The sequence below is a fragment of the Gordonia sp. G4 genome (assembly GCF_057770005.1).
The window spans coordinates 2,755,160-2,985,845 of sequence record NZ_CM173442.1 but is presented as its reverse complement, the minus strand read 5'-3'; the positions used below and the strand labels follow the sequence as shown (position 1 = coordinate 2,985,845).

At 67.5% G+C, this 230,686-nt stretch carries 200 protein-coding genes, 4 tRNA genes, 5 pseudogenes and 1 riboswitch (2 of these 210 cut by a window edge); of the genes and pseudogenes, 119 read left to right on the top strand and 90 right to left on the bottom strand.

Annotation, left to right across the window (positions count from 1 at the left end; genetic code table 11):
• Positions 1–1,029, top strand: partial view of a LuxR C-terminal-related transcriptional regulator gene (locus tag AC3B5T_RS13330; RefSeq protein ID WP_010843591.1) — the final stretch only. It extends 1,464 nt beyond the left edge of the window; 1,029 of the gene's 2,493 nt are visible here — the last part of the coding sequence; its start codon lies beyond the left edge, outside the window; it ends in the stop codon at positions 1,027–1,029.
• 173 nt (positions 1,030–1,202) lie between these two features.
• Positions 1,203–2,534, top strand: a complete 1,332-nt coding sequence (locus AC3B5T_RS13325) for an acyltransferase (protein ID WP_010843590.1) — start codon at positions 1,203–1,205, stop codon at positions 2,532–2,534.
• Between the two features lie 7 nt (positions 2,535–2,541).
• On the opposite strand, the gene AC3B5T_RS13320 is transcribed toward AC3B5T_RS13325, so the two are convergent.
• A complete protein-coding gene (locus AC3B5T_RS13320; RefSeq protein WP_010843589.1) occupies positions 2,542–3,765 on the bottom strand; it encodes an oxygenase MpaB family protein in 1,224 nt (407 codons plus the stop codon).
• Positions 3,766–3,893: 128 nt separating this feature from the next.
• Between AC3B5T_RS13320 and AC3B5T_RS13315 the strand changes: the two genes are divergently transcribed.
• Both AC3B5T_RS13315 and AC3B5T_RS13310 read left to right on the top strand, forming a co-directional pair.
• Complete coding sequence (locus AC3B5T_RS13315) at positions 3,894–4,580, top strand: TetR family transcriptional regulator (RefSeq protein ID WP_193748611.1); 687 nt, start codon at positions 3,894–3,896, stop codon at positions 4,578–4,580.
• Between the two features lie 51 nt (positions 4,581–4,631).
• Positions 4,632–6,245, top strand: coding sequence for an MFS transporter (locus tag AC3B5T_RS13310; protein WP_035717816.1), 1,614 nt, complete (start codon positions 4,632–4,634; stop codon positions 6,243–6,245).
• A gap of 10 nt (positions 6,246–6,255) precedes the next feature.
• On the opposite strand, the gene AC3B5T_RS13305 is transcribed toward AC3B5T_RS13310, so the two are convergent.
• Entirely contained in the window at positions 6,256–6,702 is a 447-nt protein-coding gene (locus AC3B5T_RS13305) for an SRPBCC family protein (protein ID WP_035717809.1), read from the bottom strand.
• 135 nt (positions 6,703–6,837) lie between these two features.
• On the opposite strand from AC3B5T_RS13305, the gene AC3B5T_RS13300 reads away from it, so the two are divergent.
• Both AC3B5T_RS13300 and AC3B5T_RS13295 read left to right on the top strand, forming a co-directional pair.
• Positions 6,838–8,799: a gamma-glutamyltransferase family protein gene (locus tag AC3B5T_RS13300; RefSeq protein ID WP_055475818.1), complete on the top strand. Its 1,962-nt coding sequence runs from the start codon at positions 6,838–6,840 to the stop codon at positions 8,797–8,799.
• A 199-nt stretch (positions 8,800–8,998) separates the two neighbouring features.
• On the top strand, positions 8,999–11,170 hold the full coding sequence (locus tag AC3B5T_RS13295) for a glutamine synthetase III family protein (protein ID WP_055475817.1): 2,172 nt from the start codon (positions 8,999–9,001) through the stop codon (positions 11,168–11,170).
• Positions 11,171–11,283: 113 nt separating this feature from the next.
• Here AC3B5T_RS13295 and AC3B5T_RS13290 read toward each other — a convergent pair whose 3' ends face one another.
• Together AC3B5T_RS13290 and AC3B5T_RS13285 are read right to left on the bottom strand one after the other, a co-directional pair.
• Entirely contained in the window at positions 11,284–12,180 is an 897-nt protein-coding gene (locus AC3B5T_RS13290) for an SDR family NAD(P)-dependent oxidoreductase (RefSeq protein WP_055475842.1), read from the bottom strand.
• Positions 12,181–12,229: 49 nt separating this feature from the next.
• Positions 12,230–13,825, bottom strand: coding sequence for a PucR family transcriptional regulator (locus AC3B5T_RS13285; protein ID WP_055475816.1), 1,596 nt, complete (start codon positions 13,823–13,825; stop codon positions 12,230–12,232).
• 74 nt (positions 13,826–13,899) lie between these two features.
• Here AC3B5T_RS13285 and pruA point away from each other — a divergent pair, with 74 nt between their 5' ends.
• Positions 13,900–15,546, top strand: coding sequence for an L-glutamate gamma-semialdehyde dehydrogenase (gene pruA, locus AC3B5T_RS13280; protein WP_055475815.1), 1,647 nt, complete (start codon positions 13,900–13,902; stop codon positions 15,544–15,546).
• Positions 15,546–16,496 (top strand): proline dehydrogenase family protein, encoded by a 951-nt coding sequence (locus tag AC3B5T_RS13275; protein WP_055475814.1) that lies wholly within the window; start codon positions 15,546–15,548, stop codon positions 16,494–16,496. Before pruA ends, AC3B5T_RS13275 begins: the two co-directional genes overlap by 1 nt.
• Before the next feature lie 436 nt (positions 16,497–16,932).
• On the opposite strand, the gene AC3B5T_RS13270 is transcribed toward AC3B5T_RS13275, so the two are convergent.
• Both AC3B5T_RS13270 and AC3B5T_RS13265 read right to left on the bottom strand, forming a co-directional pair.
• Complete coding sequence (locus AC3B5T_RS13270) at positions 16,933–18,513, bottom strand: FAD-dependent oxidoreductase (protein WP_488357464.1); 1,581 nt, start codon at positions 18,511–18,513, stop codon at positions 16,933–16,935.
• Entirely contained in the window at positions 18,510–19,295 is a 786-nt protein-coding gene (locus AC3B5T_RS13265; protein WP_488357462.1) for an FAD:protein FMN transferase, read from the bottom strand. The genes AC3B5T_RS13270 and AC3B5T_RS13265 overlap by 4 nt, the downstream gene beginning before the upstream one ends.
• On the opposite strand from AC3B5T_RS13265, the gene AC3B5T_RS13260 reads away from it, so the two are divergent.
• Positions 19,225–19,374, top strand: coding sequence for a hypothetical protein (locus AC3B5T_RS13260; RefSeq protein ID WP_488358799.1), 150 nt, complete (start codon positions 19,225–19,227; stop codon positions 19,372–19,374). The two genes, AC3B5T_RS13265 and AC3B5T_RS13260, sit on opposite strands and share 71 nt — an antisense overlap.
• Before the next feature lie 19 nt (positions 19,375–19,393).
• Here the strand turns inward: AC3B5T_RS13260 and AC3B5T_RS13255 are convergent.
• The 3 genes and pseudogenes from AC3B5T_RS13255 to AC3B5T_RS13245 all read right to left on the bottom strand — a co-directional run bounded on the left by AC3B5T_RS13255 (position 19,394) and on the right by AC3B5T_RS13245 (position 22,303).
• Positions 19,394–19,941, bottom strand: a pseudogene (locus tag AC3B5T_RS13255) (FMN-binding protein).
• Positions 19,942–20,009: 68 nt separating this feature from the next.
• Positions 20,010–21,746 carry a substrate-binding domain-containing protein gene (locus AC3B5T_RS13250; RefSeq protein ID WP_488357460.1) on the bottom strand — a complete coding sequence of 579 codons (1,737 nt, stop codon included), beginning with the start codon at positions 21,744–21,746 and terminating at the stop codon, positions 20,010–20,012.
• A 119-nt stretch (positions 21,747–21,865) separates the two neighbouring features.
• Complete coding sequence (locus AC3B5T_RS13245) at positions 21,866–22,303, bottom strand: type II toxin-antitoxin system Rv0910 family toxin (protein ID WP_010843575.1); 438 nt, start codon at positions 22,301–22,303, stop codon at positions 21,866–21,868.
• Here AC3B5T_RS13245 and AC3B5T_RS13240 point away from each other — a divergent pair.
• Positions 22,281–22,901 (top strand): DNA-3-methyladenine glycosylase, encoded by a 621-nt coding sequence (locus tag AC3B5T_RS13240; protein ID WP_488357459.1) that lies wholly within the window; start codon positions 22,281–22,283, stop codon positions 22,899–22,901. The genes AC3B5T_RS13245 and AC3B5T_RS13240 overlap by 23 nt on opposite strands.
• A gap of 3 nt (positions 22,902–22,904) precedes the next feature.
• Here the strand turns inward: AC3B5T_RS13240 and AC3B5T_RS13235 are convergent, their stop codons facing one another.
• The 3 genes from AC3B5T_RS13235 to AC3B5T_RS13225 are packed head-to-tail and all read right to left on the bottom strand — an operon-like array spanning position 22,905 to position 26,910.
• The gene (locus AC3B5T_RS13235; protein WP_055475810.1) at positions 22,905–23,177 is read right to left on the bottom strand and encodes an antitoxin; all 273 of its coding nucleotides are present in this window, start codon (positions 23,175–23,177) and stop codon (positions 22,905–22,907) included.
• A 53-nt stretch (positions 23,178–23,230) separates the two neighbouring features.
• Entirely contained in the window at positions 23,231–25,729 is a 2,499-nt protein-coding gene (locus AC3B5T_RS13230) for an HAD-IC family P-type ATPase (protein WP_055475840.1), read from the bottom strand.
• Positions 25,726–26,910: an MBL fold metallo-hydrolase gene (locus AC3B5T_RS13225; protein WP_055475809.1), complete on the bottom strand. Its 1,185-nt coding sequence runs from the start codon at positions 26,908–26,910 to the stop codon at positions 25,726–25,728. Before AC3B5T_RS13225 ends, AC3B5T_RS13230 begins: the two co-directional genes overlap by 4 nt.
• Before the next feature lie 194 nt (positions 26,911–27,104).
• On the opposite strand from AC3B5T_RS13225, the gene AC3B5T_RS13220 reads away from it, so the two are divergent.
• The 3 genes from AC3B5T_RS13220 to AC3B5T_RS13210 are packed head-to-tail and all read left to right on the top strand — an operon-like array spanning position 27,105 to position 30,317.
• Positions 27,105–27,728: a TetR/AcrR family transcriptional regulator gene (locus AC3B5T_RS13220; RefSeq protein ID WP_055475808.1), complete on the top strand. Its 624-nt coding sequence runs from the start codon at positions 27,105–27,107 to the stop codon at positions 27,726–27,728.
• Positions 27,712–28,998, top strand: a complete 1,287-nt coding sequence (locus tag AC3B5T_RS13215; protein WP_055475807.1) for an alanine racemase — start codon at positions 27,712–27,714, stop codon at positions 28,996–28,998. The genes AC3B5T_RS13220 and AC3B5T_RS13215 overlap by 17 nt, the downstream gene beginning before the upstream one ends.
• Positions 28,995–30,317: a D-arabinono-1,4-lactone oxidase gene (locus tag AC3B5T_RS13210; protein ID WP_442902699.1), complete on the top strand. Its 1,323-nt coding sequence runs from the start codon at positions 28,995–28,997 to the stop codon at positions 30,315–30,317. The genes AC3B5T_RS13215 and AC3B5T_RS13210 overlap by 4 nt, the downstream gene beginning before the upstream one ends.
• Before the next feature lie 10 nt (positions 30,318–30,327).
• Here the strand turns inward: AC3B5T_RS13210 and AC3B5T_RS13205 are convergent, their stop codons facing one another.
• From AC3B5T_RS13205 to AC3B5T_RS13180, 6 genes are read right to left on the bottom strand one after another with little or no spacing between them, the layout of a single operon-like run.
• The gene (locus AC3B5T_RS13205; RefSeq protein ID WP_055475805.1) at positions 30,328–30,795 is read right to left on the bottom strand and encodes a nucleoside deaminase; all 468 of its coding nucleotides are present in this window, start codon (positions 30,793–30,795) and stop codon (positions 30,328–30,330) included.
• Positions 30,792–31,772 (bottom strand): ornithine cyclodeaminase family protein, encoded by a 981-nt coding sequence (locus AC3B5T_RS13200; RefSeq protein ID WP_055475804.1) that lies wholly within the window; start codon positions 31,770–31,772, stop codon positions 30,792–30,794. The genes AC3B5T_RS13205 and AC3B5T_RS13200 overlap by 4 nt, the downstream gene beginning before the upstream one ends.
• 37 nt (positions 31,773–31,809) lie before the next feature.
• Complete coding sequence (locus AC3B5T_RS13195) at positions 31,810–32,736, bottom strand: ABC transporter permease (protein ID WP_055475803.1); 927 nt, start codon at positions 32,734–32,736, stop codon at positions 31,810–31,812.
• Positions 32,733–33,884 (bottom strand): ABC transporter permease, encoded by a 1,152-nt coding sequence (locus tag AC3B5T_RS13190; protein ID WP_084817250.1) that lies wholly within the window; start codon positions 33,882–33,884, stop codon positions 32,733–32,735. Before AC3B5T_RS13190 ends, AC3B5T_RS13195 begins: the two co-directional genes overlap by 4 nt.
• Positions 33,884–35,425, bottom strand: coding sequence for an ABC transporter ATP-binding protein (locus tag AC3B5T_RS13185; RefSeq protein WP_014925791.1), 1,542 nt, complete (start codon positions 35,423–35,425; stop codon positions 33,884–33,886). The genes AC3B5T_RS13190 and AC3B5T_RS13185 overlap by 1 nt, the downstream gene beginning before the upstream one ends.
• A gap of 11 nt (positions 35,426–35,436) precedes the next feature.
• The gene (locus AC3B5T_RS13180) at positions 35,437–36,420 is read right to left on the bottom strand and encodes a BMP family ABC transporter substrate-binding protein (RefSeq protein WP_055475802.1); all 984 of its coding nucleotides are present in this window, start codon (positions 36,418–36,420) and stop codon (positions 35,437–35,439) included.
• 163 nt (positions 36,421–36,583) lie between these two features.
• Between AC3B5T_RS13180 and AC3B5T_RS13175 the strand changes: the two genes are divergently transcribed.
• On the top strand, positions 36,584–37,324 hold the full coding sequence (locus AC3B5T_RS13175; RefSeq protein WP_231632695.1) for a GntR family transcriptional regulator: 741 nt from the start codon (positions 36,584–36,586) through the stop codon (positions 37,322–37,324).
• 10 nt (positions 37,325–37,334) lie between these two features.
• On the opposite strand, the gene AC3B5T_RS13170 is transcribed toward AC3B5T_RS13175, so the two are convergent.
• Positions 37,335–38,714 (bottom strand): L-serine ammonia-lyase, encoded by a 1,380-nt coding sequence (locus tag AC3B5T_RS13170; protein WP_055475800.1) that lies wholly within the window; start codon positions 38,712–38,714, stop codon positions 37,335–37,337.
• 395 nt (positions 38,715–39,109) lie between these two features.
• On the opposite strand from AC3B5T_RS13170, the gene AC3B5T_RS13165 reads away from it, so the two are divergent.
• The 11 genes from AC3B5T_RS13165 (at position 39,110) to AC3B5T_RS13115 (ending at position 53,721) form a co-directional block, all read left to right on the top strand.
• Positions 39,110–40,429 carry an aromatic ring-hydroxylating oxygenase subunit alpha gene (locus AC3B5T_RS13165; RefSeq protein ID WP_010843559.1) on the top strand — a complete coding sequence of 440 codons (1,320 nt, stop codon included), beginning with the start codon at positions 39,110–39,112 and terminating at the stop codon, positions 40,427–40,429.
• 8 nt (positions 40,430–40,437) lie between these two features.
• Entirely contained in the window at positions 40,438–41,517 is a 1,080-nt protein-coding gene (locus tag AC3B5T_RS13160) for an FAD-binding oxidoreductase (protein ID WP_055475799.1), read from the top strand.
• Between the two features lie 13 nt (positions 41,518–41,530).
• Positions 41,531–42,778: a sarcosine oxidase subunit beta family protein gene (locus tag AC3B5T_RS13155; protein WP_014925786.1), complete on the top strand. Its 1,248-nt coding sequence runs from the start codon at positions 41,531–41,533 to the stop codon at positions 42,776–42,778.
• Between the two features lie 46 nt (positions 42,779–42,824).
• A complete protein-coding gene (locus AC3B5T_RS13150) occupies positions 42,825–43,139 on the top strand; it encodes a sarcosine oxidase subunit delta (RefSeq protein WP_014925785.1) in 315 nt (104 codons plus the stop codon).
• Positions 43,136–45,973: an FAD-dependent oxidoreductase gene (locus AC3B5T_RS13145; RefSeq protein WP_488357457.1), complete on the top strand. Its 2,838-nt coding sequence runs from the start codon at positions 43,136–43,138 to the stop codon at positions 45,971–45,973. Before AC3B5T_RS13150 ends, AC3B5T_RS13145 begins: the two co-directional genes overlap by 4 nt.
• Positions 45,966–46,562 carry a sarcosine oxidase subunit gamma gene (locus tag AC3B5T_RS13140; RefSeq protein ID WP_488357455.1) on the top strand — a complete coding sequence of 199 codons (597 nt, stop codon included), beginning with the start codon at positions 45,966–45,968 and terminating at the stop codon, positions 46,560–46,562. Before AC3B5T_RS13145 ends, AC3B5T_RS13140 begins: the two co-directional genes overlap by 8 nt.
• A gap of 11 nt (positions 46,563–46,573) precedes the next feature.
• A complete protein-coding gene (gene purU, locus AC3B5T_RS13135) occupies positions 46,574–47,422 on the top strand; it encodes a formyltetrahydrofolate deformylase (RefSeq protein ID WP_010843553.1) in 849 nt (282 codons plus the stop codon).
• 34 nt (positions 47,423–47,456) lie between these two features.
• A complete protein-coding gene (locus AC3B5T_RS13130) occupies positions 47,457–49,913 on the top strand; it encodes a GcvT family protein (RefSeq protein ID WP_488357454.1) in 2,457 nt (818 codons plus the stop codon).
• 13 nt (positions 49,914–49,926) lie between these two features.
• On the top strand, positions 49,927–51,669 hold the full coding sequence (locus AC3B5T_RS13125) for a BCCT family transporter (RefSeq protein ID WP_488357453.1): 1,743 nt from the start codon (positions 49,927–49,929) through the stop codon (positions 51,667–51,669).
• A gap of 77 nt (positions 51,670–51,746) precedes the next feature.
• On the top strand, positions 51,747–52,562 hold the full coding sequence (locus tag AC3B5T_RS13120) for an IclR family transcriptional regulator (RefSeq protein ID WP_051129829.1): 816 nt from the start codon (positions 51,747–51,749) through the stop codon (positions 52,560–52,562).
• Between the two features lie 64 nt (positions 52,563–52,626).
• Positions 52,627–53,721: an XdhC family protein gene (locus AC3B5T_RS13115; RefSeq protein ID WP_488357452.1), complete on the top strand. Its 1,095-nt coding sequence runs from the start codon at positions 52,627–52,629 to the stop codon at positions 53,719–53,721.
• Between the two features lie 10 nt (positions 53,722–53,731).
• On the opposite strand, the gene AC3B5T_RS13110 is transcribed toward AC3B5T_RS13115, so the two are convergent.
• Entirely contained in the window at positions 53,732–54,463 is a 732-nt protein-coding gene (locus AC3B5T_RS13110; protein WP_488357450.1) for an enoyl-CoA hydratase, read from the bottom strand.
• Positions 54,464–54,516: 53 nt separating this feature from the next.
• Here AC3B5T_RS13110 and AC3B5T_RS13105 point away from each other — a divergent pair, with 53 nt between their 5' ends.
• Genes AC3B5T_RS13105 through AC3B5T_RS13085 form a run of 5 tightly spaced genes read left to right on the top strand, consistent with a single transcriptional unit; the run spans position 54,517 to position 58,861 of the window.
• The gene (locus AC3B5T_RS13105; protein ID WP_488357449.1) at positions 54,517–55,710 is read left to right on the top strand and encodes an NAD(P)-binding domain-containing protein; all 1,194 of its coding nucleotides are present in this window, start codon (positions 54,517–54,519) and stop codon (positions 55,708–55,710) included.
• 46 nt (positions 55,711–55,756) lie between these two features.
• Complete coding sequence (locus tag AC3B5T_RS13100; protein ID WP_055475791.1) at positions 55,757–56,086, top strand: helix-turn-helix transcriptional regulator; 330 nt, start codon at positions 55,757–55,759, stop codon at positions 56,084–56,086.
• Positions 56,086–56,730, top strand: a complete 645-nt coding sequence (locus tag AC3B5T_RS13095) for a hypothetical protein (RefSeq protein ID WP_055475790.1) — start codon at positions 56,086–56,088, stop codon at positions 56,728–56,730. Before AC3B5T_RS13100 ends, AC3B5T_RS13095 begins: the two co-directional genes overlap by 1 nt.
• Positions 56,727–57,623, top strand: a complete 897-nt coding sequence (locus AC3B5T_RS13090) for an ABC transporter ATP-binding protein (RefSeq protein ID WP_488357447.1) — start codon at positions 56,727–56,729, stop codon at positions 57,621–57,623. The genes AC3B5T_RS13095 and AC3B5T_RS13090 overlap by 4 nt, the downstream gene beginning before the upstream one ends.
• Entirely contained in the window at positions 57,620–58,861 is a 1,242-nt protein-coding gene (locus AC3B5T_RS13085) for an ABC transporter permease (RefSeq protein ID WP_055475788.1), read from the top strand. Before AC3B5T_RS13090 ends, AC3B5T_RS13085 begins: the two co-directional genes overlap by 4 nt.
• 172 nt (positions 58,862–59,033) lie before the next feature.
• On the opposite strand, the gene AC3B5T_RS13080 is transcribed toward AC3B5T_RS13085, so the two are convergent.
• The 5 genes from AC3B5T_RS13080 to AC3B5T_RS13060 form a co-directional block, all read right to left on the bottom strand.
• Positions 59,034–60,251 (bottom strand): IS110 family RNA-guided transposase, encoded by a 1,218-nt coding sequence (locus AC3B5T_RS13080; RefSeq protein WP_035718379.1) that lies wholly within the window; start codon positions 60,249–60,251, stop codon positions 59,034–59,036.
• Positions 60,252–61,007: 756 nt separating this feature from the next.
• The gene (locus tag AC3B5T_RS13075; protein ID WP_488357445.1) at positions 61,008–62,342 is read right to left on the bottom strand and encodes a cryptochrome/photolyase family protein; all 1,335 of its coding nucleotides are present in this window, start codon (positions 62,340–62,342) and stop codon (positions 61,008–61,010) included.
• Positions 62,343–62,356: 14 nt separating this feature from the next.
• A complete protein-coding gene (locus AC3B5T_RS13070; protein ID WP_010844775.1) occupies positions 62,357–62,725 on the bottom strand; it encodes an FKBP-type peptidyl-prolyl cis-trans isomerase in 369 nt (122 codons plus the stop codon).
• A gap of 56 nt (positions 62,726–62,781) precedes the next feature.
• Entirely contained in the window at positions 62,782–64,104 is a 1,323-nt protein-coding gene (locus tag AC3B5T_RS13065; RefSeq protein WP_010844776.1) for a citrate synthase, read from the bottom strand.
• A 60-nt stretch (positions 64,105–64,164) separates the two neighbouring features.
• Positions 64,165–65,115, bottom strand: a complete 951-nt coding sequence (locus AC3B5T_RS13060; RefSeq protein WP_488357444.1) for a carbohydrate kinase family protein — start codon at positions 65,113–65,115, stop codon at positions 64,165–64,167.
• Positions 65,116–65,240: 125 nt separating this feature from the next.
• On the opposite strand from AC3B5T_RS13060, the gene AC3B5T_RS13055 reads away from it, so the two are divergent.
• The 6 genes from AC3B5T_RS13055 to AC3B5T_RS13030 all read left to right on the top strand — a co-directional run bounded on the left by AC3B5T_RS13055 (position 65,241) and on the right by AC3B5T_RS13030 (position 68,959).
• Positions 65,241–65,906, top strand: a complete 666-nt coding sequence (locus AC3B5T_RS13055; protein ID WP_488357443.1) for a 5-oxoprolinase subunit B family protein — start codon at positions 65,241–65,243, stop codon at positions 65,904–65,906.
• On the top strand, positions 65,903–66,775 hold the full coding sequence (locus AC3B5T_RS13050; protein ID WP_488357441.1) for a 5-oxoprolinase subunit C family protein: 873 nt from the start codon (positions 65,903–65,905) through the stop codon (positions 66,773–66,775). The genes AC3B5T_RS13055 and AC3B5T_RS13050 overlap by 4 nt, the downstream gene beginning before the upstream one ends.
• 99 nt (positions 66,776–66,874) lie before the next feature.
• A complete protein-coding gene (locus AC3B5T_RS13045; protein ID WP_035718303.1) occupies positions 66,875–67,270 on the top strand; it encodes a phage holin family protein in 396 nt (131 codons plus the stop codon).
• The gene (locus tag AC3B5T_RS13040; RefSeq protein ID WP_488357440.1) at positions 67,271–67,528 is read left to right on the top strand and encodes a DUF3618 domain-containing protein; all 258 of its coding nucleotides are present in this window, start codon (positions 67,271–67,273) and stop codon (positions 67,526–67,528) included.
• 64 nt (positions 67,529–67,592) lie between these two features.
• Positions 67,593–67,862 (top strand): DUF4235 domain-containing protein, encoded by a 270-nt coding sequence (locus AC3B5T_RS13035; protein WP_010844782.1) that lies wholly within the window; start codon positions 67,593–67,595, stop codon positions 67,860–67,862.
• Positions 67,863–67,906: 44 nt separating this feature from the next.
• The gene (locus AC3B5T_RS13030; protein WP_488357439.1) at positions 67,907–68,959 is read left to right on the top strand and encodes an oxygenase MpaB family protein; all 1,053 of its coding nucleotides are present in this window, start codon (positions 67,907–67,909) and stop codon (positions 68,957–68,959) included.
• A gap of 16 nt (positions 68,960–68,975) precedes the next feature.
• Here the strand turns inward: AC3B5T_RS13030 and AC3B5T_RS13025 are convergent, their stop codons facing one another.
• Positions 68,976–70,049, bottom strand: coding sequence for an isopenicillin N synthase family dioxygenase (locus tag AC3B5T_RS13025; protein WP_014925766.1), 1,074 nt, complete (start codon positions 70,047–70,049; stop codon positions 68,976–68,978).
• A gap of 44 nt (positions 70,050–70,093) precedes the next feature.
• On the bottom strand, positions 70,094–71,362 hold the full coding sequence (locus AC3B5T_RS13020; protein WP_055475780.1) for an MFS transporter: 1,269 nt from the start codon (positions 71,360–71,362) through the stop codon (positions 70,094–70,096).
• A gap of 186 nt (positions 71,363–71,548) precedes the next feature.
• On the opposite strand from AC3B5T_RS13020, the gene AC3B5T_RS13015 reads away from it, so the two are divergent.
• On the top strand, positions 71,549–73,249 hold the full coding sequence (locus AC3B5T_RS13015; protein ID WP_010844786.1) for a purine-cytosine permease family protein: 1,701 nt from the start codon (positions 71,549–71,551) through the stop codon (positions 73,247–73,249).
• Between the two features lie 58 nt (positions 73,250–73,307).
• On the opposite strand, the gene pdxH is transcribed toward AC3B5T_RS13015, so the two are convergent.
• Positions 73,308–74,003 carry a pyridoxamine 5'-phosphate oxidase gene (gene pdxH, locus AC3B5T_RS13010; protein ID WP_425307045.1) on the bottom strand — a complete coding sequence of 232 codons (696 nt, stop codon included), beginning with the start codon at positions 74,001–74,003 and terminating at the stop codon, positions 73,308–73,310.
• Between the two features lie 210 nt (positions 74,004–74,213).
• On the opposite strand from pdxH, the gene AC3B5T_RS13005 reads away from it, so the two are divergent.
• From AC3B5T_RS13005 to AC3B5T_RS12970, 8 genes are all read left to right on the top strand, one after another.
• Positions 74,214–75,341, top strand: coding sequence for a citrate synthase 2 (locus AC3B5T_RS13005; RefSeq protein WP_010844788.1), 1,128 nt, complete (start codon positions 74,214–74,216; stop codon positions 75,339–75,341).
• Positions 75,342–75,495: 154 nt separating this feature from the next.
• Positions 75,496–75,786 (top strand): invasin, encoded by a 291-nt coding sequence (locus tag AC3B5T_RS13000; protein ID WP_488357438.1) that lies wholly within the window; start codon positions 75,496–75,498, stop codon positions 75,784–75,786.
• A complete protein-coding gene (locus tag AC3B5T_RS12995; protein WP_488357437.1) occupies positions 75,783–78,167 on the top strand; it encodes a TPR repeat domain-containing protein in 2,385 nt (794 codons plus the stop codon). The genes AC3B5T_RS13000 and AC3B5T_RS12995 overlap by 4 nt, the downstream gene beginning before the upstream one ends.
• Positions 78,168–79,277: 1,110 nt before the next feature.
• Positions 79,278–80,768 carry an IS1634 family transposase gene (locus AC3B5T_RS12990; protein ID WP_035718374.1) on the top strand — a complete coding sequence of 497 codons (1,491 nt, stop codon included), beginning with the start codon at positions 79,278–79,280 and terminating at the stop codon, positions 80,766–80,768.
• Between the two features lie 726 nt (positions 80,769–81,494).
• Positions 81,495–82,076 (top strand): DUF6054 family protein, encoded by a 582-nt coding sequence (locus AC3B5T_RS12985; RefSeq protein WP_488357435.1) that lies wholly within the window; start codon positions 81,495–81,497, stop codon positions 82,074–82,076.
• Entirely contained in the window at positions 82,073–83,218 is a 1,146-nt protein-coding gene (gene serC, locus AC3B5T_RS12980; protein WP_055475778.1) for a phosphoserine transaminase, read from the top strand. The genes AC3B5T_RS12985 and serC overlap by 4 nt, the downstream gene beginning before the upstream one ends.
• 232 nt (positions 83,219–83,450) lie before the next feature.
• Entirely contained in the window at positions 83,451–84,425 is a 975-nt protein-coding gene (sepH, locus tag AC3B5T_RS12975; RefSeq protein WP_488357433.1) for a septation protein SepH, read from the top strand.
• A complete protein-coding gene (locus AC3B5T_RS12970) occupies positions 84,426–85,193 on the top strand; it encodes a DUF6928 family protein (RefSeq protein WP_010844791.1) in 768 nt (255 codons plus the stop codon).
• A gap of 29 nt (positions 85,194–85,222) precedes the next feature.
• On the opposite strand, the gene AC3B5T_RS12965 is transcribed toward AC3B5T_RS12970, so the two are convergent.
• Both AC3B5T_RS12965 and AC3B5T_RS12960 read right to left on the bottom strand, forming a co-directional pair.
• Positions 85,223–85,525 (bottom strand): DUF2537 domain-containing protein, encoded by a 303-nt coding sequence (locus tag AC3B5T_RS12965; protein WP_055475777.1) that lies wholly within the window; start codon positions 85,523–85,525, stop codon positions 85,223–85,225.
• The gene (locus AC3B5T_RS12960; protein ID WP_055475776.1) at positions 85,522–86,376 is read right to left on the bottom strand and encodes a TrmH family RNA methyltransferase; all 855 of its coding nucleotides are present in this window, start codon (positions 86,374–86,376) and stop codon (positions 85,522–85,524) included. Before AC3B5T_RS12960 ends, AC3B5T_RS12965 begins: the two co-directional genes overlap by 4 nt.
• An 80-nt stretch (positions 86,377–86,456) precedes the next feature.
• On the opposite strand from AC3B5T_RS12960, the gene AC3B5T_RS12955 reads away from it, so the two are divergent.
• A complete protein-coding gene (locus AC3B5T_RS12955) occupies positions 86,457–87,680 on the top strand; it encodes a GNAT family N-acetyltransferase (protein WP_156354228.1) in 1,224 nt (407 codons plus the stop codon).
• Positions 87,681–87,799: 119 nt separating this feature from the next.
• Here AC3B5T_RS12955 and AC3B5T_RS12950 read toward each other — a convergent pair whose 3' ends face one another.
• Positions 87,800–88,264 (bottom strand): MarR family transcriptional regulator, encoded by a 465-nt coding sequence (locus tag AC3B5T_RS12950; RefSeq protein WP_044506095.1) that lies wholly within the window; start codon positions 88,262–88,264, stop codon positions 87,800–87,802.
• Between the two features lie 107 nt (positions 88,265–88,371).
• Positions 88,372–89,940, bottom strand: coding sequence for an NCS2 family permease (locus AC3B5T_RS12945; RefSeq protein ID WP_055475775.1), 1,569 nt, complete (start codon positions 89,938–89,940; stop codon positions 88,372–88,374).
• Positions 89,941–89,964: 24 nt separating this feature from the next.
• On the opposite strand from AC3B5T_RS12945, the gene AC3B5T_RS12940 reads away from it, so the two are divergent.
• Both AC3B5T_RS12940 and AC3B5T_RS12935 read left to right on the top strand, forming a co-directional pair.
• The gene (locus AC3B5T_RS12940; RefSeq protein ID WP_010844309.1) at positions 89,965–90,213 is read left to right on the top strand and encodes a DUF2530 domain-containing protein; all 249 of its coding nucleotides are present in this window, start codon (positions 89,965–89,967) and stop codon (positions 90,211–90,213) included.
• 135 nt (positions 90,214–90,348) lie between these two features.
• Positions 90,349–90,555: pseudogene (locus tag AC3B5T_RS12935) on the top strand (TetR/AcrR family transcriptional regulator C-terminal ligand-binding domain-containing protein); the annotation flags it as partial.
• A 13-nt stretch (positions 90,556–90,568) separates the two neighbouring features.
• Here AC3B5T_RS12935 and AC3B5T_RS12930 read toward each other — a convergent pair.
• The 4 genes from AC3B5T_RS12930 to AC3B5T_RS12915 all read right to left on the bottom strand — a co-directional run bounded on the left by AC3B5T_RS12930 (position 90,569) and on the right by AC3B5T_RS12915 (position 97,068).
• Entirely contained in the window at positions 90,569–92,053 is a 1,485-nt protein-coding gene (locus AC3B5T_RS12930) for an APC family permease (RefSeq protein WP_055475774.1), read from the bottom strand.
• A gap of 22 nt (positions 92,054–92,075) precedes the next feature.
• The gene (locus tag AC3B5T_RS12925; protein WP_055475773.1) at positions 92,076–93,146 is read right to left on the bottom strand and encodes a phosphotransferase family protein; all 1,071 of its coding nucleotides are present in this window, start codon (positions 93,144–93,146) and stop codon (positions 92,076–92,078) included.
• A gap of 13 nt (positions 93,147–93,159) precedes the next feature.
• A complete protein-coding gene (locus tag AC3B5T_RS12920; RefSeq protein ID WP_044506093.1) occupies positions 93,160–94,410 on the bottom strand; it encodes an acyl-CoA dehydrogenase family protein in 1,251 nt (416 codons plus the stop codon).
• A gap of 84 nt (positions 94,411–94,494) precedes the next feature.
• Positions 94,495–97,068, bottom strand: a complete 2,574-nt coding sequence (locus tag AC3B5T_RS12915; RefSeq protein WP_055475772.1) for an outer membrane protein assembly factor BamB family protein — start codon at positions 97,066–97,068, stop codon at positions 94,495–94,497.
• Positions 97,069–97,245: 177 nt separating this feature from the next.
• On the opposite strand from AC3B5T_RS12915, the pseudogene AC3B5T_RS12910 reads away from it, so the two are divergent.
• A pseudogene (locus tag AC3B5T_RS12910) lies at positions 97,246–97,956 on the top strand (DUF222 domain-containing protein); the annotation flags it as partial.
• A 156-nt stretch (positions 97,957–98,112) separates the two neighbouring features.
• On the opposite strand, the gene AC3B5T_RS12905 reads toward AC3B5T_RS12910, so the two are convergent.
• Positions 98,113–98,694, bottom strand: coding sequence for a phosphatase PAP2 family protein (locus AC3B5T_RS12905; protein WP_055477135.1), 582 nt, complete (start codon positions 98,692–98,694; stop codon positions 98,113–98,115).
• Positions 98,695–98,804: 110 nt separating this feature from the next.
• On the opposite strand from AC3B5T_RS12905, the gene AC3B5T_RS12900 reads away from it, so the two are divergent.
• The gene (locus AC3B5T_RS12900; RefSeq protein WP_055477149.1) at positions 98,805–99,527 is read left to right on the top strand and encodes a hemerythrin domain-containing protein; all 723 of its coding nucleotides are present in this window, start codon (positions 98,805–98,807) and stop codon (positions 99,525–99,527) included.
• A 19-nt stretch (positions 99,528–99,546) separates the two neighbouring features.
• Here the strand turns inward: AC3B5T_RS12900 and AC3B5T_RS12895 are convergent, their stop codons facing one another.
• Positions 99,547–100,686, bottom strand: a complete 1,140-nt coding sequence (locus AC3B5T_RS12895) for an acyl-CoA dehydrogenase family protein (protein ID WP_010844322.1) — start codon at positions 100,684–100,686, stop codon at positions 99,547–99,549.
• Positions 100,687–100,803: 117 nt separating this feature from the next.
• Here AC3B5T_RS12895 and AC3B5T_RS12890 point away from each other — a divergent pair, with 117 nt between their 5' ends.
• On the top strand, positions 100,804–101,397 hold the full coding sequence (locus AC3B5T_RS12890; protein ID WP_010844323.1) for a TetR/AcrR family transcriptional regulator: 594 nt from the start codon (positions 100,804–100,806) through the stop codon (positions 101,395–101,397).
• On the opposite strand, the gene AC3B5T_RS12885 is transcribed toward AC3B5T_RS12890, so the two are convergent.
• Both AC3B5T_RS12885 and AC3B5T_RS12880 read right to left on the bottom strand, forming a co-directional pair.
• Positions 101,357–104,140: a sacsin N-terminal ATP-binding-like domain-containing protein gene (locus tag AC3B5T_RS12885; protein WP_010844324.1), complete on the bottom strand. Its 2,784-nt coding sequence runs from the start codon at positions 104,138–104,140 to the stop codon at positions 101,357–101,359. The genes AC3B5T_RS12890 and AC3B5T_RS12885 overlap by 41 nt on opposite strands.
• 17 nt (positions 104,141–104,157) lie before the next feature.
• The gene (locus AC3B5T_RS12880) at positions 104,158–104,964 is read right to left on the bottom strand and encodes a DUF3027 domain-containing protein (protein WP_010844325.1); all 807 of its coding nucleotides are present in this window, start codon (positions 104,962–104,964) and stop codon (positions 104,158–104,160) included.
• Between the two features lie 87 nt (positions 104,965–105,051).
• Between AC3B5T_RS12880 and AC3B5T_RS12875 the strand changes: the two are divergent.
• Together AC3B5T_RS12875 and AC3B5T_RS12870 are read left to right on the top strand one after the other, a co-directional pair.
• Positions 105,052–107,072, top strand: a pseudogene (locus tag AC3B5T_RS12875) (MFS transporter).
• On the top strand, positions 107,069–107,581 hold the full coding sequence (locus AC3B5T_RS12870; protein WP_010844327.1) for a DUF2771 family protein: 513 nt from the start codon (positions 107,069–107,071) through the stop codon (positions 107,579–107,581). The pseudogene AC3B5T_RS12875 and the gene AC3B5T_RS12870 overlap by 4 nt, the downstream one beginning before the upstream one ends.
• 18 nt (positions 107,582–107,599) lie before the next feature.
• On the opposite strand, the gene AC3B5T_RS12865 is transcribed toward AC3B5T_RS12870, so the two are convergent.
• Entirely contained in the window at positions 107,600–108,013 is a 414-nt protein-coding gene (locus tag AC3B5T_RS12865; RefSeq protein WP_004020198.1) for a cold-shock protein, read from the bottom strand.
• A gap of 228 nt (positions 108,014–108,241) precedes the next feature.
• Between AC3B5T_RS12865 and AC3B5T_RS12860 the strand changes: the two genes are divergently transcribed.
• The 5 genes from AC3B5T_RS12860 to AC3B5T_RS12840 all read left to right on the top strand — a co-directional run bounded on the left by AC3B5T_RS12860 (position 108,242) and on the right by AC3B5T_RS12840 (position 111,432).
• Positions 108,242–108,451: a hypothetical protein gene (locus AC3B5T_RS12860; protein WP_010844328.1), complete on the top strand. Its 210-nt coding sequence runs from the start codon at positions 108,242–108,244 to the stop codon at positions 108,449–108,451.
• Positions 108,452–108,456: 5 nt separating this feature from the next.
• A complete protein-coding gene (locus tag AC3B5T_RS12855) occupies positions 108,457–109,002 on the top strand; it encodes a flavin reductase family protein (RefSeq protein ID WP_010844329.1) in 546 nt (181 codons plus the stop codon).
• A 13-nt stretch (positions 109,003–109,015) separates the two neighbouring features.
• Entirely contained in the window at positions 109,016–110,104 is a 1,089-nt protein-coding gene (gene moaA, locus AC3B5T_RS12850; protein WP_010844330.1) for a GTP 3',8-cyclase MoaA, read from the top strand.
• A gap of 11 nt (positions 110,105–110,115) precedes the next feature.
• Entirely contained in the window at positions 110,116–110,364 is a 249-nt protein-coding gene (locus AC3B5T_RS12845) for a MoaD/ThiS family protein (RefSeq protein ID WP_014925741.1), read from the top strand.
• 257 nt (positions 110,365–110,621) lie between these two features.
• Positions 110,622–110,805, top strand: a riboswitch (cyclic di-AMP (ydaO/yuaA leader).
• 6 nt (positions 110,806–110,811) lie between these two features.
• Positions 110,812–111,432 carry a transglycosylase family protein gene (locus tag AC3B5T_RS12840; RefSeq protein ID WP_010844332.1) on the top strand — a complete coding sequence of 207 codons (621 nt, stop codon included), beginning with the start codon at positions 110,812–110,814 and terminating at the stop codon, positions 111,430–111,432.
• Positions 111,433–111,575: 143 nt separating this feature from the next.
• Here the strand turns inward: AC3B5T_RS12840 and AC3B5T_RS12835 are convergent, their stop codons facing one another.
• From AC3B5T_RS12835 to AC3B5T_RS12820, 4 genes are read right to left on the bottom strand one after another with little or no spacing between them, the layout of a single operon-like run.
• Positions 111,576–112,022 (bottom strand): molybdenum cofactor biosynthesis protein MoaE, encoded by a 447-nt coding sequence (locus AC3B5T_RS12835; RefSeq protein WP_055477140.1) that lies wholly within the window; start codon positions 112,020–112,022, stop codon positions 111,576–111,578.
• A complete protein-coding gene (locus AC3B5T_RS12830) occupies positions 112,019–112,510 on the bottom strand; it encodes a MogA/MoaB family molybdenum cofactor biosynthesis protein (protein ID WP_055477141.1) in 492 nt (163 codons plus the stop codon). Before AC3B5T_RS12830 ends, AC3B5T_RS12835 begins: the two co-directional genes overlap by 4 nt.
• A complete protein-coding gene (moaC, locus tag AC3B5T_RS12825) occupies positions 112,503–113,015 on the bottom strand; it encodes a cyclic pyranopterin monophosphate synthase MoaC (protein ID WP_014925738.1) in 513 nt (170 codons plus the stop codon). The genes AC3B5T_RS12830 and moaC overlap by 8 nt, the downstream gene beginning before the upstream one ends.
• 5 nt (positions 113,016–113,020) lie before the next feature.
• Positions 113,021–113,293 carry a hypothetical protein gene (locus AC3B5T_RS12820; RefSeq protein WP_055477142.1) on the bottom strand — a complete coding sequence of 91 codons (273 nt, stop codon included), beginning with the start codon at positions 113,291–113,293 and terminating at the stop codon, positions 113,021–113,023.
• Positions 113,294–113,394: 101 nt separating this feature from the next.
• Here AC3B5T_RS12820 and AC3B5T_RS12815 point away from each other — a divergent pair.
• Positions 113,395–115,547 (top strand): annotated as a pseudogene (locus AC3B5T_RS12815) (RCC1 domain-containing protein).
• 127 nt (positions 115,548–115,674) lie between these two features.
• Positions 115,675–118,047: a protein kinase domain-containing protein gene (locus AC3B5T_RS12810; RefSeq protein ID WP_488357431.1), complete on the top strand. Its 2,373-nt coding sequence runs from the start codon at positions 115,675–115,677 to the stop codon at positions 118,045–118,047.
• Between the two features lie 14 nt (positions 118,048–118,061).
• Here the strand turns inward: AC3B5T_RS12810 and AC3B5T_RS12805 are convergent, their stop codons facing one another.
• Positions 118,062–118,823: an IclR family transcriptional regulator gene (locus tag AC3B5T_RS12805; protein WP_035718116.1), complete on the bottom strand. Its 762-nt coding sequence runs from the start codon at positions 118,821–118,823 to the stop codon at positions 118,062–118,064.
• A gap of 154 nt (positions 118,824–118,977) precedes the next feature.
• Between AC3B5T_RS12805 and AC3B5T_RS12800 the strand changes: the two genes are divergently transcribed.
• The 7 genes from AC3B5T_RS12800 to AC3B5T_RS12770 all read left to right on the top strand — a co-directional run bounded on the left by AC3B5T_RS12800 (position 118,978) and on the right by AC3B5T_RS12770 (position 126,312).
• A complete protein-coding gene (locus AC3B5T_RS12800; protein ID WP_055477145.1) occupies positions 118,978–120,252 on the top strand; it encodes a DUF6986 family protein in 1,275 nt (424 codons plus the stop codon).
• The gene (locus AC3B5T_RS12795) at positions 120,249–121,064 is read left to right on the top strand and encodes a bifunctional allantoicase/(S)-ureidoglycine aminohydrolase (protein ID WP_010844341.1); all 816 of its coding nucleotides are present in this window, start codon (positions 120,249–120,251) and stop codon (positions 121,062–121,064) included. The genes AC3B5T_RS12800 and AC3B5T_RS12795 overlap by 4 nt, the downstream gene beginning before the upstream one ends.
• 36 nt (positions 121,065–121,100) lie before the next feature.
• Complete coding sequence (locus AC3B5T_RS12790; protein ID WP_044507658.1) at positions 121,101–121,763, top strand: response regulator transcription factor; 663 nt, start codon at positions 121,101–121,103, stop codon at positions 121,761–121,763.
• A gap of 3 nt (positions 121,764–121,766) precedes the next feature.
• The gene (locus AC3B5T_RS12785; RefSeq protein ID WP_055477146.1) at positions 121,767–123,212 is read left to right on the top strand and encodes a sensor histidine kinase; all 1,446 of its coding nucleotides are present in this window, start codon (positions 121,767–121,769) and stop codon (positions 123,210–123,212) included.
• 115 nt (positions 123,213–123,327) lie between these two features.
• Positions 123,328–124,719: an MFS transporter gene (locus AC3B5T_RS12780; RefSeq protein ID WP_055477147.1), complete on the top strand. Its 1,392-nt coding sequence runs from the start codon at positions 123,328–123,330 to the stop codon at positions 124,717–124,719.
• Positions 124,720–124,728: 9 nt separating this feature from the next.
• Positions 124,729–125,667: a TAXI family TRAP transporter solute-binding subunit gene (locus AC3B5T_RS12775; protein WP_055477148.1), complete on the top strand. Its 939-nt coding sequence runs from the start codon at positions 124,729–124,731 to the stop codon at positions 125,665–125,667.
• A gap of 33 nt (positions 125,668–125,700) precedes the next feature.
• Positions 125,701–126,312: an LGFP repeat-containing protein gene (locus AC3B5T_RS12770; RefSeq protein WP_014925727.1), complete on the top strand. Its 612-nt coding sequence runs from the start codon at positions 125,701–125,703 to the stop codon at positions 126,310–126,312.
• Between the two features lie 20 nt (positions 126,313–126,332).
• Here the strand turns inward: AC3B5T_RS12770 and AC3B5T_RS12765 are convergent, their stop codons facing one another.
• Together AC3B5T_RS12765 and AC3B5T_RS12760 are read right to left on the bottom strand one after the other, a co-directional pair.
• Positions 126,333–127,727: an HNH endonuclease gene (locus tag AC3B5T_RS12765; protein ID WP_488357430.1), complete on the bottom strand. Its 1,395-nt coding sequence runs from the start codon at positions 127,725–127,727 to the stop codon at positions 126,333–126,335.
• A gap of 141 nt (positions 127,728–127,868) precedes the next feature.
• Positions 127,869–128,267: a winged helix-turn-helix transcriptional regulator gene (locus AC3B5T_RS12760; RefSeq protein ID WP_055476246.1), complete on the bottom strand. Its 399-nt coding sequence runs from the start codon at positions 128,265–128,267 to the stop codon at positions 127,869–127,871.
• Positions 128,268–128,364: 97 nt separating this feature from the next.
• Between AC3B5T_RS12760 and AC3B5T_RS12755 the strand changes: the two genes are divergently transcribed.
• Together AC3B5T_RS12755 and AC3B5T_RS12750 are read left to right on the top strand one after the other, a co-directional pair.
• Positions 128,365–128,763: a hypothetical protein gene (locus tag AC3B5T_RS12755; RefSeq protein ID WP_055476204.1), complete on the top strand. Its 399-nt coding sequence runs from the start codon at positions 128,365–128,367 to the stop codon at positions 128,761–128,763.
• Between the two features lie 158 nt (positions 128,764–128,921).
• A complete protein-coding gene (locus AC3B5T_RS12750) occupies positions 128,922–129,329 on the top strand; it encodes an STAS domain-containing protein (RefSeq protein WP_055476205.1) in 408 nt (135 codons plus the stop codon).
• A gap of 13 nt (positions 129,330–129,342) precedes the next feature.
• Here the strand turns inward: AC3B5T_RS12750 and AC3B5T_RS12745 are convergent, their stop codons facing one another.
• Positions 129,343–130,107, bottom strand: a complete 765-nt coding sequence (locus AC3B5T_RS12745; protein WP_055476206.1) for an alpha/beta fold hydrolase — start codon at positions 130,105–130,107, stop codon at positions 129,343–129,345.
• Positions 130,108–130,204: 97 nt separating this feature from the next.
• Here AC3B5T_RS12745 and AC3B5T_RS12740 point away from each other — a divergent pair, with 97 nt between their 5' ends.
• On the top strand, positions 130,205–130,819 hold the full coding sequence (locus tag AC3B5T_RS12740; RefSeq protein WP_488357429.1) for a TIGR03086 family metal-binding protein: 615 nt from the start codon (positions 130,205–130,207) through the stop codon (positions 130,817–130,819).
• Here AC3B5T_RS12740 and AC3B5T_RS12735 read toward each other — a convergent pair.
• Both AC3B5T_RS12735 and AC3B5T_RS12730 read right to left on the bottom strand, forming a co-directional pair.
• Positions 130,816–131,538, bottom strand: a complete 723-nt coding sequence (locus AC3B5T_RS12735) for an aspartate/glutamate racemase family protein (RefSeq protein ID WP_488357428.1) — start codon at positions 131,536–131,538, stop codon at positions 130,816–130,818. The two genes, AC3B5T_RS12740 and AC3B5T_RS12735, sit on opposite strands and share 4 nt — an antisense overlap.
• A 21-nt stretch (positions 131,539–131,559) precedes the next feature.
• Positions 131,560–133,071 (bottom strand): NCS1 family nucleobase:cation symporter-1, encoded by a 1,512-nt coding sequence (locus AC3B5T_RS12730; protein WP_488357427.1) that lies wholly within the window; start codon positions 133,069–133,071, stop codon positions 131,560–131,562.
• A gap of 247 nt (positions 133,072–133,318) precedes the next feature.
• Between AC3B5T_RS12730 and allB the strand changes: the two genes are divergently transcribed.
• From allB to AC3B5T_RS12710, 4 genes are all read left to right on the top strand, one after another.
• Entirely contained in the window at positions 133,319–134,692 is a 1,374-nt protein-coding gene (gene allB, locus AC3B5T_RS12725) for an allantoinase AllB (RefSeq protein ID WP_010844165.1), read from the top strand.
• Between the two features lie 72 nt (positions 134,693–134,764).
• Positions 134,765–137,113 carry a helicase-associated domain-containing protein gene (locus AC3B5T_RS12720; protein WP_488357426.1) on the top strand — a complete coding sequence of 783 codons (2,349 nt, stop codon included), beginning with the start codon at positions 134,765–134,767 and terminating at the stop codon, positions 137,111–137,113.
• A gap of 55 nt (positions 137,114–137,168) precedes the next feature.
• On the top strand, positions 137,169–138,101 hold the full coding sequence (locus tag AC3B5T_RS12715; protein ID WP_010844163.1) for an oxygenase MpaB family protein: 933 nt from the start codon (positions 137,169–137,171) through the stop codon (positions 138,099–138,101).
• A 55-nt stretch (positions 138,102–138,156) separates the two neighbouring features.
• On the top strand, positions 138,157–139,827 hold the full coding sequence (locus AC3B5T_RS12710; RefSeq protein ID WP_014925716.1) for a DNA repair helicase XPB: 1,671 nt from the start codon (positions 138,157–138,159) through the stop codon (positions 139,825–139,827).
• Positions 139,828–139,839: 12 nt separating this feature from the next.
• On the opposite strand, the gene AC3B5T_RS12705 is transcribed toward AC3B5T_RS12710, so the two are convergent.
• The gene (locus AC3B5T_RS12705) at positions 139,840–141,507 is read right to left on the bottom strand and encodes a serine/threonine-protein kinase (RefSeq protein ID WP_488357425.1); all 1,668 of its coding nucleotides are present in this window, start codon (positions 141,505–141,507) and stop codon (positions 139,840–139,842) included.
• A gap of 131 nt (positions 141,508–141,638) precedes the next feature.
• Here AC3B5T_RS12705 and AC3B5T_RS12700 point away from each other — a divergent pair, with 131 nt between their 5' ends.
• A complete protein-coding gene (locus AC3B5T_RS12700; RefSeq protein WP_488357423.1) occupies positions 141,639–142,805 on the top strand; it encodes a pyridoxal phosphate-dependent aminotransferase in 1,167 nt (388 codons plus the stop codon).
• A 23-nt stretch (positions 142,806–142,828) separates the two neighbouring features.
• On the opposite strand, the gene AC3B5T_RS12695 is transcribed toward AC3B5T_RS12700, so the two are convergent.
• Positions 142,829–143,812, bottom strand: coding sequence for an LLM class F420-dependent oxidoreductase (locus tag AC3B5T_RS12695; protein ID WP_488357420.1), 984 nt, complete (start codon positions 143,810–143,812; stop codon positions 142,829–142,831).
• Between the two features lie 86 nt (positions 143,813–143,898).
• Here AC3B5T_RS12695 and AC3B5T_RS12690 point away from each other — a divergent pair, with 86 nt between their 5' ends.
• From AC3B5T_RS12690 to AC3B5T_RS12665, 6 genes are all read left to right on the top strand, one after another.
• Entirely contained in the window at positions 143,899–144,480 is a 582-nt protein-coding gene (locus tag AC3B5T_RS12690) for a TetR/AcrR family transcriptional regulator (protein ID WP_014925706.1), read from the top strand.
• On the top strand, positions 144,473–146,029 hold the full coding sequence (locus AC3B5T_RS12685; RefSeq protein ID WP_488357418.1) for a flavin-containing monooxygenase: 1,557 nt from the start codon (positions 144,473–144,475) through the stop codon (positions 146,027–146,029). The genes AC3B5T_RS12690 and AC3B5T_RS12685 overlap by 8 nt, the downstream gene beginning before the upstream one ends.
• Positions 146,026–147,744 (top strand): GMC family oxidoreductase N-terminal domain-containing protein, encoded by a 1,719-nt coding sequence (locus tag AC3B5T_RS12680; protein ID WP_488357415.1) that lies wholly within the window; start codon positions 146,026–146,028, stop codon positions 147,742–147,744. The genes AC3B5T_RS12685 and AC3B5T_RS12680 overlap by 4 nt, the downstream gene beginning before the upstream one ends.
• Positions 147,745–148,061: 317 nt before the next feature.
• Positions 148,062–148,346 (top strand): GIY-YIG nuclease family protein, encoded by a 285-nt coding sequence (locus AC3B5T_RS12675; protein ID WP_488357413.1) that lies wholly within the window; start codon positions 148,062–148,064, stop codon positions 148,344–148,346.
• Between the two features lie 43 nt (positions 148,347–148,389).
• Entirely contained in the window at positions 148,390–149,019 is a 630-nt protein-coding gene (locus AC3B5T_RS12670; protein ID WP_010844154.1) for an alpha-ketoglutarate-dependent dioxygenase AlkB, read from the top strand.
• 176 nt (positions 149,020–149,195) lie between these two features.
• Positions 149,196–149,714 carry a hypothetical protein gene (locus AC3B5T_RS12665; protein ID WP_488357411.1) on the top strand — a complete coding sequence of 173 codons (519 nt, stop codon included), beginning with the start codon at positions 149,196–149,198 and terminating at the stop codon, positions 149,712–149,714.
• 5 nt (positions 149,715–149,719) lie between these two features.
• Here AC3B5T_RS12665 and AC3B5T_RS12660 read toward each other — a convergent pair whose 3' ends face one another.
• The 7 genes from AC3B5T_RS12660 to AC3B5T_RS12630 all read right to left on the bottom strand — a co-directional run bounded on the left by AC3B5T_RS12660 (position 149,720) and on the right by AC3B5T_RS12630 (position 156,224).
• On the bottom strand, positions 149,720–150,043 hold the full coding sequence (locus AC3B5T_RS12660) for a hypothetical protein (protein WP_010844152.1): 324 nt from the start codon (positions 150,041–150,043) through the stop codon (positions 149,720–149,722).
• On the bottom strand, positions 150,040–150,375 hold the full coding sequence (locus AC3B5T_RS12655) for a hypothetical protein (RefSeq protein WP_035718051.1): 336 nt from the start codon (positions 150,373–150,375) through the stop codon (positions 150,040–150,042). The genes AC3B5T_RS12660 and AC3B5T_RS12655 overlap by 4 nt, the downstream gene beginning before the upstream one ends.
• Before the next feature lie 669 nt (positions 150,376–151,044).
• Positions 151,045–151,935 (bottom strand): oxidoreductase, encoded by an 891-nt coding sequence (locus tag AC3B5T_RS12650; RefSeq protein WP_488357409.1) that lies wholly within the window; start codon positions 151,933–151,935, stop codon positions 151,045–151,047.
• 121 nt (positions 151,936–152,056) lie between these two features.
• Entirely contained in the window at positions 152,057–153,772 is a 1,716-nt protein-coding gene (locus tag AC3B5T_RS12645; RefSeq protein ID WP_488357406.1) for an adenylate/guanylate cyclase domain-containing protein, read from the bottom strand.
• 158 nt (positions 153,773–153,930) lie between these two features.
• A complete protein-coding gene (locus AC3B5T_RS12640) occupies positions 153,931–154,482 on the bottom strand; it encodes a YceI family protein (protein WP_010844148.1) in 552 nt (183 codons plus the stop codon).
• A 99-nt stretch (positions 154,483–154,581) separates the two neighbouring features.
• Positions 154,582–155,184 (bottom strand): NUDIX hydrolase, encoded by a 603-nt coding sequence (locus tag AC3B5T_RS12635; RefSeq protein ID WP_488357403.1) that lies wholly within the window; start codon positions 155,182–155,184, stop codon positions 154,582–154,584.
• Positions 155,181–156,224 (bottom strand): hypothetical protein, encoded by a 1,044-nt coding sequence (locus AC3B5T_RS12630; protein ID WP_488358769.1) that lies wholly within the window; start codon positions 156,222–156,224, stop codon positions 155,181–155,183. Before AC3B5T_RS12630 ends, AC3B5T_RS12635 begins: the two co-directional genes overlap by 4 nt.
• Before the next feature lie 239 nt (positions 156,225–156,463).
• On the opposite strand from AC3B5T_RS12630, the gene AC3B5T_RS12625 reads away from it, so the two are divergent.
• Positions 156,464–157,945, top strand: a complete 1,482-nt coding sequence (locus tag AC3B5T_RS12625) for a PE-PPE domain-containing protein (RefSeq protein ID WP_488357400.1) — start codon at positions 156,464–156,466, stop codon at positions 157,943–157,945.
• A 158-nt stretch (positions 157,946–158,103) separates the two neighbouring features.
• Positions 158,104–159,720 carry an HNH endonuclease signature motif containing protein gene (locus AC3B5T_RS12620; protein WP_488357399.1) on the top strand — a complete coding sequence of 539 codons (1,617 nt, stop codon included), beginning with the start codon at positions 158,104–158,106 and terminating at the stop codon, positions 159,718–159,720.
• A 70-nt stretch (positions 159,721–159,790) separates the two neighbouring features.
• On the opposite strand, the gene AC3B5T_RS12615 is transcribed toward AC3B5T_RS12620, so the two are convergent.
• The 3 genes from AC3B5T_RS12615 to AC3B5T_RS12605 form a co-directional block, all read right to left on the bottom strand.
• Positions 159,791–159,864 (bottom strand) — tRNA-Phe (locus AC3B5T_RS12615).
• A gap of 32 nt (positions 159,865–159,896) precedes the next feature.
• Positions 159,897–159,973: transfer RNA gene (locus tag AC3B5T_RS12610), tRNA-Asp, on the bottom strand.
• A gap of 47 nt (positions 159,974–160,020) precedes the next feature.
• Positions 160,021–160,093: transfer RNA gene (locus tag AC3B5T_RS12605), tRNA-Glu, on the bottom strand.
• 182 nt (positions 160,094–160,275) lie between these two features.
• On the opposite strand from AC3B5T_RS12605, the gene AC3B5T_RS12600 reads away from it, so the two are divergent.
• From AC3B5T_RS12600 to AC3B5T_RS12585, 4 genes are all read left to right on the top strand, one after another.
• Positions 160,276–160,348 (top strand) — tRNA-Lys (locus AC3B5T_RS12600).
• Positions 160,349–160,577: 229 nt separating this feature from the next.
• Entirely contained in the window at positions 160,578–161,006 is a 429-nt protein-coding gene (locus tag AC3B5T_RS12595; protein ID WP_488357397.1) for a MarR family winged helix-turn-helix transcriptional regulator, read from the top strand.
• A complete protein-coding gene (locus AC3B5T_RS12590; protein ID WP_488357395.1) occupies positions 160,999–162,408 on the top strand; it encodes an MFS transporter in 1,410 nt (469 codons plus the stop codon). Before AC3B5T_RS12595 ends, AC3B5T_RS12590 begins: the two co-directional genes overlap by 8 nt.
• A 177-nt stretch (positions 162,409–162,585) precedes the next feature.
• Positions 162,586–162,936, top strand: coding sequence for a hypothetical protein (locus AC3B5T_RS12585; RefSeq protein WP_488357393.1), 351 nt, complete (start codon positions 162,586–162,588; stop codon positions 162,934–162,936).
• Positions 162,937–163,064: 128 nt separating this feature from the next.
• Here AC3B5T_RS12585 and AC3B5T_RS12580 read toward each other — a convergent pair whose 3' ends face one another.
• The 3 genes from AC3B5T_RS12580 to istA all read right to left on the bottom strand — a co-directional run bounded on the left by AC3B5T_RS12580 (position 163,065) and on the right by istA (position 167,037).
• Positions 163,065–164,663, bottom strand: a complete 1,599-nt coding sequence (locus AC3B5T_RS12580) for an IS1182 family transposase (RefSeq protein ID WP_488357392.1) — start codon at positions 164,661–164,663, stop codon at positions 163,065–163,067.
• 77 nt (positions 164,664–164,740) lie between these two features.
• Positions 164,741–165,529, bottom strand: a complete 789-nt coding sequence (gene istB / locus AC3B5T_RS12575; RefSeq protein WP_457138401.1) for an IS21-like element helper ATPase IstB — start codon at positions 165,527–165,529, stop codon at positions 164,741–164,743.
• Positions 165,526–167,037 carry an IS21 family transposase gene (gene istA / locus AC3B5T_RS12570; protein WP_488357390.1) on the bottom strand — a complete coding sequence of 504 codons (1,512 nt, stop codon included), beginning with the start codon at positions 167,035–167,037 and terminating at the stop codon, positions 165,526–165,528. Before istA ends, istB begins: the two co-directional genes overlap by 4 nt.
• Positions 167,038–168,017: 980 nt before the next feature.
• Here istA and AC3B5T_RS12565 point away from each other — a divergent pair.
• From AC3B5T_RS12565 to AC3B5T_RS12555, 3 genes are all read left to right on the top strand, one after another.
• Positions 168,018–169,538: a sugar transferase gene (locus AC3B5T_RS12565; RefSeq protein WP_488357388.1), complete on the top strand. Its 1,521-nt coding sequence runs from the start codon at positions 168,018–168,020 to the stop codon at positions 169,536–169,538.
• A gap of 62 nt (positions 169,539–169,600) precedes the next feature.
• A complete protein-coding gene (gene gmd / locus AC3B5T_RS12560) occupies positions 169,601–170,632 on the top strand; it encodes a GDP-mannose 4,6-dehydratase (RefSeq protein ID WP_488357386.1) in 1,032 nt (343 codons plus the stop codon).
• Entirely contained in the window at positions 170,629–171,648 is a 1,020-nt protein-coding gene (locus AC3B5T_RS12555) for a GDP-L-fucose synthase family protein (RefSeq protein WP_488357384.1), read from the top strand. The genes gmd and AC3B5T_RS12555 overlap by 4 nt, the downstream gene beginning before the upstream one ends.
• Here the strand turns inward: AC3B5T_RS12555 and AC3B5T_RS12550 are convergent.
• Positions 171,616–172,107, bottom strand: a complete 492-nt coding sequence (locus tag AC3B5T_RS12550) for an LbetaH domain-containing protein (protein WP_488357382.1) — start codon at positions 172,105–172,107, stop codon at positions 171,616–171,618. The two genes, AC3B5T_RS12555 and AC3B5T_RS12550, sit on opposite strands and share 33 nt — an antisense overlap.
• A 29-nt stretch (positions 172,108–172,136) precedes the next feature.
• Here AC3B5T_RS12550 and AC3B5T_RS12545 point away from each other — a divergent pair, with 29 nt between their 5' ends.
• The 12 genes from AC3B5T_RS12545 (at position 172,137) to AC3B5T_RS12490 (ending at position 184,408) form a co-directional block, all read left to right on the top strand.
• The gene (locus AC3B5T_RS12545) at positions 172,137–173,429 is read left to right on the top strand and encodes a glycosyltransferase family 4 protein (RefSeq protein ID WP_488357380.1); all 1,293 of its coding nucleotides are present in this window, start codon (positions 172,137–172,139) and stop codon (positions 173,427–173,429) included.
• Complete coding sequence (locus AC3B5T_RS12540; RefSeq protein ID WP_488357378.1) at positions 173,387–174,004, top strand: LbetaH domain-containing protein; 618 nt, start codon at positions 173,387–173,389, stop codon at positions 174,002–174,004. Before AC3B5T_RS12545 ends, AC3B5T_RS12540 begins: the two co-directional genes overlap by 43 nt.
• The gene (locus AC3B5T_RS12535; RefSeq protein WP_488357376.1) at positions 174,001–175,140 is read left to right on the top strand and encodes a glycosyltransferase; all 1,140 of its coding nucleotides are present in this window, start codon (positions 174,001–174,003) and stop codon (positions 175,138–175,140) included. The genes AC3B5T_RS12540 and AC3B5T_RS12535 overlap by 4 nt, the downstream gene beginning before the upstream one ends.
• Positions 175,127–175,975 carry a glycosyltransferase gene (locus AC3B5T_RS12530; RefSeq protein WP_488357374.1) on the top strand — a complete coding sequence of 283 codons (849 nt, stop codon included), beginning with the start codon at positions 175,127–175,129 and terminating at the stop codon, positions 175,973–175,975. Before AC3B5T_RS12535 ends, AC3B5T_RS12530 begins: the two co-directional genes overlap by 14 nt.
• Positions 175,959–177,974, top strand: coding sequence for a GDSL-type esterase/lipase family protein (locus AC3B5T_RS12525; RefSeq protein WP_488357372.1), 2,016 nt, complete (start codon positions 175,959–175,961; stop codon positions 177,972–177,974). Before AC3B5T_RS12530 ends, AC3B5T_RS12525 begins: the two co-directional genes overlap by 17 nt.
• Positions 177,971–178,627 carry a YveK family protein gene (locus AC3B5T_RS12520; protein WP_488357370.1) on the top strand — a complete coding sequence of 219 codons (657 nt, stop codon included), beginning with the start codon at positions 177,971–177,973 and terminating at the stop codon, positions 178,625–178,627. The genes AC3B5T_RS12525 and AC3B5T_RS12520 overlap by 4 nt, the downstream gene beginning before the upstream one ends.
• Positions 178,624–179,313 carry an acyltransferase gene (locus AC3B5T_RS12515; RefSeq protein WP_488357369.1) on the top strand — a complete coding sequence of 230 codons (690 nt, stop codon included), beginning with the start codon at positions 178,624–178,626 and terminating at the stop codon, positions 179,311–179,313. The genes AC3B5T_RS12520 and AC3B5T_RS12515 overlap by 4 nt, the downstream gene beginning before the upstream one ends.
• Entirely contained in the window at positions 179,313–180,035 is a 723-nt protein-coding gene (locus tag AC3B5T_RS12510) for a hypothetical protein (protein ID WP_488357367.1), read from the top strand. Before AC3B5T_RS12515 ends, AC3B5T_RS12510 begins: the two co-directional genes overlap by 1 nt.
• A complete protein-coding gene (locus AC3B5T_RS12505) occupies positions 180,032–181,336 on the top strand; it encodes an O-antigen ligase family protein (protein ID WP_488357365.1) in 1,305 nt (434 codons plus the stop codon). The genes AC3B5T_RS12510 and AC3B5T_RS12505 overlap by 4 nt, the downstream gene beginning before the upstream one ends.
• Complete coding sequence (locus tag AC3B5T_RS12500) at positions 181,333–182,319, top strand: YveK family protein (RefSeq protein WP_488357363.1); 987 nt, start codon at positions 181,333–181,335, stop codon at positions 182,317–182,319. Before AC3B5T_RS12505 ends, AC3B5T_RS12500 begins: the two co-directional genes overlap by 4 nt.
• A 63-nt stretch (positions 182,320–182,382) precedes the next feature.
• Positions 182,383–183,429 carry a cellulase family glycosylhydrolase gene (locus tag AC3B5T_RS12495; RefSeq protein WP_488357361.1) on the top strand — a complete coding sequence of 349 codons (1,047 nt, stop codon included), beginning with the start codon at positions 182,383–182,385 and terminating at the stop codon, positions 183,427–183,429.
• Between the two features lie 259 nt (positions 183,430–183,688).
• Positions 183,689–184,408, top strand: coding sequence for an SGNH/GDSL hydrolase family protein (locus AC3B5T_RS12490; protein WP_488357360.1), 720 nt, complete (start codon positions 183,689–183,691; stop codon positions 184,406–184,408).
• Between the two features lie 201 nt (positions 184,409–184,609).
• On the opposite strand, the gene AC3B5T_RS12485 is transcribed toward AC3B5T_RS12490, so the two are convergent.
• From AC3B5T_RS12485 to AC3B5T_RS12450, 8 genes are all read right to left on the bottom strand, one after another.
• A complete protein-coding gene (locus AC3B5T_RS12485) occupies positions 184,610–185,344 on the bottom strand; it encodes an SGNH/GDSL hydrolase family protein (RefSeq protein WP_488357358.1) in 735 nt (244 codons plus the stop codon).
• 653 nt (positions 185,345–185,997) lie between these two features.
• Positions 185,998–187,458 (bottom strand): tyrosine-protein kinase domain-containing protein, encoded by a 1,461-nt coding sequence (locus AC3B5T_RS12480; protein WP_488357357.1) that lies wholly within the window; start codon positions 187,456–187,458, stop codon positions 185,998–186,000.
• Between the two features lie 112 nt (positions 187,459–187,570).
• Positions 187,571–188,809, bottom strand: coding sequence for an MATE family efflux transporter (locus AC3B5T_RS12475; RefSeq protein WP_488357355.1), 1,239 nt, complete (start codon positions 188,807–188,809; stop codon positions 187,571–187,573).
• A gap of 2 nt (positions 188,810–188,811) precedes the next feature.
• Positions 188,812–190,035, bottom strand: coding sequence for an oligosaccharide repeat unit polymerase (locus AC3B5T_RS12470; RefSeq protein WP_488357354.1), 1,224 nt, complete (start codon positions 190,033–190,035; stop codon positions 188,812–188,814).
• 131 nt (positions 190,036–190,166) lie between these two features.
• Positions 190,167–191,234: a polysaccharide pyruvyl transferase family protein gene (locus AC3B5T_RS12465; protein ID WP_488357353.1), complete on the bottom strand. Its 1,068-nt coding sequence runs from the start codon at positions 191,232–191,234 to the stop codon at positions 190,167–190,169.
• Positions 191,231–192,253 carry a glycosyltransferase family 4 protein gene (locus AC3B5T_RS12460; RefSeq protein ID WP_488357352.1) on the bottom strand — a complete coding sequence of 341 codons (1,023 nt, stop codon included), beginning with the start codon at positions 192,251–192,253 and terminating at the stop codon, positions 191,231–191,233. The genes AC3B5T_RS12465 and AC3B5T_RS12460 overlap by 4 nt, the downstream gene beginning before the upstream one ends.
• The gene (locus AC3B5T_RS12455) at positions 192,250–193,365 is read right to left on the bottom strand and encodes a glycosyltransferase family 4 protein (protein ID WP_488357350.1); all 1,116 of its coding nucleotides are present in this window, start codon (positions 193,363–193,365) and stop codon (positions 192,250–192,252) included. The genes AC3B5T_RS12460 and AC3B5T_RS12455 overlap by 4 nt, the downstream gene beginning before the upstream one ends.
• 50 nt (positions 193,366–193,415) lie before the next feature.
• The gene (locus AC3B5T_RS12450) at positions 193,416–194,831 is read right to left on the bottom strand and encodes a sugar transferase (protein WP_488357348.1); all 1,416 of its coding nucleotides are present in this window, start codon (positions 194,829–194,831) and stop codon (positions 193,416–193,418) included.
• A gap of 859 nt (positions 194,832–195,690) precedes the next feature.
• On the opposite strand from AC3B5T_RS12450, the gene AC3B5T_RS12445 reads away from it, so the two are divergent.
• Positions 195,691–196,011, top strand: a complete 321-nt coding sequence (locus AC3B5T_RS12445; protein ID WP_488357347.1) for a hypothetical protein — start codon at positions 195,691–195,693, stop codon at positions 196,009–196,011.
• A 132-nt stretch (positions 196,012–196,143) separates the two neighbouring features.
• Here the strand turns inward: AC3B5T_RS12445 and AC3B5T_RS12440 are convergent, their stop codons facing one another.
• The 5 genes from AC3B5T_RS12440 to AC3B5T_RS12420 all read right to left on the bottom strand — a co-directional run bounded on the left by AC3B5T_RS12440 (position 196,144) and on the right by AC3B5T_RS12420 (position 204,397).
• The gene (locus AC3B5T_RS12440) at positions 196,144–198,036 is read right to left on the bottom strand and encodes a hypothetical protein (RefSeq protein WP_488357345.1); all 1,893 of its coding nucleotides are present in this window, start codon (positions 198,034–198,036) and stop codon (positions 196,144–196,146) included.
• The gene (locus AC3B5T_RS12435; RefSeq protein WP_488357344.1) at positions 198,033–199,991 is read right to left on the bottom strand and encodes a hypothetical protein; all 1,959 of its coding nucleotides are present in this window, start codon (positions 199,989–199,991) and stop codon (positions 198,033–198,035) included. Before AC3B5T_RS12435 ends, AC3B5T_RS12440 begins: the two co-directional genes overlap by 4 nt.
• On the bottom strand, positions 199,984–201,429 hold the full coding sequence (locus tag AC3B5T_RS12430) for a glycosyltransferase family 2 protein (RefSeq protein ID WP_488357343.1): 1,446 nt from the start codon (positions 201,427–201,429) through the stop codon (positions 199,984–199,986). Before AC3B5T_RS12430 ends, AC3B5T_RS12435 begins: the two co-directional genes overlap by 8 nt.
• Positions 201,426–202,835: a hypothetical protein gene (locus AC3B5T_RS12425; protein ID WP_488357342.1), complete on the bottom strand. Its 1,410-nt coding sequence runs from the start codon at positions 202,833–202,835 to the stop codon at positions 201,426–201,428. Before AC3B5T_RS12425 ends, AC3B5T_RS12430 begins: the two co-directional genes overlap by 4 nt.
• Positions 202,836–203,494: 659 nt before the next feature.
• Positions 203,495–204,397, bottom strand: a complete 903-nt coding sequence (locus AC3B5T_RS12420) for an alpha/beta fold hydrolase (RefSeq protein ID WP_488357341.1) — start codon at positions 204,395–204,397, stop codon at positions 203,495–203,497.
• A gap of 30 nt (positions 204,398–204,427) precedes the next feature.
• On the opposite strand from AC3B5T_RS12420, the gene AC3B5T_RS12415 reads away from it, so the two are divergent.
• Positions 204,428–205,351, top strand: a complete 924-nt coding sequence (locus AC3B5T_RS12415; protein ID WP_010844536.1) for an alpha/beta fold hydrolase — start codon at positions 204,428–204,430, stop codon at positions 205,349–205,351.
• Positions 205,352–205,509: 158 nt separating this feature from the next.
• On the opposite strand, the gene AC3B5T_RS12410 is transcribed toward AC3B5T_RS12415, so the two are convergent.
• The 4 genes from AC3B5T_RS12410 to AC3B5T_RS12395 form a co-directional block, all read right to left on the bottom strand.
• On the bottom strand, positions 205,510–206,418 hold the full coding sequence (locus AC3B5T_RS12410; RefSeq protein WP_055477045.1) for a copper resistance D family protein: 909 nt from the start codon (positions 206,416–206,418) through the stop codon (positions 205,510–205,512).
• A 19-nt stretch (positions 206,419–206,437) separates the two neighbouring features.
• The gene (locus AC3B5T_RS12405; protein ID WP_488357340.1) at positions 206,438–206,989 is read right to left on the bottom strand and encodes a copper resistance CopC family protein; all 552 of its coding nucleotides are present in this window, start codon (positions 206,987–206,989) and stop codon (positions 206,438–206,440) included.
• Positions 206,982–207,725: a YcnI family protein gene (locus AC3B5T_RS12400; protein WP_010844539.1), complete on the bottom strand. Its 744-nt coding sequence runs from the start codon at positions 207,723–207,725 to the stop codon at positions 206,982–206,984. The genes AC3B5T_RS12405 and AC3B5T_RS12400 overlap by 8 nt, the downstream gene beginning before the upstream one ends.
• An 87-nt stretch (positions 207,726–207,812) precedes the next feature.
• Positions 207,813–208,328, bottom strand: a complete 516-nt coding sequence (locus tag AC3B5T_RS12395; RefSeq protein ID WP_010844540.1) for a hypothetical protein — start codon at positions 208,326–208,328, stop codon at positions 207,813–207,815.
• 72 nt (positions 208,329–208,400) lie between these two features.
• On the opposite strand from AC3B5T_RS12395, the gene AC3B5T_RS12390 reads away from it, so the two are divergent.
• Both AC3B5T_RS12390 and AC3B5T_RS12385 read left to right on the top strand, forming a co-directional pair.
• On the top strand, positions 208,401–209,240 hold the full coding sequence (locus AC3B5T_RS12390) for a GNAT family N-acetyltransferase (protein WP_488357339.1): 840 nt from the start codon (positions 208,401–208,403) through the stop codon (positions 209,238–209,240).
• A gap of 44 nt (positions 209,241–209,284) precedes the next feature.
• Positions 209,285–210,502 carry an alkaline phosphatase family protein gene (locus AC3B5T_RS12385; RefSeq protein ID WP_488358768.1) on the top strand — a complete coding sequence of 406 codons (1,218 nt, stop codon included), beginning with the start codon at positions 209,285–209,287 and terminating at the stop codon, positions 210,500–210,502.
• Positions 210,503–210,543: 41 nt separating this feature from the next.
• Here AC3B5T_RS12385 and AC3B5T_RS12380 read toward each other — a convergent pair whose 3' ends face one another.
• Entirely contained in the window at positions 210,544–211,677 is a 1,134-nt protein-coding gene (locus AC3B5T_RS12380; protein WP_488357338.1) for a DNA polymerase IV, read from the bottom strand.
• Between the two features lie 54 nt (positions 211,678–211,731).
• Complete coding sequence (locus AC3B5T_RS12375; RefSeq protein WP_488357337.1) at positions 211,732–212,448, bottom strand: hypothetical protein; 717 nt, start codon at positions 212,446–212,448, stop codon at positions 211,732–211,734.
• A 286-nt stretch (positions 212,449–212,734) separates the two neighbouring features.
• Between AC3B5T_RS12375 and AC3B5T_RS12370 the strand changes: the two genes are divergently transcribed.
• On the top strand, positions 212,735–213,379 hold the full coding sequence (locus AC3B5T_RS12370) for an Rv1733c family protein (RefSeq protein ID WP_055477039.1): 645 nt from the start codon (positions 212,735–212,737) through the stop codon (positions 213,377–213,379).
• A 32-nt stretch (positions 213,380–213,411) separates the two neighbouring features.
• Here AC3B5T_RS12370 and AC3B5T_RS12365 read toward each other — a convergent pair whose 3' ends face one another.
• The 3 genes from AC3B5T_RS12365 to AC3B5T_RS12355 are packed head-to-tail and all read right to left on the bottom strand — an operon-like array spanning position 213,412 to position 218,488.
• Entirely contained in the window at positions 213,412–215,214 is a 1,803-nt protein-coding gene (locus AC3B5T_RS12365) for an Hsp70 family protein (protein WP_488357335.1), read from the bottom strand.
• Between the two features lie 45 nt (positions 215,215–215,259).
• Positions 215,260–217,077 carry a dynamin family protein gene (locus AC3B5T_RS12360; protein WP_488357334.1) on the bottom strand — a complete coding sequence of 606 codons (1,818 nt, stop codon included), beginning with the start codon at positions 217,075–217,077 and terminating at the stop codon, positions 215,260–215,262.
• Between the two features lie 28 nt (positions 217,078–217,105).
• The gene (locus AC3B5T_RS12355) at positions 217,106–218,488 is read right to left on the bottom strand and encodes a GTPase (RefSeq protein WP_488357333.1); all 1,383 of its coding nucleotides are present in this window, start codon (positions 218,486–218,488) and stop codon (positions 217,106–217,108) included.
• Positions 218,489–218,647: 159 nt separating this feature from the next.
• Between AC3B5T_RS12355 and AC3B5T_RS12350 the strand changes: the two genes are divergently transcribed.
• The 7 genes from AC3B5T_RS12350 to glsA all read left to right on the top strand — a co-directional run bounded on the left by AC3B5T_RS12350 (position 218,648) and on the right by glsA (position 224,265).
• Positions 218,648–218,995, top strand: a complete 348-nt coding sequence (locus AC3B5T_RS12350; RefSeq protein ID WP_388032310.1) for a hypothetical protein — start codon at positions 218,648–218,650, stop codon at positions 218,993–218,995.
• Positions 218,996–219,058: 63 nt separating this feature from the next.
• The gene (locus AC3B5T_RS12345; protein ID WP_211538513.1) at positions 219,059–219,598 is read left to right on the top strand and encodes an RNA polymerase sigma factor; all 540 of its coding nucleotides are present in this window, start codon (positions 219,059–219,061) and stop codon (positions 219,596–219,598) included.
• 138 nt (positions 219,599–219,736) lie between these two features.
• On the top strand, positions 219,737–220,063 hold the full coding sequence (locus tag AC3B5T_RS12340; RefSeq protein ID WP_058251199.1) for a hypothetical protein: 327 nt from the start codon (positions 219,737–219,739) through the stop codon (positions 220,061–220,063).
• A gap of 58 nt (positions 220,064–220,121) precedes the next feature.
• The gene (locus AC3B5T_RS12335) at positions 220,122–221,003 is read left to right on the top strand and encodes an AlbA family DNA-binding domain-containing protein (RefSeq protein ID WP_280360648.1); all 882 of its coding nucleotides are present in this window, start codon (positions 220,122–220,124) and stop codon (positions 221,001–221,003) included.
• A 381-nt stretch (positions 221,004–221,384) separates the two neighbouring features.
• Positions 221,385–222,200, top strand: coding sequence for an endonuclease domain-containing protein (locus tag AC3B5T_RS12330; RefSeq protein ID WP_249145131.1), 816 nt, complete (start codon positions 221,385–221,387; stop codon positions 222,198–222,200).
• A gap of 405 nt (positions 222,201–222,605) precedes the next feature.
• On the top strand, positions 222,606–222,977 hold the full coding sequence (locus AC3B5T_RS12325; RefSeq protein WP_058253291.1) for a glyoxalase superfamily protein: 372 nt from the start codon (positions 222,606–222,608) through the stop codon (positions 222,975–222,977).
• 22 nt (positions 222,978–222,999) lie between these two features.
• Positions 223,000–224,265 (top strand): glutaminase A, encoded by a 1,266-nt coding sequence (gene glsA / locus AC3B5T_RS12320; RefSeq protein WP_226512635.1) that lies wholly within the window; start codon positions 223,000–223,002, stop codon positions 224,263–224,265.
• Here glsA and AC3B5T_RS12315 read toward each other — a convergent pair.
• Complete coding sequence (locus AC3B5T_RS12315) at positions 224,262–225,284, bottom strand: AraC family transcriptional regulator (protein ID WP_280360644.1); 1,023 nt, start codon at positions 225,282–225,284, stop codon at positions 224,262–224,264. The genes glsA and AC3B5T_RS12315 overlap by 4 nt on opposite strands.
• A 116-nt stretch (positions 225,285–225,400) precedes the next feature.
• Between AC3B5T_RS12315 and AC3B5T_RS12310 the strand changes: the two genes are divergently transcribed.
• The 5 genes from AC3B5T_RS12310 to AC3B5T_RS12290 form a co-directional block, all read left to right on the top strand.
• A complete protein-coding gene (locus AC3B5T_RS12310; protein WP_280360642.1) occupies positions 225,401–226,855 on the top strand; it encodes an aldehyde dehydrogenase in 1,455 nt (484 codons plus the stop codon).
• Positions 226,856–226,911: 56 nt separating this feature from the next.
• The gene (locus AC3B5T_RS12305) at positions 226,912–227,709 is read left to right on the top strand and encodes a maleylpyruvate isomerase N-terminal domain-containing protein (protein WP_280360640.1); all 798 of its coding nucleotides are present in this window, start codon (positions 226,912–226,914) and stop codon (positions 227,707–227,709) included.
• Positions 227,710–227,753: 44 nt separating this feature from the next.
• Positions 227,754–228,590, top strand: coding sequence for an SDR family oxidoreductase (locus AC3B5T_RS12300; protein WP_247451589.1), 837 nt, complete (start codon positions 227,754–227,756; stop codon positions 228,588–228,590).
• Between the two features lie 34 nt (positions 228,591–228,624).
• Positions 228,625–230,139 carry an acyl-CoA synthetase gene (locus AC3B5T_RS12295; RefSeq protein WP_280360637.1) on the top strand — a complete coding sequence of 505 codons (1,515 nt, stop codon included), beginning with the start codon at positions 228,625–228,627 and terminating at the stop codon, positions 230,137–230,139.
• A 311-nt stretch (positions 230,140–230,450) separates the two neighbouring features.
• A protein-coding gene (locus AC3B5T_RS12290) for an alpha/beta fold hydrolase (RefSeq protein ID WP_277242508.1) crosses the window boundary here: on the top strand, positions 230,451–230,686 show its 5' end (the start). 745 nt of this gene lie beyond the right edge of the window; 236 of the gene's 981 nt are visible here — the first part of the coding sequence; the start codon lies at positions 230,451–230,453; its stop codon lies beyond the right edge, outside the window.

The window sequence follows — 230,686 nt, the reverse complement described above, 5'->3', positions numbered from 1 at the left end:
GACGCCGCGCGGCAGGAGCTACGAACGATCCCGGGACCGCACCAACCGCTCGGACGAGTTGTCGAAGCCCTGATCGACACGTACACAGGCCGGCCCGACGCCGAGACACCCTGGCGTGTGTTGCAGGACAACGACGACCCGATCGTTCGCGGCGCCGCGTGGGCGACGTGGTTCCTCGCTTCTGACCTGGCAGCGGACCCGAACATCGGCGCCCTCCTCCCGGACTCCGACCGAGCAGAGGACGAAGGGTTGTCGGTCGCGCAACTCCACGCGATGCGGGCCCGCGCACTGCTCTCGAAGGACGATCCGGGGGCCGCGAAGCGCGAACTCGGACTCGCCGCGTCGACGACGCCGCTGGGCGACCTGCGGATGCGTGCATGGCTGGCGACCATCCGTTCCGAGATCCATTTTCGCGCGGCCGATTTCGACGCGGCCGCGACGTCGGGCACCCGCGCGGCCGAGCTTCTCGCCCGAAGCGGACACCGCAGCGACGAACGTATCGCCAAGCACTGGCTGGCGATGACCCTCGCCGCTTCGGGTGACCTCGACGGCGCCGGCGTCATGCTGGCCGACGCCGAGCGCTTGCCCTCGGCCGCGGTGATCGGCGACCATCACGGCGACGCGGCCCGCGCACTCATCGAGTGGGATCGTGGACGGGCCGAGGCTGCCGCCGCGTGCATCGCGACCGGATACGACCGGATCGCGCGACACTCCGTGGCGGACGATCTGTCGCTGTCGGTGGTCGCCGCGCTGGTGTCTGGGGACGACAACCCTTTCCGCACGGCCACCCCCGCCGCGGTCCGCGAGCGGATCGTGCGAGAGCTACGCGAAGCGAGAAGTCCGGAACCGTCGGCCGCCGGCCTGACCGGTCGCGAACTCGAGATCTTGCGTCTGTACGCCCGACGCCGCACGGCAGCGGAGATAGCCGCCGAACTCGGCCTTGCCCCCACGACGGTGCGCAACCACGTGGCGCGCGGATTCCGGAAGCTCGGCATCGGCAGTCGGCGGGACATCCCCGATGGCTTGTGACGTCGGTGGCAGAACCACAGGCGAGCATCGGGGGGTCGGATCGAGAACCGGACATTGCTGCCTGTGATCGTCGCCACTCGAGACACCCCGGCGCTGGGGTTGATGCCCGTTCCTGTCCGTACACTGCTTACCGCATACGTTCCACCGTTTCACCCGGGGAGGTCTTTTCGTTGGTGCACGCGGCATCAGGATCGGCGCGCACCGCCGACGACGACGAGACCACAGCCACCGCTGCCGAGACGCCGGGCCCCGCCGCCGCACCCCGTCCCGCCGAGCCGGGCCCTCCCCCGGCTGCGACCAAGCCGCGTGGACGAGCGCACACCGCCGATTTCGTCCGAGTCGTGCTGTTCACCTTCGTGGTCGTCGCGCACAGCGTCAACGCCATCAACGGCGGGGCCGACGAGATCCGCGGAGCGAATCTGGTGGGCACCCTGTGCCACCTGACGCGATACGGCTTCGTGGCGGTGACGCTGTATGTCCTCGTGCTGAGCATGCAGGGCCGGGAGATGTCGCCGTGGCAGTTCTGGCGGCGCCGCTTCGGGCTGGTCGTCGGCCCCTACCTCGCCTGGACGCTGATCTACACGGTCACCGACCACCTCATCCTCGCGGACAACCCGTTCCCACCCGCCCGTGAGATGCTGCCCCGGCTCGCGCACGACCTCATCGTGGGCGAGGGCAAGTATCAGCTGTACTTCCTGCTGATCTCGATGCAGATCTACCTGTTCTTCCCGCTGATCTCCTGGATCTTCGAGCGCGGCCGCAACCGCCCGTGGTTGTTGCTGGCCTGCGGGACCGCGATCCAGCTCCTGGTGTTCGTCGTCTACCAGTACCTCCCGAGACCTTCCGGCCACGCGTGGGACGTCGCCTACCAGCACATGTGGAAGACGCTCCCGATGTATGCGCTCTTCGTCGCGGTGGGCGTATTGGCCGCGCAGCACCGCGAGGCCGTCGACCGCTGGCTCCGCGAGCACATGGCCACCGTCGTTCTGGTCGCGGCGGGCTGCGCGGCGTTCAGCGTCGCGGGCTACTTGCTGGCCACGTCGCCGGGCAATGTGCCGTGGAAGGCCAACACGGCCTGGAACCCGGTGTCGCTGCCCTGGTACATCGGCGGCTTCGCCCTGTTGTGGCTGATCGGCCTGGTCTGGGACGACCGACGCGCCGCCGGCCGACCGGCCGGCGGACGGCTGGTGTCGCAGGCCACCTTGCGCGCCTTCGGTGTCTTCGCGGTTCACCCGCTGATCCTCGACATCCTGGGCCGCGTCGGATTCCTCAGCGGACTCTTCGACTGGTTCCCGCACTCGGCGGTCCTGCGCTCGATCATCTTGATCGCCCTGGTGCTCGCGGCATCGCTGGCGCTCGTCGACCTCCTCCTGCGCCTGCCGTTCAGCAAATGGCTGACCGCCCGGCCCCGCATCCCCCTGTTGCCGAAGCGGAACAAGAAGGAGCAGGACCGGGCGGTGGAAGTCGCTGAGTCGGCGGGGGCTGAGAAGGTGTCCGCCGACTAGGTGTGGGCTACTTGTACTTCGGGTTGTTGATCACCGGGATCTCGATGTTGATCGGCATCCGCAGTTCGGACATGTAGAAGAGGACGAACTGGCGGAGGAACTCGTCGAACAGCCAGTACGCCTCGCGCGGCATGCCGACGTTGAGCAGGCCCTCGCGGATCTGCACGTACGGACCCCACGCCGTCTCGAGCAGCGGGCTCCACACGGGCTCGCGCGGGATCTGGTACCAGTTCGCCACCTGATCGCCGAGCACGAACCTCGTGAGGGCTCCCAGGACGCCGCGCGAGATCAGCGAGAGATCGAGGTTCATGCCGAGATCGAGCAGCATGTCCGCGAGCTTGCGACCCTCGGGGGTCGGCGCCAGGATCGGATCGAGCACCTGTTGCGCCTGCGAGTCGGCGGCGGCCCATGACGCCGGGATGTACTCGTCCGAGACGCCCAACAGACGAGCGGTGATCTGCCACGAGTGCAGGAATCCGGCGGATTCGTCGGCGGCGATGGGGACGTTCCACTTGTCGAAGTTGCGCATGACCGTCGTCGGCAGGCTGTGCCAGGTGACCATGATGTCGGCCTGGCTGATCGGCTTCTTCTCCGTCGCCCCGTGCACCCAGTGGGGCGACTGCGGCAGGAGGTGCCGCACTCCCGCGTGGGCCAGACGTGTCTTGACGCACGTCACGACCATCTCGCCGCCGGGTTGGTAGGCGTTGAGCGATCCGATGTCGTAACCGAGCTTCGCGGTCTTGGTGATGCGGTCCTTGAGGTCCCACCCACCTTTCGAGTAGTAGACCGCACGGGCCTCACGTGGGATGACGGTGCTCATCATGCCGCTGGCGAAGCCGTACAGGACACCGAGGTATGTTCCGCGCTTCTGGTTGAAACGAACAACGTCGGCCAGCTTGGCCTGATCCGTCCACGACGGCAGCTGCCGCGCGTGCTCCATGAAGTCGCGCAGTTCCGAGGGCAGGCCGGCCGGCAGTGGCTGCGAGTTGCGATGCCACGTGCGCAGCAGTCGGTTGACGTTGTGCACCTGCCCACTGTCGATGACCTTGGCGACCACCGGATCCGCCTCGTCGTCCCACACCTGGCGAGGATCCGCACCACGACCGCGACCGGGCACCGAATTCGCCGGTGACCACGTCCACGGCGTCGTCTGCGAGAGCGCCGCCACCGCTCCGGCAGCACCGACGGCACCTCCGGCGCGTATCAGATTTCGTCTGTTCAGATCTTCCATGACCCCGTCCCATCACTTCCATGTATCAATGTGACAAACAACGTATCCTTGTATCATTGTTACCACCAGGTGGTCCAGGACACACCTGTTTCGCCGATTTTGCGATCATGGAAGCTCATGCCGTCATCATGAGTAGAAGGGGTGACCAGGTGACCACGCAGCCGTCCGGCGCTTCGCTGTCGAGCTCACTTCTCCAGCGCGCATTCCTCGAGTCCTCGACACCGTCGGAGGAGGCGGCCGATCCCACCGCCGAGCGCCTCCTCGACGCGGCCTTCGAACTGTTCTGCCGGCTGGGCGTCCAACGCACTCCGATGGAGAAGGTCGCGAAAAGCGCAGGCGTCACCAGAGTCACCCTGTACCGCAAGTTCGCCACCAAGGACGCGCTCGTCGACCAGGTGGTGCTGCGCGAGTTCCGCCGCTACTTCGACCGCTTCCGCGCGGAGATCCCCCGTGCCGACACCGTCGCCGACCGTGTGGTCCTCGGATTCGTCGGCTCGTTACGTGCCATCTCCGGCAACCCGCTGATCGGTGAGATCAACGACGCCGAACCGAGCATGCTCATCGAATCGATGATCGGCGGGGACGGCAAGCTGCTCGCGACCGTCCAGCACTTCGTCGCCGCACAGCTGCGTCGAGAGCAGTTGGCGGGCAACATCTCCGACCTGCTCGACGTCGACCTCGTGGCCGAGATGATGGTCCGCGTGTCGGCGTCGTTCCTGACCGTGCCCAGCCGCGTCGTCGACATCACCGACGATGCCCAGCTCGCCACGGTGGCGCGTCAGTTCCTCGTGCCGATGCTCAATCCCGCGCAGTGACGGGCCGAAGCTGCAAAGATCAGAGCGCTCACCACATCTGAGGAGACTGCCGTGCGCTCATGGTCTGTGATCATCATCCTGGCTGTCTCACAGTTCGTCATGGTGCTCGACAGCACCGTGATGAACGTGTCGATCTCGGTGGTGGCCGACGACCTCGGGACCTCGATCACCGGCATGCAGGCCGCGATCACCTTCTACGCGCTGACGATGGCCGCCTTCATGCTGACCGGCGGCAAGCTCGGCGACCTGATGGGCCGGGCACGAGCTTTCAAGATCGGTGCCGTCATCTACGGCATCGGCTCGCTGACCACGGCGCTGAGCCCCAACCTGCCCGTTCTGCTGATCGGCTGGTCACTGGTCGAGGGGCTGGGTGCGGTTCTCGTCATCCCCGCGATCGCCTCACTGGCCGCCATCAACTACACCGGCAAGGCGCGTGTCACCGCATTCTCGATCCTGGGCGCGGTCACCGGGCTGGCCGCCGCGGTCGGCCCGCTGCTCGGCGGGGTGATGACCACCTACCTGTCGTGGCGCTACGTGTTCGTCGCCGAGACCGTCGTGATGGTGGCGGTCCTGTTCGCGGCCAAACTGATTCGTGATGTACCCCGTGACCCGAGCGTGCGCATCGACCCGCTGAGCGTCCTGGCATCCGCCGGTGGCCTGGCGCTCGTCGTCTACGGCGTCCTGCAGTCGAAGACGTGGGGTTGGTTGAAGCCGCAGCACCCACCTGAGTTCGGCGGCAACGAGATCGCTCCCCTCGGTGTCTCGCCCGTCGCATACCTGCTCTTGCTCGGGGTCGTCGTCCTCTGGCTGTTCGTCCTGCGCCAACGTGCCCTCGCCGACTCCGGCAGGCAACCGCTGCTGCGCATCGAATTGTTCCGGATCGCCGCACTGCGCAGCGGGCTCGGCGGCTTCCTCGCCCAGTACTTCGCGATCGCCGCGCTCTTCTTCGTGGTCCCGGTGTACCTGCAGACGATGCTCGGACGCGACGCCCTGCAGACCGGGGTGAAGATCCTGCCGCTCTCGGTGGGCCTCGTCATCTTCTCGATACTCGGATCCTGGCTCACCGCACGACGATCCGCCCGATTCATCGCGCGCGGCGGGCAGATCACGATGGCTCTCGGGACACTTCTGATCATCGCCTCGGTGGGCACCGACCTGCGCAGCGCAGCCTTCGCCGCGGGCATGTTCGTCGTCGGCGCGGGCTTCGGATTGCTCGCCTCACAACTGGGCAACGTCAACATGTCCGCCGTCGAGGAGAAGGACACCTCCGAAGTCGGGGGCCTGCAGGGCACCTTCCAGAACCTGGGTTCGTCGTTCGGCACCGCGGTCGCGGGTTCGGTCTTCCTGCTCATGCTCTCGTCGGGCTTCGTGTCGGCGGTGAGTGAGTCCGAGACCCTCTCACCCGATGACCAGCAACGTGTGGTCGCGGCCGTGGACGATGCGGGCGTACCCATCATCTCCGCCGACGAGGCCCGAACCATCGTCCTCGACGCGGGTGGCTCGCCGGATGCCGCGCAAACGGTGTCCCAGGTCTACGCGGAGTCGCAGATCGCGGCCCTGCAGCAGGCCTTGTTCGTCGTGTTCGGCCTTCTCGTCCTGGCGTTGCTGTTCTCGCGCCACCTGCCCAACCGGATACCCGAGCCCGCCGATGTGGAGGCCGGCTGAACCGGCGAGATCAGCCGGTGGCGCGGACCTTCTTGCCGATGGTGGTCTCGGTCTGCCGGACCGCCTGTGCGGCAAACGGTCCCACGACCTTGCCGAGCAGTTTGCCCGCCATGCCGCCCGGCAACGTGTAGGTGAATTCCACGTCCATGTCGGTGGCCGAACCGCCGTCGGCGTCGGCGAAGCGCCACGTGGTGTTCGCCGCGAATCCCTCGATCGCCTCCAACGTGATCAGCTCGTTCTCGACGTATTCGGTGCACTTGACGACCGAATTCAGCGTCTTGGGCCCCACCTCCATCGACACCGCGAACGTCGCACCGAGTCCGCTCGTCTGGTCGGTCGTGGGTTCGAAGCGGGTGACGCCGAAGAGGTATTCGCTGACGTTCTGATAGCCGTCGACGTAGCTGAACACCTTCTCGCGCGGCCCGTCGATCCTCGCCTGATGCCGTACCACTCCCACGATTCTCCCCGTTCGTCTCGTTCGGCCGACCATGCCGGCGCGGCCCTCCCGTCGACCCTATGCGTGGCCGTACTCTCCTGAACACCTCGACCCGGTTCTCGTCACGAGCGGTCGACCGGCCAGTACGCTTGGTCGATGACGCCCCGTCGCGGAATCTCACTGGTGGTGCGAGCTCTGGCCGTGGTGACGGCCACCGCTCTGCTGACGACCGCCTGCGGCGGCGATCCGGCCGAGCCGGGAGCGAGTCCGGTGACCTGCGCCGAGATCCCCAACGGGGAGATGATCGAAGCCCAGGCCGTGTCCGCCGCACCCACCGACATCGCCACCAGACCTGAGGTGGCTTCGGGGTTTCGCACGGGGATGAGACCCGTCGTCACCGAAACCTACGCCGCCGCAACCGCGAATCCGCTCGCCACCCGGGCGGCCTGCGAGGTCCTGCGCGACGGTGGCACCGCCGCCGACGCCCTGGTCACCGCGCAGCTGGTGCTCGGCCTCGTCGAGCCGCAGTCCTCCGGCATCGGTGGTGGCGCCTTCGCGCTCTACTACGACGCGGCGTCGAAGAGTGTGCGGGCCTTCGACGGTCGCGAGACGGCGCCGGCCGCCGCCACCGAGACCTACCTGACCCGGATCAGCCCGGACGATCCCGCACCGCCGGTACCGAGTGCCCGCGCCTCGGGTCGGTCCATCGGCGTGCCGGGCGTGCTCCGGATGCTCGAGATGGTCCACGGCGAATTCGGCGGCCACGCATGGCGAGACCTGTTCGATCCCGCAGTACAGCTGGCCGACAACGGTTTCGACATCAGTCCGCGGCTCGCGACCGCGATCGCCGCGTCGGCGGCCGAACTCGCCGTCGACGCGGATACACGCGCGTACTTCCTGTCCGCCGACGGCACGGCCAAGCCGGCCGGCACCCGGCTCGTCAACCCGGCGTACTCGAAGACGCTCGGCGCGCTGGCGACCGACGGCGCCGGAGCCATGTACGACGGGCCGCTCGCCCAGGCCATCGTCGCCGAGGCCGGCAGCACCGAGGGCGGCATGACACCGAGCCTCATGACCGTGCAAGACCTTCGCGACTACCGTGCGATCGTGCGGGAACCGGTCGTCACGACGTATCGCGGACGAGAGATCGTCGCGATGCCCGGACCGTCGTCGGGCGGGATCGCCGTGGCGTCGGCGCTGGGCATCCTGGCGAACTTCGACCTCCCGTCGATGCCGCCGACCGATGTCGACACCGACGGCGGACGTCCCGACCCGGCCGCCGTCCACCTCGTCACCGAGGCCGAGCGCCTCGCCTACGCCGATCGCGACAAGTACGTCGCCGACCCCGATTTCGTCCCGCTGCCCGGGCGCGGGGTGGCGACCATCCTCGACCCGGCCTATCTGCGGTCGCGAGCGGCGCTCATCAAGCCCGAGTCCTCACTCGGCGAGGCGCCGGCGGGCGACCTCGGTCCGGTACCCCTCGGGTCGTATGCCGGCCCCGAACACGGGACCAGCCACATCACCGTCGCCGACCGCTACGGCAACGTCGCCACGATGACCACCACGATCGAATCCGCTTTCGGCAGTTACCACATGGTCGACGGCTTCCTCCTCAACAACCAGCTGACCGACTTCTCCGCAGAGCCCCGGGATGACGCCGGCGCATTGCTCGCCAACCGGGTGTCACCCGGCAAGCGGCCGCGGTCGTCGATGGCGCCGACGCTCGTCCTGCAGCCCGGCACCGACGGGGCCCCGGCCGAGGTGGTCGCCGCCCTCGGCTCGCCCGGCGGGTCGGTGATCATCCAGTTCGTGATCAAGACGATCGTCGGGATGCTGGACTGGGGCCTCGATCCCCAGCAGGCCGTGTCGATGATCGACTTCGGCTCGGCCAACACCCCGACGTCGAACGTCGGCGGCGAGCACCCGCTCGTAGACACCGCCGACGACGGCGCCGACGATCCGCTCGTCCGAGGCCTACGCGAACGCGGCGCCGAGGTCTCGGTGGAAGAGCAGTCGAGCGGACTCAGCGCGTTGCTCCGCCAGGACGGCGGCTGGATCGGCGGCGCGGATCCGCGTCGCGAGGGTGCCGTGATGGGCGACGACGCGACGCTGCGATAGCCCGTCCCGGCCGCGGACGCCGGGACCGACGCTGCCTCAACCGGGTTCCGACCACTAGTTTTCCTCAGCGTCACATGGGTGCAATCGGACGCATACACCCAGCTCATAGCGTCGAGTCGCTCGCATCTGCGACACCGGCGTAGCGACGTCGTCGTGCGACCCCCGCGCACGTGGGGGCCGAGATCATCCAGGAGTATCCATGAGTGGCAGCATGTCCCGCCGGCAGGCGATCGAGGCCGTGACGACCTACGACGTGTCGGCGCCCGGTTTCGCCGAACCGCTGGCAGACACGTTCGGGCGCAACGTGTTCAGCTTGTCGGTGATGAAGAAGCGGCTGCCCAAGCACGTCTTCAAGGCGGTCGCCGCGACCATCGACACCGGCTGCGCACTCGACCCCACCCTCGCCGACTACGTCGCGGTGGCGATGAAGGACTGGGCCATCGAGAGGGGCGCCACCCACTACGCCCACGTCTTCTATCCGCTCACCGGGTTCACAGCCGAGAAGCACGACTCGTTCCTCGAACCCGACTCCACCGGCGCGTCCCTCGCCGAGTTCGCGGGCAAGACCTTGATGCAGGGCGAGCCCGACGCGTCGAGCTTCCCCAACGGCGGCCTGCGCGGGACCTTCGAAGCCCGCGGCTACACCGGCTGGGACGTCACCAGTCCCGCCTACCTCCTGGAGAACCCGAACGGCAACACCCTCTGCATCCCGACGATCTTCATCTCGTGGACCGGCGAGGCCCTCGACAAGAAGACCCCGCTGCTGCGCAGCCAGCAGGCCATGAGCAAGCAGGCGATGAGGTTGCTCCGGCTGTTCGGGCACGACGACGTCGACACCGTGGTGTCCTACGCCGGCGCCGAGCAGGAGTACTTCCTGATCGACGAGCACTTCTTCTACGCGCGACCGGATCTCATGACCTGCAACCGGACCCTGTTCGGCGCCCCGCCGTCGAAGGGGCAGGAGTTCGACGACCACTACTTCGGCGCCATCCCGGAACGCGTGCTGTCCTTCATGATCGAACTCGACCGCGAGTTGTTCAAACAGGGGATCCCGGCGAAGACGCGACACAACGAGGTCGCACCCGGCCAGTTCGAGATCGCGCCGGTCTTCGAACGGTCGGTTCTCGCGCACGACCATCAGCAACTGATGATGACCACGATGAAGGCCGTCGCCGAGAAGTACGGCATGAAGTGTCTGCTGCACGAGAAGCCGTTCTCCGGCGTCAACGGTTCGGGCAAGCACGTCAACTTCTCGCTCGGCAACAGCAATCAGGGCAACCTGCTCAACCCGGGCGAGACCCCGCACGAGAACATGCAGTTCCTGACCTTCTGCGGCGCGATCATCCGCTCGGTGCATCTCTACGGCGGACTCCTGCGGGCCGCGGTCGCCTCGGCATCGAACGACCACCGGCTCGGCGCCAACGAGGCTCCGCCGGCGATCATCTCGATCTTCCTCGGCGAACAGCTGATGGACGTGTTCGAGCAGATCGCCAAGGGCGGCGCCACCGGCTCCAAGGCCGCGGGGGTCATCGAGCTGGGCGTCGACACGCTCCCGCCCCTCAAGGCCGATCCGGGTGATCGCAACCGCACCAGCCCGTTCGCGTTCACCGGCAACCGGTTCGAGTACCGCGCACCGGGTTCCAACCAGTCGATCTCCGATCCGATGGTCGCCATCAACACGATCCTCGCCGACTCACTCGACGTCATCGCCGCGGACCTCGAGAAGCTCCTCGCCGATGGACTCGACCTCGCCGACGCCGTCCAGAAGGTGTTGCAGGAGATCGTGAACTCGCACGGAGCGGTCATCTTCAACGGCAACGGCTACTCCGACGAATGGCAGGAAGAGGCGGCCGCCCGCGGGCTGAAGAACCTGCGGACGACGGTCGACGCGGTCACGGAGTACACCTCCCCGGAGGTGATCGAGATCTTCCAGAGATACGGCGTGCTGTCGGCCCGCGAGCTCGAGGCCCGTGAGGACGTCATCTTCGAGTACTACGCGTTGACGCTGCTCGTCGAGGCCAAGGAGACCGCGGAGATCGCCAAGACCATGATCATGCCGGCGGCGATCCGCTACCAGGGTGAGCTGGCAGGCACCGCGGCATCGCTCAAGATGGCCGGGATCGAAGCTCCCACACCGCTGCTCGAGGAACTGACCGGGCTGATCAGCTCCCTCCACGACGGGTTGGCGACGCTGGATGCCGGCATCGCCGGGATGCACGGCGAGTCCACCTTCGACGAGTCGAAGTACGCGCTGGAGACGCTGATCCCGGCCATGGCCGCGGTCCGCGAGGTCGCCGACACGCTCGAATCCATCGTGGCCGACGATCTGTGGCCGCTGCCGACCTACAACGAGATGCTCACGATCCTCTAGACGCACGTCACCGGATCCGGATGATCTCGTGCCCGGTCTCCGGGTACGAGATCATCCGGATCACCGGTTCACCGGACGCGCGGTGACAGCGCCGCGACGAGACACTCCTCCGCTCACCCCAGTGGCCACCGGGTGCCGGTGAGAGTCTCGGCCTCGGTCCAGAGGCGGCCCGCCAGTTCGTAGTCGCACGCGGTGCGGGCTCGGCCCGACAGCACCGGCCGGCCGCGCAGTCCCCACAGCCCGTCGACCCCCACGTAGCTGCCCGGCGGGACCGGTTCGGTCAGGCAGTGCAGCGTGGGTGCCGCACCGGCGTCGAGGTCGTTACCGACCACCCCCGCGAGCCCCTGGGCCACCCGGTGCAGAGCTCCCAGCCCCGGCTTGTTCGAGATGTTCGACGCCGCCCAGCCCGGGTCGGTGAGCATCGAGGTCACCGGTGACCCGACGTCGCGCAACCGTCGGTCGAGTTCCAGACCCCAGAGCATGACCGCGAGCTTGGAACCGGTGTAGGCCCGCGGCGCCGACCAGCGAGTGCGCCGATATTCGAGATCGGCGGGGTCGATGCGCGCGCGACGATGGCCTTCGGAACCCACGGACACGACGTGTCTGCTGATGCGCGGCAGCAGGAGATTGGTCAGTGCGAACGGTCCGAGGAAGTTGGTGCCCATACCCAGTTCGAACCCGTCCGGTGTCGTCCTGCGCTGGTGGGGAAACATCCCGGCGTTGTTGACGAGCGCATCGACGGGACCGTCGAGTTCCGCGACGAACGCCCGGACCGAGGCTAGGTCGGCGAGATCTAGCCGCAGCACCTCGCAGTCGCCACCGAATTCCCGTGCGCGCCGGGCGCCGAGGTCGGTGTCGCGCACGGCCAGCACCACCCGCACACCGGCCCGGGCGAGCGCGCCGGCGGTGGCCAACCCGATGCCGTTGGTGGCACCGGTGACGACGACCCGCGAACCGGCCAGGTCGGACAGGGACTTCGACGAGGAAGGCATGGACGCCACGGTACCCATCGGATGTCCGGTGCCGGGGCGGTCCGGAGTCCCTCCTGCGTCCCGGCTCTCACCGGGCACGCAGCGACAGCGCCACGACGAGACGTGTCGACGGGTCGTCGAGATCCATCCCGGTGAGCGCCTGTATCCGACGTATGCGGTAGCGCAACGTGTTCGGGTGGACGTGCAGTGCCGCGGCCGCCGCACGGACGTCTCCGAAATGGTCGAGGTAGGCGCGCAGCGAAGCCGTGAAATCGCTGCCGCTGCGGGCGTCGAGATCCGCGAGGCCGGTGACCCGGCTGTCGACGAGATCAGGGTTCTCCGAGAGCAATCCGATGATCTCACCCAACAGCACACCGGTGCGGGATCGTTCGACGGTGGTGACGGCGTCGATCAGGTCGGCTTCCCGGTCCGCGGCGTCGAGGACGCGGTCGATGGAGAGCCGCAGATCGGTTGCGCCGGAGATGTTGTCGGGTCCCGCGACCACGGCGCGCGCCGGCAGGTTGAACTGACGGTCGGCGGCGTCGACGGCGGCCCGGGCCCAGGAGACGGCGTCGTCGAGCGCGACGCCGGGCAGCACGACATAGGCGCGGTCCCCGATGGTGACCGTCACCGAGGGCGGACTGAATGCGCTGGCGTGCAACATGAGTGCCGACACCTGGCCCCCGCGGACGCCGTCGGGAGTCGTGAAACCCACGATCGTCGCCGCGGCCGTCGGGTCGATGCCGAGCTGGGCGGCGAGATGATCCGTGTCGACCGGTTCTCCGCCCACGCCGAGGAGTCGCCGGACCCGCTCATCGTGGTCGGAGCCGGCGGAACGACGCCGCGCGATCACCCGGGCAGCCACCGCTCCGGCGCCGACGAGGACCTCGTCGGTGTCGCGAGCAAGCGGACGCGACCCCTCCTGCAACCAGACGACGCCCAGCATGACGTCGGCAGAACCGGTCTGCCGGCCCGATGCCGGACGGATGGCGATCGCGCGACGCGGCCGTAGTCCCAGGTCGGCGCGTGCGTCGACCCTCACGACGCCGGCGGACTTCCGCAGCGCGTCCATCACGCCCCAGTCCCGCAGCCACGCCAGCATCTCCGGTGGTCCCTCGCGCCCCAGGATCGACAGCCGGCGCAACTCGTCGGCCTCCTCGCCCGCCGAGCTGTAGGCCAGGACGTGAGCGTGCTCGTCCTCGACGCTCACCAGACCACCGGTCCGCCGGGCGACCTCCGCCGCGAGCTGGAACAGGTCACCGGTGTTCCCCGACTCCATGGACTCGCCGTCGACCGTCGCGGCGCGCCCGGCGTCGAGCACGCGGGTGACGAGGTTGTAGATGCGTTCCCAGCGTGCGTGCGGGTCGATGGCGATGACCGCGACCCCCAGGCGTTCGGCGAGACCGATCAGGGTGCTACTCGGGTTCTTGGTCAGAACGGCGACCGGCCGGTGTGCGCCGAGCCCGGCGAGCCATTCGACACCGACCTCGTCGGCGAGCCCGACGAGCAGGAACACCTCGGCCGAGCGCGCGGCGCGCCCCAGTCCGTAGTGGATGTCGTCGGTGTCGACCATGGCCAGCGTCGACACCGGGGCGTCCAGCCCGCGCGGAGACGAGACCAAGGTCGCCACGGTCTGGTCGAGGGCGAGGACCAGCCGCCCGAGCGCGATACCGACCTTGTCCATGTGGACAATCCTACGGCGCGGAGCTTTGCCGATCGGCCATATCGCGACGTCGCGATGGACGGTGCACTGGAGCCATGGATGCCATCACCACTCCCCCTCGACCGTCCAATGAACCCGTCCACAGCTATGCCCCCGGTTCGCCCGAGCGCGCCCGCATCGTCGACGAGCTGGCGCGACAGTCCCATGCCGGCCGGCGCGAGTTCCCGCACATCATCGGTGGTCACCTGAGCCTCGGTGCGGGCGAACAGATCGATGTCGTCCAGCCTCATGCGCACCGCGAGGTCCTCGGTTTCATCACCACCGCCACGCACGACGACGCCCGCGCCGCGGTCGATTCGGCCCGCGCCGCCGCCGACGACTGGGCGCACACCGGCTTCGACGACCGAGCGGCGGTCATCCTGCGCGCCGCCGAACTGCTGGCCGGGCCGTGGCGCGAGCGGATCGCGGCGGCGACGATGCTCGGTCAGTCGAAGTCGGTGCAGCAGGCCGAGATCGACGCCCCGTGCGAGCTCGTCGACTTCTGGCGGTTCAATGTCGCCTTCGCCCGCGAGATACTCGCCGAACAACCGGAGTCGTCACCGGGAGTGTGGAATCGGCTCGACCACCGCCCGCTGGATGGGTTCGTCTACGCCGTGACCCCGTTCAACTTCACCGCGATCGCCGCGAACCTGCCCACCGCTCCGGTCCTGATGGGCAATACCGTCGTGTGGAAACCATCGCCCACGCAGGCTTATTCGGCACAGCTGATCATGGCTCTGCTCGAGGCCGCCGGACTGCCACCCGGCGTGATCAACCTCGTGCACGGCGACGGCGCGGCCGTCTCGGATGTGGTGCTCGCCGACCGGGATCTGGCCGGCATCCACTTCACCGGGTCGACGCGGACGTTCCGTCACCTGTGGCGCGAGGTGGGCGCCAACATCGAGCACTACCGGAACTATCCCCGCCTCGTCGGCGAGACCGGCGGCAAGGACTTCATCGTCGCGCATGCCTCGGCCGAACCGCATGCCCTGCGAACGGCATTGTCCCGCGGCGCCTTCGAGTACCAGGGACAGAAGTGTTCGGCAGCATCGCGGGCCTACATCGCACGATCGGTGTGGGACCGGATGGGCGACGAGTTCCTGGGCGAGGCCGCCGAACTCACCTACGGAGATGTCCGCGACCTGACGAACTTCGGTGGTGCGGTGATCGATCGGCGCGCGTTCGACAAGCAGGTCGCGGCGATCGACCGCGCCAAGTCGTCGGCGTCGCTGACCGTCGCGGTCGGCGGCGACTGCGACGACACCGAGGGATTCTTCGTCCGGCCCACCGTGCTGCTGTCCGACGACCCGACCGACGAGGCGTTCGCGACGGAGTACTTCGGTCCCATCCTCGCCGTCCATGTCTACGACGACGCGGACTACGAGAGCATTCTCGGGCTGGTGGATTCGACGGCGCAGTACGCACTGACCGGCTCCATCATGGCCACCGACGTCGCCGCTGTCGCGCTGGCGTCCGATCGTCTGCGCAACGCGGCGGGCAACTTCTACGTCAACGACAAACCGACCGGCGCGGTGGTCGGACAGCAGCCCTTCGGCGGGGGCCGGGCGTCGGGCACCAACGACAAGGCCGGATCGAAGCAGAACCTGATGCGGTGGACGTCCACCCGGACGATCAAGGAGACCTTCACCCCGCCCACCACGTCGACGTACCCGCACATGGTGGCCGACTGGACGGGGATCTGATGGGTTCCGTCTTCGACACCGTGTTGCGGCCGGCGATCGTTGCGGCGTCGCGCAGCGAACGGATCAGGGACGCGTCCCAGCGATGGTCGGTGACCGAGAAGGTCGTCCGCCGGTTCGTCCCGGGCGAATCGATCGCCGCCGCGATGAGCGCGGTCGAGAGCGAAGTCGACGACGGGATCGCGGTGACGGTCGACTTCCTGGGCGAGGACACCGTCGACGAATCCCAGGCCGACGCGACGGTGGGTGCGTATCTCGCACTGCTCGAGTCGATGTCCGGGCTCGGTGCGACAACTCCCGGATCGCTCGAGGTGTCGCTGAAGCTCACCGCGGTGGGTTTGGGTCTGCCGGAGCACGGCGCGAAGATCGCCGAGGAGAACGCGCGGACGATCGTCGAGGCGGCCGACGGGCTGGGCGTCCTGGTCACCGTCGACGCCGAGAGCCACGCCACCGTCGACCAGCGGCTGGCGATCGTGCGGTCGTTGCGTCACGACTTCCCGGACACCGGCACCGTGCTGCAGGCCTGCCTGCGTCGCACCGAGGACGACTGCGCCGAGTTCGCGTCGTCGGAAGCCCGAATCCGGTTGTGCAAGGGCGCCTACGCCGAACCGGCCGCGGTCGCCTTCGTCGAACGCCGACAGGTCGACGACAACTACCTGCGCTGCCTCCGGGTGCTGATGAAGGGGTCCGGATATCCGATGGTCGCCACCCACGACCCCACGATGATCGACGCCGCGGCGATCCTCGCCGGCGAGTTCGGACGGTCCCCGGACACGTGGGAACACCAGATGCTCTACGGGATTCGCGTCGACGAGCAGCATCGCCTGGCCGACGCCGGCGCGCGGGTCCGGGTGTACATCCCCTATGGCGAGCAGTGGTACGGCTACCTCGTCCGCCGCCTCGCCGAGCGGCCGGCCAACCTCGGGTTCTTTCTCCGCGCCCTGGCCGGGTGAGTCGGTCATCCGTCGACCGTGCGTCCCTTTTCGTTGACTGTGCATCGCTTTTCGTCGACCGTGCGCCGATTTTCGTCGACTGTGCGCCCTTTTCGTTCACTGTGCGCTCGCGGTCCGCCACTGGGCCACTGTTCGAAAATTTGCGTCCACGTCAGCACTACTGAAGGGCAATCTGCCCTTCGATCGACCTGAGGAGGACGAAACTTCATTCGACCGAGCAGTCGCGACTGCCAAGCCCCCTCACTACTCGCGAAACAAACGCACAGTCAACGAGAATCAACGGGATGCCGCCTGTGGCGATCAGGCGGATGAGCCGGTACCGATCGCGGTCGACGAAATCTACTGCACAGTCAACGGTTCGCGAATCGGAGGTGTTCGCCTCCACCGAATCGGGCAGGGTGGGTCTCGACGTCGTCGGCAGGAGTCTCGCAGGGATTCAGTACCCGGAGAACGAGTCGGCGTGCACACGCCAGGGCTGGGTCCTCGTGGAACCGTCGAGGCGGCGGATCGCCGCGGACGTCCGTTCGACGAACGCCGGTGTGCCGGACACGTAATAGTGTGCGCCGGCCGCGACGGGACCGAGCAGGTCTTCGAGCCGGGCCGGATCGTCGATGCCGTCGGCCAGCTCCGGCGCGTCGACGATCACGACGCGCGCGTTCGCCGCCCGGGCGCTGTCGAGATCGTCGGCGTAGACGGCGCGTCGGTGATCCCGCAGGACGTGCACGACCGTCAGACGGGAGAGATCCCCGTCCGACGCCGTCTGCACGAGTTCCCGGACCATCGACACGAACGGCGTGATCCCGATCCCGGATGCGATCAACACGACCGAGCCCGTCGACGGAAATGCCCGGGGCAGCACGAAGTCACCGCCGATGTTGTCGACGTAGGCGCGGCGCGCGGTCCCCTCGACCAGTGCCGCCTTGTACGCGGACGGCGTCGCGGCGACGGTGAAACCGAACTCCACCGGTTGCTGCCGGGGTGCGGACACGAACGAGAAGACCCGCCGCGAACCCGACCACACCGGCGCCGACCATCGCGGCACGCTGACGCTCGACCACTGCCCCGCTCGGAACGACGCAGGGGCACCGACCGGTTCGCCCCGCACCGCGTAGGTTCGGTCGGCGACCGGGAGGGTCACCACATCGAGCGGCACCCGGCGCGCGGTCCCGGTCACCAGCCGGACGGCGAAGGCGTACAGACATCCGACGAGCAAGGCGACCTCGGGCACGAACGCCAACGTGTACGCGTCGGTGATCGCGACCGTGTACTGGCAGTGCATGAGTGCACCCACCAGGGCCGCGTAGACGAGCCGATGGATTCCGGTGGCGGGCGAGGTGAGCGGTTCGGGCAGCATGATGGCCGCGACGAACAGCATCGGACTCGACACAATCCACGTCGACAGGTCCTGCCCACCCCGGACCAGCTCGACGACCCCGATCGTGACGAGCGAGGCACCGATGAACACCAGAGCCATCCGCCAGTCGCGGATCAGCGTCACGACGATCGCGCCGACGACGATCATCGGCACGAGAAGCGGTTCGGCGGCCACCCACCAGAAGGGAAAGCTGATGCCCTCGACACCGGCGTAGGCCAACGCATAACAACCGATCGCGCCCGCGACCGCGGGATTGACGATCAGCCGACGACGCCACGCGAGAACGTATTTCGACGCCGCGGCGATCGCGGCGCCCACCGCCACCGTGGCCACCGCGGTGTCCTCGGAGCCACCGGGCAGGACGAAGAACAGGATCAGTCCCGTGATCAGCCACGAATCGGAGTTCGGCGGCACCCGCAGCACACCGGCACATGCATAGCTCACCACCGCGCTGACCCCGACCGCGACAGCCAGCCACACCGCGAGGTCGCCCGGGCCGTAGCCGAAGTCGGAGTCGGTCGCGGACACGACGAAGGCAGCCGCCGCCAGCACCACCAACCCGCACAGCACCGCCCGATACGGGGTCAGGTGTCGCCGGGTGGCATCGATCGGCGAGAGAAGCTGCGGCAGAAGCGTTGTCACAGGAACAACTCCAATCCGGGGATCGCGGTGTGCTCGACACTCCCGTTGCGTCGGATGGTCACGTGGTGGAAACCCTCACGGTGGTGGTCGAAGTCGCCGCGCAGAAACGCCGCCGGCGTGAAGAACAGCGCCGTCGCGAGGCCGTCGGCCTCCATCGCCGTCGGCGCGATCACCCAGGTCGCCAGGACTTCCCGTGCGGGCGAGGCGGTTCGCGGGTCGACGATGTGATGCCAGTCGGCCCACACCCGCCGGTTGCTCGCCGACGCGCAGATCGCGCCACCGCCGACGGACACGACCCCGATCGCCTTCGTCGGGTCCGACGGATGTTCCAGCGCCACCCGCAGCCCCCGGGAGCGCGGCGAGATCACCATGTCGCCACCGGCGTCGACCACGAAGTCGTCGAAGCTCTCACCGACGATCTCCGCCACCCGATCGACCGCGAATCCCTTACCGGCGGCACCGACGTCGAGCAACGCCGGTTCGCGGATCTCCAGTGCGCCCTCGTGCTCGCCGATCACGGCGTCCCAGGCCGGGGCCACCGGCACCCGCGCCGACGCGCGCAGCGAGTATGCCGCGTCATAACCCGCGTCGGCGAGCGTCTGACCCACCAGCGGCGACACGGCACCGCCGGTGAGGTCGTAGAGACGGCGATACCAGTCGACGAGCGGCTGGTCGGTGTCGGCGATCGGGTATCGGCCCGCCCGCCTGGCCATGTCCGCGACCGTCGAATCGTCCCGGAACCGTGACCACGTCCGGTCGATCCGGTCGATCTCGGCGCCCACCGCGTCGACGACGTCGGCGGGCAGCGGCTCCGGGGTGCTGATCGTCCACCGGGTGCCGATCGCCTCGAAGGCCCAGTGATCCGCGGTGCCGAGGGAGGTCAGGCCTGGGCCTCTTCCTTGATCTGGGCGATCGCGTCGTTGAAGCCGCCGGAGGTGAGGGACGAGCCGGACACCTTGTCGACCTCGATCTCGTCGATGTTCTTGCCCACCACGACGTCTGAGATACCGCCCGCGAACTTGCCCTGGTACTCCAGCGACGGACCCTTGGTCTGGCTCGTGTCCACCGACACCGCGGTGATGACCGAGTTCGACAGCGTGACGGTCACGCCGACACTCTGCGGACGCCCGGCGAGATGTACTCACCACGCGCGGTGTACTCGCCGTTCTTGTACTCGCCGGAGCCGGCGTCGGCGACCTCGGTCGCGGCCGACGTGGCCGCCGTGGTGCCGGTGGTCGACTCGCCGGACCCGGAGTCCTCGGACGAACACGCGCCCACGACGAGCCCGGCCGCCGCCATCGCCGCGACGATGCCGCCGGTGCGGGCCAGGGCGGACGAGCCCCGGGACGGCCGGGTCGGACTCGGGGACACCGAGTGGGTCAGTGTGCTGGGTGCGAGGGTCTTGGGCGTCTCTGGGGTGTGCGTCATGCACCAATTGTGCCGAGTGCGCGCCCAATAGTCCCGGCGACGGCCGAGGTACCCGCCGACACCGGGTCTCAACGCCCGGCGGCCGCGACCCTCGCCTGGATGGCGTCGACGAACACGGTGCGGATGTCGGCCGGGTTCTCCGCGACGTAGGCGGTGCCACCCGTGGCCTCCGCGATCTGTTCGAGCGCATCGGAATCCGCGTCGTCGGAGATGCCGATCGTCAGCACCAGCACCGGACGTGCCGGATCCTCGAGGCGCTTCAGCTCGGCGAGCAGGTTGTCGAGCGTGATGCTGTTCGGGTCCTCGTTCTGTCCGTCGGTCATGATGATGACGCTGTTGGAGTAGTTCGGGTCGTAGGTGTCCTGCACCCTTTTGAACGCGGCGAGGGTCGTGTCGTACAGGCCCGTTCCGCCACCGAGATCCGACAGTCCCTCCTCGACGGCCCGGCCGAGTGCGTCACGATGTGTGCCGCTCCCCGAGCGGGCATCGAGGCGCCGGATCGGTGCGAGTTCCACCCAGTCCTGACCGGGTCCGCCCTTGTCGACGCTGAAGGCCCAGCCGCCGATCATCGTGTTGTTCGGGAAGAGCTTGAGCCCGGTCTGCGAGGCGTCGATGAGCAGGCCCGCGCGGGTCGTCCCGCCGGCCGCCGTCTCCATCGATCCCGAGGTGTCCTGCACGACCAGCGAGCGGATCGGCACGCCGAGGACCTGCCACTGCCGCAGCGCCTTGTCGACCGACGACGGGTCGCGCAGTTCGAGTTCCTTGACCGGCTGCCCGACGCCGTTCCCGTCGGCGTCGCGGTATCCGGAGTCGGTCAGCGCCGCTCGGCCGGCATCGGTCTTCAGCGCGGTGACGAGCGCCGTCCCAGCGTCGGCGGCCGCCTGCTGACGAGCCGCGGGTGCCGTGTTGACCAGCGGGTAGTCGAGCATCACGGTGCCCGCCGCAGGGATCGTCGACGTCAGCTGGGAGCCCTGATGGGTCCGCATGAAGAGGTCGAACTGCTGCTCGGTGGTGACCACCGGGACGCCGGAGGTGTTGGCGAGGTTGAGTCGTGTGCCCTCGTTGTCGTTGGCGAGACGCGCGTTGTTCTGCTGGATGGCGAGGATGGTCATCGCCTCGGTGAAGTCCTCGTCGGCGAGTTCGCCGGAGTCGACCGCCGCGAGCGCGCCGATGATCGGCGCGTCTCCCGTGCTGGTGTCCACGGGGCTGCCGGTCCGCAGATCCGGCAGTTTCATGACCTCCACCCAGGTGCCCAACTCGGGCACGTCGGTGCCGGCCACGACAGTCGGGGTCGACGCGATGGACGGCGACACCATGTCGAGTTCACGTCGCACCTGGGTCGTCACACGGCGGGCCTGTACCTGCGAGTCCGCGACCCAGAGGTCCGGAGCCGCAGCGCCCTGTGTGAGCAGCCCGGGCACGTCCGCACCGGCGACCGTCTGCACGTCGTAGTCGAAACAGGAATCCGCCGACGCCTGACGGGCCACCTCGCGCAGCGGACCCGTCATCGCCGAGTCCGACGCGACGGCCAACCGGGTACGTTCACCGCAGCCATCCGAACTCGTCTGCCAGATGATGACGCCGGTGACCAGAGCGACGACGACCAGCAGGACGGCACCCGCCCACAGCCATCCGCCGCGACGGCCCCCGTCGGTCTCGCGATGGTCGAAACCGAAATCGTCCTCGGGTTCTGAACGGGCATTGTTCGACGGAGACTGGGCACGACGCGGGACCGCCCCACCCGTCCGCTCGTTCCCGTTCCACTCGTTTCCGGCGCGATCGGCACCGGAGCTGTGACGCCCCATTGTCTTCTTCCCCGTTCCCCTCGTACGGCGGCCTGCAGACCTGCCTCTCGCGTGGTCACCGCCCGACGCATCGACGCGTCGGCGGCCGCGCTCGCGAACCTCACACGGTTACGCGTGGCTCAGCCGAACACCTCGCGGAACTTCAGCAGCGACTTACGCAGATCCCCCGACACCGCCATGGCCGCGGTCTTACCCACGGGCCCGATCAGCGGCAGCCCACCCAGATCAACAGTGAAGGTTACTTCCGATCCGCTCGAAGTGGGAGCGATGCCCAGATCCAGCTTGGCCTTGACCCCGCCTTTGCCGTTTCCCTTGAGGCGGACATGGGAGACCGGCTCGAACTTCTCGACGACCCAGTCGAAGCGGACGCGCGTGCCCTTGACCTTCACGATCGACGAGATCTCGGTCCCCTTGCCGAGCTCGGCGGCCGCCGGAATGGGGCTGCGCCACGTCTCGTGGATCACCAGCCATTCGCCGTACCGCGAGAGATCCGATGCCGCGGCCCAGGTATCTTCCGGTGACAGATCAACGCCGATGGAGTCACTCGTCTTCGCCATGACCCAAGAGAGTAGTGCCCCCGCCTCCGCCGCCGAACAGGCACGTTCGTTGCTGGGCTCACGCCTGACCGGGCACGGCGTGACGATCCGCCTGACCGAGGTCGAGGCGTATGCCGGTCCCGACGACCCGGCGTCGCATGCCTACACCCGAACGGCCCGCTCGGAGATCATGTACGGGCCGCCGGGCCGGCTGTATGTCTATCGCATCCACGGCCACCATTGCGCGAACGTCGTCGTCGCCGGTCCGGGACCCGCAGCTGCGGTGCTGCTGCGCGCGGGTGAGGTGCTCGACGGCGCCGACGTGGCGCGCTTCCGACGCGGTGTGACCCGCGTCGGGCCGATCCCCGACGGTCGGCTCGCGTGCGGCCCGGGCAATCTGTGCCGCGCCCTGGGGATCACGATGGCCGACCTGGCCACCGATCTCACCGACCCGTCGAGTCCGGTTGTCCTCGAGCCGGGCGCGCCCGACCCTGGAGAGCGCGTGTTCGCGGGCCCGCGGGTGGGCGTCCGCCGGGCCGCCGATCGCCCGTGGCGGTTCTGGATCGACGGGGACCCGACGGTGTCGGCGTATCGCCGACACCCGCGAGCAGAGCTCTGAGGACTACTTCTGCGGGTGCTGGGGGTTCTGGGGCTGCGGGCTCTGCTGACCCGGCAGCGGCTCCCCGGGGTTGGTGGGGTTGGTGGGCGGATTCTGCTGACCCGGGTTCTGCCCTGGCGCGCCGACTGCCTTGCGCACCGCGTCCTGCGCCTTGTCGACCTGACCCGAGTACTTGTTCTTGGTGACCTTGTCGAGGGCGTCACCACCCTTTTCGATCAGATTCGGGTTCTTCTGCAGCGTGGCCCTGGCCTTGTTGACGAGTCCCTTGAGATCCATCGCGTCTCCTCTGATCGACGTGCCGGACGTCTTCCGACAGCTTGCCGCCGATTCTATCCGTCGGACGCGACAGCACTGCCGTGCTGCGCGTCGTCCCCGTGCGCGGCGATCCACCTTGGCGCCACCCGCGAGACGACCTCGACGCACACGATCCCGACTGCCGCCGAGACCAGGGCCACCGAGTTCATCCCCCAGTTCGAGGAGTCGAGCCGGAACAGGTCCTGGGTGAACGGCCACGCGAAGATCAGCACGTACGCGCCGGCCGAGACGGCCAGCAGCACGAGCTTCCACCAGTTGTAGGGACGGGCGACCACGGCAAGCACGTACACCGCGATCGCGATCAGCGTCATCAGCGCCGCTGTGGCGGCCTGCGTCTGCGCCGGCGAGAGGTCGACGGCGTCGCCCCCCATCTCGACACCGGTACCGCCCGGGTTGACGAGCAGGTAGGTCACGAAGGTGCACAGACCGACGACGACGCCGTTGGGCACCGCGCTGAGCAGCACCCGGCGCACGAAACCGCGGCGGGCCCGCTCGTTGTTGGGCGCGAGCGACAGCACGAACGCGGGGATCCCGATGGTGAACCATGCCGAGATCGTCACGTGTATCGGCTGGAACGGATAGCTGAGCGGATCGGACCCGAACACCGCGCCGAGCAGCCCGCCGACTCCGACGAACAGCGCGAGCAGGACCGCGTACACGGTCTTGGTGAGGAACAGGTTCGAGACGCGCTCGATGTTGCCGATCACCCTACGGCCCTCGCCCACCACATACGGCAGGGTGGCGAACTTGTTGTCCAGCAACACGATCTGTGCCACCGACCGGGCCGCGGAGCTACCCGATCCCATCGCGACGCCGATGTCGGCGTCCTTGAGCGCCAGGACGTCGTTGACGCCGTCACCGGTCATCGCGACGGTGTCGCCCCGCGACTGCAGCGCCTTCACCATGGCGCGCTTCTGGTCGGGCCGCACCCGGCCGAACGTGACGCCGCGTTCGACGACGTCGGCGAGTTCGCCTGTCTCGGCGGGCAGCTCACGCGCATCGACCGACTCTTCGGCCGATCCGAGGCCCAGGGATGCGGCGACGGCGCCCACCGACCGGGCGTTGTCCCCGGAGATGACCTTCACCGCGACATGCTGCTGTCCGAAATAGACGATCGTGCCGCGCGCATCGGGCCGGACCCGTTGTTCGAGAACCACGAGGGCCACCGGGGAGACCGTCCCCGGTGCGACCTGGCCAGGTGCGGGTTCGGTGTCGACGGGCACGTCGGTGCACGCGAGCAACAGCACGCGGAGCCCGGCGGCGCCGATGTCGGACGCCAGGCGGGCCGTCTCGCCCTCCGGATCGAGCAGGACGTCGGGCGCACCGATCAGCCAGTGCCCGCTGTCGTCCCCGGCCGGCGCGCCGGAGCCGTTCCCGCGGAACGACATCCCGCTCCACTTGGTGGCCGAGGTGAACGGTTTGATGGCCGTCACCGTCCAGTCCGGAGCGACCGGGTGGGCTTCGGCGACCGCGATCATGCTCGCGTTGGGGCGTGGGTCATGGGCGGCGAGCGCGGCCAGCACCTGGGCCACGGTCTCGCCGGGTACCGCCCCGAGGGTCCGCACCTCGGCCAGCCGCATCCCGTTCTCGGTCAGGGTCCCGGTCTTGTCCGCGCAGACCACGTTGACGCGCGCCAGTCCCTCGATGGCCGGGAGCTCGTTCACCAGACACTGTCGCCGGCCCAGGCGCACGACGCCCACGGCGAAGGCGATCGAGGTCATCAGGACCAGCCCCTCCGGGACCATCGGCACCAGCGCGGCGACCATGCCCAGCAACGACCGCCGCAATCCGTTGTCGCTGATGAAGAGCTGATTGACGATGGTCAGGATCCCGGCCGGGATCAGCAACCAGGTGATGACCCGCAGGATCTGGTCGATCCCGGAGCGCAGTTCGGAGGAGACCAGGGTGAACTTCGACGCCTCGGCGGCGAGTTGCGCGGCGTAGGCGTCGGCGCCGACTTTGGTGGCGCGATACGCGCCGCCGCCGGCGACCACGAAACTGCCCGAGAGCACCTCGGCACCCGGGTCCTTGTCGATCGGGTCGGCCTCGCCGGTGAGCAGCGACTCGTCGACGTCGAGCGCGGTCGCCTCGATGACCTCGCCGTCGACGACGATCTGGTCGCCCGCACCGATCTCGATGATGTCGTCGAGCACCACCTCATCCGGCGGCACCTCGGTCACCGTGCCGTCGCGCCGTACCCGGGGTCGGGTCTGGCCGACGATGGCGAGCTTGTCCAGGGTCCGCTTGGCGCGGATCTCCTGGATGATGCCGATGCCCGAGTTGGCGATGATCAGCAGCCCGAACAATCCGTTGATGAGCGAACCTGTGAACACGACGATCGCGAACAACACCCCGAGGATCGCGTTGATCCGGGTGAAGACGTTCGCGCGCACGATGTCCGACACACTGCGACCGGACCGGTCGGGCAGCGTGTTCACCTGGCCGGCGGCGACCCGCTGTGCGACCTGGGCCGCGCTGAGACCGGGACTGGCGACCGGAGTCGGCACGCTCACGCCGAGGCCTCCCACCAACCGGGTTGTGCCATACCGGTACCGGTCCGGTGCGTCAGGTCGATCGAGCCACCGGGCTGCGGCACCAGGATCGTCGGCGAGTCCGGCCGGGTCTCCGCCTGCAGACGTGCGATGGGCTCTCCCCACGGGTGGCGCGCGAGGTTGAACGTCCCCCAGTGGATGGGTACGAACACCGAGTCGGATCCCGAACCGGGCGAGACCATCCGGTGAACCGAGAGGGCCTCCTCCGGGTTCACGTGGATGTCGGGCCACATCACGTCGTAGGCCCCGACTGCGATGAGGGTGAGATCGAACGGGCCGAGTCGGGCGCCGACATCCTCGAAACGTTCACTGTGCCCGGTGTCCCCGGAGAAGAAGACCTTGTGGTCTCGGCCCGCGATGGCCCAGCTGCCCCACTGGGTGAGGTTCCGCTCCAGCCTGCGGCCGGAGAAGTGCCGCGCCGGACCGCAGGTGAACCGCAACTCGCCCGCACCGGTCGGCACGACGACCTCGTCCCACCAATCTGCCTGCCGGATGCGGTCTTCGGCGATGCCCCAGGAAGCGAGGTGCGCGCCGACCCCGATCGTCGTGACGAACACCGCGTCGGGCTGGGTGTCGGCGATGGCCGTGACGGTGTCCATGTCGAGATGGTCGTAGTGATCGTGACTGATCAGGACGACGTCGAGCGGCGGCAGCTGCGACGGCGACACGGGCGCCGCGTGCATGCGCCCGGGACCGACGAGCCGGCTCGGCGAACAGCGATGGCTGAGCACGGGGTCGGTGATGATGCGGGCGCCGTCGATGTCGACGACGGCGGTGGCGTGCCCGAGCCAGGTGATGGCGAGGTCGGCGGGCGCGTCGAACCGCGGGACCGTCACCATGATCGGTCGGCGTGGCCGGCCGGGCCGCCGGGCCATGTCGGTGAGGACCTGCAGGCTCGGATCGACGACCGACGGGGGTTCCGGGTTGACGAAGGCGCCGTCGAGCTGGTGCGGGCTCCCGAGCACGTGCGGCGCTATCTGCTCCCGGGAGGCGCCGAGCGCGCGGGCGGGGCCCAGTCCCTCGGCGGCGAGCCGCCCGACGACGGCATCGGCCACCGCCACGCCCGCCGAACCCATCCGCGCGAGGACATCGCGACGCAGGTCGGTCGCGCCTTTTCTACCGGTCGTGGAGGTCACGTTCACACAGTAGTGCGTCCGGCGGATTCCGCCGGGAGGACGAGACCGCGGTCATCTGGGCGCACCGGCCGGCCGCCCACCGGTGTGATCTGCGATTTCTTCCGCGTGAAGCGCATTGTGTGCCTCACCGGCACTGATAGGCTGCGGCGAGCATTGTCCACCGTGCATGCGCCGGCGCATGTGGTCAGAAAGTCACCGAAGTGGCACGGATGTCCGTCGACCAACGTCGAAGCGCACTCATCGAATCGGCGTACCGCGTGATCGCCGATCACGGGGTGGAGGGCGCCACGACTCGTCGTATCTGCGCCCACGCCGGCATGCCTCTGGCGAGCTTCCACTACGCCTTCGAGAGCCGCACCGCACTGTTGTGTGCGGTGATGGAGACGGCCGTGCCCACCGACATCGAGCGGATGCTGCACACCGTTCTGCCGGCGGCGGAGTACGGACCGATGCCTGACAACGACGCGATACGCGAGAGCATGCAACGCCAGTTCCATGCGTTCTACGATCTGCTCAAAGCCGATCCGGGCCGCATGCAGGCGGCCATCGCACTCGGGATCTACGCCCACAACCACCCTGAACTGCAGCAGGTGGGCAAACACATGTACGAGCAGCTCTATCGGGTGTCTTCGGAAGGCTTGCGGACGATCGCCGAACTAACTACGGCGGTCTGGACGACGCCCGTCGAGGAACTGGGCCCGCTGATCATCGCGGCGACCAACTCCATCACCCTCGTCTACCTCAGCACCGCCGACGACAAGGTCGTCGACGCGATCATCCGCTCCATCACCGATCAGCTGATGACCCATGTCAGATTCGACTGACGGTGTTCCGACGACCGGGAGCCGGACCGCCCTCGACGTATGGGCACGCGATCCCGGCGCCCACTGGGCCGCGATCGATCAGGCTGTCGCCGACGCCGGGCTCGACGCGCCGGTTCTCGTCCTGGACCGTGCGGCTCTCGAACACAATGCCGCCGATCTGATCCGACGATCCGGGGGCGTCCCGATCCGTCTCGCGAGCAAGTCCGTCCGGGTCCGGTCGGTCATCGAGGACATCGTCGGGCGCAACGGCTTTCACGGGGTCCTCGCCTACGATCTCGCCGAAGCCCACTGGCTCGCCACGCAGTCGGGGATCGGCGAGGTGCTGATGGGTTATCCCAGCGTCCGACGACATGCGCTGGCCGCCTTGGTCACCGACGAGGTCGCGACGAGCCGGGTGAGCCTGCTCGTCGACTCCGTCGACCAGCTCGACATCATCGATTCCGTCGTCCCCGCCGGTGCCCGTACACCGATCCGCGTCGCCATCGATCTCGACGCGTCGTACCGCGTGCTCGGCGGGCGGGTACACATCGGTGTTCGCCGATCGCCGGTGCACTCGCGCCGAGACGCACTCGAGCTCGCCCGAGCCATCGTGGCGCGGCCCGGTTTCGACCTCGTCGGGGTCATGTCCTACGAGGCGCAGGTGGCCGGGGTGGCCGATGCGGTGCCCGGCAAGGCGTTGGCCAACCGCGCCGTCCGCGCGATGCAGCGCCGCTCGATGGCAGAGTTGCGGCGGCGCCGGGGCAAGGTGATCGCGGAACTGCGTCAGATGGCGGATCTGGAGTTCGTCAACGGTGGCGGCACCGGGTCCCTCGAGGAGACGGCACGCGACCGCGCGGTCACCGACATCGCTGCGGGCAGTGGGTTGTTCGGCGGCCATCTGTTCGACGGATACGAGCGGTTCCGTCCCGCGCCCGCACTGTCCTTCGGTCTCGATGTCGTCCGTCGTCCGGCTCCCGGCATCGTGACCTGTGCCGGTGGCGGCTGGATCGCGTCCGGCCCACCCGCCGCCGACCGGCTGCCGAAACCGGTGTGGCCGACCGGACTCGCCTACATCGGCACCGAGGCGGCCGGTGAGGTGCAGACCCCGCTGCGGGGTGTGACCGCCGACGACATCGCCGTCGGGGACCGGGTGTGGTTCCGGCACACCAAGTCCGGCGAGGTGTGCGAGCGGGCTCGCGAGGTCGCGATCGTCGATCGGGACGACGCCGGGCGGGCCACGGTGAGCGAGGTCGTGCCGACCTATCGAGGAGAGGGCAAGTGCTTCCTGTGAACGGGACCACTGCGCGTTCGACACCCGCCTGGCGCAACTGGGGCGGTACCACCGGATGCACACCCCGCCGCGTCGAGAGCCCGGCGAGTGCAGCCGAGGTCGCCGACCTCGTCCGCGAGGCCGCCGCGCGCGGCGGCACGGTCAAGACCGTGGGCGCGGGACACAGCTTCTCCCCCATCGCCGTTGCCGACGACGTGCAACTCGAGCTGTCCGGACTGCGCGGCCTCGTGGGCGTCGACGATCGGCGCGTGACGCTGCGCGCGGGGACCCACCTCCACGAGATCCCGGGACTACTGGCGCCGTTCGGACTCGCGATGACCAACCTCGGCGACGTCGACCGTCAGACCATCGCCGGCGCGACCTCGACCGGGACCCACGGCACCGGTCTCGCCTTCGGCGGCATCAGCACCCAGATCGTCGGCGCGACAATCGTCACCGGCACCGGGGACATCGTCACCCTCACCGCCGACGACACCGACCTGAAGGCTGTCGCGCTCGGCCTCGGCGCGCTCGGGGTCCTCGTGGAGCTGACCATCGAGTGTGTGGACGAGTTCCGGTTGCACGCCGTCGAGGGCCCCGAGACGGCCGACGCGGCGATCGCCTCTTTCCACGAGCGCGTCGCGAGCACCGACCACCACGAGTTCTACCTGTTCCCGCACACCAACTGCGCCCTGGTCAAGACGAACACCCGGGTCGGCGCCGACGCTCCCCTCACCGGTCCCTCACGCATCAGGCGCTACATCGACGACGAGTTGCTGAGCAACAAGACGCTCCGCCTGCTGTGCGAGATCGGGGCGCGCGCACCCAAGCTGGTACCGGCGATCAACGGTGTCACCGGTCGCGCACTCTCCGCGCGGGAGTTCACCGACACCTCCACCGGCGTGTTCGTCTCCGACCGCGACGTCCGGTTCCGGGAGATGGAGTACGCCGTCGACCTCGCCGCCGTGCCGGAGGCACTGACCGAGATCCGCGCGCTCCTCGACCGGCGCGATTACCTCGTCAGCTTCCCCATCGAGGTCCGTGCCGCCGCCGCGGACGACCTCATGCTGTCCACGGCCTCGGGCCGTACCAGCGGCTACATCGCCGTACATCGCTACCATCGTGACGATCCCGCCGACTCCGACGCCTACTTCGCCGACGTCGAAGCCATCCTCACCGGCCTGGGCGGCCGGCCGCACTGGGGCAAGATGCACACCCGCGACGCCGAGCAGCTCCGCGCCGTCTATCCCCGATTCGACGAATTCTGTGCGGTGCGTGATCGATACGACCCGTCCCGGGTGTTCGCCAACGAGTACCTGCGCCGGGTGCTGGGAGACTAACGCCGAGACGCTAACCGGCGTACCGCGACATCACCGGCAACGCCTCCTCCTCGAGCCGCGGTCCGTCCACGACGATCGCGGCGTCGCTGGACGCGATCATTTCCGCGCAGGACAGCCGGAAGTGCGGACCGTCCGGGATGACCGAGGTGAACGCCGCGGTCGACGCGGCGAACACGATCCGGCCGACACCCGCCCACACGCATGCCGCGGCACACATCGGGCAGGGCTCCCCGCTCGCGTACACGGTCGCGCCCGCGAGTCGTTCCCCGTGCCCGTCGGCGATCGCTCGGCGAAGTGCGACGAGTTCGGCGTGGGCACTGATGTCCCCGGAGGAGCTCACCTCGTTGCGCCCCTCGGCCACCGCGACGTCGTCGACGACGATCACGCTGCCGAACGGTCGGTTGCCTCTCTCGCCGGCCTCACCGGCCAGTTCGATGGCGCGCCGCAACAACTCTCGTTCCCGCTCGGAGATGGTCATCCGGCCAGCTCCACCCGCGTACCGACTCCCTGCTCCAGCGCCGCGTCGACCAGCAACCGTGCCGTCACGAGGTCCTGCAACCCGATCCCGACGGAGTTGAACAGGGTGATCTCCTCGTCGTCCCTCCGCCCACGGGAGGGTTGGACGATCACGTCGCCCAGTTCGACGGCGATGTCGTCGGCGGCCAGGTGGCCCTCCTCGATCGCGAGCAGGACGTCGCCGGATTTCGCCAGCGCCGTCGAGCGGCTGTCGACCACGACACGAGCGGCGGCCATACCCGCGCCGTCGACCTCCCGATGATCGGCTCTCGGCGGCGCACCCACCGCGTTCAGGTGCAGGCCGGCGCGGAACCACGCGCCGTCGACGATCGGCTCGCGGGAGGGCGTGAGGGTGCACACGATGTCGGCGGTCGAGACCACGTGGCGCGGTGAATCCGCAGACTCCACATCGAGATCGAGGTCGGCGATCGCCGTGCGGAACCGATCCACCGTCTCGATGCTCCGCGACCACACGAAGACCTTCTCCAGCGGCCGGACCCGCGCGATCGCCCGGGCGTGCTCGACCGCCAGCGCGCCGGCACCGATCAGGCCCAGCACCGCGCTCGACGTCCGGGCGAGATGAGCGGTCGCGACGGCGCTCGCGGCGGCGGTGCGAACCGCGGTGATCAGCCGCCCGTCGATCACCGCCTCACATTCACCGGTGTCGGCGGACATGAGCAAGATCGTCGACCGTTGCGCCGGGCGACCCGACTCGCGGTTGAATGGCATGTCCGACAGCATCTTCACCGCGCTGGCCCGGTGTCGGCGGGCCGATGCCGCCATCGGCAGCACGGTTCCCCGGTCGATCGGCAGCATCGCCGGCGCGGGGTTGGTGGCCGAACCGGTCGACAGGTCGATGTGGGCCTGCTCGACCGCGGCGGCGACAGCCGCACGGTCGATGAGGGCGGTGACATCGGAGTGGGTCAGGACGATGGCCATGGGGAGGGCCTCTCTCTCGCAGGTGGTTTCGGGCGCGTCAGACACGGCCGACGTAGGGAACGGTGAGGCAGGACGGCGCCTTGCGGCCGCCGACGAGGCCGGCGACGGCGACGATCGCGATGATGTACGGGAGCATCACCAGCAGCGCGAACGGGATGTCGACCCCGAGTGCGGGTAGCGCGAACTGCAACGCGCGGGCCACTCCGAAGAACAGGGCGGCGACGACGATTCCGGTGACCTTCCAGCGACCGGCGATCACCGCGACGACGGCGAGATAACCCATGCCCGCGGTCATGTTCTCGCTGAAGGACCGGACCTCCGACAGTGCCAGCTGCGCACCGGCCAGTCCGCCGCTGCCGGCCGCTATCATCACGCCCAGGACCCGAATCCTGTTGACCGCCAGTCCGGTCCAACCCGCCGAGGTCGCATCCTCGCCGACCGCGTCGACGCGGATGCCCATCATGGTCCGGCCGGAGAAGAGGACGGCGAGGCACACGACCACCACCAGGCACAGATATCCGAGCAGGGTCTGTCCGAACAGTGCCGGGCCGACGACCGGAAGGTCGCTCAGGACGGGGATGTGGACATCGTCGAAAGCAGGGATGTTGTTGCCCTTGCCGTCGGCGAGCAGGATGCGCGAACCGAAGGTCGTGAGGCCGAGCGCGAGCGCGTTCGCCGCCACACCGATGACGATCTGGTCGGCTCGGCACCGGACGCTGAGCACTGCGTTCATCACTCCGAAGACGAGTCCGGCGCCGATTCCGGCGAGGACGCCGAGGACCGCGGAGCCGGTGGTGACGGACGCGAGGACGCTGGTGAAGGCACCGCACAGCATGATTCCTTCCATGCTGAGGTTGAGGACGCCGGCTCGTTCGCTGATGGACTCGCCGGTGGCGGCGAGTAGCAGGGGAATCGCGAATGCTGCCCCGCTGGTGAAGATCTCGGTGATCATCGTGGCGTTCATGCCGGCGCCTCTTCGGTGGTGGTCGAGTCGCCGGCGCGTGTGTCGGCGGCTGCGGTGGGCTTCGTCGCCGGCCCGGTCGATGCCCACCAGGCGGTGGCGGCGATCAGGATGATGAGCACGCTCTGGACCACCGTGATGGTCGAGGACGGGACGCCCGCCTCGAGTTGCAGGTTGATGCCCCCGGAGACGAGGAACCCGAACAGGAGGGAGACCCCGGCGACCGCGATCATCGACCCCCGGGCCAGCAACCCGACGACGAGCCCGCTGAAACCGAACCCGGAGGAGAATCCTTCGGCCAGCACGAACGGTGCAGTCGTGACGAGCAGACCGCCGGCCAGACCGGCACATCCGCCCGCAGCGGTGAGACCGAGGAACGCGGTGCGGTCGATGGGCACGCCCAACCGCGCCGCCGCCGACGGCGACAACCCCACGGCCCGCAGCCGGATTCCGACGGCGCTGTGCCGCAACATGATCCCCACGATCGCGGCGAGCACGACGGCGAGCACGATCGCGATCGTGGCCGGGTTCTTCGCCAGGCCCAGGAGTGGGAGATGCGTCGAATCGGTGAGGGACTCCGACTGCGGCAACGTCTCCGACGACGTCATCGGCTGCCGCAACAGACCTTCCTCGTGCACCATCAGAACCACCATCGCCAGTCCGACGAAGTTCAGCAGCAGGGTGGTGATGATCTCGCTGGCGCCGCGCCGGACCTTGAGCCAGGCGGCGATCGCCGCCCACAGGGCTCCGCCGAGTACGGCCGCGGCCAGCGTCAGCGGGATCGCCAGCACCGGCGGGACACCCGCCGGGAGGGACACCCCGACCGCCGTCGCGGCGATGCCGCCGAGGCAGATCTGCCCCTCGCCGCCGACGTTGACGAGTCCGGCCCGGTACGCGATGGTGAAACCGATCGCGACCAGCATGAGTACCGCGGCGCTGTTCATCGAGGTGCCCACCGCGAACGGTGATCCCAGCGTGCCGTCGATCAGTGCCTGGATCACGGTGGCCGGATTCGCACCGGCCGCGGCGGCGAGCGCGAGGCCCACCACCGCCGCGATCACGACGGCGCCGAGTCCGACGATGACGGGGTTTCGGGGACTGATGGTCGCTGTCGACAGACGCGACCGCATGAGTGTGTTGGCGGTGTCCATCATTCGACTCCGGTGAGTAGGTTGCCGATGGTGCGAGCGGCTTCTGGCGATCGGGCGTCGACGGAGCCGTGGAGGGCACCCCGGTAGGCGACGACGATGCGGTCGCACACCGCCAGCAGCTCGTCGAGCTCGCTGGAGGTCACGAGGACGGCGGCGCCGTCGTCGGCGGCCGCGCGCAGGCGGTCGAGGACGAACGCGACAGCGCCGACGTCGAGTCCGCGGGTCGGTTGCGCGGCGACCACGACGCGCAGTCCGGGCGTCGTGAGTTCTCTTGCGAGGACCACTTTTTGCTGGTTTCCGCCGGACAGACTGCCGATCGGTGCATGCGGACCGGGTGCGCGGACGTCGAACTCGCTCATCGCGGTGCGCCCGTCGGCCATCATGCGGGACCGGTCGAGCAGCCCCCACCGTCGGTAATGCCGCAACCGGGGCATCGCCAGGTTCTCGGCGATGCTCATCGCGCCGATCATGCCCTCGGCGTGCCGGTCTTCCGGGATCACCGCCAGGCCGGCGCGCGTCCGGCGTGCCGGCGTGGCCGCAGTCAGATCCTCGCCGTCGATCGTCACGGTTCCCTGGTCCGGCCGTAGGGCGCCCGACAACACCGAGGTCAGTTCGGACTGGCCGTTGCCCTCGACACCGGCGATGCCGACGATCTCGCCGGCGCGGACGTCGAGGTCCACGCCTGCGAGCGCGACGCGACCGTCCTGGTGGGTCACCCGGACACCGTTGACCTGCAGGCAGATCGGCGCGTCCGGTACTCGTGACCGGGCCGGCCGCGCGGCGTCGCGGAGCGGTGTGGCGTCGCCGAGCATCATCTCGAGCAGTTCCTCGCGACTGACGTCGGAGAGCGGTCCACCGCCGACGACGGTGCCGGCCCGCAGCACGGTGGCCTCATCGGCAACGCGCGCAACCTCACCGAGCTTGTGGGTGATCAGCACCACGGACTTCCCGGCCGAGGCCAGCGCCCCACACGTCTCGATGAGCGCGTCGATCTCCGCCGGGTCGAGGACGGCTGTCGGTTCGTCGAGCAGGATGAGGCGCGGGTCGGTCAGCAGCGACTTGACGATCTCGACACGTTGCCGCGCACCGACACTGAGGTCCTTCACCATCGCGCTCGGGTCGACCTTCAGACCGTAGTCGTCGGCGATCCGATCGAGGTCGCCCTGCAGGCGCCGCAGCGGCGGCCGGAAACCCCCGGAACCGAGGACGAGGTTGTCGGCAACGGTCATGGTCGGTATCAGCGAGAAGTGCTGATGCACCATGGCCACCCCGGAATCGATGGCGTCGGCCGGGCCACGCGGACGATATTCGTCGTCGGCGAGGATCATCCGGCCGCGGTCGGGCGACACCGTGCCGAAGATGGTGTTGCACAGGGTCGACTTGCCCGCACCGTTCTCACCGAGAATGCAGTGCACCGAACCCGCACGGACCGACATGGTCACGTCGTGGAGCGCGCGGACCGTACCGAAGGTCTTCGCCACCGAGTCGAGCGTGAGCAGCGAATCCGCGCCTGCCACTGTGATATCCGCGGTGTTCGTCATCGTCGTCGGCCTCAGTACGGCGCGACGGAGCCGTCGGCGATGGCAGTTTTCGCGCGCTCGACCGCTTGCGCCACCGCCGGATCGGTCGAGCACACGACGTAGTCGGTGCCGCCCTTGTCACTGGTCAGACCGAACGGGACCTGCGCTGCTTCCCACGTGCCGTCGAGGACCGCTCGCACCGCGTACTCGACCTCCGCGCCGATGTCGGTCTTGACGTAACCGCTGTACACCGGGTTGGTGCAGTCACCCGGGATGGGACCGCCACTGATCTTGTTACCGGTTTCGCTCGCGGCCTGCTCGATGCCCTGCTTGCCGAGGTTCACGATCTGGCTCAGCACATCGGCGCCACCGGCGTAGGCGGCCGCCGCCGCCTGCTTGGCCTTCGCCGGATCGTTGAAGTCGCCGACATATTGCGGCGCGAGAACCCTGACACCGGGTTTGATGAACTCGGCGCCGTTCTCGAAGGCCTTCGCCGCGTTCACGATCGCGGGGAGCTCGACGCCGCCGACGAACCCGATCGTGCCGGCCTTCGATGCCGCCGCCGACGCCGCCCCGGCGACGAACTCGGCTTCGGCCTGCTGGGGGTCGTAGTATGCGAGGTTCTCCATGGGCTCGGCATCGGCCGGGCCGCCGATCTCGACGAACGTCACGTCCGGGAACTGCGGCGCGACCTTGCGCAGGTCGGCGTCGGTCTGCCCACCCACCGAGATCACCAGTTCGTTCTCGGAGGCGAACCGCTGCAGGGCCTGCTGATAGTCGGCGGTCGCGACCTGCTCGACGTAGCTGATGTCGACCTGATCGCCGAGCTCCTCCTCGATCCGGTTGTAACCGGCGTACGCCGACTCCATGAAACCGGTGTCGTTGACCGAGCCGGGGAGGAAGACACCGACGGACAGTGTGCCGTCGTCGGCCCCCGAGCCGGAGGACCCGCAGCCGGACACCCCGAGTGCGAGCGCGCCGGCAGCGATCAATGCGATGGGAAGGGTACGTTTCATGGATCTCTCCTGGTCGGGATGGCTACCTCGTAGCGGTATACCGTTACGAAGAGAATCCGCGCCGTTCATTTCCATCCGATTACGCGTCCGTAAGGGAGCAGTTAACGGTATACCGTTATCCGATCCGGGGGTACGCTGGCCCTCGCCACCAGAAGGGAGCGCCGTGACCAGAGCCGTAGACCGCCGGGAACGCAGCGAGCGGGATCGGAGTGACGCCGTGACGAAGAAGTCGCTGAGCGATGTCGCCTACGAGGTGTTGCGCGGGCGGATCGTCGGCCTCGAGCTGGCGCCCGGCACCCGGCTGGTGGAGCGGGACCTCGCCGTGGAGCTCGAGGTGTCGCGTATCCCGCTCCGCGAAGCGATGCAGCGACTCCAGCAGGACGGACTCGTCGTCATGGTTCCCCGCCGCGGAGCGATCGTCGCGCCGTTCACCGCCGATGATGTCCGCGACCTGTTCGACGTCCGCGAGAGCCTCGAGGTGCTGGCCGCCCGGCTGGCCGCCGAGCGAGCCGGGCCGGACGGGCTCGCCTCGCTCGCCGACCAACTGGAGATCGCTCGCGACGCCACGGCGCGAGACGACAAGCCGGCCATCGCCGCCGCCAACTCACGGTTTCACACGATCATCGTCGATCTGGCCGGAAACCCCCTGCTGGAGAACGTCCTCGGCCCCCTGGAAGCCCGCACGCAGTGGCTGTTCCACCTGACCAAGGACCGAGATCCGAGCGTCCAGTGCCGCGAGCACGAAGAGATGCTCGCTGCCATCTCCGCCAATGATCCCGATCGGGCAGCCGAATCGGCGTTCCACCATGTACATTCCGGCCGCGCGGCCAGCCTGGCGATGGCCGCGCACTGGTCGCGGGGCGTGCTCGACCCGGTGGCGCTGACCAAGAGCCGGCGCAGGTGATCGGCCTACGTCAGCACTCGACCACTCCCAGCGGCACGTGGACTGCCAGTCCCCCGGTCGCGGTCTCCTTGTACTTGGCGTTCATGTCGTGGCCGGTCGATTTCATGGCGGCAATCACCTGGTCGAGACTGACCAGGTGATCTCCGTTGCCGCGCAGGGCCATCCGCGCGGCGTTGATCGCCTTCCCGGCCGAGATCGCGTTGCGTTCGATACACGGGATCTGCACGAGACCGCCGATCGGGTCGCAGGTCAGCCCCAGGCTGTGCTCCATCGCGATCTCCGCGGCGTTCTCCACCTGCGCGGGCGAACCGCCGAGCACCTCGGCCAGTCCGGCGGCGGCCATCGCCGCCGCCGAGCCCACCTCACCCTGACAGCCGACGTCGGCACCCGAGATCGACGCCCCCGACTTGATGAGGCCACCGACCGCCCCCGCGGTCAGCAGAAACCGGACGGTGACGTCGTCGGGGTCGGCCCGGCCGACGGGTGTGTAGCGCCGGGCGTAGTGCAGGACGGCGGGGACGATCCCGGCCGCGCCGTTGGTCGGCGCGGTGACCACCCGACCGCCTGCCGCGTTCTCCTCGTTGACGGCGAGCGCGACCAGGTTGACCCAGTCCTCGGCGTGGGCCGCCGATCGCAACGGGTCCTCACGCAGCAGACTGTCTCGCCACTGCTTGGCCCGACGGCGGACCCGTAGGCCCCCGGGCAACTCGCCGTCGGTGGTGACACCGCGGTGGACGCAGCGCTCCATGACCGACCAGATGTGCAGCAATCCGTCGCGGACGTCGTCGGCCGGCCGGGTGGCCGTTTCGTTCCGCAGAACGACCTCCGCGATCGAGCTGCCCTCGTCCGCACAGATCGCGAGCAACTCCGCCGCGGTCCCGTAGGGCAGGGGCACCGCGACACCGCCGGCCGGTCGGTCGAACTCGTCGTCGGTCACCACGAAACCGCCTCCCACCGAATAGAATCGCGCGACCGGCAGGGCGCCGTCACGGGTGTGCGCCCGGAGTTCCATCGCATTGGGGTGCCGCGGCCGCATGACCTCGGGATGGCAGCGGATGTCGTCGGTCGTGAACGCCAGGTCGACGAGGCCGCCGAGTCGGATGCGACCGGTTCGCTCCATCTCCGCGATCCGGAGGGACTTCGTCTCGGTGGTGATGATCTCGGGTTCGTGCCCCTCCAGACCCAGCAGCACCGCGGTGAGGGTGCCGTGCCCCGCACCGGTCGCGGCCAGCGATCCGTAGAGGTCGACCTCGAGGTGAGACACCGATGGCAGATCGGTCGTCCGGGCCAGTCCGCACACGAACCGCTGCGCCGCGCGCATCGGCCCTACGGTGTGCGAACTCGAGGGTCCGACGCCGATGGAGAACAGTTCGAAGACGCTGACGGTCACGACCGGACCCCGGCCGGACGGAAAGGATGTTCGGCGGCGGCCGACGTGATGTCGGCGCCATCGACTGTGAATGTGTCGAAAGTGGACATTGTTGTACTCCAACCGATCTCGGACGAGTGATGCACTCGACCGCCCTCCCTGCTCCGCCCCGTCACACGTCTGCGGCTCGTGGAGAACAGTCGCACGTCCGGCTTGACAGCGCAAGGCCCAGACCGCACACTTGTTGCACAAGGCGCGGTACGTTGCGTACAGCGCAACAACAACAGCGGATGTCCGAGCCGGCCGACGTCGAACCCGGCCGACTCCGAAGGTCACCCGATCCTCGGCCGAAGCCCATGCGCCGCAACACTTCCCCTCGACCCGACCACGACTGTGCAGAGAGGCCCGCACTGCTGATGACCGCTTCATCCGTCGCGCATGCCGCCGCGCGGGCACCGGAACACGACGCCCGCACCCTGATCGCCGATCGCGTCGCAGGCCAGAGCCTGCCTGCCCCGTTCTATGTGAGCCGGGACTTCTTCGACCTCGATGTCGACGAGATCTTCTCGAAATCATGGCTTTTCGTGGCCACCGAAGCGGAGATCGCCGAGCCCGGTGACTACGTCACGATCACCTTCTCCACCCGGTCGGTCATCGTCGCCAGAGACGACGACGGCCGCGTACGCGCCCACCACAACGTGTGTCGGCATCGGGGAGCCCGCCTGCTCACCGACCCGAGCGGCTCGACCGGGACGTTCGTGTGCACCTACCACTCGTGGACCTACGGCATGGACGGACGCCTGGAGTTCGCCGACGCCCAGGCCCCCGGGTTCGACAGATCGTGTTACTCGCTGCGGTCGGTGCACGTTCGGTCGATCGCCGGGCTCGTCTTCATCTGTCTGGCCGACGACCCGCCGGCAGACATCGACGAGGTCGCCGCGATCGTCGAGCCCTACCTGGCCCCGCATCGCCTCGCCGAAGCCAAGGTGGCCAAGCAGACCGACCTCATCGAGGACGGCAACTGGAAACTCACGATGGAGAACAACCGCGAGTGTTACCACTGCGACGGGCATCCCGAGCTCCTCAACGTCTTCTTCCCGACCTGGGGGTACAGCGACACCGGGTCCATCCCGTCGCGCCTCGGGCCGGTGTACGACCGGTATCGCCGCGTCACCTCCGAACAGGTCGAGATCTGGGACAGCCACGACCTGCCCCATTCGCGGATCGAGCAACTCGACACGCGCCCAACGGGTTTCCATGTCGAGCGTGAAGCACTCGACCTCGCCGGCGAGTCGTTCACCCTCGACGGGTCCGCCGCCTGCGGCCGTCTGCTGACCGACATCGGCGAGGCGCGGCTCGGCCGGCTGTCGATGCATCTCCAGCCCAACATGTGGCTGCACGTGACCAGCGACCATGCGCTGGTCTTCTCGGTCATCCCGATCGCCGCCGACAAGACCCTGGTCCGCACCACCTGGCTCGTCCACCGGAACGCCGTCGAGGGCGTCGACTACGACCTCGAGCACCTCACCGGCGTCTGGGAGACGACAAATCAGCAAGACGCCGACCTGGTAGCGCTCGCCCAGAGCGGCATCAGCAGTCCCGCCTACGTTCCCGGACCCTACGGCCCCTCGGAATTCCAGGTGGAGGCGTTCGTCAACTGGTACGTCACGATGCTCCGCCGTCGGCTGGACATCCCGACCACCGGCACCGGCGCGTCCGACGCCGCGAGCGCATGAGAGCAACCATGGCCGACGACATCTTCCTGCAGTGTGTGTCCCGGACCGACACCACCCGGGACATGGCCACCTTCACGTTCCGGGTGGCGGGCGGATCGCCGCGTTCGGGCCCCGGACAGTCGGTCGACCGGCCGATCGACGAGGTCGACGAACACCGGACCCTCGTCTTCGCCCCCGGCCAGTTCCTCGCCGTCACCATGGAGATCGACGGCCGGGCGGTCCAGCGCTGCTACAGCATCTCCTCACCACCGACGCGACCGGGAAACCTGTCGATCACCGTCAAGCGGGTGAACGGCGGCCATGTCTCGAACTGGCTGCACGACAACCTGGTCGAGGGAATGATGATCGCCGCGACCGGCCCGCTCGGCCGGTTCACCTACACCGCCCGGCCGGCCGAGAAGTACCTGTTCATCTCCGCCGGCAGCGGCATCACCCCGGTGATGTCGATGCTGCGCGCCGTCACCGACAGCGAGTCCCCCCTCGACATCGCTTTCGTACACAGCGCCCGCAACGTCGACGACATCCCGTTCCGAGACGAACTGGAGGAACTCGCACACCGGCACACCAATGTGACCCTGGCGTTCGCGGCGACGCGGATGGCCGCCGAGGACCACGCCGACTGGACCGGCCACCGCGGACGCATCGACCGCGCGATGCTCGAGCGGGTCTGCCCGGACCTCGCCGAACGCGAAGTGTTCCTCTGCGGACCAGGGCGTTTCCGCAGCGAGGTCCGTGGCGCGCTGGTCGCCGCGGGCTCGGAGCTGGCGCGAATCCACGAGGAGAGCTTCGGCTTCAGCCTCCCGGCCGACGAACCGGACACCGAAACCGGTGTCGCGGTAGACTTCTCGCGCCGTGCGCGGCGGGTCACGGTGAGCCCCGGCACCACGATTCTCGCCGCAGCCGCGAAGGCGGGCGTCACCCTCCCGTCGTCGTGCGGAGTGGGTCTGTGCGGATCGTGCAAGGTACGCAAGCTCTCCGGCGACGTGGTGATGAACCACCAGGGCGGGATCCGTCCACGCGAGATCGCGCAGGGCAAGATCCTGCTCTGCTGTGCCGAACCCCTGTCCCCGGTAGTGATCGATTTCTGAGGAACACCCGACGATGACAAACCACCCCGCCGCCACCCTTCCCCCCGGCGCACACCTGCCCCATCACCCCGAATTCCTCTGGCGCGACGCCGAACCCAAGTCATCCTATGACGTCGTCATCGTCGGCGGCGGCGGCCACGGACTCGCCACCGCCCACTACCTCGCCCGCGTGCACGGGATCACGAATGTCGCCGTGTTGGAACGGGGCTGGCTCGCCGGGGGCAACATGGCCCGCAACACCACCCTCATCCGCTCCAACTACCTGTGGGACGAGAGCGCCGGCATCTACGAGCACTCGCTGAAACTGTGGGAGGGTCTCGAGGACGAACTCGGTTACCCGATCCTCTTCAGTCAGCGCGGAGTGCTCAACCTCGCCCACACCGAGCAGGATGTGCGCGACAGCATCCGCCGCGTGGAGGCCAACCGGCTCAACGGAATCGATGCCGAGTGGCTCGATCCCAAGCAGGTCGCGGAGGTGTGCCCGATCGTCAACACCTCGTCCGACATCCGCTACCCGGTGCTCGGAGCCACCTTCCAACCGCGCGGCGGCATCGCCAAGCACGACTACGTCGCCTGGGGTTTCGCCCGTAGTGCGAGCGACGCGGGCGTCGACATCATCCAGAACTGCGAGGTCACCGGATTCGTCACCGACGGCGACCGGGTGGTGGGGATCGAGACCACCCGCGGCCGTATCGGCGCGGGCACCGTCGCGCTGTGCGCGGCGGGCCACACCTCCACCCTCACCGACCAGCTCGGCTTCCGGGTGCCGGTGCAGAGCCATCCCCTGCAGGCATTGGTCTCCGAACTCCTCGAACCGATCCACCCGACCGTGGTGATGTCGAATGCCGTGCACGTCTACGTCTCCCAGGCCCACAAGGGCGAACTCGTGATGGGCGCCGGCGTCGACTCCTACAACGGCTACGGTCAGCGCGGCGCATTCCACATCATCGAACGTCAGATGGCCGCCGCGGTCGAACTGTTCCCCGTCTTCGGCCGGGCACGCCTGCTCCGGACGTGGGGCGGGATCGTCGATGTCACCCCGGATGCGTCGCCGATCGTCGGGGCCACCCCGTACGAGAATCTGTACCTCAACTGCGGCTGGGGCACCGGCGGTTTCAAGGCGACCCCCGGGGTCGGGTGGGCCCTTGCCCACACGATCGCGACCGGTGCCCCGCATGCCGTCAACGCCCCGTTCACTCTCGACCGGTTCGTCACCGGTCACCTCATCGACGAGCACGGCGCAGCCGCCGTCGCCCACTGACCGCAACCGCCGCCGCCACCGCCACCGCCACCGCGAGGACGCCACGATGCAGATGATCCGCTGCCCCCATTGCGGGCCACGCGAAGAGACCGAGTTCCACTACGGCGCCGCCGCCGGCGTCGCGTACCCAGAACGACCCGCCGAACTCGACGACACGGACTGGGCGCACTACCTGTTCTTCCGGCCGAATCCCAAGGGTTCGTTGACCGAACGGTGGTGCCACACCGCCGGGTGCCGCCAGTGGTTCACCGTCGAACGCGATACCCGCACGTACGCCTTCGCCGGCGAACCGGTGCCTTCGCGTCATGCCGCCGGCGCGCCCGACTCCCCCGCCGACCCCGCACCCGGAGCCTCTCGATGAGCACATCCATCCCGAAACCCGATCTCTTCCAGCCCTTCCGAACCGGGGCCGGTGGACGCATCGACCGCAACACGCCCATCGACTTCGTCTTCGACGGGGTCACCTACCGCGGTTACCGAGGTGACACACTCGCCTCGGCTCTGCTGGCCAACGGGATCAGGGTCGTCACCACCAGCGTCAACCTCGGACGTCCCCGTGGTGTCACCGGAGCTTGGGCCGAGGACGCCACCGCGCAGGTGGGCATCGAGTCACCGTTCGTCGAACCGATGGTTCCGGCCACCACCGTCGCGCTGTGTCCCGGTCTCGTCGCCCACGGCGTTCCGGGCTGGGGCAAGCTCAGCAGCGCCGTCGACGATGCCCGGTACGACTCCCTGCACCACCACCCGGACGTACTGGTCGTCGGTGCCGGCCCCGCGGGCCTGATGGCGGCGGTCGCCTGCGCTCGTGCCGGGGCGCGGGTGCTCCTGCTCGACGAACGCGCCGAGCCCGGTGGCCGGATGCCCGCAGCGAGGTGGGTGGCCGCGGCTGTCGCCGAGCTGGATTCCCACCCCCACGTCACGCGCCTGACCCGCACCACCGCCTTCGGCGCCTACGACGACGGCTTCGTGCTGGCCGTCGAACACCGCACCGATCACCTCGGAACCGACGCCCCCGCGCACCTCTCCCGGCAACGGGTGCATCGCATCCGGGCCCGTCGTCTCGTTCTGGCGACCGGCGCTCACGAACGACCGATCGTCTTCGCCGGCAACGACCTTCCCGGTGTGATGCTGGCCGACTCCGGCGGTGAATACCTCGAGCGCTACGGGGTGCGGGTCGGTCGGACCGCGGTGGTCTTCACCGCGTGCGACACCGCGTATTCCACGGCCTTCGCACTCGTCGACGCCGGGGTGTCGGTTCCCGCCGTCGTCGACGTCCGGCCGGCCGTCAGCGCGGACCTACGCGAGGAGGCTCGCCGTCGGGGTGTCCCGATCCTCGCGGGCACCACCGTCAGCCGCGCACACGGCGAGGATGGCGTGACCGGGGTCGACCTGAGCGACGGCTCGTCCCTGTCCTGTGACACCGTTCTGGTCAGCGGTGGGTGGAATCCGGCCGCCCACCTGTGGAGTCAGCTGCGCGGAACGATCACCTTCGACGACCGCGCCGCGGCCTTCCTGCCGACCGGAACCGTGGCAGGTACCGAGATCGTCGGGGCGGCAGCGGGTCTGACGACCCTGACCGAGTGCCTGGCCAGCGGACGGCGCGGCGCGGCGGCGACACTCACCGGACTCGGGATCGGACTCCCGGAACTGCGCAGCATCCCACGGGTCACCGAACGGACCCCCGCCGCGCCCGCGATCTGCTGGTACGTGCCCGATGGACCCGACGGCGGGACCACGTCGTTCGTCGACCTGCAGCGCGACGCGACCGTCGCCGACATCGCCCGCTCACTGGGCGCGGGCATGCGATCGGTGGAACATGTCAAGCGCTACACGACCATCGGCACCGGGCACGACCAGGGCAAGACCTCCGGCATCGTCACCTCCGGCATCGTGGCGGAGATGCTCGGCATCCCCGTGGGCGACGCCGGCACCACCACCTTCCGCCCGCCTTACACCCCGGTGACCTTCGCCGCGCTCGCCGGCCGCGACCGCGGCGATCGTTACGATCCGGTGCGGCGCACCCCGATCCACGACTGGCACCTCGAGCGCGGCGCCGTCTTCGAGGATGTCGGCCAGTGGAAGCGACCGCGGTACTACCCGCGTGGGGGCGAGGACATGCACGACGCGGTCCTACGCGAATGCGCCTCCGTGCGAACGGGTGTCGGCATTCTCGACGGCTCGACGCTCGGGGTGATCGACGTCGCCGGCCCCGATGCCCCGGACTTCCTCGACCTGCTCTACACCAACATGATGAGCACTCTCCCGGTCGGCAAGGTCCGTTACGGCGTCATGTGCGGCGCCGACGGGATGGTCAAGGACGACGGCACGGTGATGCGAACCGCGGAGGACCGCTACACCGTGTACACCACGACCGGCAACGCGGCCGCCATCCTCGACTGGATGGAGGAGTGGCATCAGACCGAGTGGCCGCACCTGCGGGTGTGGATGACATCGCTGACCGATCAGGTGGCCACCTTCCCGGTCGTCGGCCCCCGGTCCCGCGACGTCGTGGGGTCGGTGTTCACCGGTCTCGACGTGTCGAACGAGGCGTTCGGGTTCATGGCGTGGCGAGACACCACGTTCCACGGGGTGCCCGTCCGGATCGGGCGGATCAGCTTCTCCGGCGAGCTCGCCTACGAGGTGAACGTCGGGGCCGGATACGCGCAGGCGGTGTGGGATGCACTTGTCGCCGCCGGTGAGCCGCACGGCATCACACCGTACGGCACCGAGACGATGCACGTCCTGCGCGCCGAGAAGGGATATCCGATCATCGGCCAGGACACCGACGGGACCGTCACGCCGCACGACCTCGGTATGAGCTGGGCGGTCTCGAAGAAGAAGCCCGATTTTCTCGGCAAACGATCGTTCGCGCGCGGGTCGGCGACGGCGCCGGACCGCAAACACCTCGTCGGCCTGTTGCCCACGGACGGCAGCACCCGGCTTCCCGAGGGATCGCAGATCATCGCCCACTGCGCCGACCGCACCCTGCCCCCACCCCCGGTCGCGATGCTCGGTCACGTGACGTCGAGCTACCGCAGCGCGGAACTGGGCCGGCCGTTCGCTCTGGCGTTGGTGAAAGGCGGTCGCGATCTGGTCGGCACCCGTCTCGACGTCCCGATCGGGGACACGCTGTGCGAAGTCGAGATCACCACAACCGTTTTCGTCGATGCGGAAGGAGCGCGACGCGATGGCTGACACCACCGTGCACCTCGCCCCGGGGCCCGACCTCGAACCGGCCGGTCCGCTGGACAACTGGTCGGCACGGTTCGCCGAACTCGCCCCGGTCGTCCGGCTCCACGCGAGCCCCGTCGCGCAGGCGGTCATCCGACCGACCGGGCAGAAGGCGCTGCAACGCCTCGGGCTGCCCGCGGCCTGCCGGCTGCGGAGAACCGAGGACGCCACGGTCATCTGGCTCGGGCCGGACGAGTATCTCGCCTGGGCGGCCGATGTGGCACCGCACGAGTTCGCCGCGTCGATCGCCGACCGCGTGCAGGGCGAGGCCTATGTCGCCGACGCGTCCGGACAGCGCACCCGCATCGAACTCGGCGGCCCCCGGGCGGAGACGATCCTCGCGCACGGTTGCGCGATCGACCTGTCGCCGAGGGCCTTCGGGCCCGACGACGTGGCCCAGACGCTGCTGGCCCAGGCCGCGGTGATCGTGCATCGCGTGCCCGACGGATTCGCGATCTTCGTCCGCAGTTCCTATGCCGACTACCTCGCCGCGTGGCTCGTCGATGCCGCCACCGAGTACGTCGCCGACCCCACTCCCGCCCCGCTCCCGTAGAGGAACCCCCGATGTCCGATCGATTCATCCTCACCCTGCGTTGTCCGTCGCGCAGCGGCGTCACGCACGCGATCAGTTCATTCCTCTTCAGCCACGGCTGCGAGGTGCTCGATCATCAGCAGTTCGACGACCCGATGACCCACACCCTGTTCGTGCGAACCGAATTCGCGTCCGCACTCCACTCCGGCTCCGAGCAGCTGAGCGCGGCCTTCGACCATCTCGCCGCCGGACTCGGCGCCGAGTACTCGATCACCGACCAGACGCCGCAACGGATCCTGGTGATGGTCTCGCGTCTGGGGCATTGCCTCAACGACCTCATCTTCCGGTGGCGGTCGGGCACCCTCGGCGGCGAACTGGTCGCCGTCGCCTCCAACCACACCGACCTGGCACCGATGACCGAGTCCGCCGGACTCCCGTTCCACCACCTCCCGGTGTCGCCGGACACCAAGGCGGCGGCCGAGAGCGCGATGCTCGACCTGGTGTCGTCCTACGACGTCGACCTCGTCGTCCTCGCCCGGTACATGCAGATCATCTCCGACGAGACGTGTGCGGCCCTGCGCGGCCGGGCCATCAACATCCACCACTCGTTCCTGCCGGGCTTCAAGGGCGCCAAGCCCTATCACCAGGCACACCAGCGCGGCGTCAAGTACGTGGGCGCCACCGCGCACTACGTGACCCCGGACCTCGACGAGGGACCGATCATCGAGCAGGAGGTCATCCGCATCGACCACACCCACGATCCCCGGCGCCTGGCCACCGCCGGCAGCGACGCCGAGGCACTGGCCCTGTCGCGCGCCGTGCGGTGGCACAGCGAGAACCGGGTGCTGATGAACGGGACAAGCACCGTCGTCTTCACCTGAACCAAGCCCTCTGCCCGAAAAGGATCGATTTCCCATGGCTGCACCGAAAGTCGTGATCGTCGGGGCCGGCATCGTCGGCACCTCGCTCGCCGACGAGCTCACCCAGCGCGGTTGGACCGACGTCACCGTCCTCGACCGCGGCCCGCTCTTCGCCACCGGCGGGTCCACCTCGCACGCACCGGGTCTCGTCTTCGCGACGAACCCCTCCAAGACGATGACCGAGCTCGCCTCCTACACGATCGACAAGTTCTCGTCGCTGTCGCATCCCGACGGCTGGTGTTTCAACCCGGTGGGCGGACTCGAGCTGGCCACCACCCCGGAACGGTGGGAGGACCTGCACCGCAAGGCCGGTTGGGCGGCCGCACGCGGCGTCGAACACCGCCTCGTCGACCCCGCCGAATGCGCCGCGATGCATCCGCTCCTGGAACGCGACACCGTCCTCGGTGGCCTGCACACCCCGAATGACGGTCTCGCCAAGGCCTTGCGCGCGGTGGAGGCGCAGGCCCGGCGCGCGATCTCGCGCGGTGCCGAGTTCCGCGGCGGGCAGGAGGTCGTCGACGTCGTCGAGGTCAACGGCGAGGTACGCGGGGTCCGTACCGCGAACGGGGTCGTCGACGCCGACATCGTGGTGTGCTGCACCGGTTTCTGGGGCCGTGAGTTCGGTCGCCGGGTGGGACTGACCATCCCGCTCGTTCCGATGGCCCACCAGTACGCGATCACCACACCGGTCGACTCACGCCGCGGGGTCAACCCCGCCCTGGCGGAGGCGACGCTGCCGATCCTGCGCCACCAGGACCGCGACCTCTACTACCGCGAGCACGGCGACCGGATCGGTATCGGTTACTACGGTCACCGGCCGATGCCGTCGAGCGTGGGCGACCTCGATCACGAGACCGAGATCTCGCTCGACGAGATGCCCTCGAAGCTCATGTTCACCCCGGAGGACTTCGACGACGCGTGGCAGCACACGGTGGCACTGCTGCCCGAACTCGGTAACGGCAAGGTCGAAGAGGGCTTCAACGGCATCTTCTCGTTCACCCCGGACGGCCATTCGGTCATGGGTGAGCATCGCGACCTGGCCGGTTTCTGGGTCGCCGAGGCCGTGTGGGTGACCCATTCCGCCGGCGTCGCGAAGACCATGGCCGAGTGGATGATCGACGGCACCCCCGGCGTCGACGTCCACGAGATGGACCTCTATCGCTTCGAGGAGGACGCACTCACCGACGACTTCATCCTCACCACCAGCTCGCGGGCCTTCGAGGAGATCTACGACATCATCCACCCGCACGATCAGCGCGTCGCACCGCGTAACGTGCGCACGAGTCCCTTCCACGACCGGGAAGCCGAGCTCGGCGCGGAGTTCTGGGAGAGCGGACTCTGGGAGCGGCCCGCCTGGTACGAGGCCAATCGCCCGCTGCTCGAGCAGAAGGTCGCCGACGGGTTGCGGATACCGGAACGCGACACCTGGTCGGCCCGCCACTGGTCGCCCATCGCGGTCGCCGAGGCCGCGCACACCCGCAGCCACGTCGCGGTGTACGACATGACCCCGCTGACCCGGTTCGAGCTGTCCGGGCCGGGTGCACTCGCCCTGCTGCAGCACCTCACCACCAACAAGATGGACAAGTCCGTCGGCTCGGTGACCTACACGCTGATGCTCGACGAGAAGGGCGGTGTCCGTTCCGATCTGACCGTCGCCCGGCTCGCAGACGACGTGTTCCAGGTGGGCGCCAACGGCCCGCTGGACTTCGACTGGATCACCCGGCACCTCCCGGCGGACGGGTCGGTCGTCCTCCGTGACATCACGACCGCCACCTGCTGCCTGGGACTGTGGGGTCCGCTCGCCCGGGATGTTCTGGCCCCGCTGACCACGGCCGACCTCACCAACGACGGATTGCGATACTTCCGCTCGATGACCACCACCGTCGGCGCGGTCCCGGTGACGCTGATGCGGGTCTCCTACGTGGGCGAACTGGGTTGGGAGATCTACACATCCGCTGCCCACGGCCGGGCGTTGTGGGACACCGTGATGGCGGCGGGCCGGCCCCACGGCATCATCGCGGCCGGCCGGATCGCCTTCAACAGCCTGCGAATCGAGAAGGGTTATCGATCGGCCGGTGTCGACATGACGATCGAGCACACGCCCGCCGCGGCGGGCCTCGACTTCGCCATCCGCAGATCCGACGCGGACTTCATCGGCGGATCCGCTCTGGCCGAACGCCGTCCGGCGAGCAGGCTGCGCACACTACGCTTCACCGATCCGGCGGCCGTCGTCCTGGGCCGAGAGCCGGTGTCGGTGGACGGCGAGGTGGTCGGCTACATCACCAGCGCCGGGTGGTCTGCCACCGTCGGTGCGTGCCTGGCATTCGCCTGGCTACCGGCCGATCTCGCCGAGGACGTCACCGTCGACGTCGCCTACCAGACCACCCACCACGAGGCCGTCGTCATCGCCGACCCGGTCGTCGATCCCCAGATGACCCGAATTCGGAGATGACCGGAGAGGCACCATGAACGACGACATCAGCACCACACCCACCCGACCACGTATCGACCTGACGGTGTTCGGCGTGACCGCCGCACTCGTCATCGCCTTCCTGGCCTGGGGGTTGGCGGCACCGGACAACCTGTCCGCCGTCACCACCGACATCCTCTCCTGGATCACCGGCAGCCTGGGCTGGTTGTTCATCCTCTCGGCAACCGGATTCGTGGTGTTCGCGGTCTGCCTCGCACTCAGCAAGTACGGCAAGATCCCGCTCGGCAAAGACGGCGAGAAGACCGAATTCCGCACCATCAGCTGGATCGCGATGATGTTCAGCGCCGGGATGGGTATCGGCCTGATGTTCTTCGGCTCGTATGAGCCGCTCTACCACTTCGTCGAGGCGCCTCCGGGGATGACGGCGGGCGACGTCCGGACAGCGATGGCCACCACCATGTTCCACTGGGGCTTCCACCCATGGGCCATGTACGCGGTCGTCGGGCTCGCACTCGCCTACAGCACCTTTCGACTGGGCCGCAACCAGTTGATGAGCGCGGTGTTCGCCCCGATCCTGGGAAAGCAGGCCAACGGCGCGGGCGGCAAGGTCATCGACATCCTCGCGATCTTCGCGACGTTGTTCGGCACGGTCGCATCCCTGGGTCTGGGTGCGCTGCAGATCGGTTCGGGACTGTCCAACGTCGGCTGGGTCGACAACCCGGGCACCACACTGCTCGTGGCCGTCATCGCCGTTCTGACCGCCGCATTCGTCGCCTCGGCGGTGTCCGGTGTCGCCAAGGGAATCCAGCGGCTGTCGAACATCAACATGGTGCTGGCGATCGTGCTGGCGGTGTTCGTGTTCGTGGTCGGGCCGACGGTGTTCATCCTCAACCTGCTGCCGACCACCCTCGGCGCCTACGCCAACGACATCACCGCGTTCTCCGCACGATCCTCGGCCACCGTCGACGCCGAGGGGGAGAGCTGGCTGGCCGGGTGGACGATCTTCTACTGGGCCTGGTGGGTCTCGTGGACGCCTTTCGTGGGGATGTTCCTGGCGAAGATCAGCCGGGGCCGGACCATCCGCGAGTTCGTGATCGGCGTCATGGTGGTGCCGACAACGGTGTCGCTCGTGTGGTTCTGCGTGTTCGGCGGCACCGCCATCCGGGAACAGACCGACGGTGTGCTGGGCTTCGATCCGGCGACCGCCGCGTCGGAGGACACCCTGTTCCAGATGCTCGACCACCTACCGCTGACCGGGATCGCCTCGGCGCTGGCGATGATCCTGGTCGCGATCTTCTTCGTCTCCGGCGCGGATTCGGCGTCGCTGGTCATGGGCACGTTGTCCGAACGCGGGGCCCACGAACCCAGCCGGTCGGTGACCGTGTTCTGGGGCGTGCTCACCGGCGCGGTGGCGGCGCTGTTGCTGGCCATGAGCGGCGGCGACGGACTCAACGGCATCAAGCAGATGGCCATCATCGCCGCACTGCCGTTCGTGGTCGTGATGATCGGCATGTGCCTGTCGCTCTACCTCGACCTGCGCCGAGACCCGCTGATCGTCGCGCGCTCCCAGCTCGACGACCAGGTCGACCGGCACATCCGCAAGCAGGCGGAGAAGATCGGGACCGGTGAGATCCTCGTCGTCGACCCGGCCGCGATCGACCGGAAGACGCGGGGTCGTCGACGAATCCGCCGCCGTGCCGACGCGTCCGCCGACCTCCCGGTATCGGCGACCGGCGAGCCCGCCGTCGCCGTCGCGGAGACGGAGCCGCGCCCGTGACGGGTCCTGGACACCTTGTCGCGTTGCACGACGTGGTCACCGGTCCGGGTGGACGGGCAGGTACCCTGGGCGCTGCGATGGCTGAGGAGAGTGTGGAGATCGAGCGCCCTGCGGGAGCAGTCGATCGGGCACTGCAGGTCCTCGAGCTCATCGGCACCGCCGGTTCGGCCGGGATCACCGAACTCGCCCTCGAACTCGGTGTCCACAAGTCCACCGTTTCCCGGATCGTCTCCGCGCTGGAGGCACGCGGTTTCGTCGAGCAGGTGCCCGACGGCCGCAAGTACCGGATCGGATTGACGGTGGTGCGCCTGGCCGGCTCAACCATGGCGACCCTCGACATGACCAGATGCGGGCAGGACACCTGCGACGCACTGGCCGCCACGACCGGCGAGACCACGAATCTCGCGGTCCTCGCCGACGCGCAGGCGATCAACGTGGTCGAGGCCGTGGGTGCTTCCAATGTCGCGCTGCGGACCTGGGTGGGTCAGGCCTCGCCGGCGCACGCGACCTCGTCGGGCAAGGTCCTGCTCGCCGGACTGTCGGAAGAACAACTGCGCCAGACCTTCTCGGGAGGGCTGGCGAGATTCACCGACCGCACGATCGCCGACGTCGACGACCTCGTCGACGAGCTGCGGACAGTCGACCGGCAGGGCTGGGCGATGGCGGTGGAGGAACTCGAACTCGGGCTGGTGGCGATCGCCGCCCCGGTGCGCGATCACACCGGCACCATCGTGTGGGCCCTCAGCATCTCCGGACCCCGATACCGCCTCGACCCGGACGACGCGGAGAACCTCGTCGCGACGGTCGTGACCGCCGCGGCCGATCTCAGCAAGCTGTTCGGATACCGCGCAGCGGGTTCGGCCAGCGCCCCGGGGATCGCCGAGAAGTCGTGACATCGGGTGGCCGCAGGCCCGCGCGACGTGGCCCGGCAGGCGGAGATCTGGTCCACTGGAGTACATGCGCGACGTCCTGCGGTCCCTGATCGAACTCCTCGACAGCGGTGACGCGCGGCCGGTTGCGCTCTGCCGGGTCGTCGGCACGACGGGATCGGCACCCCGCGAGCTGGGCGCGGCGATGATCGTGACGTCCGACGACACGGTGATCGGGTCGGTGTCCGGCGGATGTGTCGAATCCGCGCTCGTCCACACCGCACGCGACGTCCTGGCCGACGGCGTCGCGGTGGTCGAGCAGTATGGCGTCGACGATCCCGACGATCCCGCGCCGGGTCTCACCTGTGGCGGGCAGATCGAGGTCCTGGTCGAGCGTGTGGCGCCGACCGGCGAGCATCGTCGGCAACTCACCCGCCTGGCCACCGCGCTCGACGACGACGAGCCGATCTCGTGGGCCACGACCCTCACCGACGAACCCGACTGGTATTTCGCCACTCCGACATCGCAGGCGTCCTGGCGTCGCCTCGACCGCGACGTCGCCGACCTGCTCGCCACCGGCCGCAGCGGCCTCGTCGGGGTCGACGACTGCGACATCCCGTCCGACGAACGTCCCCGGACCTTCGTGCAGACCTTCGGCCCGCCCGCGCGACTGATCCTGGTCGGCGCCAACGACTTCGTCCGCGCGCTCAGCTCACTCGGGACGAGCCTGGGCATGCGGGTGACGGTCGTCGACGCGCGACCGGTGTTCGCCACCCGCGCGAGGTTTCCCGACGCCGACGACGTCGTCGTCGGCTGGCCGGATCGCTATTTGGCGAGCGAGATCCGCGACGGACGGGTCGGCGCGTCGACCGCGATCTGCGTGATGACGCACGACCCGAAGTTCGACGTCCCGACCCTGCGGGTCGCACTCGCGTCTCCGACTCTCGGCTTCGTCGGGGCACTGGGATCACGGCGGACCGTCGCCGACCGCAACCAACGCCTTCGCGACGCCGGCATCGACGACGAGCAACTCGCGCGCCTGCGCTCCCCCCTGGGCCTCGACCTCGGCGGGCACACACCCGGCGAGGCGGCGGTGGCCATCGCGGCGCAGCTGATCGCCGAACGCCACCGGGCCACCGCAACTCCCCTCCACACCGGCGACGGGCCCATCCACCGCCGGTAGCACCGCCGGATCAGGATCCGGTGAAACGTGGTGCGCGCTTCTCGGCGCGAGCCGCCCTGCCCTCCCGCACGTCGTCGCTCGCCCACGCACGCAGCATCGCCGCCGTCCGGTCCTCGGGGGCGGCGTCGCGGGCGCCGTCGCCGTTGAGGACGAGCTTGTAATGCTGCAGGGTGAGCGGGGCGAGGTCGGCGATGGTGCGTGCCCAGTGCTGGGCATCGGTGAGGTCCCCGATGCGATTGGCGAATCCGAGCGTGTGGGCGCGGTCGGCGGTCAGCGGGTCGCAGCCGATCAGCATGCCTCTGGCCTGCCCCGCGCCCACCAGCGACACGAGTCGCCGGATCGTCCACTCGTCGACCGCGACACCGATCTTGGCGGCGGGGATGCCGGCGATCGCGTCCGGTGCCATGACCCGGAGGTCGGCCGCCATCGCGAGCTGCAGGCCGGCGCCGATCGCCGAGCCGTTCAGTGCAGCGATGACGGGCACCGGCGCGGCCTCGATACGCTGCAGCGTCCCCACCAGCGTGTCGAGAAAGCCCTTGTCGTACACGGGCCCCGACAGATCGGCGCCGGCACTGAACACGAGTCCCCGGCCCGTCACCACGATGGCACGGGCCCCGGCGTCGAGGGCTGCGTCGAACGCCCCGGACAGGCCCGCGAGCATCTCCTCGTTCAGCGCGTTGCGCTTGTCGACCCGGTCCAGCTCGATCGTGACAACTGTTCCCTCGGTGGTGGAGTGGATCATGGGCCAAACCCTACCGACCGCACCGCCGCGGCTCGGCGTGACAAGGTGGTGACGTGGAGATCTCCCCGACCGGCGCACAGCCCGCCCCCCACACGGATGTGCTGATCATCGGCGGCGGACAAGCCGCCCTCTCGGCGGCCTACTTCCTCCATCGCTTCGGTCTCGGTGATCGCTATCAGATGCTCGACCACGCGCCCGGCCCCGGCGGTGCCTGGCAGTTCCGGTGGCCGACGCTGACGCTGGCCACCGCCAACCGCGTCCACGACCTGCCGGGATGGGGGCTCGTCGAGGCGCTGGGACTCGACTGCGACGAGCTGCCCGCCGCCACCGCCGTCCCCGACTACTTCGGGCGGTACGAGGAGAAGTTCGGCCTGACGGTTCATCGGCCGGTGCATGTGCGCGCCGTTCGCCGCGAGGGGGACGGCTTCCGCGCCGAGCTGGGCGACGGCAGTTCGGTCACATCGAACCTGATCGTCAACGCCACCGGGACGTGGGACCGGCCGTTCATCCCCCACATCCCCGGCGCCGCCGACTTCCGCGGCCGGCAACTGCACACCCATGACTACACCTCCCCCGCCGAGTTCGCGGACAAGCGCGTGCTCGTGGTGGGTGCCGGCATCTCGGCGATCCAGCTGCTCATCGAGATCGCCCGCGAGGCACCCGGCAGCGAGACGTTCTGGTGCTCGCGGCGCGAACCGGTCTTCTCGAGCGGTCCCTTCACCCCTGAGCAGGGCCGCGAGGCCGTTGCGCGGGTGGAACGGCGGGTGCGTGCGGGGCTACCGCCGACATCGGTCGTCTCGGTGACCGGGCTGGCGCTCACCCCGGCGATCCGGGCCGCGCAGCGCGACGGGATCCTCGAATGGCGGCCGATGTTCACCCGCATCACCGAGACGGGCGTGTGCTGGGACTGCGGGACTGCCACACCGGATCACCCGGACAACCATGCCCACCCGGACAGCTCGCACCGCGATGTCCCCTCTCACCTGGACGTCGACGTCATCTTCTGGAACACCGGTTTTCGCAGCGCCATCGACCACCTGGCACCGCTGCGGCTTCGAGCGCCCGGTGGCGGCATCACGATGACCGGCCGGCTCGCGACCGTCGTCGAGGCCGACCCGCGTATCCAACTACTCGGCTACGGCCCCTCGGCGTCGACGATCGGCGCCAATCGCGCGGGACGCGAGGCGGCGCGTGTCGCGGCCGAGTACCTCGGGGCCTCGACACGCCGCGCGTCAACCAGCAGCTAGTTCCCTCCGCTTGACATGTTGTTGTGTTTTCACAACACTAGGGCGGGTGAGTCCAATACGCCGAGGGGAAAAGCTCCCCATCTACAACCGCATCGGCGTGCTACGTGCAGAACGGCAGATGTCGAGAGCCCAGCTGGCCGAGCTCGTCGGGATCAACGTCCAATCGGTGGGCGCACTCGAACGGGGCGACAACTATCCGAGCCTCGACCTGGCGTTCCGGATCTGCGATGTCTTCGACCTGCCGGTCGAGGCAGTGTTCAGTCGGCGCGAGTTCGGCGCCATGTCCGCAGCGCTTTACCGGCGCGAACCGTCCCCGACCTCGCCCGGCGCACAACCCGTCCACAGCATCCACACCGACGACATCGGAGGTGAATGATGACCGATCCGTACTCGGCCATCCCCGAAGAGGCCACACCAGCCCTGTGGCGCCGCTACGAGGAGTGGCGTGGGCAGCGGCACCAGGAGTTCAACGACAAGAACGCCCATCGCCTCACCTCGTGGCGAACCCGGCGCACGTTCCGCCGACTGGTGCTCATCCAGACGTTCTTCGCAATTCTCCTCCTCATCAGTTCGGTCATCGCCTTCTTCACGAACAAATGGTTCCTCGTCCCTTTCATTATCGGGCTGGTGGGGATCATCACGACGCTCTACCTGCTCCGCGTCGTGACCGGATCGATCGCCGACACTCCAGTCACCGCGCTGGACGAGATGCAAGTGGCACAACGAAACTCGGCGCGATCCATCGGCTTCACCGTTTTGTACTGCCTGATGTTCATCCCGTACGCGACACTGATCGTCCTCAGTTTCCGGGACGAGGTGCCCGGGCAGGCCGTCTACGGCGCGGCCGTCCTGCTCATCTCGCTCGTCCTGGCAGCGATCTGCGTGCCCTCCATGCTGACCGCCTGGTGGATGGCCGATCCCGATCCGGAAGATCTCGAAACGTTGCACCGCGAACACACCACCCGTCCCACCACGTCAGCAACGACCACGACCACCGAGAGTGAGGAGAGTGCGCCGTGACCGCACCCTTGATCGTCGACGGGCTCCACAAACGCTATGGAGACCTCGTCGCATTGCGTGACATGACCTTTGACGTCGACCCCGGTGAAATATTCGGCTTCGTCGGGAGCAACGGCGCGGGAAAATCCACGACGATGCGCATCATCCTCGGCGTGCTGTCGGCAGACGCCGGCGAGGTCCGCCTGGGTGATCGCCCGATCGACCTGGATCTACGTCGCCACATCGGGTACATGCCCGAGGAACGCGGCCTGTACCCGAAGATGAAGGTGGGCGAACAACTCACCTTCCTCGCGAAACTGCACGGCATGTCCGCGGCTGAGGCGGAGGACTCCGTCCGGCGCTGGACCGACCGGCTCGGCGTCGGGGCGCGCTACGACGACAACGTCGCCGACCTCAGCCTCGGCAATCAACAGCGTGTCCAGCTCGCGGCCGCCCTCGTGCACGACCCTTCCGTGCTGGTACTCGACGAACCGTTCTCCGGCCTCGACCCGGTCGCCGTCGACGTCATGAGCGACGTGCTCAAAGAGAAGGCAGCCGAGGGCATCCCGGTCATCTTCTCCTCGCATCAACTCGACCTCATCCAGCGGCTCTGCGACCGGGTGGGCATCATCACCCGCGGGGAGATGCGGGCCCTGGGCACCGTCGAGGACCTGCGTTCCCGCGACGGGGTCACCCTCGAGATCAGCGGCCCCCGGTCCGACGTCGCATGGGCCGATGCCCTCCCCGGGGTCCGCGGCGTCGACTACGGCGAGACGACCCGCCTCCTGATCGACCCCGAGGTCGCCGACGACCAGTTGATCCTGTCGACCGCGCTGAATCATGGCCCGGTCCACCGGTTCGCGACCTCCACACCGTCCCTGACCGACCTGTTCCGAGAGGTGGTGTCCGCATGAGCACACTACGAGAAGTTTCGCCCACCCCCGCGGCCACCGGTCCCGGCACCGGCCCCAGGGCGTCTGCCGCACAGGCGATCCGACTGGTGGCCGGACGAGAGATCGCGACCCGCGCCAAGACCAGGTCGTTCGTCATCAGCACCGGCCTGCTGATGGTGGTCATCGTGGTCGGTGCCATCGTCATCAACCTCTTCGCCGGGGGCGACGACGCCGAAAAGGTTGCGGTCGTCGGACAACCGACTGCCGTCACCGAGTCCATCGTGTCCGTGGGCGAGTCGGCCGGGACCACCATCACGACCGAGGCTGTCGACTCCACCGAGGAGGCACGCACACATGTCACCGACGGAGATGTCGCGGCCGCACTGGTCCCTGGCGACACTCCCGGTACCTACGTGATCATCGGCAAGAGCGGCGTCGACCCGGCCGTCGAGGGAGCGATCAGATCCGCTGTCGCACAGGTCAACCTGACCGAGGCACTGGCCGATCGCGGGGTGGACGCGGCATCGTTGCCTGCGGTCACCATCGCGGTGGAGAAGACCCAGCCGGACAAGCCCGACGAGGGCCAGCGCCTGGTGATCGCACTCGTCGGCGTGATCTTGCTGGTGACCGCGATCATGATGGGCGGCACGATGGTCGCCGTCGGCGTCGTCGAGGAGAAGACGTCGCGTGTCGTGGAATTGTTGCTGGCGACGATCAAGCCGCTGCATCTGTTGTGGGGCAAGATCATCGGGATCGGGGCCGTCGCCCTGTCGCAGGTGTTGCTACTGGGTGCCACCGCCCTGATCGCAGGCACCGCGACCGGGATTCTGACGCTGCCCAGCGCGGCGATCGGGATGTTCGCCGCGGTCATCGCCTGGTTCCTGCTCGGGTTCCTGTTCTTCGCCTCGTTGTATGCCGCGACGGGGGCCATCGTGTCCCGCCAGGAAGAGCTCAACTCCTCGTCGGCGCCGCTGACGTTCCTGGCCGTCGCGGTCATGTACTCGGGCATCTTCGGCGCGCAGTCGATGGACTCGACCTTCGTGCAGGTGCTGAGCTGGATTCCGCCGTTCAGCGCGGCGCTCATGCCGATGCGCATCGCGACCGGCGACACCGATGCCGTCCAGATCATCGTCACCTTCGGCCTGATGGGCGCCGCGTGTGCGGCCGCCACCTGGATCGCGGCACGGATCTACCAGCGCTCGATCCTGCGTACCGGTTCGCGCATCGGCTGGGGTGAGGTGCTCAAGCTCGCCCGCTGACCGCCATCCCCGCTTCCTGAGGTGCGAGCGGAGCAGTCCCCTGCTCCCTGAGGTGCGAGCGAAGCGGCCATCCCCCGCTCCCTGAGGTGCGTGCGAAGCGGCCATCCCCCGCTCCCTGAGGTGCGAGGAGCGATAGCGACGAGCCACGAAGACATCCCAGGGGTGCTAGGTGTCAAGCGGCGAGGTTGGTGCGGTGGTTCCAGGCGGTGTGTTCGTTGTAGGGGGTGCGGTGTTTGAGGCAGCCGTGGAGGATGCCGATGAGTCGGTTGGCGACCGCACGCGATGCTTGGCTGTGGGACTTCTTCTGGTCTCTTAGGCTGTCGTAGTAGGCGCGGGCGCCGGGACTGCCGGTCAGGGCGCTCTGCGCCATCCGTAGGGCGGCGTCGTTGAGTCGGGTGTTGCGGATGTGGCGGGCCAACACGACGTGTCCTTTGCCCGAGGCGATGGTCCGTGGTGAGGTACCGGCGTAGTTTCTGCGAGACTTGGCGGTGGCATAGCGTTCGGGGTCATCCCCGAACTCGCCGAGCATCCGGGCGCCGGTGATGTCACCGACTCCGGGCATGGACAGGTAGATCGCGGCGTCCGGATGCGCTTTAAAAGACTGAGCCATAGTGGTTTCGAGTTGAGTGATCTGGGTGTTGAGAGCGGCCAGCATTTCCACGGTCGCGGTGACTGTCGCCGCATAGGCTGCGGTCAGTGTCTCCGGTGCGCTCAGGTGGCCGCCACCGCGTAGAGCCTGCTGGATGTCGCGGGCGCGTTGGTCGGTATTGCGTTGCCGGCCACCCTTTTTCAGGGCTGATCGGATTGCCGCGACCGTCAGTGCCGCCCCTTGTCGTGGGGTTGGAGCGCGTCGTAACACGCTCAGGCAGTCGGTGTGGGCGAGGTCGCCGCCGAAGGCATCGACCGCGGCCGGATAGTAGGCGCCGAGTTGGGAGCGCAACACATTCTGTTGTGCCGAGCGCGCCCACACCAGGTTCTGATGGGTGCGGGCCATCACCGTGATCGCCTCGGCAGCGACAGTATCGGCGGCGACGAGCCGATGGTTGTGCCGGTCGGTACGCACCAGATCAGCGAGGGTTTTGGCATCGGCCTTATCGGATTTGGTGCCCCCGACATGGTGGCGGTCACGGTAGCGCGACACCGACAACGGGTTGATCGCGAACACCAGATAACCCGCACCGACCAGGGCGGTGACCCACATGCCGTGATCGGTTTCGATACCCACCGCCACCTCGGTGGGATCCTGGGCATACCGGGCGATCAGTTCATGCATTGTGGTGACACCGGCAGCGGTTTCGGGTAGGCGGCGGGTGGCCAGGATGGTGCCGTGCTCATCCATCACGCACACGTCGTGATGATCTGACGCCCAGTCGTTGCCCATAAAGATCATGACACTCGTTCACCTCGTCTTCAGTCGTCTCGACGATCTCGATGTGAACCTGCGGGAGTCACCCTGGACGCGGCCTAATGGATCAGTGCTCACCCACATGTTTCGGGGGCACGACATCCCAGAAGCGTTCTAGCGGGTGATCCTCGCCCGGCCGGGCCACGGTCTTCGTGTAGAAATCCGACCACCGTTTCAGGGCCTGGCAGTGGTCACCGACCGGGGAGGCTCACACGACCAGCATCCCCTCCAAGAGGAAGCCGATCCACCCCCATTAGGGCCAGCGAGGCACGTCACCATACCCTTCGTGGCTCGCTTCGCTCGCACCTCAGGGATCAGAATTCGGCCGCTGGCACCCGCGCGCGGTTCTTTCATGGACCACGACGGCCGCCAGGCCGCAGATACTGAGGTGCGAGCGGAGCAGCCCCCTGCTCCCTGAGGTGCGAGCGAAGCGAGCCTCGAAGGGTCGAATTCTCGTCCACCTCACCCTGATTGAAGGGCATATTGCCCTTCGACGATGCTCACGTGGACGACAATCTCCGAACCCCGCGGCACCATGCCGGCACGGCTGGACCGTTCGCCGTTCGATCCGAGTTCTCGGGACAGATGGCTCGCCAGACCCTTCGAGGCTCGTCGCCTGCGCTCCTCGCACCTCAGGGAGCAGAGGCACTATTGCTACGAATCACATTGCGAGGATGCTTGGCAGACCCTTCGTGACGCGCCCTCCGCAAGCTCCGGACGCTCCTCAGGGAGCAGAGACGGCTAGATCTGGCCGAACCGACGGAGCGCTTCTTCACGCTCGGCCTTGTGATCGACCATCGGCTCGGGATAATCGTCGACGTCGATGTCGCCGACCCACCGCCGGACGTACTCGCCGTCGGGATCGAACTTCTTCGCCTGCGCCTCGGGGTTGAAGACCCGGAAGTACGGCGCCGCATCGGTTCCCGTGCCCGCCGCCCACTGCCAGCCGTGATTGTTCGACGCCATGTCACCGTCGACCAGCTGCTCGAGGAACCACTCGGCTCCCCACCACCACGGCAGGTGCAGATCCTTGACGAGGAAAGACGCGGTGACCATGCGCACCCGGTTGTGCATGTATCCGGTCTCCGCTAGCTGACGCATCCCGGCATCGACGAGCGGAAAACCCGTCCGCCCCGCCTTCCAGGCATCGAAGCGCTCGTACGCCTTGTCGTCGGTGTCGAGGTCGATGCCGTCGAACTGACGATTCCAGTTGTGCCACAGGCTGTGTGGCCAGTGATGGAGCACATCGGCGTAGAAGTCGCGGAACGCGAGCTCGCGCAGGTATGCCTGCGCTCCCCTCGAGGCTCCGTCGCTGCGCTCCTTCGCACCTCGGGGAGCGGACGACGAGCGCGTCAGATCGGCAGCGAGAGTACGGGGATGGATGTTGCCGTACTTCAGGTACGCCGACATCCGGCTCGTGCTGTCGCCCGCCGGGTCGTTGCGTCCGGAGTCGTAATCCGTGAGCCCGTCGTCGACGAACTCGGCCCAGCGCGCTGTCGCCGCGTCCTCGCCCGCGGGGATCGACAGCTTCGTCGGCGCGGCGGGTACCCGGATGCGTCCGGTCTTCGACAGATTCGACGGGTCGACGATCGACGCCGAAGGCACCGAGGAATCGGCCGGTGCGCGCCACCCGTGGTCGCGCCAGCGGTTGAAATACGGGGTGAAGACCTTGTACGGCTCGCCGTCGTTCTTGGTCACCCGGCCGGGCGAGACGAGGTACGGCGAACCGGTCGCCACGAGCTCGATGTCGCCGAGTCGATCGGCGACGGCCTCGTCGCGTCGCCGGCCGAACGGGGCGAAGTCCTCGGAGATGTGCACCCGTTCGGCGTCGACCGCGTGGGCCAGCTTCGGGATCTCCACCTCGGGTCGTCCCCGCACGACGAGCAACTTGCCGTCGAGCTTGTCGTCCAGCTCGCGCAGCGAGTCGAACAGGAACGCCAGGCGCCGCTCACCCGAGGACTTCTCCAGCCTCGGGTCCACCACAAAGCACACAAGGACCGACGAATCGGTCCCCGAGGCGGCCGCGGCCAGCGGCGGGAGGTCACTCAGACGCAGATCGCGCCGGAGCCAGACCAAAGAGGTCGCGGACGTCAGCCCACTCCGAGCAGGTCGATGACGAACACCAGCGTCCGTCCCGAGAGTCGGTGACCCGCGCCGGCAGAGCCGTAGGCCAGCTCGGGCGGAACGGTCAACTGACGGCGTCCGCCGACCTTCATTCCCGGGATGCCTTCCTGCCAGCCCGGGATCAACCGGTCCAGCGGGAAGTTGGCCGACTGGCCGCGATCCCACGACGAATCGAACTCTTCGCCCGTCTCGTAGTCGACCCCGACGTAGTGGACGTCGACGATGCCGCCGCGAGCGGCTTCGGCACCGTCGCCGACGATGAGGTCGGAGATGGTCAGGTCGGCCGGCGGGGGGCCCGCCTGGAACTCGACCGTTGGCTTCTCGGTGCTGGTCACTGGACTCTCCTTTGAGTCGGGTGTTCGGCGGTCAGGCGTGTCCGTCGGGCGATCGCTCAGCGATCGCCCATCTGGACGTAGTCGCGTTCGGTGTAGCCGGTGTAGAGCTGACGCGGACGGCCGATCTTGGTGGTCGGGTCCTCGTGCATCTCGCGCCAGTGCGCGATCCAACCCGGCAGGCGTCCCAGCGCGAACAGCACGGTGAACATGCGCGTCGGGAAGCCCATCGCACGGTAGATGACACCGGTGTAGAAGTCGACGTTCGGGTACAGACGACGCTCGATGAAGTAGTCGTCGCTGAGGGCGACCTCTTCGAGTCCCTTCGCGATGTCGAGCAGATCATCCTGCACGCCAAGCGATTCCAGGATCGTGTCAGCGGTCTTCTTGACGATCGCGGCGCGCGGGTCATAGTTCTTGTAGACGCGGTGACCGAAGCCCATCAGCTTGACGCCGGCTTCCTTGTTCTTCACCCGCTTCATGAAGTCCTTGGTGTCGCCGCCCTCGGCCTTGATGGCGTCGAGCATCTCGAGCACCGCCTGGTTGGCGCCGCCGTGCAGCGGGCCCCAGAGCGCATTGATGCCACCGGAGATCGAGGTGAACAGGTTGGCCTGCGACGAGCCCACGAGGCGGACGGTCGAGGTCGAACAGTTCTGCTCGTGATCGGCATGCAGGATGAACAGCATGTCGAGCGCCTTGGCGACCTCGGGGTTGACCTCGTAGGGCTCCGCGGGGAAGCCGAAGGTCATCCGCAGGAAGTTCTCGACGAGGCTCAGCGAGTTGTCGGGGTAGAGGAACGGCTGGCCCGCCGACTTCTTGTACGCGTAGGCCGCGATGGTCGGCAGCTTGGCGAGAAGGCGGATGGTCGACAACTCGACCTGCTCGTCGTCCTTGGGGTCCAGGGAGTCCTGGTAGTAGGCCGACAGCGCGTTGACCGCACTCGACAGAACCGGCATCGGGTGCGCGTTGCGGGGGAAGCCGTCGAAGAAGCGCTTGAGGTCCTCGTGGAGGAGCGTGTGGCGCTGGATCTTGGTGGTGAAGTCCTCCAGCTGCGACGGAGTCGGGAGCTCCCCGTAGATGAGCAGGTAGCTCACCTCGATGAAGGTCGACTTCTCGGCCAGCTGGTCGATCGGGATACCGCGGTAGCGCAGGATGCCGGCGTCACCGTCGATGTAGGTGATGGCCGACTTGGTCGACGCCGTGTTCACGAAGCCACCGTCGAAGGTGGTCAGGTTGGTCTCGGCCAGGAGTTTGCCGAGTGCGACCGAGTCGGTGCCCTCGGTTGCCTTCAGGATCGGGAGCTCCAGCTGTCCACCGGGGTAGGTGAAGGTCGCTGAGGCCGTGTCGGACGCCTGGTCGGCTGGGACTGTTTCAGCAGACACACGAACCCCTTATTCAGATCAGAGTTTTTACAGTGTCCGGGTAGGACACACAGGTACAACCTAGTCGCTTCTCAGCTCGCCCGCCCACGGAGGGTCGGCGCCGGGCCTCGACACCGTCACCGCAGCCACGTGAGCTGCGAATTCGGCCGCTTCGCGCCACTGCTGGGCGGTCAGTGAACGCACCGCGTCGGGCGAGAGCCGACCGTGCCGGTCCAGGTGGTGGACAAGGCCTCCGAGCACGCTGTCACCCGCGCCGATGGTGTCGACGACGTCGACCGGCGGCGCCGGTGCGGTCACCTCACCGACCGGGGTGGAGACAGTGATCCCCGACGCCCCGGCGGTGGTGACGACGGCGGCCACGCCGTCGGCCAGCCAGTCCGCCGCCGAGCTGCCCTCGGGCCCCTCGCCGAGCCACGCCGCGTCCTCGTCGGAGAGTTTGACCAGGTCGACCGACGACATCCAGCTGCGGAAACGGCGCCGATAGTCGTCGGGGTCGTCGATGACCGCGGGCCGGATGTTCGGGTCCAGCACCACGACTCGGCCCTCGGCGCGGCAGGTGCGCATCAGGTTCTCGTACACGGTGGCACCGGGTTGCAACACCAGTGAGAGGGTTCCGAAGGTCACCGCCGCCACGGTCGGCGGCAGCGCCCCGGGATCGGTGACCCCGCGATCGGCGGTCCCCTCCACATAGAAGGAGTAGCGCGCCGAGCCGTCGTCGGCGATGGTCGCCAGAGCAAGCGAGGTCGGCTCGTCGCGACGCTGGACCAGCGTGGTCCCCACCCCCGCCGCCCGGAGCGCGTCGAGGATCGCCTCACCATAGGTGTCGGTGGACACCGCGGAGAGCAGCGAGACCGCACTCCCCAACCGCCCCAGCGTGATTGCCACGTTGAACGGGCCGCCGCCCAGGGCGGGCTGCAAGGGTGCCAGGCTTCCGTGGGTCGCTTCGTGCCGGCTCGGGCCCTGCTGCACGACATCGACCAGCGCCTCACCGCAGACGACGATCTCTCTCACGGCCTCTCCTCGGCATTCGCATCGGCACTTCACGTCCCGGCACCACTCGAGTCTGCCATCCCCGTGCGGGCACGGGTCGGAGTTCGCCGGGCGGGACGCCGTGTCGGCCGGGGTAGATTCGACCCATGCACGAGCTGCCGGCGGGTCCCGACGCGGTGGTCCTGGATTTCTCGGCCGACGACTCCCCGTCGGCCGCTGTGCTGGCCGCGACCAGGGCGTTGAGCGACGCGGTGGAGCGCGGCGAGCTCCCCGGGGTGACCGATCTCGTGCCCAGCGCACACACCCTTCTCGTCCAGGCCGGCCCGGGCCGCGGTCTCGACGAACTCGGCGTGCGCCGGGCCCTGCGGCATCGCGGAACCGGCAGCGATCGCGACCCCCGGGCCACCGACGAGATCGTCATCCCGGTCACCTACGACGGCGCCGACCTCGCGGATGTCGCTGCGGAGCTGACGATGACGCGCGAGGAGGTGGTCGGGGTGCACTGCAATACCCGGTGGCGCGTCCAGTTCATGGGCTTCGCACCGGGTTTCGGCTATCTCGTCGCCGACGACGAGGCGTCGCACCCGTTCGACACGGTCGGTCGACGCCGGGAAGCACGCACGAATGTCCCGGCGGGATCGGTCGCGATCGCGGCCGGATACAGTGCGGTCTACCCGAAGTCGAGTCCCGGCGGCTGGCAGTTGCTGGGCCGCACCGATGTTCGGCTGTGGGACGAGAACGCCGATCCTCCCGCCCTGTTCACCACCGGCCGGGTGGTCCGCTTCGTCGACGCCGGGGACGACAGCCGATGACGTCGCTGACCGTTCTCGCGACGGGTCCGTTCGCGACCGTCCAGGACACCGGACGCCCCGGGTACGCGCATCTCGGCGTCCCGCGTTCGGGAGGTGCGGATCGCGCATCCCTTGCGCTGGCGAATCGCCTGGTGGGCAACACGGAATCGGCGGCCGTCATCGAGGCGACGATGGGCGGGTTGCGCATTCGCGTCGACGCCGACGTTCTCGTCGCGGTGACCGGTGCGGACGCGGTGGTGCGCCGCAACGGAATCCCCGAAGGACTGGCCGCGGCCGTCGTGCTGCGCGCCGGCGACGAGCTGGCGCTCGACGCGCCGACGTGGGGGCTGCGGAACTACCTTGCGGTGCGGGGCGGGATCGATGTCGATCCGGTGCTGGGATCACGGTCCACCGACACCCTCTCCGGGCTCGGACCGGCCCCTCTCGACACCGGTAACCGGCTGTCCGTGGGTCGCGCCGCAGGCGACTGGCCGACCGCGTCGTCGGCCCCCGCCGACAGCGAGCACCCGCGGGTCGTCGTGCTGGAATGCCATCCCGGTCCGCGGGCCGACCACCTCGCCGCACCGGCCGACCTGGGCGTCGGGACGTGGGTGGTCGGATCCGACAGCAATCGCGTGGGCGTGCGCATCGACCGGGCCGAAGGGTCGTCGCAGCCACTTCTGCGTCACCGCGACGGCGCCGCCGAGTTGCGTTCGGAGGGCATCGCCCACGGGTCGATCCAGGTACCGCCGAGCGGTCGCCCGGTCATCTTCCTCGCCGACCACCCGGTCACCGGCGGGTATCCGGTGGTGGCGGTCCTCGCAGCGGAGGCGGTGGATCTCACGGCCCAGTTGGTGCCCGGATCGGAGATCCGATTCCGACAGCACTGATCGGAGATCCGATTCCGACAGCACTGATCGGGAATCCGACGTTTCGTGTTCACCGGCCCCGGGAACGCTTGGACGAGCGTCCCGATAGGAGGTACGAGCGTGAGTGATCCGTCTGTGAACGACTTGTCGACCGTGCAGCTGGTGGAACGTCTGCAGCAGCAGACGACGACTCTGGTGAAGACCGAGCTGCAGCACGCGGTCGCGGAGATGAAGGGAAAGGGCACCCGGATAGGCGTGGGTGCGGGGATTTCCGGTGCGGGTACGTTGCTGGTGCTGTTCGGTCTCGGCACTCTCGTCGCGGCGGCAGTTCTCGGTCTGGCGAACGCGGTTCCGGCATGGCTGGCGGCGGTGATCGTCGGTGTGGTGCTGCTGGTCATCGGTGGGGCCGCGGCGGCGATCGGGGCCAAACGAGCCAAGTCAGCGGTGCCGCCGGCGCCGGAGCGGACCGTCGAGAGTGTCCAGCGTGACGTGGCGACCGTGAAGGAGCACCTGTAGATGAGTGAGACACCCGAGAACAACGCCCCATCCGACGATCCGCCGCCCGTCGAGCAGCAACGTCAGGAGCTGGCCGAGACGGTCGACGCGTTGGCCGCCAAGCTCGACGTCCCGGCGCGCGTGAACGACGCGGCGTCGAAGACCGCCCACACCGCGCAGGTGAAGGCCCAGGAGAACTCGACCGTGCTGATCGGCGCCGCTGTCGCCGCGGTCCTGGCTGTCGGTGCGTTCATCATCGTCCGCCGGCGGCGGCACTGACCCGTACAGCGCCACCCACCCCGTCACTGCGACCCGTCCACATCCGAATGAGCGAGGAACTTCCATGAGTGCCGTATCGAAGGCGATGTACAAACCGATGTCCCTGGCGACCAGCGTGCTCGGCGGTATCGCCGCGGGCGCCGTGTTCGGTCAGATCTGGAAACGGATCTCCGACGACGATTCCGCACCCGACCCCAAGGACCTGGAGCGTTCCAACACCGAGGTTCTCGTGGCCGCCGCGCTGCAGGGCCTCGTGTTCGGGCTGGTCAAGGCCGCCGTCGACCGCGCGGGCGCACGGGGCTATCGGGCGGTGACACACGAGAATCCGGAGTGACACGCGGTTGACACCCGGGTGAGACGAACCTAGAGTTCCGTCTCATGACCGAGGTTGTGGACGCCGCGCAGGAGACCTGTCCCGTTCATGGCGTCGACTCCGGCCCCCCCGGCGACGCCGCACCGGCCCAGGAGTACGCGCCACTCGGTCCGGATTCGCTGACCTGGCAGATCTGGGGCACGTGGACGGGGATGTTCCAGGGCCTGTGGGCCGGGTCGATCCAGAACATGCATCCCAAGCTGGGTGCGGCGGTGTGGGATCACTCGGACTTCTTCGGCGAGCGGTGGCAGCGCCTGATGCGTTCCCTGTATCCGATCAGCGGGGTCGTCTTCGACTCGGTCGTTCCCGGTGCGCAGACCGGACTGGAGGTACGCGACTACCACCGGACCGTCAAGGGCACCATGGAGGACGGCTCCCGCTATCACGCGCTCGACCCGGATGTCTTCTACTGGGCCCACGCCACGTTCTGGTACGGCAACGTCCGACTGTGTGAGCGCTTCGGGCCCTTCCTCACCGAAGACCAGAAGCGTCAGCTGTTCGAGGAGTCCAAGGCCTGGTACGCCCAGTACGGCGTGTCGATGCGGCCCGTCCCGGACACCTACGAGGACTTCCTCGCCTACTGGGATTACATGTGCCGCAACGTTCTTCGCGATCACGTCTCGGTCCGCACGGTCCTCGACATCACACAGTTGCCACCGCCGCCGTTCCTGGGTTTCATCCCGAGGTGGTTGTGGGACCGTTATCTGGTCCCCCGGAACCAGAAGATCTTCATGTGGCTGACCACGGGCTTCTACGACGAGCCGGTCCGCGAGATCCTCGGACTCGAGTGGACCGACAAGGACGAACGACGATTCCGCCTGATGGGCAAGGGCATCAACCTCGTGATGCACCGTCTCCTGCCCAAGCGGGTGCTGCGCCATCCGCGCCCGCGCGACGCATGGGACCGAGTGACCGGCAAGGTCGCCCGGGACGCACCGATCGTGCACACGCCCACACGCAACCTCCCGCCGGAGAGCGAGCGCGACAACCCCATGCACTACTGCCCGGTGACGGCCGCACGGCGAGCGTCCTATCCCGGCGTGCTCACGGCGGACTGAGACCCGCGCACGAGGTCTACTGCTGCCCTTGACTTCGTCGCATCGCCTGCCGGACCCGACCGGCCTCACGGGTCGCGTGCGGATTCGGGCGTCCGGCGCGCGAGCCCGCGAGCTTCGCACCGATGTGCTCGCCCACGGTGATCGGCGAATAGCGGCTGCCCGCACCGACGCACGACGGAAGCGTCGTGATCATCGCGTCGAGATTGCCGTCGTGGAAGTACGCGGCGGACCGTCGCCGCTCCACCGTGCCGTCGACGATGGGCGGCTTCACCCGATGCAGGGTGGACGTCCACCGCTCATTGGTCCAGCGCGCCATCAGGTCTCCGAGATTGATCAGCAGGGCGCCGTCGGCGGGGCTCACGTCGTGCCAGTTGCCCGAGTGGTCGAGCACCTGCAGACCCCTGACCTGGTCCGCCCACAACACCGTCACGATCCCGTAGTCCGTGTGCTCCCCCATACCGGTGAGCTCGCCGTCCAGTTCGATCTCCCCCGGCGGCAGTGCGTAGTTGTTCATCCGGAGCACGTCGAGGGAATGATCGGTGAAACTCTCGAAGAAGTCCGCGGGCAGATCGAGCGCGTCGGCAAAGATCCTGGTCAGCGTGTGCGCGACGCGTCGGGCCTCACTGAAGTACGCCGACACCGCCGCCTGGAAATGCTCGACGGCCGGCCAGGTGTTGGCCGCGTAGTGGTCGTCGGGCAGATCGAGGTCGGGGTACTGACTTGCCTCCACGCCGACGTTGTAGGCCTCGAAGAAGTCGTTCATGCGAGCTGCGGGCTCGACGCCCAGTGACAACGACAGGGATTCCGACTTCGGGGGCGCGTAGCCACGGTTGATCTCCGGAGGAGTGCGGTAGGCCTTCTTCAGCTCGAGCGGAAGGGCGAAGAAGTCGTCCATGACCGCGGTGAACTCGTCGATGACCGCAGCCGGGATCTCGTGCCCGACGACCTGGATGAAGCCGACCGAACTCGCCGCGTCGTCGAACCTGGCCGCGACCACTGCCCGGTCGGCGGGATCGCCGTTGCGCGTATAGGGCGAGATGTCGATGATCGGCACGTCGAAGTCGGTGGCGGCGGCGGTCATGGCGTCCATGGTGGCACCGATCGCCGGGCCGCGCTGCCCGGCGAACTCGCTCCTCAGGTCCGCTGACCGGCGCGGTAGTGCACGAACGCCGGGATCATCAGGGCGGCCACGATCGTCGCGATCACGACCGCGACACCGCCGAACGCCGTCGCGGCGGCGACGCCGATCGAGGCGGCCGCAGCACCGTGCGCGACGTCGGCGATCCGCGGGCCGCCGGCGACCACCACGATGAACACGCCCTGCAACCGGCCGCGGACCTCGTCGGTCGCGGCGGCCAGCAGGATCGTCTGCCGGAACGCCGCCGAGGCCATGTCGGCCGCACCACCGATCATCAGCAGCACGACCGCGACGACGAGCATCGGCATGGCCGTCCCGTCGGCGAACGACACCGCTATCCCGGTCCCGGTGATCGCCAGACCCCAGATGATGATGCACACGATGACCGCGAGTCCCTGGCGCTCTACGCGCGCGACCCATCCCGAGAAGATCCCGCCGACGACGGCTCCCGCGGAGATCGCCGTGAACAACAGGGCGAAGGCGATGCCACCACCCTCCGGTCCGCCGAAGTTCTCGTGGGCCATCTGGGGGAAGAGTGCCCGCGGCATGCCGAAGATCATGGCGATCAGGTCGACGAGGAAGGACGCCAGGAGGATCTTGTGCCCGGCCAGGTAGCGCAGACCCTCGAGAACCGAACGCAGGCCGGCCACCTTGGGCGCGGCGTCGCTCTCCGGCCGGAGGGACGGCAACATCGCGACGGCGATGAGCGTCGGCAGCAGGAACAGCGTGTCCACGAAGTAGAGCAGTGAGTAGCCGAGCACCGGGATCAGGGAGCCACCGACGAGCGGCCCGGCGATCGCTCCCGCCTGCATGACCGTCATGTTCAGCGACAATGCGGCGGGCAGGTCCCCGGCGTCGAGTAGCCGGGGCAGCACCGCGGTCCGCGTCGGCTGGTTCACGGCGAAGAACGCCTGCTGAACGGCGAAGAGCACCAGGACGATCCACACGTTCTGTCCGCCCATCGCGGCCTGCGCCCAGAACAGTGCGCTGCAGACGATGAGGCCGATCGTCGTGATGATCAGCAGGGTCCTGCGGTCGACGACGTCGGCCAGCGCTCCACCCCAGAGCCCGAAGACGACCAGCGGGACCAAACCGAACACACCGGTCAGCCCGACATAGGCCGAACTGCCGGTGACCTCGTAGATCTGCGCCGGCACGGCGACGACGCTCAACTGCGCGCCGATCACGGTGACGATGTTCGCCATCCACAACCGCCGGAAGTACTGGTTGCGCAGCGGCGTGGTGTCGGCGAGAAGACGGGGCATTTCCACGATGTTAAGACTGCGAACGACTGGCCGGCCGGTCAGGGCACCTGTCGGGTGCAATGTCCGAAATGCACGAATCGCGCTGTGCCAACGGTTCTTAATTCCTGCGCAACACACGGTCATCGGCGCTGTAACAGGATTCTCCTAGCGTCACTTCGTGCATGTCACGACTGCGGGGAGGGCCCGATGACCACCGAACAGGCACCCGACGCCGACGCCGCAGGCACCGCCTCGGAACGTCGACCGGTGACCGGGACCGCGGCCGCGGCCGCCCGGGAGACGCTCGAGGACTACACGCTCAGATTCGCCCCGCGCAGCTACCGCAAGTGGAGCCCCGGCGTGGTCGCGATCTCGGCGCTGGGCGGCATCGCCTACCTGGCCGATTTCGCGATCGGCGCGAACATCGGCATAGCCAACGGCACCGGCAACGCCCTCTGGGGCATCCTGTTCTTCGCCATCGTGATCGTCCTGACCGGCTACCCGCTCTCCTACTACGCGGCCCGATTCAACATCGATCTCGATCTCATCACGCGCGGAAGCGGTTTCGGCTACTACGGCTCGGTGCTGACCAATGTCATCTTCGCGTCGTTCACGTTCATCTTCTTCGCCCTCGAGGGATCGATCATGGCGCAGGGGCTCGAGCTGGGGCTCGGCATCCCGCTGTGGCTGGGTTATCTGCTCTCGTCCGTGCTGATCATCCCGTTGGTCATCTATGGCATGAACACCTTGTCGAAACTCCAGGTGTGGACCACCCCGCTCTGGCTGGTCATGATGGTGCTGCCCTTCGGTTACCTGGTTATCCAGCACCCCGAGGCCATCGGCGAATTCCTGGCGTTCAGCGGTGGAACAGATGGCCAGGGCGGACATGCCGTCTCGTTCGCCGGAGCGATGCTCGCCGCAGGTGTGTGTCTGTCGCTGATCGCCCAGATCGCCGAGCAGATCGACTACCTGCGCTTCATGCCGCCGAAAACGCCTGAGAACAACCGGCGCTGGTGGACCGCGGTACTGACCGCGGGCCCGGGCTGGGTGCTCTTCGGCGCGATCAAGCAGATCGTCGGTCTCTTCCTCGCGGTCTACCTGATCGTGAACTTCGCCGATTCGGCCGGCGTCGCGAACGAGCCCGTGCATCAGTTCCTCGCCGTGTACGAGGAATTCATGCCGCACTGGCTCGCGATGACCCTCGCGGTGATCCTGGTCGTGATCAGCCAGGTCAAGATCAACGTGACCAACGCCTACTCCGGCTCGCTCGCGTGGACCAACAGCTTCACCCGGGTCACCAAGACCTACCCGGGCCGGCTGGTGTTCCTCGTCTTCAACGTCGGCATCGCGATCGTGCTCATGGAGGCGAACATGTTCAGCTTCCTCAACGAGCTGCTGAACTTCTACGCCAACTGCGCCATCGCCTGGATCGTCACCGTCGCGTCGGACATCGCCGTCAACAAGTACCTGCTCAAGATCTCGCCGAAGCAACCGGAGTTCCGCCGCGGGATGCTCTACAACGTCAACCCGGTGGGCTTCGTGTCCGTCATCGTCGCGGGCGGACTGTCGATCATGGTGTACTTCAACGTCTTCGGCGACACGCTCGCACCGTATTCACCGCTCGTCGCCCTGATACTCGCGTTGGTACTGCCACCGATCATCGCACTCGCGACCAAGGGCAAGTACTACCTGCGTCGCACCGACGACGGCATCGACCTCCCGATGTACGACGAACTCGGCAACCCCTCCGACGTCAAGCTCCTGTGCTGCGTCACCGGCATGGAGTTCGAACGGCCCGACATGATCGCCTCAGCGGTCCCCGGCCCGAACGGCGAGAAGCAGTACATCTCCTCACTGGCACTGTCGTGCGACAAGACCGGTGAACACGTACTGCCGGCTCAGAACTGAGGGGTCGGGCCGCGCAGGCCGATCCGTGGTGTCCAGCTGCCGCGGACCGGACCGTCGGTCAGGGCTGAAGCCGTTCGACCCGCCAGGAGTGGTCGACGTGGGTCAGCCGAACCCGGTTGTGCAGGCGGTTCGCCCGACCCTGCCAGAACTCGACCTCGACCGGTGCGATGCGGTACCCGCCCCAGTCGGACGGGACCGGCACCTCGGCACCGTCGTCGAAGCCGCCGTAGGCCTCGGCGAGCGCGGCGGCCTTCTGCTCGAGTTCGACGCGGCTGCCGATGGGCCGCGACTGTTCCGATGCCGCGGCCGACAACTGGGAACCGCGGGGTCGCAGCTCCCAGTACGCCTGGACCTCCTCGGCGCTGACGTGTTCGACCGGCCCGCGGAAGTGCACCTGACGTTCCAGGGCGATCCAGGGAAAGGTCACCGAGGCATACGGATTCGCGGCGAGGTGGCGGCCCTTGTCCGAGTCGTGACCGGTGAAGAAGACCACGCCGTTCGCGTCGACGCCCTTGCACAGCACGGTGCGCGTCGACGGCCGGCCCTCCGCGTCGGCCGTGCCGAGGACCATCGCATTGGGCTCGGCGATGCGGGCATCGACGGCTTCACGCAGCCAGACGTGGAAGAGATCCAGCCACGGCGGGTCGCCGCGCAACCAGCTCGGGTCGAGGTTCTCGCGGATACCGTCGGCGCCCGCGGCACGGTCACCCTCGCCGATGTTGGGTGGGATGCCGCCGCCGTATCCGACGCGCATGTTCGGCAGGTCGATGGGGTCGTGCGACTCGTCCAACACTTTGCTGACGCTACTCCGACCCCGCTGGTTACTCCGGGGTACACGCGGGGCGTCCGGCTGATCTACAGTTCGTCGTGGACCGCATCCCCGGCGAGTCCCGTCCCGCGAGGATTCGCGAGGATTCACCGGACAGCGGATGCACGACACGGACGTCGAGTGAGGTGGGTTGCCATGGCCAACACTGTTCCCGAGGATTTCGTCGCCGGGCTCGAGGGCGTCGTGGCCTTCACGACCGACATCGCCGAACCGGACAAGAACGGCGGCAATCTCCGCTATCGCGGCGTCGACATCGAAGACCTGGTCGAGAACAAGGTGACCTTCGCCGATGTGTGGGCGCTGCTGGTCGACGGCAGGTTCGGCAACGGTCTGCCGCCGGCCGAACCGTTCCCGCTGCCGATCCACACCGGTGACGTGCGCGTCGACGTCCAGGCCGCGCTGGCCATGCTCGCACCGATCTGGGGTTACCAGCCTCTCCTCGACATCGATGACGAGACCGCCCGCGACAATCTCGCCCGCGCATCGGTGATGGCGTTGTCGTATGTGGCGCAGTCGGCCCGCGGCATCCATCAGCCCGCGGTCCCCCAGCACGTGATCGACGAATGCGACACCGTCACCGCACGTTTCATGACGCGCTGGAAGGGCGACCCCGACCCCCGCCACATCGCCGCGATCGACGCCTACTGGGTCAGTGCCGCCGAGCACGGCATGAATGCCTCGACGTTCACCGCGCGGGTCATCGCCTCCACCGGAGCCGACGTGGCGGCGTCGCTGTCGGGCGCGATCGGCGCGATGTCGGGTCCCCTGCACGGCGGCGCGCCCGCGCGCGTACTGCCGATGATCGAAGAGGTCGAGAACACCGGCGATGCACGAGGACTCGTGAAGGGGATCCTCGACCGCAAGGAGAAGCTGATGGGCTTCGGGCACCGGGTGTATCGCGCGGAGGACCCGCGTGCCCGCGTGCTCCGCCGCACCGCACAGGAATTGGGCGTACCGCGCTTCGAGATCGCCGCCGCGCTCGAACAGGCCGCGCTCACCGAACTCCGGGAACGACGCCCCGACCGCGCCATCGAGACCAATGTCGAGTTCTGGGCGGCGGTCATCCTCGACTTCGCCGAGGTGCCGACCCACATGATGCCGGCGATGTTCACCTGCGGCCGCACCGCCGGATGGTGCGCGCACATCCTGGAGCAGAAGCGCCTGGGCAAGCTGGTCCGCCCGGCCGCGATCTACACCGGCCCGAGCCCCCGGCGCCCCGAGGACGTCGAGGGCTGGGGCGACGTCGTGAAACCGGGCCTGTAGGTCTTGCCCACATAAGCGTCCAGCCTGGACAGATAGCTTGTGGACACCCGCTCGTCGGTTCGCGGCCCGCAACGTAATGTGTTCCCCAAGTCACGTGCTCACAACGACTGTCGGGGGAACGATGAGCGGAGATTTTGTCGTAAATTCAGGTGCCATGGACGGCGTCGCAGGCGCGCTCGAGGGCATGGGCGACTTCATCGAGTCCGCGTCTAGGCCAGACGTCACCGCCACAATCAACACGGCGATGCCGAACTCACCTCTCGTCGGCGCGGGTGCCGACGCCACAGCGAAACTGACGCAGGCGCAGACCGCTGTATCCGGGCAGTGGGAGACGTTCGCATCTGCCGTACGCGCAGCGCGCACGATCGCACTCGACGCCGACGACGAGAACGCGACCAAGTTCCGTACTCTTTCCGCTCTCCCCGAGAACGAGCCACCCCGGTGAGCGGGCACCCACCCCTGACCAAAGTGATCATGGATTCGTGGCGGCCCTGGGAGCTAGCCGAGGCCAAGCTGACCGGCCTGGCGAATGCCATTCGAGAGAACTCCGAGGCCGCCGAACGAACCGTCGACCAGGTGCCCAATACGTCTTGGGCCGGCGGCGCCAGGTCGGCAGCCAATGCGCGAGCGAGTGACCAGAACGGGTGGGCCAAGAAGGTAGCGGCCAAGGTCGACGATCTTCAGACAGCGCTGAACAACGCCGCTGCGGCTATCGACTCGTCGAAGACCGCGGTCAACGGCGCTCTCCTCGGCGCCTCAATGCAGCGCTTCCTGCTGGTCAGCGAAACTGATCCGTCGTGGAAGATGCGGTACGTCCCGAAGGAGGACGGCGACCTGACCCCTGGTCAGATCGCCGACAAGGAACGTGAGATGACCAGCTTCGTGAAGGGAAAAGCCGACGAGCTGGCCACCACAGCCTCCGATCACGCCGCCCTGATCCAGACCGCCGTCGGGAACCTGCACACCATTGCACCTCCGGCACTCACCCTCAGCGCGCAGGACGGGCGGCGCCACGGCCAGCTGGCCGCCGATGGCTGGACCGACGAAGAGGCTGCTGCGGTCGGACGCAGTCTGAGAGCCGCGGGGCTGAGCGACGAGCAGATCGCGCGGCTGATGAACGGCGAGAAGCTGGACGACGTCCCGCGTGGTGTCCAGGAGTACCTCCACACGTTCTACGGTTCGGTGGGATCCGACGGACTGTTCGACCTGAAGTCCAAGTTCGATGGCATGCACACACCCGCAGGGGACTCCTGGTCCAAGGCGCTCGGCCAAGGCCTCGTCACCCTGTCGAACGAGAACGTCGGCGCGAATACGGGGTATCAATACTTGCCCGGCTGGGTGCAGAACTGGGCAAGCAACCACAACTCCAATGACGGGGCGCGCATCCGAAACGTCGATGTTCCACTCGCCGGTCTCCTCGCTCACTCCGGAACCGTGCCACCGGGAGAGAGATTTGGCACCGAACTCATCCGTAAAGCCGCAGGTGGCGCAAGCCGAAGCGTCGATGACAGCGGCTTGATAGCACCCGAGATCAACTACGGCGGACCACACGACAACCACGAGACCCTCAAACGTACCTACGAGGATACGATCCGAACCTTTATGGACGTGGGCACCAGAAACCACGAGGCGTCAGCCGCCATCCTCACTGGTGAGTACTCCAGCGGCGAGAAGCTCACCGACTACGACAGGGCTGACATGGTCGGGTACGCCCTCAAGCACGATTGGGACGACGGCGGTGACGCGGCGGGTGGTCTCATCGATTGGATCAGAGACAGTGGAGGAAGCGGTGACCCGACCAGAGTTGCGCTAGCGGACCGCGCGTTCAGCGGACTATTCGATTTCGCCACATCTACCGCCGACTCCAACAACTTTTCAAATTTGATGAACGCCAACACTGCGGGAGATGCAATCGGAAAAATCAATCCGCATCTGGCGGGTGCCCTCCGAGAGGCATCCCTGCCGTATCTGAACATCCTTGCGGGCGGCGAGTCAGGAGTCCATGGCCACCCCGGATTCGATCCCGACGTTGCGCCCGACGAGATGCAGCGCCGTACAGCACGCCTCTTCACCCTTATCGCGAGCGATAACACTTACGGAGCGCCAACTGACGAGAATCCCGATGGCACAGGGGCAGGCGCAGACCTTTATCGCGACATTCTCGATCAGACGATTCGAAACGGCACCGTCGCGGGCGAACTGGCGTCCACAGAACCGCACCAAGCGCGATCATTGGCTGAGCTAAGCGCGAATCTCCGCGCCTTAGGGCAGTCCGGACTCTATGGAGCCGAGTACGATCTCCAGCTTGACGAGAACGTCAGAACGGAGGCCGACAATGCTGCGGACACAAAGATCCGGAACATAGTTACTTCTGCATCGGCTGGATTAACCGGTGTCCCTCATCCGGCGGTGATTGCTGTAGGAGCCGCGGGCACGGCGGCATCACCCTGGCTTCTGCCCGCAGAATCTGCAGGCGACATTGAATTCCGCCCTCCTACCGGTGTGGGGTCCGGTGGCACCGCAGCTGAAGACGAGATTCGCCTCGTTTACGGTGCGCTTAGGGGGATCGACGCAGCACCAGACGCCGGTGCACCCGCCGAATGGTACAGCGGGGACGGGCGACTCAAGCCACTCGCAGACATCCTCTCCGAGCACAAGGGTGACCAAGGCGAGCTCCTGAGTGCGATGGAAGGGGCGCTAGACAACCCACAGTTGGTGGAATCGCTGCGTGCCGGTACCAGCACCGGCAACCAACAAGGGCGAATGAACTTCGATCCCACCGACCCCGACAATTATGACGACATGATCCTGAACGGTTCAGACTAGATGAGAATAAGACGCGGCACTTCTGCCGTACTCATCATGGTGGCGTTTGCCGGGACCGGTTGTGCAACCTCTGATGCCCCGGCTGAACAATCAGTCACATTCAGCTCACAGTCGGCATCATCCACCGTCGCTCCGCAGGATTATCGCTACCCCTCCGAGACCGCAGGTCCATACAACGTCGTCTGGTCGGCCGCAGAGGGAATCGAACTTCACAGCAGGCCGGCCGAGCTTGCTCGTGCGTACGTCGAATCCTGCCAATTGTCGGTATTCGGGAGACAGGCCGCTTATCCTGGCGCGGTCGCAGCCGCCCCAGAGCCTAGCGTTGAGAACAGGGTCGGTTGCCTTTTCGCACCGAAGCGGCCCGAGGGCTCGTTCCCGGCCCTCTTCGGCACGATGTACGCCGACATCGCGGAGATTCGAACTTCAGAACGTGAGCTATCTGCCCGGGGTTGCTACCTGCGCAGCGGTCGAGCTGAGGTGCGTACGGGAGAACCAGAAAGCGCCTATCTGAGTGCATACGAGTTCAGCTTCACAGCGAAACTCCCCCCGAACGCGGTGGATCCGCGATCGAATATCCCGCAAAAAGCGGCACCGGGAACAGGAACACGGGCGCCGCAGTTCGATGTTTTCTATCCATGGAAGTTCGACGCGGTGCCATGGGGCATCCGCCCCCCTCCGCAACCGCCCTTCAACGAGCGGCCCTGTTCTCGATGGGCAGCAGGAATGCTCGATCGGATTCCGGCGTACTCCGGTCAGAGCCCGTTCGCACCTGACGGATCCTCTGCGGAGTTGGTGCCGAAACTGTTCGGCGAAAAAGGGTTCCCGACTCTGCCTCAATCACCCGCGTGGCCCGAACCCTGACCAGACAGCAGCCAGAACAGTTCTAGCCCTCTACAGTCTCGCGCTTGGCTCTCCCTTGGAGGTAGCGAGAGTTGGAGTGCCGTACGACGGCGTGGATCCCACCACTGGGTTGTGCAAATCCTCCGCGCCTCTGAAACCTGACTTAGGACAAGTTGGAGGGTCCGCGGGATTTGCGAAGCTCTGACCTGCGGTGTTGGGTGTCTCGTGGTCGAAATTTGTGCACTAAGGGCTGGTCCGTAGGCTGCCTAGGTGGCGTATGTACGCACGGTGAAGACAGCGTCGGGAGCGACGGCGGTGCAAATCGTGCACTCGAACCGGCGCGGATCACGCAACATCGAGCACATCGGCTCGGCGCACACCGAGGCCGAGCTGGCGGCGTTGAGGGAGGTCGCCGCCAAGCGGTTGGCCGCAGGGCAGACCGAACTCGACCTCGGTCTCGCCGCCGCTTCGGGGCCGCTGCCGATCCAGTCGTCGCGGATGCAGGTCCTGTGGGACACCCTGGCCGCGGTCTACGTCGATCTCGGATTCGAGTCAGCAGCAAAGCGAGACAGTGTGTTTCGGGATCTGGTGCTAGCCCGGATCATTGAACCGACCAGCAAGCTGGATTCACTGCGAGTACTCGAGGAAGTCGGCGTGGACACCATGTCCTATCGCAGCCTGACGCGCCGACTCCCGCAGTACGCGACCGTGGAGTTCCGTCGCGGGCTTGCCGCGGCATGCGCAGCGCGCGCCGGGTTGGGACCGGCGAGCCTTATCTTGTATGACGTCACCACGCTGTATTTCGAGACCGACAAGGCCGACGGGTTCCGCGAGCCCGGATTCTCCAAGGAACGTCGCCTTGAGCCGCAGATCACCGTCGGCCTGCTCACCGACGCGACCGGGTTTCCACTGATGATCGAAGCGTTCGAGGGCAACCGGGCCGAGACCGCCACCATGCTGCCCACCCTGCGGGCGTTCATGGCCGCCCACCACGTGTCCGACATCACCGTGGTCGCCGATGCTGGGATGATCTCCGATGCCAACAAGAAAGCCATCGAGGCCGCCGGGCTGTCGTTCATCCTCGGCGAGAGGATCCCAACAATCCCGTACTTGATTGCACAGTGGCACACCAACAATCCCGATTCCACACCTCCGGACGGACTGGTGCTGACCCAGCCGTTTCCGGCGGGGTCGAAGAACAAGCGCCGCGACCACGTCGTCTACTACAAATACAGCGCCGACCGGGCGCGGCGCAGTGTGCGCGGCGTCAACGAGCAGGTCGCCAAAGCTGAGAACGCTGTTGCCGGCAAAGCGCCGGTCAAGCGCAACCGATTCGTCACGCTCAAAGGCGCGGACAAAAGCGTCAACCGTGAACTCGAAACCAAAGCCCGCACGTTGGCCGGCTGGAAGGCCTACGCCACCAACATTGATTCCCCGACACCGGAATTCGTGATCGGCTCCTACCACCAACTGTGGCGGATCGAGAAGAGCTTCCGGATGTCGAAATCTGACCTCGCAGCCCGGCCGATCTTCCACCACACCCGCGACTCCATCGAAGCCCACCTGACCATCGTGTTCGCAGCCCTCGCGATCACCCGCGTCATCGAGGAACGCTCTGGCTGGTCGATCAAGAAGTTCGTCACCACCACCCGCCGCTACCGCACCGTGCAGATCAAAGCCGGCGCCCACACCATCACCGCCGCCGACCCGCTACCCGACGACCTGCAGAAGCTCATCACCGCAATCCGCGGTGCGCACTAACCTGACCGAAGTCAGGAACAGGGTCGGTTGCCTTTTCGCACCGAAGCGGCCCGAGGGCTCGTTCCCGGCCCTCTTCGGCACGATGTACGCCGACATCGCGGAGATTCGAACTTCAGAACGTGAGCTATCTGCCCGGGGTTGCTACCTGCGCAGCGGTCGAGCTGAGGTGCGTACGGGAGAACCAGAAAGCGCCTATCTGAGTGCATACGAGTTCAGCTTCACAGCGAAACTCCCCCCGAACGCGGTGGATCCGCGATCGAATATCCCGCAAAAAGCGGCACCGGGAACAGGAACACGGGCGCCGCAGTTCGATGTTTTCTATCCATGGAAGTTCGACGCGGTGCCATGGGGCATCCGCCCCCCTCCGCAACCGCCCTTCAACGAGCGGCCCTGTTCTCGATGGGCAGCAGGAATGCTCGATCGGATTCCGGCGTACTCCGGTCAGAGCCCGTTCGCACCTGACGGATCCTCTGCGGAGTTGGTGCCGAAACTGTTCGGCGAAAAAGGGTTCCCGACTCTGCCTCAATCACCCGCGTGGCCCGAACCCTGACCAGACAGCAGCCAGAACAGTTCTAGCCCTCTACAGTCTCGCGCTTGGCTCTCCCTTGGAGGTAGCGAGAGTTGGAGTGCCGTACGACGGCGTGGATCCCACCACTGGGTTGTGCAAATCCTCCGCGCCTCTGAAATGCGGAAGACTTCTCGGCGCACGCCCAGGCGCGGGATCATATGGCGCCGAACAGAGCCGTTCGGAACATTGACGGAGGGCACCGGCCAAGCACGAGCGTGCATTCACCGGCGACTTCGACCAGGTCCTCCGTGCGTCTACTCCGACGTACTTACCGGCAGCTCTTCGGCCAGCTACATACGGGAAGCTATGTCACCGTCGGCGACGTCCGTTGCGCGACCTCAGCATTCAAGCGCTACACCTTGGTCGGTAGGAACAGGCAGAGCCTTACCGTCACATTGGTGGGAAGGGGGACGGGACCTCATCGTCGCCGCCATCACATCCAGCGGCAGCCAGGCGATCTTCTGAAAGTTCAACTCGTCCGGCGGGACGCGTTGTCGCAGTTCGTCGCGCTTTCTAGGACAGGATCGTCATACGCCAGTCCTCGTGCCCCGGCACCTGACTGCTGCGAAGCCCGCGAACATGCGATTTCGTCCGAATCAGCGCTGCTTGAACCAGCGAAACCTGCTGGAACCAGCGCGCCCGTGCGGCGTCCACCCGAGGTGGAACCGGCGTCGCCTCTCGCAGGTTGCAGGGACCGAACCCGGGGTGGCGGGGGCCACTCCCTAGAATTGCCGACATGAGCGAAGCCGCCACCGCACCGATCACCCTGCCCGCCGACCTGCTGCCGTCGGACGGCCGCTTCGGTTGCGGACCGTCGAAGGTGCGCCCCGAGCAGTTGCAGTCCCTCGTCGACACCGGCGCGTCGGTGTTCGGCACCAGTCATCGGCAGGCTCCGGTGAAGAACGTCGTCGGCTCGATCCGCGAGGGCCTGTCCGATCTGTTCTCCCTGCCCGATGGCTACGAGGTCGTGATCTCCAACGGCGGCACCACCGCGTTCTGGGATGCCGCGGCGTTCGGCCTGATCAAGCAGCGGTCGCTGCACCTCACCTACGGCGAGTTCTCGTCGAAGTTCGCGACCGTCGCCAAGAAGGCGCCGTTCCTGGACAATCCCGCGGTCATCTCCACCGACCCGGGCACCGCGCCCGATCCGTCCGCGCTGACCGCCGACGACTTCGGCGGCGTCGACCTCATCGGCTGGGCACACAACGAGACCTCGACGGGCGTCGCGGTCCCCGTCGTCCGGCCCGCCGGTTCGGATGACGCGCTCATCGCCATCGACGCCACCTCGGGTGCGGGCGGTCTGCCCGTGGACATCGCCGACGCCGACGTCTACTACTTCGCCCCGCAGAAGTGCTTCGCCTCCGACGGCGGCCTGTGGGTCGCGCTCATGAGCCCGCGTGCGCTCGCTCGGGTCGCGGAGATCGCCGAGACCGACCGCTGGTGCCCGGAGTTCCTGTCGTTGCCGACCGCGGTCGACAACAGCAGCAAGAACCAGACCTACAACACCCCGGCCGTCGGGTCGCTGCTGCTGTTCGCGAACCAGATCGAGTGGATGAACGGCAACGGCGGCCTGGACTGGTGTGTCTCGCGCACCGCCGATTCCAGCTCGCGCCTCTACCAGTGGGCGGAGGCCAGCCAGTTCGCGACGCCGTTCGTCGGCGAGGCGGCCAACCGCAGCCAGGTCGTCGGCACGATCGACTTCACCGACGACGTCGACGCCGCGTCGGTCGCGAAGATCCTTCGCGCACACGGGGTCGTCGACACCGAGCCGTACCGCAAGCTGGGCCGGAACCAGCTGCGTATCGGCATGTTCCCGGCCATCGAGCCCGAGGATGTCAGCAAGCTCACCGAGTGCATCGACTACATCGTCGAGCGTCTCTGATCACCTCGTCGACCACACGCCGCCGGCGCGCCGCACGGATCGTTGCGGCGCGCCGGCGGTGCTTCACGAACCGGTAGCCTGGTTCACACAGACCACATCCGACGCATCGACCGCTGGCGTCGCTTGAGCCCCACGCGTGCTGAACTGCGGTTTTGCCGCGTGTCCCACAGTGAACCGGCAGATCGGTGAGTTAATGTGACCCCAATGCGTGCACCCACCGGAGGAGGAGCAGATGCGTGAGCTCCGCGTCGTCGGAGTGGAAACCGACGGCTCCCATGTGATCTGCCAAGACCCGCAATCGGGTGAGAAATTCCGGATCGCCTCCGACGAACGCCTCCGCGCCGCAGCCCGCGGCGACATCTCACGACTGGGACAGATCGAGATCGAGATGGAGAGTGCATTGCGGCCACGCGAGATCCAGGCACGAATCCGAGCAGGTGCAACCGTCGCCGAGGTCGCGGCCGCAGCAGGGGTGGGTGTCGAGAAGATCGAACGCTTCGCCCACCCGGTCCTCCTCGAACGCAGCCGCGCGACCGAGCTCGCCGGTGCTGCCCACCCCGTCCGCCACGACGGTCCCGCCGTCGCGACGCTCGTCGAGTCGGTCGCCGAGGGCCTCCTCGCCTACGGCCAGAATCCGAACGACGCCGACTGGGACGCGTGGAAGGGCGACGACGGTTACTGGGTGGTGCAGGTGGCCTGGAGTGTCGGACGCACCGACAACCTGGCCCACTGGCGCTACCAGCCCGGTTCGCACGGCGGCAGCGTCGACCCGCTCGACGACCTCGCCGACGAACTCACCCATCCCGAGACCATCGCTCCGCGCCGTCGCCTGACCCCCGTGGCGACCCCCGAGGTCGCCGTCGAGACGACCCCGGACGGGCGCGAAGAGGTCACCATCGACGCGAACTCGATCATCGGTGCGCAGCGCGCCCGCCACGACCGGCGGACCACTGCCGAGGACGACGGCACCGTGCCCTTCGACTTCGGCTTCGACGACGAGCAGTCCGCCGAGCCCGGCGAGACCGCATCCGGCCCGGACACAACCACCGCCGGACCGGCCGTCGACGCCGAGGGCACCGACCCCGACGAGGCGCCGTCCGCCCCGGCGTCGGGTCCCGAACGTCCGCGTCGGAAGAAGACACGCAAACCGGCAGTCCCGGCGTGGGAGGATGTCCTGCTCGGCGTGCGCAGCAACGGGAACAGCTGAGTGTCCTCGGCACGCGCGGCCACGGTCTGGTTCGTCGACTCCGACGATCCGGCCGCGATCCTCCGCACCGGTCCGGCCAACGACTCCCAGCACGCCCACCAGCTGGCCACCGCCATCTTCGGCGACAGCGTGCTCGTCCCTCTCGTCGACACCGATCTCGCGGCGGCCGCCGCGGCCCGGGACACCCATGTCTACGCCGGCTTCTACGGCCCCCTGGCCGTCGTGTCCTGCTCGCTGTTCGAGACGACCACACCGTCGACGCTGACCCGCGCGCTCGCACGGATGCGCCCCAGCGCGACGACGACCCTGCTCTACACCGAACCCGACGCCTCGCTCGGGGTGTTCGCCCGGTGGGAGTCGGGGACTCTTCGGCGTTCCTTCGCGGCCGACCCGGTGACGATCCACGAGGATCACGGCCTGCCGTTCACGTTCGAGAAACCGTTCTGGGGCGGCGAACACCCGCTGAGCCACGCCGACGGCGTCCCCACCGCGCCGATGTCACTGCCGTTCCACCCCGGGCACCTCGCCGAGGAGTCGAACCGCGCGTGGCTCGGATTCCGCTACACCCACCCGCTCGCGGAGTCGGACCTCGACCCGGCGCTGATCACCGTCACCTGCTTCGCGCTGCACCCGGCCGAGTACGAACCGACCGCCGCCGACTACGAGAACTACCGCGCGGCAACGGCTTCGCGCACCCAGCAGCGGACGGCGCCGCCGGAGCAGCCCACCCGTAAACGCGGCCGCATCCGCGAATACTTCGGGTTCTGAAGCCTTCGAGACGCTCGCAAGCTCGCTCCTCAGGCAGCGGGGGGTCGCCCCAGCGCCAGCAAGGCGATCGAGGACGCGACACCGGCGAGGAAGCCGAGCAGCAGTCCCCACACGACCCAGCGCCACACGGGCCGCGCCCGGAACTCCCACAGGGTCCAGCCGAGGCCGCCCGCGACGACCAGAACCGCGGCGATACCGAGGACGGGCAGTATCCCCCCGATGAGCTGATAGACCCCGACCAGGACGAACGCGGCGAACAACGCGCACGAGGCGCCGACGATGATCCCCAGGACCCATGGCGTGGGCTCGCCGTTCTCCGACTCGACGGTCATTCCCCCATCGTGCCCGACCGTGCGCGCTCGTAGAACGCAACGGCCGCCGCGGTCGCCACGTTCAGCGAGTCGGTGCCGCGGCTCATCGGGATGCGGGCCTTCACATCGGTCGCCGCCATCGCCGAAGCCGTCAGGCCGGGACCCTCGGCGCCGACCAGGAAGCCGACCTTCTCGGCGGTGACCGCCTCGGCGAGGGTCACCGCATCGGGGTCGGGAGTCATCGAGACCAATTGGAAGTCCTGGTTCCGCAACAGGTCCAGGCCGCGTGGCCAGTCGTCGAACCGCGCGAACGGCACGAGCAGCGCGTGGCCCATCGACACCCGCACGCAGCGGCGGTACAGCGGATCGGCGCAACCCTGACCGAACAGCACCGCGTCGACGCCCAGTCCGGCGGCGTTGCGGAAGATCGAGCCGATGTTCTCGTGGTCGTTGACACCTTCGAGGATCGCGACGGTCCGGGCGTCGTTGAGGATGTCGGGCACCGTGAGCACCGACGGTCGACGGGACACCGCGAGCACGCCGCGGTTGAGGTGGAAACCGACGACCTCGGCCATGACCTCGGCGGTGGCACGGTAGAAGGGCACACCGGCCAGCGACGGGTCCCGGAGATCGACGTCGAGTTCGTCGAGTCTCTTGGCCACCCCGAGGAATGCGTGGGTCTCGAACCGCGACGCGATCATCCGCTGGGCGACGAGCACGCCTTCGGCGATGACGAGACCGCGGCCCGGGCGTCCACCGGGCAGGACCGGCAGGTCGGGGCGGCGGTCGACGGAGTTGAGATCGCGGAAGTCGTCGACGCGGGGGTCCTCCGGGTCGTCGATGTCGATCACGTTCACTGCGAGCCCGGGCACCGCAACAGTCTGCCACCCGGACGAACCCGACAGCGCCGGGGTATGAAACTGTGGAAGGCGTGACCAGCGCTTCGACTCCGATGTCACGTCTGTCCCTGAAACGCGCCACCGACGCCGACTGGGCCGACATCATCACCACTGACGCCCGCGCGTTCGCCATGCGCAACCCGTTGCCCGACGACGAGGTCGCCGATCTGCGCGGCAAGGTCGCCGACGACGACGTCGTGCTGGTGCGCGACACCGGCCTGGACACCCAGCCCCTCGTCGGGGTCGCGATGTTCTACCGGATGTCGATGTCGCTGCCCGGCGGTGGTGTGTCCGACGCGGCCGGCCTGTCGTGGGTCTCGGTGGCGTCGACCCACCGGCGGCGCGGCATCCTTCGACGCATGCTCACCGAACTCGTCGAGCAGTGGGAGTCGGAAAAGTACACCTTCGCGATTCTCACCGCGAGTGAGGGCACCATCTACGAGCGGTTCGGCTTCGGCCCGGCGTGTTTCGCGAACTCGGTGTCGCTGACCCCGGGAGCGGCGATACGGGCCGCCCAGCCCGACGACGCCACCGTCCGCTACGCCGACGCCGACGCGGTGGCCGCGGCGATCCCCGATCTCCACGCACGCTGGACCCTCACGACACCGGGCGCCCTCACCCGCACACCCGCGTGGTGGAATCCCATCCTGGCCGACCGCGCGTCGGAGCGGCCGCTGTCGGCGAGCGGATTGCACTATCTGCTGCACGCCGACGGCTACGCGAGCTACCGCATCTACAAGGACGAGACCGGCGCGGTGCGCGGCGAGGTCAACGAGGTGTTCGCGGTGACCGACGACGCGCACACCGACCTGTGGCGTGTGCTGATCAACCTCGACCTCATCCCGTCGATCACCGCGTCGATCCCGGTCGACGACCCGCTGCCGCAGAAGCTCGTCAATCCGCGGTCGGTGTCGGTGACCGGCACCGCCGACACGATGTGGCTGCGCATCCTCGACGTCCCGGCCGCCCTGGGCGGCCGCCACTACGCGGCCGACCTGGATGCCGTGATCGAGGTGACCGACGAATTCCGCGGGCACGGAGGCGTTTTCGACATCTCGGTGCGCGAGGGCGGAGCGATCGTCGCGCCGGCCAAGACGGGTGCGGTGCCCACGGTCCGGCTGGACATCTCGGTGCTCTCGAGCATCTACCTGGGCGGGATCCGACCGTCGGCCTTCGCGGCCGCGGGACGCCTGCACGTCGACTCCCCGGCGACGCTGCGCGCCCTGGACCACGCGTTCATGACCGACCGCGCACCCTTCTCCGGCACGTTCTTCTGACCCTTCGAGACGTCCCTCCGCACGCTCCGGGACTCCTCAGGGAGCAGTGGAGACCCCTCAGGGCACGCTCCGGGACTCCTCAGGGAGCAGTGGAGACTCCTCATGAGCGGGGGGACGGCTCACATCACGCGTGAACGCGGGACGTCGGTGTCGGCCTGCCCGAGGATCTTCTCGAAGATGTGCACAGCCCCGCGCAGGATCTCCCGCTCGTCGAGGGACAGCTCCGCCAGCCGATCGCTCAACCACGCCTTGCGGGCGGCGAGTTCGTCGATCACGACGTCGGCGCCTTCGGACGACAGCGTCACGATGGCCTGACGGCCGTCGGTCGGATGGGGCTCCCGTCTGATCATCCCCAGATCCGACAGCGAGGCGATGACCCTGGTCATCGACGGTGGCCGGACCCGCTCGGCCGCGGCGAGTGCGCCCGGGGTCATCGGTCCCTCGTGATGGAGCGTGTTGAGGGCGGACAGCTGGGTCAGTGACACCAGCTTGTTCTCGCGGCGGCCCCGGAGGCGGCGCGCGAGGCGGATGACCGCGAGCGACAGATCGCCGGACAGGCTTCCGTCACCATCTGGTGAATTCATCCACCCAGGGTAGGCCAGCCGAGCAGGCCGAAGACCTACGCAATGCGAAATTGAGTCGGGTGGACGACAGGAAACCCGACATACCGGAAGTGCGCGGCGTCGGCGCGTCAGCCGATGAGGTCCGAGATCGGTCCGCGGGCGAAGTAGGCCACGAAGATCGCGGCGACGAACCAGAGCAACGGGTGCACGGTGCGCGCCTTGCCCGCCGCGGTCGCCATCACGACCCAGCTGATGAAGCCGATGCCGATGCCGTTCGCGATCGAGTAGGTGAACGGCATCGTGACCACGGTCAGGAAAGCCGGCAGCGCGTAGTCGAACCGCTTGAAGTCGACGGTCGTGAGCTGGCCGATCATCATGGCGCCGACGACCACCAGCGCGGGGGCGACCGCCTCGAGCGGGATCACCTCGTAGAGCGGTGTCAAGAACATCGCCACCAGGAACAGCACACCGGTCACGACATTCGCGAGGCCCGTGCGCGCACCTTCGGCGATGCCGGAGGCGGACTCGACGAACACGGTGTTCGACGACGCCGACGCGGCACCGCCGGCGATGGCACCGGTTCCCTCGACCACCAGCGCGCGGCCGATCCCGGGCAGGTTCCCCTTCTCGTCGGCCAGTCCGGCCTCCTTGCCGAGGCCGGTCATGGTGCCCATGGCGTCGAAGAAGTTGGACAGCACCAGCGCGAAGACCAGTACCGATGCCGCAAGAACACCGATACGGGTGAACGCGCCGAACAGGTCGACGTCGCCGACGAGGCTGAGATCGGGCAGACCGCCGAGGGCGCTGGGGATGTCGGGCACGCTCAGACCCCAGCCCGAGGGGTTCTCGACGCTCGACCCGTAGTCGAAGATCTGCTCCAGCACGATCGAGAGCACGGTCGTGAGGGCGATGCCGATCAGCAGACCACCCGGGACCCGGCGCACCACCAGGACGCCCATGAGCAGCACCCCGACCGCGAAGATCAGGGTGGGGACCGTGGAGATCGAGTTGTCGATGCCCAACTGCACCGGCACCGTGGTCCCGGCGGCGTCGGGGATGCGCTTGACGAAGCCCGCGTCGACGAAGCCGATGAAGGCGATGAACAAGCCGATTCCGGCCGCGATCGCGGCCTTCAGTTCGGCGGGCACCGCGTTGAACACCGCGGTGCGGAATCCGGTCACGGCCAGCAGCACGATGATGATGCCGTCGACGACCACCAGACCCATCGCCTCGGGCCAGGTCACCTGCGGGGCGATGGACACTGCCAGCAGACTGTTGATGCCGAGGCCCGCCGCGATCGCGAACGGATAGTTGGCGACGAGGCCGAACAGGATCGACATCACACCCGCGACGAGTGCGGTGACCGCGGCGACCTGCGCCAGCGGCAGGACGTTGCCCAGGACGTCGGTGTTCTTGTCGCCGCCCGGGATACCGCCGATGATGATCGGGTTGAGCACCACGATGTAGGCCATCGTGAAGAAGGTGACGAGACCGCCGCGGAGCTCACGATTGATCGTCGATCCCCGTTCGGAGATCTTGAAGAACCGGTCGAGCGGGCCGCTCGCGACCGGACTGTCCGGCCCGGGGGAGGTCGCCGGGAAGTCGGGTTGGCTGTGCGAGTGGCTCGAGGTGTCCGCATCACCGGGAGTGTCAGAGGACCTCAGATCGCGAGACTCACTGGGCTCATCGTGTGGCACGTTCCGAAAGCTACCCTGTTGTCCATGTCCGCGACACCTGAGATCCCCGATCTACCGCGCGCGCTGCGCGCCCCGGAGCCGGTGATCGTGGTCGGGATGATCGCGTGGGCCGTGGCGACGCTCGTCGTGGCGATCTCCGATCTGGGCGGCGACCACGCTCTCGAGATCTGTCTCACCGGTCTGGCCGTCGGACTGCTCGGGACCACCATCGTGCTCGTCCAGCGCGCCGGTGTCCGACGCGGAGACCGCGGGGCCCAGGAGGGGCTGGACTAGTTGCGCCCGCGTGCGTGCCGTGAGCCCCACGCATCAGTGAGCCCGCGTCGGTGAGCGTTTCGTCTTCTGTTCACCTGACGTTCCATTCGCAGTACAGCGGTCTCGTAATTCCCCGATACCTCGCATGTCGCACGTCGCCGCGTCCCTGTGGAGGCCGCCCTCCGCACCGGGATCGAACGGGGTCTCCTGCGCACCGATCTGGACGTCGGAGCCTGCTTCGACGCCATCGCCGGTGCCGCGTACTACCAGATCGTGGTTCGCGGAGACCACCTGGAAGACCCGGCGACACAGGACCGATTGCGTGCTGTGTTCGATGTGGTGTGGCGAGGGATGACGGTCTGACGCAGCCGGTGGACTAGTCGCTCGATTCGGTTGACGACGCGGCAAATTCGTCGACGCCGGGTTCGGAGTCGAGTACCTGGCGATTCCGGACCATCATCCAGGCGAAGTACAGCGCCCCCGCAGCTATCAGTCCGAGGACGATCAGCGTCGGCACGGTCGCGTCATCGGGAGTGACGAGGACGAACAGTGCGAACACCACCCAGATGAGGGCGGCGATCGCGATGGGGAACTCGAAACGGCCGAGGCTGAAACCACCGACCTTGCGCTCCAGGCGCTTTCGGACCACGAGATACAGGACGACGATCCCGCCGTAGATGAGGGCCGGCAGGATCGTCGAGGCGATGATCAGTTCGATGAGTGCCGAACCCGGGAGTGCGAGCATCAACACCACGCCGACGCCGAGGATGAGCAGCGTCGCCGGGACCGGCGTCTGCGTTCGCGGATTGACCCGGCGCATCAGCCGATGCGCCGGGAACCGCCCGTCCCTGGCCATCGCGAACACCTGCCGGGCGCAGGCGGCCATCACGACCATTCCGGCACCGAACATCGCGAACACGATGCACACCAACAGGATTCGTTCGGCAACCGATCCCAGCTGGTCGCGGATGATCGCGGCGACCGGTGAGCCGTCGCGGCTGACCGCGGCGACGTCCTCGATCGCGAGGGTCAGGACGATGAGGAAGCCCAGTCCGACGACCGCGGCGGCCACCACCGAACCGACGATCGCGCGTGGAACGCTCCGGAACGGATCCTTGGCCTCCTCGGCGAGGTTCGCCGCCGAGTCGAAGCCCACCAGGGTCGTCAGGCCCATGACCATCGCGGCCATCACTCCCCCGCCGATGGCCCAGTAGTCCGGCGCACCCGCGGCGATCCCCGCCGAACCCAGGTTGCCGAGATGGCCGCTGCCGGTGACCACCATCACCACCGCGAGCGCGACGACCAGGATCGCGACGATCGCCAGTTCGACGGCGACGGCTCCCGAGGTGAACAGACCGAGCAGCCGGGTCGACGCGATGACCAGGACAGCCTGGACGACGAGTACAGCAACGGTGATGACCCGTGCGACCGACTCGTCCTCGGCCATCCCCAGCAGCGGCATCAGCGCCTGGCTGGCGAGCGCATTGTCCATCGCGACGACGGCGATCGCGAGATACCAGAAGCTCAGCCACCCGAAGAGCCACCCGACCCTGGGGTTCGCCAGCCTCGACGCCCACTGGTACGACGACCCGCTCAGCGCGATGCGGGCGGCGAACTGGGCGACGACCAGCGCGATCAGCGTCTGCCCGACCGCGGCGATGATCCACAGCCAGATGCCCACCGGGCCGGCGGTGGCGAGCACTTCGCCGTAGGTGGCGAAGACGCCCACCGCGACCGAGATGAACGCGAAGGAGATCGCGAACACGGCGAAACCGCCGAGTGTCCGTCGTAGTTCGGGCCGATAACCACCCGTCCCCAACTCGTCGTCGGCGCTGGATGGGGCGATCAGATCGTCGGCCATGTCGGCCCTTTCGTCGGAGCGATTACAACAGGAGGTCGTCCAATCGCTGCGCGAGAATCCCCACCGCGTAACCGAGACGTTCGAATGCCTTGTTGCTGGTCTGGCCGTGGTAGTAGCGATAGTAGATCTGCTGCGCGATGACCGCCGCGCGGAACAGACCGAAGATCTCATACCACCGCCAGCGCTCCGGAGTCATGTCGAAACCCATGCGCTCGCAGTATTTTTCGACGAAATCGGCGCGGCTGACCATGCCCGGCAGATGTGTCGGGACCCGGCGCATGAGTTGCATGGCGTCCGGGTCGTCGGCCTGGATCCAATAGGCCATCGATCCCGCGACGTCCATCAGCGGGTCACCGAGGGTGGCCATCTCCCAGTCCAGGATGCCGATCACGCGGGTGGGGTCGTCCTTGTCGAGGACGACGTTGTCGAGCTTGAAGTCGTTGTGGATGACGCACGTCGCGACGTCGTCGGGCTGGTTCTCCGACAACCACACCATCGTCTGCTCGAAATCGGGTACATCCTCGGTGTGCGCGTTGCGGAATCGTGTGGTCCACCCGTCGACCTGGCGGCGGACATATCCCGGGCCCTTGCCGAGATCGGCCAGTCCCGTGGTGCTCGGGTCGACCGAATGCACCTCCACCAGGGTGTCGATGAAGTTGGAACACAACGCGCGCGCCTGTTCGGCGTCCAGCGGGACATCCGCGGGCCATTCGGTCCGCGGGATGACGCCGTCGATGCGGCCCATCACGTAGAAGTCCGCGCCGAGGATCGAGTCGTCGTCGCAGAACGCGATCATCGGCGCGATGTAGCGGATGGCGGTCGCGAGTTCGGACTGGATCCGGTACTCACGTGCCATGTCGTGCGCACCGCGCGCCTTGGTTCCGCGCGGCGCCCGGCGCAGGATCAGGTCCCTGGCGGGATAGCGCAGCAGGTACGTGAGATTCGATGCGCCACCGCCGAACTGGCGTACCTGCGGTACCGCGTCGAGACCGGCCGGGTCCGAGGCGTTCGCCTCGAGCCACTTCGCCACCACCTCGACGTCGAATGCATCCTCGGTGCGGACCTCGCCGGCACCGGCGACCTCGTCAGTCATTCTCGTTCCCCGATCAGCGGTACTTGCCGAACTCGATGCGCGCAACGACGTTGCGGTGCACCTCATCCGGTCCGTCGGCCAGTCGCAGCGAGCGCGCGCCCACCCAGGCCTGCGCCAGCGGGAAGTCGTCGGTCAGTCCGGCACCGCCGTGCAACTGGATCGCGAGGTCGATCACGTCGAGCGCCATGTTGGGCACCTCGACCTTGATCTCGCTGACCGCCGACACCGCCTCTCGGGACAGGCCCTGATCGAGCAGCCACGCCGCGTGGTGGACGAGCAGCCGCGACCGGTTGATCGCGATGCGGGCGTCGGCGACACGTTCGCTGTTGCCGCCGAGACGGGCGAGCTGTTTGCCGAAGGCCTCGCGCGAGAGTGCGCGACGCACACCGAGTTCCAGCGACTTCTCGGCCAGTCCGATCGCCCGCATGCAGTGATGCACCCGGCCCGGGCCGAGGCGGCCCTGCGCGATCTCGAACGCCCGGCCGGGTCCGAGGAGGATGTTCGACGCCGGGACGCGGACGTTGTCGAAGCTGACCTCACCGTGGCCGAACGGCTCGTCGTAGTAGCCCATGGTTGTCAGCATCCGGTCGATGGTGACCCCGGGGGTGTCGATGGGGATGAGCACCATCGTGTGGCGGGACTTCCGGTCGGCCTCGGCATCGGTGACGCCCATGAAGATGAGGACCTTGCAGTCGGGATGGCCGACACCGGTGGAGAACCACTTGGTCCCGTTGATGACGACGTCGTCGCCGTCGAGGACGGCGGTCGCGGCCATGTTGGTGGCGTCCGACGACGCGACGGCCGGCTCGGTCATGCAGAAGGCACTGCGGATCTCGGCGGTCAGCAACGGCTCGAGCCACTGCTTGCGCTGTTCCTCGGTGCCGTAGCGGAGCAGGACCTCCATGTTCCCGGTGTCGGGTGCGCTGCAGTTGAAGATGACCGGCGCGAGCCCCGACGAACCCATCGCCTCCGCGACCGGGGCGTAGTCGATGTTGGTGAGTCCCGCCCCGCCGTCGGTACCGAAATCCGCGGCATAACGACCGGCGTGCTCAGCGGGCAGGAAGAGGTTCCACAATCCCTGCGACCGGGCCTTCTTCTGGAGTTCGGCGATGATCGGCGACGGCGTCCACGGGTCGCCGTCCCCGTCGCGGCGAGCCTTGATGTCCCGATGGATCTCGGGCTCGACCGGCTCGATCTCGGTGGTCACGAAGTTGCGCACGCGTTCGGTGAGTTCGGCCGACCGCGCTGACGGGGAGAAATCCATACCCGACCGTATCGCGGGGCGCCGACCGGTTGTCATCGTTCTGGGCAATCCGGCGTGCCCTTCCACCCGGGCTCCCGGTGTCCCTCATTTCCAGTACACGGTGCTCCGCTCCGGACCCGCCGTCGTGCTGACCAGCTTCGCGAAGCAGTTGTCGGGACCGAATCCCTGCGCGCGACACCAGTTGTTGGCCTCCACCGGCCCCGGGAAGGTCGCCGCGGCCACCGTCACCCACCAGCCCCGGTACGAGAACACCGGCCACTCGTCACTCCAGAGGAGCCGAACGTCGTTGAACCGCAGCCGGAGTGCCAGGAATTCGTCGAGGATCGCCGGATCGGTCCAGGTGCGCCCCTCGGCCACGAGACCCGGTCGTTTGGAACTCAGCTGCGCGACCCACCGGTTGTTCAGGTTCGCCAGGATGAAGGCGCGATCGGCATCGGCCTGCAGACGCAGGGCGCCGACACTGCTCGCGGTCACGTCGGCGCCGGCCGGGAACGAGGGGCCGGTGGCGGTCGACGACGCCGAGGTCCCCGACCGGGGTGCCGTGAGCTTCGGCGGGGCACCGGGGGCCGGGCCCTTGTCGCAGTCGACGAGGTACCGGCCGGAGTCGCCGGTCGTGTCCGCGCCCTGCGTATCGAGCGTGTCCGGCAGCCGAAGAAAGCTCCCCGGCGGGTAGGTCAGTTCCATCGTCAGCGCCTCGCCCGCGCCGTCGAGCGATGGCACCGCAACCGGTGCGCGCCGGAAGTCGAAATTGCCGGACGCGACGATGCCGGTGCCGTCGGTGATGGTGATCCGGGTCTGCGGTCCGTACAGCACGTCGCCGCCCGGGCACTTCGCGGTGACCTTCATGGTCACGCCCAGCCCGCCCGCCGACGTCCGGAACGACTGCGGCGTGAAGACCGGGGGCAACCCGCACGGCGTGACGTACTCGGCTTCGCCGCCACCGGCAGCGTCGTCGTCGCGGGTCGTTCCGGGGACGATTGCCGACGGCCCGGTGGGCGCGAACCCGGTGATCGTGGTCGCGGTCATGGCGATCAGCCGATCGCCGACGGCGAACGTCAGCGCCGGACGCGGCTCTGTACTGCCCGCCACCGGAACGTTGCCGATCGCGTCCGCCGTCAACGACCACACCGGAGCGCCGCCCACGAGATCGAGGGCCGTCAATCCACCATCGAGCGCGGGTGCCACGAGCCGTTCGCCGTCGGTGACGGCGTGACCCGAGTACGTCGAGGTCGAACCACTCGACGACGTCCACAGTTGCTCTCCCGACGTCGGATCGAGAGCGACGTAATCGCCGGACGCCCTGTTGAACACGACCACCTCACGGTCGTCGGCCAGCACGATCCGAGACCCGAACCGGTCGATGTCCGTCAGGGCCGTCGACCACGTACTGGTGCCGTCCTCGCGGTTCACGTACAGCCCGTCCAGCAGGAATCGACCGCGCTGCCCGGGGGTGGCGACCGACGGCACGATCGCCGATTCTCCTGGCAGGTCCGAGACGGCGCCGTCTCGGCCCACCACCCTCACCCGCTGGTCGGACATCGCCATACCGGACACCGTGGCCGTCTCGAGCGCCAATGATCTATCGCCGAACCGACCGATCTCGCCTTTCCCGGCGCCGGCGATGATCTGGTGTCCGTCATCGGCGGACACGACGAGTGTTCGGAGACCGGCTGACGCCACGACCTCGTCCGTGGCGGTGAACTGCGACGAGTCACCGCTCCCCAACGCAGGTTCGGGTAGCGCGGTCAACGTACGCGCCCATTCCGTTCCCGACTCGGTGATCTTGTGGAAGACCACCGAATCGTCTGCCGCGTACTGAGTCATGAACGCGGCCTCACCGTTGAACGCGATCTCCGTGGACTGCGACGGTGCATCCACGCTGGCGAGCACTGTGCCGTTCCGAGTGTCGAGAAAGTGGACCTCACCGTCTCCGACACAGGCGATCCGGTGGTCGACGATGGTGTCGGCACATCCGCTGACGACTTCGTCGAACTTCCATGTCGCGCCGGTCCGAGTGTTGATGCCCACCGCACGATGCGCGCTTCCGACGCTCGTGAACTGATCGCCGACGATGGTGACGAGGGTTTCACCGTCGGTGACACCGCCCGGTGCGCCATACCGTCCTTCGGACCCTTGCGGTGACAGAAAGCTCGTGCCACCCAGCGAACCCGCATCGATGCTCCAGGCGGGACTCGGCTCGCTGGGGAACGAGCCCGTGAGCTGACCGGCCACGAGGTCCGGCGCGGCATCGGACCCGCCACCCCGCGACGACTTCCACCACACGACGCCCCCCACCACCAACGCGAGCACACAGACCAGCGCGATGCCCGTGATGAGGTATGCAACGCGGTTGGACCGTCGGGGGCGCGGCGGGTACCCGGGGTGGGGATACGGAGCTTGGAGATATCCGGACGGCGGGTAACCCGGGGGCGGGAAGTTCGGGGGCGGGAAGTTCGGAGGCGGGTAACCCGGCGGCGGGTAACCGGCCTGGGGATATGCCGGCTGCGGTCCGGGATACCCGGTTGGACCCGGCGCCTTGTCCAGCGGCACGCCGGGGACCACCGTCGGGCGAGCGGGCTGGATCGACGTCGGCGGTTCGTCCCCGTGGGGCGATCCGGACGTGTTCGCATCATCGTCGGGAGGCCCCGGATTCGACATCCGTCCAGTGAATCCCAGTCCCCGCCCCGTGACTGTCCCCCGCCCGGAGGAATCTGGTCTGTCAGGACCGCGCCCCGGTGACGAGCGACGCGGGGCACATTCACCACTTTTCGACCGAGTATCCGAAACGGGTGTGACTGGAGTTCACCACTGTCAACGGTTTACGCACAGTCGACGATAATCGACCCAGAGCTCACCACCCTCCTCGATCAGCTCATCGAGACCGCACCGCCCACCGACGACCCCACGGGCACAGCGACATTCGACGCATTGAACGTGCTCCGGTTGATACGCAACACCGTCGACCACCAGATCACCACCCACACAGCACAACTCGACGAACTCAGCGTCGCACACAAGGCCGGTGGCACCACCCGGCAGCTCTTGATCGAGATGGGACACGCACCCGCCATCGCCTGCCGCATCATGCGCAGCGTCGACGGCCTACCCGCGCTGCCCGCCCTGGCACGTCACGCCGCCGACGGACGCCTGTCGTCGGAAGTCGTCGACGCCATCGTCCGCGGAATGTCGCACATCGACAAATGCTGCCCCGGCGGACTTTCCGAGAACGACAAGAGTTCCTACGAGATCGAACTCCTCGGCCAAGCACTCTCCGGTGCGACACCGGCGCAAGTGCTCGAACACGCCCGTACGATCGCCACCACCCTCGCAGGCACCACTGACATTGGCATCCCCGCCGCCGACGACTCGTCGTTGAACGCCGTCAACGTCCGTACCGCCGACGACGGCCGCGTCGACATCCGCGCCGACCTCACCCAAGTCGTCGGCGAGAAGTTCCTGGCGATGATCGACGAACGCTCCTGCCCACGCCCCGAACCCGACGGCGCCGACGACCGACGCACCGCCGAGCAACGCCGCGCCGACGCGTCCGGGACCGCAACCGTCCTTTGACAACTCCAGAGCGAACCGAGGTTGGCGTTCAGGCCAGAAGGCGATGACGACGATCTCGGGGCCGAACAAGCAAGGGGCAGTTTGAGTCGCATGTCGGACCAAACTGCCCCTTGCTGAAGATGGGGCCATGACCTATTGCAGATCCTCGGCGGGACCGCCGTAACCGCGCCTCGCTTCGTACCGGAGCAGTATCCACGTGCACAGCGCAACCCAGATCGCGCCGAACAACCACCCCGAGATCACGTCCGTGGTCCAGTGCACGGCCAGTTGTATTCGGGTGAGGCCCACAAGGATCGACAGCACGGGTGCGATCGCCAGGATCCAACGATGTGAGCGCACCCAGGTAGAGCAGCGGTACGCCGCGACAGCGAACAGGCCGAACACGACCATCGTCATCATCGCGTGCCCCGACGGATAGGAGAAGGTGTCGATGTTGAGCAGGCGGTCTTCGACGGGCGGCCGGTCCCGCGCGAACGAGTACTTCAGCGCCTGCATGACCGCATAACCAACAAGCACTCCGGCACCCACGAAGACGGCGTCGGCCCGGTGATGGGTCACCGCGAGCGCGATGACGACCACACATGTCAGCACCGTCATCGTCACGGTGTTGCCGAGCAGCGTCAGCACCTCGGCGATCGAGATCCACGGCTCCGAGCGGTTCTGGACGACCCAGTTCAGGATGTTCTCGTCGATCGTCGCCGGAGAGATCAACATCCCGTCACCCTAACCGCGTCACCCAAGTCGCCTTCAAGTGCGTCACAAGCGGCACGGCCGACTGTGGTCATCGAATCAGCCCGACCCCCGTACCGATGAGGACACCGACGATGACCACCCACCCCGCCCGCTCCACACACCCGATCCAGCTCATGCTCCCCGGGCAGGCCGCCGCACCCGAAGGCCCGATCGACCCGTTCATGATGTACGTGCTCCACCACGGCTTCCGGCGCGACCTCGCCGACTTCGCCGCCACCGTCCCGGTCACGCCCATCGACGACGCGGGGACGTGGCGCGCGCTCGAGCGGCGATGGACGATGTTCGGACACGCGCTGCATCACCATCACGTCGGCGAGGACTTCGAGTTGTGGCCACTGCTGCTCGAGCGCTGCGACACCACCGAGCAAGCCGTACTCGCGGCCATGGAGTCCGAGCACGACGAGATCGATCCGCTGCTCGAGGAGTGCTCGGAAGGGTTCGCGCGGATGACCGGGCACGCCGACGACGCGACCCGCGCGGCACTCGCGGACGCGCTGCGACGCGCCGAGGCTGTACTCGGCAGGCACCTCGCCCACGAGGAGACGGACGCGATCGCGATCGTCCAGCGCCGGATGACGCCGTACGACTGGAACGCCTTCGAGGAGAAGATGGCCAAGCGGGCGGGTCTGGCGGAGACCCTGCGGACGAGTCCGCTGATGGCAAAGGGATTGACGGGTCCCGATCGGGACGCGGTGTACGCCCGCATCCCCGCCGCCCTGCGGCTGATGATCGCACTCGGCGGACCGAGATTCCGTCGGCTCGACAACCGGGCGTTCTACTACAACCCGCGCTGACCACCGACGTCCGCGGAGCTCACCGCGCCAGCGACCGTCCGATGACCAGCCGCTGGATCTGGTTGGTGCCCTCGAAGATCTGCGTGATCTTGGCCTCGCGCATGTACCGCTCGACCGGGAAGTCGCGGGTGTAACCGTATCCGCCGAACACCTGGACCGCGTCGGTCGTGACCTTCATCGCGGCGTCGGTGGCGACGAGCTTGGCGGTCGCGGCAGCACGCGTGTAGTCGATACCGGCGTCGCGACGGCGAGCGGCGTCGAGGTAGGTCGCGCGGGCCGAGTCGACCGCGGCGGCCATGTCGGCCAGCACGAACGACAGACCCTGATGATCGATGATCTTGCGGCCGAACGCGGCTCGTTCCTGCGCGTAGTCGACGGCGGCGTCGAGCGCGGCCTGCGCCAGACCGGTGGCCACCGCCGCGATGCCCAGGCGCCCCGAATCCAAAGCGGAGAAGGCGATCTGGAGTCCCTGCCCCTCCGACCCGAGCCGGCGCCCCTCCTCGACGAACGCACCGTCGTACGACGCGCCGGTCGTCGGGACCGCGTGCAGGCCCATCTTGTCCTCGGGCTTGCCGAAGGTGAGCCCGTCGGTGTCGCGGGCGACGAAGAAGCAGGACACGCCCTTGGAGCCCTCACCCGTGCGGGCGAAGACGTTGTACACATCGGCGATGCCGCCGTGGGTGATCCACGCCTTGGAACCGGTCACCGTGTAGCCGCCGTCGGTGGGCGCGGCGCGACATGCGAGAGCTGCGGCGTCGGACCCGGCCTGGGGTTCGCTGAGACTGTAGGCGCCGATCAACCTGCCGTTCAGCAGGTCCGGCAACCATTGCTGTTTCTGCTCATCGGTACCGAAGTTGAACAGCGGATGGCAGGCCAGTCCGTGCACACTCACTGCCACGGCGACCGCGGCCCAGCGCGCGCCCAATTCCTCCAGCACCTGGAGGTAGACCTCGTACGGCTGGCCGCCGCCGTCCCACTCCGTCGGGTACGGCAGACCGAGCAGTCCCGCCTCACCGAGTTCGGCGAACAGCCCGTCGGGATACCGGCGGTCCTTTTCGTACTGGTCGACGATGGGCGCCATGCGCTTGTCCGCGACGTCGCGGACAAGCGCGATGAGGTCGCGCGCCTCGTCGTTGGGTAGCAGGCGATCGACCGGCATCACAGACCTCCAGGGAACGGCAATTGATAACCAAACTAGTACTCAAGTCTTCACCACAGTACTATTTCGGCATCGGGGCGTACAGCCGACGCCACACGGTGCGCAGAAGGAGCGAGCATGCCGACTCAGGGTTTCGCGACCCGGCGCCGGGCCGCGTTGTTCGACGCACTGCTCGAACTGATCCTGCGCGAGGGGTTCGCACACCTGTCGATCGGCTCCATCGCGGCCGAACTGCGATGCTCGAAGTCGACGCTCTACACGCTCGCTGCGAGCAAGGAGCAGCTGGTCACCGCGACTGTGACGCACTTCTTCCGCACCGCGACCGAACAGGTGGAGTCGCGGGTCGCGGCGTCGTCGAGTCCGCGCGACAGGGTCATCGTCTATCTGGTCGCGGTCGGCGAGGCACTCGCACCGGCGTCCGAGGCGTTCATGCGCGACCTCGACGCCTTCGGACCCGCCCGCTCGCTGTACGAACGCAACACCGCGGCAGCGTCGTCGCGCGTCCAGGCGCTCATCGCCGACGGGGTGGCGGCGGGCGAGTTCCGCAACGTCGACGCCGCGTTCGCCGCCGACCTGGCGTCGTCGATGATGAGCCGGATCCAACGGCGCGAGGTGTGGGCGGCCACCGGCCTCGACGACGCGGCCGCCTACCGGCAGCTCGCGTCCATCCTCACCGCCGGGATCGACGCCGGCGACGCTCGAGGTGCGTGACACCCGCGGCGTCGACCCACCAGTCGACCCGGACCTCACGATCGATGTCATTGCCGCGCAGCGTGATCCACAGTTCGACGTGTAGCCGAGCCTCGCCGCGCGGGACCTCGGCGCCACGGACGGCTCCGAAACGCACCACATCGGGGTGCGCCCAGCCGACCGCCTCACCCGGTGCGGACACCGTCGTCGAGTACTCCTCGCTCGCGAGCGGCAGATCCAGCAGCGTGCCCAGGAGGTCGGCGTCTGCGATGGTCACCGTCGGGCCGGCGAGCACGCACTCGTCGTCGGCGAGCGCCTGGAGGAACCAGGGCCGGTCGACCACGACCGCGCGATCGTGCGCCCGACCGGACAGTGTCCGCACCCGCTCCGGTACCTCCACATCGTGCGGGTCGACGGCTCCGCGCCGGCACGCGGCGACGACGGCGGCATGAATCGACACCGCCGCACCCGGACTGATCGCCCTTTCCCGATCGCCGAGCCGGGTCAGCAGCAACGTCGTGTCGTCGGCGGAGTCGGGTTCCAATCGGGCGAGGGCGCCGCCGAGTTCGTCGGCGTGCGGGTGGTCGAGTGGGTCGATGACGCCCTCGAGGACGTCATCCGACGGTGCTCGGTACTCCCCCAGCAGCAGACCGTCGACCTCGGCATGGCGTCGTAGCCACCAGGCGGTGTAGCCCGCGCGGTCGGCGAGCAGCGGCCTGATCCGATCATCGGTGGCCAGCATGGACAGCGCCGCCGGCCAGCTCCGGTCGTCGACCAGATCGAGATCCCGCACCGCGCTGAGCTTCTCCGGAGCATCGGCGAGGGTCTCCCACCAGTCCTCCTCGTCGGGCAGGTCATGGTCGGGCGCGACGGGCAGGTCGTCGTCGACGACGACGAAACCCCACCCGACGCCGATCCGACGCAAGTGCTCGGCACCGCACTCGGCGACCACCTCGGCGTCGACGACGCCGAACGGGTGATCGTCGACCAGGACCTCGAGCAGCGGACTGCCGGGCAGCAGGAGCTCATCGGCCGGGCGCAGCTCGCCGTCGGCGTCGAGCAGGGCGAGCGCCGACAGCCACGACGGCACCGGCGCCTCCGGGTCGGCCGCCAACACCGCGCAGACCTCGTCGGCCAGTCCGTCGTCGGCCGCCTCGAAGTCGACGTCCTCGACGAGACTGCGCAGCGCCGGATCCCCGACCGCCTCGGCCACCGTCAGATCCGCGACGCCGAGTCGCGTCAGCAACTCGTGGCGGGCCTCGGGATGCACGGTGGGAATCCACCGCATGGGCGTCGAGATCCGGTCGCTGACGAACAGGCCACGCACCCCGATCGCGGTCCGGCCGTCCGACCTCGGGATGGGCAGGGCCCCGAGTTCCTCGACCTCACGCCCGGTCGACACCAAGGGGGCCAGGGCGTCGTACAGGTCGTGCCACCACGAGGGCTCGCGGTCGACGCCGATGAGCCGTTCGGCCAGTTCCGCAAGCCCGAGTTCCGATACGCCCAACCGGCCGAGCGCCGGGAGATGCTGTGTCAGTGAGAGATCCGGGTGGACCAGGTCGCCGAAGAGTTCACCGAGTATCTCCGCGAGCCGATCGGTCAAGCCCACGAGCATCACCGCACGCGGTGGCATCAGGTCCGCACCCGCGGCCGCCGGAAGCCATGTGGCGTCGCGGAGTTCGCGCCGCACCGCCTCGATCAGACGCGCATCGTCGGGATTACGCGCCAGATGCAGCTCCGGGACCAGGCGCACCCTGCGCGACGGTTCGACGAGCCGGATCAGATCGACGTAACCCGCTGCCGCATCGCCGATCTCGGCGCGCGGGTGGAGATGGCGCCGGTCCGGGGTGAGCGCGAGGTCGGTGATGCACCGGCACGGCAGGCTGAGTTCGATGTCGGTCGGCGTCGGCGCACGCAGGACATCTCCGGCCGGCCCGGGCTCACCGTCGGCGTCGACGAGCCAGCGCGTACCGCCACGAGCGACCTCGAGCCAACGACGTGTCGACGGCAGGTCGGTCGAGGCGGGTCCGACGACCGACACCGTGGTCAGCACCGACTGCGCGGCATCGTCGTCGACGTCCGGGCCCGCCGACCGCTCGGCCGACACCTCGACCTCTCCGACGGTGATCCGTTGCAGCGCAGTCAGTTCGACGACGAGGTCCGGCGCCTGGGCCAGCATCGCCTCGAGGAGCGGACCGGGGTCCTCGCGGAGGTGAAGCACCACCTCGGTGTCGAAGCCCGGTGCCGGTTCCCGGTCCGTCGGCCACACCAACCGGAGCACCGGCACGTCTGATGCGGCACCGAGGGTGATGCCTGCGGCTCGCGCGGCCTCCAGCGTGGCGGACCGATCGAAGACCACCGACCCACTGCGCGAACGTATCTCGACACGATCGGCGACCGTCGCGGTCGCGGTGAACCCGACGCCGAACCTCCCGATCTGCCGATCACCCGGATCACCTGACGTCTTCGCCGACACCCGCAGCGCGGCGAGTGAACGCACCCCCGCATCGGTCAGCGGGGCGCCGGTGTTGGCGACGTGCAGTTCCGCACCGTCCACCCACACCGCGAGCCGACCTGCGATGCCGGCCGCCGACGCGGCGTCGGCGGCGTTCGCGGCGAGTTCGGTCAGGAGCCGATCCCGATATCCGACGGTCACCAGATCCGACTCGGCGGCCGCATCCTCGGCGAGCCGGGTCGGCGACGCCGCCCATGCATCCAACGTGGAGGACCGCAGCACCGCGGTGTCGAACGGGTCGTCGCTCACGGTCGGGGCGCGCCGGATCAGGTTCGGGCCGGTTCCGCGTCCCGGGAGATCGCGACGACCTCGATCGCGCCGTCGTCGTAGGCGTCGTAGGCCGGCGACCCGTCGCCCTTGGGCCCCTGCACGTCCGAATGCGCACCGCACCCGTACTCGGCCGAGACCACGCGCCCGTCGGCGGCCAGTTCGTTGGTGCACGCGCCGAACCCGGCCCGCAGAGCACCCGCCAGCGGAACGTAGAAGCCGCACGTGCAGCAGGGATACGGCGCGGCCTGGGCCATCTCCGAGCCGGGGCCGAAGTCGCCGTCGTACCAGCGCTGCGCGGCGTCGGCGCGCCCTTCCGGGCTCAGCAGTCGCTTGCGGCCGAGTCCCAGCTCGCCCGCGATCTGACCGATGTCGTCGGGGTCGACGGAGTCGGACTCGAAGCGGAACTCGTCGCCGGTGTCGATCTGATTCGGCACCAGACGCGGGTCGTCGGGCTCGGCGGCGAGCAGATCGCCCGGTGCGAGGTCACCCGATGCGACACGCTCGGCCCACGGCACCCACGGCGGCGCGAGCAACGAGCCGTCGCCGGGAAGCAACACGACCTCGCTGAGCGTGATCTCGTCGCTGCCCGGGGAACCCGCCAGCACGACGCACCACTGCCAACCCCGGTAGCCCGCGAGCTCGGCATCGAAGTAGTGCGCGGCTGCCCAGTCGCCCTCGGCAACACTGCGCCGATGGGCGCCCGGCCGCTGACCTTCGTCGAGCAGCGCAGCACGCGCGATGTCGACGGCCGCCAGGAGCCGTTCGCCGTTACCGTGCCGTTCGCCGTCACCAACCTGAGTCACTGCTCCAGTGTGCAATATCGCCGACGTGTGCCACACAACCGACCCGCTTCAAGCGACCACAGCCGGAGATGAGGAACAATCGTCAGCGTGATCCCACGGAGTTCCCGACACGACGAGGGGCGCGGGGCCCCCAGGGGTCCCGCGAACCAGCATCCCCATCAGCCGCCGCCCGACGACCGCGCACGACGCGCCGCGCAGCACCCCGGTTCGACCAACTATCCGGTCGACGAGACGCGACAGATGCGCACCCGGAGACCGGCACCGGGATGGGGAGAGCCACCGGCCGGCCCCGGTCCCGGCCGCAACGCCTACCTCCCCCGCCCACCCACAATCCGCACCTCCCGCCGCTCGACGACCGCGGCCGGCCGCCGTCGGAGGACCAGACCCGCGCGATGCCGGCCGATCACGGGCCCCAGAACGCTTCGGACCAGACCGGTTCGGCCCGGGCGCCGAAGAAGCTGACGGTGATGCGGGTCGCGGCGATGCGCAGCCGCGAGCTGACCGGCAAGGGACTCGGCAAGATCCACCGAGCGGCCACCGCCGACGGCGCCGACCAATCGGGCCTCACCGCGCTGACGCTGCCGGTGATCGCCAACTTCGCCGCCGACGCCGCGATGGCCGTCGCGCTGGCCAACACGCTGTTCTTCGCCGCCGCGACGGGTGAGTCGAAGACCAATGTGGCCCTGTACCTGGCGCTGACCATCGCGCCCTTCGCATTGATAGCTCCCCTGATCGGACCCCTTCTCGACCGGCTGCAGCGCGGTCGCCGGATCGCCATGGCCACGACCTTCGGCCTACGGGTCGTCCTGGCCCTGTTGATCATGTCCAATGTCCAGTGGAACGACGTGACCCAGCAGCTGGAGTACGACCCGTGGGTGCTCTATCCGTGCGCCCTCGGCCTGCTGGTGCTGTCGAAATCCTTCGGCGTGCTCAAGTCGGCCGTCACCCCCCGGGTGGTGCCGCCGACCATCGACCTGCCACGGGTGAACTCCCGGCTGACCACCTTCGGCCTGATCGGCGGCACGATCGTCGGTGGCGCGGTCGCCGCTGCCATCGAATTCCTGCTCGGCCAGATACTCCCGCTGCACCTGCCGGGCGCCATGGTGTGGCTGGCCGTGGTCGCCGCGGCCGGCGCCTACCTGTGTATGCGCATCCCGTCGTGGGTCGAGTCCACCGAAGGTGAGATCCCGACGACCCTCACCTACCACGGCGAGCCCGCGCGGTCGGCCCCCGGCGACACCGATCAGCCGGCGAGCGCCCGGGACGGCGCCAAGATGATCGCCGCCAAGATGCGCCAGCCGCTGGGACGCAAGGTCGTCGCGGGGCTGTGGGGCAACGGCACGATCCGCATCCTGACCGGCTTCCTGACACTCTTCGTGGCTTTTTATGCCAAGGCCCAGCAGGGCGACGCGTCGGACTGGACCCAGCTGCTGCTCCTCGGTGCGGTCGGTGCCGCCGCCGGCGTCGGCAACTTGATCGGCAACGGCATCGGGACCCGCCTCGAACTGAAGAACCCGCCGAACATCGTCGTCGGCGCAACCGCCGCCTGCTTCGTCGTCGCGGTGCTGGCCGCCGTCTTCGGCAACATCGCCGCGGCCGCGGTCGCCGCCCTGGTCGCCTCGGGAACGAGCGCGATCGGCAAGGTCTGCCTGGACTCCTCGATCCAGGACGACCTGCCCGACGAGTCCCGCGCCTCGGCGTTCGGTCGGTCGGAGACGGTGCTGCAGCTGTCGTGGGTGTTCGGCGCCTCGCTCGGGGTGCTGTTGCCGCCGACCCTGTGGATCGGATTCACGGTCGTGTCCGTGCTGCTCGGCCTCGGGCTGCTGCAGACCGTGATGACCACCCGCGGAAAGTCGCTGGTCCCCGGTCTGGGCGGTCGTCGCCCCGACCATGCCGCGCCGACCGTGGCCTTCCGCGCGGCCGGTGCCCGGTCGGACATCCGGCCCGGCCCGGCCGACGCCGACACCACACCGCACGCCCAGCGTCCCTCGACCGCCCGGATGCCCACCCGGACACCGTCGACCGCTCCCTTCGAGAATCGGGGTGAGCGCCCGTACAGCCACGGCGATCACCCCCCGCACAACCAGACAGGACAACGCCGTCAGTGATCAGCAGTGGTGAGAAGAAGGCTCTGTCGATCATCGCGATCGTCGTCGTGCTGTTCGTGGCGGTGGTGGGGACATCGGTGTTCCTGCTGACCCGCAACGTGAGCTCCGACGACCAGCCCTACCTGCACGTCGCGGTCGGCGACGAGTTGCACACGGTCGATCCGCGCTGGTGGTGCGACCTGATGCTGACCGAATGCGATCCCGAGATCACCGCGCCGCGCGAGACCGCGGCGGTACCGGTGCCGGTGAATTCGACGGTCATGCTGACCGTCTCGAGTGAGATCGCGCAGGGCCCGTGGAACCTGGCGGCCGTCTACCAGACGCCTCGCGGGCTCGTCGAAGACGAGCAACCGCAGGGATCGGACAGCACGTACACGCTGACGCTGCGATCGGTGCCGGACCGGGTCCTGATCGGATTCACCGTCATCTCCGCCTCGGCGCGGCTCTCCCCCGCCGACGAGGTCCTGCCCCGCGGTGAACTCGCGGTCCAGACCGCACCAGACGCCTAGGTCTTCAGGAATAGGTCCTCAGGAATCGAGCTCCCGCGCGACCGCACGCACGACTTCGGAGATCCGCTGCGCGGTCTTGCGGTCCGGGTAACGGCCCTTGCGCAGGTCCGGCTGGACCTTGCCCTCCAAGAGGGTGATGAGGTCGGCGACCATGCCGTGCAGCTCGTCGGGCGTGTGCCGCTTGACGTCCTTGCGGGCGGCCTCGCGCACGTTCTTGGAGACACTGGGAGCGGGCTCGAGCACCTTCACGCTCAACGCCTGCGGTCCGCGACGACCGGCGGCCATGCCGAACTCGACGCGCTGTCCGGGCTTGAGCGCCTCGACGCCGTCGGGCAACGCTGCCGAACGGACGTAGACGTCCTCACCGCTCTCCTGGGAGAGAAAGCCGAAGCCCTTGTCCGCGTCGTACCACTTCACCTTGCCGGTCGGCACTGTGCTCACCCTCATCTGTACTAGAACTGTCGAAAAACGACCCGTCACGACAAAAGACGCCGTCACCCATCTCGGCGGTCCGACGGCGAATGCCGCGCGGGCCCAGACGGATGCAAGGCGCCTGCTGCGACCATCCTAGCCAACGCCCCACCCCGAGGTCACACCATTACCCGGCGGACGCGCATCGCGCGGCGTCGGACCGATCGCCGTTGCACTACCGTGGCAGGTATGCAGAAGACGTCGTCCCCGCGATTGCTGCAGGCGGCCGGGGTTGTGTTCGGAATCGGAATTCTGGCGGTCGTGGCGTTGTTCCTCACACCGTTGGTGACCGACGGCGACACCGCGCCGACCGCCGTCTACCTGCTGACCATGTGCGCACCGCTGGGATTCATCCTGGGCCTGGTGTACGCACTCCGTGCCGGACGCCGAGCCAGGTGAGGACCTTGACCACAACCATCGACACCACCCCCGACCTCTCGCCGGTCTCCGACGGGCGGGCGCTGCGCGATGCCTACAGCTGCTTCCCGTCCGGCGTCGTCGCGGTGTGTTGCGAACGACCCGACGGGGATTCGACCACCCTGATCGGAATGGCGGCCAGTTCGTTCACCACCGTCTCGCTCGATCCGCCGCTCGTCTCGGTCTGCGTCCAGAACACCTCGACGACCTGGCCGCGGATCCGCACCGCACCGGCGATCGGGGTCAGCGTGTTCGCCGGCGACCAGATCGAGCTCTGCAAGCAGCTCGCGGGATCGTCGGAGCACCGCTTCGACGGCATCACCCCGCTGAGCACCGATCGGGGTGCGGTCTTCGTGCCCGACGCCGCCGCGCACCTGTCGTGCACGATCCACAACGAGATCCAGGCCGGCGACCACACCGTCGTGCTCCTGGAGATCGAGTCGCTGCGCGCCGATCCCGGTGTCGAACCCCTGGTCTTCCACGCCAGCACGTTCCGTGCGCTCGAGGCACGGAAGGATCCCACCCGGAAATGAGTCTCTGCGCAGCATGAACACCGTCGGCCTCGGAATCCCATTGCCTGTGTCCCCGCGGGACGCAGCGGCTTCCGACGCGCCGGCCGAGGGTCCGCTGCGCGACACGTTCGGCCGGGTGGCGAAGGATCTCCGGGTCTCGGTCACCGACCGCTGCAATCTGCGTTGTTCGTACTGCATGCCCGCCGAGGGCCTCGACTGGATGCCCACCGACCAGGTGCTGTCCACGGACGAACTGATCCGGGTGCTGACGGTCGCGGTTCGCGACCTGGGTATCGACCGCATCCGGTTCACCGGCGGTGAACCCTTGCTGCGGCGCGATCTGGAGGACATCATCGCGGCCGTCGCCGGCCTCCCCCAGGCCCCCGAGATCGCGATGACCACGAACGGACTCGGACTGCCACGACGGGTGGCGAGCCTGGTCGACGCCGGCCTCGACCGCATCAACATCTCGCTCGACACCATCGACCCCGCCCGATTCGCCGAGATCACTCGGCGAGACCGGCTGACGGACGTGCTCGACGGCCTGGCGGCGGCGCGCCGCGCCGGACTCGACCCGGTCAAGGTCAACGCCGTCGTGCCCGCCCGCGCGGATCTGGCGGGCGTTCCGGACCTGCTCGCGTACTGCCTCGAGCACGGTTACGAGTTGCGGATCATCGAGCAGATGCCCCTCGACGCCGACCACGCATGGCAGCGAGCGCAGATGGTGACCGCCCGGGAGATCCTCGCAACGCTGCGTGAGCGCTTCACCCTCCTGCCCGATCCCGCGCCGCGCGGGAGTGCTCCGGCCGCCACGTGGCTCGTGGACGGTCACCAGGGATCTCACGGGCCCGCGCGCGTGGGGGTCATCGCGTCGGTCACCGAGCCCTTCTGCGGGGACTGCGACCGCACCCGGCTCACCGCGGACGGGACGCTGCGCAACTGTCTGTTCGCGACGTCGGAAACCGATGTCCGCACCGCTCTGCGCACACTCCCCGACGACGAGATCGACGCCGCGCTCGCACACCTGTGGCGCGGCAACATGTGGGCCAAGGCGGCCGGTCACGAGGTGAACGCCGCGGGCTTCCGGCAACCGGACCGACCGATGTCGGCGATCGGCGGCTAGGCTCGCGTCCGATGCAGCTCACAGTCCGATTCTTCGCCGCCGCGCGCGCCGCGGCCGGCGCCGAGGAGAGAGTCGTCGAGATCGACCCGACGACCACCCTCCGCGTCCTGGAAGAGACCCTCGCCGCCGGAAACCCCTCCCTCGCCACGGTTCTCGAACGCTGCTCGTATCTGCGCGACGAGATCGCGTTCTCCGATCGGACGCGCGCACTCGGCACGTGCACGACACTCGACGTTCTCCCGCCGTTTGCCGGTGGCTGACGCCACACCGCGCATGTGACCTTTGTCACATAACGGTGGAGTAACAGGATGGGCACGGGACGGCCACTAACCCGTTGAACTGGGATGACGCCCAAAGTGGGTCGGAAGACCCGGATCCGGGCCGAAAATCGCTTGCGTTCAGCCAGGTGATTCAGTCCAACGAACGACGTACTGTACGAAGCGTCCTCCTCGGAGGTCACGACACAGCAACCAAGACATAACGTCCCACCGGCCGCGCCGAGCCTCGTTCCGCCGGTGGGAACGACAAGCAATCTAGGAACGAGGACGGGGGACCCAACCTCATCCCCTGAGACCGGACACCACACCAGGTGTCCTCGGGGTTAAGTCCCGGAAGCCGCGGCGACCACCGCGACGACCGGGGCCGAGCACCTCTCGCTCGAACCCGACAGCTGACTTCGTAGGCGCGTGGAGAGAGGAAACACATACATGTCCGGACGTCATCGCAAGCAGACGACCAGCACGGCCGCCAAGACCATCACGAAGGTCGCCCTCACCGGCGCAGTCCTCGGCGGCGGAGCAGCCCTCCTGGGCACCGGTACCGCCAATGCGGCCACCGACGCCGAGTGGAACCAGGTCGCGCAGTGCGAATCCGGTGGCAACTGGGCCATCGCGACCGGCAACGGTTACCACGGCGGCCTGCAGTTCTCGCCGAGCACCTGGACCGGCCACGGCGGCGGCGAGTTCGCCCCGACCGCAGACCAGGCCTCCCGCGAGGAGCAGATCGTCGTCGCCGAGCGCGTGCTCGGATCGCAGGGCAAGGGCGCCTGGCCCACCTGCGGCACCGGTCTCTCGGGTTCGACCCCGCGCAGCGCGCCGACCGACACCCCGCGTGAGATCGCCCCGGTGCTCCCCGGCGGCAACGGCAGCGTCGACCTGGCCAAGACGACCGACGACGTCGCCAAGCAGGTCACCGACGCCCTCACCGAGGCCGGCGTCAGCCCCGAGATCAAGAACCTCTGGCAGGCGGCCAAGGACAGCGGTGTCTCGCTGAACCAGGACCAGATCAAGTTGTTCAACGACAACAAGCACCTGCTGCCCAACCCCTGATCCGGGACACAGACGAAGGGCCCCGCACGATGAATCATCCGTGCGGGGCCCTTTTCCAATGGTCTCGACAAGCTCGACCAGCGGGGGTCGGCTCAACCAGCGGGGGTCGGCTCGACCAGCGAGGGTCGGCTCAACCAGCGGGTCTATGCCGAATTGACCCACTCGTCGGTGCCGTCGTCGAAGAACTGGTGCTTCCAGACCGGCAGCCGGGACTTGACCTCGTCGACGAGACGCGAGCAGGTCTCGAACGCCGCCCGACGATGGTCGGCGGCCACCGCGACCACGAAGGCGATGTCGCCGATCGCGAGGTCGCCGACCCGGTGGGAGACGGCGACCGCCCGCACGCCGTCGACCGCGGAGACCTCCTCGACGACGTCGGCCAGCACCTTCGTCGCGGTGGGATGCCCGGAGTAGTGCAGGGCGGTCACCTTTCGCCCGCCGTCGTGGTCACGGACGGCGCCCACGAAGCCGACCACCGCCCCGGCTTTGCCCTCGGCGGCAGCGGCGACCATCGCCTCGTGGTCTGCCAGCGTGATCGGCTCGTCGACGACAGCGGTGTGCACCACGCGGGTGCCGGCATCTCCGGTCATCGGTGGTCGCCTCCGCGGATCTGATCGAGTGCATGGTGGACGACGCCGGCGAGTACGCCCAGCCCGTCGCGGACCCCGCCCGTCGAACCGGGCAGGTTCACGACGAGCGTCGTGCCGGCCACCCCGGCGAGCCCGCGGGAGAGGACGGCGGTCGGCACCTTCGGCAGCCCGGCCGACCGGATCTCGGCGGCCAGACCCGGGATCTCGAAGTCGAGGAGCGGCCGGGTCTGTTCCGGAGTCCGGTCGGTGGGCGTCAGACCTGTTCCCCCCGTGGTGATCACGAGGTCGACCTCGGCATAGATCGCGGCGCGGACGGCATCGCCGACCGGTGGGCCGTCGGCCACGACGTCGCACTCGTCGACCCGGAAGCCCTGCTCGGTCAGCCACGCCTCGATGATCGGGCCGGACCGGTCGGCGTAGACACCGCTGCTGGCGCGGTTCGACGCGACGACGACACGAGCGACGCGTGGTGTTCCCGGATCAGTCATCGGCCGGGTCAGCCGGGTCGCGGTACCAGTCGCCCGACTTGCCTCCGGTCTTGGCGAGGAGGCGGATACCGTCCATCTGCGCGCGTCGGTCCACGGCCTTGACCATGTCGTGCAGTGTCAGGCCGGCGACGGCGACCGCGGTCAGCGCTTCCATCTCGACGCCCGTCTGACCGGAGGTGGCCACGGTCGCGGTCACCTCGATCGTCTCGGCACCGATCGCGAAGTCGACCTCCACCGACGACAACGCCAACTGGTGGCACAGCGGAATCAGCTCGTCGGTCCGCTTGGCCGCCATGATCCCGGCGATGCGCGCCGTGGCGAGCACATCCCCCTTGGGCAGCCTCGACTCACTGAGGAGGCCGATCACCTCGGCGGTGGTGTGGAACGTGCCGGCGGCGACAGCGCGACGCTTCGTCGACGGCTTGGCCCCGACGTCGACCATGCGGGCCGACCCGGAGGCGTCGAGGTGGCTCAGCCGGGAGCCGCCGTCGCCTCCGGTGGGCATCGACGTCAGCGGTTGACGATGGTCTTCGACTGCACGAACGGCAGCTCGTCGACCGGAAGCGGGAACTCGGTGTCGCCGAACGGCGACAGCGCACCGGAGATGTGGGTCGCGAGTTCGGAGACGGCATGCTCGGCGGCGTCGCCGTTGTCGTCCTGCGGCCAGCCGTTGTCGACGTAGTGCTTCTTGCGGCCATCGGATTTCACGACTCGGCCGGTGCCGGCACCCGCTTCGCCGGGGGTGGATGTTTCAGCGCCAGATTTGTTTGCCACGTCGAGCATTGTGCCATGTCGTTCGGATGAACAAGTGCCGTGTCAGGGCAGGACGGCCGTGCGAGGGGCTATCGTCGTCGCAACACAGGTCACGCCACCAGGAGACGCCCATGGCCGCCCAGCCAGTCGAGGTCGCCGGCTACCCGGTGATCACGCGGTTGGGCAGCGGTGGAATGGGCACCGTCTATCTGGTCGAGAACCCCCAACTGCGTCGGCGCGAGGCCCTCAAGGTGATCTCGATCGCCGAGACCGTCGACGAGGAGTTCGCGCGGAGGTTCAGCCGCGAGGCGCAGACCGCGGCGGCGCTCGACCACCCCGCCATCGTGACGATCTATCACTACGGCGTCACCGACGGCGACCCCTGGTTCACGATGACCCACCTCGACGGGCGCGACCTCCGCCGCGCCTCGCTCCGCCCGGACGAGGTGGCGACCGTCGTCTCCCGGGTCGCCGACGCGCTCGACTACGCACACGAGCACGGCGTGATCCATCGCGACATCAAACCCGGCAACATCATGATCACGCGACGCGCGATGGACGACGCCCTCGACCGCGTGGTGGTGCTCGACTTCGGGATCGCGAAACTCACCACCGCCACCACGTTGACCGCGCCGTCGTCGTTCGTGGGGACCCTCGTCTACGCGGCGCCGGAGATCCTCGACGGCAAACCGGCGGGCCCCGCGTCGGATCAGTACGCCCTGGCCTGCACGGCCTACGAATTGCTCTCCGGCACAACCCCGTTCGACGCCGACACGCAGACGCGCCACATCGTCGCGAAGCTCACGACACGGCCGGCGCGGATCAGCACCCATCGACCCGGGCTCGCCGCGCTCGACCCCGTCTTCGACCGTGCACTCGCGCGCGGCCCGCTCGACCGGTATCCCACCTGCCGCGCGTTCGCCGCGGATCTGCACGCCGCGCTCGACCGGGCCGGCGCCGACGACCGACCACGCGCCCCCTCCCGGCGACGCAGGTCATCCCGCCGCGATCGCCGGCGGACCCGACCCTGGCCTGGGGCTCCACCCCCACGCCCGCCCTGGCACCTCCCACTCCCCCGCCCCCGACACCTCCGGCGCGGACAACGGCGCGCCGGCGCCGGTGGCCGCTCGCGCTGGCCGCGGTCGTCGCGGTCGCGGTCCTCGCGGCCGTGGTCGCCATCGGCGTCGTCACCCTCGGCGGCTCTGACGACGGGGCCACCACCGATGCCGGGTCGTCGCCCCTGGCGGCCACGGACGCCCAGGCGCAGCTCAGCGCCGGTCTCGGTACCACGTGTTCGATCCGCGACGGGACCGCGTACTGCTGGGGCGACAACGCCGCCGGCCAGATCGGCGACGGCACGACCGACACGCGCCAGACGCCCACGCGGGTCGCCGATCTCAGCGGCGTCACCGCCATCAGCACCGGTGGCCCCAACAGCTGCGCGATCGCCGAGGGCGTCGCCTACTGCTGGGGCAACAACGACTACGGGCAGGTCGGCGACGGCACGACCGACGCGCGCCTGACGCCGACCCGGGTCGCCGACCTCGCCGACGTCACCGCCATATCGACCGCCAACTGGGCCACCTGCGCGATCTCGGCGGGCGCGGCGTACTGCTGGGGCACCAACGACTTCGACCAGCTCGGCGACGGCTCCGCCGCCAATCAGTACCGACCGGTCCGCGTCGGCGGCCTCGACGACGTGACCGCGATCAGCGTCGGCGTGAACTTCGCCTGCGCCGTCGCCGCGGGCGACGCCTACTGCTGGGGACTCAACGACAACGGGCAGGTCGGCGACGGCACGACCACCAATCGGGCCAGCCCGACCCGGGTCGCCGACCTGGACGGCGCGACCTCGGTCTCCGCCGGCGCCGCCACCGCCTGCGCGGTCGCCGGGGCGAGCGCGTATTGCTGGGGCAACAACGACTTCGGGCAGCTCGGCGACGGCAGCACCTACGGGCGCCGCACGGCGACGCCGGTGACCGGCCTCGGCGAGGTCGAGTCCATCAGCACGGGCACGTCGAACACCACCTGCGCACTCGCCGGGGGCGTCGCGTACTGCTGGGGCGCCAACGCCTGGGGATCGGTCGGCGACGGCACGCTGACCGACCGTCCGGCGCCCACCCGCGTGAACGAATTGTCCGATGTGAGTGCGGTATCCGCCGGCGAGCGGACCTCGTGCGCGCTCGCGTCGTCGTACCTCTGGTGCTGGGGTTTCAACGCCACCGGGCAGCTCGGCGTCGGCGGCACCGACGACCGTCCGACCCCCACGCAGGTCACGTTCTGACGACGGTCCCGTCATCCGGTTGAAGGGTGCCCCGGGCCCCTCCGGTTTCGGTATCGTCCCTGCATACGTCTGCGAGAGCAGTCATTTGGAAACCCGTCGGGCGCCAAGTCCAGGAAGAGGTGACGCCGTGCCGTTGAGTCCCGGCACCCACATCGCCGGTTATCGCGTGGTCTCTCAGCTCGGCGCGGGCGGTATGGGCGAGGTGTACCTCGTCGAGAACCTGCAGTTGGAACGGCGCGAGGCCCTGAAGGTCATCTCCACGGCGGTCAGTGCGCAGCCCGGCTTCAACCAGCGCTTCACCAACGAAGCACGCACCACCGCGAAACTCGACCATCGCAGCATCATCACCATCCATCAGTATGGGATCTCCGACGGCTCGCCGTGGTTCTCGATGAGCTACGTCGACGGCAAGGACCTCACCGAGGAGCGCCTGACGCCGGCCGAGGTGTCCACGGTCGTCACCCAGGTCGCCGACGCCCTCGACTACGCGCACCGCCACCACGTGGTGCACCGCGACATCAAGCCCGCCAACATACTCGTCACGCGAGACCCGGCCACGAGCGTCGTCGAACGCGCCCTGGTGCTCGACTTCGGCATCGCCAAACTCGCCGGCTCGGCCAACCTGACCGGCACCCATTCCTTCATCGGGACGGTCGCCTTCTCGGCCCCGGAGACTCTCGAGGGCGCCGACGCCACGGCGCGGTCGGACCAGTACTCGCTGGCCTGCACCGCGTACGCCCTGCTCGCGGGACAGCCTCCCTTCGTGGGGCAGTCCGAGCCCTCGGTGATGCTTGGACACATCCAGCGTCCGGTCCCTCACATCGGCCAGCTGCGCGGCGACCTCGCCCACCTCGACCCGGTGTTCCAGCGCGCGTTGTCGAAGAACCCCGCGGCCCGCTACCCCGACTGCCGCAGCTTCGCGGCCGCGCTGAAGTCCGCTCTCGATTCGCCTGCGGCGCAGGGAAACACGATGGTCGCCGGTTCGGTGCCACCGCCCACCCTCGTCGGCGGCGGCACCGGCGGCCCGTCCGCCGGGCACCCCTCGGGACCCCAGCAGCACTTCGGCCCACCCCACGGCCAGTACACGCCTCCTCCGCAGGCGACGATGACCGGGCCGTCGGGGCCGCAGCCACTGATGAACAAACCGTCGGGACCGCAGCCGATGTACTCCTCGGCGCCCCACCTCTCGGGCCCGCACGCGCAACCCGGCCAGCCCCAACCCGGATACCCGGGCATGCCGCCGGTCCCGCCGGCAAAGAAGAAGCGGACCGGGCTGATCATCGCCGGCGTGCTCGGCGCCGTCCTGCTGCTCGTGGTCGCGGCCGTCGTCGGTCTGGCCGTCATCGGCAGCACCGTCGACGACCCGGAGAAGGCCACCGTCGCGCAGCCGGTGGTGACCACCAACTTCGGCAGCAGCTGTGCCGTGGTCACCGGCAGCGTGCACTGCTGGGGCGACAACGACACGGGTCAGCTCGGCGACGGCACCACGACGCCGCACACCCGCCCGGTCCCGGTGACCGGCGTCTCGAACGCCACCGCGGTCGCCACCGGCGGCTACCTCACCGGCGAGAACGCCTACGTCTCGACGGCCTGCGCGATCGCCGCCGGCGATGCCTTCTGCTGGGGTAACAACCACTACGGCGAAGTCGGCAACGGCACCAGCGGATCGACGGTGGACGCCGCGACGAAGGTCGGCACCATCTCCGACGTCAAGGCGATCTCCACCGGGTGGGGCACCACCTGCGCGGTCGCCGGCACCGACGCCTATTGCTGGGGCAACAACGAGTACGGCCAGCTCGGCACCGGCGGCGGCACCGACCCGGTGTCGGCCCCGACGAAGGTTCCCGGGCTCGGCGTCGTCACCGACATCGCGACCGCCTACGGCACCACCTGCGCCGTGTCGGACGGGTCGGCGTTCTGCTGGGGCGCCAACGACAACGGGCAGATCGGCGACGGAAGCACGACGGCACGCTCGGCGCCGGTCAAGGTCGGCACACTGACCGACGTCACCGACATCGCCATCGGCGGCTATCACGAGGCATCCGATGACGACGACCCGAACACCAACACCAGCACCTATTTCCAGACGACCTGCGCAGTCGCCGGCGGCGACGCCTGGTGCTGGGGCTCCAACGCCTACGGTCAGATCGGCGACGGCACCAGCGAGACCCGTCAGGCACCGGTCAAGGTCAGCAACCTGAGCGGGGTCTCGGCCATCTCCACCGACTGGGGCACCACCTGCGCGGTCTCCGACGACCGGGCCTTCTGCTGGGGCGACGACGACCGCAGCCAGCTCGGCTCCTCCGGCGGTTCGGTGAAGATCCCCCGCGAGGTCTCGACACTGACCGACGTCACGTCGATCTCGACCGGCAACGGGACGTCGTGCGCGATGTCGGCGGCGTCGGTGTACTGCTGGGGATTCAACAACGACGGTCAGATCGGCGACGGCTCCAGCGGCGACGGCGCGAACCGCACGACACCGACGAAGCTCACCATCTGACCTACGTCCCGGATCTAGGTCTCCCTGGACCCGATGAGCGCCTCGGACACGGTCCCGGCCGCCGTGCGCAGCGCCCCGACCGCACGGGTACGCAGGTCATCGTCGAATCGGGCCACCGGCCCCGAGATGCCGACCGCCATGGGCGTGGGAGCACCGGGGACCGCGACCGCCATGCCGCAGACCCCGACCTCGTGTTCTTGTTCGTCCGTGGCGACGCCGTCCGCGCGCACCTGCTCGACGGCGGCGAACACGCCGGACAGCGACGTCACACTCCACTCGGTGGCCGCGGTGAGCCCGGCCTGGGTGACGTGTTTGAGGATGCGCGCGTCGTCGAGTTCAGCGAGGACGGCCTTGCCCACCGCGGTGTTGTGCATCGTCACCCGACGGCCGACCTCGTTGTTGGTCCGCATGCTGTGCGGCGACGGGACCTGAGCCACGTAGATGACCATGTCCCCGTCGAGCACCGCGAGACTCGCGGTCTCGCTGAGCTCGCCGACCAGCGAGGCGAGGACGGGCGCGGCGACTGCGCCGAGCTGCCGATTGGCCACCTCACCGAGCCGGATGAGCCGGGGGCCCAGGGCATATGACCGATTCGGGAGTTGCCGGACGTAGCCGATCCCCACGAGCGTCCGCAGCAGCCGGTGAATGGTGGGGGGCGGCAGCGGCGATTCCGCCGACAGATGACTCAGGGAACACTCGCCGCCGGCGCGCCCGATGAGTTCGAGCAGCTCGAATGCCCGCTCGACGGACTGCACACCGCCCGAGTTCCCCGCCATCGCCACCTCCACAGTCCGACATCACGCTACGTTCCATCATGTGAAACCACAATCGGCATGCATTGCGCTCCAGGAGTGGTGGCAGGCACCCGATCTGCAGTAAACTCCGCCCTGCGGAATTCTTTTTCCACCAATCGTCATTAGGGGGCGCCTCGTGAGTGTGCAACCCGGCCGCCTCGGTGCGGCCTTCCTCGCCGAGGTCGAGGCCACCCTGGCACCGGCAGACGCCGTCCTGTCCGATCGGTATCCGGGCGACGACGGGAGCCGGCAGCCGGTCCACACGGTCTACGTCCCCGCCGACCGGTACTCAGCGGATCTGGCCCGGGACTGGGGACGGGCGGCGCTGGACACGGCTGCCGATCACGGCGGCCTCGCCGCCATCGCCCGCTCGACCGTCGCCCACACCGACTCGGCCGCATCCGCACTCGCGGACCTGGTGGAGGGCAAGCTGCGCACCGAGCCCGTCGAAGACCTCCGTATCGACTTCGAAGACGGCTACGGCGTCCGCTCCGACGACGAGGAGGACGCGGCGGTCGACGCCGCCGTCGCCGCGATCCGGGCGGCCGGCGACGCCTCGCCGCCGTTCCTCGGCATCCGTTTCAAGTGCTTCGAGGCCGATGTCCGAGCCCGCGGCCTGCGCACCCTCGACCTGTTCGTCGCCGGTCTGGCGGAGACCGGCGACCTCCCGGCGGGATTGACGCTGACGCTGCCCAAGGTCACCTCGACCGATCAGGTCGTCGCGATGGTCGGCGTCGCCCGCGAACTCGAGCGAGTTCACGGACTGCCCGACGGCCGTATCGGTTTCGAGATCCAGGTGGAGACCCCCCAGGCGGTCATGGGCGTCGACGGCACGGCGGCCGTCGCGCCGATGATCCACGCCGGCGAGGGTCGGGTGACCGCTCTGCACTACGGGACCTACGACTACTCGGCGTCCCTCGGTATCGCCGCGGCCTATCAGTCGATGGAACATCCGGCCGCCGACCACGCGAAGGCCGTGATGCAACTCGCGGCGGCGGGCACCGGCGTGCGGCTGTCGGACGGATCGACGAACATCCTCCCGGTCGGCGACCCAGATGCCGTCGAAGCCGGCTGGGCGTTGCACGCGCGGCTGGTCCGCCGCCATCTCGAACGCGGCTTCTACCAGGGTTGGGATCTACACCCCGCTCAACTGGTCACGCGCTTCCTGGCGACGTACGCCTTCTACCGTGACGGATTCGACTCCGCCGCAGTACGTTTGCGCAACTACGCGCATCGGATCGAGTCGTCGGTACTCGACGAGCCCGCGACGGCCCGCGCACTCGCCGGTTTCATCCGACGCGGCGAACTGTGCGGCGCGCTGACCGTCGACGAGGTCGAGACCACGACCGACCTGCCCATCGCGAAGGTGCGCGAGATCGCACTCCCCCACTCACAGAGGACAACCCGATGAACACGACGCCGTACTACACCCCCGCCGGTGGACTCCCGCCGCAGACCGACCTGCTGAGCGACCGCGCGGTCGTCACCGAGGCGTACACGGTGATCCCGCGCGGTGTGCTCCGTGACATCGTCACGTCGGTCTTCCCGGAGTGGACCGACACCCGCGCATGGGTGCTCAACCGACCGGTGCCCGGCGGTGCGCAGACCTTCGCGCAGACGATCGTCGAGGTCGCCCCGGGCGGCGGATCAGATGCGCCGGAACCACAGTCGGCGGTCGAGGGCTTCCTCTTCGTCACCGCCGGCGCGCTGACCGTGACGGTCGCGGGCGAGGACCACACACTGACCGACGGCGGATTCGGCTATCTGCCCGCAGGTACCCCGTGGTCGGCGCACAATCGCGGCGACGTCCCCGCATCCTTCCACTGGATTCGCAAGCGCTACGAGCCCATCGCGGGTCACGAGCCGTCGCCGCAGTTCGGCAACGAGCGCGACATCGAGCCCTCCCCGATGCCCGACACCGACGGCGCCTGGCGCACAACGAGAATGCTCGACCCGCAGGACCTCGCCTACGACATGCACGTCAACATCGTGACCTTCGAGCCGGGTGCGTCGATCCCGTTCGCCGAGACCCACGTCATGGAACACGGCCTCTACGTCCTGGAAGGCAAAGCCGTCTACCGGCTCAACGAGGACTGGGTGGAGGTCCAGGAGGGCGACTACATGTCCCTGCGCGCCTTCTGCCCGCAGGCCTGCTACGCCGGCGGGCCGTCGAACTTCCGGTACCTGCTCTACAAGGACGTGAATCGGCAGATCGTGCTCTGAGGGGCTGGCCAAGGCCCCTGTCGTACCGTGGACCCGATGCGTATCGCGGTGGTGGAGGACGACGACGGGGTCGGTGACGCCCTGGTCGACGCCCTGATCGAGGTCGGACACGAGCCCCGGCGAATGCGACGCGGTGCCGACCTCCTCCTCGGTCACCGCGGGTTCGACCTCGCCCTGCTGGACCTCGGCCTACCCGACGAGGACGGACTGACCGTGCTGCGCCGGTTGCGGACGGTCAGCGACATCCCGGTCGTGGTGCTCACCGCGCGACAGGACGAGCGGTCGGTCGTGCGGGCCCTCCGCGGCGGCGCCGACGACTACGTGGTCAAACCGGCGCGGCTCGGCGAGCTGATGGCGCGGCTGGAGGTGGCCGCCCGTCGGCGTGTGGCCGACGCGCCGGTCACCACGGAGCGACGGGTCACGACCGGCGACATCGTGGTCGACCTCGATGCGCGACTGGTCACCGTGGGCGGCGCCGAGGTGGCGCCGACCCCCAAGGAGTTCGAACTGCTCGCGCACCTGGTCACACGCCGCGGTGAGGCGGTGAGCCGCGAACAGTTGATGGATGCGATCTGGGGCGACGCCCACGTCGCGATCTCCCGTAGCCTCGACGTCCACATGACCGCACTCCGGGCGAAGCTCGGGAGGCCCGGCGTGATCGAGACGATCCGCGGGTACGGCTACCGCTGGGGTTCCTGAGCGATGTGGCGGCGTGTGCTGCTCGTGCTCGTCGCCTATTCGGCGATCGTGGTTCTCGGCTTGGCCATTCCTCTCGCGACGACGGTGAGTCGTGAACGGCTGCAACGGTTCACCGAGAGTCGTACCGCATCCGCAACCTATTTCGCCGACCTCGCCGATCGGGAACCGGAGACGCGGGGGCCAGAACTGCAGCGGGCCGTCGAACGCTACCGCGACCTCTATGGCGAAGGTGTCGTGGTCGTCGACCGGTTCGGTACTTCGCGGGCCGCGGCCGGGCTCACCGCCGACTCGCCGGAGGTCGCCGAGGCCGTGTCCGAGGCGTTGCGCAACCAGCGAACCCGGATCGCGTCGGGATTGACACCCTGGTCGCCCCCGTCGGCACTGGTGGCCATGCCGATCGGCACGGGCACCCAGGTCGACGGCGCGGTCGTCATCGCGGCGTCGACGTCGGAGGCCAGACGCGACGTCGCCCGGACCTGGTCGGTGATCGGCGGTGGCGCCATCGCGATGCTCGTGGTGGGGTCGGTGATCGCTGTTGCGCTGTCGCGCTGGACTGTTCGTCCGCTCACCGCCTTGACGACACGGGTGCGATCGCTGCGCGCGTCGGTCATCGACCGTGCTCCCGGAGCGAGCGAGCCGAGGCCGAGCGAGCCCCGCGATCACCGGGCCACCGGCCCGCCGGAGGTTCGCGAGCTGGCCCGCATCTTCGACGCGATGGCCGACGACGTCGAGACCGCCACAGCCGCCCAGCGCCGCCTGGTGGCCGACACCGCGCACGCACTTCGTAACCCCCTCGCAGCGGTCCGATTTCGTCTCGACACTCTCGGCCTCGGCCTGACCGGCCGAGCGCTCGAGTCGCATCAGAAGACGCTGGTGGAGATCGATCGGCTCGACCGCATCGTCGAGGACCTGCTGGTCCTGGCCACCGCCGAGGCGCGGCCCGCCGGCTCCGCCACCGGCGTCTGCGACGTCGGCGCCGTGCTGGTCGAGCGGCACGACTTCTGGGCGGGTGCGCTCACCGACGCCGGACTGTCGGCGTCGATCGCCCTGCCGTCGGGGCCCACCCGGACGACGATCGCGGCGCTCGACGAGGACGACCTCGTCCGCGCGATAGACGTCCTGCTGAGCAACGCGGTCAAATACGCCGGGCCGGCCGCAAACGTGGAGCTGGGGTGCCGGGCGGAGGAAGCGCGGATTCACATCTGGGTCGCCGACACCGGTCGTGGCGTGACGGAGGCCGAGTTGCCACGCGTGACGGAACGGTTCTTCCGTGCGTCGACCGGAGGCGGACCCGGCTCCGGACTCGGATTGTCCATCGCGCGGGCGCTGGTCGAGGGTGCCGGGGGCGAACTGACGGTGAGTGCCGGACGACCGGCGGGACTTCGGGTGGACCTCTGGATCCCGGCCGCGGACGTGGTGTCGAGTGCCGCGGCGGACGACGAGTCCTAAGGGAGTGTTAGGAAACCGCGATCGGCTTGGGTTGAGCCTGTGACTGCCTTCACAGTGTTAGGGGCACCGACGCCGGACCGGGTCGGGTGCACGTTCGACGATCTGGAGGACACCGATGACCGACTCGCCCACCCGGCACCCCGCGGACGCACGGAGCGCACCGCCGAGTTCGTCGCCCGCAGCCACCCGCCGCGCCGTGCTCAACACCTTGCGCGGGTCCTCCGGCAACCTCGTCGAGTGGTACGACGTCTACGTCTACACGGTGTTCGCGACGTACTTCGAGAGCCAGTTCTTCGATCCGGCCGACAAGAACTCGACCGTCTACGTGTACGCCATCTTCGCCGTCACCTTCCTGATGCGGCCGGTCGGCTCCTGGTTCTTCGGCCGGTACGCCGACCGTCGGGGCCGACGCGCGGCGCTGACCTTCAGCGTGTCGTTGATGGCCGCGTGCTCCCTGGCCATCGCGCTGACACCGGGGCGGGAGTCGATCGGCGTGTGGGCGGCGGTCATCCTGGTGCTCTGTCGATTGGTGCAGGGATTCGCCACCGGCGGTGAGTACGGCGCGTCGGCCACCTACATGTCGGAGGCGGCCACCCGCGAGCGACGCGGCTTCTTCTCGTCGTTCCAGTACGTGACGCTGATCGGCGGACACGTGCTGGCACAGCTGACCCTGCTCGTGATGCAGGTGTTCCTCGACAAGGACCAGATCTCCGACTTCGGTTGGCGCATCGCGTTCCTCATCGGCGGCGTGGCTGCCGTCGTCGTCTTCTGGCTGCGCCGCAGCATGGACGAGTCGCTTACCCCGGAGCAGTTGGAGGCCGTCCGCAGCGGGGCCGACTCCGAGTCCGGATCTATTCGTGAGCTCGTCCTGCACTACTGGCGCCCCCTGCTGGTCTGCTTCCTGGTCACCATCGGTGGCACCATCGCCTTCTACACCTACAGCGTCAACGCGCCGGCCATCGTCAAGACGGCGTACGAAGACCACGGTCGCACCGGGACCTGGATCAACCTCATCGGATTGGTGTTCCTGATGATGTTGCAGCCGATCGGCGGGATGATCAGCGACAAGGTCGGGCGCAAACCGGTCCTGATCTTCTTCGGCGTCGGCGGTGTCCTGTACACCTACGTCCTGATCACCTATCTGCCTCAGACCACCTCGGTGGCTGCGTCGTTGACCCTGCTCGCCGTCGGCTATGTGATCCTCACCGGCTACACGTCGATCAACGCGATCGTGAAGGCCGAACTCTTCCCGTCGCACGTGCGGGCCCTGGGAGTCGGTCTCGGTTATGCCCTCGCGAACTCCGCGTTCGGCGGCACCGCACCGTTGATCTACCAGGCGGCCAAGAACGGCGGCCACGTCCCGTGGTTCATCGCCTACGTCACGGCGGTGATCGCGGTGTCGCTGCTGGTCTATGTGTTCGTCCTGCGCAACAAGGCGGAGACGCCACTCGACCGCGAGCAGGGTCGGGCCTTCGTCGACGCCGAGGTCGTCGCGCGGCGGGCCTAAGGTGACACCATGTCGTTTGCGCTCGGGCCGGTGGATCGGCGGACCGTGCTCCGCGGGGGTTGTGGCCTGGGTGCGCTGATTCTCCTGTCCGCCTGCGGAACCGAGCGCGGCGCGCCGGTCCGGCTCGCGGCGGGAGAGTCCGGGGGTTTCTTCTGGGAGTTCGCCGGCCTCCTCGCGGCGGCGGCCGACCGATCCGGCGCGCCGCCGGTCCGCCCTCGGCAGTCCGGCGGCTCCGCCGAGAACCTCGATGCGCTGGCGGACGGTTCCGCGGAACTCGCCCTCAGCCTCAGCGACACGGCCGTCGAGCGCGCCGATCCACGGCTCACAGCTCTCGGGTGCGTGTACGAGAACTACTTCCAGGTGGCGGTCCGCGCCGATGCACCCATCGCGACGGTCGCCGACCTGCGCGGGCGGGTGGTCAGTGTCGGAGCGCCCGGTTCCGGCGCCGCGGGACTCTCCGAGCGGGTTCTCGCCGCAGCCGGTCTCGCACCCGACAGCGACATCCGGCCGGTCCGGCAGACGATGCGCGATGCCGGCGCCGCGCTCGCCTCGGGAGCGGTCGATGCCGTCATGTGGGCGGGCGGTCTGCCGACCCCGGCCTTCACCGACCCGCGCGTACCGATCGCCCTGCTCGATCTCGGCGGCGTGGTGGCGGCCCTGCGACGACGGTTCGGACCCGCGTACGAGCCCGTGCGCATCCCGGCCGACATCTACGGCCGGCATCCGGCGGTCACCACCGTCGGGGTCGCCAACCTCCTGCTCGCTCGCCGAGACGTGCCGGACGCGACCGCCGCGGCGATCGTCGACCTGCTGCTCGACGAGTCCGCGCACCTCGTGCCGGCTCAGGCGATCGGCAGTCAGTTCCTCGACGCACAATCGTTGATCCTCACCGGATCCGTCCCCCTGCACCCGGGTGCCGCGGAAGAGTACCGCCGTCGGCACGGCTGAGCCGCCGGCCTGTTCACACATTAGGGTGAGCGCATGAAGCAGGTGGCATCCCGTCGCGCCGAGTTCGTTGCCGGACTGTTCGTGGTCACGCTGATCGCCGCCGGTTGCGGCACCTCAGACACCGACGACTCGTCCTCCAGCGCGTCGGCGACCACCGTTGTCGCGGAGGATGCGGCACCCACGCCCACCGAGACGACGGTGATGGGTGAGGACGACGTCGAGGTGACCCTCACCGGCCCGCTCGCCGTCAAGTACGGCTCGGCGACGGAGGCACAGCGGGCAGCCCTGGGCAAACCGCTGACCGGGGATCACAACGCCGGAACCCGCGAGAGTGGCGTTGTGTACCAACAGTTTCGCGGCGGAGTGATCATCGCGAAGAACAGCAACCCCGCAACGCCCGGGTACATCGTCACCTCCGGCAAGATCCGCGACGCATGGAACACCGAGCGCGCACCGGACGGCACACCGCTACTCACCGGCACCAACGGCTCGGCCGGGCCTCTCGGCGTGCCCACGAGCGACGTGACAGTCGACGGTGACCTCGAGGTGGTGACCTTCGAACACGGCGAGATCTCCGAGAACACGACGACCGGTGAGGTGACCGTCACGGTCAACGGCAAGACCGTGCCGTCGGGCCTGAAGTAAACCCTGCCCGACACTGGCACTCACGCCGCCGCGTCCACAACCTGGTCCCGGCGAGAACTGTTGCGTTCCTCCCATTCCCATACCGCGTAGAGCACCTCGGTGGTGTACCCCAGATCCATCCGACCCCCACCGACCGGGACCGTCGCGTTGATCCCTATTCCAGGGTTCGGTTGCCACCCAGCCGGTCTCACAGTCGGTGGCGCCACCGCGATCTCGCCACCGTCCGGGCGGTGAAACGTGAACCGCTGCTCACCGTGCGCAGTGATCGAGAACTCACCCCGATGCAACGACCGATGACACGACCCGCACAACAAGATCAAATTGTCCGGATCCGTCCGCCCACCCACCGACCACCACCGCACATGATCAGCATGCAGATGACGCGTCCGACCACACCCCGGCATCTGACAACACCGATCCCGCACAAACAACGCCCGCACCAACGCCTTGTTCGGCGCACGCCGACGACGCCCCACACCCAACAACGCCAGCTTCCCCGGCTGCCCGGGAACCCTGCGACTCACCACATCTCGAATCGACGCACCGCACCGAGCCTCGGCCACCTCGACCCCAGACAACGCCGGACCATCATCGAGATGAGCGGACTCCACACCCTCACCGGCATGAATGAGGATTCCCGCACCCGGCGCAACATCGGGCATCGCGATCCCGTCATGCACCATGCCGGCCATCACCACCACCGCCGGCGCCACATTCGACGGCACCTGCCGCCACAGATCCCGACGCCGCGACGCAACGACCTCCACACCATTCACAACCGAGTCCGATTCGGTGTTCCGCGGAACACTCGCAGCTGTAGGGAGATCCGGATCGCCGCAGGTCCGGGTGCGTTCATACTCCGCGCGCACCGCACCGGCCAGAAACCGCGCCCCATCCAACGGACTCAACCTCAACGACACCGACAACGACCCGTCAGCATTCCATTTCCACCGTCCCGACGACTCCACCGGCGGGGCACTGCCCTCGGCGACACCGCGGTTGCGGTCGATGTGCCCCATCGCCCGCACCGCCCGATCCAACTGGCTCGCCGTGCACGACAGCGCCACATTCACCAACTCCCGCTCACGCTCCGGCGTGGCCACCCGCGTCAACGCCCGCACCTTCGAATACGACAACCGACCTTCGCCAAAAGCCTTGCGGATCACCGGCAACTCTCGTATCGCCTTTGCGACTCTCAGGTACTCATGCGCCGTTCGCGGTGCAATGCCGGCCTTCCACGACAACCAATGCGCGAGTGAATGAATCCCCGGCCCCCGCCACGACTCCCGCTCATCCAATTCCCCCACCAGTTCAAGGAAACCCGCTGTCAGCACCGTGATCTGCGCGGCATACCCCAACACCCTCGCCTCGAGAACCTCATCAGACAACGACCCGGGATCCGCACCGTCGAACATCGACGCAACGTCCCCAAGAGAACGAAAGCACTGACCCCCAACGCAACCCCCAGATCCGACCGACAGGAACAGGAGAAATGTATCGTCCAGCACCGACAATGCTCAGGCCTCAACCCGAGGTCACGAGTGTTCCGCGGAACACTACAGCGCCGGCGCCAAGCTCCCCTGCCGAGCGACTTTCGGTTCGATGACCTCGGTCGCGTAGTTCTTCCCCCACTCGTTGAGTGCCGACACGAACGGGCCCAGCGCCTGCCCCTGTTCGGTGAGCGAGTACTCGACCCTGGGCGGGACCTCCGGGAAGGCGGTGCGCTGCACGATGCCGTCGCTCTCGAGTTCACGAAGCTGGCGGGTGAGCACTCGGGGCGTCACCGGACCGACCGCACGCCCCAGAGCGCCGTACCTCATCGGCCCCTCGAGGAGGTTCTTGACGATGGTCATCTTCCAGGAGCCGCCGAGAACGGCGACGCTCACTTCGACCGGACACACCTCGTAGGCACGTCGAACCGGGTCCCGCAGGGTGGGCTCGCCCTCACTGTCCATCGTCGACCTCCCGAAGGCTTTCTCGTGGACATTCTCGTCCATATGGACAATATTGTGCATACTACCGCCGATGCACGTAGTGCGTTAGACAGAAGTCATGCACAGTTCCGTCGATCGACGCGAGAGCGCTTCTGCAAACCGCGACTTCGCACGTTTCACGTCCCCGACAATCCGGGCGTGGCTGGGCTCGATCGCGGTCCTGGCGACGCCGGCGACCGCCTCCCTGTACGGCCTCGGCACTGTGCCCGGGTGGGTCGGGACGGGCTGCGCCGGAGCGGTCCTGACGCTCACCCATCTCGGGCTGCAGTGCCAGGCCGCGATACTCGTCTTGCGGGACGGTCGATGGCTCCCGGCCGTGCTGGCCGCGGCACTCTGCGCCACGACGCTGACCGCGCTCTATCTGTTGGCGTTCCAGCACGCCGCGGGGTGGTATCTGCTGCTCATCGGTGTGGTGGCGGTGGCCGCGTACTCCGCCACCGTCGGCCCGCGCGCATGAGGCTTCCCCGTGGCAATCCGTATCGCCTACCGCGCCGAACGTCATACCGAGAGACACACCGAAGGCACCGGCGAAGCCAACTGCCGTAGCCGCACAGGCGAATCTCGATGCGCTGCCATCTCACCGATGGGCGATGTCGAGCGGACAGGGAGCGCTACATGAAGGCAGACAGGTTCGAACCGGTGGTCGTCGACGATGACCACGACGCCTCCTCAGCAGGTCGCGCACTGGCGGTGATCTCCACGAAGCGCGATCAGCTCGTCATCCTGACCTCTCACGGCAGCATCGATCTGCTCACCGTTCCGCGGTTGGGCGCAGCCGTTCTGGAAGCGGTGAGCGAGCAACCCCGCGGACTGATCATCGATCTCACCGCCACCGACTTCCTCGCATCCTCCGGCATCGCTGCGCTCCTCGCCGCGCGCGCGGCCGTCACCCCGAGCGGCCGGTTCGGCGTCGTTGCCGAACATCCCGCGGTCACGCGGCCATTGCGGCTGTCCGGGCTCGATCAGACACTCGGCCTCTACCCCTCGATGGCGGACGCCTTCACGGCGATGACCCAGGACTGACAAGGCGTCGCGCTCACTCCTCACTCAAGAACTGCACGATCACCGCATTCACCGCCTGAGGCGCCTCGATCGGGATGAGGTGCGTCCCGGGGATCACGGCCAACCGGGCTCCCGGTATGGCGGCGGCGACGTCGCGGCTGTGCTCGAGAGTCACCTCGTCTCGATCGCCCTGCATCACCAGCGTCGGTGCGGTGATCGCCGCCAGATCGCCGAGATCGATCTCGGGCTCGGAGTTGATCATCGCCATCGTCTTGTCGAACACGACCTGGAAATGGTCCGCCCCGTCCGGGGATTCGGACGCGTACTCCGCCGCGAAGAAACCCATCAGCTCGTCGTCGGCGGTGTCGAGTGCATCGAGAATGCCACCGACGGCACGCCCTGAACTGTTGTAGTACTGACCGATCAGGACCAGATGACGGACCAGATCGGGCCGGCGCAGCGCCACCAGCACGCCGACGACCGCACCATCACTCCACCCGACGATCTCGGCGGGGCCGTCGACGACCTCGTCGAGATACGCGATCGTCTCCTCGGCCATGTCCGCATAGTGGAACTCGTCCATCACGTCCGGGCTGTGGCCATGGCCGTGCCGCTCCGGAGAGAACACCTTCCACCCCGCCTCGACGAGGGCAGGCACCTGCCCGCCCCACGACGACGCGCCGGAGAAGGCGCCGTGCAGCAGGACGACGGGTCGACCGTCCCCCTGGATCTCATGCCAGACACGGGTTTTCGGCTGTGGATGACTGATGGTCGTGTACTCGCGAATCGGAGAGGTCACCCGGTCAGAGTACGGGCACATCCGGTGCGTCACCGATGAGAAACCGGCGTCGGGCGGGTCAGCCCCGATGAGTGCTCACACCACGAGAGGGAGTCCCATGCCCACCGACACCACCCAGTCGCGATCGATATCGGCGGCCGCCGATCACATGCTCGCAATGACCGCCACGATCGCCGACACCGACCTGGACCGCCCGACACCATGTCCCGGCATGGACCTCGCCGCGCTGCTGGCCCATGTCGACGGCCTGTCGCAGGCGTTCGCGGCCGCGGCGCGCAAGGACTTCGGCCCGTTGACCTCCACGCCGCCGGACCCGGGCCAGAACCAAAGCCACCTGCCGGCCGAGTGGCGAGACGACCTGCGCCATCACGTGCACGACCTCGCGAAGTCATGGGACGACCCGGACGCCTGGGAGGGCATGACCCAGGCCGGCGGCGTCGAATTGCCCGCCGAGATCATGGGACGGGTCGCCCTGTCGGAACTGGTGCTACACGGCTGGGACGTCGCACACGCCGCGGGCGTCCGGTTCGACGTCCCCGATGAGATCCTCCAGGTCGTCTTCGACCTCCACCACCCACCCCAGCCGCAGGACGAGCGCGAGGGCATGTTCGGACCGGTGGTCCAGGTGCCCGACGACGCACCTCTCGTCGACCGGCTCGCCGGCCTGACCGGCCGGGATCCGCGGTGGCCGCAGGAAACTCCGCAGCGCTAGCGGTTGAACGGCCAGCCGGTGATCTTCTTCTCCCGCGGCGGGGCATAGGTCCGGACCTTCGACGTCGAGAGTCCCATCCGGACAAGCCCTTCGGCGATGGTGACGGCCGACCGGACGCCGTCGACGATCGGGACCCCGGTCGCCTCGCGAACCTGCTCCTCGAGCTCTGCCATCCCGCCACACCCGAGGCAGATCACCTCGGCGTGGTCGTCGACGACGGCACGGGTGGACTGTTCCACGATCGCCTTGACCGCCCTGTCGGGGTCCGACTCGAGTTCCAGCACACCGAGACCCGACGCCCGGACCGAGGCGCAGCGCTGGTCGAGGCCGGCGAGCTTGAGCCGGTCCTCGATGAGTGGGACCGTCCGGTCCAGCGTCGTCACGACCGAGAACCGGTGTCCCAGGTACATCGCCGTCGACGCCGCGGCTTCGGTGATGTCGACGACGGGGACCTCGAGGAGTTCCTGTAGTCCTTCCCGCCCGTGTTCGCCGTAACCCGCCTGGATCACGGCGTCATACGGGTCGGGATACGCGAGGACCGCGTCCATCACGGCGAGGGCGGCGAGGTAGGACTCGAAGTTGCCCTCGCACGAGTCGGCGCCGAAACGCGGTGTGATGCCGACGATCTCGGTCCCCGGCGAGGCGACCGAACGCGCCGAGTCGACAATGGCCTCGGTCATCGACACGGTGGTGTTGACGTTGGCGACGAGGATGCGCACGGTGATGTCCTCCTTCAGCGATCAGTGGGTGCTGGCGACGGAGATCGGCTCCCCCGACACCTCGGCGAACGGTCCACGACGGTCGGCGACCGCCAGGTAGACGACCGCGCCGAGACCGGCGCCGATGAACCAGGAGAACTCCGAGACCACCTCGAAGGCCGGAACAAAGGCCATCACCAGGGCGATGGCGGCGGTCGGTACCAGTGCGGCGATCGCCCGCGGGTTCACACCGTTGCGGTAATGGTAGGCGCCGTCCGGCGCTTCGGTGAACAACGCGGGCACGTCGATCCGCGAGCGGCGGACGAGCCAGTAGTCGGCCATCACGATGCCGAACAGCGGGCCGAGCAGTGCCCCGAGTCCGCCGAGGAAGTAGTTGATCACCGCGGGTGAGTTGTAGAGGTTCCACGGCAGGATGACCAGTCCGATGATCGCGGCGACGAGCGCTGCGCGCCGGAAGTCGAGATGACGCGGGAACAGATTGGACAGCGCGTAGATCGGCGCGACGAAGTTGGCCATGAGGTTCACCGCGACGGTGAGGATCAGCAGGGCCAGGCAGGCCAGCACCAAGAGGAAGGTGTTGGGGACGGTCTGGACGATGTCCGACGGCGACTCGATGACCGTGCCGTTGATCCGGAACTGCGCACCGGCCAGGACGATCACGATGCCGCCGAAGAGCAGCATGTTGAGCGGGATACCCCAGAAGTTGCCGCGCACGATGGCTTTTCGCGATTCCGCGTTGCGCGTGAAATCGCAGAAGTTGAGGACGAAGGTGCCGTAGATCGCGACCCAGAGGCTGGCTCCGCCGATGATCTGGAGCCACATGTCCACACCGGTCAGTGAGTCGGGCGTCGACCACGCGATGGTCCAGTCGGCGTTGCCGAGCATCCAGATGGCCAGCGCCACCATCGTGATCAGGATGACCGGGCCGGCGAAGGCCTCGTAGCGACGGATCATCTCCATGCCGTAGCTGACGATGATCACCTGGATCACCCACAGCGACACGAAGGAGATCCAGCCCAGGGTCGAGAGCCCGAGGAAGCGGTTGGTGTCCAGGTCGGCGGCCCCCGGGAACAGTGCGACGAGCATGATCCGGAGCACGACGGACGCGAGGTAGGTCTGGATGCCGAACCATGCGATCGCCACACCGCCACGGATGAGGGCGGGGATCTGGGCTCCGCGGATGCCGAACGAGATGCGGCTCATGACCGGGAAGGGCACGCCGGTCTTCTCGCCCATGAACCCGGAGAGATTCAGCAGCAGGAAGAGGAAGACGCCGCCCAGCACGAGCGCCGTCAGGATCTGCCACCCGCCGAGCCCGAGCGCGAAGAGTCCGATGGCGAAGGCGTAGTTGCCGAGGCTGTGGACGTCGTTGGCCCACAGGGTGAAGATGTTGTAGCTGCTCCAGCGACGGCCGACGCGGCTCGTGGGCGCCAGGTCGTCGTTGTAGAGCTTCGGGCTCAACCCGTCCGGGACGGCTCCGGTGACACCGGAGGCGTTCTCACCGACGGGAATCGTGTGCTGCTCAGTGCTCATCTCTGCACTTTCGGTCGGACGGTCGACGATGACCGCGCTCCTACACTCGCGGAGTTCCGTGATGTGGAATGAAGATTCCGCGTTCGAGACAGTTAGCCTGACGATCGAGGGCGTTGTCAATAGCACGACACCGCGCTACTCGCGAGTTGAGTTCCGAAATGACAGCAGTTCATTCCATGATGAGGAATAACCTGGGTTAGTCTCTGGATCGACCCAGGATACGGCGACCAGCAAGGAGTCCCGCCCCATGACCGCAGCACCCGATGCCCCGGCCCCCTTCTCAGACACACCGTTCGACCTGGTCGTGCGGGGTGAGCAGACGCTGACCACGGCCGGCATCGTGGCCCGCGAGATCGGGATCCGCGACGGTCGGGTCGTCGCCATCGAGCCGCTCGGAAGCGGACTCGAGGGCACCGAGATCGTCGAGCTGGCCGACGATCAGGTGATGATCCCCGGGCTGGTGGACACACACGTGCACGTCAACGAGCCCGGCCGCACCGAGTGGGAGGGTTTCGACTCGGCCACCCGCGCGGCCGCCGCCGGCGGCGTCACCACCCTCATCGACATGCCGCTCAACTCGATCCCGCCGACGGTCAACGTCGACGCCCTGGCCGAGAAGCGCGCTGCCGCGCAGGGGAAGACCCACATCGACGTAGGCTTCTGGGGTGGGGCCATCCCCGGCAACGAGAAAGACCTGCGCGGCCTGCACGACGCGGGTGTGTTCGGGTTCAAGTGCTTCCTCCTGCACTCCGGAGTGGACGAGTTCCCGCACCTGACGGCCGACGAGATGGAAGCCGACATGGCCACGCTCGCCGAGTTCGACTCGCTGATGATCGTCCACGCCGAGGATTCCCGGGCCATCGACAAGGCACCGTCACCCGAAGGTGACGAGTACCAGCGATTCCTCGCATCGCGGCCGCGCGGCGCCGAGAATCTCGCGATCGCCGAAGTGATCGAGCGCGCACGCTGGACCGGGGTCCGCGCCCACGTGCTCCACCTGTCGTCCTCGGATGCCCTGCCGATGCTCGCCAGCGCGAAGCGCGACGGTGTGAAGATCACCGTCGAGACCTGCCCGCACTACCTGACCCTGCTCGCCGAGGAGGTGCCCAACGGCGCGACGGCCTTCAAGTGCTGCCCGCCGATCCGCGAAGCCGGCAACCGCGAACTGCTGTGGGAGGGACTGCTCGACGGCACGATCGACTGCATCGTCTCCGACCACTCGCCGTCGACCGTCGATCTCAAGGATCCCGAGAACGGCGACTTCGGGGTCGCGTGGGGTGGAGTCGCGTCGTTGCAGCTCGGACTGTCGCTCATCTGGTCGGAGGCCAAGAAGCGCGGCATCGACCTGCCGCAGGTGATCGAGTGGATGGCGTCGCGGCCGGCGGATCTCGCCGGTTTGCCGACCAAGGGTCGCATCGCTCTGGGGTGCGACGCCGACTTCGCGATCTTCGAGCCTGAGTCCGCGCAGATCGTCGACGTCAACCGGCTCCACCACAAGAACCCGGTCAGCCCGTACGACGGTCGGGCACTCGCCGGTGTGGTCAAGGGAACCTGGGTGCGCGGTCAGCGGGTGGACTTCGAGACCGCCCGCGGGCGGATGCTCCGCCGCGGCGACGTCTGACCTCCCCCCTGCTGCCTGAGCCCCACCCCTGCTGCCTGAGCCCCGTCGAAGGCCGCCGGTAAGCTCGATCGAATGAGTTCGGATGACCAGCACACCGGCCTGGCCGATGAGTTGGCCGCGCGTTCCGACGACGCGCTGACCGAGCTCCTCCTCGAACGCCCCGACCTCGCCTCGCCGACGCCGTCGGGCACCCGCGTGCTCGCCCAGCGGGCGTTGTCGGCGGCGTCGCTGTCCCTGGCGGGCGAGGACCTCGACGTTCTCGCGGTCGCGGTGCTCGAGGAGATCATCGCCCGCCACAGCCGCAGTACCGGGAAGGCCAGACGCCCGTCGGTCGCGACGGTGGTCAAGGCCCTGTCCGGGCGTGCCGATGCCGACGCCGTCCGCGCCCGCATCGATCTCCTCCGGCGCCGCGCGATTCTCTGGGGTGAGGACGCCGCCCTGCACTCGGGCGAGCACGTCGCATCCGCGATGCCCTGGAAAGGCAGGCATCTCACCGGACCTCTCGTCGGCCGTTCCGGCGAGGAGATCGCCGAGATGATCGCCGGTCTCGACGAGCGTCCGCTCGGCCTGCTGCAGACCCTCGCACGCGGACCGGCCCTCGGCCGGAGTCGCGACGCGGCACCCGACGCCGACCCGGAGTCCCCGGTCGCGCGCCTCATCTCGTCGGGACTGCTGGCCCGCGTCGACGACCAGACGGTCGAGCTTCCGCCGATGGTGGGCGCCGTCCTCCGTGACGAACCCGCTTGGCGCACCGATGTTCTCACGCCACCGCCGCTGCACGATCCCGGTGCGAAGCCGCGTTTCGGGGCCAAGGCGGTCGACGCTGCGGCCGGCGGCGAGGCACTCGAGCTCATCCGTCACCTCACCCAGTTGATCACGATCCTCGGGGCGACGCCGGCGGCGGTGCTGCGTTCCGGCGCTCTCGGCGTCCGCGAATTGCGACGCCTGGCAAAGCTGACCGGTCTCGAGACGCAGCGGGTCGCGTTCCTGATCGAACTCGCCGCCTACCTGCGGCTCATCGACGCAGGCTTCCCGGAACCCGCGCCGCCCAACGATTCCGGTGAGCAGTCGTTCGCGCCCACCTCCACCGCCGACACCTGGCTGCACCAGCCGCGGGAGCGTCAGTGGCTCGCACTGGCCGATGCGTGGATGCACATGCCGCGCCGAGCCTGGCAGGTCGGCGAACCCGACCGGGACGGCAACGCGCTGCCCACCCTGGCCGCCGACCTGCACGACGCCTACGCGCCGGTGCAGCGGCAGCTGATCCTGTCCACACTCGCCCACGCGGGTACCGCGGTGGGCGTGCCGGCCGACACCGTCCTCGCCAACCTCCACTGGCACCGGCCCCGCCAGATCCGCCGTTTCAGTCGCCGCGTCGTCGGTGAGACACTGCGTGAGGCAAGGGAGTTGGGCCTTGTCGCGCACGATGCCCTGACCACGGTCGGCCGCGCGTACACCGTCGAGGAATCGCCGGACTCCGACCCCGCCGACGTCGATGCCGCGGTGCTCGCCGCGATGCGCAAGGCTCTGCCCGAGCCGGTGGACCACTTCCTGACGCAGGCCGATCTGACGTTGACCGTCCCCGGCCCGATGACGTCGGAACTCGCCGAACAGGTCGAGCTCGTCGCCGACCTCGAGTCCGGCGGTGCGGCGTCGGTCTACCGGGTCTCGCCGGAGAGCGTGCGCCGGGCCCTGGACGCGGGCCGCAGCAGCAACGAACTGCTGTCGATGTTCACGACGCACTCGAGAACCCCGGTGCCACAGTCGCTCACGTATCTCATCGAGGACGTCGCCCGCAGACACGGCCAGTTGCGCGTGGGCGTGGCGTCGGCGTTCATCCGTTGCGAGGATCCGACGGTGCTGGCCGCGGTGTTGCGCAGTGCGGCCGCCGAGCCGCTCGCTCTACGCGCACTGGCGCCGACGGTGGCGGTCTCGCCGTCGGAGGTCCGTGACGTCATCGACCAGTTGCGGGCGGCGGGATTCGCTCCGGCAGGCGAGGATTCGTCGGGCGCCCTGGTCGATCTGCGCGAGCGGGGCAGCCGGGTCACGGTGTCGCGGGCGCGGCGTCAGAGCCAACCGCGACGCAACGCGCCGTCGGAGGCGCAGCTGCGGTCGGTGGTCACCCGCATCCGCTCGACCGACCGCGCGGCGGCGGCGACCCCGGTTCGCGGCGCGGCCTCGACGACCCCGGTCCGGGCCACGGGCGGGGGCGAATCCGCCACCGCGCTCATCCAGCTCGCCCTGCGCGCCAACCGCAGGCTGCGCGTGGGGTACGTCGACGCGCAGGGTTCGGCGAGCCGGCACGTGGTGACGCCGAAGATCCTCGGCGCGGGCCAGCTGGTGGCCGTCGAGGAGGGCAGCGACGACGAGCAGCGATTCTCGCTGCACCGGCTCACCAGTGTCGAGCTCCTCGACGCCTGAATCCGGCCGATAGAGACGTCCTGTGACAGACGTCTCATCCTTGGTAAGCTCGGGTATGACCGCGGCACGCGACCTCCCCGCAGGTGACCATCTCGACGGCTCTGTCGCCGACACCTATCAGCACGACCTCGTCACCCGGATGAAACCCTCGCGCAAGCGTCCCCGGGTGACGCGACCGGCCGATCTGGTCACCGCCATCGGGCCATCGCTCGCCGGCGCCAACGTGATCATGCAGCTGGCCAACCCGAAGGTCGGTTACGGCGTCCACGAGAGCCGGGTGCCGTCGGGCAACGCGATCAAGCGGCCCATCAAACGCGGGCGGACCACCGGGACGTTCCTCGCCGTCGCACTGATGGGCACCGACGACGACAAGGCCTACATCCACGACGCCGTCGGTCGCGTCCACGACCAGGTGTACTCGACCGCGACGAGTCCCGTGCGCTACAGCGGGAACGACTCGCGTCTGCAGCTGTGGGTCGCGGTGTGCCTGCTCAAATACTTCATCGACCAGTACGAACTGCTCTACGGCCCCTTGAGTGCCGAGGAGAAGGAGATGGTGCTCACCCAGGCGCACCCGCTGGGCACCGCACTCAACGTGCCCCGCGAGAGATGGCCGGCGACCTACGACGACCTCCTCGTCTACTGGAACGCCGAACTGGCCTCGCTGCGGATCGACGACCCGGTCCGGGACGAGCTGCGCAGCCTCGCCGACCTGTCGTTCCTGGAGTACCGCGTGGGCCCGCTCGGCACGCTCGCTCACATCACGCTCGGATCGTCGCTCGCCTACGCGATCAAGGCCGGTCTCCCGCCGGAGTTCCGCGAGATGATGCGGTGGCGGTGGACCGAACGCGACGAGCGCCGGTACCAGCGGGCGCTCGCCGGATTCCGTCTCGTGGACCCCCTGGTGGCGCCCGTGCTGCGCGGGATCTTCCGGCTCAACCTGGTGGACCTGCGGATTCGACGCAAGCTCGGAATCCCCGTGTTCTGACCCACATCGTGCCCCGTCGCTGACAACCGTCGGTGCTTTCTGGACAATGGACCGGGTGACCGACGGACCCCTGATCGTGCAATCCGACAAGACGCTGCTGCTCGAGGTGGATCACCCCGACGCCGCGGCGGCCCGCGCGGCGATCGCACCCTTTGCCGAACTCGAACGTGCCCCCGAGCACGTCCACACCTACCGGGTCACCCCGCTCGCGCTGTGGAACGCCCGCGCCGCAGGTCACGACGCCGAACAGGTCGTCGACGCCCTCGTGACGTACTCGCGCTACGCGGTGCCCCAGCCGCTGCTGATGGACGTCGTGGACACCATGGGGCGGTTCGGCCGGCTCCAGCTGGTGAAGCACCCGGCGCACGGCCTCACCCTCGTCAGCTTCGACCAGGCTGTCCTGATCGAGGTGATGCGCAACAAGAAGGTGGCACCGATGCTGGGCGCGCGCATCGACGACGACACCGTCATCGTGCATCCGTCGGAGCGTGGTCGCCTCAAGCAGGTGCTGCTGAAGGTGGGGTGGCCCGCCGAGGACCTGGCCGGGTACGTCGACGGCGAGGCGCACGCCATCGAGCTCGCCCAGGACGACTGGCAACTGCGCGATTACCAGGAGATGGCTGCCGACTCGTTCTGGGCCGGCGGCTCCGGCGTGGTGGTTCTCCCCTGCGGGGCGGGCAAGACGATGGTCGGCGCCGCGGCGATGGCCAAGGCCGGCGCGACGACGCTGATCCTGGTGACCAACACGGTCGCCGGGCGGCAGTGGAAACGCGAACTGATCGCGCGGACGACGCTCACCGAGGAAGAGATCGGCGAGTACTCGGGCGAGCGCAAGGAAATCCGACCGGTCACGATCGCGACGTATCAGGTGATGACGCGGAAGTCGAAGGGCGAGTACCGCAATCTCGACCTGTTCGATTCGCGCGACTGGGGCCTGATCATCTACGACGAGGTCCACCTGCTCCCCGCTCCCGTCTTCCGGATGACGGCCGACCTGCAGTCGCGCCGTCGACTCGGTCTCACCGCGACCCTGGTCCGCGAGGACGGCCGTGAGGGCGACGTCTTCAGCCTCATCGGTCCCAAGCGCTACGACGCACCGTGGAAGGACATCGAGGCGCAGGGCTGGATCGCCCCGGCCGACTGCGTCGAGGTGCGCGTGACCCTGACCGACGAGGAGCGTCTGCAGTACGCGGTCGCCGAGCCCGAGGAGAAGTACAAGCTCTGCTCGACGGCCCACACCAAGGTCAACGTGGTCAAGGCGATCCTCGACAAGCACCAGGGCCAGCAGACCCTGATCATCGGTGCCTACATCGATCAGTTGGAAGAGCTCGGTCGCGAGCTCGACTCTCCGGTGATCCAGGGTTCGACCAAGAACAAGGAACGCGAGGTGCTGTTCGACCGGTTCCGTTCCGGCGAGTTGCAGACCCTCGTGGTGTCGAAGGTGGCGAACTTCTCCATCGACCTCCCCGAGGCGTCGGTCGCGGTGCAGGTGTCGGGGACCTTCGGCTCACGTCAGGAAGAGGCACAGCGCCTCGGCCGGCTGCTGCGTCCGAAACGCGATGGCGGACAGGCGCACTTCTACTCCGTGGTCTCCCGCGACACCCTCGACGCCGACTACGCGGCCCACCGCCAGCGGTTCCTCGCCGAGCAGGGTTACGCCTACCGCATCACCGACGCCGACGACCTCCTCGGCCCGACGATCGGTGACACGACGTCCGCGGACTGAGCCCCCCGCTCCTCACGTCTCGACGAGGCAGTACCCGATCGACTCCGGCTCGTAGAAGACCCATTTGGTCTCGTCGCCGGAGCAGGTCACCGAGGCGTCCGAGCGCGTGGTGACACGGGCGAGGACCGTCTGCGCCGTCGCGGCGCTCGCGCACGGGGCTTCCCGATAGTCGGCGAGGGAACCACCCGAGAGCGGCACCAGATAACAGAGGTCCTCGTAGAAATTCGGTGTGAGACAGAGCTTGTCGGTGCTGTCCGGGAAGGTGAGCGTCGAATTCTGCGGGCTCGCGCATGACGTCGACGAGGCGATCTTCGACGCGGTGTAGAAGTTGAGACCGGCTGAATCGCAGTCGACCTTCGAGGCGTTCACACTCGTCGCCGACCCGGAATCGGTGGCGATGCCGATGCATTCGCCGACCTGCACGTCCCCTGGCCCGTTGACCGCCGAGGTCGAGGTGTCGGGCGTGCGGGGCGCCGAGGTGCCCGCAGCGGAGGTGGTGGTCTCCGGCCCGGCGGCCGTGGTGGATCGCGACGTCGAGGTGCCGCCCGCGGACGGCGCGCTCGACACCTGCGTCGCGACGTACACGACCCCGGCGGCGATCGCGAGGACGAGGATCGCCGCGACCGAGCCCAGGGCGATCAGCAGCCCGGACCGCTTCTTCGGCGGGGGCGGCGCGAAGCCGGCCTGCGAGGGATACCCGCCGGGATACGTACCGGGCGGCGGGAGATGGTTCGAATACGGTTGCGGTCCAGGTGGATGGCTCGCCGGCGGTCCCGGAACCGGTACCGGCGGTGGCACGCGCGCCGGTGCACGCACCGTCGGCTCCTTGGACAGCTGCGGTGCCGTGAGCGCGCGTTCGAGGTCCGCGGCGAACTCGCGGCAGGACCCGTAGCGGCGGTCGGGCTCCTTCGCGAGCGCGCGACCGAACACCGCGTCGACGCTGCCCGAGATGCCCGGGCGCAGGGTCGACGGGCGCGGCGGCATCGACTGCAGGTGATGGGCGATGATCGACGCGGTGCTCGCACCCTGGAATGGCGGCCGGCCGGTCAGCAGTTCGAAGACGGTGGCGGCGAGGGCGTACTGGTCCGCCCGCGGGTCCACCGGATCGCCGAGCAGCTGCTCGGGGGCCGCGTAGGCGACGGTGCCGAGGAAGACGTTGGTCGAGGTGAGGTGACTGACGTCCTGTTCGGATTTGGCGATCCCGAAGTCCGCGAGCAACACTCGCGGCTCCGGGCCACCCACGCCCTGGAGCAGGATGTTGGCCGGCTTGACGTCGCGGTGCAGGAGTCCGGTTGCGTGCGCGCGGTCCAGCGCCGCGCCGACGGCACGCACGATGGCGATCACCGTCGGGGTGTCGAGCCCCTGAGGGTTCTGCCGGAGCAACTTGAGTGCATCGATGCCGTCGATGTACTCCATCGCGATCCACAGGTGGCCGTCGTACTCGCCGGAGTTGAAGATCGTCACGATCGCCGGGTGCACGACACTCGAGGCGTGCTCGGCTTCTTTGACGAAGCGCTGCCGGTACATCGGGTCACGGCTGAGATCGGCGGGCAGGACTTTGAGCGCCTCGTTACGCGGCAGATGCGGGTGTCTCGCGAGATAGATCTCGCCCATCCCGCCGCGGCCGACGAGTCGGATGATGGTGTAGCCGGCGAAGTGCTCGCCGGGATTGCGCGGCATCGCTCCTCCTCATCCGTCGGCGACTGGGGTCAGTCTGTCACTCCGGCAGCACCCACCGCGACCCCGTCGAACCCGCAGTTCGGGACAGGTCCGGTGTCCTCGCAGAGTGCACCTGTGCCACTGTGGGATCCATGTCATTCGAGGACAGGACAACCCGCCGCCTGCGTCCGTTCGCCACGACGATCTTCGCCGAGATGTCGGCGCTGGCGGTCGAGCACGACGCCGTGAACCTCGGACAGGGCTTCCCGGACACCGACGGGCCGGCGTCGATGCTCGACGCCGCACGGAAGGCCATCACCGACGGGCGCAACCAGTATCCGCCGGGGATCGGGGTGCCGGAGTTGCGTGACGCCGTCGCGCGGCAGCAACACGACCTGTACGGCCTGGACTACGACCCGGACCGCGAGGTGCTGATCACCGTCGGGGCGACCGAGGCGATCGCGGGCGCCGTCGTCGGGCTGGTGGAACCGGGCGACGAGGTCATCATGATCGAGCCGTACTACGACGCCTACGCCGCCACAGTCGCGATGGCCGGGGGTGTGCGGCGCGTCGTACCGCTGGTCCCCGACGGCGACGGTTTCCGCCTGGATCGCGATCGTCTCGCCGCGGCCTTCGGACCGAAGACGTCGATGGTGCTGGTGAACAGCCCGCACAACCCGACGGGCACCGTCCTGTCGCCCGACGATCTCGCCGAGATCGCCCGGCTGTGCGTCGAACACGACGTGGTTGCCGTCACCGACGAGGTCTACGAACACCTCGTCTTCGACGGGCGGACCCACACCCCGCTGGCGACGCTCCCGGGGATGCGGGAACGCACGCTGCGGATCTCCAGCGCCGCGAAGACCTTCAACTGCACCGGCTGGAAGGTCGGCTGGGTGAGCGGACCGCCCGAGCTCGTCGCCGCGGCACGAACGGCCAAGCAGTACATGTCCTACGTCGGCTCCGGACCGTTCCAGCCCGCGGTGGCGCACGCCCTGGACCACGAAATGGGTTGGGTACGCGAGTCCGCCCTGGCGCTGCAGGCCAAGCGCGACCTGATCTCGACCGCCCTGACCGATGCGGGTTTCGCGATACACCGGAGCGAGGCAACGTATTTCGTCTGCGCCGACCCACGGCCGCTCGGCGTCGACGACCGCATCGATTTCTGCCGGTCGCTACCCGAACGCATCGGCGTCGCCGCGGTGCCGGTGAGTGTGTTCACCGACGACCGCGAGCCCTGGCACCATCTGCTCCGATTCGCCTTCGCCAAACGCGACGACGTGATCGCGGAGGCCGCCGAGCGGCTACGCCGACTCTGACTGCCGCCTGAGGTGCGAGACGCTCAGCGCAACGCCGGGATGACCCGCTCCTCGAACAGTTCGAGATCCTCGCGGTCGACGGCGATGTTCGGGAAGTAGCAGATCCCGTATGCCATACCGGCGTCGGCGAGGCCCCGCAGGTTCTCCGCGACCTGGTCCGGTGTACCGACCGCGGGCATACCCCGGAATGCTCCGAGACTGCCGGCGGCGGCGTCGGGTCCGACGGTCTTGCTCGGCCGGGCTTCGAGGTCGGCGAGTTTGCGCTCCACGTCGGCCTCGGTCTCACCGAGCATGACGTTGTAGTTGGCCGACCGGGTGATCGACTCGAAGTCGCGTCCGAGATCGGCACAGTGCTGTTTCAGCACTTCCGATTTGTGCGTGAACCCTTCCGGCGTGCCGTCGAAGTTGGTGTAGTCGGCGTACTTCGCCGCGATCCGCAGGGTCTTCTTCTCCCCGCCGCCGGCGATCCACAGCGGCAACCGTCCGGCCGTGGGCTGCGGGGCACAGATGGCGTCGTCGACGGTGTAGTGCTTGCCGTCGAGGGTCGCCCGCCCGGTCTCCCAGGCCTGCTTCATGATCTGCACGCCCTCGTCGAGTCGCGCCAGGCGCTCACCCGCCGACGGGAATCCGTAACCGTATGCCCGCCACTCGTGTTCGTACCACCCGCCGCCGATGCCCATCTGCACGCGACCGCCGGAGATCAGGTCGGCGGTGGCCGCGACCTTGGCCAGGTACATCGGGTTGCGATAACTCATCGCGGTGCACATCTGCCCGATCTCGACCCGACTGGTGGTGGCGGCGAGCGCCGCCACCAGGGTCCATGCCTCGTGGGTGGCCTCGTCGGTCGGCAGCGGCACGGTGTGGAAATGGTCGTAGACCCACACCGAGTCCCAGCCGCCCGACTCGGCGCGGTCGGCAACCGACGACATCACCCCCCACTGGTCCGCGGGTTCCACACCCACGAGATCGAGACGCCAGCCCTGGGGAATGAAGAGTCCGAATCGCATGGCGTCCAACTTACGCGGGCTCGTGGGCGCCCTGGTCTCGCGGAAACTTACAAGCAGTCCGGACTGTTTGTGCTATCGTCGCCGATGTGACCGAGCCCACCCGAACCCCGCGTCGACGCACCCAGGCCGAGCGCACCGCGACAACGCGTGCGCTGATCCTCGACGCGACCGTCGACGCCCTCGTCGACGTCGGTTACGCGGCCACCACCACGCAGGAGGTGAACCGGCGGGCCGGCGTCTCCCGCGGGGCCCTGCTGCACCACTTCCCCACCCGGGAATCGCTCGTGGTCGCCGCCGTCGGACACCTCGTCGAACGCCGGCTGGCCGAGATCCTGTCGCGGCCCCGCACCGGTGACGAGGGTCTGGAAATCCTCATCGAGGCGTTCAGCGGGCCACTGTTCGACGCCGCGCTCGAGTTGTGGGTCGCCGCCCGGTGCGACGTCGGCTTGCGGACCGCGATCATCCCGCTCGAACAGCAGGTGTCCGACGCGCTCGCCGTGGGGTCTGCCGAATTGTTCGGTGACCGCTACACCGCCGCCGAACTCGAACTCTCCATCGAACTCGCACGTGGTCTGGCCGTGTCGCGCATCTTGCGCTCCCCCGACGCCGACCGCGCCCTGCTCGACGATCTCCTGCCCGTCTGGAAGGAACTGCTGACCCATGACTGACACCAGTCCCACTCCCCTGCACGAGAACACCCTGCCCCGACGCGTCGACGTCCTCGTCGTCGGCGTCGGGTTCGGCGGACTCGCGGCCCTGCACAGGCTCCGCACAGATCATCCGCAACTGCAGGCCCTGGCCATCGAACGCGCCGACGGCGCAGGCGGCGTCTGGCGGGAGAACGACTACCCGGGAGCGGCGTGCGATGTCCCGACGTCGCTGTACTCCCTGTCCTTCGCGCCGAACCCGGACTGGTCCAACACCTACGGTCGACGCCACGAGATCCACCGCTATCTGCGTTCCGTCGCAGCCGGTTTCGCCGATCAGATCCGCTACAACTGTGGCCTGACGTCGGCACGGTGGGACGGCGGCGCACAGGAGTGGGTCGTGGCGACGACCGACGGCGAGATCCGGTGCCGCTACCTGGTGGCCGCACCCGGCGCCCTGTCCGAACCGGGACTGCCGGCCGTCGCCGGAGCGGATGAGTTCACCGGCACGATGTTCCACTCCGCGCAATGGGACCACTCCCACGACCTGCGCGGCCGCCGCGTCGCGATCGTCGGCACCGGCGCGTCGGCGATCCAGATCGTGCCCGAGATCGTCGACGAGGTAGGACATCTGACGGTCTTCCAGCGCACTCCCGCCTGGGTGGTGCCGCGTCTGGACCGCAACATCGGCACGCTCGAACGCGCGCTCTATCGTCGCGTTCCCGGAGTCCACCGGCTCGTCCGGAGGATGGTGTGGACCTATCGCGAGGCCTACGTGCTCATGATGGCCCGCAATCCCAAGCTGCTCCCGATCGCGAAGACCATCGCCCTGGCACAGCTGCGCGTCCAGGTCCGCGACCGCGCCCTACGTCGTCGGCTCACCCCCGACTACACCATCGGCTGCAAGCGGATGCTGTTGACCAACAAGTGGTTTCCCGCGCTCCAGCGCGACAACGCCACCGTGACCGGCGCGATCACCCGCCTCACCGCGCGTGGCGCCGTCGACGACCAGGGCCGCGAACACGGGGTCGACACAGTCGTGTTCGCAACCGGGTTCACCCCCACCGAACCGCCGATCGCGTCGGCGATCACCGGACGCGACGGCCGCACCCTCGCCCAGGCGTGGGCCGGTTCGCCCCGCGCCTACCGCGGGGTCGAGATCCACGGCTTCCCCAACCTGTTCTTCCTGTACGGCCCCAACACCAACCTGGGCCACAGCTCGATCGTGCTGATGCTGGAACCGCAGGCGTACTACATGAGCAAGGCACTCGCCGAACTGTCCCGCGGCGGCCGGTCGGCCGTCGAGGTCACCGAAGCCGCGCAGGATCGCTACAACTCCGACCTCGATCCCGAACTCGAACGCACGGTGTGGAATTCGGGCGGATGCTCGAGCTGGTACCTCGACTCCACCGGACGCAACTCGGTGATGTGGCCGAAGTTCACGAGCGACTTCCGTCGGATGATGTCGTCGTTCGACCCCGCCGACCACCGGTTCGACGATGCAATCCCCACCGCCGCATCCGTGTACAGCGCCACCGAAACCGACACCGAAAGGACCGTCGCACCGTGAGTTCCACCCCTGACCACTACGACGCGATCGTCATCGGCTCCGGTTTCGGCGGTTCGGTTGCGGCCCTGCGACTCACCGAGAAGGGCTACCGCGTCGCGGTCATCGAGTCCGGACGTCGCTTCGCCGATGGCGATCTGCCCAAGACGAGCTGGCGCCTCAAGGACTACGTCTGGGCGCCCGCGCTCGGCCTCTTCGGCGTGCAGCGCATGCATCTGCTCCGTGACGTCCTCGTCATGGCCGGCGCCGGCGTCGGCGGCGGATCGCTGAACTACGCGAACACCCTGTACCGGCCGCTCCCCGCCTTCTTCGACGACCCGCACTGGGGGTCGATCACCGACTGGGCGTCCGAGCTAGACCCGTACTACGACCAGGCCTCGCGGATGCTCGGCGTGACCACCTATCCGAAGGTGACGCCCGCCGACCGCGTGATCCGCAAGGTCGCCGAGGAGATGGGTGTCGGCGACACCTTCGTCCACACCCCGGTCGGCGTGTTCTTCGGCGAGGCGGGCAAGACCGTCGACGACCCGTTCTTCGGCGGCGCCGGCCCCGCGCGCACCGGGTGCACCGATTGCGGTGTATGCATGACGGGATGTCCGGTGGGAGCGAAGAACACCCTCGTCAAGAACTATCTCTACCTGGCCGAACAGGCCTGCGCCGAGATCATCCCGATGACGACCGTCGACACCGTCCGGCCGCGTTCGCGCGGTGGTTACGTCGTGGAGTCGCACCGGTCGGGCCGTCGCTGGTCACGCCGCGGACGCCGCACGTTCACCGCCGATCACGTGGTGTTCGCCGCAGGCACCTACGGCACCAACAAGCTGCTGCTGAACATGCAGCAGGGCGGCCACCTGCCCGGGCTGTCGTCTCGCCTGGGCAAGGTGGTCCGCACCAACTCCGAGGCGGTCCTGGCCGCCACCGCCCGCGACCTCGAGACCGACTACACCGAGGGTGTGGCGATCACGTCGTCGTTCCATCCCAATGCGCACACGCACATCGAACCGGTGCGATATGGCAAGGGCAGCAACCTGATCGGCCTGCTGCAGGCGATCCTCGTCGACGGCGACGGACGCCTGCCGCGCCCGTTGCAGGCACTCGTCGAGATGGTCCGCCATCCGCTGATCACGCTCCGCGGCCTCTCCGTTCACCGCTGGTCGGAGCGTACGATCATCGCGCTCGTCATGCAGACGGCCGACAACTCCCTCGAACTGTTCTCCCGCCGAGGCCGATTCGGCCCGATGCTGCGCAGTAGGCAGGGTGCGGGCGATCCGCCGCCGACATGGATCCCGGAAGGGCACGACGCGGTGCGCGCCGTCGCGCGCGAGATCGACGGCGACGCGGGCGGTTCCATCGTCGACCTGCTGAACATCCCGATGACCGCGCACTTCCTGGGCGGCTGTTCGATCGGGCGGTCGGCGCACGACGGTGTGGTGGATCCGTACCACCGCGTGTTCAACCACCCGGGCCTGCACGTCGTCGACGGCGCGACCGTCTCGGCCAACCTCGGTGTCAACCCGTCACTGACGATCACCGCGCAGGCCGAACGCGCGCTGGCGATGTGGCCGAATGCCGGCGAGGCCGACCCACGACCCGAACTCGGCGCGTCGTACCGGCCGGTCGAGCCGGTCGAACCCCATCACCCGACCGTTCCGGCGCACGCACCCGGCGCGCTCCGCCTCCCGATCACGCCGGTGTCCGACACTTCACGCGCTGGTTGAGCCGGTTCCCCTCCGCTGGTTGAGCCGGCAGCCAGCCCCCCCGCTGGTTGAGCCGGCAGCCAGCCCCCCGCTGGTTGAGCCGGCACCGAGCGCAGCGAGGCGCCGAGTCGAAGCCACCTGGTGACACCCACTGGTTGAGCTCGCCGCCACCCACTGCTGGTTGAGCCGGCACCGAGCGAAGCGAGGCGCCGAGTCGAAGCCACATGGTGACCGATCCGCGAGACTCAGCCGAAGCGACCCCTGTGGACAGCCTCGCCACGCCCAACGGCTGTGGAGACGCGGATCGAGACGGCGCCGCCATCCTCGACAGTCGTCCCATGCCCGGATTCCTCTACATCCTCGAATGCTCAGACGGCACTCTCTACGTCGGCAGCACCCGCAACGTCGAGCACCGCGTCGACCAGCATCAGACCGGGAATGGATCGCGGTACACGCGGCCTCGTCGGCCGGTTCGACTTGTCTACCAGCAGGAGTTCCCGCACCTCGGCGAGGCCTACGCAGCCGAACGCCGGATTCACGGATGGTCTCGCGCGAAACGCATCGCGCTCGTCGAAGGGAAGTTCGACCTGCTTCCGGAACTGTCGCGGCCGGACACAGGATAGGGACAAGTCGAACACACGTACGAAAACGGTGTAGACTGCGTTCATGTCTGTCGGCACTCAGGGCTCGTTGTTCTCGGAACAGTCTGCGGAGCCAATACTCGGCGATCTGTCGGCCTCGCTCTCGCGTCGTCCACTGACCGAGGGGGCATGGGTTGACCTTTGCCCCGGTTGGATCGGCGGGGCCGACGTACTCTTCGACCGGCTCCGCGAGTCCGTCCCCTGGCGCGCCGAGCGTCGTCGTATGTACGAACGGGTCGTCGAGGTACCGCGGCTCGTCTCGATCTACCAGGCCGATCAGCGATTCCCCGACCCGATCATCGCCGAGGCTCGCACCGCCCTGACCGAGCACTACCGGGATGAACTACCAGAGGGATTCGCGACAGCCGGGATAAGCCTCTATCGAGACGGCGAGGACTCAGTCGCGTGGCACGGCGACCGCATCGGTCGAGCATCCACACACGACACCATGGTTGCCATCATCTCGCTCGGTGCCCCTCGGCCCCTGATGCTCAGACCCCGCGGTGGCGGGCGGTCGCTGAAGTTCACCCTCTCCTCGGGCGATCTACTCGTGATGGGCGGAAGTTGTCAACGCACCTGGGAACACGCAGTGCCCAAGGTTCGCGGCGTCGGCGCGCGGATCAGCATTCAATTGAGGCCGCCCGGGGTGTGGTGATCTAAGCCGGTTCGGTCACCAAGTGGCTTCGACTCGGCGCCTCGCTCCGCTCGGTGCCGGCTCAACCAGCGGAGGGTGGCTTGGGCCGGCTCTACCCACAGGGGCAGTTGCCTACGCACACGCCTATCCTCGTGCTTTAATCATTTCGTTATAAACCGCGAGGACCGAGAGAAGCCATGAAGCGCACCCGTATCGCCGCCACCCTGCTCGCCACCGCCGCCCTGGCCCTGCCGGTCGCGCCGGCGTCCGCCAATCCGCTCGACACGCTGTTCGGAAGCGCCAGCGGCAGCCTCGACTCCGGCAGCTCCGCGCTCGGCTCGTCGGGAGGCGACAAGGTGACGCACTACGGCAAGCTCGGCCGTCCCGGCGCACCGAACGGCATCAAGTCGATCAACGTGTGGGTCTACACGCCTGACAAGACCCCGGCGGTCGTGCCGAACACCTTCCCGAAGAACTCGCGACTGGGTGTGCGCTGGAACTCGATCATCGACGCCGGCCCGATCGTCGACGGCAACGAGTGCCGCATGGAGGTCCGCCTGTCCGGACCCAAGGTCCCCAAGCAGGCCGCACTGTTCAAGACCCAGGACTGCACCGCGGTGAAGTCCTACTTCTTCAAGGGCGCGGGCGACTTCACCATCCGCGTCACCGACACCATCTCCGGCGCGTCGAACAGCATCGCTTTCAGCGTCCAGTAACTGCCTCAGCGCACCCCGACGAAGACCTGGATGGGGAGAATGCACTCCCCCGCTCTCGTGGGCGCCCCGATGGTCACGACGGACAGTTGGCCCGGGCTTCTCCAGGGCCCGTAGGCACCGAATGTCGTGGCGGCGAGCGACGGAACGATGCAGCCCATCTCCACCCGATGCTCCCCGGTACCACCACTGCAGTACGACGCCGAGACGACAATCGGCGACCCCGCCACGCAACCGGTGGATTCGGCTGATGCCGGCGCCGCGGCCATCGTCGCCAGCGCAGCGCCGCCGACGTACACGGCGCCGGCGGCCAGGATGCGCGCGAAGATCACCGCACGCCAGTGATCGCGAGGATCGGAAGTATGCAGTCTCCTACGTTCGTCGGTGCGCCGATGGTCACGACCGACAACTGCCCCGGGGCGCGCCAAGGACCGTTGGCGGTCGTGAATGTCGCGACGAGAGTCGAGTCGAGGCAAGCGGATTGCACCCGGTGCTCCCCCGTGCCGCCGCTGCAATACGACGCGGCGACGACGACGGCTGCCCCGGCGACACAGCCGGTGGGCTCGGCCGATGCGGGCGGTGCTGTGAGCGTGGTCAAGGCCGCGCCGGCCGCGCACACCCCTCCGGCAAGCAGGACGCGCGCGATTCGTTTCGAGATAGGCATGGGCTTGATGCTAGAGAACGGTGCGCCCGAAATTCGCTACCTCGAACAGTATTGGTCTGTTCGTGGGAACGGCCTGCCCGAGTGCGTGGCGGTCCTGCGAACGAGCGTTGACGCGCCCACGCCTCCTTCGTCCGTCCGGGGGATGGTGGCGCAGCAACGGGCTCGTTAGGGTCGGTGACGGCGCGCAGGCGCCGGCATACCCCATCTACGACAGGCGATTGACTAATGACGAAGTCCGTTGTGCGACGCGCGATTGCTGCATCCGTCTTATCCGCAGCGGCCGTAGTGGGAACGTGGAGCAACGTTGGCGAAGCCCACGCAGCGACAGGCCACGTATACATCTCGTTCCCCACCTGGCAGGGAAACTGCCCAGCGGGTGGCAGCGTTCGGGCGATCAACGGCTCCGTCACCGGGACCACACAGGTCTACTCATGGGAGCTGCGAAACTGGGACGTCGGCGATGACCTGATTTATCCCAAGGTTCTTCTCAACAAGCCGAACCGCGTTTCTGTCGGCGTATGGTGCGGAAAGAACGCCAGTTCTCGTCCAGGTGTGCTGGCCAGGGCGAGCCACGCAGTCTCCGTCGTCGTCACTCCCAAACGAAACAACCAGACCATCTGGGTCGGTCCGAGAGGGGTGCGATACTGACGGCTCGAGTCGTCACGCCTCTTAGCCCGCGGCGGCGACGTCGAACTTCTCACCCGTCAGTCGCTCCGATTCCTCCCACAGCGCTGCCCGGAACTGCGCGTCGTCCGCGGCCTTGCGGTAGCTGCTGCGTCCCGGGGCGCCTCGCATGCCGAAGAACTCGCTGGGCCCGAAGAACGTCCCGGACACCACATCCGGCGTCGTGGCCGCGTACAACTGCGGGAGCGCACCGTCGGCAGCCGGTTGGGCGATGGGCAGCTTGTTGCCGAGCTTCGCGAAGAAGTCGGAGAAATTCTCGCTGCGGCCCTGCAATTCGGTTGCGGCATAACCGGGATGGGCCACCAGCGACTTCTTCGACGACCCGGCGGCGTCGAGTCGCGCAGCGAGCTCCTTGCCGAACATGAGGTTGGCCATCTTGGAGTCGCCGTAGGCGCGCCAACGCCGGTAGCGCCGCTGCTCCCAGTTCAGGTCGTCGAGCTGGATGCGACCGATCAGATGGACGGTCGACGACACGGTCACCACGCGATCGGAGATCTTCGGCAGCAGTAGCGCGGTCAGCGCGAAGTGGCCGAGATGGTTGGTACCGATCTGCATCTCGAAGCCGTCCGCGGTTCGTCGAAGCGGCACCGCCATGAGACCGGCGTTGTTGACGAGCACATCGGCCCCGGTGACGCCGGCGGCGAAGGTGCGCACCGACTCCAGATCGGCGAGGTCGAGTTTCGCGACAGTCGCCTTCGATCCCAGCTCCGAGGCCACGGCGTCGGCTTTCGCGGTGTTGCGACAGGCGAGCACGACGTCGGCGCCGGCGCGCACGAGCGCCTTCGCCGTCTGGTAGCCGAGTCCGCTGTTGGCACCGGTCACCACGAACGTCCGGCCGGACTGGTCCGGAATGTCTGCTGTCGTCCAACCACTCATCGCGACCCCCTGGGATGCGTTGTCTCGTCCGGCACCGACGCCGGGTCCGTGCGGCCCACGCTATTGACCGGTGGGGACGACGTCAACGAGTCGACTCCGGCGCCGTGAACGTGAACCGGGGTCATCCGCTGAAGAATGTCATCAGCCGCAACGGATTCGCCCCGACGATCCGCCGGGCGGGCCGCAACAATTCCGCGATCAGATTGGTCGACGACCCGAGACGCTCGACGAGCTGGATCGGCGCGTAGAAGGCGGTGGGCTCCGACCGGCCGCGCATGATCCGCGTGCCGAGAAGCTTCCAGTCCTCGGCTTCCTCGCCCGCCGATTCGACGGCGGCACCACTCGCCAGGGCCGGAATGCGTCCGGTCTTGGCCATGTCGGACAACCGAGCGCACTCGTTGACCGGGTCGCCGATGACGGTGTATTCGTAGCGCCGTTCGGCACCGATGTTCCCGGCGAATGCCTCGCCGTAGGAAACGCCTATCCCCCAACGGATGTCGAGGCTGCTGGCAAGGCGGTCGGCGAGGTCGCGGGCAGCACCCAGCGCGGCACCGGCCGGGTCGTCGATGTCGACGGGTGCACCGAAGACGGCGAGCGCGGCATCGCCCTCGAACTTGTTGACGAAGCCGGAGTGCTGATCGACGACGTCCGCGACGATGCTGAAGAACGCATTGAGCAGGGCGGCGGTGTCATCGGGACTGCGTTGCTGCGCCAGCGCGGTCGATCCGACGATGTCGACGAAGAGGACGCCGACGCGGGTGTTGGTTCCGTGCATGCCGACCCCGTCGGAGATCGCGAGATCGGCCACGGTGTCCCCGACGTGTCGCGCGAATATCTCACGCATGCGGTCACGTTCGGCGAGGCCCTCGACCATCTGGTTGAAACCGTGTTGCAGCACACCGAGTTCCGACGAGTCGTAGACGGGGACGCGTGCTCGGTAGTCGCCGTGGTCGACGCGGTGTACCGCGCGGCGCATCTCGGTCAGCGGGTCGGTGATCGCCTGTCCGACAAGCGCGATGACGCGCGCTCCGGACGCCAGACCGACCAGGGTCAGGATCACCGTCGTCCAGTCGACGGCACCGTGGACATCGGGCAGCAGACCGGTCCACCGGCCGGCGTTGACGGTCAGCAGACCGACCATCGGCACCGCCGAACTCACCGCCCACACCGCCAGCATCCGCACGCGCACGCCGTTCATGACGTGATTGGTGGGAAAGTCCTCGAGCACCACGACGGCCAGCGGACGGGCGGCGCGCTCGGCGAACAGATAGGTGAGACAGGCGCTCGACGACCCGGCGAGCGCGAAGGCCACCGCCACCCCGGCGACGGTCGCGGTGGTCAGTTGGTCGGCGATGAGTACGTAGAACAGCACCGCCGCCGACCAGGCCGTCGCGGTGACCACGACTTGGACGATCGGTATCCGCTGGACCGAGCGCCGCCGCGCGTGATCGGCGGGCTCGCAGCTGATGAACCACCGGAGCTGCGGCCGGACGGCGAACAGTCCCAAGATGAGATTGGTGAGGATTCCGACCACGATCGCACCCACGACCACCGGGAAATTGGGCGCGCCCAGCGTCTCGTCGAAGGTGAGTTGTCCGCCGTTGAAGGCCAGTTGGACGAGCAGGAAGGTCTCGACGCCGATCACCGCATTGCTGGCGATCACGGCGGTCATCGCGGTGACGGTGGCGTGGCGAGCGATCTTGCTGCGGATCGGCGGACCGATTCGGGCCCATCCGCGCGGACTCGGGACCGTGGACACGCCCCACAGAAAACCCGCAGTGCGTCGGCGCAGACGTGTCCACGGCGCACCACGACGGGTCCGGCGTGGTCGTCCCATCGGCCTCTCCTGCCTGACGGCGTTCCCCGCAGCCTACCGAAGGGAAAAGGGGCCGAAACCACAAATGGACCGGCACCGCCGCGGGGTGGGCGCGGTGCCGGTCCATCGACCGGTCGGACTCGGGGGTTCCGGTGAGTCCGACCGGGGTCATGCGCGGATCAGGCCTGCAGGGCCTCGATCTCGAGGTTGATGGTGATCTTGTCGCCGACGACGACGCCGCCACCCTCGAGCGGCATCTCGATGTCGATACCGAATTCCTTGCGGCTGAGGACGACCTTTGCCTCGAAGCCGGCAACGGTGCCCTGGCCCATGCCCGGGTTGGTGCCCTCGAACTCGAGCTCGAGCGTGACGGGCTTGGTGACACCCTTCAGGGTGAAGTCGCCGTCGAGCAGGTAGTCGTCGCCGTTCTGGCGCACGCCGGTCGACACGAAGGTGGCCGTCGGGAACTTCTCGGCGTCGAAGAAGTCGGCGGACTTGATGTGGCCGTCGCGCTGCTCGTTGCGGGTGTTGATCGAGGTGACGTCGATCTCGGCCTGCACGGAGGGGGTGCCGTTCTCGTCGACGGTGATGGTGCCGGAGAAGTTGTCGAAGCTTCCGCGGACCTTGCTGACCATGAGGTGCTTGACGGAGAAGTTGACCGCCGAGTGCACGGCGTCGATGGTCCAGGTGCCGGCGGGGATGGGTGCCTTGACGGTGGTTGCGGAGGTCATGTCGTGGTCCTTCCAGAGGGGGTTGTCATGCTTCACCAGACACTAACCGGACCACGGTCCGATTTCATCCCTCGCGCTGCAGTGATGTGCGTCACACGCTCATTTCCAGGCGAACACCGGCTGCTCGAAGCCGTCGACCCGCGTCTGTCGATCCCGCAGGACGACCTCCGCGAACTGGTAGATCACCGCGGCCGTCGGCGCGTGGACGAGGGACCCGACGATCGGCAGCTGGATGACCGGCAGGTCCGACTGCGGGATGGTGAGGAACCGCGGTTCGACGAGCAGTTCCTCGAACGTGACGAAGAACAGCAGCGCCACCTCGTCGGGGTTGGGCGTCGGTTCCTGATACTCCTCGGCCCAGCAGACGATCGGCGTGATCACGAATCCCGAACGTGTCGGATAGTCGTCGAGCGTCCCGAGCACCGAACTCGGCGGCAGCTGGATGCCGAGTTCTTCGTCGAGTTCGCGCAGGCCGGCCGTGACGTGGTCCTCACCGGGGTCCAGCCGACCGCCGGGGAGTGCGAACTGGGCGGCGTGGCGTCGCATCGTCGGAGGGCGTTTGCACAGCCAGATCCCCTGGCGCCCGTCCTTCTCCGCGACCGCGAGCACTACCGAGGCGGCCCGGGCGTCGGGGACATCCGCGGTGCGACGGTCGAAGCCTTCCACACGCGCGGCGGCCACGGTCCGATCGAGGTGAGTCACACCCTCAGTTGATCATGTCCGTCATTCGACGTGGCGGCGCGCGCGAGGTGGTAGCTCACGATACTGAGGGCGAACAGCCCGAGGGCGAGGTTGAACAGGGCACCGAACCCTTCGAGCGCGAAGTCGACGAGTGCGTTCGACAGCATGAACACGAGCGCGGCGATCCGGAGCCCGCGCAGCGGCCCGGTCGGTTCGACACCGCGTCGGCGCGCGACCATCGCCGGGAGGGCCAGGGCCAGGGTGACTACCCCGCTGATCAACAGGATCCACGTGGCCGGGGTACTGCCGGTGAGCTCGATGTAGATGTCGAGTTCCTCGCTGCGGTCGCCGGTGAAGTAGAAACTCAGGACGCCGACGACGATGGTGAGGGCGGACCCCACGACCAGCCCCCATCCGACGACCGGGATCCATCGGGGACTCCGGAAGAAGTCCGGGATCAGTCCCACCGCACGGTCGCGGAGCCGCATCAACCGGTCGGGGGTGCCCTCGCTCGACTCGAGGAGCGCTCGGACGTGTCCGATCGTCTCGGTGTCGAGCCCCTTGTCCTCGGCGATCACGAGAAATTCCTCGGCCTGGCGCCGACGACGCTCCGGAAGTCCGTGCGCGACGCCGTCGGCCGCGATCACGGCCGCATTGGCGAGGGCCTCGGCGCCGGTGGGCCGCTTCATATCTCGCACGACGCGGCTGATCAGCAGGATCATCACCACGAGCACGTACATGATCTCCGCCGACGGCCCGTAGAAGTAATCGTTGTCGCGGGTGACGAATTTGCCGACCTCGTCGAGGAACAGGCCGAAACCGATGCCGCCCAAGACGATCGCGACGATCCGCGGAGTCGCCCCGAGGAACAGCCATCCGGTGATCAGCGCCAGCATCATCAGCGCCCCGCCCCACAGCGCATGCGCGATGTGCAGGGTGCCGCCACCGATCTGCGGATACCCCGTGAGGTGCAGATACAACCGAGTGACGATGATCGTCGCGATCGCGATGATCAGGAACCACTCGACGGCCGCGGTGCCGTACACGCTGCGGACGACCACCGTTGTCGTGCGAGTTCTCATTGGACGAGTATGGACGGTCGCCGATCCCGCCGGTCGAGAACTCCGCTCGTTGAGCTGGTGAATCTCGTTCCCCTGATCGGGTGAAAACCCGCCGGTAACTTGTCCCGACCGCCTGCACCTGGGGACACTTGATCGAGTTTCGAGATCGCGGAGCGACGATTGGGTATGACAACACGGGGTGTCGCGACGACGCGATATTCACAGGGGCGGGGAAACAAATGACCGGTATTCGGCAGGCGCTGCGCGCATCTTCGTTGGGGTGCGCGTTGTGCCTCGGCCTCGTCGTTCCGACGGCACTGGCGTCGACCGCGGTTGCGGCACCGGTGTTGTCGCCACAGACGCAGCAGACCATCGCCGAGCTCGACGGTGACGGAGTCTTCCGCCCTGCCGAGCCCGACGACGGGCTCGGGCCGGACTGGCTGTCCACATCGTTTCCCCGAGCGGACGGCAACACGATCGTCGTGGTGACACCCGGAACCGACGACGGCACCCTGTTCCCGCGCATTCAAGGTCTGCGCGCGGGCCGCCAGACCCTGATCATCGACTACCCAGAGGCGCTGGGACCGTTGGTCTCCGGTCGTTCGGGCGCGGTACTGCCGATCTTCGCACCGGGTTACGACGCCTCGCGCGATGTCGCCATCGACAACAACCTCGCCGTCATGCGGGCGTTCGCGCAGCAGACCGACGGACAGCCCTTCGTCGTGTACACCGGGTACTCCCAGGGAGCCGACGCACTCGGTGATGCCGCGGAGACAGCCGTGGCCGGCGGCACCATCGACGTCGACCGGTCGATGATCCTCCTCATCTCCGATCCCCGGAGCCCGTGGGGCCTCAAGGCGTGGGCCGACGAGCATCCGGTGGTCGGCGCGGTGTTCGAACTGTTCGGCGCCGAGAGCAACGGCGCGCGTGACCCAGGGGCCACGGGCGAGGACCTGGACGTGGTGTCCGTCGTCGTGGTCGGCGATCCGGTTGCCAACTTCCAGTGGAAAACGCTGCGGCCGTTGAGTTCGCTACTCGTCAACGGCGCCGGTTTCATCGCGATCCACAGCGGCCTCGGCGAGGAGAACTACGGCAACCTGATCGACTACACCGAGCCGCCGACGACCATGCGGAGCCGAGACGGTAACACCACCTACGTCGTCTACCAGCCGAAGCACCACCCGCTCACGTTGGTCGCGATGATCCTGAACGACGCCGTGGGTATCGATCCGAGCGAATCCGACATCGCCCGGTGGGACGCGGTGAACAACGCCTTCTATCCCCTGGTGACGCCATCGGCATCGAACGCCGCAGTACCGGTTGTGGATACGACGAGCGCAGCGAGGAGCCTTCCCCCGCTGGTTGAGCAGGCGACGAGCGCAGCGAGCAGCGTTCCCCCGCTGGTTGAGCAGGCGACGAGCGCAGCGAGCAGCGTTCCCCCGCTGGTTGAGCAGGCGACGAGCGCAGCGAGGAGCCGTGTCGAAACCACCCCCGAACCACAGACCACCGAAGGCGGACGCCACCGCCTGACCGGAGTCGGGCGCCATTCCACGGATGCCGAACCCTCCTCCGACAACACCGAAGCGCCAGCCGACGCCTCGAGCACACCAGACGTGAGCACACCGGACGCGGACACCGGAAACGACACTCCCGACTCCGAGACGGCCACCGAGACGGACACATCCTCTGACTCGACGGAGAGCGAGTCCGACTCTGCCTGACACGCCAGACGCCGCGCCGACGACACTCCCGGCCAGCACCCTTCGCCGGCTGCGCAGCCCATCGCCAAACCCGCTCTCTCTCAATCGCTTACCGCTCCTGTGGATTGCGATCCGGGGTTGTCGGTGGGGTGGTTTAGATTGGTGGTCAGAGGGCCGGGATGGGGACCGGCCCGCGACAGTCCGGAGTCATCGTGCGGGCATGGACCGATCTACCGAGCGAGTTTCTCGCCGGGGTCGATCCTGCCTACGCCGACGAGGACGACATGGTCACGCTGATGAACGGCCTCGGCGCCGGCAGCCGAGGCCTCTCCTACCTCGCGTGGAGCCGATACCAGACGATCGCGGTCATGTACGACCGTCTCGTCGCCGCACGCGAACACACCGACGCCTTCGTGATGGACGGTTACGCCGACTGCGCCGCTCGGATCGCGCGCCAGTCGGCCATCTCGCGTCGCCGCGCCGAGATCTTGATCGACGAGGCCCTGACCCTCCGCGACCGGTTGCCCGAGGTCGCCACGACCCTGCGCGACGGGATCCTCACCGAAGAGCAGATCCGCCTGATCATCTCGCGTACCGAACTCATCCCCGCCGACGATCCGATCATCCCGACCGTCGACGCCGAGATCGCCAGGACCATCCGTAACCGCCGAGGCTCGTGGGATCGTCCACGTCTACGCGACATGGTCGACCGACTCCTCTTCCGCCACGACCCCGACCTGGTCCGCGAGCGACGCCGCGACGCCCTCGACTCCCGCGGCGTATGGACCGACAACTTCCACGACGGCGTCGGGGAGATCACCGCTGTCATGTCGGCCGAGAACATCCGGATCAGCGCCAAAGCGGTTCGCCTACTGGCTGATTCGGTATGTGAACACGACGGCCGCCTCCTGGGTGTCCGCACCTCCGATGCGATGTTCGCGTTGCTCACCCGCACCGCATTCGAATGTCACTGCGACCGTGACGACTGCACCGCCCGTATCCCCGACGCCGACTCGCTCCTCGCCGCCCTCAGGTCCGAGGTCGTCATCCATGTCGTCACCGACGCCGCGACTCTCGCCGGCGCATCCGGGCCCGGGTTCCTCGACGGGTACGGCGTCATCTCCGACGAACACGTCCGCGACCTCGCCGCCCGCGAGGACGCCACACTGACACCCGTCACACCCAAACGGACCCGACCGATCCCTGGCGATACCGACCCCGAGGCGGGCACCACAGTCGTCTACCCCGGCGCGCAGCCGTCCGATCCCTATCGCCCGACCTCCGCCTGCGCGGACTTCGTTCGGGTCCGGGACGGGTACTGCACCGAGCCGGGCTGTGAGCGTTCGGCTTTCGAGTGCGATCTCGACCACGTGACCGAGTACGACCACACCAGCCCCGCCCAAGGCGGCGCGACGTCGAGCGACAACCTGAACGCGAAGTGCCGCGCGGGTCATCTCCACAAAACACATGGCGACTGGGTCGACGAGCAGTATCGCGATGAGGACGGCCGCCTGGTCACCGAGTACGTCACTCCGGAGGGTGTCACCATCCGCGGCGACGCGGAAACACTGGAGGATCTGTTCCCCAACCTGCGCCGCATCCGGTTCGAACAGGCAGCGCAGGCGCCGCCGTCACCGCGAACGATCGCTCCGGACGACGATCCGCGTCCGACCACGAACCGACTCGCCGCGAAACTGGCCCGTCGGCGGGCGGAGCGTGCCCGCAACCGGAAACAGCGCGAAGCCGAACTCGAGGCCGACCGTCAGGACTTCCTCGACAACCCGCCGCCGTTCTGACCATGGCCCGGAAGAAACCCCGTGCGATGCAAAAATCTCCACCAGCTGAGGCTGGTGGAGATTTGCGTTGTGGCCAGAGTCGGGATCGAACCGACGACCTTCCGCTTTTCAGGCGGACGCTCGTACCAACTGAGCTACCTGGCCGGAAGGAACCGATTCAACGAACCGAAACCTTTTGGCGACCCTGACGGGACTCGAACCCGCGACCTCCGCCGTGACAGGGCGGCGCGCTAACCAACTGCGCCACAGGGCCTTGTTCAATTATCTGCACGGTCCTCGTTGCCGAGTGCCGGGCAGGCGTACCCCCTACGGGATTCGAACCCGCGCTACCGCCTTGAAAGGGCGGCGTCCTAGGCCGCTAGACGAAGGGGGCCGGTCGTGTTCTCCGTTGGGAGCTTGGATAGCTTATGACACGTCTCGCGCAAACCACAAATCGCCTGATCAGGCGCATAAACGTGTCGTCTGGAGCAGTCCGACGACACGCCCGCCGAGGCGCCCGTTCGCCCGGCTTCTACACGTTGTAAACTCATCGACGCCCCGGCCGACCGGGGCCCTGCCCCTATAGCTCAGTTGGTAGAGCTACGGACTTTTAATCCGCAGGTCCCAGGTTCGAGCCCTGGTGGGGGCACCGAAGTCCGCCTAATAAGTGCCGATTCGTCCGTGCAATCCAACGGCCCAGAGCGGCACCCGGCATCGATGAACTCACTCCTGGGTAGAGGGCTGCGCACTGCAGCGAACTTCGCGCGTGAGGGCGTCTTTGAATCGCCAATCACCATGTGACACCGGCGTCGCCCCGAAATCCGGATGGTGGCACATGTCACCAACTAGACTGATCAAACTAGTTGTACGGTTCAACGATGCTGTCCGATCACGAGTTGGCACTGGAGCTCCGCGAAGCGATCCGGCCCCTCATCCGCCGACTGAACAACAAGCGCACCCTGTCGCTCGGGAAGTCGGGGGTACTAGCCCGCCTGTCCGAACGCGGGCGAGCTACCGCGGCCGAGCTGGCGGCCGCCGAGCAGATCAGCGCGCAAGCGATCACGTCGGCCGTGCGTGAACTGGAGAGTCTGAACCTGGTCGAGCGTCACACCGATGACGTCGACCGACGGAAGATCTGGGTGCAGTTGACCGACGACGGCCACCGCCGACTCGACAGGGATCGCGAGGTCGGCCAGCGCTGGTTGTCCGAGACCCTGTCGACACGGCTGGACACCGACGAGCGGGCCGCTCTGCGTGCCGCAATCCCAGTGCTGCGCAAGCTGAGTGCGGAGCCGACCGATGACTGAACACCCCGCGAACACGCGATTGCTCCCGGTTCTGATCTATGCCGCGCTCTGCACGGCGATCGTCAGTTCGCTCGGGATGCTGCTGGTCCCATCCATCTCACAAGAATTCGACGTCTCGGTCAGCTCGGCACAGTGGATGCTCACCGTCAACCTGCTCGTAGGGGCGGTCGTCACCCCGGTCATGGGACGGCTCAGCGACGGCCCACACAAGAAGCGCCTCCTGATCTGGTCGCTGCTGATTATCCTCACCGGCTCCATCTTGGCCGCCTTGGCACCGAACTTCACCGTCTTCCTGATTGGTCGGGCGCTACAGGGCCTCACGTACGGCATCGTGCCGGTCACGATTGCGCTCGCCCGGCGATATCTGCCCGCGGAGAAGGCGGCTCACGGAATCTCGAGTCTGTCAGTGACTGTCGCCACCGGGATCGGCGTCGGCTATCCACTGACCGGCATCATCGCGGGTTCGGCCGACTACCGGGCGGCATTCTGGTTCGCGGCGGCCTTCGTTTTGACTGCCGTCGTCGTCGTGATCCGCGCAATCCCCGGGGGTCCGGACGAACAGGCGCCAAGGCTGCCCTTCGACTTCCCCGGCGCCGCACTCCTCGGTCTGGGCCTGGGCACCGCACTCCTCTCGATCAGTGAAGGGGCCAACTGGGGTTGGGGAGCGGCACCGACCGTGACCACGTCTGTGTTGGCGGCCGTCGTTCTTGGCGTCTGGGTACTGGTTGAGCTGCGCGTGCCCCATCCACTGATCAACATCCGGGTTTTGAACAACGGTGATGCGGTCCTGGCGAACGCCACCGCGATCGGGCTGGGAACCGTGATGTACATGAGTTTGTCGATCGGTAGCCTGATCGCTCAGGCACCCGCCGACACCGGATACGGCATCGCGCTGCCGGTTTTCTGGGCCGGGTTCGTGATGTTTCCGCTGTCGGTGGGCAGCTTCGGCGCCAATCGACTCGCACGCCGTATCGCAGTGCGCGTTCGGGCGGCCGCGCTCCTGCCCGTGGGGGCCGCCATCGTCACCGTTGGCTCCGTGCTGCTGTTGTTCGCTCACGACCACTTGTGGGAGATCATGCTCGGAATGTTCATGTTCGGCGCCGGTATCGGCCTCACTTACGCATCGATGCCCGCTTTGATCGCCCGCACGGTCGCCGCCGAGGAACTCGGCAGCGCGGTAAGTTTCAATCAGGTGCTCCGTACCGCCGGCGGCTCGTTGGGTGCCGCGATCTCCGGCGCCGTCCTAGCCGCGAACATCGGACCCGACATGCATCCCACCGGCGCGGGAATCTCGCTCGCGCTCACGATCGGTAGCGTGGGTTGCACACTGGTCCTGATCGCCCTGGTGATCAACTACATCTCGTCGCGCTCTCCACGGAGCCTGTCAGCTCGCGAACAGTGACCAAGCGGACGGTTCCAACTCGCCCGTGCCGTTCGCACCGGGGTCGTCGAGTCCAACGGTTGTCACGGATCTGTGTTGAGCCAATCGCCAAGTGTCACCTGAACGGTTGAATCCGTAGGCCGGGCAGTAATTTTCGAACACACTCCGCCGATACTGCCGAGGTGGTCCGGATTCGCCTTGCTTTCACGCAGCTCTCACCATCGCGCTCTGCTGGGCGATCGCGCCGCCGGCGCGGCAGCTCCGAGCGCTCCTGAGTACGTCGCCCTGGGCGACTCCCGCGCCGCCGCGCCCACCCGAACCTCGGCCCGCCAGCCGGACGGGTGCGGCCGTACGCCCGACGGCTACCCGACGCATGTCGCCGCCCAACTCGGCGTGACCTACAAGTCGGTTGCCTGCGTCAACGCGCTGGCATTTTTCGAGCGATTCGACGCGATCCTCCGATCAGCCGCCGTCACCCGATCGATGACCTTCGTCGACGTAGCCTCCGTGTCAACGGCCAGTTTGATGTCCCCGCTGGTGGCCAGGTAAAAGTCCCCACCCTGTGCGGGATGTTCTAGGAGGCTGCTGAATTATTGGTTTCCTGGGCTGGGGGTTGTGGTCGGGTTGTCGGTCTCGCCTGGCTGTGATTGTGGGGGTGGCCTGGATGCCGAGCTGGCTCAGGCCAGGGTCCAGGTGTTGTGGGTAATGCTCAGGCCCAGGCTGGCCAGTCGGCGGAGGTTGAGCGCGGCGACGCGGTGGTGGAGCCAGTTGTTGTTGTTCTCGACACCGCGGAAGGGCACGCGGCGGTTGTGTCGGGTCAGCCAGGCGATGGATCGTTCCACCATCGGCCGATGTTGCCGGTAAGTGTCCTGAATATGGTTGTCGGCAAATTGTTTTCGGTGTTCGCGCTGCAGTTGGTGATGTTCACCGAGAACAATCTTGCGGCCCCGAGGCGATGTGGTGCAGCGCTGGCGCAGTGGGCAGCCGCGGCAACCCGCGCCGAAGGTGACCCGCCCTTTCGCGGTGACCGGCCGAGTCAGATTGTTCGGGCAGGTCAACGTGTTCGTGGTGGCGTCGTAGGTGAAGTCGTCGCCGACGAAACCACCCTTGACGGCCGGGCGGTGTGGCCAGGGTTTGAGGACCGCAGTCCAGTTGGTAGGTGCCAGCGACGAGAGCATGGCCCCGGTCGCGTATGCCGAGTCGCCGAGGACCTCGAGGTCAGCAGCGCTGTCGGCGACGGTGGTGTCGGTGGGCAGCAATCGCGCCCCGACTGTGGCATCGGAGTTGTCCTCGCCAGCGGCTTTGGTCAGCTCGGTGGCGGTGACCAGCCCGGTATCGGGTTCGACCACGACATGGGCTTTGAACCCGTCCTGGCGGCGGGACTGGGTTTTATGAGCATGCCGGGCATCGGTATCGACCGTGGAGATCACCCGATCCGGGGCGGTCCTGCGCGCGATCTGCCAACGACCGTCGGTGCCGTCAGAGCCGGCGGCGGGTTCGACATCCTGGCCGGCCACCAACGCCAGCAACGCCACCGCCTGCTGCTCGGATTCGTTATCGGGCTTCTTGGCGATCGCGGTGAGGTCGAGGTCGTCGAGCACGGCCAGGGCGTCGTTGACCAGGGCGCTCACCAAATCGTGTTGGGCCTGTTCATCGTCCCAGGCGATGCGGGGTTTGCCGGTCTGCTCATACCCGGAGCCGGTCAGGGCGGCCAGCCGGGTGGCCCGCCCGGCCACCACCACCTGCGCGCCCTCGACGTCGCGGGCCACCCGCCGTATCGCCGCGATCAGCTGAGTCACGGTGTCTTGGCGGGCCACCGCATCATCGAGCACCGTCGAGTCCAGTGCCCGGCGATGTTTGCCCGCCACCGCCCCGGTCTCGGTGATGACCTCGCGAACCTTCTCGAAAATCAGGTGTGGCCGCTCGCAGCCAGCCAGCCGACGCCGCCAATACGTCAACGTGGACGGATGAAACCCTTTCGTGCCCAACGTGAATCCACACGCCGCTTTCCACCGCAGATCGAACATGACCGCCTCAGCGGCCTCACGATCAGAGAGCCCGTGCAGGGTTTGCAACACGATCACCGAGGCCATCGTCTCGGCCGGGATCGACGGCCGGCCCCGCCCGCTGGGAAACAGCTCCGCAAACATCGCCGCCGGGAACAACCGTTCCCGATGCTCGGCGAGCAACGCGAACACACTGCCCGCCGGCAACAGATGCCCGACCAGCGACCTCACATCCAGGAACTCATCCTGATGATCTGACTCACCCTGCATACCGTCCAGGATCCCAGCCCACCAGCACCAACACGAACCAGCCACGCCGAAAACGACCGCGATTATTCAGCAGTCTCCTAGGTGGGTGGCACCTCCGTTCGGTGTGTCATGCGGTAGGAGTCGCCGTCGGTGATGACGATGGTGGCGTGGTGTAGGAGCCGGTCGAGGATGCTGGCGGCGGTGGTGTGTTCGGGCAGGAATCGTCCCCATTGTTCGAAGGGCCAGTGGCTGGCGATCGCGAGAGATCGGCGTTCGTAGGCGCCGGCGACGAGCCGGAACAGTAGTTGGGTGCCGGTGTCGTCGAGTGGTGCGAATCCGATCTCGTCGAGGATGAGCAGATCTTGGCGTAGCAGGGTGTCGATGGTTCTGCCGACGGTGTTGTCGGCCAGTCCGCGATACAGGGTCTCCACGAGGTCGGCGGCGGTGAAGTACCGCACTTTGTGTCCGGCGTGTACTGCGGCGATCCCCAGCCCGATCAGGGTGTGACTCTTACCCGTCCCGGCTGGGCCGATCAAGGCCAGATTGTGTTGGGCTCGAACCCATTCCAGTGAGGATAGGTATTCGAAGGTATTGGCCGGGATGGAGGATGCGGCCACGTCGAACGATTCCAAGGTTTTGGTGACCGGGAACCCGGCAGCTTTTAGTCGGTTGCGGATGTTGGAGGCATCACGAGCGGCGATCTCGGCTTCGACCAGGGTTCGCAGTACTTCTTCGGGTGTCCATCGCTGGGTTTTCGCGGTGAGCAGGACCTCGGGTGCGGTGCGGCGGATCGAGGCGAGCTTCAATCGGCGTAGCGCTTGGTCGAGGTCGGCCGGTAGTGGCGGCACTGTCTGAGGTGCAACGGGTGTCGATGTTGTGGTGGTCATGACACCTCCTTGTCGCCGGCGCCGAGCTTGTAGGCATCCAGCGAGCGGGTGGGCGCGGTAGGCAGGTGCCCGAGCAGTGCTGTGCCGGCCGGTCGCGGGTTGGGGGTGCCGGCTCCGGCATCGAGGATCGAGCGCACATCGGCGGCCTTGAACCGTCGGAATGCCACCGCCCTGGTCAGGGCGGTGAGCACCTGTTCGTGGCCGTGGGAGGTGACGAGCCCGAGGATGTCGTCGAGTTCACCGCCCAGGCGGGTGTTCCCGATGGCCGCGGCACCGACCAGGAACTGCTCAGCAACCTCACCGAGATCGCAGAACTGCTTCTCTGCTGCGGTTTTGGGTCGTGGTGCACGACTGGGCGGGGTGCGTGGCCCCCCGTAGTGGGCATCGTTGAGGACGACCTCTCCGGGTGCGGCCAACAGATGATCGGCGACCACCTCACCGGAGGCAGGTTCGGCGATCAGGAGCCGTTCACCGTCCTGGATGAGGGTCACGGTGGTGCCGATGAGCCGGTTGGGTACCGAGTAGCGGGCCGAGGCGTACCGGATACAGGAGAGGCGATCGACCTTACGGGTGACCGGCGGTGGACCGACCTGGGCCCGCAGAGACGGCAACGGGCTCAATGTGTCTCGTTCGATCGTGAGTTGGTCAGCAGGCACGCACAGTGTGTCGCTGTGACGGCGGGTGTTGACCTCGACACACCAGTCCCGCGCGGCCCGGTTCGCTGCGTGCACATCCAGCTGCACGTCGTCACGACCAGCAGCGATCTTGGCTTCGGTCCACAACGGCTGCGCCAGATCCGACTGCGCGTACCCGCAGAGGTTCTCCACGATCCCTTTCGATTCCGGATCGGCGCCGTGACAGAAGTCCGGGGAAAACCCGTAGTGGGTGGCAAACCGCACATACGTGGGGGTGGGTACGACGACGTTGGCGACGACTCCACCTTTGAGGCAACCCATCCGATCAGCGAGTACCTTGTTGGGCACTCCACCGATCTCTTCTAACGCTTCGGCGATGAATCCGAGTGTGGTGATGGATGTTTCGTTGGTGGCGAACCGAACGAACCGCCACCGCGAGAACGCCAACACCGCGCAGAACATGTGCAGCCCGCCGATTACGGCCCAATCGATGACCAGGTAGTCACCCGGAGCCCACACCGCCGGGCGGCGGCCACGATGATGATCACGGCGCCACTGTGTTTTCTCCTGGGCGACGAGACGACGGAAGTTGCGGGCCGAGCCCTCATAGCCCGCGGCACGTGCTACCGGCAGCAGTCGCTTGGCGGTGATCCGGCCGTGTGACCGCTCGACTCGCTCAGCGACCAACTCGGCGACCGCATCGTAGTTGCGGGCCCGTTCCTTGCGGTCGGGTGGTTGATCGTCGGCCTCGAACCGGTCGACCACACGCTTGACGGTCTTGTGGGTGGTGCCGCACACCTCGGCTGCGGCGCGATAGCTTCCGAGTTCTCGGTAAGCAGAAATGATGTCCATACGGTCCTTCGCAGACTTCAATGGAACTCCCAGGCGGTGATGGTGATCGGTTGGCACCTTCACCGTCATCGCCTGGGCCCTCAGTTCCGGGTCGACACGACGAACACAGGGTGGGGACTTTTATCTGGCCACCAGCGGGGACCTCGACCTGGCCACCAATGGGGACTTTCTCATGGCCATGGACACCTCCGCCGCCGTCGGGCACGACGCATGTTCCGGCGCAGCCAGATGGTTCGAAGGAAATACCTCGCAGTCCCAGACCCAACCCCGCCATCCGACGCCACTCGGAAGTAGAGCAATCGCAGAGCTGATCGTGGAAGCCCTCTGACCTCTCGAGCGGTGTGGGTCTGCCCGGACACGCCGACTCGGTACAAAACTGTGCCAACTCGCCGGCATGTTCACCAGCGCTCGATTCGACGCTGTCGAGAGACGTTGTCGACCGAAAGACTCGCTTCCATTCATCCTTTTACCTCCGATTTTTGAACGCCTCGATCGCATCCGAGGTCGGCCGGAGAAACCATTCACAAACACATGCGGTCAATAGTCAACCGAGATTCATCAACCGTGGATTGTCAACTCGCAAGACACAAGTGAGCATCAGCCTCCGCCGACTTCAACGCAACCGATCGCCACGTCCGACGACCGACTGCGGATATCCCCTGGTCAAGCGGCATATCCGAGGTCCGATGGGACCGCCCTCCCCGTTCTGCTGGGCCCTGCCTCATCCGCTGGAACACTCGACAAGAATCATTTGACAATCGATTCATAGCCCGGTCCCGGCGGGGTCGACAATGTTCGAGAATTGCGCGCAGGCAGGACAATTGAGTCACTCGTCCAAGTTCGACCGGTTCCCCACAATGGACTGTGGTTCGTTTGGACCAACGCCGAAATCATTCTGCGAAAAAGCTCTGGAATGCGTTGTAGGGTTCCGAATTGCCAAGGCGGCTGCGAGCCGATCGCATCAATCGACCGCGCCTCTTGGGTTCACTCAGGGGGAGTACATGAGCGTTCCAGTTGACCGGTTCACGCGTGCCTTCATCGGCACGGAGCATGTGCCGGGCACGGTGTCGGCCACGTCGCAGGGTTGGCTTGTCCAGTACGCGCGGCACGTCGCGTGGACCGATCTGTCACTCATCTCGATAGCCGTCCTGGCCGGGCAGTTCCTCCGGTTCGGCGCCGACCCGTTCCGGCCGATCGGTCGCGACGGAATCCCCGCACTCCTGGTCACCGCGACGCTCATCGTCGGATGGCAGACGGCATTGCGCATCGGACAGGCCGGTGATCCACGCATCCTCGGCACCGGACCTGTTGAGTACCACCGGGTCCTGAGCGCGTGCTTCGTCTGCTTCGGCGCCTGGGCGATCATCGACCTCGCATTCGCTCTGGGCATCGCACGGGGTTTCATCGCGATCGCTCTCCCGGCCGGGACCCTGATGCTCGTCGCCGGCCGATGGGCCTGGCGCAAACACCTGCTGATCGGACGCGAGAGCGGACGATTCCTGCGATCGGTGCTGGTCGTCGGCTCACGATCCTCGACGCGAGCACTCATCGATCGGTTGGCCACGAATCCCGCTCTCGGGTACCGGGTCGTCGGGGTGTGCCTCACCGATCCGCCCGGCTCAGCGCCGACACCGAGGTTCGTCGGCGACGCGACCCAGGGCGTGGTCGCCGACGTACCGGTGTTCGCCGGCTACGACCGCGCGGCCGAACTGGTCCGCACATGCGGGGCCAACACCGTTGCGGTCACCTCCGCCGATGCGCTCGGGCATCGGGCGATGCGTGAACTCTCATGGGAACTCGAGAACTGTGATGTCGAGATGCTTGTGGCCCCGGGACTGATCGACGTCGCCGGCCCGCGTATCACCATGCGTCCCGAGGCGGGCCTCCCCCTGTTGCACATCGACCGTCCGCGGTACAAGGGGGCCAACCGATTTCTGAAGCTGACCTTCGACAAGGTTCTGACAGTCTTTGCCCTGCTTTTTCTTTCGCCGTTGCTCGCACTGTGCGCGGTGGCCGTGAAACTCGACAGCAGAGGCCCGGTGTTCTACCGCGCCGAACGCATCGGCACCGACAACACGCCGTTCTCCATGTGGAAGTTCCGGTCGATGGTCGTCGACGCGGACACCATGCGCGCCGGTCTCGCCGTCCGCGACGACGGGAACGGGGTCCTCTTCAAGCTCCACGCCGACCCTCGGGTCACCCGTGTCGGCCGAATCATCCGGCGCTACAGCCTCGACGAACTGCCGCAGCTGTTCAACGTGCTGGGCGGGACGATGAGCCTCGTCGGCCCGCGCCCACCCCTGCGCGAGGAGGTCGAGTCCTATGACCCGGTCGTCCGTCGGCGCATGCTCGTCCGGCCCGGGATGACAGGACTGTGGCAGATCTCCGGTCGCAGTGACCTGTCCTGGGAGGACTCCGTCCGACTCGACCTCTCCTACGTCGAGAACTGGTCACTGACAACCGACCTCGTCATCCTCTGGCGTACCGCGAGCGCCGTCCTCTCTCGTCGGGGCGCCTATTGACCGCCGCGTCCGCCCCTCATCCGAACCATCACCACGGCTCGACAACACCCTAAGGAAGCACCATGAAGAAGGCCCTGATCACCGGGATCACCGGTCAGGACGGCTCCTACCTCGCCGAACTGCTCCTGTCCAAAGGCTATGAGGTACACGGATTGATCCGACGCTCGTCGTCGTTCAACACCGCCCGGATCGACCACCTCTACCAGGACCCGCACGACCCGTTCGCCCGACTGTTCCTTCATTACGGGGATCTCAGCGACGGTGCGCGCCTGGTCACGCTGCTGGCATCGATCGACCCGAACGAGGTCTACAATCTGGCCGCGCAGTCGCACGTCCGCGTCAGTTTCGACGAGCCCGAGCACACCGGGGACACCACCGGGATCGGGTCGGTCCGATTGCTGGAAGCCGTGCGTCAGGCCGGCATCCGATGCCGGTATTACCAGGCATCCAGCTCGGAGATGTTCGGCGCGTCTCCCCCGCCGCAGAACGAGGACACCCTGTTCTATCCGCGATCCCCGTACGGAGCGGCGAAGGTCTACTCGTACTGGGTCACCCGCAACTACCGCGAGGCCTATGGCCTGTTCGCCGTCAACGGCATCTTGTTCAACCACGAATCACCGCGTCGTGGAGAGACTTTCGTGACGCGCAAGATAACCCGCGCGGTCGCCCGGATCAAGGCCGGCGTGCAGAAGGACCTCTACATGGGCAACCTCGACGCCGTGCGCGACTGGGGGTACGCGCCGGAGTACGTCGAGGGCATGTGGCGCATGCTGCAGGCCGACGAACCCTCCGACTACGTCCTCGCGACCGGCGTGCCCTTCACCGTCCGCGACTTCCTCCAGCACGCCTTCGATCACGCCGGCCTCGACTGGCGCGAGCACGTCGTGTTCGACGAGCGGTACCTGCGCCCCACCGAGGTCGATTCGCTGATCGGCGATGCGTCGAAGGCCGAACTGGACCTCGGGTGGCGCGCTGCGGTCCGCGCGCCGGAGCTCGCACGGATCATGGTCGACGCCGACATCGCGGCCCTGAAATGCGAGGGCACCGAGTGGATCGACAAGCCGCACCTGCTCGCCTGGAGTCGCGCGTCATGACGATGTCCACCGCTCGAACGAGCTGGTCACCGGGGCCACTCGACCCGTCGGCCTCCTTCTACGTCGCGGGTCATCGCGGCCTCGCCGGTTCGGCTCTCGTGCGAGCGCTCCGGCGGCGCGGGATCACCGACATCATCGGTCGCACGAGCCGCCGGCTCGACCTCCGGGACCGGCACAGCGTCTTCGAGTTCTTCGCGCACACCACACCAGACGTGGTGATCTTGGCCGCCGCCCGGGTCGGCGGGATCGCCGCCAACAACAGGTGGCCCGTCGATTTTCTCTCCGAGAATCTGCGCATCCAGGTCAACGTCCTCGACGCTGCTGCCGCCTACGGCGTCGAGCGCCTGCTGTTCCTCGGGTCGTCGTGCATCTACCCGAAGTTCGCCCCGCAGCCGATCCGCGAGGACGCGCTGCTGACCGGCGCCCTGGAACCGACCAACGACGCGTACGCGATCGCCAAGATCGCGGGAATCATGCAGGTGCAGGCAACGCGACGGCAGTACGGGTTGCCCTGGATCTCCGCGATGCCCACGAATCTGTACGGGCCGAACGACAACTTCTCCGGGGAGACGAGCCACCTGCTGCCGGCGATGATCCGACGGTACGAATCGGCGCGCCGGGGGGCCGCGCCGAGTGTGACCAACTGGGGAAGCGGAACACCGCGCCGCGAGCTTCTCCACGCCGACGACATGGCCGAAGCCTGCCTGTACCTGCTCGAACACCACGACGATCCCCGTCAGGTGAACATCGGGACCGGCGTGGACCACTCGATCGCCGAGATCGCCGAGATCGTGGCCGACGCGGTGGGTTACGACGGCACGGTCGAGTGGGACACCACCAAGCCCGATGGAACGCCGCGGAAGCTGCTCGACGTCAGCACCATTCACGAACTGGGATGGCGGCCGACGATCGGTCTCGAACGGGGTGTCGCGGAGGTCATCGACTGGTACCGGTCGGCCTACCACTCAGCGCGCGTGGGCAACTCACAGATCGGGGCCGGCGATGTCCGGGTCTGAGTCGTCGGTGATCACCGACGCCACCACCACCGTTCCGGGCGCGACGTCCCGGGAGACCGTCGCGGCGGCCCCCACCACCGCGCGTCGTCCGATGGTCACCGGGCCGGTCACACGCGCTCGCAACGCGATCCACGCACCGTCCTCCACGACGAGCTCCCCGAGCGCATCGGCCGGACACAGCAGTGCGGCGGCTTGCGAGACCACGACGTTCGCGCCGATCCGGATCGAACCCGCACTGTCGAGGGTCACCGCCTCACCGATCCACGAGTCTTCGCCGATCGCAAGCCGCGCCGGACTGGTCACCCGCACCCGGGGCCGCATCAGCACGCCGCGACCGATCTGCGCACCGAACACCCGAAGCACCGCCAGGCGAACGGAATTGGGCACGAACACCCATCCGATCGCGCGCATCACGAAAGGCCAAGCCAGCGATGACAACTGAGCTAACACGATCGCCATCGTATCGAACCGGACGCAATTCGGGGCCGGTGAACCGCGTCGTCGAACCGCAGGATCGGCCGGAGGAGCGCAAGTGTGTCGACTTCATCGCGATCAACTACGCGCCCGAGGTCACCGGTATCGCGCCCTATGTCACCGACATCACCCGGCGCCTCGCCGCCCGTGGGTGGAGCGTGCGCGTCATCACCGGTTACCCGCACTACCCCCAGTGGCGCCTCGACGGTGACATGTCGGATTACACGTCCACGGTCGTCGATCAGGGGGTGATCGTGGTGCGTGTCCCGCACAGCATCCCGGAAGGTACTGCGCTGGTGTCCCGCTCACGGATGGAGCTCGAATTCGGACTGCGCGCCATCGTCGCCCACCTGCGCCCGGAGGCGGTCACCGTGATGGCCAGTCCGCCGCTCATCGCCTCGGCGTTGGTGATGTTGCGGCGCAAGATCGGTCGTCGCACGCTGTCGCCGATGGGGGTGTGGGTCCACGACCTGTACAGCCAGGCGGTCACCGAGGCGGCCGCAGGTGGCACCCTCAGCCGCACTCTCGTCGGCAGGCTCGAGAAGTTCGCGCTGTGTTCGGCCGACGAGGTGGCGGTGGTGCATCCGCGCTTCGGCGAGATCATCGTCGACCGTCTCGGCGTCGACCCGTCGGTGGTGACCCACGTGCGCAACTGGACGCAGGTTCGCCACGAGCCGCGCGCGCCTCGAGTCATGGCGCGTGCCGAGCTCGGCATCCCCACCGACGCGGTCGTCGCGGTGCACGCCGGCAACATGGGCCAGAAGCAGGGCCTGGAGAACCTCGTCGACTCCGCTCGGCTGGTCGCCAGGTCGACGAGTGCAGCAGCGCGGAAGGTGCACCTCTATCTGGTCGGGGACGGCAACCAGCGTCGGCATCTCGAGGACCGCGCCCGCGGGTGCCCCGACATCACCTTCGTCGACTCGCTCCCCGACGATCGGTTCCACCTCATGCTCTCCGCCGCCGACGTCCTGGTGGTCAACGAGAAGCCCGGCGTGGTCGAGATGTCGTTGCCGAGCAAGCTCACCACCTACTTCAGCTACGGAATACCCGTGGTGGCAGCCGTTTCCGATGATGGGATCACCGCTGCCGAGGTCCGGCGCTCGCACGCCGGCGTCGTCGTCCCGGCGGGTGATCCGGCTGCGCTGCTCTCGACCATCGCCCAGATCGCCACCGACACCACCGCGGCACTGACCATGGGTGAGGCGGGCGAACGGTATGCGGAGGAGGTTCTCGGTGCCGATGCGGCAGTCGAGAGGTTCGAGATGTGGCTGCACAAGCTGTCGCACCACGCCTCGGTCCGGGCATGACCGTGACGACGCCGACCACGACAACCGCGCGCTCCGAGGTCATGTCCGAGCTGGAACCCCGACGCCTGTGCGACTACATCGTCGACAAGTCGGATCGCGGACGCAACCGACTGTGGATGATCACCTGGCTGGGTGTCGGTGCCGTCCTGCGAAGCGGCTTCGGCGGCACACTGCTGCGCTGTTCCCTGTTGCGCGCCTTCGGCGCACGGGTGGGCGCCGGTTGCGACATCCATCGCAGCTTCCGAGTTCACTTCCCCTGGAAGTTGGGCCTCGACGACGGCGTGCGGATCGACCGCGACGTGTGGATCATCAATCCGGAACCGGTGTCCATCGGCGCCGAATGCACCCTCGGCCGACGCACGGTCATCTGCTCGGGCGGGCATGATCACCGCTCGCCCACCTTCACCCGCACGAGCGAGTCGGTCGTCATCAGCGACCGGTGCCACCTCGGCAACGGCGTGACAGTGCTGAAGGGGGTTGTGCTGCAACCCGGTACGCACGTGCCGGCCGGAGCGGTGGTCATCCCGGCGATCTCGGCGAAGTCGCGTCGGACGGCACCGGGTGGCCGGCCATGAAGATCCTGCAGGTACTCACACTCCTCTCCCCGGCCGGCGAGTTCGGCGGCCCCGCCACCGTGGCGGTCAACCAGAGCAGCGCGCTGGCCGCACTGGGGCACGAGGTCACGCTCATCGCCGGCTCGTGTGACGGGCCCGCACCCGCCCCCGACGTGCCCGGCGTTCGGGTCCTCACGTTCCCGACGCGAACCGTCGGCCGCGGGCGGAACTTCTCCCGCCTCGTCGCGCCGTCGATGCTGCGCTGGATCCGTGCCCACGCCGGTGATTTCGACGTCGCGCACGTCCATCTCGGTCGCGACTTCGTGACCCTCCCCGCCGCCCGCCTGCTGTCGTGGAGCAACATCCCGACCCATGTGCAGACACACGGGATGATCAATCCCCGGCCGTCGCTGCCCTACCAGGTCATCGACCGGGCCCTCACGATTCCGGCGGTGCGCGACGCCCGAACGGCGTTCTACCTCAATGACGTCGAACTGCGGAAGCTCCGCTCGGCGATCGGAGATGCGCCCCACTACCGATATCTGGGCAACGGTGTGCCGCTGCCCGACGCGGCCTCGACAGCCCGAACCCCGCCCGACGGACCGCCCGAGGTGCTCTTTCTCGCCCGGTTGCACCCCCGCAAGCGAGCTGTCACGTTCGCCCGCGTCGCGACCGAACTCGCGCCGCGATTCCGGGCGCTCTTCACGATCGCCGGACCCGACGAAGGCGACGGGCCGGCCGTCGACGAGGTGCTGCGCAGCTTCCGAGCGACGCACGACGCCGAGATCGCCTGCCGCATCCGGCGCGAACCACCGGTCCCCGCCGGCCAGGTGGCCGACCGCCTCGCGCGGGCCACGATCTACGTTCTCCCGTCGATCCATGAACCGCTGCCGATGTCGGTCCTCGAAGCAATGGCCGCGGGCCTGCCGGTGGTGGTCACCGACACCTGCGGGTTCGCCGGCCTGGTCGCCGACGCCGACGCCGGTCTCGTCGTCGACGACTCGATCTGTGCGCTGTCGGCGGCCCTGACCGGACTCCTCGCCGACCCGGACCGCGCACGCGCACAGGGATCGCGGGGGCGGCGCGCCGTCGAACAACACTGGGGCATCACGTCGATCGCCCGACAACTCGAGGAGCACTACGATGCGGTCAGCTGAGCTCGCCGACACGACGGACAGCACGGAGACTGTCAGCGTCTCCATCCTTGTTCCGTCCTTCAACCCGGGGGCTCATTTCGAACCGGCGATCCGGTCTGCGCTCCGCCAGCTGAGCGCACTCGACGAGATCCTCATCCAGGACGCGGGTTCGACCGACGGAACCCAGAACCTCATCGCTGCTCTCGTGGAGGCAGACCCGCGGGTGAAGGCCGTGGTCGAAAGCGACGAGGGACAGTCGGACGCCCTCAACCGCGCGCTGGCCCGCGCCGGCGGACAATGGGTGCTCTGGCTCAACGCCGACGACGTGCTCGTCGAGGGCGCACTCGCCGCTGTCCGCGCGGCGGTGCGCGATTCGCCCGGCGCAACAGTGCTGACCGGCGATCACCAGCTGCTCCGGGCCGGTGGCGAGGTGGTCGGCAACTACCATGGCAAGCCCATCGAGACACGAACCCTGTTGCGGCGGTCCACATGCGCGTCGTTCTCCGGTTCGGTGATCATCCGCCGGGACTATCTCGAGTCGCTCGGCGGGTTCGACAAACACCTGCACTGCACGATGGACTACTCGTTGCAGTTCCGGATCGCCGAGACCGCGCCTGAACAGCGGTCGATGCCGGTTCCGATCGGCGCGTTGCGCTTCCACGATGCCTCGAAATCGGCCAACCTGTGGCGGACCTTCCTCGTCGAATCGCTCCGCCTGCGGATGCGGTATGCGACGTCACCCGCGGACCGCCTGCTGGGACTGGTGGGCACCGTCGAGCAACTCGCCTCGTTTCTCGTCTTCCGCATCCGGTTGACCCCGGGCTACCGAAGGTTGCGCGGTGTCCTCCGTGATTGACGAGAGCCGCGCCGGCAACCGGCTGCGCACCGACGCCACCGTGCGGATTCTGGCCCGGGTGGCCAGTTCCGCGATGCTCGGCGCGTTCCTCCTGCTCCTTGCCCGAGCACTCCCGGTCGACACGTTCGGCCAGTACGTTCTCGCGTACACGCTCGGCGTGGTGGCCGGCCTCGCCGTGGGCTTCGGTGCACCGATCCGGGTGATGCGCGTCGGCGCATCCGACGATGACCACACCACCGCGGCAGGTCTGTACGTCGCGCACACCATCGCGGTATCCACGGTCTTCCTCATCATCGTTGCGGGACTTGCCTTCTCCGGTCTGCCCCTGATCGTCGTCGCGGGCGTGCTGTTCGCCTACTCCGACACTGTGCAGAACTTCGCGCAGAACTTCCTGGCAGGCACCCATGCGCATTCCGCCGCCAGCTGCCTCGTCGTCGTGCAGCGAGCCGTACCCCTCGCGGTGTGGGGAGTGCTGGCTTTGTCCGGAAGCGACCTGGGTGCCCCCGCGCTCGTCGTGATCTTCGCGTGCACGGCCGCGACAGCGCTGCTGGTGCCGGCGGTATCCGTCGGGGTCCGGGGACTGCGCACCGCCGCCGGTGAGCTCCGCGGGCCCGGGGCGGGCACCGCGCGCTACTGGGCGCTGGCGATGTCGGGGACGCTGGCACAGCTGCAGGTCTCGGCTCTCGCGGTCTGTGCGCCCCCGCTGACCGTCGGCTACTTCGCGATGGCGACGCGCGTCACCGGGCCCCTCACCCTGCTTTCCGCCGCGCTGTCGACAGTCGCGGTCCCCGAGCTCGCCCGGCACGTCGACGACGCGTCGACCTTCGACCGGATCTACCGTCGCTACCGAAACGTCGTCGGCGCCTACTGCGTCGTCGTCGTCCTCGCGGCATGGCCGGTCGCCTGGGTCATCGTGCAGATCGTCGGCGCAAAATACGAACCCGCCCAGAACCTGCTCATCGGCATGATCATCGCGGCGGGGATCTCCTCGGTCTCCCAGGCGATCAGCTCCAAGCACATCGCGGCAGGCCGACCCAGCATGGTGACCGCGGCGATCGTCCTGGGCGGTGTGGTGACGCTGCTCTTGCTCCTCCTCGCCGGCGCGCTCGACCACCTCGATGCGATCTGGCTCGCGCCCATCGCCGGTCAGCTACTCGTACTCACCGCCCTGCTCTCCGACGTCCACGAAGGTGGGAGAATGACCAGACTCGTCCGAACACATTGGGAGAAAGCACTTCTGGTGGTCGCCGTGGTGGCTCTCACCTTGACCGCCGGCGTGGCCCTCGCCGCCGCGCGCGAACCCGGAGCCGAAGTCCACCGGGCCGGCGTCGAGGTCACCTCCGCCGCGTCGACGTCGCGGTCGGCGAACAGCGCTCCGGCGGACAGCGACGCGGTCACGATCCTCGTCGTCGGCGACAGCTTCACCGAGGGAACAACATACGGCGGCAAAGGCAGTTCGAACTGGACCCGCATCGCGCAGGGTCGGCTGTCGCAGGAGCAACTGAACGAATGCCCCGTTCTGCTGCGGGTGTCCGGCCGGGGTGGAGCCGGCTACCTCACCACCGGGATCCGGCAGACGACGTTCGCTTCGGAGGCGCAACGACTGCTCTCTCCCGACGTCTCGGCGATCGTGCTCGTCGGTAGCGGCAACGACCTCTCGCATCCGGCGAAGCAGTACCGGGCCGCGGTCAACGACACCATCCGCGCGGTGCGCAAGGCTCGACCGGAACTGCCCGTCGTCATCGTCGGGCTGTCCTGGATTCACAACACACCGGCCGCTCCGGAGTATGCGCGCGCCAACAGATTGCTCGCCGACGCCGCGAAACGGCACGGGGCATCCTTCGTCGACCCGATCAGAAGCCGTTGGTACGCCGCCCCGCGCGACCACTCGATCGTGGGCGCTGATCTGCGCCACCCGACCGACGAGGGGCATGCCATCATCGCCGACCGCATGACGCCCGTCCTGGAGAGCCTGGCACGGAAGGGCAGCTGCGAATGAGTACGCCGGGAGTCACCCACAGCCGCCCACGGGTCACCCGCGTCGTGACCGCACTGGGAGTTGCTGCCTGCGTCGGACTGATCCTCACGATGGCAGTCGGCACGTTCTCGGCGCAACACGCGACGGTGCAGGCGACGTCGCGTGTCGTGCTCACCTACGAACGCGACGCGATGCAACTGCCGCAGGATTTCGATCCCGCACCCACCATGCTCCAGACACGGAGCATCGAGTCCTACTCGACATTGGTCACGAGCGAGAACTTCCTCCGTCGAGTGATCGACACCCACCACATCGCGATGAGTCCCGCTGAGCTCCGCGGGGCAGTGTCGATCACGGCGCCGCCCGAGACGACGATCATGGACTTCACCGTCCGAGGCGACAACGCGCGCACCGTCGAAGCCGCCGCGATGGGCGTCGGCCGCGAATTCACCACAGCGCTCGCCGAACTCGAGTCGCCGGCGCCCATCGAATCGCTCGTCCTCGGACCCGTCGACGCCCACGAGACATTTCCCGATGCGCTGGTGCGTACCGCTCTGCTCGCAACCCTCGCGGGACTGACCGCGTGCGCTCTCGCGGTCATGTACACGCAGCACCAGGCCGACACACCACGATCCCGACCCACACCGGCCGCGAATGTATGGAGGACACCATGAAGCGACCCAACAAGTGGCTCAGCCTGATTGCCTGGCTGCTCCCCGCGTCGAAGACGAAGAACGCGGTGCTGCGCATCCTGGGCAACACCATCGGCCACGACGTCAGTCTGGGACCGAACCTCGTGATCGGCTGCGGACCGTTTCGTGTCGGAGACCGCGGAGTGATCGCACCGTTCAACATCTTCCGGCAGTTGGCGCGCGTCGAGCTCGAGAAGGACAACTTCATCGGCCGGCTGAACCAGTTCACGGCAGCACCGTCGTATCAGAAGTTCAGCGACCGCGCCGGAGTGCTGTCGATGGCCGAGCAGGCAGCTGTCACCAACCGCCACTACTTCGACTGCTCCGGCCGGATCGAGATGGGGCCCTACAGCGCGGTGGGCGGCACCCGAAGCCTCCTGCAGTCGCACGAGATCGACATCGTCGAGGACCGAACCACCATCGGCACCATCACCATCGGTGAGCGGAGTCTGACGGCGACCGCGTGTCTCATCCTCAAGAACGCTGCGATACCGGCGTACTCACTCGTCGCCGCGGGTTCGGTGGTGACGGCGTCGTCGCATCCGGCTGTCGGCGACGCCGGGCTGTATGCCGGGGCGCCGGCACGATGGCGACGCGAACTCCCCGAATGCAAATGGTGGTACCGGTCGTCGTACATGACCCCGGTGCGGGAGGTCGAGGGATTCTGATGTTTCCGACCTCCAAGTCCCGACTCTCGACGGCACGACTTGCGCTGTTGGCCGTCGCTGTCATCGCCGGCGGTTCGGCATGCAACACCACTGCTCAGGCCGAACGGTCTGACGATCGGGTCGCCTCGGCACAGGGCGCTGCGGTGCACGTCGACTACGCCACAGCGGCCGCGGTGCCGCCCGGCTTCGTCGCCGTGGAGCGGGGCCGCAACCTGCATCCGCTCCGGGTCTCGGACGGGCGTCTGCTGCACGGTCGGTCCTCGGCGGCCGATGCGGCGTCCTACCTCTCGACCGACCTCTCACCCGCGCGGGTCACACGAATCGGGGCGACCGTCGGCTTCTCGGGAGACGACGCCGGGGCAATTGCTCTGCTCGTCAGCGCAAAACCGGTGCCGCAGGACGAGTCCGACGCCGCCCCCGACGCCGCGGTGCACTTCGTCGCGACCCGGACGGGATGGTCGTATGCGATCTGGGAGGCCGGTGACGCCGGCCAGACGATCCTGGGCCAGGGCACCTATCGCATCGCCTTCGATCGTGACGCGGCCCGGTTCGAGATCGAACTCGACGGGGACCGGGCGAAGGTCTACCTGCCCGACGCCACGTCGATCGTGTTCACCGACAGCCGTATCGCCGACTTCGGCGGCAGTTGGGCGACCTGGGAACTGTACGAGGATGCCCCGGGCACGAGCCCCGCCTCGTTCCGGGAGCTGTGGGCGTCATGACGATGATCTTCGCGACGTTGCTGGTGGCACTGGGCCTCTTCGTCGCAGTCGCGTACGACAGGCAGTGGGCCCGGCATGTCGATCGATTCCTGTGCAGCTGGTTGATCGCTTTGACGGCATGGCCGGTCATCGTCATCTACGCGGTCGCCCCGGCGTTGTGGTCGTCGGCCGATGCCGCCGGAGCGATCTTCGCGGTTCTGTTGTACGGTCCCGCAGCGGGTATGAGTGTGGCGGCCGCCCTCCACGCGGTGGCCACTCGCGGCTTCCGCATCGACGGCTCGGCCGCCATCCTCGCACTGCTCATGGGGTACGCCTGCGCGGCGATGATCGTCGACGGCTCGGGCAGGGTCGTCAATCTCGTCATGTCGATGGCTCTGCTGGTGGGTTTCGTGTTCCGCTACCGGTCCTTCGGGCTCGACGCGGTGGCCCGGTCTGCCCGCATCGCGCTCGTCGTGACGGCGGGAATCCTGCTGATCTCCGTGCTGTTCAACTCGTCTCGCGTGGTCGGTGCATGCCGGATCGACAAGTGCACCGACCTCGGTGCGGTGCTCACCTCCCCGTTCGCCGGCAACGGCAATCTCGCAGGTATCACGATCACTGCACTCTTGCCGTTCGCGGTGTATCGCGTGGCCATGTGGCGTGTCCTCGCCGCCGTCGCGGGGGTCGCGTTGATCGGCCTTCTCGCCGGCAGCCGAGCCGCTTTCGGCGGGATCGCGGTCGCCGGCCTGCTCGGAGTGCTGTTGGCCCTCCCGCCGATCACCGCTCGGGTTCGGAACCTGATGCTGGGTCTCGCGCTGGTCGCAAGCGCGGTCTACTCGCTGTTCCCGCTCTACATCGGCTACACCAACGCCGATTACAGCTTGCGGGGCTATCTGTGGAACCAGGCCCTGCGGAAGATCCCCGACCAGTGGTTCTTCGGACACAATCCGGCGTTCTGGGTGGAGTCCGGTGCGTCGCTGTTGTTCAAGGCCAACTATTCGCCGCACAACGGTTGGCTGGAAATCCTGCTGTCGGTCGGCGTCTGGGGAGTCGTGCTGATCGTCCTGGCCGCCGTCGTCAAAGTGGTTCAGACAACCGATGCGACGACCCGGGCGTATCTTCTCGCCTACTTCAGCACGATCCTCGCCCTCAGTTCGCTGGAAGCGGTGTACGTCCCGTACTTCCTCGGCATCGCACCGTTCGCCGCACTGCTCCCCTACTTCCTGTACCAACACCGTTCGCCCGCTCACCGTTCAACCCGATCCCCGTCACCCGTGCCCGGTCACGAGGTGCTCAACGAGTCACAGATGGAGCTCCGATGAAAGTCCTCAACGTCATTGCCGCGAAATGGATGCTCGTCGTGGCATTCACCCTGATCGGTCTCATCGCCGCCATCGGCTATTCGCTGCTACAGCCGCAGACCTACGTCGCGACCGTTCGGACCTACATAGCCACCGGCACTTCCGACATGCTGGAGGCCTATCAGGGAAACCAGGCGGCCCGGGCGAGCATCCAGACGTTCGCGGTGCTGGCGACCGACCCGACCGTTGCGCAGCGAGCTATTGATAGATCTGGGGTCGACATCTCGCTGCCGCAGTTCATCTCCGAGATCTCGGTCAGCGTCCCGCCGCAGACCGTCATCCTCGATGTGTCTGTCCAGAACTCGACGTCGGCCGACGCAGAGCGGTTGTCCACCGCACTCGCGCAGGAGCTCGTCGGCACCGTCACCGCGCTGCAGGAACCGACCAGCGGCGGCCCGGGTGCGCTCCGACTGGTGGTCGTCGACCCGAACACCCAAGGTGCCGTTCGACAACAGCTCATCGACCCGGTCCTCCTCGGCGTCGGCGCGGCCGGCGGCGCGCTCGCCGGTGCCTTGCTCGCACTGCTCCTCCACCGCCGGCGCGGCGGCGCACCCGAAGTCGAGGAGTCCGACCGCATCCCGGACGGACCGACCACGGGCGACATCGAGGTGACCATCAACCGTCCCTCGAGCGCAATGAGGAGCCACCATGTGCCGGTTGAAGAGTCGGCGGTGAGCAATCACTCGCCGCTGGTCGAGCAGCCGATGAGCGCAGGGCACAGCCGTCACCCACTGGTCGAGCAGCCGACGGACGCAGGGCACAGCCGTCTCCCGCTGGTTGAGCAGGCGACGAGCGCAGGGCACAGCCGTCACCCGCTGGTTGAGCAGGCGACGAGCGCAGCGAGGAGCCGTGTCGAAACCACCGACCGTCCTGCCGCGTACACAGCTCGCCACACTCTCAGTCGGCATTCGGCGACTCGCCGTGGTGGGTTTGGGCCGAGCTAGCGACAGAGAACTTGGCTTCGCCAAAGTCAAGCGCGCATTGCATGTATAGGAGATACTCTCCCGATGACCATCACGCAGCCGGTCAGGAAGCTGCTGTGCGCAGCCTTGGCCACGATGGCCTGCTTGCTCTACACCCCGGCTCTCTCCCAGGCTGCACCTCGGGTTGCGGTTGGTGTCGCTTCAATCTCAACACAGTACGCCGGTGCCGACTTCGCCGGGGAGGCCGAGCAGATCAAGGCGACCGGAGCGACGGCCATTCGGATTCCGGCGAAATGGAATCTGCTGCAGCCGTCGAGTTCGGCTTCCTTCACGTGGACACGTCTCGACGCGGCAGTGAGCGCTGCCCGGGCGAAGGGGTTGTCGATCCTGATGAACCTCGAGGGGCCAGCACCGGTGTGGGCGCAGAAGCCAGGTGCAAACCCGCTCGCAAACGGGAACGCCCCCGCCAACCCCGCCACTTTCGGCGAGTTTGCGAGACAGGTGGCGCTGCGGTACTCGTCGCGAGTTGCCGCCTGGGAAGTGTGGAACGAACCGAACCTCGCGCACTACCTGATTCCGCCTACGGCTGGTGAGTACGTTCCACTGCTCAAGGCGGCGTTCGGAGGTATCAGAGCGGGCGGTGGCAACCAGCCGGTGATCACTGGCGGGCTGTCGAGTCTTCGAACCGAGACCCGGGATGTCACCTTCATCTCGGACATGTACTCGCTAGGCGCGAAGCCGTACTTCAACGGCATTGGCGTCCACCCATATACGCTGCCTTACCCGATCACCGCAGATCCACGAGCAGGCGACGGGGGCGGCGCAGCCGTTCTGCCCGAGGGGCGCGCGATCATGGTGGCGAACGGCGACTCCACCAAGTCCATGTGGGTGACCGAGTTCGGCCAGCCGACCGGAAACACCCCTGCATCGACCACGGAGTCCGTTCAATCCAGCATCATCGTCGACGCGGTGAACCGCGCGAACGGGCTGTCGTGGATCGCGGCCATCTTCCTTTTCACGTCCCGCGACCTGTCCACTAACAAGGCAGACGACAATTCGAACTTCGGGTTGTACCGTTTCGACGGCTCACCCAAACCAGTCGTCGGTGCGCTGCAGGGTCTCTTGGGCTGAGCAGGTCGCCTTTCGACCGACACGCTGTAACGAAGGTCCAAGAGCGAGTCGCGCCATCATGCTGGATTGCTCCGGCCCACCGGCCCGGAGACAAATCGGCACGATCGAACCCATGAGGTTCTATTGACCGTTTCGCACGACAAAATCCCGCTCGCTCGTCTCTGCAGCACAGTGGCTGCTGCCGTCTGGAGATCTCTATCGAGCCTGAACACAGCGAGAAGCGCTAGCCGTCTACTCCATCACGTTTCACATCCGGCCTATGCGAGCACTCGAGCCGCGCGAAGTAAGGAATACTGGCGCAATGGCTCACCGGTCGAAGTTCTCGGCTCGACGACAAGTAATTCTCGGTCTCGTCCTCGCGAGCGCTATATTACTCGTCATTGGGGTCGCCGCATTCTTCGAGAGACCAGTCTGGGACGGCGGCGACGTAGTCTTCATCGGTGACAGCTACATCGCTGGCGATGGTGCTCCCGGCGGAGAAGGTCTTGCGCTCCACGTTGCGGCGGATCTCGGTCTCTCTCCCACCATCTCTGCCGACTCTGGGTCCGGGTACACCCGGCCTGGCAGGCGAGGATTTACGACCGCTGAACTTGTCGTGGCAGCGCCAGACCGCGCCGGCACTGAACTTGTCGTCCTTGCAAGCGGTTACAATGACGACCTCGGTTCTCCACCGGCCCCAGAACACCTACTGACCAGCGCACGATCGGCGATCTCCGCGGCCAGTGATCGATGGCCTCGAGCACGAGTCGTAGTGCTCGGTCCATGGACTCCCCGAGGTTCCCCTTCCGTAAACCAAACCGCGGTTAACGAGGCACTTAAGACCGAGGCCGACAGGCTCAAAGTGACCTTTATCGACACGCTTGTGCCACCGCTGGTCACCGCGTCGATGATAGGTGCAGACAGGGTGCATCCCACGCCTGCAGGTCACAGAAAAATTGCCAGTGACTTGGCTAGACGTCTGCGCACTGATGGAGAGTGAACGCACCTGACCCTGATGCGCAGCGGACAAATCGGCCACCAGCCTTTGTTCGAACGTCGCGACGTCACTGTGCACCATTCATGTGCCGGGGGACGTCGGAGTACGACACATCGACCGCCGCGTGCCCATACAGCAATAAGGCGGGCCCCGAGGCGCGCGCGGAATTTCGCTTCAGGCCACAAGAATTAGCCTGCGATTCACTCAAACAGCAGCCGTGATCCGCTTCGCCAGCTCTGCGGCGATCGCGCGGTGCCCAGCGGGGCTCGGATTGACCCTGTCCCTGCCTATCATTTCAGCCCTGACAAGTGGCGGCGCCAACGTGTCGATAAAAACAGCATTCTCCTCTTCTGCGACGTCGCGGAGAGCCCCGTTCACGGCCTCCTGATTAACTGTTGCCACTCCAGTTGGCGTCCAGGGCCCGAGCACGATTACTCGTGCACGCGGCCACTTGTCGGCCGCGGCGGCCACGGCAGATCGCGCTGCGGCGCGGAGGCGTGTGGAATCGGGCGGCGAGCCAAGGACATCGCTGTATCCACTAGCCATGACGACGATCTGGGCACCGAGCCGTTTAGGTGCCTTGTCGACGAGCTGTCTGGTGTTGAATCCATTTCGGCCGGCCTTGGTGTACCCAGATTGTGGGTCGGCCGACAGCGTCGGGGCGAGACCGAGCTCGCTGGAAGCTAGGATCGCGAGCCCCTGCCTACCCGGAGCACCATCTCCACTGATGTAGCTGTCGCCGATGAACACTGCACCACCTCCGCTCAGAGAGTTGCCGGTGCCTTGAGTAGGTCCTCGCTCCAATCCGTCGGTACTCCCTGCTGTCTGCGCGCTCAGCAGGAACGCCCCACCAACGACAAGAATAAGAATAAGAACACCTGCAAAGGTGAGGCCGATTGCGGCCTTCCTCGACCCAGCTAGTCGCGACCGATTCCACATCAAAACATCCTTGTCACTGCCGCAGCACGTCGCCCCGCAGGCGCTGCAGCATACTAATTCGACTGCGAGACAACGACTATTCAACCCTCAACTAATCGACCGAACACGGCGCCATGCGGCGACAGAGCGCACCCTATACCTTCCGTGCCGGGTTACCAATCCACACTTCGCCGGCACCAGTGTCACGAGTGAGGACCGCGTTGGCCCCAACAATGGTGCCTCGTGCGATGCGCCTTACCTCCCCCGTCCGCGCCAACACGACTGCACCTGCGCACAGCCAGACATCGTCTTCTATTACAAAGCGAGGCGGCACGGTCTCCGGGCGATCTATGTCCGCTCTCCCCAGAGTGACTCCGTGGAAGACCCTACAGCGGTCTCCGAACGTCGTATTTGGGTGAACTACCGTACCAATCCCGCGATGATAAATACGAAAATCGCTACCGATCCGCACAGATTTTGGAATGTCGAGCCCCAGAGCATAGGCGATCTGCCGTGCAATAGGACCCAGAACCCGGCGTTGTTGAGCGCCGACGATGCGTTCCATCAACTGTGGGGAACGCGGCGTCACCGTTCACCACCCGAATGGTCATCAAACGAAGCGCGAGTGCAACCCATACCTGACGCCGGCTCCTCAAGTCCGCTGCGCAGACCTTTCACTGCGGCGGGCCGACATGTGCAACGTCGCGCCTGCGGGACGTATGAGTTGCCATACGAGGTGTATCAGCGTCGCCGTAGTAGGTGTTGTGGTACGCCCCAGCACGATCTGAAGCATCGTTCACCACCACCCCGACGAGCCTCACGTTGGTTGCCTTCCACTGCTGCCATGCCGCACCGAGTTCAGGGCGCTTCGTACTGTCGGCCCGAACAACGAGAATCGCGTTCGGAACCCACTGCGACACCACCGCGCCGTCACTCACCGGGAGGATCGGCGGAGTGTCGACGATAACGTAGTCATATGAGTCCGCGAGCCTATCGAACAACTCACGGGCGCGGTTCGAGCCGAGCAGCTCAGCCGGATTGGGCGGCAACTGCCCTGTCGCTAGTACGTCCAGACGATCCAACCCCGCCGGCTGAAGCAGATCCGGCAATTCCCCTTGTCCGATCAAATAATCGGTCAGGCCGACCGACCCATTGAGCATCAACCGTTTTGCGACTGTTGGCCGGCGGAGGTCGGCGTCCACCAGAACCACTCGGTGACCGTACTCAGCCAGCGAGGCGGCGACGTTGATCGCCGTCGTAGTCTTCCCTTCCGCAACCGACGCGCTTGTCACGAGGATTCGACGCGAGGCGGGGTCCACCGCGGCGAAGGCCAAGTTCGTCCTCACACGGCGGTATGACTCCGCAATAACTGAGCCTCCGGCGCCAAAGTCGACGAAGCCCCCACCGTCGAGCGAAGGATCACCCGGCACCAATCCGATTACGGGGGCATCTACAACGCCGGCCAGGTCGCCGGGACCGTGGATCGTGCGATCGAGCCTGTCTCGTACGAAGATGATTGCCAGGCCGAGTAGGACGCCCGCAAGGAGGCCAAGCACCGTATTCCGCATCGGACGGGGCGCGACCTGCGTCGCGCTCCCCGACGCGGGCGAAATAACCGTCACTTTCGCGAGGGGGGCATTACCATCCGTGCTGCCCGGAGGCGTTTCCAGTTCTGCGACGTACGACGTGAGGCTGGCGGCGACCGCGTCCGCGAGTCGGACCGAGACATCTCGTGACGTGGATTCAGCCGAGATCGTGAGGAGGACAGTATCCGGCTTCGAGCTCGCCCGGACCGAAGCTTTCGCCTCTTCGCGACTGAGGTCAAGACCCGACTCTTGTAACGCGCTGTCGACTACCACATCCGAGGTAGCCAGCTCCCCGTACGACAGCACGCGTTGCTGCGAGGCGAGAGAGTCCTGGTAGGCGTTGGGCGACGTCACAGTCGATCCAACAGTGACATACAAACTTGCACTCGAGCGGTACACGGGCTCTTGTAGAACGCTTATCCCGAGCGCGAGCAGGCCACACAACAGCGTGCTGAGCGCAAGCACCCACCATCGACGCGCTACAGCGCCGGCGACTTCTCGGAGACCGTTGTTCGGCGAGGAGTCGACCGCGACCGATACTTCAGACATTCATTGACTCCGATCAAGTGTTACGGATCTGCACGATCAACGCGCGCGAACCTAGACATACCATCATCAAACCAGACATCTTGTAGGGACGCTGAATGACATAGTTGGACCATCACACCGGCCCTCGAAATTCGATGTCGCGTTTCAATCGCACGACAAGCAGCGCGGACAGCGAGAGAATCAGGACCCAGGACATGAGCGCCATTGAATAGAACGCACCTTCGACATTCCACATCCAGGTGGCCCACGAACATATGGCCAGACTGATCGCACCGACGATAACCCTAACCCTTACCACTGCCCAAGTTACTCTCGCTGCGCGGAGGAGGACCCCCGGAACTGCCTCGAAGGCGGCGGACAGACGTGTCAATGCGCCGAGGAGGATATATGGCGCGGCTAGTGGCCAAGTTTCGCCAAGTAGTAGACCACCGACAGAATCTGGGAGCGACAACAACACAAGTGCAGAGATCCCGATTGTCAACCCGATGGAACTATACATTAGTGCACTGTCACGCAACGCCCGCGCGGGTGTCACCTTTCCTTGATTGACTATGACTGAAAGCACAGTGGATCGGAGGAAATTCGTAACTACATTTGTAACGCCATAAATGACGACAATGCTGCGGAAGGCCGCGGCCTCCGCCAAACCGGCGTAGTGAGCGATGGCGAAGACAAGCACCCACTGGAGAAGCGCCCCCCAGATCGATTCAGTGAAGAAGCTCAGGCCGTATTCTCTTGAGACTGAGTACCAGGAGAGCATTTCTCTTCGTGGGCATCTCGCTTTAGCAAGCGCAAAAAGTAGAGGCACACAATACACCGCACTGATGGCAAGCAAAGCCAACACAACACTACCTTCGTACACGAAGACGACGGACAGCGCGAGCATCTGGAAGGACACAACTAGCGCATCCAGAGCAAAGAGACGCTGCGTCTTCAACTCCGCAATCAAGGTGTACCTGAGGGCGTCGTATCCGACGATGAAGGGCGCACAGATCAAGCACATCCACATGGCCCGCCAAAATACGGAGTCGGAAAGAACGAAGGCCACGGCCCCCACGGCGCTCAGAGGGAAAGCCACCAGCACGCTGGCGATGAGCATCCTGCTCCGGTTGTTGGTACCCCCATCTCCGGAGAGCACCACAAGCGGCTCACCATTCAATGCCCTCGACACAACAATCAACATCTGGTAAAACACCAGAGCCGAGGTGAAGATGCCGAGTTCATCGGGTGCGAGGTTTCTAGCAGCGATGACGAGTGACGCCAGGCCATAGAAGCTAACGACAGCCTGATCCGCCGCTCCAGCGACCAATACGCGGCTTCGTGAAACCTCGCGTTGCAGAACGCTAGGCATATTCATGCCTTTCGCAATGTCGGTCTTCCCACCGACAGTATTACTATGACAAGACCTATAAAGATCGGTATGAAACGACCCTGCGTCCAGTAGTTGATTCTGCTGATCTCGAGCAAGCCGACGAACAGTGCGGAGTACGCGATCAGGAATCGGACGTCGCCTCCGCGCGCACGGTTATACGCATATCCGATCGCCAGTCCCAGAACAGCCCAGTAGAGCATAGAGAGCGGCGTCCCGAGATCCGCGTCTGTGATCAGAAATGTACCTTCATTGTTGAACTCCGGGTTGGCAAGATTCGCGAGTGTGCTCGACCACCAAGTCCGCGGACTGGTCTCCATGATCTCCGGCGAGCCGAGCAACCACCCAAGTCCGGGCGCGTCCCAGAGGAAGGCGAAGGAAAAGTAGGGGTCGTGATGCTGCGACGAGAGGATCTGATGATAGAGCGCCCCGTTGTTGACAGTGGTGGTGTAGTACCCCAGCAGGCGTGTAGACACGTATTCCACAAACGAGGAGTCCACAACGTCGCGGTAATATAACCAGCTGCGCGAGTACTCGAACAACGCAAATAGCGCCCACAGAGCCGGAAGCATAAACACGGGCGCCAAGGCTTTAGGCAGTCGCAAGTATCTTGGAAGCAAACGCCTTCGACGACCAGACGGGGAGTCGACAACAAATGCAATGATTATGAGCGGAAGCGCAACCTCAATCAATGCGAGTCGCTCGCCATAGAAAAATGAGCGGAAGAGTGCCAGCCCTACCAAGACTGCAAGATACTTGGAGTAGGCCCGATAATTCGATCTCCGCAGAAACATCATAATCGCCGCGGACACCACACCTAGCTGAGTAAAGGTCGTGATTCCAGCTACCGGAGGACTGATGTCCTTCAACCCACCAACCGCGCCGTCCTCAAATGCAAGAACCTTCATGAAATCAGCGACTGTAGCACCGCGCATAAATGACAGGCCGAACCAAGCGACATATCCGAACAGCGCGAAAACAAACATTATCAGCGCTAGTTGATGGAGTCGACGGACCACATTCGTTGTCAACGTTACGGACACGACGGAACTGTGCCGGAAACCACCGGCAAAGACGGCGCCACAAATAAATGCGAGACCGCTAAGAACACCGACTACCGCTAGCGAGAAGTCGATATATCGCGGAACATCCCACAGCTGGAACGCGTCTTGGATCTGCGACGCAGACGCAATTGGGAGGATCGCCACGAAGACACCAGCTGCCCAACCCGGGTGTAGCCACCAAGGAAAGCTGAGCCGCACTATAAGCTCAGCGCGAGTCGCGCATGTCGCATTCTCGTTGCTATCAGTTGCAGTCTCTGCGACCAACGTATTGTCGCTCATATCGCTATGCCAGCAGTTCGCGCGGCTTCAGTGTGCACCCTCAGGCCATCAGCTGCCGACGTAACGCGGTTGTCTCGAACCAGTCGGTCGTAATCTCGACGAGCATCCTGGCTCTCCAAGAGTAATCTCGCTTGCGATACGACGAGTTCGGGATCGAAGTGGCTCGTACGGTGTACGTAATCCGACAGCCCGAGGTCGCTGAACGCACCGAATCCCTTTCGCTCGTACGCGAGATGGATTACGTAGTGGCCAGCGTTTATCGCCATCAACGCCGCGTGAAGTCGCATTGCAACTACAACCCGCCGCGGCCCTTTAGAGTTATGTAGCTGCTCGGCCGCGATCACTTGACGGGGACCTACTTCCCTCACCGCGTCCACATCGTTATTCTGTCCGACCGTACTCTGAACGTAGCCGTCGAAAACCTCGAGTGTCCGCGCTAGTTCCTTGACAGGTAGCGGGAGCTTCCCCCTGATATATCTCGTTGAAAGCACAACTGTTGGATCGATATCTCGATCCTCAGATCGATCGTTCAGTTCGCGCTCCGACCAGATCGCCATATCTGGCACGCGTAGAACGTTCTCTCGGTTCGCCAATTCGGCCAGGCTGCGGTCGTCGCGCACATAGACCGTTCGAATCCGGCCAATGGCCTGACGGAGGATCCTTCGTCCTCCTGGGGGGAGCGGGCCGATGCTCTGGGGCAGATAAACCGCTTTCTTTCCACCTAAGGAAGCGGCAAGCAGTTGAGGCCCGTGAACCAACGCTGTCCGTACCGCCTCCGATGGCGAACCAAAGCGAAGGTATCCTCCACCTACACCGACAATTAGATCTGCATCACGCAAGTTCCACAGACCCATCAGGTACTTACGTATATCGCCTGTAGACGTAGGTTTGGAAGCCACCAGTGTGCAGTCTCTGTCGGTGAACGACTCTGGTCGCGACGCGAACATGGTTATTTCGGCATCGGAACCCGCCGCGTCCCTTATGAGAGCAAGGGCCGCGTCCACGAGCAACCCGTCGCCAAGGTTCTCGCTACTGTATGCGTGTAATAGAGCCACTCTGGTCACGCTATTTCTCCATAGACCTCAAGGTGGGCTTCCGCGCTCGTCGCCCAGGTGAATTGACCGGCCCATCGTGGGCCCTCGGTGCGAAGCGACGACAGCTTGGCTTCGTCTTCCAGTGCTTTGCAGAGGCCATCAGCGATTGCCTCTTTGTCGAGTCCCTCGAACCGGATGGCCGGGCCGGCTACCTCTGCCAGTGACCCGCGGTCCGAACAGATAACTGGAGTTCCCACGGCAAGTGCTTCTAAAACCGGAAATCCGAAGCCTTCGTATAGGCTCGGAAATACGAACAGACGTGCGCTCTTCATCAAGCGCTGACGATCAACGTCGGACACAAAACCCAGATACTCCACCGAACCAGAGCCGTCGATCGCACGCAATATCGGCTCATAGTCCCATGCTGGCCTACCTGCTATCACCAGCTTCATGTGTGCCAGTCTTGGGTCCGCCATTGCATGCACGAGACTTACGAGATTCTTCCTCGGTTCTAGATTTCCAACATATAGGAGGTACTCGGGATAATTGGTCAACAGTTCGTTTACGTCTTTCGAGACCGTCCCCTCCGCGACCGTGGACGGCGAAAGGCCGTGCGGGATTACTCTGATCTGTTCCCTCGGATAAGAAAAAACCTCTGCGATGTCGTCCGCGCTGGAGTTCGACACGGTAATCACCCGATCACAGCTACTCAGAGCACGCTTAGCGCGGCTGCGCCATATCTTTTCGGCTACGGGTTTACGAATTGACGCGACCCTGTTACTTGCCACACCATGCAGTGTCACCACGGACGGCACACGGGTCCGAATGATTGGGCCAGTGTCGGCAACATAGTGGATGATGTTGTATCCCGCCGAATTATGAAGCCCTGCGAGTGTCTCCGCGACTACGTTCGCGTAGGGATTGTCAACAACTCCGAATCTCCGTACCTCAATGCCCCTACTCGAGTACTCCGTCTCCAGCGCGCGCGCATAAGTGGTGTTACCACCAACGTGCTTGTCGAGAATCCGCGTTGGCATTCCGATCATCATCGTGGACGGACCCTGCTCTCTGGTACTCGGTACAACTCGGAAAGAGCCGCACGCTGCGTTTCCTCATTCATGGCGCCGATGAGCGCGCTCGAGTTGAGTTGCTCTCGGTCCCATCGAACCTTGCTCTCGATCGTCGAGTAGACGCCTGAGGCCAGGCCATCGACGGAACCGTAGGTAGTGATGGGCGTGTCCGCGAAGCAGGCAATCCTCCTGGCAATGACGGGTATCCCAAACGCAGCTGCATCCAGAACGCTCAGCGGGAAACCTTCGTATCGCGCTGTGTGAACGTACACCGTGATGGTTTGCAGCAATGAGCCGAGGTCATGTCCATTTAACCATCCAGTCACTAGCACACCGCTAGCTTCCAGTCTGGCTTTCGTCTCCACGTCGCCATCGCCGATCCATATCGCCTGTCCACCGAACCCCATCTCACGGAGGCGAATCAACATCGCGATAAAGTAGTCCGGATCTTTCTGCCTACAGATGCGGCCGATCATGGCGATCTTGGCGTCGCTCCCCGCGGAGTATTGCGATTTCTCATCACCCTGCGGCCGGATGGCGGCGGCGTTTGGAAGTGCAACGATGTGGATTCGGTTCATACGAGAACCAGCGAGCTGTTTGGTCGTTGCGCGCTCGTGCGAAGACAGAGTTACCACCACCTGTCTGCGCATACTCAGAACATTCTCCGCTGTGCGGTACACGAGACGCTCCACTGGATGGCGGCTTTCGTCATCAGTGACAAAGCAATGAGGCTGGTAAACAATCTCAGAGGGTAGCCTTCTCACTCTGGTATATAAGCCTGCCCAACTCGAATGTGCGTGAATTACGTCAGGGGCCAGCGAAGCCACTTGACGACGAAGCGATCGAATAGCCGCCAGATGATTTGACGGCAATCTTGTGACGCTCGAGAACATATGCGAATAGTCGTCGATCTCGCCCCCGAAGGCTGCCAAGTGGTGGTCGACCTCTGGCGCCAGTTCGACGATCTTGTTTACTGCTCGACTGATTCCGCCGTCAAACACGTTGGATACATGGAGTACCGTCTGCCGGCTCGTCTGCGGTTCATCTTTCCGAGGAGATTGCTCGAATATTTCAGTATTGGTTTGCGACACAACTACTCCGTTCACGAACTGAAGCCAGGCTGTCGGCAATTCGCCTCAGCTCAGTACGCTCCGTCCTTACCCAGAACTGCTCGGACCGTCTTCCACAGGATCAATAGATCCTGCATGATCGACCAGTTCTCGACATAGGAGAGGTCAAGTCGCACAGACTCTTCCCACGACAGATCGGAGCGCCCGGAGACCTGCCACAGCCCTGTCATTCCAGGTTTCACCAGCATTCGACGCGCGACCCTGCCGTCGTATTGTTCGACCTCGTTGGGTAAAGGTGGCCGGGGCCCGACCAAGCTCATGCTCCCGCCGAGCACGTTGAAGAGTTGGGGCAGTTCGTCCAGGCTATACCGCCGGATTATCGCTCCGACCCTGGTGATTCTCGGGTCGTCTCTCATTTTGAAGAGGACACCGGCCCCCTCGTTGCGACTTTCCAGGCTCCCCTTCAACGAGTCTGCGTTCTGCACCATCGACCGGAACTTCCACATTTCGAAGGAGCGGTTATTGATCCCGACTCTTCGCGCCCTGTAAAACACGGGGCCCTTGGAGTCGACTTTGATCGCGACCGCAACTGCCGCAAGCGCCGGTGCGACGATCACAAGGAGTAGTGCAGCGCCAACTCTGTCTACCAATGCCTTTCGAAATCTGTTAGCACCTTCGTACCTCGGTTTGTCGATATGAAGGAGAGGCAGACCTGCGACGGGTCTCAGCATCATGCGTGGTCCTGCGACGTCGGTGACGCCAGGAGCTACGACCATGTCCACGTCCAGACCTTCCAGGTCCCATGACAGCTCCTGCATCGCTGCGTGACCGAGCGCCTCGGCCGACGTAACCGCTACCGTCGTGGCGCCGGAGTTGACAACTGACGAGGAAACGTCGTCGAACGTTCCAAACACAGGCACGCGAGTTTCGCCAACTGAGACGAAATCCCTCGGGCCCGCGTGAGCTGGCAGGCATATTCCGACGACACCGTAACCAAGAGTCGGCTCTTTGATCAGACGCTCCATCAGGGGCACCGCGGAACCCAGATTGCCGACGATCAGCACGTCTTCCAAGTTCTTCAATTTGAGCCGCTGGTTACCGAGGCGCTGACGCCAACCCCAACGCGCCAGCACGAGGCCGACCGTTCCGATCGGTAGAGCCAGGGCGAGGAAGCCGCGCGCTATGTTCAGACGGAACAGTAGATCGATCATCGCAAGGACGCCGAATACCGATAGACACGCGGAGATGACCCTGCTGTACTCCTGCGAGCCGGAGCCTGCGATCCTCCGGTCGAGAGTGTGGAAGGCACGCAGCGCCAGTAACCAGCACAAACCCAGGGCAACTGACACGATTATGATCGGGGTCTTCGTGGTAGTCACCGGCTCAAGAGCGCTCCCCGCACCGAACCGAACGAACTGCGCGAGGGCGATCGCTCCGGTGATGATCGCGGCATCGGTCCAAGCCAACCTCGTCAGGTATCCCTGCATCCACGAGCGCCCGCGTGCGCGACCAGCTAAACGCAAACGTCGAACGCCACCCTCAGGCTGCCTCAGGGTGTCGTAGGCCTGACTATTGGCCACTGCCTACCTCCTCAGATCTCAAAAACTAACTGCTCGATTCGAGAGCTCAACGACGAGATCACCGGCCTGCGAGCTTCCGCCATCTCCATCAATGGCGACTCGCACCATCGATGCGAGAGTATTTCAGTCTGATCACACTCACAACCTGAGAGTGTTAACTGCACAGATCCGAGCGATATTTAATGTGATCGGCGAGTTAACAGAATCTTGCGGCACTGCGCAAAACGCGGCCCGGAGTGTCAACAGGCTGCAAAGAGGTTGCAGAATCCGAGTCGGATGATCGCAACGGAACACGTGCAAAGTTCGCGCAAGACACTGCGCAGCAACGACTTACGGTTAAGGGTTGGCGACCCGGCGGAGCTACAAGCCCAACCGTTATCTCAAACCGTGGATATACGATCGTTGATCTGGAGCTACAAAAATGGACACAGATTTTTACCCGACGAATTTGCCGCGAGTTCGGAATCGCGTGTTGTTTAGTCCGCCGGGTACTTTCGCTGGCTAATGATCGTACACGCGGTTCGAAGTAGTTGCGCCCTCGTAGGCGTTCAGAAATGTAAACAGGCGGCCACCGAGAGCCCCCGTTGGGTGGTCGGCGGTGCGACGGAATCGGCGCCTCGATGTCCGACACACGATGATCAACGAATTGCTGACCAGCGGGGACGATACGCCAGTTAACAATCTTGACTCTTACTCACATGAGACGACCACCACATAGTGTGCGGTGGTCTCGCGACGGGTGCGCAGTCCTGCCCATACTGTCTTGATGCCAGACCCGTTCCACGCCCTCGTACTGATGAATCTGCTCTTTGTTGCCGGTGCCTGGTGTCTGGCCCGGCCGAGCTATGCCGGGGCCTCGGTCCTCGCAGCCACCGGCGTTGCCTGGGCGCTGTGGAATCAGCCGATCGAGGGTCGGGTTCTGGTGTCCTTCAATATCGAGCACGGCATCACCGAGTCCGACATTCTGTCGGTGCTGGCGGTCGTGATCGCCGCTGTCACGGTCTATCGGACGAGAGAACTGTCCCGGCCGAAGAACACGATGAGCGCCGGCGCAGGTGGGGGTTTCGACAAGCTCAACCAGCAGTAAGGAGCTCAACCAGCAGTAAATCGAGCTCAACCAGCTGTAAGGGAGCTCACCAGCGGTAAGGAGCTCAACCAGCAGTAACGAGCTCACCATCGTGAGGAGTTCGGCCGGCAGCAGATGGCTCGACCGTCGAGCTCACCCCGAGCCTTTGATGCGGTAGATGCGGAACTGAGGCGTCCCGCTCGGACTTGTGACCGTCATTTCCAGCGTGGCGATCCCGGCACCGTCGTCCCACAGCGTCGGATAACGGACGTTGATGGCGTCGAGCCGGCCGAGTCCGGTCGGCCGCGGGGTCAGGATGTACTGGACGCCCTGCGCCCGTGGTTGGTTGAGTTTGGCGAAGAAGTCGTAATCGCTGCGGACCACGAACTGCTCCGGCCGGTCGGAGAACAGCCAGATTCGCGAAATGCCGAAGGTGTCGACGAGCACCGATCCGGGCGGGAGCGCCTGGTTGTCGAACCAGCCCGCCACGTTCCGCGACACGTCACCGAACCAGTAGAACCAGAATTCCGACGGCGGATAGCGGTCCGGCCAGAACGCCGACCGCAGGCCGTGCTCCTCTTTTCCCAACGACGGGGTGAGCATCGACGTCGCGGTCACCGGTAGCGAGGTCACGAGCACCAGTGCCATGAGTGCGGTGAGGGAGGTCCTTTCGACACGCGACCTCCGCAGGCTCCGGTCGCTGCTCAAGGAGCGGGGTGTGGGGGCCCCTTCGTGGCTCGTCGCTAGCGCTCCTCGCACCTCAGGGAGCAGGGGTTGACTCGCCAACGCTCCTCGCACCTCAGGGAGCAGGGGTTGACTCGCCAACGCTCCTCGCACCTCAGGGAGCGGGGATGTCGCTCTCGAGAAGCGGGGCCCGCGCGCGACGAGTATGGCGACCACGACGAGGGGTGTCGCCGCCATGTAGAAGCGGAACCAGCCGAAGGTCGAACCCAGGATCACCGCCGACATCTGGAACAGCAGCACCGAACCGAAGAGGACACCGACCACCGCCGCGTCGACGCGGCGCCGGCGAACCGCGATCCACCCGACGATCGGCAGCACCGCGAACAGCAGCGGCTGCATACCCAGCAGATTGCCAGCGATGACCTCGGCGAGCGGGCCGGCACCGACGTCCTCGGCGGAGATGATCCCCGCCGCCTCCACCTGGGCGGCGTTGCCGTACTGGGAGGAGAACTGGGAGAACGCGTTCCCGTCGAGCAGCCAGCCCAATCCCGCCCACAGGACGAAGGCGAACACGGTGGGCATCACCACGATCGTCGCGTCGTGCAGACCGAACGGCGCGCCGGTCCGCCACGCCGTACGTCCCCGCATACCCGCCGGGCGGTGACGCCGCGTCGACATCAGGAACACGCCGAGCGCGACACCGGCAGCTGCCGGCAGCGCCTCGTATCGGGTCAGATAGGCCAGCCCCAGCGCGACACCGGCAACGACGAGATCGACGACGCGGAAGCGATTCACCCACAGCAAGACCCGACGACACGTCCAGAGCAGGAAGAAGAGGAACGGCGCCTCACTCATCCCCATCCCCGCATACAGGACGATCATCGGGTTCAGCGCGAACGCGGCGACCGCGGTCCACCGGAGCACCCGGCCGGCGCCGTAGTCGAGCGCGATGCGCCGAACCTGCCATCCCGCACCGGCCATGAACAACGCGCTCATGACCGCGCCCGCGAACCCGACGCGTCGCAGCTCCGGCCAGCGGTTCAGCGGCCAGTGCGACGACAGCTCGACCAGCGGGATCTCGACGAGGCTGGGCAGCGGGTTCCACACGAAACCGATCGCGCCCAGATGAGGGTCGCGGCTCCAGATGGTGAACCCGGCGTTGCCCACGCGACTGCTCGCGTCCGGGTTGATGTAGCCGACGATCAGATACAGATAGACACCCACCGCGAGATAGGCGAACGCCAGCCCGGCGAAGAGGGAGATCCCCCACCACTGGACCCGGGTGAGCCGACGACGGCCCGAGGCGTCGACGCCCTGGACCATCGTCGTCCCCCCACCGCGCTCGCGGACCTCCACTGTCACGGAGTGTCGGCGCCGTCGGACGGTTCGTCGGAACGCCGGCGGTACACCGTGATCCCGACCGCGACGAGCACCGCGACCGCAACCATCGCGATGCTGATCCCCAGCCACATCAACCAGCTGGTGCCGACCTGATCGACCTGTGCCCGCGGACCGTCGGCCCGGATCGTCAGCAGCTCGGTCTGACCCGCGCGACCGGCCACCAAGACGTCTCCACGAAGATTCGCCAGATCCCCCTGCTGGTCATCGAGGTAGGCGAACAGCGGGTCGACGAGATCCCACGAGCCGGATGTGCTCACCAGCACTACGGTGCGTGAGTTCTGCGCGAACGCCTGGATGGTCCCCAGCCCGTCGGGGATCGCGAGACGGATCTGGGCCGCCAGATCGACGAGCGTGGACGAGTCCTCGGTGTTGATCGGCGGATTCAGCGCACGCGCGTTCTCCGCCGACGCCACCACGAGCGCACCGGTGTTGCTCGCGATCGCCTGGTCGAGTGGCACCAGCACCGGCGCCAACGCGGTCGCCGAACTCCGCTGGACCGATGCGATCAGCTCGGCAGCGGCGTCGAGCTGAGCCGGGTTCGTGTTGTCCAGGGCTACCTGCACCGTCGGTTGCCAGCCCAGCGGGATCGACGAGAAACCGCCCATCCGAACCGGTGTCGTGCTCGACGACGCCGTCGACGACGGGTCGATCTGGAAGCTCAGCGGCACACTCCGCGGCGAGCAGGCACCCGGACCCGGCTCGTAGGAGATCCGGAACTCGAGCGGTTCGTTGGCCGCGACCTGAGCGGCCGGGATGGTGAATTGCGTGTCGAGGGTGCCCGAGGCGTTCAGCGCGCTGGTGTGCAGGATCTCGCCGCCACTGACCGCCATCACGTTCGCCCGCTCGTCGTCCCGAACCGGCGTGTAGCGCGCGAGCAGGTGCACGTTCACCAGGCCCGGTCGTCCCAGCGACAGCATCGTCGGGTCGAAACCGGGAACCAGCGTGGTGATTCCGAGTACTTCCGTGGACAAGCGATCCGAGAACTCGCCGAAGGTCACCGAATCGGAGCCCTGGACCTCCCGGTCCGACACCGATTCGACTGCGGCAGACCTCGTCTGGGCGAGATCGGTGAGCCCGTCGCGGAACAGCGCCACCTGGTCGGGCAGTGAGTCGGCGTCACCGCTGATCACCAGCGCCGCCGACGGTTGTCCGGCACGGTCGAGACGGACACCGCCCGGACCGTCCTCCTCGCGGATCAGGATCGTGCGCTGCAGCGGGCCGCCCGGCGACGGCACACCCTCCCCCGTCGACTCGATGACGTCGATCGACACCCGCTGGGGTCGATAGTGATCAGTGATGGCGGCGACCGCCCCCAGAGTGGCCTGGGCGACTGCGACACTCGGGTTCTCGGGCGTGACGATCGTGACGCCGCCGACCACGGTGCCGAAGAAGTCCTGAATCGTGCGCGGTGACGACGCGACCCCGGCATAGGCCACATTCAGTCCGGTCAGAGACACATCCGGAATGGGTCCACAGACGGAGTCGCCGGTACCGTTGCGCAACGTCATACGCAGATCGGCCCGGCCGTTGTCGCCGACGGGCACTGCCCCGAGCGGTACGGAGAACGGCGTGCTCAGCTGCCGCGGGCCGAACCGCGGTACGACGACGGTTCCGACGATCGTGCCGTCGGACCGGGCGACCTGGATGAAGGCGTCGGACACATTCGTCGCCGACGCCACCACTCCGGACAACCGCGTCGGGGACATGCCCTCCGGCACCGGGATACTCACTCCGACCGGGACGTCGGCGCTGTCGAACGTCACCGAGTTGCCCATTCCCAGCTGCCGCCAGTCGAGCGTCGTGAGCCCATCACCGGGCGCAGCGGCAGCCGGCGCCACCGAGGCCACACCGACGATCAGCGCCGCCACGGTCGCACACCAGATGCGGCGAAGACGGACACGGGTATTGCTAGGCATTCTCAGAACCTTTCGGCGGTCGCGGGGCCCCGGGCATGGACGAGAGCCCGTGCACGGTCTTCTCCCAGTAGGAGGGCTTGTAGATGAGTTGGGCCATGCTCTTGATGGCCGCCATGGACTGCAGGAACCAATAACCGGGCACGAGAAGGGCCGCCCCCAGCAGATAGGGCTTGTCGCGGGTACGCGCGGAGACGACGCCCAGCATGATGGTCGCCAGGTTGCCGACGGTGAACATCAGCAGGCAGAGGTAATAGACGGGCCCGGGGAACACACTGTTCATGAAGTCGGGCTTGCCCGCGAACCACACCAGCAGCAGTGCCCAGAACAGCAGGTTCAACGTGTTGGCGATCGGCATCCCGGCCGTCAGGTTCGAGATACGCAGCGCCGGAACGAGTCCGAGTTCCCGAACCATGGACAGCGGGTTACGCATGTGCACGAGGAAGGTCTGCAGATAGCCCTTGTACCACCGGGATCGCTGCCGAACCCAGTTGACGACATCGGCATTGGCCTCTTCGCCGGTCAGGGAGTCCAGCACCACCGTGCGGTAACCGAAACGAGCCAACCGGATTCCGAGATCGGCGTCCTCGGTGACGTTGTAGGCGTCCCATCCGCCGACCTCGCGCAGCACCTCGGTGCGGATGTGATTCGACGTTCCGCCGAGGGGGATCACGCAGTTCGACGCGCTCAGCGCGGGCAGCATGTACGAGAACCACTGGTCGTATTCGATGGCGAACCAACGGGTGAGCAGATTCTCGCGCTCGTTGTAGTAGCCGAGCCGCGCCTGGACCGAGCCGACTTCCGGACCGCTCCTCGCGAACACCGCCGCCGCCTTGCGCAACTGGAGCGGGTCCGGGATGTCCTCGGCGTCGTAGATCGTGACCAGTTCGCTCCGCTCGGAGGGCAGCGCCATGGCGTGATTGCACGCCTTGGGTTTGGTCCTCGGCTCGCTCGCCGGCACCAGCACCGGGGTAATACCGGCGAGGTCCGCCCTGCTGATGGCGTCGATGGTCTCCTGATCGTCCTCTTCCAGGACCAGAAGAATGTCGAGTTTGTCCGCGGGATAGTCGATTCTGCCCACCCCGGCAACCAGATTGGTGACGATCTCCGGCTCGCCGTACACCGGCAGCAGCACCGTGTACACCGGCAGGTCGGCGTCGTCGATCTGGCGTGCCTGCTCGTCGGAGACGGTGAGGACGCCACGTCCCGACATCCCGCGGATGACGAGGACGAACTTGTCGATGCTCGACACCAGGAAGTAGACCGCGCACACGCTCAGGAGCACCGCGAGCGACGCGCGCCAGGCGATGACGAATGCGGTGGCGATCACCAGCGCCACCAGCAGCAGACCGACCTGCTGGTGCCGGCTCAGCGGGTGCCGCGCGGACAGAGCGGAGACGTGCGGCCCGTTGGTGATCCGCGTTGCGTCGAAGCCGGTCATCGCGACGGTTGTTCGACGGCCTCGACCATCGACCACGCCAGATCGGTCAGCGCGACGTCCAGTGCCGAGTCGCCGGCGACCTGATCCTCGGCGTCGGTCCCACCACGGATGAGCCAGCCCGCGGGGTCGACGACGGTGGTGCCGTAGCTGGGTGGCCTCGGCTCGGACACCTCCGACGACCCCGCCTGGTCACGAGCGGCCATGAGGTAGAAGGCGAAGTAGCGCTCGCCGGCCGGGGTGGGGACTCGCCAGCTCCAGAATCGACCGGTCCACAACGCCTCATCCGAGGTGCGCACCGACTCGAGAGTGTTGGCGATGCTGCCGATCCGGGTGTGCCGGCCGTCCGCCGACGCCGGCGTGGCGTCGACCGTCGCCGGCGGCACCGTCTCGTACCAGAGCCCGCGCCGGTAACTGGAGAAGCGACCCAGGTCGGTGGTGGAGTACACGTCGAGGTACGCGGTGGACAGCGGCCTGGTCTGCGGACCGGTGACACCCGCCGTGATCCGGTACCGCCGCACATCACCGCCGGAACCCATGACCCGCGGACCCCAGTCGAACACCTGGGGCTCGGTGATGCCGATTCCCAGCGTGCGCATCTGCCCCAGCCAGTCCTCGCCGATCGGCGGCGAGGCAACGGGTTCCGGCGAGTTCGGCGCATGCGGGGTGAGCCCCAGGATCACCAGCGCCACAAGCCATCCCGAGGCCAGCGTGACGATGGACTGCTTGGGCAGGGCGGCGGGTGTCGTCCCGACACCTCCGCTGCGCACGCGCACGATGATCGCGATCGACGTCACCGCGGCCGCGGGCACGGTGAAGGCCAGTGCCGGAGCACCGGCCAGCACCCACACCAGCCCGAGGCCGACCAGCGCCGCCGCACCCGTCGTGGCCACGGCGACTCGCGGACGCCGGCGCAGCGACATGTAGCTCACGACGAGCCCGAGACCGACTGTCAGCACTGCGAAGGCAGTCGTCGACCCGCCGAACGACTGCCCCAGGAGCAGGAAGTTCGGCGGGAAACAGACCAGCAAGAACGCCCAGACGAGGTAGTCGCGGACGACGCGCCGGATCCCGAAGATCACGATCGACGCGGCGAACACCCAGATGAGCAGCGGCAGCAGATCCGCGTGCCAGAACGCGGCGACCGCGGGAATCCGGGGAACGACCAGCGCCGCGGTCAGACCCAGTCCCCCGCCGATCACCACGACGAGGATGCGATCGAACTCGCCGTCACCGATCTCGCGACCGCGAGGCGTGGCGTCGAGGCCGAGTGCGATCATCAGCCCCCACACCGGGATGAACAGCAGATACGCCGTCGGCGACCCGTCGGCGAGCGCCGTGACGTTTGCGGAGATCGCCGGTGCGAACGCCAGCATGGCGGCGCCCACGATCGAGACGTAGCGGACCACGATCGACACCTCGCGCGGTCTGGTGAGCGCAACCCGGACTCGTCTTCGGCGACCCGGCTTCGGGTTGGACGGAGCACGGCCTGTGTCGACATCCGCAATCGGCGGTGCCACGGGCACGAAGGAATCAAGAACGGTCATGGGCCCTCCCCCTGGACGATGCCCGAGCCTCGAGCTCGGGCACCGAGAGCGACTCGACGCCAACCCCGCGGGGCCTCCCCTGACATCCGAATCGCGAACTACCGGAAGACTAACGCTAAAGAGATTCTTGATAAAGCCGCCCAGGGATGGTGACGTCTGGCGCGATGGCGCGAATGCAGCCTCGACGCACAGGCGAAGATCTCAGTTCGAGATCACATGATCCCCACTAGCACTTGCATTTTCAGAGTTCTTGCGTCACCTGGAACAAGGCGTCACGAAAGTGCGGCGACATCGGAACCCTGGCACGCATTTGTGGGCATAGTCACGGAGCCAGAAGTGGGTCATGCGTACCAGTCCGACGACCGAAAAGCCTGCGCCACAAGCACTGACAACGGATGACTGTCGATCGAAAGGCGAGGATTGATGATCGCTAGACCCCGCCGAACGTCTCCGCTGACTGACAAACAAAAGTTGTCGTTCGGTAAGCGCAGCGCGCCGAGCGAACGGAATCACTCAGGAGATCAGCCCTCAGCGGACGTGTGAACTCCGACGGCCGACGGCCTCGTGACCGCATCGACCGCCTCGGTGAACGGCGGGATGAAGAAGCGTGCCCCGAGGACACAGCACGCGTGACCACCGTCGACCTCGAAACGCTGCGCGCCGGGGATGCCGTCGACCAGCAACTGCTGACGTTCGGGTTCGACCACGCGGTCGCGGATGGAGACGACCACGGCGGTGGGTACGTCGACCTCGTGCAGCCAGTCACGGGAATCGAACTCCCCCAGGCCGTTTCCGAAGTCACCGAGGTGCGCGAGCGGCGTCGAGAAGAACTGTCGGAGCGCCCAGATGGTGGTGTGGGACGCCTTGTCGAGGCTCTTGTCGGACACCCTCGGCAGCACCCGGTACACCGGGCGCAAGATGCGTCCCATGCGTTCCGACGACGCGCGGTGCCGGGGATCGTTGGTGCTGAAGAACGGACCGGTCGAACACAGCACCATGCCGGCCACGCGCTCCGGGTGGCGCCGCCACACCAGCTGCGCGATCCCGCCACCCATCGAGAATCCGGCGACTGTGAACCGGTCGATGCCCAGGACATCGGCGAGCGCGACGACGTCGTCGGCACAGTCACGGAGATCGAATGTCTCGGACTCGATGCCGCGGCCGTGCCAGCGCGCGTCCAGGGTGATGACCCGGTAGCGATCGTTGATGGCGGGGATGGTCGGGTACCAGCAGAGCAGCCCGGTCGTCAGCACCGAGTGCAGGAGGAACACGGCGGGAGCGTCGCGCGGACCCGAGTCGGTGACGAACGCCCGCCCGCGCCCGGGGAGCTCGACCATTCGTCCATCCGGGATGTCCCGAGCCGGGTACGGGGTGAACACGTGGCGGATGGCGCGCGCGGTGCCGTGAACGAACTCGGGGATCACGCCATCAACGGTACGTGAGATGCTGGTCACATGATCGACATCGCCCGTCCGAAAATCGAGGGGTCGATCGCCGTCGCCGACGGTGATCGTCGGATCGGATTCGCCGAGTACGGATCGGCCACCGGACGGGCCATCGTCTGGCTCCACGGAACACCCGGTGCGCGACGCCAGATCCCCGTCGAGGCGCGCGCGTACGCACTCGAACGCAAGGTCCGGCTCATCGGACTGGATCGCCCGGGCGTGGGGTCGTCGACCCCGCATCGGTACGACAACGTCGCCGCCTTCGCCTCCGACCTCGCCGAGGTCCTCGAAGCCCTGGGCATCGACGACTTCGCGATCATCGGGCTCTCCGGCGGCGGACCGTACGCCCTCGGCGTCGCGCACGCGATGCCCGACCGGGTGACGGCGGCCGGCATCCTCGGCGGTGTCGCGCCGACGGTCGGGCCCGACCGCATCGAGGGCGGCGCCATGCGCCTGGGCACGCTCTTGGCGCCACTCGTCAGTGTCGCGGGCGACCCGATCGGCCAGGTGCTCAGCGTCGCCCTCGGCTTCGCCCGGCCCATCGCCGAACCCGCGATAACCATCTACGGCCGGCTGTCCCCGCAGGCGGACCGAGAACTGTTGGCGCGACCGGAGTTCCGGGCCATGTTCCTGGACGACCTGCTCCACGGCGGGAGCCGCCGGATGGCCGCGCCGTTCGCCGACGTCGTGGTGTTCGCACGGGACTGGGGTTTCCGCGTCGGCGACGTCACGGTGCCGGTGCGCTGGTGGCACGGCGACGACGACCACATCATCCCGTACGCCCACGGCGAGCACATGGTGTCGCTGCTCCCCGACGCGAAGCTCTACGAGATGCCCGGTGAGAGTCACCTCAGCACCCTGCACATGGCGACCGACATCATCGACGAACTACTCGCGCTCTGGGACCAGTCGCGACCGCCGCTGGGCGAGTGAGGCTCGACCCCCCGCTCCCTGAGGTGCGAGCGAAGCGAGCCACGAAGGGCATCACAACGTGCCTCACCAGGCCCTTCGAGGCTCGTCGCTATCGCTCCTCGCACCTCAGGGACCAGGGGTTATGCGGTTCTTTCGGATTAGCGAGCAGGTGGGAAAGCTCAGCCGGCGGGGATCGGCGGTGTCGCCGACAACCCGGCCGCGAGTCCCAGCGCCACGGCCATGATCGCCAGTTCGACGACGGCGGCACGCACGGAGGCCGTCTCGCTGCTGCGATGCCGCTGCACCGCCGGTAACCAGCGTCGTCGATGCCAGGCCGCGAGGCCCACGAGGATCGCGAGCACCGCGGCCTTCGCGAGGAGGATGCGACCGTAGCCGCTGCTCACGAGGTCGGCCGGACCGCCGATCTCGACGAGTCCGGAGACCACACCGGTCACCGTGAGCAGACCGACCGCCCAGGGGGCGCGGCCGGAGAAGACCGGCAGGCTGCGCGCCCACCCCGACCGCCCGCGGACCGTGATCAGCATCGCCGCGAGCAACCCACACCACCAGGCCGCGGCCAGCGCGTGCGCACCGATGAGGAACGGACCCCACGAGTCGTTGCCCGCGTGACCGGCGATCGAGGTGGCCAGCACCCCGATCGCCGCGAGCGCACCGACCACCAGGACGGGTATCTCGATCCCGGTCAGCAGGTCCAGCACCACCCACACCACGATCAGCAGCGCGACGACCAGCGCCACCATCTCGGGCGCACCCGAGAACAGGACGTCGCCGAAGTCGCCGGCCGTCACCTCGAGCACCTCGGTGCCCGCCCGATCGGCGGTGCGGATCCAGGCGCTGACCAGCACGGCCAACACCCACACCCCGGCGAGCAGGCCGATCACCCGGGTCGAGGGCTCGGCATCGACCGTCGGTAGCGCACCCAGGCCGAGCAGCACCACGGAGACGCCCAGCGCGAGGGTCGTGGGCACGGCGACCAGGTCCGGACCGTCGGGACGGGCGAGCAACCAGCTCACCACCAGACCGCCGGCCAGGGTCACCACGAGGATGAACCCGTTGCGGAGTGTCATGTCACGATCCGGATGGTCGTCAGCGCCGTGTCGACGGTCGCCGGCTCACCCAGAACACGACGCCGAGTCCGACGATCAGGACCACGGCGGCCCCGGCGATGAACCACCACACCGGGATTCCCTCGTCCGACGACGCGTCGACGGCCTCGATCGCCGGGCCCGGTTCGCCGTTTCCGGCAACCGCGAGCTCGAACGTGCGCTGCCCGCTGATGACGTGCCCGTCGGCCGAGGTCACCCGGTAGTTGACGACGTACTCGCCGGCCGGACCGAGCTCGCGCACGCCGACGCGCACGTTCGGTCCGTCGACCGAGGGGTCACCGGACTGCCAGTAGTGATCGTCGGGGCCGACGACGTTGAGCACCGCATACGACGACTGGACCGGTTCGTTGAAGGTCAACGTGACCGTCTGCGGGCCGGTCTGCACCGTCGCACCCTCGGCGGGGTCGGAGGACACCAGCCGCGAGTGCGCCGACGCCGGGGCCGCGGCCCACGATCCGACGAGCCCGAGACACAGCAGCGCCGCAAGCACCAGGACGACGCGCCGAACAGCCACCGGACGACGGTCAGGCATTGCCGCCGCCACGGCCGTTACGTCGGAGCACAGTCAGCGCGGCCACGCCGATCACCGCGCCGAGAGTGCCGACGACCAGGCCGATTCCACCGAGCCATCGAGCGGCGGAGTCCGTCGAGGACGACTCGGCGGTCTCCGAGCCCTGCGAACCGTCCGACGCCTGCGCGCTGTCGGTCGGAGCGGCGGCGTGCGAGCCGCCGTGGTGGCCGTCGCCGGAGTCGGGCGGCAGCGTCAGGGTCGGCGCGGGCTTCTCCGGCTCGGAGCCGTCGGCGGGCGTCGGCTGGTTCCAGTCGGCGGTCTCACCGTCGGCGTAGGTCTGCAGCGCCGGGAGTTCGACGGTCTCCTGCTCGGGGAACGGTCCGCCGGAGAACCGGAACTGGCCGAACTGCCCGACCGGAACGCCCGGCGAACCCGGGTCGGCGGTCCAGGTGATCTCGGTGACCTTGTCGTCCTTCTTGGTCACGACGGACTTCCAGCCCGGCATCACCTCGGGACGCGCCGAGGTCAGACCCGGCAGCGTCACACGCAGCCCGGTCGTCGCCGCGGCGTCGGACTCGTTGGGGACGACGAGGGTGACCACGCCGTACCCGCCCTGCGTGACCGTCGGTGCGTTGGCGGTCACGTGCGCCGACGCGGCACCCGCACCCGCGAAGGAGGCGAGGCCGACGACTGCGGCGGCGGTGGCGGGCGCGATGATGCGGCGGGCGATGGTCGCCCGCGGAGAACTGAGCTTCATTGAGTGTGTCTTTCGATGGTTTTCGGGACCGGGCGCATGGACGCGTGCATCGACCCCACACATCTGTCGATCTGGGGTTCGGGCGCGTCAGAACGTGCCGGGTGGTCCGCGAACGCCGTTGCCGCACAGCGCAGGTGCGGCCGGAACACAGGGCTGCGTCCAGAAGACGGGCGCTGCCGGGCGCGCCGCGAGGGCGACCGGCGGCACCAGCGATCGGATGACCGTGCCGATCGAGGCCAGCAGATGCGCACCGGCGACGATCAGCGCCGCGCTGAGCGGGATCGCCACCAGGTGGGTGAGGAGCATCGGCAGCGTCGAGGTGCCGTGGGCGGCATGCCCGGCGTCGAGCGCGAGAGCCCAGTGACTCGCCGCCTGCGCGACGGACAGGATGATGGTCGTCGACACCGCGGCCGTCAGGAATCGTCGCCGGCCCGGCGCGAGCAGCATCGACGCGACCGCGCCGATCGCGACGCTCAGCAGGATGCCCGACGAACTCGGCATCGCTCCGCTCGCCGCACCGTGCGCGGCGACCGCCACCGCGGGAACCACACCTGCCGCGGCGACGCGCGAGAACGCGTCGGGCGATCGGGAGGTGCGGGACATGCCTTGATACTAGATCGGCGGGCTGGGCCAACCCCGACCCCGGTGCCGCCGGGCGATGACACAATCGTTCCCATGTCGGATGCATCCCTCGGTGTCGAGGTTCGTGAACTGTCCTCGCCCGACGAACTCGAGGACCTGCTGCGGATCTTCGACGACGTGTGGCGGCCGGACCCGACGAACCGTCCCGTGGGTACCGACATGCTGCGGGCGCTCAGCCACGCCGGCAACTACGTCGCCGGCGCCTTCATCGGCGACCACCTCGCCGGTGGCAGCGTGGCGTTCTTCGGCGCACCGGTCGGCGAGACCCTGCACAGCCACATCACCGGGGTCACCCGGCGTGGGCGCGGACACCAGGTGGGTTACGCGCTGAAGATGCACCAGCGCCGGTGGGCCCTCGAGCGCGGCCTGTCGACGATCACGTGGACCTTCGATCCCCTCGTCGCGCGCAACGCCTACTTCAACCTCGCTAAGCTCGGTGCGACGCCGATGCACTACTACGAAGACTTCTACGGCGAGCTCGGCGACGAACTCGGCGGGGACGCCGACTCCGACCGGGTACTGGTCGCCTGGGATCTGAACACCGCTGCGCCGTCGGGGCCGGGGGTTTCGGGGCCGTCGCAATCATTGGACGAGCTGCTCGCCGACGGAGCGGTGTCGATCATCGACGTCGACCAACCGTCCCGCCCCGTCGCACACCACGAGCGCGTCACCCCCGACGCCGGCGTCGTCGTCGAAGTGCCGCGCGATGTCGAGTCGATGCGGGTGAGCGCGCCGCTCGACGCCGCCCGATGGCGGATCGCGCTGCGGGATGCGCTGTCGCCGTTGCTCGTCGAGGGAGAAGCGCGTCGTGCCGTGCGATTCCTGCGGTCGGGACATTATGCCTTCGGTCCGGCCGGTTCGGGGGCTCGGTGACGGAGGCTGTGGACCCGCTCGCTCCGCTCCCGGCGTCCGAGGCGGTGGACCCGCTCGCGGCCGATCCGGCTCCTGCCGAACTGACCCCGACCGAACTGACCCCGGCCGACTGGCACGGCTTCCCCCACACGCTCGCCGACGTCCTGCCCGCCGCGTCGGTTGCGCTCGGAATCGCACCCGGCGGCGCGGGACCCGTTGTACCGCCGGGCGATTCGGTGGTGGTGCTGCTGATCGACGGACTGGGCGCGACTCTGCTGGACGACTACGCCGACCATGCCCCGACGCTGCGCGAACTGACGTCGACGACGCTGCGGGCCGGGTTCCCGGCGACCACCGCCACCAGCATCCTGAGCCTCACCGCCGGGACGTCGTGCGGAGTGCACGGGATCATCGGGTACAGCTTCCGCCCGGGCGACGAATGCCGCACCCGCGGGTCCCGGCGCGTTCTCAACTCGCTGCGCTGGACCCTCGACAACGCCTCCGGCCCGTCGGCGTTGATGACCTATCCCCCGGCCCTCGTCCGCACCGAACGAGGCAGCCTGGAAGAGCTGGCGGCCGAAGGCGTTCGGGTGACGTACGTGATGCCCGGCGAGTTCCGCGGAACCGGCCTGACGATGGCCGCGTTCCGTGCCTCGGGGCAGTTCGTGCCCGCCGTGACCCCCGACGGCATTCGGGAGGCCGTGCTGACCACCCTGCGTCGCCGGAGTCGCCACCGTCGGTTCGTGTACGCCTACTACAGCGAACTCGACTTGGCCGGCCACATCCACGGCCCGGGGTCGGCGGAGTGGCTGGCGAAGCTGCATGTCGTGGAACGGCTGGTCGCCGATCTCGCTTCCGAATTGAACGATGGGACAACCCTTCTCGTCACCGGTGACCACGGGATGATCACCGCCGACCGGGCGATCGACATCGACACCTCCCCCGTCCTGCTCGACGGAGTCGACGCGGTGGCCGGCGAGGCACGGGTCCGGCACGTCTACGCGACACCGGGATCGGCCGACGACGTGCTGAGCGGGTGGTCGTCGTATCTCGGCGACGCCGCCCACGTCGTCCCCCGGGAGCAGACCATCGACGAAGAATGGTTCGGACCGATCGTGAGTGATGCTGTCGCACAACGCATCGGCGACGTCGTCGCGGTGGCCCGCGGCAACACCACCCTCACCCGCAGCACGCGCGAGACGATGGAATCGATGATGCTCGGCCATCACGGCGCCTGGACCGCCGCCGAACAACTCGTGCCGCTGATCGTCGCGTCGGGGTAGGGGCGCGCCCTTCGAGGCTCGTCGCTTGCGCTCCTCGCACCTCAGGGAGCAGTGGGGGCGTCGTCGGTCACCAGATCCAGGCGCACGCCCAACAGGCGGACCGGGCGGTCGATGTCGAATCTGCCGAGCAGGTCGGCGACCACCGACTCCAGCTCGTCGTAGTCGAGGCTCGGCGCCGGGAGCTTGCGCGACTTGGTGCGGGTGTAGAACGTCGTGGTGCGGACGGTCACCGCGACGCGGAAGGGCAACCGCTCCTCGCCGACCACCTGATCGAGCAACTCACGCAGGAGTTCGGCGGCAGCGGCGCGCATCTCGGTGGCGTCGGCGAGATCGGTCGCGAAAGTCCGAGACTTGGAATGCGAACGGGCCAGATACGGTTCGGCGGTGATGGCCGAATCGCCACCCCCGCGACAGAGGACGTACAGCCATTCGCCCTGGTGCGGTCCGAAAGTGGCGATCAGGTCCTCGCGAGGGGTGGCGATCAGCTCGGTCACCGTGTCGACCCCGGCGGCAGCGAGTTTCGCCGACGTCTTCGGTCCCACGCTCCACAGATCGCGAGTCGGCCTGTCCCCCATCAGGTCCAACCAGTTGCGGTCGTCGAGCAGGAAGACGCGCGGGGCGTCCACGCCGTCACCGGGAGTCGTGGCCGGCGGGCGTTTGGCGAATCCGGTGGCCATCTTGGCGCGCTGCTTGTTGTCGCTGATGCCGACGCAACTCGTGAGCCCACATCGGTCGAGGATCTCCGACCGGATCCGTTCGGCGAGGTCGACGATGGCCTCGTCGTCGAAGGGGTCGACCTCCGCTCCGCGCGCACTCACACCGAGATACGCCTCGTCCCAGCCCCAGACCTCGACCGGATGGCCGGTGGCGCGCAAGACGTCCATGACGTCGGCCGACGCGGCGTCGTAGGCACTCATGTCGAGCGGCAGGTACACCGCGTCCGGCAACTTGCGGTGCGCTGCCCGCAGCGGCATACCCGCACGCACGCCCACGTCGCGCGCCTCATACGACGCGCAGGTGACCACCTTGCGCGCCTCCGTCGGGTCGCCGTTGCCGCCGACGATCACCGGCACCCCGACGAGCTCGGGCGCCCTCAGCCGCTCGACCGCCACCTGGAACTGGTCGAGGTCGACGTGCAGCAGCCACCGATAGCGCTGCGGAACCGAATAGGTCACGCCGCCCAGGGTAATCCCCGAGCGTCCCCGAGATCACCCGGCGATCCGGTCCGATCAGCCGGCGATACGGACGTCGACCTCGCCCAGACCCGCCGACCGGCACGCCGTGCGCAACGAGTGTGGGTTGTAGCGCAGCACGGACAGCCGTCGGTCGGAGCCGTGACCGGCCTCGGCGAAGGCCTCACTCGCAGCGATGATGTGGTCGGTGAACTCGGCGCGCGCGGCGGGGTCGGCCTCCGCGACCACGCAGCGCAGCACCTGCTCCACGAGGGCGCGATCCCGATGGAGCGGCGGTGGCATGAGATTGAGTGCCGGAGAGGCAGTTCCGCAGTTCGTCGGGTCGGTCAGCGCATGCGACGCGGCAACCAGGTAGGCGACGGCGACCAGCGTCGGGCGCCGGTCATCGTGGTCGGGTCGCGAGACGGCGGCGCGGTATGCCCGCACCGGCTCGGACGTCGCGACATCGGTCAGGTCGGCGTCGTGCCCGGGCCCGGTCAGCCCCAGGACGGCGAGCGCCTCATCGTGTGGAGACGGAACCTGTTCGGCGGCAACCGCTTCGGCGTGCATCAACCGCAGGCGAGCAACGATCGCCTGGTGCCGTCGAAGCGCGGCGTCGATCTCGGGCAAAAGATCGGCGGTCACCCCGAACACCGCGGAGTCCTCGGCGAGCGCCGCGTACCCGGACAGGACGATCGACTCCTCGATGTCGATCGCCTCGACGATCGCCGACGACGTGAGAAACGTGCGCACACCGCGTCTCGACGCGCGCACAGACAAAACGCTGGTCAACTGAACCCCTCCACATAGACCATGAACAGTGACGATCATGAACACGACGACGAGCACGATCGGTGCCCCTCGAGTCGACCCCCTACGCCCCGGCCCCCCCACTGATGCGGCCGGTCGGGCGCAAGCTGAGGATACGCTGAGTCGAGGCGGTATGTGAGTCGAACGACTGAACTTGCCGGGTTCGACGCCCGCATAGGGACCAAAGGCCCTGTCCCGGCGGTCCGCTTGCAACGACCATGTAAAGGGCGACCGGCATCAGGAGGGCGACATGCTGCGATTCCTCGCCCGCGAACTCCACAGCTGGCGTGTGATGCACGCATCGTCGAACGGTCTGGTCCGTCGCGGGGACCGTCTGGAAACCGTGACCCTGGTGATGCTATGGCTGGCCGCCGTCGCGGGTGTGATGATCGCCCTGACCGTCGGCGGCGACACCTACGCGGCACACAAGACGGCGGCCGAGAATCAGGAACCGCGACATTCGGTGAGCGCGACGATCATTCGCACATCGGGCCAGGGCAGCGGCGACCAGAGCGATCAGCCCAGCCACATCCAGGACAAGGTCATCCAGGACAGCGTCGACCAGAACGGTGCCGGCCCGGATTCCGACTACACCACCGTGGCGTGGCAGGACCCGAACGGCCACCGGCTCACGGCAGCCGTCGACGCCGAGCCGCTCGACTCCGTCGGCCGGGTGCGCGTCGTCTGGCTCGACGACTCCGGCTCGGTTGTGGACCCGCCCGTGACCACCACCGACGCCGTGATGGAGGGTCTCATCGCCGGGATCGGGGTGGGGATGTTCGTCGTGCTCGGGTGGTGGGGCTCGACCGTGCTCGTCCGCGCGGTCGCCGATCACCACCGGTCACGGCGGTGGGACGCCGAATGGCGTCAGTTCGACATCGACAGCCATCCCTGATCGGCGCCAGCTTCGTAGCGGCGCCGGGTGCGTCAGCCGCTGACGACCGCCCAGATGACGAAGGCCACCCAGGCGACGGCGCCGAGGATGTTGACGACGAGCGCCGTCGTGGTGAGGGCGTCGCGTCGGCCGCCGGCTCGGGTGATCCCCACGACCGTGAGCACCAGGCCGACCACCGTGCCCAGACACAGCGGGAAGCCGAGAATGCCCACGATCAACCCCGCCAGGCCGAACCCGTTCACCTTTTCCGGCTGCGCAACAGGTTGCGCGGAAACGGGCTGGGCCGGAACGGGCTGCACCGGAACGGGCGGGGCCGAAACAGGCAGGGCCGGAACAGGCAGGGCCGGAACAGGCTGCACCGGAACAGGCTGGGGCGGAACGGGCTGCGCGGAAACGGGCTGTTGCGCGGGCGGCACGAAACCGGGCCGGCCCAGTACGGGCGAGGTCCCGGCAGGCATCCGGTGCAACCGGGACCACTGGTCTGGTCGTAGGTCGGCCGGACCGACGGCCGCGAACACCGCGCCCGGCTGGACGGCGGCCCCCGGCCGCAGGTCGAGGCCGTGCAGCGTGCCCGCGACCGGCGCGTCGATCGTCACCCGCCCGGCCGGGGAGTCCACCGTGGCCAGGGGCTCCCCTGCCCGCACGATCTGCCCGTCCCGTGCCGAGACACCGGCGATCACCGAGCCGGCCGGCAGCGACGGGAACGCGATACGACGAGCCCACATACCGGTCCCGACCTTGTCGGTGTCGATGCCGGGGACGACATTGGTCGAGCGGAGGAGGCCGCCCTGCGCGACGACGACCTTCGGGTCACCGATCCGGGCGACGCGACCCACCGACGACAGCGCGGACTGCAACATCGGAATGCTGCTGGTCCCGCCCGTGACGTAGACGATGACGGGTCCGTTGGGTCCGGTGCCCGCGGCGTCGGCGCGGGCGATCGCATCCCGGGTCAGCTCGACGGCCCGTTCCACGAACGGCCCGATCATCGACTCGAACTCGCGCCGGGTCAGCAGCAGCGTGTGCCGGGTACCGGGGAGTTCGATGACGGCCTGCGCGGTGTCGGACAGCGCTTCCTTCGCCGCCCGCACCCGGTCGGCGAGGGCGATCGCGGCCGCCGGGGCGCGGAGCCGGCCCGGGAGGTCGGGATCGAGTTCGGCGGCTTCGTCGTGCACCCATCGGATCATCCGGGCGTCGAGGTCCCGGCCGCCGAGGTGGTTGTCGCCGCCCGACCCGGTGACGGTGAATCCCTCGGCACCGTCGCGGACGAGGACCGCCACGTCGCAGGTGCCGGCGCCGAAGTCGAAGACGCACATCCGTTCGTCGCCGCTGACGTCGTGCCCGCGGTAGACGTAAAACCAAGCGGCAGCCAGTGATTCGGAAGCGATTCGCAGAGTGTCGGCAGGGATGCCGGCGCGCTGGGCCGCGCGTCGGAGGACGTTCTTGCGCCGCTCGCTCCAGCGGTCCGGATGAGTCAGGACGATCGAGTCGAACCCGGGCAGTCCGCTGTGGCGCAATGCGGTGCGGTGCACGTGCCGCAGCACGGCGCCGATCAGATCCTCGACCGGCCAGAACCGGTCGCCGAGTTCGATCTCGCCGTCGTCGATCCGCGACTTCGGGGTGTCCTCGAAGGCGTCGGGGGCCTGCAGCCTTCGCAGCACCGCCTCGTGACCGACGACGATGGACGCGTCGCCGGCGAACACCGCCGAGGGCATCGCGGGTCCGCCCTGCCCGAGCGGCACGATGACCGGCTCACCCAGCCCGACCCGATATGCGGCCGCAGTGTTGCTGGTGCCGAAGTCGATACACAGTCGCCGCCTGCTCTCCTGCGCCACGTGGCCACCTCCTCAGGTGCAAATCGTTGCACACGACACCGGTATTCATCCGGCGGGCGCTCGAAGAACGCGGGCGATCGACTTGCGCACGTTGTCCACGGCGACGATCTGATTGCGGAGATCCGCGGCGTTCTTCTCGCGTTCGGCCGCGGACTTCTTGGACTCGGCCGCGGCGTCGTTGAGGATCTTGGTCGACTCGGCCAGCAGCTTCTCGAGCAGTTCGTCGTAGGCGATCTGCAGGTCGCCGCTCGCCTGCGCCTTGATCGACTGCAGCTGGGACCGCACGTCGGCCTTCATGTCGTTGACCGCTTTCGTCAGCCACTTGCGGTGATTCTCCTTGCCGACCTTCGACGCGCGGAACCCGACGACCACACCCGCCCACACCGGCACCGCGACGACGTTGACCACCGGGATGATCGCCAGCGGCCCGCCCGCGGCCACGATGGACAGCAGGATCGGGTCGACCATGTTCTTCCACGGCGAGATCTTCTCCTGCTCACGGAGCTTGAGCTCTCCCGCGCCGCCGGCGATCTGCCCGACGAGTTCGTCGGAGATGGCGGCGTCGGCGAACAGCGCATCGGCGATCCGCTCGATGCCGGCGACGAACGACGCGCTCACCTCGCGGGCCGCGGCCTCGAGGTCGACGGTCATCTGCGCGATCAGCTCCTGACCCGCCCGGTGCGGTTCGTAGAAGCGGAGCTTGTCGATCCGCGTGGACCACTGGCCGAGCAGCGTGTCGAAGCGGTCGCGCATGAGATCGTCGGTACGCAACGACGCCGCGGTGATGTCCTGAGTGAGGCGTGCCCGCCATTCCCGACGGCGATCCTTGAGGCGCTGGAGACGGTCCCGCTCGGCTTCGATGTCGGCACGTTCGGCGGGGGTCGCGGTGGCGGCCTTCATCTCCAGGACCAGGCGGGTGCGGACGTCGTCGAGTCCGGCGAAGGTCAGCTGCAGCGCATTGCGCACCGGGGACGCGGCACCCTCGCGGACCAGCGGGCTCAGGGCGTCGACGAGTTCTCCGACGCCCGACGCCGCGAGCGCCCGTTCGCGACGATCGGGATCTGTGATCGCCGCGGCCTGCGCGGCGATGCGGTTGGACACGCCGATGATCGGGATGTGGGCGAACCGAGGGGCGTTGGCGCCGACGAGTTTTCGGTTCTCGGCCACGATCGTCCGCCACTGGCGCATCACGAGGTCGGTCTTGGTGACCACCAGCACCACCGAGGCGACCTCCTCGCTGACGCTGCGCAGGAAGTCGAGTTCGGGTGCGCTCAGCGGTGCGGTCGCATCACACACCATCACCAGCACCGACGCCCCGCGAGCCGCGCTGACGGCGGCCTCGACGTGTTCGGGGACCAACGACCCGACACCGGGCGTGTCAACGACGGTGACCCCGGGCAGCAGCGCGGCGTCGACCCCCACGCGCGCCGAGACCGGGGGCACGAGAACGGAATCGATGGGCGTGCCGGGCGAGAGACGCTCCGCGGGGACGCCGGCCGCGTAACGCCCGCCGACGGTCACCCAGTCGGCGAGCTCGGTCGCCGGGATGCGGTGCGCGGCGCCGGGGAACTCGACGAGGGCCGTCCCGGCCGGCAGGTCGTCGGTGGCGGGCGTGTACCGAACGTAGACCGAGGTGGTGATCTCGGTGTCGACAGGCGCGAGTCCGCTCACCCCGAGAAGGGTGTTCACCAGCGAGCTCTTGCCCCGGCTGACCTCACCGATGACCACCACGGTGCCCTGCGGCGCCGGCCGGTCGCGGACACGAAGAGCGCGGTCGGCGATCGCGTCCTCACCGTGCTTGCGCAGCGCACCGACCGCCGTCTGCAACACCGCCTCGGGCGCGGCGGGTTCCTTGGAAGTCACTGTCTGCTCTCCTCGTTCGCCATCGCCGTCAGTTGACCCACAGTCCGCGCCGGATGAGTTGATAGGTCTGCTCGAGGACCAGCAGCGCCTCCCGTTCCGCCGACGTCGCCGCGAAGGCACGCCTCGACCGGCAGTCGGTGGCCCGCTGCCGCGCGGCGTCGGCGATCTCAGGTGGCGCGGCGTTCGGCGGCAACGACAACAGCACGCGCACATCGCGACTCGCGACCACGAGGTTGAGCTCACCGACCAGTTCGCTGTCGGGCTGCCACCGGGCGAGGGCCTCGAGCGCGGTGACCTCGCGGAGCCGGTGCAGCGCGGGTGACGTCTCGGCCTCGTCGATGGCCTCCAGGAAGGCGTCGCGGCGCGCACTGCGGTAGGCGGACTCGCGCAGTGCGGCCAGAACGGTGCGGGCCTTGAGGATGTCGCCGACCGCGAGGAATCGCCGCCCGATCGCCAGTCGCAACTCATCGATACCCGAAACCCGGTGCAGCCATTCGCAATAGGCCCTCGCGCCCTGCCGCGCGATCTCGCCGCCCGCATCCATCGCGTAGGTGCCCACGAGTTGCTCGAGCCGGCCCAGTTCGTCGACGTCGATCCCCGGCGGAGCAGGCATCCCGCCGTCGAGAATGGTCAGCAGCTCCCACGACTCGAGCTGCCCGCGTCGCGAGATCTGCGCGGTCTCGCGTTCGGTGACCCCGCAGACACCCGCCTCGGCCATCAGCCCCGACACCGCGACCACCGCGCCCGCGATCGCCGGGAACCGCCGCCACACGCGGCGCGCGATCTCCTGGGCCTTGAGCATCGGGTTGCCGGCGGCGATGAGGTCGGCCTGCGAGATCACCAGGATCGTGTTCTGTGCCGACGCCCCGGCGTCGGCGAGGAACGCGACCTCGTCGGCCTTCGGTCCCGCGGCGTCGTCGAGCAGGAACAGGATGACGTCCGGCCGGGCGAGCCGCCCCTGCCGGCCGAACACCCGCCGCGTGGCGATCTCGGCGGTGTCGGTGAACCCCGACAGTCCGGGGGTGTCGATGACCCGGAAACGCTCGCGGAGCAACCGCGACGGGGTGTGGACGACCGCGTGGTCGATCTCCTCGGCTGGTCGGCCGAGGTCGCCGCGCATGGGGCCGGGGAGTTCGGTGACCGTGCCGTCGAGGCCGATCACCTCGACCCGCTGCGGGTTGCCCTCGGTGTACAGCGCGGCGACCCGGGTGCACTCGGCGCGGTCGGTCGGGGCGACACGGTCACCGACGAGGGCGTTGAGCAGCGTCGACTTGCCCGAACTCACACGTCCGACGAGAGCAACCGTCAGCGGCTCGGCCAGCTGGGCGCGCAGGGCGTGCAGTACCGCGGGGTCCGGCGACAGCGGGCCCACCTCGTCGAGCAACTGCTCCACGCGACCACGCACGGTCATGCGCTGCTCCACGAGATCTGACCTCCCGAGACTTCTTCCGATCCGGCGGGAACATTCCGGGCTCGGCGACACTCCTAGGTACGTGCCGAGAATTGTCCATCACTCCTCGGCGCCCGGCAGTCGACCGGATGACAGAGATACCTGCGGAGGCGAACGACCATGACCGACGACCTTGACGATGACAGCGGCTCCGAGGAGAGCGGCTTCGACGACTGGCTGCGCGACACCGACCCGCCCGGCGAGCTGAGCGTGCCCGAGGGCGCGTGGGAGACCGCCGTCGGAACCGCGTTCGACCCGTCGTACGAACTCGACACCGACCTGACCGCCGCACCCGGGCCGGATCCGGCGGACGAGGAGTTCGACGGCGAGGTGTCTGCGGAATCCGACCTCGCGGGTGACGATCCGATCGGTGGTGACTTCGGGGACACCATCGACGACGTCTTCGGCGACGACGGGGATCCGGTCGTCGATCCCGTGGAGGACGGGACGTTCGATGACGACTTCTGAGGTGCGCGGCACCGAAAGTCGCGATGTGCTGCCATGGTCGGGGCACGGCCCTACGATGAGCGGGTGCAGTCGTTGATCGACGAATCCCCCTCTGGCGCGGACCTCCTCGAACGCGCCCGCGCCGGCGATCAGGCGGCCTTCACCACGCTCGTCGAACAGCATCGAGACCGGCTGTGGGCCATCTGTTTACGCATCACCGGCAATCAGCACGACGCCGAGGACGCCATGCAGGACGCGCTCGTCGCCGCGTGGCGGGCCATCGGCAACTTCCGTGGTGACGCGCAACTGTCGACCTGGCTGTACCGCATCGGGTCCAACGCCGCGCTCGCCCGGATCCGCAAACGCACCGACGCCGACGACATCGCCGAGCACGACCCGATGAGCCATCTGGACGTCGCGGCGCAGGTCGTGGTGTCCGACCGGATCGCCGAAGCGTTGGCGCAGGTCCCCGACGCCTACCGGGCGACCTTCGTGCTGCGCGTCTACGGCGAGCTCAGCTACTCCGAGATCGCCGAGGCCCAGGGCATCGGCCTGCAGACCGTGCGCAGTCGCATCTCCCGCGCGCGGTCCCTCCTGTCGGAGTTGCTGGCCGATCTGCGCTGACGGGGGGTACTCCCCGCGAATGATCCCGACGCGACTTCGAGGCCGTGGGGAACAAACCGGGGCAGACTCACCTCCAAGTAACCAGAACCACTTCACAACCCCCCGGCACCACCGCGCCGAACCCCGAAAGGACCCACCATGAGCACCGAGATCCCCGCCGACGCCGTTCTCGTCGACACCGATGGCGACGGAGCCGTCGACGCCGCACTCACCGACGTCGACGGTGACGGCACCACCGACGCCATCCTCGACACCGACGGCGACGGCCAGGCCGACTCCATCGCCTACGACACCAACGCCGACGGCGAGATCGACATCATCGAAGCCGACACCGACGCCGACGGCCTCACCGACATCGCCGTCGCCGACACCGACGGCGACGGCACCTTCGACACCGCCGTCGACGACGAGGGTAACGTCGAGGTCGGCGACTTCGGCAGCATCGACGGCGGCGACGCCGTCTGAGTTCGACGTTTCCGTAGCCCGGAGCCGCGCTGAGCGAGGCTCCGGGCTATAAAGCTGTGTGGGAACGATCGGCGGAATCGAGTTCGCGGTACCGGTCTGGGCGACGGCGACCGCGCTGGTACTGGTGCTGGTGGTCGCGTGGGTGTTCGGCGTCGTCGCCAGGTGGTTGCTGCGCCGACGCGCCCGCCTCGACGCGACGACGGCGATGGTGCTGTCGATCCTCGGCACCGCGCTCGGCCTCTACATCGCCGGCCTCGTCGACAAACACCTCCGGGTGTGGAGCGTGACGACGGTCGTGTTGGGACTGATCAGTTCGGTCGTGGCGGTGGGCGCGTACGGCCTGCTCGCCGCGCGGCTGCAACGGCAATCCAATTCCCCTGTCGCGCAGCTGCTCTCCGACGGCGAATCCGATCGGCTCGAGTTCAAGTCGACCGCCCGGGTCAACTTGCGCAGCGGCGAGAAAGACCCGCGGATGGAGCAGGTGATCGTCAAGACGGTGTCGGCGTTTCTCAATTCCGACGGCGGCACCCTGCTCATCGGTGTCGCCGACGACGGCACACCGCTCGGTCTCGAACCCGACTTCGCCACACTGAAGGTGCCCGACGCCGACCGTTTCGAACTGTGGCTGCGCGATCTGCTGACCACCACTCTCGGCCAGAACACCGCGGCGGCCGTCGGCATCACCGTCGAATCGGTCGCGCGGCCCGACGGGTCGGGGGACGTCCCGGTCTGCCGGGTGACGTGCTCACCGTCCCCGCGGCCGGTCTATCTGCGGGCCGGGAAGAACGCCCCGCCCGAGTTCTGGGTGCGCGCGGGAAACTCCACCCGTCAACTCTCCGTCGACGCGGCCGCCGACTACGTCATGCACCGGTGGCCGCTCGGCGCCGGACGGGCGATCGCGGCCCAGGTGCGCGCCGCCATCCGGTTCTCGGCGGGGTGAGCCGAAGTCTCGTCCCCATGAGCGACCTCGAAGGGCACATTGCCCTCCCACGACACTCACGGGGACGACACTTTCCACACCCGGCCCGACGAAGCCTAGGAACCGGCCCGTCGCGCCTGGCCACGCCCAAAGCCGGCACGACTACCGCCTGTGACCACCCCGGAGCCACCCATATCCGCACCACGGTCCGGTTCTCTGCGGGGTGAGTCAAAGTCTCGTCCCCATGAGCGACCTCGAAGGGCATATTGCCCTCCCACGACTCTCACGGGGACAACACTTTCCACACCCGGCCCGATCTGACGAAACCACCGACCGGTTCCGTGCGTCAAAGCAGGTGTGACTTCGGATTGTGGCGTGTACTCGCTGAGAGAACTGACCGCGATGGGCTGGGCGCCCGATGCCATTGCGCAGGCGCGCAAGGCCGAGACCCTGACGTCGCTCCGATACGGCTGGGTGCGGACGTCCGCGGCGGACCCCCACGTCGTGTCCGCGGTGACGGCCGGAGGTGCGCTGTCCTGCATCAGCGCGCTGCGGTTCCATCAGCGGCGCGGCCTGCCGGATCTTTGGATACCGCCGGGCCACAACGAGACCCACGTTCGTCTCAGCAAACACGCGAAGTCCGCCACGAAGCCCAGCGGCCCGTTCCGGTGGTGCCAGGGCTTCGGCCGCCCGCTCCCCGTGACGACGGCCGTCGACCCGATCGCCGTGGCGGTCGGCTGCGCCGCACGGTGCCTTCCGGCCGAGGAGTGGATAGCGGTGGTCGACTCGGTCCTCAACGCCACCGACTTGACCATCCCGGACCTCCAGGCCGAGATGGGTCGTGTAACCCGTGCGGTCTCGGCGATGTTCGACCGATGTGATGCCCGTTCGCAATCCGGCACCGAGTCGCTCGTCCGGCTCCGGCTCATCGCCGCGGGATTCGACGTGGAGGTGCAACCGTCGATCGGCGACCGCGAACACGCTGATCTCCGCACGGGTTCGTTGCTCATCGAGTGCGACGGCGAGTCGTACCACTCCGACCGAGCCGCATTCCGCAACGACCGTCGGCGGGACCGGATGACCATGCTCGACCGCTGGATGACGATGCGCCTCACCTACGACGACGTGCTGTACGACTGGGAGGAGGTCCTCGAGGAGATCCGCGCGCTGACACGCCCCGACCGGCACCGCATCCGCCGACGGGGCGACCCTTCGTGACGCGCCCTCCGCGAGCTCCGGGCCTCCTCCGGGAGCGGGCGAGACGGCCCTCCGCAAGCTCCGCGCCTCCTCAGGGAGCGGTCGGGCGGCCGTCGTGGATCGCGAAAGAACTGTTGAGCGCGGCGCGAGCCCTTGTACTGCTCCCTGAGGAGCGAGCTTGCGAGCGTCACGAAGGGTCCTGGTGAGTCGGGTTGCGAAGACCCTTCGTGACGCGCCCTCCGCGAGCTCCGGGCGCTCCTCAGGGAGCAGGGGGCAGGGCGTTCTTTCGGATCAGGGAGCGGGCGAGACGGCCCTCGGCAGGCACCTCGCCTACTCAGAGGGGGGCGGGCCAACGTCTCGAATAAGGACCGCAACTGTCCTCGACTCTTGAGAGGCTGGTGCTACACCACAACCCCAGGAGGAACCGTGAACTGGACACTCGAACTCGTCATCCTGCCGGTCAGCGACGTCGACCGGGCGCGAGACTTCTACTCCAAGATCGGATTCAACGTCGACCACGATCACGTCGTGTCCGACGAGATCCGGTTCGTCCAGATGACCCCGCCCGGGTCGGCGTGTTCCATCGCCTTCGGCAAGGGACTGAGCGACGCGGAACCGGGATCGGTGAAGGGTCTGCAGGTCGTCGTCACCGACATCAACGAGGCCCGCGAGCAGCTGCTCGCGGCCGGCGTCGACCCCGGCGAGATCGACGAACAGGCGTGGGGCCACTTCGTGTACTTCGACGATCCGGACGGCAACCACTGGTCGGTGCAGTACATGCCGTACCGCCAGAACTGAGCCCAGGTGGCTACCGTGGGATATGCGCTCCCCCATCGACGACTACCTCGAACGCGTACTCCACGAATGCCGCGACGACGACGGCGGTGAGGTCGCGACCGGCAATCGTGAACTCGAGCAGGCGGATCCGTCGTCGTTCGGTATCGCGTTGGCCACCATCGACGGCACCGTGTACACCGCCGGCGACGCCGATCACGAGTTCTCCATCCAGTCCATCGGCAAGGTACCGGCCTACGCGCTCGCCCTGCGCGACCGCGGGCTCGACGCCGTACTCGAACGCGTCGACACCGAACCGTCCGGCGACGCCTTCAACGAGATCTCGCTCGAGGCCGAGACCGGCCGGCCGCGCAACGCGCTGATCAACGCGGGCGCCGTCGCCGTGCACGGGATGATCAACGGCGCGGATCCCAACGAACGCGTCGACCGCGTCATCGACCTCGTCAGCACTCTCGCCGGTCGCGAGGTCTCGGTCGACAAGGAGGTCCACCGCGCCGAACTCGCCTCCGACGACCACAACACCGCGCTGGCCTACCTGCTGCGCTCGGCGGGCAAGCTCGACTGCGAACCCGACGAGGTCGTCGACGGGTACGCAGCCCAGTGTTCGATCCGGGTCTCCTGCCGCGACCTCGCCGTCATGGGGTCGGTACTCGCCAACGGCGGACTGTCGACCGGCGACGACGAGCGCCTCCTGGAAGGCTGGATCACCCGGCACGTCCTGTCGGTCATGGCCACGTGCGGCATGTACGACGGCAGCGGCAGCTGGATGGCGACGGTCGGAATCCCCGCGAAAAGCGGTGTCAGCGGCGCGATCCTGGGCGTATTGCCCGGCCAGGTAGGGCTCGCGGTGTGGTCGCCGCAGCTCGACAGACAGGGCAACAGCGTACGCGGCGTCGCCGTTTTCGAACGGCTGTCGCGCGACATGGAACTGCACATGATGCACGTGGCCCCCACCGGTCGGCCCGCGCTGCGATCGGTGACCGAACACGACGGCACTACAGTCGTCGAGCTGCAGGGCGACGTGCGCTTCGCGGGTGCGGAAATCCTCGCCAACCGTGCGTGCGAGGGGTTCGGCACCGACGCCGTCGTCCTCGATCTGACCCATGTCCGCGTGATGGACGACGCCGCCCGACGGCTGATCGGCGAGGTGGCCCGCCGCCTCGGAGACGACTACGACGTCCGCATAGAAGACCCCGATGACATTTTCGACGACGCTTCGGCTGACGACGACTTCTCTGATGGTGACGACACCCCGGACAGCGACGACACCCCGACCGTCGGAGACTCCTAGAGATCTCGGGACGAGTCCTGGCCCGGGGCAGTCAGCTCGCGGCGCTTCGCCAGCGGCGGCACGCCGAACCAGCGTCGGCAACTGCGGGTCAGCGTGCTCTGCTCGGAGTATCCGATCTGCCGCGCCACCGCCGCCAGCGGGACACCCCGATTCGACAGCAGTGAGACGGCGAGGTCGCGGCGCGCGTCGTCGACGAGTTGCTCGAACGTCGCGCCCTCGTCGGCCAGACCCCGCTGCACCGCACGCGGGTGCATCATCAGCAGCTTCGACACCGCCTCCAGCGTGGCCGCCCTCGCCGGCAGGGCGCGCACGATCAGCGCCGAGACCGCCTCGCCGAAGGCCCTCTCGCGATCGTGTCCGGTCATGAACCGGATGGCCACGTCGTATGCCAGGGGGTCGACCCGCCGCAACGTCTGTTGCATCACCCCGCGGGGAAAGACCACCAGGTTGGCCGGCGCCTCGAACTCGACCGGGCAACCGAAATAGTAGGTGTAGACGCGCGGCTCGGACATCGGCGGGTGCGCCAAGGTGATCCGGTTCGCGCGGAAGCCGTGGCCCAGCGTCATCGCGAACGTCGACCGGGTGACGCCCATCGCGAGTTCGACGACGTGCGGCCGGTACGGCACACGCTGCAGCACGGTATCGAACTCGTAGGCGACCTCCCGCTCGCCGTAGTGCATCTGGGCGGTGATGGCCGGGCTGTACACGTGCGCGAAGGCCGAGACCTGTCGAAACGAGTCGCCGACGGTCTCGGCGTTGCGGGCCGCGATCGCGACCGGGCCGAGGATGTCGGGGTCCTGCCGGGCGGCGAGGCGCAGCCCGAAGTCGGGGACGTCGAACTCGGCCGCGCACAAACCGATGACCGTCGACAGAGCGGTGAACGGGACGAACCGGTCGTACGCGCCGACGACGGCCGGGTCGATGCCGACGCGGCCGAGGATCGCGCGGGCATCTCCATCGTGTTCGGCAATCAGCTCGGGTAACTGACTGAGCGAGGATGCGCAGATCAGGTCGGCCATGGCATCAACTGTCAAGAAGTCGTCATGAGATGTCAAGAAATCCGACCTGGGTGGGAGTGATCATGGACACACGCCGCCGACCGTTCGACGGCCGACACACTCAGCGAGGAGTACCCATGACCACCATCGACACCATCCGCAAGAGTTTCTTCATCGACGGCGGCTGGCGCGCGCCGGCCGGTTCGGCGACGATCCCGGTCATCTCCCCGCTCACCGAGGAGCAGTTCGGCTCGGTACCCGAAGCCACCACCGCCGACGTCGACGCGGCCGTCGAGGCCGCCCGCACCGCGTTCCGGTCGTCGGGCTGGCGCGAGGAGTCCCCTGCCGACCGTGCCGCACACCTGCGCCGGTTCGCCGACGAGCTCGACAAGCGCGCCGAGGATCGCGCGTCGGCGGTGACGTCCGAGAACGGCATGCCGATCGCGCTGGCGCGGTTCGCCGAGGGCGCCGCCCCGGTCCAACTGCTGCGCTATTACGCCGACCTCGTCGAGTCCACCCCGGTGGAGGAGACGCGTACCAGCCAGCCGTTGCCCGGCTCGACGATCGTGCGCCGCGAGGCCATCGGCGTCGTCGGAGCCATCGCACCGTGGAACTTCCCCGCGATCCTCTCGATGTTCAAGATCGCGCCCGCGCTGGCCACCGGCTGCACCGTGGTCCTCAAGCCGTCGCCCGAGACGAGCCTCGACGCCTACGTCCTCGCCGAGGCGGCCATCGCCGCCGACCTGCCCGCCGGTGTCCTCAACATCGTCAACGGCGGCAGCGAGATCGGCCGTCACCTGGTGTCGCACCCGCACGTCGACAAGGTCGCGTTCACCGGCTCGACCCCGGCCGGCCGCGAGATCGGCCGCGTCTGTGGCGAACTCATCCGTCCGGTGACCCTCGAACTCGGCGGCAAGTCCGCAGCGCTGGTGCTCGACGACGCCGATCTCGAGCAGACCGTCGGCGGACTCGCCACCGCCTCGCTGCTCAACACCGGCCAGACCTGCTACATGTCCACCCGAATCCTGGTGCCGGGCAGCCGTTATGACGAGTACCTCGATGCGATCAGCGCGATGTGCGCGTCGCTGCCGGTCGGCGACCCGATGGACGAGAACGTCGCGGTCGGTCCGCTCGCCAGCGGCCGGCACCGGGATCGGGTGCTGTCGCTGATCGAACGCGGCCGCACCGAGGGTGGCACGGTCACCACCGGTGGCGGGACGCCGTCGCGGGTCGACCGCGGGTTCTTCGTCGAACCAACCGTTTTCGCCGGCATCGACAACTCGGCCACCATCGCCCGCGAAGAGGTCTTCGGCCCGGTCCTGACCGTGCTGCGCTACGACGACGTCGACGACGCCATCGCTCTCGCCAACGATTCGTCGTACGGGCTCGGCGGAACGGTGTGGACCTCCGATCCCGATCGCGGCGTCGACGTCGCCCGTCGCGTCGAGACCGGCTCGTTCGGCGTCAACTACTTCAACCTCGACTGGGGTTCGCCCTTCGGTGGCGTCAAGGCCAGCGGCATCGGCCGCGAGCTCGGCCCCGAGGGCCTGGCCGCCTACCAGAACCTCAAGTCGATCTTCCTGCCCGCCTGACACCCGTCTCGTCCATTCACACTCGTACACAACATATTCCAAGGAGGCGATCGGCCATGTCCGATGCCGGAGTCACTGCTGCCAAGGCACTGGTGAACGACACCCTCGCCCTGCTCGACCGGCTCACGCCCGCCCACTGGGCGGCCGACAGCGCCTGCCACGGCTGGCGCGTCCACGACGTCGTCACCCACATGGGCTTCTTCTTCAACTTCATCGCCGACCCCGACCTGGTCTTCCCCGACAATCCGAGCGGAAAGTCCGAGCGACTCAACGACGCCGCGGTGCACGAACGGGCCGACTGGTCGTCGGAACAGGCTGTCGAGTATTACCGCGCGCAGTCCGAGGCCGGCCTCGCCACCCTGGCCGCGTTACAGGGCGAGGACCTGCGGGACCAGCCGCTGGACATGCTCGACCTGGGCACCTACCGGCTGCGCCAGCTCAGCGACGCCGTCGCCTTCGACCACCTCGTGCATCTCACCAGCGACCTGATGCAACCGTTCGGACCGCTGGACGCCGCCGAGGTGTCGGTGAGCGCGGCGATCGATCCCGCCATCGACTGGATGATCGCCGGGCTGACCCAGATGAACGGTGCGGCACTGTATCCCACACTCGAGCGACCGATCGGCCTGCGGCTCACCGGCGCGACGGACCGCTCGTTCGTCATCGACCGCGACACCGCGGGCACGATCGTCACCGTGCGCGAGACCGCCGACCTGCCGGCCGACGTCGCCACCTCCTCGGCCACCGACTTCCTGCGCTGGGGCACCACCCGCAGCGCCTGGCGGTCGGCGGTCACCGTCAGCGGCGACCGGCAGCGCGTCGCGGGCATCCTCGACGCCGTCGACATCGTCTGAACTCACTCAATTCGTCTCACCCAGAACAGAAACGGAGTACCCCCATGTCCGAGTACCTGAAGGACAAGGTCATCGTCATCACCGGCGCCGGTAGCGGCTTCGGCAAGCTGATCGCGGAGAAGACCGCGGCCGCCGGCGCGCACGTCGTCGGAGTCGACGTCAACGCCGACAACGTCAACGCCGTCGTCGAGGGCATCCGCGCGGCCGGTGGTTCGGCGCTCGCCCAGGTCGCCGACGTCACCGACATGGAGCAGGTCGCCGCGGCGGCGAACGCCACCGAGGAGCACTTCGGCGCCATCGACGTCCTCGTCAACAACGCCGGCGTCATGCCACTCGCCTACTTCGCCGACCACGCCCGCGCCTGGCAGAAGTGGCACGCCGCCATCGACATCAACATCAAGGGCGTCGTCAACGGCATCTCCGCGGTCTACGACCAGATGATCGCGCAGGGTCGCGGCCAGGTCGTCAACATCTCGTCGATCTACGGCAATGCCGGCATCGAGGGTTCGGGCGTGTACAGCGCGACCAAGGCCGCGGTCACCACCATCTCGGACTCGTTGCGCATCGAGGCCAAGGGCAAGATCAAGGTCACCACCGTCAAGCCGACCGGCATCACCGGCACCAACCTCGCCAGCTGGATCGTCAACGACACCGCGATCATGGGCCTCGTCGGCCAGCGCGCCGCCTCTTACGGCGAGCACGTCACGGCCCTCCTGAACGACGACCTGCCCGCCGAACTCACCGACGTCGACTCCATCAAGTACTGGCTGATCAAGCCCGAGGATCTCGCCGACGCCGTCGTCCACGTCATCGACCAGCCCTGGGGCATCAGCCTTTCCGATGTCACCGTGCGCGCCAGCGGCGAGGACTACCTGTACTAGAACGACTCGCCCCACTCATGCACGAGGAGTGTTGATGTACCCCGGAGCTCATCTCTCCACCCGCCCGCACGATCCCGCGGTCATCATGGCCGACGGGAGTGAGACGGTGACGTTCACCCAGTTGGAGACCCGGTCGGTCCAGGTCGCCCGGGCCCTGGCCGACCGCGGCCTACGGCCAGGCGACCACCTCGCGGTGCTCGCCACCAACACCGCGCGGATCTTCGACATCTATTGGGCGGCAATGCGGTCGGGCCTCTACCTGACCATGGTGAACTGGCACCTCACCGCCGCCGAGAGCGCCTACATCGTCACCGACTGCGGCGCGAAGGCCCTCATCGTCGACGCCGCTCTCGCCGACCTCGGCGCCGAGCTGGTCCCGCTCACCCCCGGCGTCGAGACTCGCTTCGCCTACTCCGGCCGGATCGAGGGTCACGAGGGCCTCGACGCCGCCGCGGCGACGCAGTCGACCGAACCGCTCGCCGACCAGCCGCGAGGCGCGGACATGCTCTACTCGTCCGGCACCACCGGACGACCGAAGGGCATCAAACCCGAACTGCCGAACCGGCAGGTCGACGAGCCCGGCGACACCATGATCGCGATGAACCAGTCCGTGTGGGGCGTCGGTCCCGACACCGTCTACCTGTCGCCGGCACCGCTGTATCACGCTGCGCCGCTTCGCACCTGCGCCTCGGTGCAGGCGCTTGGCGGCACGGTGGTGGTGATGGAGCGGTTCGACGCGGAACGGGTGCTGGCCCTCATCGAGGAACACCGCGTCACCTACAGCCAGTGGGTGCCGACGATGTTCGTGCGCATGCTCCGACTTCCCGAGGAGGTGCGGGCCCGGTACGACACGTCGAGCCTGAAGGTCGCGGTGCACGCCGCCGCGCCGTGTCCCGTCGACGTCAAACGGGCCATGATCAACTGGTGGGGTCCGATCCTGTCCGAGTACTACTCGTCCACCGAGCTCAACGGTCTCACCATCGTCGACACCCCGGAGTGGCTGGAGTACCCGGGCACGGTGGGGCGCGCCGTCCTCGGCACGATCCGGGTCTGCGATCCCGAGAGCACCGAGGTGCCGCCGGGAACGATCGGCACGATCTACTTCGAGCGCGACCGGCTGCCGTTCGAGTACCACAATGACCCCGAGAAGACCAGTGGCGCACAGCATCCCGAGCATCCGACATGGACGACCACCGGCGATTTCGGTTACGTCGACGACGATGGCCACCTGTTCCTCACCGACCGCGACTCGTTCCTGATCATCTCCGGCGGGGTGAACATCTACCCGCGGGAGATCGAGGATGCACTCCTCGCCCACCCGTCGGTGCTCGACGCCGCGGTCATCGGCGTACCCGACCCCGATCTCGGCGAGCGGGTGACGGCGGTCGTGCAACCGGTCTCGGGGCAGGACGCCGGCGACGAGCTCGCCGATGCATTGTTGGATCACCTCCGACCGCGGATCGCGAAGTTCAAGCTGCCGCGCGAGGTCATCTTCCGGGACACGTTGCCGCGCACGCCGACCGGGAAGTTGGTCAAGCGCAAGCTGTGACCCTTCGAGGCAGGGAGCGGACGCGGGCGTCCGACATTCATGCTCCCTGAGGTGCGAGCGAAGCGAGCCACGAAGGGGCTCGCAAGGTGCCTCACCAGGCCCTTCGTGGCTCGTCGACCTCGACGCGCTCCTTCGTCGCTTGCTCGGCCCGGCGGCTTGCGCTCCTCGCACCTCAGGGAGCATGGGTTATGCGGTTCTTCGGATTGGGGAGGGGTGGGGGGTCGCTTGTGCTTCTCGCACCTCAAGGAGCAAGGGGGTCGCGCTCCCTGAAACCGCGCACCGTGGCGTCCGGCCGGTCCTAGACTTGCCGGATGTCGGAAGGATTGTTCCGCTGGTGCATCGCGGTTGTTGCCGCGATTGTGGTGTTCGTCGGTGTGACACCGTCGGCAGTGACAGCAGCGCCGGCGGCCGTGTCGTCGTCCGACATCGCCACCGAATGTGCGGGCAAGCCCGTCCGGGTCGCGGTCCGGTGGTACTTCCCGCCCGGTGAACCCTCGGCGATCGTGTGGTTGCAGCACGGCTTCTCCCGCACGGCGGCCAACCTCGA

Bases quoted from the DNA above. Each gene is read 5' to 3' on its own strand.
- AC3B5T_RS13320 (WP_010843589.1), bottom strand. From the start codon at position 3,765: ATGGAAGATCTGAACAGACGAAATCTGATACGCGCCGGAGGTGCCGTC.
- AC3B5T_RS13315 (WP_193748611.1), top strand. From the start codon at position 3,894: ATGAGTAGAAGGGGTGACCAGGTGACCACGCAGCCGTCCGGCGCTTCG.
- AC3B5T_RS13300 (WP_055475818.1), top strand. From the start codon at position 6,838: ATGACGCCCCGTCGCGGAATCTCACTGGTGGTGCGAGCTCTGGCCGTG.
- AC3B5T_RS13295 (WP_055475817.1), top strand. From the start codon at position 8,999: ATGAGTGGCAGCATGTCCCGCCGGCAGGCGATCGAGGCCGTGACGACC.
- AC3B5T_RS13290 (WP_055475842.1), bottom strand. From the start codon at position 12,180: ATGGGTACCGTGGCGTCCATGCCTTCCTCGTCGAAGTCCCTGTCCGAC.
- AC3B5T_RS13285 (WP_055475816.1), bottom strand. From the start codon at position 13,825: ATGGACAAGGTCGGTATCGCGCTCGGGCGGCTGGTCCTCGCCCTCGAC.
- pruA (WP_055475815.1), top strand. From the start codon at position 13,900: ATGGATGCCATCACCACTCCCCCTCGACCGTCCAATGAACCCGTCCAC.
- AC3B5T_RS13275 (WP_055475814.1), top strand. From the start codon at position 15,546: ATGGGTTCCGTCTTCGACACCGTGTTGCGGCCGGCGATCGTTGCGGCG.
- AC3B5T_RS13260 (WP_488358799.1), top strand. From the start codon at position 19,225: ATGTCCGCGACCGTCGAATCGTCCCGGAACCGTGACCACGTCCGGTCG.
- AC3B5T_RS13250 (WP_488357460.1), bottom strand. From the start codon at position 21,746: ATGGGGCGTCACAGCTCCGGTGCCGATCGCGCCGGAAACGAGTGGAAC.
- AC3B5T_RS13240 (WP_488357459.1), top strand. From the start codon at position 22,281: ATGGAGTCACTCGTCTTCGCCATGACCCAAGAGAGTAGTGCCCCCGCC.
- AC3B5T_RS13245 (WP_010843575.1), bottom strand. From the start codon at position 22,303: ATGGCGAAGACGAGTGACTCCATCGGCGTTGATCTGTCACCGGAAGAT.
- AC3B5T_RS13235 (WP_055475810.1), bottom strand. From the start codon at position 23,177: ATGGATCTCAAGGGACTCGTCAACAAGGCCAGGGCCACGCTGCAGAAG.
- AC3B5T_RS13215 (WP_055475807.1), top strand. From the start codon at position 27,712: ATGTCAGATTCGACTGACGGTGTTCCGACGACCGGGAGCCGGACCGCC.
- AC3B5T_RS13205 (WP_055475805.1), bottom strand. From the start codon at position 30,795: ATGACCATCTCCGAGCGGGAACGAGAGTTGTTGCGGCGCGCCATCGAA.
- AC3B5T_RS13200 (WP_055475804.1), bottom strand. From the start codon at position 31,772: ATGGCCATCGTCCTGACCCACTCCGATGTCACCGCCCTCATCGACCGT.
- AC3B5T_RS13195 (WP_055475803.1), bottom strand. From the start codon at position 32,736: ATGAACGCCACGATGATCACCGAGATCTTCACCAGCGGGGCAGCATTC.
- AC3B5T_RS13190 (WP_084817250.1), bottom strand. From the start codon at position 33,884: ATGGACACCGCCAACACACTCATGCGGTCGCGTCTGTCGACAGCGACC.
- AC3B5T_RS13185 (WP_014925791.1), bottom strand. From the start codon at position 35,425: ATGACGAACACCGCGGATATCACAGTGGCAGGCGCGGATTCGCTGCTC.
- AC3B5T_RS13180 (WP_055475802.1), bottom strand. From the start codon at position 36,420: ATGAAACGTACCCTTCCCATCGCATTGATCGCTGCCGGCGCGCTCGCA.
- AC3B5T_RS13165 (WP_010843559.1), top strand. From the start codon at position 39,110: ATGACCGCTTCATCCGTCGCGCATGCCGCCGCGCGGGCACCGGAACAC.
- AC3B5T_RS13160 (WP_055475799.1), top strand. From the start codon at position 40,438: ATGGCCGACGACATCTTCCTGCAGTGTGTGTCCCGGACCGACACCACC.
- AC3B5T_RS13155 (WP_014925786.1), top strand. From the start codon at position 41,531: ATGACAAACCACCCCGCCGCCACCCTTCCCCCCGGCGCACACCTGCCC.
- AC3B5T_RS13150 (WP_014925785.1), top strand. From the start codon at position 42,825: ATGCAGATGATCCGCTGCCCCCATTGCGGGCCACGCGAAGAGACCGAG.
- AC3B5T_RS13145 (WP_488357457.1), top strand. From the start codon at position 43,136: ATGAGCACATCCATCCCGAAACCCGATCTCTTCCAGCCCTTCCGAACC.
- AC3B5T_RS13140 (WP_488357455.1), top strand. From the start codon at position 45,966: ATGGCTGACACCACCGTGCACCTCGCCCCGGGGCCCGACCTCGAACCG.
- purU (WP_010843553.1), top strand. From the start codon at position 46,574: ATGTCCGATCGATTCATCCTCACCCTGCGTTGTCCGTCGCGCAGCGGC.
- AC3B5T_RS13130 (WP_488357454.1), top strand. From the start codon at position 47,457: ATGGCTGCACCGAAAGTCGTGATCGTCGGGGCCGGCATCGTCGGCACC.
- AC3B5T_RS13125 (WP_488357453.1), top strand. From the start codon at position 49,927: ATGAACGACGACATCAGCACCACACCCACCCGACCACGTATCGACCTG.
- AC3B5T_RS13120 (WP_051129829.1), top strand. From the start codon at position 51,747: ATGGCTGAGGAGAGTGTGGAGATCGAGCGCCCTGCGGGAGCAGTCGAT.
- AC3B5T_RS13115 (WP_488357452.1), top strand. From the start codon at position 52,627: ATGCGCGACGTCCTGCGGTCCCTGATCGAACTCCTCGACAGCGGTGAC.
- AC3B5T_RS13110 (WP_488357450.1), bottom strand. From the start codon at position 54,463: ATGATCCACTCCACCACCGAGGGAACAGTTGTCACGATCGAGCTGGAC.
- AC3B5T_RS13095 (WP_055475790.1), top strand. From the start codon at position 56,086: ATGACCGATCCGTACTCGGCCATCCCCGAAGAGGCCACACCAGCCCTG.
- AC3B5T_RS13085 (WP_055475788.1), top strand. From the start codon at position 57,620: ATGAGCACACTACGAGAAGTTTCGCCCACCCCCGCGGCCACCGGTCCC.
- AC3B5T_RS13080 (WP_035718379.1), bottom strand. From the start codon at position 60,251: ATGATCTTTATGGGCAACGACTGGGCGTCAGATCATCACGACGTGTGC.
- AC3B5T_RS13055 (WP_488357443.1), top strand. From the start codon at position 65,241: ATGCACGAGCTGCCGGCGGGTCCCGACGCGGTGGTCCTGGATTTCTCG.
- AC3B5T_RS13050 (WP_488357441.1), top strand. From the start codon at position 65,903: ATGACGTCGCTGACCGTTCTCGCGACGGGTCCGTTCGCGACCGTCCAG.
- AC3B5T_RS13040 (WP_488357440.1), top strand. From the start codon at position 67,271: ATGAGTGAGACACCCGAGAACAACGCCCCATCCGACGATCCGCCGCCC.
- AC3B5T_RS13035 (WP_010844782.1), top strand. From the start codon at position 67,593: ATGAGTGCCGTATCGAAGGCGATGTACAAACCGATGTCCCTGGCGACC.
- AC3B5T_RS13030 (WP_488357439.1), top strand. From the start codon at position 67,907: ATGACCGAGGTTGTGGACGCCGCGCAGGAGACCTGTCCCGTTCATGGC.
- AC3B5T_RS13025 (WP_014925766.1), bottom strand. From the start codon at position 70,049: ATGGACGCCATGACCGCCGCCGCCACCGACTTCGACGTGCCGATCATC.
- AC3B5T_RS13020 (WP_055475780.1), bottom strand. From the start codon at position 71,362: ATGCCCCGTCTTCTCGCCGACACCACGCCGCTGCGCAACCAGTACTTC.
- AC3B5T_RS13015 (WP_010844786.1), top strand. From the start codon at position 71,549: ATGACCACCGAACAGGCACCCGACGCCGACGCCGCAGGCACCGCCTCG.
- pdxH (WP_425307045.1), bottom strand. From the start codon at position 74,003: ATGCGCGTCGGATACGGCGGCGGCATCCCACCCAACATCGGCGAGGGT.
- AC3B5T_RS13005 (WP_010844788.1), top strand. From the start codon at position 74,214: ATGGCCAACACTGTTCCCGAGGATTTCGTCGCCGGGCTCGAGGGCGTC.
- AC3B5T_RS13000 (WP_488357438.1), top strand. From the start codon at position 75,496: ATGGACGGCGTCGCAGGCGCGCTCGAGGGCATGGGCGACTTCATCGAG.
- AC3B5T_RS12985 (WP_488357435.1), top strand. From the start codon at position 81,495: ATGGCGCCGAACAGAGCCGTTCGGAACATTGACGGAGGGCACCGGCCA.
- serC (WP_055475778.1), top strand. From the start codon at position 82,073: ATGAGCGAAGCCGCCACCGCACCGATCACCCTGCCCGCCGACCTGCTG.
- sepH (WP_488357433.1), top strand. From the start codon at position 83,451: ATGCGTGAGCTCCGCGTCGTCGGAGTGGAAACCGACGGCTCCCATGTG.
- AC3B5T_RS12965 (WP_055475777.1), bottom strand. From the start codon at position 85,525: ATGACCGTCGAGTCGGAGAACGGCGAGCCCACGCCATGGGTCCTGGGG.
- AC3B5T_RS12955 (WP_156354228.1), top strand. From the start codon at position 86,457: ATGTCACGTCTGTCCCTGAAACGCGCCACCGACGCCGACTGGGCCGAC.
- AC3B5T_RS12950 (WP_044506095.1), bottom strand. From the start codon at position 88,264: ATGAATTCACCAGATGGTGACGGAAGCCTGTCCGGCGATCTGTCGCTC.
- AC3B5T_RS12940 (WP_010844309.1), top strand. From the start codon at position 89,965: ATGTCCGCGACACCTGAGATCCCCGATCTACCGCGCGCGCTGCGCGCC.
- AC3B5T_RS12930 (WP_055475774.1), bottom strand. From the start codon at position 92,053: ATGGCCGACGATCTGATCGCCCCATCCAGCGCCGACGACGAGTTGGGG.
- AC3B5T_RS12925 (WP_055475773.1), bottom strand. From the start codon at position 93,146: ATGACTGACGAGGTCGCCGGTGCCGGCGAGGTCCGCACCGAGGATGCA.
- AC3B5T_RS12920 (WP_044506093.1), bottom strand. From the start codon at position 94,410: ATGGATTTCTCCCCGTCAGCGCGGTCGGCCGAACTCACCGAACGCGTG.
- AC3B5T_RS12915 (WP_055475772.1), bottom strand. From the start codon at position 97,068: ATGTCGAATCCGGGGCCTCCCGACGATGATGCGAACACGTCCGGATCG.
- AC3B5T_RS12905 (WP_055477135.1), bottom strand. From the start codon at position 98,694: ATGTTGATCTCTCCGGCGACGATCGACGAGAACATCCTGAACTGGGTC.
- AC3B5T_RS12900 (WP_055477149.1), top strand. From the start codon at position 98,805: ATGACCACCCACCCCGCCCGCTCCACACACCCGATCCAGCTCATGCTC.
- AC3B5T_RS12895 (WP_010844322.1), bottom strand. From the start codon at position 100,686: ATGCCGGTCGATCGCCTGCTACCCAACGACGAGGCGCGCGACCTCATC.
- AC3B5T_RS12890 (WP_010844323.1), top strand. From the start codon at position 100,804: ATGCCGACTCAGGGTTTCGCGACCCGGCGCCGGGCCGCGTTGTTCGAC.
- AC3B5T_RS12860 (WP_010844328.1), top strand. From the start codon at position 108,242: ATGCAGAAGACGTCGTCCCCGCGATTGCTGCAGGCGGCCGGGGTTGTG.
- moaA (WP_010844330.1), top strand. From the start codon at position 109,016: ATGAACACCGTCGGCCTCGGAATCCCATTGCCTGTGTCCCCGCGGGAC.
- AC3B5T_RS12845 (WP_014925741.1), top strand. From the start codon at position 110,116: ATGCAGCTCACAGTCCGATTCTTCGCCGCCGCGCGCGCCGCGGCCGGC.
- AC3B5T_RS12840 (WP_010844332.1), top strand. From the start codon at position 110,812: ATGTCCGGACGTCATCGCAAGCAGACGACCAGCACGGCCGCCAAGACC.
- AC3B5T_RS12835 (WP_055477140.1), bottom strand. From the start codon at position 112,022: ATGACCGGAGATGCCGGCACCCGCGTGGTGCACACCGCTGTCGTCGAC.
- AC3B5T_RS12830 (WP_055477141.1), bottom strand. From the start codon at position 112,510: ATGACTGATCCGGGAACACCACGCGTCGCTCGTGTCGTCGTCGCGTCG.
- moaC (WP_014925738.1), bottom strand. From the start codon at position 113,015: ATGCCCACCGGAGGCGACGGCGGCTCCCGGCTGAGCCACCTCGACGCC.
- AC3B5T_RS12820 (WP_055477142.1), bottom strand. From the start codon at position 113,293: ATGCTCGACGTGGCAAACAAATCTGGCGCTGAAACATCCACCCCCGGC.
- AC3B5T_RS12805 (WP_035718116.1), bottom strand. From the start codon at position 118,823: ATGGCGGGGAACTCGGGCGGTGTGCAGTCCGTCGAGCGGGCATTCGAG.
- AC3B5T_RS12795 (WP_010844341.1), top strand. From the start codon at position 120,249: ATGAACACGACGCCGTACTACACCCCCGCCGGTGGACTCCCGCCGCAG.
- AC3B5T_RS12790 (WP_044507658.1), top strand. From the start codon at position 121,101: ATGCGTATCGCGGTGGTGGAGGACGACGACGGGGTCGGTGACGCCCTG.
- AC3B5T_RS12785 (WP_055477146.1), top strand. From the start codon at position 121,767: ATGTGGCGGCGTGTGCTGCTCGTGCTCGTCGCCTATTCGGCGATCGTG.
- AC3B5T_RS12780 (WP_055477147.1), top strand. From the start codon at position 123,328: ATGACCGACTCGCCCACCCGGCACCCCGCGGACGCACGGAGCGCACCG.
- AC3B5T_RS12775 (WP_055477148.1), top strand. From the start codon at position 124,729: ATGTCGTTTGCGCTCGGGCCGGTGGATCGGCGGACCGTGCTCCGCGGG.
- AC3B5T_RS12770 (WP_014925727.1), top strand. From the start codon at position 125,701: ATGAAGCAGGTGGCATCCCGTCGCGCCGAGTTCGTTGCCGGACTGTTC.
- AC3B5T_RS12765 (WP_488357430.1), bottom strand. From the start codon at position 127,727: ATGTTCGACGGTGCGGATCCCGGGTCGTTGTCTGATGAGGTTCTCGAG.
- AC3B5T_RS12760 (WP_055476246.1), bottom strand. From the start codon at position 128,267: ATGGACAGTGAGGGCGAGCCCACCCTGCGGGACCCGGTTCGACGTGCC.
- AC3B5T_RS12755 (WP_055476204.1), top strand. From the start codon at position 128,365: ATGCACAGTTCCGTCGATCGACGCGAGAGCGCTTCTGCAAACCGCGAC.
- AC3B5T_RS12750 (WP_055476205.1), top strand. From the start codon at position 128,922: ATGAAGGCAGACAGGTTCGAACCGGTGGTCGTCGACGATGACCACGAC.
- AC3B5T_RS12740 (WP_488357429.1), top strand. From the start codon at position 130,205: ATGCCCACCGACACCACCCAGTCGCGATCGATATCGGCGGCCGCCGAT.
- AC3B5T_RS12730 (WP_488357427.1), bottom strand. From the start codon at position 133,071: ATGAGCACTGAGCAGCACACGATTCCCGTCGGTGAGAACGCCTCCGGT.
- allB (WP_010844165.1), top strand. From the start codon at position 133,319: ATGACCGCAGCACCCGATGCCCCGGCCCCCTTCTCAGACACACCGTTC.
- AC3B5T_RS12720 (WP_488357426.1), top strand. From the start codon at position 134,765: ATGAGTTCGGATGACCAGCACACCGGCCTGGCCGATGAGTTGGCCGCG.
- AC3B5T_RS12715 (WP_010844163.1), top strand. From the start codon at position 137,169: ATGACCGCGGCACGCGACCTCCCCGCAGGTGACCATCTCGACGGCTCT.
- AC3B5T_RS12705 (WP_488357425.1), bottom strand. From the start codon at position 141,507: ATGCCGCGCAATCCCGGCGAGCACTTCGCCGGCTACACCATCATCCGA.
- AC3B5T_RS12700 (WP_488357423.1), top strand. From the start codon at position 141,639: ATGTCATTCGAGGACAGGACAACCCGCCGCCTGCGTCCGTTCGCCACG.
- AC3B5T_RS12695 (WP_488357420.1), bottom strand. From the start codon at position 143,812: ATGCGATTCGGACTCTTCATTCCCCAGGGCTGGCGTCTCGATCTCGTG.
- AC3B5T_RS12685 (WP_488357418.1), top strand. From the start codon at position 144,473: ATGACTGACACCAGTCCCACTCCCCTGCACGAGAACACCCTGCCCCGA.
- AC3B5T_RS12675 (WP_488357413.1), top strand. From the start codon at position 148,062: ATGCCCGGATTCCTCTACATCCTCGAATGCTCAGACGGCACTCTCTAC.
- AC3B5T_RS12670 (WP_010844154.1), top strand. From the start codon at position 148,390: ATGTCTGTCGGCACTCAGGGCTCGTTGTTCTCGGAACAGTCTGCGGAG.
- AC3B5T_RS12665 (WP_488357411.1), top strand. From the start codon at position 149,196: ATGAAGCGCACCCGTATCGCCGCCACCCTGCTCGCCACCGCCGCCCTG.
- AC3B5T_RS12655 (WP_035718051.1), bottom strand. From the start codon at position 150,375: ATGCCTATCTCGAAACGAATCGCGCGCGTCCTGCTTGCCGGAGGGGTG.
- AC3B5T_RS12650 (WP_488357409.1), bottom strand. From the start codon at position 151,935: ATGAGTGGTTGGACGACAGCAGACATTCCGGACCAGTCCGGCCGGACG.
- AC3B5T_RS12645 (WP_488357406.1), bottom strand. From the start codon at position 153,772: ATGGGACGACCACGCCGGACCCGTCGTGGTGCGCCGTGGACACGTCTG.
- AC3B5T_RS12640 (WP_010844148.1), bottom strand. From the start codon at position 154,482: ATGACCTCCGCAACCACCGTCAAGGCACCCATCCCCGCCGGCACCTGG.
- AC3B5T_RS12625 (WP_488357400.1), top strand. From the start codon at position 156,464: ATGACCGGTATTCGGCAGGCGCTGCGCGCATCTTCGTTGGGGTGCGCG.
- AC3B5T_RS12620 (WP_488357399.1), top strand. From the start codon at position 158,104: ATGGGGACCGGCCCGCGACAGTCCGGAGTCATCGTGCGGGCATGGACC.
- AC3B5T_RS12595 (WP_488357397.1), top strand. From the start codon at position 160,578: ATGCTGTCCGATCACGAGTTGGCACTGGAGCTCCGCGAAGCGATCCGG.
- AC3B5T_RS12590 (WP_488357395.1), top strand. From the start codon at position 160,999: ATGACTGAACACCCCGCGAACACGCGATTGCTCCCGGTTCTGATCTAT.
- AC3B5T_RS12580 (WP_488357392.1), bottom strand. From the start codon at position 164,663: ATGCAGGGTGAGTCAGATCATCAGGATGAGTTCCTGGATGTGAGGTCG.
- istB (WP_457138401.1), bottom strand. From the start codon at position 165,529: ATGACCACCACAACATCGACACCCGTTGCACCTCAGACAGTGCCGCCA.
- AC3B5T_RS12565 (WP_488357388.1), top strand. From the start codon at position 168,018: ATGAGCGTTCCAGTTGACCGGTTCACGCGTGCCTTCATCGGCACGGAG.
- gmd (WP_488357386.1), top strand. From the start codon at position 169,601: ATGAAGAAGGCCCTGATCACCGGGATCACCGGTCAGGACGGCTCCTAC.
- AC3B5T_RS12555 (WP_488357384.1), top strand. From the start codon at position 170,629: ATGACGATGTCCACCGCTCGAACGAGCTGGTCACCGGGGCCACTCGAC.
- AC3B5T_RS12550 (WP_488357382.1), bottom strand. From the start codon at position 172,107: ATGGCGATCGTGTTAGCTCAGTTGTCATCGCTGGCTTGGCCTTTCGTG.
- AC3B5T_RS12535 (WP_488357376.1), top strand. From the start codon at position 174,001: ATGAAGATCCTGCAGGTACTCACACTCCTCTCCCCGGCCGGCGAGTTC.
- AC3B5T_RS12530 (WP_488357374.1), top strand. From the start codon at position 175,127: ATGCGGTCAGCTGAGCTCGCCGACACGACGGACAGCACGGAGACTGTC.
- AC3B5T_RS12520 (WP_488357370.1), top strand. From the start codon at position 177,971: ATGAGTACGCCGGGAGTCACCCACAGCCGCCCACGGGTCACCCGCGTC.
- AC3B5T_RS12515 (WP_488357369.1), top strand. From the start codon at position 178,624: ATGAAGCGACCCAACAAGTGGCTCAGCCTGATTGCCTGGCTGCTCCCC.
- AC3B5T_RS12510 (WP_488357367.1), top strand. From the start codon at position 179,313: ATGTTTCCGACCTCCAAGTCCCGACTCTCGACGGCACGACTTGCGCTG.
- AC3B5T_RS12505 (WP_488357365.1), top strand. From the start codon at position 180,032: ATGACGATGATCTTCGCGACGTTGCTGGTGGCACTGGGCCTCTTCGTC.
- AC3B5T_RS12500 (WP_488357363.1), top strand. From the start codon at position 181,333: ATGAAAGTCCTCAACGTCATTGCCGCGAAATGGATGCTCGTCGTGGCA.
- AC3B5T_RS12495 (WP_488357361.1), top strand. From the start codon at position 182,383: ATGACCATCACGCAGCCGGTCAGGAAGCTGCTGTGCGCAGCCTTGGCC.
- AC3B5T_RS12490 (WP_488357360.1), top strand. From the start codon at position 183,689: ATGCGAGCACTCGAGCCGCGCGAAGTAAGGAATACTGGCGCAATGGCT.
- AC3B5T_RS12485 (WP_488357358.1), bottom strand. From the start codon at position 185,344: ATGTGGAATCGGTCGCGACTAGCTGGGTCGAGGAAGGCCGCAATCGGC.
- AC3B5T_RS12480 (WP_488357357.1), bottom strand. From the start codon at position 187,458: ATGTCTGAAGTATCGGTCGCGGTCGACTCCTCGCCGAACAACGGTCTC.
- AC3B5T_RS12475 (WP_488357355.1), bottom strand. From the start codon at position 188,809: ATGCCTAGCGTTCTGCAACGCGAGGTTTCACGAAGCCGCGTATTGGTC.
- AC3B5T_RS12460 (WP_488357352.1), bottom strand. From the start codon at position 192,253: ATGATGATCGGAATGCCAACGCGGATTCTCGACAAGCACGTTGGTGGT.
- AC3B5T_RS12450 (WP_488357348.1), bottom strand. From the start codon at position 194,831: ATGCAGGGATACCTGACGAGGTTGGCTTGGACCGATGCCGCGATCATC.
- AC3B5T_RS12445 (WP_488357347.1), top strand. From the start codon at position 195,691: ATGCCAGACCCGTTCCACGCCCTCGTACTGATGAATCTGCTCTTTGTT.
- AC3B5T_RS12435 (WP_488357344.1), bottom strand. From the start codon at position 199,991: ATGCCTAGCAATACCCGTGTCCGTCTTCGCCGCATCTGGTGTGCGACC.
- AC3B5T_RS12430 (WP_488357343.1), bottom strand. From the start codon at position 201,429: ATGACCGGCTTCGACGCAACGCGGATCACCAACGGGCCGCACGTCTCC.
- AC3B5T_RS12415 (WP_010844536.1), top strand. From the start codon at position 204,428: ATGATCGACATCGCCCGTCCGAAAATCGAGGGGTCGATCGCCGTCGCC.
- AC3B5T_RS12410 (WP_055477045.1), bottom strand. From the start codon at position 206,418: ATGACACTCCGCAACGGGTTCATCCTCGTGGTGACCCTGGCCGGCGGT.
- AC3B5T_RS12405 (WP_488357340.1), bottom strand. From the start codon at position 206,989: ATGCCTGACCGTCGTCCGGTGGCTGTTCGGCGCGTCGTCCTGGTGCTT.
- AC3B5T_RS12400 (WP_010844539.1), bottom strand. From the start codon at position 207,725: ATGAAGCTCAGTTCTCCGCGGGCGACCATCGCCCGCCGCATCATCGCG.
- AC3B5T_RS12395 (WP_010844540.1), bottom strand. From the start codon at position 208,328: ATGTCCCGCACCTCCCGATCGCCCGACGCGTTCTCGCGCGTCGCCGCG.
- AC3B5T_RS12390 (WP_488357339.1), top strand. From the start codon at position 208,401: ATGTCGGATGCATCCCTCGGTGTCGAGGTTCGTGAACTGTCCTCGCCC.
- AC3B5T_RS12370 (WP_055477039.1), top strand. From the start codon at position 212,735: ATGCTGCGATTCCTCGCCCGCGAACTCCACAGCTGGCGTGTGATGCAC.
- AC3B5T_RS12355 (WP_488357333.1), bottom strand. From the start codon at position 218,488: ATGACCGTGCGTGGTCGCGTGGAGCAGTTGCTCGACGAGGTGGGCCCG.
- AC3B5T_RS12350 (WP_388032310.1), top strand. From the start codon at position 218,648: ATGACCGACGACCTTGACGATGACAGCGGCTCCGAGGAGAGCGGCTTC.
- AC3B5T_RS12340 (WP_058251199.1), top strand. From the start codon at position 219,737: ATGAGCACCGAGATCCCCGCCGACGCCGTTCTCGTCGACACCGATGGC.
- AC3B5T_RS12330 (WP_249145131.1), top strand. From the start codon at position 221,385: ATGGGCTGGGCGCCCGATGCCATTGCGCAGGCGCGCAAGGCCGAGACC.
- glsA (WP_226512635.1), top strand. From the start codon at position 223,000: ATGCGCTCCCCCATCGACGACTACCTCGAACGCGTACTCCACGAATGC.
- AC3B5T_RS12315 (WP_280360644.1), bottom strand. From the start codon at position 225,284: ATGGCCGACCTGATCTGCGCATCCTCGCTCAGTCAGTTACCCGAGCTG.
- AC3B5T_RS12310 (WP_280360642.1), top strand. From the start codon at position 225,401: ATGACCACCATCGACACCATCCGCAAGAGTTTCTTCATCGACGGCGGC.
- AC3B5T_RS12305 (WP_280360640.1), top strand. From the start codon at position 226,912: ATGTCCGATGCCGGAGTCACTGCTGCCAAGGCACTGGTGAACGACACC.
- AC3B5T_RS12300 (WP_247451589.1), top strand. From the start codon at position 227,754: ATGTCCGAGTACCTGAAGGACAAGGTCATCGTCATCACCGGCGCCGGT.
- AC3B5T_RS12295 (WP_280360637.1), top strand. From the start codon at position 228,625: ATGTACCCCGGAGCTCATCTCTCCACCCGCCCGCACGATCCCGCGGTC.